Source organism: Parenemella sanctibonifatiensis (assembly GCF_002250565.1).
GTDB classification, from domain to species: domain Bacteria; phylum Actinomycetota; class Actinomycetes; order Propionibacteriales; family Propionibacteriaceae; genus Parenemella; species Parenemella sanctibonifatiensis.
Genome location: NZ_NMVJ01000007.1, coordinates 57,672 through 277,712 on the forward strand (window position 1 = coordinate 57,672; position 220,041 = coordinate 277,712).

Annotated in this window: 192 protein-coding genes, 2 tRNA genes, 2 pseudogenes and 1 riboswitch; of the genes and pseudogenes, 87 read left to right on the top strand and 109 right to left on the bottom strand. The window is 67.9% G+C overall.

From position 1 onward, the window contains the following. Window positions 1-114 precede the first annotated feature (114 nt). The 4 genes from rplI to rpsF all read right to left on the bottom strand — a co-directional run bounded on the left by rplI (window position 115) and on the right by rpsF (window position 1,867). The gene (gene rplI, locus CGZ91_RS08435; RefSeq protein ID WP_094454261.1) at window positions 115-561 is read right to left on the bottom strand and encodes a 50S ribosomal protein L9; all 447 of its coding nucleotides are present in this window, start codon (window positions 559-561) and stop codon (window positions 115-117) included. Window positions 562-575: 14 nt separating this feature from the next. After that, window positions 576-812, bottom strand: a complete 237-nt coding sequence (rpsR, locus tag CGZ91_RS08440; protein ID WP_094451931.1) for a 30S ribosomal protein S18 — start codon at window positions 810-812, stop codon at window positions 576-578. An 89-nt stretch (window positions 813-901) separates the two neighbouring features. Next, on the bottom strand, window positions 902-1,426 hold the full coding sequence (locus tag CGZ91_RS08445; RefSeq protein ID WP_094451930.1) for a single-stranded DNA-binding protein: 525 nt from the start codon (window positions 1,424-1,426) through the stop codon (window positions 902-904). Between the two features lie 147 nt (window positions 1,427-1,573). Next, entirely contained in the window at window positions 1,574-1,867 is a 294-nt protein-coding gene (gene rpsF, locus CGZ91_RS08450; RefSeq protein WP_094451929.1) for a 30S ribosomal protein S6, read from the bottom strand. A 208-nt stretch (window positions 1,868-2,075) separates the two neighbouring features. Here rpsF and CGZ91_RS08455 point away from each other — a divergent pair, with 208 nt between their 5' ends. The 6 genes from CGZ91_RS08455 to CGZ91_RS08480 all read left to right on the top strand — a co-directional run bounded on the left by CGZ91_RS08455 (window position 2,076) and on the right by CGZ91_RS08480 (window position 8,526). Further along, window positions 2,076-3,035, top strand: a complete 960-nt coding sequence (locus CGZ91_RS08455) for an L-lactate dehydrogenase (protein WP_094454263.1) — start codon at window positions 2,076-2,078, stop codon at window positions 3,033-3,035. Window positions 3,036-3,232: 197 nt separating this feature from the next. Next, window positions 3,233-3,991, top strand: coding sequence for an IclR family transcriptional regulator (locus CGZ91_RS08460; protein WP_094454265.1), 759 nt, complete (start codon window positions 3,233-3,235; stop codon window positions 3,989-3,991). Continuing rightward, the gene (locus CGZ91_RS08465; RefSeq protein WP_094454267.1) at window positions 3,988-5,601 is read left to right on the top strand and encodes an acyl CoA:acetate/3-ketoacid CoA transferase; all 1,614 of its coding nucleotides are present in this window, start codon (window positions 3,988-3,990) and stop codon (window positions 5,599-5,601) included. Before CGZ91_RS08460 ends, CGZ91_RS08465 begins: the two co-directional genes overlap by 4 nt. 8 nt (window positions 5,602-5,609) lie before the next feature. Further along, window positions 5,610-6,635, top strand: a complete 1,026-nt coding sequence (locus tag CGZ91_RS08470; RefSeq protein ID WP_094454269.1) for a TRAP transporter substrate-binding protein — start codon at window positions 5,610-5,612, stop codon at window positions 6,633-6,635. A gap of 2 nt (window positions 6,636-6,637) precedes the next feature. Further along, the gene (locus CGZ91_RS08475) at window positions 6,638-7,246 is read left to right on the top strand and encodes a TRAP transporter small permease (protein ID WP_094454271.1); all 609 of its coding nucleotides are present in this window, start codon (window positions 6,638-6,640) and stop codon (window positions 7,244-7,246) included. Continuing rightward, complete coding sequence (locus CGZ91_RS08480; protein WP_094454273.1) at window positions 7,243-8,526, top strand: TRAP transporter large permease; 1,284 nt, start codon at window positions 7,243-7,245, stop codon at window positions 8,524-8,526. The genes CGZ91_RS08475 and CGZ91_RS08480 overlap by 4 nt, the downstream gene beginning before the upstream one ends. A gap of 83 nt (window positions 8,527-8,609) precedes the next feature. On the opposite strand, the gene CGZ91_RS08485 is transcribed toward CGZ91_RS08480, so the two are convergent. The 4 genes from CGZ91_RS08485 to CGZ91_RS08500 form a co-directional block, all read right to left on the bottom strand. Continuing rightward, window positions 8,610-9,371 carry an IclR family transcriptional regulator gene (locus CGZ91_RS08485; RefSeq protein WP_094454275.1) on the bottom strand — a complete coding sequence of 254 codons (762 nt, stop codon included), beginning with the start codon at window positions 9,369-9,371 and terminating at the stop codon, window positions 8,610-8,612. Window positions 9,372-9,580: 209 nt separating this feature from the next. After that, complete coding sequence (locus tag CGZ91_RS08490) at window positions 9,581-12,241, bottom strand: glycosyltransferase 87 family protein (RefSeq protein ID WP_094454277.1); 2,661 nt, start codon at window positions 12,239-12,241, stop codon at window positions 9,581-9,583. 82 nt (window positions 12,242-12,323) lie between these two features. Then, window positions 12,324-14,633, bottom strand: a complete 2,310-nt coding sequence (locus CGZ91_RS08495; RefSeq protein ID WP_179229285.1) for a transglycosylase domain-containing protein — start codon at window positions 14,631-14,633, stop codon at window positions 12,324-12,326. After that, the gene (locus CGZ91_RS08500; RefSeq protein ID WP_094454281.1) at window positions 14,626-15,045 is read right to left on the bottom strand and encodes a DUF5318 family protein; all 420 of its coding nucleotides are present in this window, start codon (window positions 15,043-15,045) and stop codon (window positions 14,626-14,628) included. The genes CGZ91_RS08495 and CGZ91_RS08500 overlap by 8 nt, the downstream gene beginning before the upstream one ends. A 312-nt stretch (window positions 15,046-15,357) precedes the next feature. On the opposite strand from CGZ91_RS08500, the gene CGZ91_RS08505 reads away from it, so the two are divergent. The 7 genes from CGZ91_RS08505 (at window position 15,358) to CGZ91_RS08535 (ending at window position 25,213) form a co-directional block, all read left to right on the top strand. Then, complete coding sequence (locus tag CGZ91_RS08505; RefSeq protein WP_094454283.1) at window positions 15,358-17,517, top strand: NHL repeat-containing protein; 2,160 nt, start codon at window positions 15,358-15,360, stop codon at window positions 17,515-17,517. Window positions 17,518-17,685: 168 nt separating this feature from the next. Next, complete coding sequence (locus tag CGZ91_RS08510) at window positions 17,686-18,948, top strand: AI-2E family transporter (protein WP_094454285.1); 1,263 nt, start codon at window positions 17,686-17,688, stop codon at window positions 18,946-18,948. A gap of 157 nt (window positions 18,949-19,105) precedes the next feature. After that, complete coding sequence (locus CGZ91_RS08515) at window positions 19,106-20,737, top strand: type 2 periplasmic-binding domain-containing protein (RefSeq protein WP_094454287.1); 1,632 nt, start codon at window positions 19,106-19,108, stop codon at window positions 20,735-20,737. 142 nt (window positions 20,738-20,879) lie between these two features. Further along, a complete protein-coding gene (murA, locus tag CGZ91_RS08520; protein WP_094454289.1) occupies window positions 20,880-22,292 on the top strand; it encodes a UDP-N-acetylglucosamine 1-carboxyvinyltransferase in 1,413 nt (470 codons plus the stop codon). A gap of 220 nt (window positions 22,293-22,512) precedes the next feature. Continuing rightward, window positions 22,513-23,025 carry an RNA polymerase sigma factor gene (locus CGZ91_RS08525; RefSeq protein ID WP_094454291.1) on the top strand — a complete coding sequence of 171 codons (513 nt, stop codon included), beginning with the start codon at window positions 22,513-22,515 and terminating at the stop codon, window positions 23,023-23,025. A gap of 9 nt (window positions 23,026-23,034) precedes the next feature. Next, complete coding sequence (locus CGZ91_RS08530; protein WP_094454293.1) at window positions 23,035-24,327, top strand: hypothetical protein; 1,293 nt, start codon at window positions 23,035-23,037, stop codon at window positions 24,325-24,327. 97 nt (window positions 24,328-24,424) lie between these two features. Continuing rightward, entirely contained in the window at window positions 24,425-25,213 is a 789-nt protein-coding gene (locus CGZ91_RS08535) for a PIG-L deacetylase family protein (protein ID WP_094454592.1), read from the top strand. 44 nt (window positions 25,214-25,257) lie between these two features. Here CGZ91_RS08535 and CGZ91_RS08540 read toward each other — a convergent pair whose 3' ends face one another. The 10 genes from CGZ91_RS08540 to CGZ91_RS08585 form a co-directional block, all read right to left on the bottom strand. Next, window positions 25,258-26,403 (bottom strand): ABC transporter permease, encoded by a 1,146-nt coding sequence (locus CGZ91_RS08540; protein WP_094454295.1) that lies wholly within the window; start codon window positions 26,401-26,403, stop codon window positions 25,258-25,260. Next, window positions 26,400-27,281 carry an ABC transporter ATP-binding protein gene (locus CGZ91_RS08545; RefSeq protein ID WP_094454297.1) on the bottom strand — a complete coding sequence of 294 codons (882 nt, stop codon included), beginning with the start codon at window positions 27,279-27,281 and terminating at the stop codon, window positions 26,400-26,402. The genes CGZ91_RS08540 and CGZ91_RS08545 overlap by 4 nt, the downstream gene beginning before the upstream one ends. 106 nt (window positions 27,282-27,387) lie before the next feature. Then, window positions 27,388-28,035, bottom strand: a complete 648-nt coding sequence (locus CGZ91_RS08550; protein ID WP_094454299.1) for a response regulator — start codon at window positions 28,033-28,035, stop codon at window positions 27,388-27,390. Window positions 28,036-28,038: 3 nt separating this feature from the next. After that, window positions 28,039-29,274, bottom strand: a complete 1,236-nt coding sequence (locus CGZ91_RS08555) for a sensor histidine kinase (RefSeq protein ID WP_094454301.1) — start codon at window positions 29,272-29,274, stop codon at window positions 28,039-28,041. Between the two features lie 4 nt (window positions 29,275-29,278). Continuing rightward, on the bottom strand, window positions 29,279-30,214 hold the full coding sequence (locus CGZ91_RS08560) for a patatin-like phospholipase family protein (protein ID WP_094454303.1): 936 nt from the start codon (window positions 30,212-30,214) through the stop codon (window positions 29,279-29,281). Between the two features lie 61 nt (window positions 30,215-30,275). After that, window positions 30,276-31,046, bottom strand: coding sequence for an energy-coupling factor transporter transmembrane component T family protein (locus CGZ91_RS08565; RefSeq protein ID WP_094454305.1), 771 nt, complete (start codon window positions 31,044-31,046; stop codon window positions 30,276-30,278). After that, entirely contained in the window at window positions 31,043-32,647 is a 1,605-nt protein-coding gene (locus CGZ91_RS08570; protein ID WP_229116529.1) for an ABC transporter ATP-binding protein, read from the bottom strand. The genes CGZ91_RS08565 and CGZ91_RS08570 overlap by 4 nt, the downstream gene beginning before the upstream one ends. Beyond that, the gene (locus CGZ91_RS08575) at window positions 32,644-33,276 is read right to left on the bottom strand and encodes an ECF transporter S component (RefSeq protein ID WP_094454307.1); all 633 of its coding nucleotides are present in this window, start codon (window positions 33,274-33,276) and stop codon (window positions 32,644-32,646) included. Before CGZ91_RS08575 ends, CGZ91_RS08570 begins: the two co-directional genes overlap by 4 nt. Window positions 33,277-33,303: 27 nt before the next feature. Further along, a riboswitch (TPP riboswitch) is annotated at window positions 33,304-33,412 on the bottom strand. 183 nt (window positions 33,413-33,595) lie between these two features. After that, window positions 33,596-34,303 carry a rhomboid family intramembrane serine protease gene (locus CGZ91_RS08580; RefSeq protein WP_094454309.1) on the bottom strand — a complete coding sequence of 236 codons (708 nt, stop codon included), beginning with the start codon at window positions 34,301-34,303 and terminating at the stop codon, window positions 33,596-33,598. Beyond that, window positions 34,300-34,815: a peptidylprolyl isomerase gene (locus CGZ91_RS08585; RefSeq protein WP_094454311.1), complete on the bottom strand. Its 516-nt coding sequence runs from the start codon at window positions 34,813-34,815 to the stop codon at window positions 34,300-34,302. The genes CGZ91_RS08580 and CGZ91_RS08585 overlap by 4 nt, the downstream gene beginning before the upstream one ends. A gap of 202 nt (window positions 34,816-35,017) precedes the next feature. Here CGZ91_RS08585 and CGZ91_RS14835 point away from each other — a divergent pair, with 202 nt between their 5' ends. Next, window positions 35,018-35,872 carry a sunset domain-containing protein gene (locus CGZ91_RS14835; RefSeq protein WP_179229286.1) on the top strand — a complete coding sequence of 285 codons (855 nt, stop codon included), beginning with the start codon at window positions 35,018-35,020 and terminating at the stop codon, window positions 35,870-35,872. Window positions 35,873-36,163: 291 nt separating this feature from the next. On the opposite strand, the gene CGZ91_RS08595 is transcribed toward CGZ91_RS14835, so the two are convergent. The 5 genes from CGZ91_RS08595 to CGZ91_RS08615 form a co-directional block, all read right to left on the bottom strand. Beyond that, window positions 36,164-36,580: a hypothetical protein gene (locus CGZ91_RS08595; RefSeq protein ID WP_094454313.1), complete on the bottom strand. Its 417-nt coding sequence runs from the start codon at window positions 36,578-36,580 to the stop codon at window positions 36,164-36,166. Window positions 36,581-36,801: 221 nt separating this feature from the next. Continuing rightward, window positions 36,802-37,695 carry a carbohydrate ABC transporter permease gene (locus CGZ91_RS08600; protein WP_094454315.1) on the bottom strand — a complete coding sequence of 298 codons (894 nt, stop codon included), beginning with the start codon at window positions 37,693-37,695 and terminating at the stop codon, window positions 36,802-36,804. Next, on the bottom strand, window positions 37,688-38,626 hold the full coding sequence (locus tag CGZ91_RS08605; protein WP_094451902.1) for a carbohydrate ABC transporter permease: 939 nt from the start codon (window positions 38,624-38,626) through the stop codon (window positions 37,688-37,690). The genes CGZ91_RS08600 and CGZ91_RS08605 overlap by 8 nt, the downstream gene beginning before the upstream one ends. Beyond that, the gene (locus tag CGZ91_RS08610) at window positions 38,623-39,912 is read right to left on the bottom strand and encodes an ABC transporter substrate-binding protein (RefSeq protein ID WP_094454317.1); all 1,290 of its coding nucleotides are present in this window, start codon (window positions 39,910-39,912) and stop codon (window positions 38,623-38,625) included. The genes CGZ91_RS08605 and CGZ91_RS08610 overlap by 4 nt, the downstream gene beginning before the upstream one ends. Next, window positions 39,909-40,664, bottom strand: coding sequence for a GntR family transcriptional regulator (locus CGZ91_RS08615; RefSeq protein WP_094454319.1), 756 nt, complete (start codon window positions 40,662-40,664; stop codon window positions 39,909-39,911). Before CGZ91_RS08615 ends, CGZ91_RS08610 begins: the two co-directional genes overlap by 4 nt. A 183-nt stretch (window positions 40,665-40,847) precedes the next feature. On the opposite strand from CGZ91_RS08615, the gene CGZ91_RS08620 reads away from it, so the two are divergent. Genes CGZ91_RS08620 through CGZ91_RS08630 form a run of 3 tightly spaced genes read left to right on the top strand, consistent with a single transcriptional unit; the run spans window position 40,848 to window position 45,256 of the window. Beyond that, window positions 40,848-41,579 (top strand): sugar isomerase domain-containing protein, encoded by a 732-nt coding sequence (locus CGZ91_RS08620; protein WP_094454321.1) that lies wholly within the window; start codon window positions 40,848-40,850, stop codon window positions 41,577-41,579. Window positions 41,580-41,613: 34 nt separating this feature from the next. Continuing rightward, window positions 41,614-43,821, top strand: coding sequence for an alpha-N-acetylglucosaminidase (locus tag CGZ91_RS08625; protein WP_094454323.1), 2,208 nt, complete (start codon window positions 41,614-41,616; stop codon window positions 43,819-43,821). Window positions 43,822-43,843: 22 nt separating this feature from the next. After that, window positions 43,844-45,256, top strand: coding sequence for a sulfatase family protein (locus tag CGZ91_RS08630; protein WP_094454325.1), 1,413 nt, complete (start codon window positions 43,844-43,846; stop codon window positions 45,254-45,256). A gap of 272 nt (window positions 45,257-45,528) precedes the next feature. Here CGZ91_RS08630 and CGZ91_RS08635 read toward each other — a convergent pair whose 3' ends face one another. After that, the gene (locus CGZ91_RS08635; RefSeq protein WP_179229287.1) at window positions 45,529-46,500 is read right to left on the bottom strand and encodes a carbon-nitrogen hydrolase family protein; all 972 of its coding nucleotides are present in this window, start codon (window positions 46,498-46,500) and stop codon (window positions 45,529-45,531) included. A gap of 153 nt (window positions 46,501-46,653) precedes the next feature. On the opposite strand from CGZ91_RS08635, the gene CGZ91_RS08640 reads away from it, so the two are divergent. Then, window positions 46,654-46,729: transfer RNA gene (locus CGZ91_RS08640), tRNA-Ala, on the top strand. Between the two features lie 179 nt (window positions 46,730-46,908). Here the strand turns inward: CGZ91_RS08640 and CGZ91_RS08645 are convergent. Further along, window positions 46,909-47,325, bottom strand: a complete 417-nt coding sequence (locus CGZ91_RS08645; RefSeq protein WP_094454328.1) for a PIN domain-containing protein — start codon at window positions 47,323-47,325, stop codon at window positions 46,909-46,911. Then, the gene (locus CGZ91_RS08650) at window positions 47,322-47,528 is read right to left on the bottom strand and encodes a type II toxin-antitoxin system VapB family antitoxin (protein WP_094454329.1); all 207 of its coding nucleotides are present in this window, start codon (window positions 47,526-47,528) and stop codon (window positions 47,322-47,324) included. The genes CGZ91_RS08645 and CGZ91_RS08650 overlap by 4 nt, the downstream gene beginning before the upstream one ends. 121 nt (window positions 47,529-47,649) lie before the next feature. Here CGZ91_RS08650 and CGZ91_RS08655 point away from each other — a divergent pair, with 121 nt between their 5' ends. The 8 genes from CGZ91_RS08655 to CGZ91_RS08685 are packed head-to-tail and all read left to right on the top strand — an operon-like array spanning window position 47,650 to window position 53,388. Continuing rightward, window positions 47,650-47,859, top strand: coding sequence for a methyltransferase domain-containing protein (locus CGZ91_RS08655; protein WP_094454331.1), 210 nt, complete (start codon window positions 47,650-47,652; stop codon window positions 47,857-47,859). Continuing rightward, entirely contained in the window at window positions 47,819-48,373 is a 555-nt protein-coding gene (locus CGZ91_RS08660) for a hypothetical protein (protein WP_094454333.1), read from the top strand. The genes CGZ91_RS08655 and CGZ91_RS08660 overlap by 41 nt, the downstream gene beginning before the upstream one ends. 29 nt (window positions 48,374-48,402) lie before the next feature. Further along, the gene (locus CGZ91_RS08665) at window positions 48,403-49,914 is read left to right on the top strand and encodes an ABC transporter substrate-binding protein (RefSeq protein ID WP_094454335.1); all 1,512 of its coding nucleotides are present in this window, start codon (window positions 48,403-48,405) and stop codon (window positions 49,912-49,914) included. Continuing rightward, entirely contained in the window at window positions 49,914-50,864 is a 951-nt protein-coding gene (locus CGZ91_RS08670; protein WP_094454337.1) for an ABC transporter permease, read from the top strand. The genes CGZ91_RS08665 and CGZ91_RS08670 overlap by 1 nt, the downstream gene beginning before the upstream one ends. Beyond that, a complete protein-coding gene (locus tag CGZ91_RS14295) occupies window positions 50,861-51,169 on the top strand; it encodes a hypothetical protein (protein ID WP_179229288.1) in 309 nt (102 codons plus the stop codon). The genes CGZ91_RS08670 and CGZ91_RS14295 overlap by 4 nt, the downstream gene beginning before the upstream one ends. Next, a complete protein-coding gene (locus CGZ91_RS14300) occupies window positions 51,109-51,642 on the top strand; it encodes an ABC transporter permease subunit (protein WP_179229289.1) in 534 nt (177 codons plus the stop codon). The genes CGZ91_RS14295 and CGZ91_RS14300 overlap by 61 nt, the downstream gene beginning before the upstream one ends. Then, the gene (locus CGZ91_RS08680; protein ID WP_094454341.1) at window positions 51,639-52,991 is read left to right on the top strand and encodes an ABC transporter ATP-binding protein; all 1,353 of its coding nucleotides are present in this window, start codon (window positions 51,639-51,641) and stop codon (window positions 52,989-52,991) included. The genes CGZ91_RS14300 and CGZ91_RS08680 overlap by 4 nt, the downstream gene beginning before the upstream one ends. Window positions 52,992-53,013: 22 nt before the next feature. Further along, window positions 53,014-53,388 carry a glyoxalase superfamily protein gene (locus CGZ91_RS08685; RefSeq protein ID WP_094454343.1) on the top strand — a complete coding sequence of 125 codons (375 nt, stop codon included), beginning with the start codon at window positions 53,014-53,016 and terminating at the stop codon, window positions 53,386-53,388. A gap of 53 nt (window positions 53,389-53,441) precedes the next feature. Here the strand turns inward: CGZ91_RS08685 and CGZ91_RS08690 are convergent, their stop codons facing one another. After that, the gene (locus CGZ91_RS08690) at window positions 53,442-54,746 is read right to left on the bottom strand and encodes a hypothetical protein (protein WP_094454345.1); all 1,305 of its coding nucleotides are present in this window, start codon (window positions 54,744-54,746) and stop codon (window positions 53,442-53,444) included. A gap of 178 nt (window positions 54,747-54,924) precedes the next feature. Here CGZ91_RS08690 and CGZ91_RS08695 point away from each other — a divergent pair, with 178 nt between their 5' ends. Next, the gene (locus CGZ91_RS08695; protein ID WP_094454347.1) at window positions 54,925-56,019 is read left to right on the top strand and encodes an NADH:flavin oxidoreductase/NADH oxidase; all 1,095 of its coding nucleotides are present in this window, start codon (window positions 54,925-54,927) and stop codon (window positions 56,017-56,019) included. 26 nt (window positions 56,020-56,045) lie between these two features. On the opposite strand, the gene CGZ91_RS08700 is transcribed toward CGZ91_RS08695, so the two are convergent. The 3 genes from CGZ91_RS08700 to CGZ91_RS08710 form a co-directional block, all read right to left on the bottom strand. Further along, window positions 56,046-57,041: a dioxygenase family protein gene (locus CGZ91_RS08700; protein WP_094454349.1), complete on the bottom strand. Its 996-nt coding sequence runs from the start codon at window positions 57,039-57,041 to the stop codon at window positions 56,046-56,048. 120 nt (window positions 57,042-57,161) lie between these two features. Continuing rightward, complete coding sequence (locus CGZ91_RS08705) at window positions 57,162-57,830, bottom strand: metal-dependent transcriptional regulator (protein WP_229116530.1); 669 nt, start codon at window positions 57,828-57,830, stop codon at window positions 57,162-57,164. 10 nt (window positions 57,831-57,840) lie between these two features. Beyond that, complete coding sequence (locus CGZ91_RS08710; protein WP_229116531.1) at window positions 57,841-59,094, bottom strand: sodium:proton exchanger; 1,254 nt, start codon at window positions 59,092-59,094, stop codon at window positions 57,841-57,843. A gap of 380 nt (window positions 59,095-59,474) precedes the next feature. Between CGZ91_RS08710 and CGZ91_RS08715 the strand changes: the two genes are divergently transcribed. From CGZ91_RS08715 to CGZ91_RS08725, 3 genes are read left to right on the top strand one after another with little or no spacing between them, the layout of a single operon-like run. Then, window positions 59,475-60,140 carry a DNA methyltransferase family protein gene (locus CGZ91_RS08715; protein ID WP_229116532.1) on the top strand — a complete coding sequence of 222 codons (666 nt, stop codon included), beginning with the start codon at window positions 59,475-59,477 and terminating at the stop codon, window positions 60,138-60,140. Further along, window positions 60,133-63,429 (top strand): DEAD/DEAH box helicase, encoded by a 3,297-nt coding sequence (locus CGZ91_RS08720; RefSeq protein WP_094454355.1) that lies wholly within the window; start codon window positions 60,133-60,135, stop codon window positions 63,427-63,429. The genes CGZ91_RS08715 and CGZ91_RS08720 overlap by 8 nt, the downstream gene beginning before the upstream one ends. Next, window positions 63,422-64,456, top strand: a complete 1,035-nt coding sequence (locus CGZ91_RS08725) for an Eco57I restriction-modification methylase domain-containing protein (RefSeq protein WP_094454357.1) — start codon at window positions 63,422-63,424, stop codon at window positions 64,454-64,456. The genes CGZ91_RS08720 and CGZ91_RS08725 overlap by 8 nt, the downstream gene beginning before the upstream one ends. 777 nt (window positions 64,457-65,233) lie before the next feature. On the opposite strand, the gene CGZ91_RS08730 is transcribed toward CGZ91_RS08725, so the two are convergent. The 3 genes from CGZ91_RS08730 to CGZ91_RS08740 are packed head-to-tail and all read right to left on the bottom strand — an operon-like array spanning window position 65,234 to window position 66,537. Next, window positions 65,234-65,731: a helix-turn-helix domain-containing protein gene (locus tag CGZ91_RS08730; protein ID WP_094454359.1), complete on the bottom strand. Its 498-nt coding sequence runs from the start codon at window positions 65,729-65,731 to the stop codon at window positions 65,234-65,236. A 40-nt stretch (window positions 65,732-65,771) separates the two neighbouring features. Further along, entirely contained in the window at window positions 65,772-66,221 is a 450-nt protein-coding gene (locus CGZ91_RS08735; protein ID WP_094454361.1) for a hypothetical protein, read from the bottom strand. A 28-nt stretch (window positions 66,222-66,249) separates the two neighbouring features. After that, a complete protein-coding gene (locus CGZ91_RS08740) occupies window positions 66,250-66,537 on the bottom strand; it encodes a hypothetical protein (protein ID WP_144276844.1) in 288 nt (95 codons plus the stop codon). A 332-nt stretch (window positions 66,538-66,869) separates the two neighbouring features. Between CGZ91_RS08740 and CGZ91_RS08745 the strand changes: the two genes are divergently transcribed. After that, the gene (locus tag CGZ91_RS08745) at window positions 66,870-67,313 is read left to right on the top strand and encodes a hypothetical protein (protein ID WP_144276845.1); all 444 of its coding nucleotides are present in this window, start codon (window positions 66,870-66,872) and stop codon (window positions 67,311-67,313) included. Between the two features lie 333 nt (window positions 67,314-67,646). Here the strand turns inward: CGZ91_RS08745 and CGZ91_RS08755 are convergent, their stop codons facing one another. Beyond that, window positions 67,647-68,294 carry a winged helix-turn-helix transcriptional regulator gene (locus tag CGZ91_RS08755; protein WP_094454367.1) on the bottom strand — a complete coding sequence of 216 codons (648 nt, stop codon included), beginning with the start codon at window positions 68,292-68,294 and terminating at the stop codon, window positions 67,647-67,649. Window positions 68,295-68,376: 82 nt separating this feature from the next. Between CGZ91_RS08755 and CGZ91_RS08760 the strand changes: the two genes are divergently transcribed. The 4 genes from CGZ91_RS08760 (at window position 68,377) to CGZ91_RS08775 (ending at window position 71,488) form a co-directional block, all read left to right on the top strand. Beyond that, complete coding sequence (locus CGZ91_RS08760) at window positions 68,377-68,898, top strand: DUF899 family protein (RefSeq protein WP_094454369.1); 522 nt, start codon at window positions 68,377-68,379, stop codon at window positions 68,896-68,898. Then, entirely contained in the window at window positions 68,895-69,695 is an 801-nt protein-coding gene (locus CGZ91_RS08765; RefSeq protein WP_094454371.1) for an alpha/beta fold hydrolase, read from the top strand. Before CGZ91_RS08760 ends, CGZ91_RS08765 begins: the two co-directional genes overlap by 4 nt. A 319-nt stretch (window positions 69,696-70,014) precedes the next feature. Further along, a complete protein-coding gene (locus CGZ91_RS08770; RefSeq protein WP_094454373.1) occupies window positions 70,015-70,587 on the top strand; it encodes a manganese efflux pump MntP in 573 nt (190 codons plus the stop codon). A gap of 133 nt (window positions 70,588-70,720) precedes the next feature. Further along, entirely contained in the window at window positions 70,721-71,488 is a 768-nt protein-coding gene (locus CGZ91_RS08775) for a hypothetical protein (RefSeq protein WP_094454375.1), read from the top strand. Between the two features lie 11 nt (window positions 71,489-71,499). On the opposite strand, the gene CGZ91_RS08780 is transcribed toward CGZ91_RS08775, so the two are convergent. Genes CGZ91_RS08780 through CGZ91_RS08790 form a run of 3 tightly spaced genes read right to left on the bottom strand, consistent with a single transcriptional unit; the run spans window position 71,500 to window position 72,553 of the window. After that, the gene (locus CGZ91_RS08780) at window positions 71,500-71,958 is read right to left on the bottom strand and encodes a hypothetical protein (RefSeq protein ID WP_094454377.1); all 459 of its coding nucleotides are present in this window, start codon (window positions 71,956-71,958) and stop codon (window positions 71,500-71,502) included. A gap of 44 nt (window positions 71,959-72,002) precedes the next feature. Then, complete coding sequence (locus CGZ91_RS08785) at window positions 72,003-72,320, bottom strand: hypothetical protein (RefSeq protein ID WP_094454379.1); 318 nt, start codon at window positions 72,318-72,320, stop codon at window positions 72,003-72,005. Then, on the bottom strand, window positions 72,317-72,553 hold the full coding sequence (locus CGZ91_RS08790) for an addiction module protein (protein ID WP_094454598.1): 237 nt from the start codon (window positions 72,551-72,553) through the stop codon (window positions 72,317-72,319). The genes CGZ91_RS08785 and CGZ91_RS08790 overlap by 4 nt, the downstream gene beginning before the upstream one ends. 97 nt (window positions 72,554-72,650) lie before the next feature. On the opposite strand from CGZ91_RS08790, the gene CGZ91_RS08795 reads away from it, so the two are divergent. Further along, entirely contained in the window at window positions 72,651-73,673 is a 1,023-nt protein-coding gene (locus tag CGZ91_RS08795) for an LLM class flavin-dependent oxidoreductase (RefSeq protein ID WP_094454381.1), read from the top strand. 11 nt (window positions 73,674-73,684) lie between these two features. Here the strand turns inward: CGZ91_RS08795 and deoC are convergent, their stop codons facing one another. The 3 genes from deoC to CGZ91_RS08810 are packed head-to-tail and all read right to left on the bottom strand — an operon-like array spanning window position 73,685 to window position 78,400. Continuing rightward, window positions 73,685-74,350, bottom strand: coding sequence for a deoxyribose-phosphate aldolase (gene deoC, locus CGZ91_RS08800; RefSeq protein ID WP_229116533.1), 666 nt, complete (start codon window positions 74,348-74,350; stop codon window positions 73,685-73,687). Between the two features lie 36 nt (window positions 74,351-74,386). Then, window positions 74,387-76,603 (bottom strand): hypothetical protein, encoded by a 2,217-nt coding sequence (locus CGZ91_RS08805; RefSeq protein WP_094454385.1) that lies wholly within the window; start codon window positions 76,601-76,603, stop codon window positions 74,387-74,389. A 12-nt stretch (window positions 76,604-76,615) separates the two neighbouring features. Then, window positions 76,616-78,400, bottom strand: a complete 1,785-nt coding sequence (locus CGZ91_RS08810; protein ID WP_179229290.1) for an HSP90 family protein — start codon at window positions 78,398-78,400, stop codon at window positions 76,616-76,618. An 81-nt stretch (window positions 78,401-78,481) separates the two neighbouring features. Here CGZ91_RS08810 and CGZ91_RS14030 point away from each other — a divergent pair, with 81 nt between their 5' ends. Continuing rightward, window positions 78,482-78,823 (top strand): tetratricopeptide repeat protein, encoded by a 342-nt coding sequence (locus CGZ91_RS14030; RefSeq protein ID WP_094451845.1) that lies wholly within the window; start codon window positions 78,482-78,484, stop codon window positions 78,821-78,823. Between the two features lie 168 nt (window positions 78,824-78,991). Here CGZ91_RS14030 and CGZ91_RS08815 read toward each other — a convergent pair whose 3' ends face one another. The 5 genes from CGZ91_RS08815 to CGZ91_RS08835 form a co-directional block, all read right to left on the bottom strand. Beyond that, window positions 78,992-80,371 (bottom strand): DHA2 family efflux MFS transporter permease subunit, encoded by a 1,380-nt coding sequence (locus CGZ91_RS08815; protein WP_229116534.1) that lies wholly within the window; start codon window positions 80,369-80,371, stop codon window positions 78,992-78,994. Between the two features lie 600 nt (window positions 80,372-80,971). Then, a complete protein-coding gene (locus CGZ91_RS08820) occupies window positions 80,972-81,904 on the bottom strand; it encodes a sugar phosphate isomerase/epimerase family protein (protein ID WP_094454391.1) in 933 nt (310 codons plus the stop codon). Window position 81,905: 1 nt separating this feature from the next. Next, on the bottom strand, window positions 81,906-83,054 hold the full coding sequence (locus tag CGZ91_RS08825; RefSeq protein WP_229116535.1) for a Gfo/Idh/MocA family protein: 1,149 nt from the start codon (window positions 83,052-83,054) through the stop codon (window positions 81,906-81,908). Then, entirely contained in the window at window positions 83,051-84,151 is a 1,101-nt protein-coding gene (locus CGZ91_RS08830; RefSeq protein WP_094454393.1) for a Gfo/Idh/MocA family protein, read from the bottom strand. The genes CGZ91_RS08825 and CGZ91_RS08830 overlap by 4 nt, the downstream gene beginning before the upstream one ends. Before the next feature lie 3 nt (window positions 84,152-84,154). Then, entirely contained in the window at window positions 84,155-84,877 is a 723-nt protein-coding gene (locus CGZ91_RS08835) for a sugar phosphate isomerase/epimerase family protein (protein WP_094454395.1), read from the bottom strand. A 147-nt stretch (window positions 84,878-85,024) separates the two neighbouring features. Between CGZ91_RS08835 and CGZ91_RS08840 the strand changes: the two genes are divergently transcribed. Then, on the top strand, window positions 85,025-85,759 hold the full coding sequence (locus tag CGZ91_RS08840; protein ID WP_229116536.1) for a trimeric intracellular cation channel family protein: 735 nt from the start codon (window positions 85,025-85,027) through the stop codon (window positions 85,757-85,759). Window positions 85,760-85,835: 76 nt separating this feature from the next. On the opposite strand, the gene CGZ91_RS08845 is transcribed toward CGZ91_RS08840, so the two are convergent. Together CGZ91_RS08845 and CGZ91_RS08850 are read right to left on the bottom strand one after the other, a co-directional pair. Further along, entirely contained in the window at window positions 85,836-87,575 is a 1,740-nt protein-coding gene (locus CGZ91_RS08845; protein ID WP_094454397.1) for a pyruvate dehydrogenase, read from the bottom strand. A gap of 237 nt (window positions 87,576-87,812) precedes the next feature. Then, window positions 87,813-91,322, bottom strand: a complete 3,510-nt coding sequence (locus CGZ91_RS08850) for an SdrD B-like domain-containing protein (protein WP_144276847.1) — start codon at window positions 91,320-91,322, stop codon at window positions 87,813-87,815. Window positions 91,323-92,012: 690 nt separating this feature from the next. Here CGZ91_RS08850 and CGZ91_RS14305 point away from each other — a divergent pair. Beyond that, entirely contained in the window at window positions 92,013-92,171 is a 159-nt protein-coding gene (locus CGZ91_RS14305; protein WP_094451838.1) for a leucine zipper domain-containing protein, read from the top strand. Between the two features lie 502 nt (window positions 92,172-92,673). On the opposite strand, the gene CGZ91_RS08860 is transcribed toward CGZ91_RS14305, so the two are convergent. Further along, the gene (locus CGZ91_RS08860; protein WP_094451837.1) at window positions 92,674-92,952 is read right to left on the bottom strand and encodes a hypothetical protein; all 279 of its coding nucleotides are present in this window, start codon (window positions 92,950-92,952) and stop codon (window positions 92,674-92,676) included. A 1-nt stretch (window position 92,953) separates the two neighbouring features. Then, window positions 92,954-93,112 (bottom strand): hypothetical protein, encoded by a 159-nt coding sequence (locus CGZ91_RS14310; protein WP_179229129.1) that lies wholly within the window; start codon window positions 93,110-93,112, stop codon window positions 92,954-92,956. An 83-nt stretch (window positions 93,113-93,195) separates the two neighbouring features. On the opposite strand from CGZ91_RS14310, the gene CGZ91_RS14775 reads away from it, so the two are divergent. Next, window positions 93,196-93,318: a hypothetical protein gene (locus CGZ91_RS14775; RefSeq protein WP_267490238.1), complete on the top strand. Its 123-nt coding sequence runs from the start codon at window positions 93,196-93,198 to the stop codon at window positions 93,316-93,318. 339 nt (window positions 93,319-93,657) lie between these two features. On the opposite strand, the gene CGZ91_RS14780 is transcribed toward CGZ91_RS14775, so the two are convergent. Together CGZ91_RS14780 and CGZ91_RS08865 are read right to left on the bottom strand one after the other, a co-directional pair. Further along, window positions 93,658-93,789, bottom strand: coding sequence for a hypothetical protein (locus tag CGZ91_RS14780; protein WP_267490239.1), 132 nt, complete (start codon window positions 93,787-93,789; stop codon window positions 93,658-93,660). Between the two features lie 107 nt (window positions 93,790-93,896). After that, a complete protein-coding gene (locus CGZ91_RS08865) occupies window positions 93,897-94,364 on the bottom strand; it encodes a hypothetical protein (protein WP_144276737.1) in 468 nt (155 codons plus the stop codon). Between the two features lie 104 nt (window positions 94,365-94,468). Between CGZ91_RS08865 and CGZ91_RS08870 the strand changes: the two genes are divergently transcribed. The 6 genes from CGZ91_RS08870 (at window position 94,469) to sigM (ending at window position 103,414) form a co-directional block, all read left to right on the top strand. Beyond that, window positions 94,469-95,371, top strand: a complete 903-nt coding sequence (locus CGZ91_RS08870; RefSeq protein ID WP_094454401.1) for an SDR family oxidoreductase — start codon at window positions 94,469-94,471, stop codon at window positions 95,369-95,371. 64 nt (window positions 95,372-95,435) lie between these two features. Next, window positions 95,436-95,690 (top strand): DUF7218 family protein, encoded by a 255-nt coding sequence (locus CGZ91_RS08875; protein ID WP_094451834.1) that lies wholly within the window; start codon window positions 95,436-95,438, stop codon window positions 95,688-95,690. Window positions 95,691-95,785: 95 nt separating this feature from the next. Beyond that, window positions 95,786-97,282, top strand: coding sequence for a CCA tRNA nucleotidyltransferase (locus CGZ91_RS08880; protein WP_094454604.1), 1,497 nt, complete (start codon window positions 95,786-95,788; stop codon window positions 97,280-97,282). Between the two features lie 47 nt (window positions 97,283-97,329). Beyond that, on the top strand, window positions 97,330-99,366 hold the full coding sequence (locus CGZ91_RS08885; protein ID WP_094454403.1) for a DUF6049 family protein: 2,037 nt from the start codon (window positions 97,330-97,332) through the stop codon (window positions 99,364-99,366). Beyond that, the gene (murJ, locus tag CGZ91_RS08890; RefSeq protein WP_179229291.1) at window positions 99,363-102,827 is read left to right on the top strand and encodes a murein biosynthesis integral membrane protein MurJ; all 3,465 of its coding nucleotides are present in this window, start codon (window positions 99,363-99,365) and stop codon (window positions 102,825-102,827) included. The genes CGZ91_RS08885 and murJ overlap by 4 nt, the downstream gene beginning before the upstream one ends. Beyond that, window positions 102,824-103,414: an RNA polymerase sigma factor SigM gene (sigM, locus tag CGZ91_RS08895; protein ID WP_094454407.1), complete on the top strand. Its 591-nt coding sequence runs from the start codon at window positions 102,824-102,826 to the stop codon at window positions 103,412-103,414. Before murJ ends, sigM begins: the two co-directional genes overlap by 4 nt. A gap of 109 nt (window positions 103,415-103,523) precedes the next feature. On the opposite strand, the gene CGZ91_RS08900 is transcribed toward sigM, so the two are convergent. Beyond that, complete coding sequence (locus CGZ91_RS08900) at window positions 103,524-103,943, bottom strand: globin (RefSeq protein WP_267490240.1); 420 nt, start codon at window positions 103,941-103,943, stop codon at window positions 103,524-103,526. 126 nt (window positions 103,944-104,069) lie between these two features. Continuing rightward, window positions 104,070-106,379, bottom strand: a complete 2,310-nt coding sequence (locus tag CGZ91_RS08905; protein WP_179229292.1) for a DUF4962 domain-containing protein — start codon at window positions 106,377-106,379, stop codon at window positions 104,070-104,072. Window positions 106,380-106,666: 287 nt separating this feature from the next. Here CGZ91_RS08905 and CGZ91_RS08910 point away from each other — a divergent pair, with 287 nt between their 5' ends. From CGZ91_RS08910 to CGZ91_RS08925, 4 genes are all read left to right on the top strand, one after another. After that, the gene (locus CGZ91_RS08910) at window positions 106,667-106,948 is read left to right on the top strand and encodes a hypothetical protein (RefSeq protein ID WP_094451828.1); all 282 of its coding nucleotides are present in this window, start codon (window positions 106,667-106,669) and stop codon (window positions 106,946-106,948) included. 141 nt (window positions 106,949-107,089) lie between these two features. Beyond that, window positions 107,090-108,091 carry a sugar-binding transcriptional regulator gene (locus tag CGZ91_RS08915; RefSeq protein WP_229116537.1) on the top strand — a complete coding sequence of 334 codons (1,002 nt, stop codon included), beginning with the start codon at window positions 107,090-107,092 and terminating at the stop codon, window positions 108,089-108,091. A 57-nt stretch (window positions 108,092-108,148) separates the two neighbouring features. Beyond that, window positions 108,149-108,745 carry a CYTH domain-containing protein gene (locus tag CGZ91_RS08920; RefSeq protein ID WP_094454412.1) on the top strand — a complete coding sequence of 199 codons (597 nt, stop codon included), beginning with the start codon at window positions 108,149-108,151 and terminating at the stop codon, window positions 108,743-108,745. An 81-nt stretch (window positions 108,746-108,826) separates the two neighbouring features. Then, window positions 108,827-109,252, top strand: a complete 426-nt coding sequence (locus CGZ91_RS08925) for a DUF3592 domain-containing protein (protein ID WP_094454414.1) — start codon at window positions 108,827-108,829, stop codon at window positions 109,250-109,252. 236 nt (window positions 109,253-109,488) lie between these two features. Here CGZ91_RS08925 and CGZ91_RS08930 read toward each other — a convergent pair. The 3 genes and pseudogenes from CGZ91_RS08930 to gyrA all read right to left on the bottom strand — a co-directional run bounded on the left by CGZ91_RS08930 (window position 109,489) and on the right by gyrA (window position 113,368). Beyond that, window positions 109,489-109,565 (bottom strand) — tRNA-Ile (locus CGZ91_RS08930). A gap of 105 nt (window positions 109,566-109,670) precedes the next feature. After that, window positions 109,671-110,042 (bottom strand): annotated as a pseudogene (locus tag CGZ91_RS14970) (DUF3566 domain-containing protein); the annotation flags it as partial. Window positions 110,043-110,674: 632 nt separating this feature from the next. Then, window positions 110,675-113,368, bottom strand: coding sequence for a DNA gyrase subunit A (gene gyrA, locus CGZ91_RS08940; protein ID WP_094454418.1), 2,694 nt, complete (start codon window positions 113,366-113,368; stop codon window positions 110,675-110,677). 251 nt (window positions 113,369-113,619) lie between these two features. On the opposite strand from gyrA, the gene CGZ91_RS08945 reads away from it, so the two are divergent. After that, window positions 113,620-114,432, top strand: coding sequence for a tryptophan-rich sensory protein (locus CGZ91_RS08945; protein WP_094454420.1), 813 nt, complete (start codon window positions 113,620-113,622; stop codon window positions 114,430-114,432). Between the two features lie 2 nt (window positions 114,433-114,434). Here the strand turns inward: CGZ91_RS08945 and gyrB are convergent, their stop codons facing one another. Next, on the bottom strand, window positions 114,435-116,411 hold the full coding sequence (gene gyrB / locus CGZ91_RS08950) for a DNA topoisomerase (ATP-hydrolyzing) subunit B (protein WP_094454422.1): 1,977 nt from the start codon (window positions 116,409-116,411) through the stop codon (window positions 114,435-114,437). Window positions 116,412-116,828: 417 nt separating this feature from the next. Here gyrB and CGZ91_RS08955 point away from each other — a divergent pair, with 417 nt between their 5' ends. Next, entirely contained in the window at window positions 116,829-117,482 is a 654-nt protein-coding gene (locus CGZ91_RS08955; protein WP_094454424.1) for a hypothetical protein, read from the top strand. A gap of 9 nt (window positions 117,483-117,491) precedes the next feature. Here the strand turns inward: CGZ91_RS08955 and CGZ91_RS08960 are convergent, their stop codons facing one another. Genes CGZ91_RS08960 through CGZ91_RS08970 form a run of 3 tightly spaced genes read right to left on the bottom strand, consistent with a single transcriptional unit; the run spans window position 117,492 to window position 120,030 of the window. Further along, a complete protein-coding gene (locus CGZ91_RS08960; RefSeq protein WP_094454426.1) occupies window positions 117,492-118,094 on the bottom strand; it encodes a hypothetical protein in 603 nt (200 codons plus the stop codon). Further along, on the bottom strand, window positions 118,091-118,681 hold the full coding sequence (locus tag CGZ91_RS08965) for a hypothetical protein (protein WP_094454428.1): 591 nt from the start codon (window positions 118,679-118,681) through the stop codon (window positions 118,091-118,093). Before CGZ91_RS08965 ends, CGZ91_RS08960 begins: the two co-directional genes overlap by 4 nt. Further along, the gene (locus CGZ91_RS08970; protein WP_094454430.1) at window positions 118,678-120,030 is read right to left on the bottom strand and encodes a hypothetical protein; all 1,353 of its coding nucleotides are present in this window, start codon (window positions 120,028-120,030) and stop codon (window positions 118,678-118,680) included. Before CGZ91_RS08970 ends, CGZ91_RS08965 begins: the two co-directional genes overlap by 4 nt. A gap of 81 nt (window positions 120,031-120,111) precedes the next feature. Here CGZ91_RS08970 and CGZ91_RS08975 point away from each other — a divergent pair, with 81 nt between their 5' ends. Beyond that, window positions 120,112-121,548: a dihydrolipoyl dehydrogenase family protein gene (locus tag CGZ91_RS08975; RefSeq protein ID WP_094454432.1), complete on the top strand. Its 1,437-nt coding sequence runs from the start codon at window positions 120,112-120,114 to the stop codon at window positions 121,546-121,548. Between the two features lie 10 nt (window positions 121,549-121,558). Next, entirely contained in the window at window positions 121,559-121,930 is a 372-nt protein-coding gene (locus tag CGZ91_RS08980) for an FKBP-type peptidyl-prolyl cis-trans isomerase (RefSeq protein ID WP_094454434.1), read from the top strand. A gap of 22 nt (window positions 121,931-121,952) precedes the next feature. Here the strand turns inward: CGZ91_RS08980 and CGZ91_RS08985 are convergent, their stop codons facing one another. The 4 genes from CGZ91_RS08985 to dnaA form a co-directional block, all read right to left on the bottom strand. Then, complete coding sequence (locus CGZ91_RS08985; protein WP_229116538.1) at window positions 121,953-122,534, bottom strand: DUF721 domain-containing protein; 582 nt, start codon at window positions 122,532-122,534, stop codon at window positions 121,953-121,955. Next, entirely contained in the window at window positions 122,527-123,666 is a 1,140-nt protein-coding gene (gene recF, locus CGZ91_RS08990) for a DNA replication/repair protein RecF (RefSeq protein WP_094454438.1), read from the bottom strand. The genes CGZ91_RS08985 and recF overlap by 8 nt, the downstream gene beginning before the upstream one ends. A gap of 16 nt (window positions 123,667-123,682) precedes the next feature. Then, the gene (gene dnaN, locus CGZ91_RS08995; RefSeq protein ID WP_094449499.1) at window positions 123,683-124,846 is read right to left on the bottom strand and encodes a DNA polymerase III subunit beta; all 1,164 of its coding nucleotides are present in this window, start codon (window positions 124,844-124,846) and stop codon (window positions 123,683-123,685) included. 704 nt (window positions 124,847-125,550) lie between these two features. Next, window positions 125,551-126,993 (bottom strand): chromosomal replication initiator protein DnaA, encoded by a 1,443-nt coding sequence (gene dnaA, locus CGZ91_RS09000; RefSeq protein ID WP_094454610.1) that lies wholly within the window; start codon window positions 126,991-126,993, stop codon window positions 125,551-125,553. A 359-nt stretch (window positions 126,994-127,352) separates the two neighbouring features. On the opposite strand from dnaA, the gene rpmH reads away from it, so the two are divergent. The 9 genes from rpmH to CGZ91_RS09045 all read left to right on the top strand — a co-directional run bounded on the left by rpmH (window position 127,353) and on the right by CGZ91_RS09045 (window position 133,289). Next, window positions 127,353-127,490 carry a 50S ribosomal protein L34 gene (rpmH, locus tag CGZ91_RS09005; protein WP_094449498.1) on the top strand — a complete coding sequence of 46 codons (138 nt, stop codon included), beginning with the start codon at window positions 127,353-127,355 and terminating at the stop codon, window positions 127,488-127,490. Between the two features lie 7 nt (window positions 127,491-127,497). After that, window positions 127,498-127,881 carry a ribonuclease P protein component gene (gene rnpA / locus CGZ91_RS09010; protein ID WP_094454440.1) on the top strand — a complete coding sequence of 128 codons (384 nt, stop codon included), beginning with the start codon at window positions 127,498-127,500 and terminating at the stop codon, window positions 127,879-127,881. Continuing rightward, window positions 127,878-128,258 (top strand): membrane protein insertion efficiency factor YidD, encoded by a 381-nt coding sequence (gene yidD / locus CGZ91_RS09015; protein ID WP_094454442.1) that lies wholly within the window; start codon window positions 127,878-127,880, stop codon window positions 128,256-128,258. Before rnpA ends, yidD begins: the two co-directional genes overlap by 4 nt. Then, window positions 128,258-129,280, top strand: coding sequence for a membrane protein insertase YidC (gene yidC / locus CGZ91_RS09020; protein WP_094454444.1), 1,023 nt, complete (start codon window positions 128,258-128,260; stop codon window positions 129,278-129,280). The genes yidD and yidC overlap by 1 nt, the downstream gene beginning before the upstream one ends. A gap of 205 nt (window positions 129,281-129,485) precedes the next feature. Further along, the gene (locus CGZ91_RS09025; protein ID WP_407670857.1) at window positions 129,486-129,911 is read left to right on the top strand and encodes a Jag family protein; all 426 of its coding nucleotides are present in this window, start codon (window positions 129,486-129,488) and stop codon (window positions 129,909-129,911) included. Then, window positions 129,908-130,561 (top strand): 16S rRNA (guanine(527)-N(7))-methyltransferase RsmG, encoded by a 654-nt coding sequence (gene rsmG / locus CGZ91_RS09030; protein ID WP_094454446.1) that lies wholly within the window; start codon window positions 129,908-129,910, stop codon window positions 130,559-130,561. The genes CGZ91_RS09025 and rsmG overlap by 4 nt, the downstream gene beginning before the upstream one ends. 132 nt (window positions 130,562-130,693) lie before the next feature. Continuing rightward, window positions 130,694-131,323 carry a hypothetical protein gene (locus CGZ91_RS09035; protein WP_094454448.1) on the top strand — a complete coding sequence of 210 codons (630 nt, stop codon included), beginning with the start codon at window positions 130,694-130,696 and terminating at the stop codon, window positions 131,321-131,323. A gap of 128 nt (window positions 131,324-131,451) precedes the next feature. Further along, window positions 131,452-132,372 carry a ParA family protein gene (locus CGZ91_RS09040; protein WP_094454450.1) on the top strand — a complete coding sequence of 307 codons (921 nt, stop codon included), beginning with the start codon at window positions 131,452-131,454 and terminating at the stop codon, window positions 132,370-132,372. Beyond that, the gene (locus CGZ91_RS09045) at window positions 132,372-133,289 is read left to right on the top strand and encodes a ParB/RepB/Spo0J family partition protein (protein ID WP_094454452.1); all 918 of its coding nucleotides are present in this window, start codon (window positions 132,372-132,374) and stop codon (window positions 133,287-133,289) included. Before CGZ91_RS09040 ends, CGZ91_RS09045 begins: the two co-directional genes overlap by 1 nt. Before the next feature lie 824 nt (window positions 133,290-134,113). Here the strand turns inward: CGZ91_RS09045 and CGZ91_RS09050 are convergent. Next, complete coding sequence (locus CGZ91_RS09050) at window positions 134,114-134,572, bottom strand: DUF3817 domain-containing protein (RefSeq protein ID WP_094454454.1); 459 nt, start codon at window positions 134,570-134,572, stop codon at window positions 134,114-134,116. A 273-nt stretch (window positions 134,573-134,845) separates the two neighbouring features. Between CGZ91_RS09050 and CGZ91_RS09055 the strand changes: the two genes are divergently transcribed. Next, a complete protein-coding gene (locus CGZ91_RS09055) occupies window positions 134,846-135,229 on the top strand; it encodes a DUF6891 domain-containing protein (RefSeq protein ID WP_407670858.1) in 384 nt (127 codons plus the stop codon). 93 nt (window positions 135,230-135,322) lie between these two features. Here the strand turns inward: CGZ91_RS09055 and CGZ91_RS09060 are convergent, their stop codons facing one another. The 6 genes from CGZ91_RS09060 to trxA form a co-directional block, all read right to left on the bottom strand. Beyond that, the gene (locus CGZ91_RS09060) at window positions 135,323-136,234 is read right to left on the bottom strand and encodes an SURF1 family protein (protein WP_179229293.1); all 912 of its coding nucleotides are present in this window, start codon (window positions 136,232-136,234) and stop codon (window positions 135,323-135,325) included. Further along, complete coding sequence (locus tag CGZ91_RS09065; RefSeq protein ID WP_094454460.1) at window positions 136,234-137,289, bottom strand: D-alanine--D-alanine ligase family protein; 1,056 nt, start codon at window positions 137,287-137,289, stop codon at window positions 136,234-136,236. The genes CGZ91_RS09060 and CGZ91_RS09065 overlap by 1 nt, the downstream gene beginning before the upstream one ends. Before the next feature lie 9 nt (window positions 137,290-137,298). After that, window positions 137,299-138,648 carry an aminotransferase-like domain-containing protein gene (locus tag CGZ91_RS09070; protein WP_407670856.1) on the bottom strand — a complete coding sequence of 450 codons (1,350 nt, stop codon included), beginning with the start codon at window positions 138,646-138,648 and terminating at the stop codon, window positions 137,299-137,301. A gap of 106 nt (window positions 138,649-138,754) precedes the next feature. Continuing rightward, window positions 138,755-139,330: a hypothetical protein gene (locus CGZ91_RS09075; RefSeq protein ID WP_094454462.1), complete on the bottom strand. Its 576-nt coding sequence runs from the start codon at window positions 139,328-139,330 to the stop codon at window positions 138,755-138,757. Between the two features lie 2 nt (window positions 139,331-139,332). Then, window positions 139,333-140,064 (bottom strand): hypothetical protein, encoded by a 732-nt coding sequence (locus CGZ91_RS09080; protein ID WP_094454464.1) that lies wholly within the window; start codon window positions 140,062-140,064, stop codon window positions 139,333-139,335. Beyond that, entirely contained in the window at window positions 140,061-140,381 is a 321-nt protein-coding gene (trxA, locus tag CGZ91_RS09085) for a thioredoxin (RefSeq protein ID WP_094449476.1), read from the bottom strand. The genes CGZ91_RS09080 and trxA overlap by 4 nt, the downstream gene beginning before the upstream one ends. A gap of 352 nt (window positions 140,382-140,733) precedes the next feature. Here trxA and CGZ91_RS09090 point away from each other — a divergent pair, with 352 nt between their 5' ends. After that, complete coding sequence (locus CGZ91_RS09090) at window positions 140,734-140,973, top strand: hypothetical protein (RefSeq protein WP_094454466.1); 240 nt, start codon at window positions 140,734-140,736, stop codon at window positions 140,971-140,973. A 15-nt stretch (window positions 140,974-140,988) separates the two neighbouring features. Here CGZ91_RS09090 and trxB read toward each other — a convergent pair whose 3' ends face one another. Beyond that, window positions 140,989-142,071 carry a thioredoxin-disulfide reductase gene (gene trxB, locus CGZ91_RS09095; protein WP_094454468.1) on the bottom strand — a complete coding sequence of 361 codons (1,083 nt, stop codon included), beginning with the start codon at window positions 142,069-142,071 and terminating at the stop codon, window positions 140,989-140,991. A 52-nt stretch (window positions 142,072-142,123) separates the two neighbouring features. Further along, window positions 142,124-143,479, bottom strand: a complete 1,356-nt coding sequence (locus CGZ91_RS09100) for an MFS transporter (RefSeq protein WP_094454470.1) — start codon at window positions 143,477-143,479, stop codon at window positions 142,124-142,126. A 70-nt stretch (window positions 143,480-143,549) separates the two neighbouring features. On the opposite strand from CGZ91_RS09100, the gene CGZ91_RS09105 reads away from it, so the two are divergent. The 3 genes from CGZ91_RS09105 to CGZ91_RS09115 all read left to right on the top strand — a co-directional run bounded on the left by CGZ91_RS09105 (window position 143,550) and on the right by CGZ91_RS09115 (window position 147,323). After that, a complete protein-coding gene (locus CGZ91_RS09105; protein WP_094454472.1) occupies window positions 143,550-143,951 on the top strand; it encodes a hypothetical protein in 402 nt (133 codons plus the stop codon). Further along, a complete protein-coding gene (locus CGZ91_RS09110; protein WP_144276850.1) occupies window positions 143,948-145,231 on the top strand; it encodes a helix-turn-helix domain-containing protein in 1,284 nt (427 codons plus the stop codon). Before CGZ91_RS09105 ends, CGZ91_RS09110 begins: the two co-directional genes overlap by 4 nt. A gap of 64 nt (window positions 145,232-145,295) precedes the next feature. Continuing rightward, complete coding sequence (locus CGZ91_RS09115) at window positions 145,296-147,323, top strand: ligand-binding sensor domain-containing protein (RefSeq protein WP_144276851.1); 2,028 nt, start codon at window positions 145,296-145,298, stop codon at window positions 147,321-147,323. A gap of 89 nt (window positions 147,324-147,412) precedes the next feature. On the opposite strand, the gene CGZ91_RS09120 is transcribed toward CGZ91_RS09115, so the two are convergent. The 6 genes from CGZ91_RS09120 to CGZ91_RS09145 all read right to left on the bottom strand — a co-directional run bounded on the left by CGZ91_RS09120 (window position 147,413) and on the right by CGZ91_RS09145 (window position 156,238). Further along, window positions 147,413-148,204, bottom strand: a complete 792-nt coding sequence (locus CGZ91_RS09120) for an ABC transporter ATP-binding protein (protein WP_229116539.1) — start codon at window positions 148,202-148,204, stop codon at window positions 147,413-147,415. A gap of 34 nt (window positions 148,205-148,238) precedes the next feature. Continuing rightward, on the bottom strand, window positions 148,239-149,108 hold the full coding sequence (locus CGZ91_RS09125; RefSeq protein ID WP_094454478.1) for an ABC transporter permease: 870 nt from the start codon (window positions 149,106-149,108) through the stop codon (window positions 148,239-148,241). A gap of 66 nt (window positions 149,109-149,174) precedes the next feature. Then, on the bottom strand, window positions 149,175-149,879 hold the full coding sequence (locus tag CGZ91_RS09130; protein WP_094454480.1) for a hypothetical protein: 705 nt from the start codon (window positions 149,877-149,879) through the stop codon (window positions 149,175-149,177). A gap of 63 nt (window positions 149,880-149,942) precedes the next feature. Next, on the bottom strand, window positions 149,943-152,810 hold the full coding sequence (locus tag CGZ91_RS09135) for an LPXTG cell wall anchor domain-containing protein (RefSeq protein WP_094454482.1): 2,868 nt from the start codon (window positions 152,808-152,810) through the stop codon (window positions 149,943-149,945). Between the two features lie 183 nt (window positions 152,811-152,993). Further along, the gene (locus CGZ91_RS09140; protein ID WP_094454484.1) at window positions 152,994-155,372 is read right to left on the bottom strand and encodes an FtsX-like permease family protein; all 2,379 of its coding nucleotides are present in this window, start codon (window positions 155,370-155,372) and stop codon (window positions 152,994-152,996) included. Continuing rightward, on the bottom strand, window positions 155,369-156,238 hold the full coding sequence (locus tag CGZ91_RS09145) for an ABC transporter ATP-binding protein (RefSeq protein WP_407670859.1): 870 nt from the start codon (window positions 156,236-156,238) through the stop codon (window positions 155,369-155,371). The genes CGZ91_RS09140 and CGZ91_RS09145 overlap by 4 nt, the downstream gene beginning before the upstream one ends. A gap of 94 nt (window positions 156,239-156,332) precedes the next feature. Here CGZ91_RS09145 and CGZ91_RS09150 point away from each other — a divergent pair, with 94 nt between their 5' ends. Beyond that, complete coding sequence (locus CGZ91_RS09150; protein ID WP_094454488.1) at window positions 156,333-158,708, top strand: NHL repeat-containing protein; 2,376 nt, start codon at window positions 156,333-156,335, stop codon at window positions 158,706-158,708. Between the two features lie 345 nt (window positions 158,709-159,053). On the opposite strand, the gene CGZ91_RS09155 is transcribed toward CGZ91_RS09150, so the two are convergent. The 10 genes from CGZ91_RS09155 to CGZ91_RS09200 form a co-directional block, all read right to left on the bottom strand. Then, entirely contained in the window at window positions 159,054-159,695 is a 642-nt protein-coding gene (locus CGZ91_RS09155) for a DedA family protein (protein ID WP_094454490.1), read from the bottom strand. 138 nt (window positions 159,696-159,833) lie between these two features. Continuing rightward, window positions 159,834-160,508: a response regulator transcription factor gene (locus CGZ91_RS09160; protein ID WP_094454492.1), complete on the bottom strand. Its 675-nt coding sequence runs from the start codon at window positions 160,506-160,508 to the stop codon at window positions 159,834-159,836. 52 nt (window positions 160,509-160,560) lie between these two features. After that, window positions 160,561-161,994 carry a sensor histidine kinase gene (locus tag CGZ91_RS14840; protein ID WP_179229294.1) on the bottom strand — a complete coding sequence of 478 codons (1,434 nt, stop codon included), beginning with the start codon at window positions 161,992-161,994 and terminating at the stop codon, window positions 160,561-160,563. A 42-nt stretch (window positions 161,995-162,036) separates the two neighbouring features. Further along, window positions 162,037-163,014, bottom strand: coding sequence for an ROK family protein (locus CGZ91_RS09170; protein ID WP_094449455.1), 978 nt, complete (start codon window positions 163,012-163,014; stop codon window positions 162,037-162,039). A gap of 55 nt (window positions 163,015-163,069) precedes the next feature. After that, complete coding sequence (locus CGZ91_RS09175; protein WP_144276852.1) at window positions 163,070-163,606, bottom strand: DUF4303 domain-containing protein; 537 nt, start codon at window positions 163,604-163,606, stop codon at window positions 163,070-163,072. Between the two features lie 140 nt (window positions 163,607-163,746). Beyond that, window positions 163,747-165,921 carry a glucosidase family protein gene (locus tag CGZ91_RS09180; RefSeq protein WP_094454498.1) on the bottom strand — a complete coding sequence of 725 codons (2,175 nt, stop codon included), beginning with the start codon at window positions 165,919-165,921 and terminating at the stop codon, window positions 163,747-163,749. Window positions 165,922-165,987: 66 nt separating this feature from the next. Beyond that, window positions 165,988-166,797 carry a carbohydrate ABC transporter permease gene (locus CGZ91_RS09185; protein ID WP_094454500.1) on the bottom strand — a complete coding sequence of 270 codons (810 nt, stop codon included), beginning with the start codon at window positions 166,795-166,797 and terminating at the stop codon, window positions 165,988-165,990. 8 nt (window positions 166,798-166,805) lie between these two features. Next, complete coding sequence (locus tag CGZ91_RS09190) at window positions 166,806-167,696, bottom strand: carbohydrate ABC transporter permease (RefSeq protein WP_094454502.1); 891 nt, start codon at window positions 167,694-167,696, stop codon at window positions 166,806-166,808. A gap of 64 nt (window positions 167,697-167,760) precedes the next feature. Further along, on the bottom strand, window positions 167,761-169,035 hold the full coding sequence (locus CGZ91_RS09195) for an ABC transporter substrate-binding protein (protein ID WP_094454504.1): 1,275 nt from the start codon (window positions 169,033-169,035) through the stop codon (window positions 167,761-167,763). Between the two features lie 18 nt (window positions 169,036-169,053). After that, entirely contained in the window at window positions 169,054-170,220 is a 1,167-nt protein-coding gene (locus tag CGZ91_RS09200; RefSeq protein WP_094454506.1) for a DUF4185 domain-containing protein, read from the bottom strand. A gap of 157 nt (window positions 170,221-170,377) precedes the next feature. On the opposite strand from CGZ91_RS09200, the gene CGZ91_RS09205 reads away from it, so the two are divergent. The 3 genes from CGZ91_RS09205 to CGZ91_RS09215 all read left to right on the top strand — a co-directional run bounded on the left by CGZ91_RS09205 (window position 170,378) and on the right by CGZ91_RS09215 (window position 175,093). Further along, window positions 170,378-171,397, top strand: coding sequence for a LacI family DNA-binding transcriptional regulator (locus CGZ91_RS09205; protein WP_267490241.1), 1,020 nt, complete (start codon window positions 170,378-170,380; stop codon window positions 171,395-171,397). Window positions 171,398-171,481: 84 nt separating this feature from the next. Then, window positions 171,482-173,269, top strand: a complete 1,788-nt coding sequence (locus tag CGZ91_RS09210) for a class I mannose-6-phosphate isomerase (RefSeq protein WP_094454510.1) — start codon at window positions 171,482-171,484, stop codon at window positions 173,267-173,269. Window positions 173,270-173,686: 417 nt separating this feature from the next. Continuing rightward, entirely contained in the window at window positions 173,687-175,093 is a 1,407-nt protein-coding gene (locus CGZ91_RS09215; protein ID WP_179228897.1) for an MFS transporter, read from the top strand. 3 nt (window positions 175,094-175,096) lie between these two features. Here CGZ91_RS09215 and CGZ91_RS09220 read toward each other — a convergent pair whose 3' ends face one another. Then, complete coding sequence (locus CGZ91_RS09220) at window positions 175,097-175,624, bottom strand: SprT-like domain-containing protein (protein WP_094454514.1); 528 nt, start codon at window positions 175,622-175,624, stop codon at window positions 175,097-175,099. 173 nt (window positions 175,625-175,797) lie between these two features. Between CGZ91_RS09220 and CGZ91_RS09225 the strand changes: the two genes are divergently transcribed. Further along, window positions 175,798-176,226, top strand: coding sequence for a hypothetical protein (locus CGZ91_RS09225; protein WP_144276853.1), 429 nt, complete (start codon window positions 175,798-175,800; stop codon window positions 176,224-176,226). Window positions 176,227-176,311: 85 nt separating this feature from the next. Here CGZ91_RS09225 and CGZ91_RS09230 read toward each other — a convergent pair whose 3' ends face one another. Next, entirely contained in the window at window positions 176,312-177,235 is a 924-nt protein-coding gene (locus CGZ91_RS09230; protein WP_229116540.1) for a L,D-transpeptidase family protein, read from the bottom strand. A 174-nt stretch (window positions 177,236-177,409) separates the two neighbouring features. Between CGZ91_RS09230 and CGZ91_RS09235 the strand changes: the two genes are divergently transcribed. The 5 genes from CGZ91_RS09235 (at window position 177,410) to CGZ91_RS09255 (ending at window position 183,341) form a co-directional block, all read left to right on the top strand. Continuing rightward, window positions 177,410-179,302 carry a hypothetical protein gene (locus CGZ91_RS09235; RefSeq protein WP_144276854.1) on the top strand — a complete coding sequence of 631 codons (1,893 nt, stop codon included), beginning with the start codon at window positions 177,410-177,412 and terminating at the stop codon, window positions 179,300-179,302. Continuing rightward, on the top strand, window positions 179,299-180,417 hold the full coding sequence (locus CGZ91_RS09240) for a glycoside hydrolase family 88 protein (protein ID WP_094454522.1): 1,119 nt from the start codon (window positions 179,299-179,301) through the stop codon (window positions 180,415-180,417). Before CGZ91_RS09235 ends, CGZ91_RS09240 begins: the two co-directional genes overlap by 4 nt. A gap of 210 nt (window positions 180,418-180,627) precedes the next feature. After that, the gene (locus tag CGZ91_RS09245) at window positions 180,628-180,975 is read left to right on the top strand and encodes a DUF3870 domain-containing protein (protein ID WP_094454524.1); all 348 of its coding nucleotides are present in this window, start codon (window positions 180,628-180,630) and stop codon (window positions 180,973-180,975) included. A gap of 114 nt (window positions 180,976-181,089) precedes the next feature. Continuing rightward, window positions 181,090-182,244 (top strand): DUF819 family protein, encoded by a 1,155-nt coding sequence (locus CGZ91_RS09250; protein ID WP_094454526.1) that lies wholly within the window; start codon window positions 181,090-181,092, stop codon window positions 182,242-182,244. Next, a complete protein-coding gene (locus CGZ91_RS09255; RefSeq protein WP_094454528.1) occupies window positions 182,241-183,341 on the top strand; it encodes a dipeptide epimerase in 1,101 nt (366 codons plus the stop codon). Before CGZ91_RS09250 ends, CGZ91_RS09255 begins: the two co-directional genes overlap by 4 nt. A 14-nt stretch (window positions 183,342-183,355) precedes the next feature. Here the strand turns inward: CGZ91_RS09255 and CGZ91_RS09260 are convergent, their stop codons facing one another. Beyond that, complete coding sequence (locus tag CGZ91_RS09260) at window positions 183,356-183,973, bottom strand: hypothetical protein (protein WP_094454530.1); 618 nt, start codon at window positions 183,971-183,973, stop codon at window positions 183,356-183,358. 96 nt (window positions 183,974-184,069) lie between these two features. Here CGZ91_RS09260 and CGZ91_RS09265 point away from each other — a divergent pair, with 96 nt between their 5' ends. Together CGZ91_RS09265 and CGZ91_RS09270 are read left to right on the top strand one after the other, a co-directional pair. Further along, window positions 184,070-184,747, top strand: a complete 678-nt coding sequence (locus tag CGZ91_RS09265; protein ID WP_094454532.1) for a DUF402 domain-containing protein — start codon at window positions 184,070-184,072, stop codon at window positions 184,745-184,747. After that, window positions 184,744-185,862, top strand: a complete 1,119-nt coding sequence (locus tag CGZ91_RS09270; RefSeq protein ID WP_094454534.1) for a glycerate kinase — start codon at window positions 184,744-184,746, stop codon at window positions 185,860-185,862. The genes CGZ91_RS09265 and CGZ91_RS09270 overlap by 4 nt, the downstream gene beginning before the upstream one ends. 124 nt (window positions 185,863-185,986) lie before the next feature. On the opposite strand, the gene CGZ91_RS09275 is transcribed toward CGZ91_RS09270, so the two are convergent. Beyond that, the gene (locus tag CGZ91_RS09275; protein ID WP_094454536.1) at window positions 185,987-186,973 is read right to left on the bottom strand and encodes a mechanosensitive ion channel family protein; all 987 of its coding nucleotides are present in this window, start codon (window positions 186,971-186,973) and stop codon (window positions 185,987-185,989) included. A gap of 248 nt (window positions 186,974-187,221) precedes the next feature. Between CGZ91_RS09275 and CGZ91_RS09280 the strand changes: the two genes are divergently transcribed. From CGZ91_RS09280 to CGZ91_RS09290, 3 genes are all read left to right on the top strand, one after another. Further along, window positions 187,222-188,454 carry a TerC family protein gene (locus CGZ91_RS09280; protein WP_094454538.1) on the top strand — a complete coding sequence of 411 codons (1,233 nt, stop codon included), beginning with the start codon at window positions 187,222-187,224 and terminating at the stop codon, window positions 188,452-188,454. 173 nt (window positions 188,455-188,627) lie between these two features. Then, entirely contained in the window at window positions 188,628-189,524 is an 897-nt protein-coding gene (locus CGZ91_RS09285; protein ID WP_094454540.1) for an ion transporter, read from the top strand. Next, complete coding sequence (locus CGZ91_RS09290; protein WP_094454542.1) at window positions 189,521-190,837, top strand: neutral/alkaline non-lysosomal ceramidase N-terminal domain-containing protein; 1,317 nt, start codon at window positions 189,521-189,523, stop codon at window positions 190,835-190,837. The genes CGZ91_RS09285 and CGZ91_RS09290 overlap by 4 nt, the downstream gene beginning before the upstream one ends. A gap of 29 nt (window positions 190,838-190,866) precedes the next feature. Here CGZ91_RS09290 and CGZ91_RS09295 read toward each other — a convergent pair whose 3' ends face one another. The 10 genes from CGZ91_RS09295 to CGZ91_RS14785 all read right to left on the bottom strand — a co-directional run bounded on the left by CGZ91_RS09295 (window position 190,867) and on the right by CGZ91_RS14785 (window position 201,254). Next, a complete protein-coding gene (locus CGZ91_RS09295) occupies window positions 190,867-193,758 on the bottom strand; it encodes a LysM peptidoglycan-binding domain-containing protein (protein WP_094454544.1) in 2,892 nt (963 codons plus the stop codon). Continuing rightward, complete coding sequence (locus CGZ91_RS09300; protein ID WP_094454546.1) at window positions 193,755-194,201, bottom strand: TadE/TadG family type IV pilus assembly protein; 447 nt, start codon at window positions 194,199-194,201, stop codon at window positions 193,755-193,757. The genes CGZ91_RS09295 and CGZ91_RS09300 overlap by 4 nt, the downstream gene beginning before the upstream one ends. Beyond that, the gene (locus tag CGZ91_RS09305; RefSeq protein WP_094454548.1) at window positions 194,198-194,554 is read right to left on the bottom strand and encodes a TadE/TadG family type IV pilus assembly protein; all 357 of its coding nucleotides are present in this window, start codon (window positions 194,552-194,554) and stop codon (window positions 194,198-194,200) included. Before CGZ91_RS09305 ends, CGZ91_RS09300 begins: the two co-directional genes overlap by 4 nt. Then, window positions 194,551-194,757, bottom strand: coding sequence for a hypothetical protein (locus CGZ91_RS09310; protein ID WP_094449424.1), 207 nt, complete (start codon window positions 194,755-194,757; stop codon window positions 194,551-194,553). The genes CGZ91_RS09305 and CGZ91_RS09310 overlap by 4 nt, the downstream gene beginning before the upstream one ends. A gap of 14 nt (window positions 194,758-194,771) precedes the next feature. Further along, window positions 194,772-195,638, bottom strand: a complete 867-nt coding sequence (locus CGZ91_RS09315; protein WP_094454550.1) for a type II secretion system F family protein — start codon at window positions 195,636-195,638, stop codon at window positions 194,772-194,774. Then, the gene (locus CGZ91_RS09320) at window positions 195,635-196,465 is read right to left on the bottom strand and encodes a type II secretion system F family protein (protein ID WP_179229296.1); all 831 of its coding nucleotides are present in this window, start codon (window positions 196,463-196,465) and stop codon (window positions 195,635-195,637) included. The genes CGZ91_RS09315 and CGZ91_RS09320 overlap by 4 nt, the downstream gene beginning before the upstream one ends. Beyond that, entirely contained in the window at window positions 196,462-197,880 is a 1,419-nt protein-coding gene (locus CGZ91_RS09325; RefSeq protein ID WP_094454554.1) for a CpaF family protein, read from the bottom strand. The genes CGZ91_RS09320 and CGZ91_RS09325 overlap by 4 nt, the downstream gene beginning before the upstream one ends. Then, a complete protein-coding gene (locus CGZ91_RS09330) occupies window positions 197,877-198,635 on the bottom strand; it encodes a hypothetical protein (protein WP_094454556.1) in 759 nt (252 codons plus the stop codon). The genes CGZ91_RS09325 and CGZ91_RS09330 overlap by 4 nt, the downstream gene beginning before the upstream one ends. Next, complete coding sequence (locus CGZ91_RS09335) at window positions 198,632-199,243, bottom strand: SAF domain-containing protein (RefSeq protein ID WP_094454558.1); 612 nt, start codon at window positions 199,241-199,243, stop codon at window positions 198,632-198,634. Before CGZ91_RS09335 ends, CGZ91_RS09330 begins: the two co-directional genes overlap by 4 nt. Before the next feature lie 304 nt (window positions 199,244-199,547). Beyond that, window positions 199,548-201,254, bottom strand: a complete 1,707-nt coding sequence (locus CGZ91_RS14785) for a hypothetical protein (protein WP_144276855.1) — start codon at window positions 201,252-201,254, stop codon at window positions 199,548-199,550. 127 nt (window positions 201,255-201,381) lie between these two features. Here CGZ91_RS14785 and CGZ91_RS09345 point away from each other — a divergent pair, with 127 nt between their 5' ends. The 3 genes from CGZ91_RS09345 (at window position 201,382) to CGZ91_RS09355 (ending at window position 204,880) form a co-directional block, all read left to right on the top strand. After that, entirely contained in the window at window positions 201,382-202,998 is a 1,617-nt protein-coding gene (locus CGZ91_RS09345) for an amidohydrolase family protein (RefSeq protein WP_179229297.1), read from the top strand. 52 nt (window positions 202,999-203,050) lie between these two features. Beyond that, a complete protein-coding gene (locus CGZ91_RS09350) occupies window positions 203,051-204,214 on the top strand; it encodes a DegT/DnrJ/EryC1/StrS family aminotransferase (RefSeq protein ID WP_094454564.1) in 1,164 nt (387 codons plus the stop codon). Between the two features lie 129 nt (window positions 204,215-204,343). Then, entirely contained in the window at window positions 204,344-204,880 is a 537-nt protein-coding gene (locus CGZ91_RS09355; RefSeq protein WP_094454566.1) for a hypothetical protein, read from the top strand. Window positions 204,881-204,886: 6 nt separating this feature from the next. On the opposite strand, the gene CGZ91_RS09360 is transcribed toward CGZ91_RS09355, so the two are convergent. The 6 genes and pseudogenes from CGZ91_RS09360 to CGZ91_RS09385 all read right to left on the bottom strand — a co-directional run bounded on the left by CGZ91_RS09360 (window position 204,887) and on the right by CGZ91_RS09385 (window position 212,779). Beyond that, window positions 204,887-205,384, bottom strand: coding sequence for a hypothetical protein (locus CGZ91_RS09360; RefSeq protein WP_144276857.1), 498 nt, complete (start codon window positions 205,382-205,384; stop codon window positions 204,887-204,889). Window positions 205,385-205,642: 258 nt separating this feature from the next. After that, a complete protein-coding gene (locus CGZ91_RS09365; protein WP_094454570.1) occupies window positions 205,643-206,161 on the bottom strand; it encodes a GNAT family N-acetyltransferase in 519 nt (172 codons plus the stop codon). A 1-nt stretch (window position 206,162) separates the two neighbouring features. Next, entirely contained in the window at window positions 206,163-207,884 is a 1,722-nt protein-coding gene (locus tag CGZ91_RS09370) for an FAD-binding oxidoreductase (RefSeq protein WP_229115991.1), read from the bottom strand. Then, window positions 207,881-208,963 carry a lysophospholipid acyltransferase family protein gene (locus CGZ91_RS14975; RefSeq protein WP_094450412.1) on the bottom strand — a complete coding sequence of 361 codons (1,083 nt, stop codon included), beginning with the start codon at window positions 208,961-208,963 and terminating at the stop codon, window positions 207,881-207,883. Before CGZ91_RS14975 ends, CGZ91_RS09370 begins: the two co-directional genes overlap by 4 nt. Window positions 208,964-208,997: 34 nt before the next feature. Beyond that, window positions 208,998-209,803, bottom strand: a pseudogene (locus CGZ91_RS09380) (SDR family NAD(P)-dependent oxidoreductase); the annotation flags it as partial. A 78-nt stretch (window positions 209,804-209,881) separates the two neighbouring features. Further along, window positions 209,882-212,779: a hypothetical protein gene (locus CGZ91_RS09385; protein ID WP_094454574.1), complete on the bottom strand. Its 2,898-nt coding sequence runs from the start codon at window positions 212,777-212,779 to the stop codon at window positions 209,882-209,884. Window positions 212,780-212,920: 141 nt separating this feature from the next. Between CGZ91_RS09385 and CGZ91_RS09390 the strand changes: the two genes are divergently transcribed. After that, window positions 212,921-220,041: polymorphic toxin-type HINT domain-containing protein (locus CGZ91_RS09390; protein ID WP_229116541.1), on the top strand; the 7,121-nt coding region annotated here is incomplete at its 3' end.

Here is a 220,041-nt window from a genome sequence, read left to right on the forward strand (position 1 = left end):
GCTCCAGCGCGTACGCGGGTGGCTCGCGTACGCGGGCACCTACCCCCGGCTGGATCCAGACACAGAGAACGGGGCGTACCAATCGGTACGCCCCGTTCTCGAGTCTGCCTGGGATCAGGCGGCAACGACCTCGACGCGGAGGTGCGCGTTGACGGAGTCGTGGAGCTTGATGCCCACGACGTGCTCGCCGGTGTTCTTGACCGGCTTGCTGAACTCGATCGAGCGGCGATCCAAGGCCGGGCCACCGGCCTTGCGGACAGCCTGCACCACGTCATTGGCGGTGACGGCACCGAAGAGCTGCCCCGACTCGGAGGTGCGGGCGGTGATGCTCACCGACAGCTCCTCGAGCTGGTCCCGCAGCTCCTGTGCATGCTCGGCATCGCGGACCTCACGGGCGTCACGCGCCCGCTTGATGCCCTCGATCTGCTTCTCTGCGCCACGCGTCCACGCAATCGCGTAGCCCTGCGGCAGGAGGAAGTTACGGCCGTAGCCGTCCTTGACCTCCACCACGTCGCCGGCCAGCCCCAGCTTCTCGACTGCGGCAGTGAGGATGAGCTTCATTCTTCGTTCCTTCCTCAGCGGGTGGTCGAGGTGTAGGGCAGCAGGGCCATCTCACGGGCGTTCTTGATCGCGATGGCGACCTTGCGCTGGTCCTGGACGGACAGGCCGGTCACGCGACGGGCGCGAATCTTGCCCCGCTCGGAGATGAACTTGCGCAGGGTTGCGGTGTCCTTGTAGTCGACGTGATCGATCCGGGTGGACTTGACCGGAGCGATCTTCTTCTTCATCACAGGCTTGCGCTGTGCGGCCATTGTGGTGCTCTCCTTCGTGAGCCCGGCGTGAACCGGAATGTGCCTGATGGGTTGGATGGTGACCACCGGTCGGGTGCCCGTCGGTGAAATCAGAAGGGCGGGTTGCTGCTCTGCTGCTGGTTGCCCCACGGGTCATCGCTGGGCTGCTGGCGCGGGTTGCCTCCGCCGTTGCCGGAGCCACCGCCCCAACCACCGCCGGAGTTGCCGCCGCCACCGGAGCCACCGCCCCAGTCGCCGCCGCCACCACCGCCGGAGGTCTTGGTGACCTTCGCCGTGGCGTACCGCAGCGCCGGGCCGATCTCATCGACGTCGAGCTCGAAGTCGGTGCGCTTCTCACCCTCGCGGGTTTCCCAGCTACGGGCCCGCAGCCGGCCCTGAACGATCACGCGGGCACCCTTGGTGAGGGACTCGCTGACGTTCTCGGCGTACTGGCGCCACACCGAACAGCGGACGAACATCGCCTCGCCGTCCTTCCACTCGCCGGACTGGCGATCCTGGGTGCGCGGCGTCGAGGCCACGGTGAAGTTGGCCACTGGTGCCCCCGAGGGGGTGAAGCGGAGTTCGGGGTCGGCGGTGAGGTTGCCGACCAACGTGATGATGGGTTCGCCTGCCATGGTGTTCTCCGTCTGTTCGGGTTTGGATCAGCGTGCCACGTCCCACCGACAAGCTGAATCGATGTAGTGGAGTTGTCCACAACCCACGTGAACTTTTTTCGGAACCGCCCGATGTCCTGTGGACAACTGGCAGCGGTGCAGCTCAGATCAGTTGTGCAGCTCGGGGCGCAGCACCTTGGTGCGCATGATCTGCTCATTGATCCGGAAGAAGCGATCGAGCTCCTTCACGGCGTCGGGCTCGCAGGTGAGCTCGATGACCGCGTAGACGCCCTCGGGCTTCTTGTCGATCTCGTAGGCCAGCTTGCGACGACCCCAGATGTTGAGTTCATCGACGGTGCCGCCGGATTCGGTGATGACCTTCAGGTGATTCTCGAGCAGGCCTTGGACCTGACGCTCGTCGACAACCGGGTCGACGATCACCATGACTTCGTACTTACGCATGTGCGTACTCCACCTCCTGTGGGCTCAGCGGCCACGGGACGATCCCGTGGCAGGAGGGCAAATGCCTCGGCCGTCCATCGATTTCCAAGTGAACCGCGACGGCCAACACCGAAGCTTACCTGCCGGGGGCCACCAGCCACAATCGCGCCGCCGACCGGGGCGAACGGTCGATGTGCAAGGCTGGCCCCACACCCCCGAAGGAGGCGCCATGAGCACCACATCCCCCAAGCTCGCGATCGTCGGCGCCGGTGCCGTCGGGAGTTCGCTGGCGTACGCCTGCCAGATCCGTGGCTCGGTCCACGAGATCGCCCTCTATGACACCAATGAGGCCAAGGTGGTCGCTGAGGCGAAGGACCTGGTCCACGGCGCCCAGTTCACCCCGGTCTCGCGACTGGAGGGCAGTTCCGACATCGGCGTGGTCAGCGGTGCCGACGTCGTTGTCATCACCGCCGGCGCCCGCCAGAAGCCGGGGCAGACCCGGATGGACCTGGCGGCAGCCAATGTCGCGATTCTCAACGACCTGATGCCCGGCCTGGTCCGTCATGCGCCCGACGCCGTTGTTGTTCTGGTGACCAATCCTTGCGATGTCCTCACCTGGGCTGCCCAGAAGATCACCGGACTGGCACCGGGCCGGGTGATCAGCAGCGGCACCCTGCTGGACACCTCCCGGCTGCGGCGGCTGATCGCCCAGGTCGCCGGAGTGCACCAGAGCAGCGTCCACGCGATCATGCTGGGTGAACACGGCGACAGCGAGTTTCCGGTCTGGTCCGGTGCCACCATCGGGCAAACCCCGATCCGGGACTGGCTGGTCGGCGGCGAGCCCGTGTTCACCGACACCTCACTGGACCGACTGGCGACCTCGGTCGTGCGCGCCGCGTACGAGGTGATCGAAGGCAAGGGCGCCACCAACCATGCGATCGGGCTGGCCGGCGCCCGACTGATCGAGGCCATCATCGGCGACCAGCGGGTGGTGCTGCCGGTCTCCAGCGTGCTGCAGGACTACCGCGGCGTCAGCGATGTCGCCCTCTCGGTGCCCAGCGTGGTGGGCCGCGGCGGCGTCATCGATGTGCTGGAGATCCCGATGTCCCAGCAGGAACGCACCCTGTTTCGCGCCTCGGCCGCAGCGGTACGCCACGGCTGCGCACCGTTTGACGCCGAGCTGGGCTGACGCCGAGCCCAGCTCAGGGTGCACACCGGCCAGTTCCGACAGCAGACTCGCAGCTGCGGGCGGCCGCCACCGGACAAGAACGTCCCACTTCGCGCCCCAAACGTCACAACGCAGACACGTTTCACATCACCCCTTGACATTCCCAGAGACACCCACTTAGGTTCCTTCTACCGTTGAACGGAAGGAGCTCCCGCACTATGGGACAGCGCAACATGTTGGGGAAGGGACTGGAGATCCTCCAGTACCTCGTCGAGCACTCTGACCGGGGCTGCGGCGTCACCGAAGTCGCCAATGCCGTGGGGGTTCCGGTGAGCACCGCGCACCGCCTGCTCGCGACCTTGGTCGCCTCATCCTGGGCTGCCCGGAGCGAAGGCAGCACCAAGTACCGCCTCGGCCCGCAGGTCCTGCGCGCCGCCGACGCCCTCCACACCGCGATGGGCCTGCCGGACCTGCACGCCTCCCTCGCATCGCTGGCGCAGCGCACCGGCGAGACCGCGATCCTGGGCACCGTCATCGGCGGCGAGTTCATCTACCTCGACGTCGTCCACGGTCCCGGCCTGCTCGGCATCAAGGGCAGCCCCGGCCAGCGTGGCCCGCTCCACTGCACTGCGACGGGCAAGGCGCTGCTGTGCGCGCTGCCGTCGGTGCGCCGGGAGCAGCTCATCGACCAGCTCGAGCTCACCGAGTACACCGAGAACACCATCACCGATCACCGTGACCTGCGCGCCGAGCTGCAGCTCAGCATGAGCCGCGGCTACGCCCTGGCCCGCGAGGAATACGAGGAGGGCGTCATCTCGATCGCCATCCCGCTCGCTCTGGACCAGGAGGGGGCGTACGCCGCGTGCATCTCGGCCCCGGCCCAGCGGGTCACCGCTGAGCGGATCCCGGCGCTGCACCAGGCCTTGGTCGAGACGCAGCGCAGCATGCGGGCCAGCCCTGAGGGAGCCACCCGATGACCGCTGTTGCCACAGCGCGCTGGGGGGTCAAGCCGATCCTCACCCCGGCCGAGGTCGCCGCCCAGGTGACCACCGGCGACACCCTGTTCGTCGGTGGTTCCGGCGGTGGCCTGCAGGAGCCCAGCGCCTTGCTGCTGGCGCTGCGGGAACGCTTCCTGGCCGACGGTGACCCACGCGACCTGACCATCTGGCACTGCAGCGGTGTCGGTGACCGGGACACCACCGGGGTCGGTTTCCTGGCACTGGAGGGACTGGTCCGCCGCGCCGTCGGCGGCCACTGGGGCATGGCACCCGCCATGGTCGACCTCGCCGAGCGAGAGCTCATCGAGGCGTACAACCTCCCTCAGGGTGTCATTTCCCAGCTGATGCGCGACACCGGCGGCCGTCGCCCCGGACTCATCACACCGGTCGGTCTGGGCACCTTCGTGGACCCGCGGCTGGAGGGCGGCAAGCTGAACGCCCGCACCACCGAGGACATCGTCGAGGTCATCAAGCTGGGCGGCCAGGAGCAGCTCTTCTATCACGCCCCCGACCTGGACGTCGCCTTCCTGCGCGCCACCACCGCCGATGAGCTGGGCAACCTCTCCTTCGGCGAGGAGCCGGCGATGCTGGAGGCCTTCGCCATCGCCCAGGCCGTCAAGTCCCGCGGCGGCAAGGTCTTCGTGCAGGTGAAGTACCTCGCGGAGGCCTACTCGCTGCCGCCCCAGACCGTACGCGTGCCGGGCGGCGTGATCGACGGCATCGCCGTGGTCCCCGACCAACCCCAGACCGCAGTGCGCTGGCTGGAGCCCGGCTTCTCCGGTGCCCGAGTGCCGGCCGGCAGCCTGCCGCAGTTGCCGGCGGGGCCGCGCCGGGTCGTCGCCGAACGGGCCGCGGCCGAGATCCAGCCCGGTTCGATGGTCAACCTCGGCGTCGGGATGCCCGACGGGGTGGCACAGATCGCAGCCGAACAGGGCTGGGACCGCACCCTCGCGTTCGCCGTCGAGCACGGCCAGATCGGCGGCGTTCCGGCCGGCGGCCTGGAGTTCGGCGCCTCCTACAACGCCGCGGCGAGCATCGATGCGCCCTACCAGTTCGACTACTTCGACGGTGGCGGCCTCGACATCGCCTTCCTGGGGATGGCCGAGGTGGACCAGAACGGCAACGTCAACGCCAGTCGCTACCAGGGCAGCATCGCCGGCGCCGGCGGATTCATCAACATCTCCCAAGGCACCCAGCGGGTCGTCTTCTGCGGCTCGCTGACCGCCGTCGGTGCCCGCTTCGACATCCGTGATGGCCGGATGGAAGTGCTGACCGAGGGCAAGATCAAGAAGTTCGTGCCCCAGGTCACCCAGGTCACCTTCTCCGCTGACCGGGCCCGCGAGCTCGGCCAAGAGGTTCTCTACGTCACCGAACGCGCCGTTTTTCGGCTGGTCGCCGAGGGCATCGAGCTGATCGAGGTGGCGCCCGGCATCGACCTGCAGCGGGATGTTTTGGACCAACTCGGCTTCCAGCCGATCCTGGCAGACCCGATCAGGCAGATGGACCCGAAGTTCTTCTCACCCCCACCAGCTCGACCCTCAACCACGAGCAACCAACCCAACCCATCCAACCCGACCCAGAAGGGGTGATTCTCGCCATGACAAAGACGTCTCGCAGATCGGTATTGGGCCTCGGCCTGGCCACCGGTCTCGGACTGACCGCATCGGCGTGTGGAGTCAGCGATGCCCTCAACGAGGGCGCTGAGCACGTGCTGCTCGGTGGCCACCAGCTTGCCGCCGGTACGCCGTTCGACAAAGGTCTGACGAAGTTCGGCGAGCTGGTCGCCGAGAAGACCAGCGGCCGGGTACGCGTCGACGCGCACCCCAACGCGGCCCTGGGCACTGAGACGGAGATGTTCCAGGGACTCATCACCGGCACCCTCGACATCGGCATCGTCGCGCCCGGCTCGATCGCCGAGTTCTCCCCGGAGATGAGCATCCTGTCGATGCCATTCCTGGTGATCGACCGGGATCAGCGCGACGCACTGCTGACCGGCGGCATCGCCGAACGGCTCGCCGGCCTGCTCACCGAGCGTACGAAGACCCTGCCGCTGACCTACTTCGGAGGCAGCTTCCGGCAGATGTTCTTCACCCAGCCGGCCACCACGTTGGATGACATTCGCGGACGGTTGTTCCGGGTGCAGCCCTCGGCGGTACTGACAGACTCGTTCTCCGCTGCGGTGGGCGTCCAGCCGAGCGTGGTGGCGTACAACGAGCTCTACAACGCCCTGCAGCAGGGGGTGGTCGATGGTGCTGACAACGAGCCGGTCTTCATCGACAGCCAGAAGTTCTACGAGCCTGCGCCCCACATCCTGCAGACCAACCACGAGGTCACCATCCGGCCGCTGATCATCTCTCAGCGCACCATTGACAAGCTCGGCCCCGAGCTCGGTGCGCTGGTGATGGAGGCGGGAGCCGAAGCCGGCGAATACCAGCGCCGGCACGAGGCAGAGATCGACGACTCGATCTTGGGCGACCTGGCTGGCCGGGACGGCATCGTGGTGACGCCGGTCGACACCGCGCCTGTGTTGGACAGCGTCCAACCGGTCTGGCAGCGGTACGCCGAGCAGTGGGGCATCCCCGACGTGCTCGAACAGATCATCGACCTGCGACCGGGGAGCTGACCATGCGCATCGTCTCTTACCTGCACAAGGGTGTCGTGGCAGTCGCTGCCGCGGCCCTGGCGATCACCACGTTGGTGGTCGCTTACCAGATCGTCGGCCGCTACGTGCCCTTCATCCCGCGGGCCCTGTGGACCGAGGAGATCGCCCGGATGTGTCTGGTCTGGTTGGTCTTCATGGGTGCCGCCGCGAGCATTCGTACCGGCGAGCACTTCATCATCGACCTGGTGCCCGAGCGCGCCAGCGACAATCTGAAGCGGATCTTCGCCACCTTCACCATGGTCGCCCTGGTGGCGATCTCGGTGACGCTGTTCGTGGGCAGCATCGGCTTCACCCAGACCGGTCTGGACCGGATCTCGACCACCTCGGGCCTGTCGCTGGTCTACAGCTTCGCCGCCCCGTTGGTCGCGAGCCCGTTCATGGCGGTGTTCGCGATCGCAGCCTGGTGGGAGGCCATGAAGGATCCGTCCCTGTCAGGCGCCAACCTCACCGAGGCCGGGGTTGTCGAGGCGGCCCAGGGCGACGACGAAGATGACTCCTCCGCGGTCGAGTCCGACGTCGATTCCGCCACTGCCACCACCGGCAAGAACAGCCCTGAAGGGAGCGCGAAGTGACTGGCATCATCCTCGCCGTCATCATCGGCGTCTTCATCCTTGCCTGCATCCTGCGGGTGCCGATCGCCTTCGGCCTGATCCTGGCCTGCCTGCCCTTCATCCTGCTCGATGCCCGCTTCAGCACCGAGTTGGTGGTGCAGCGCATGTACGCCGGTTTGGACTCCTTCATCCTGTTGGCAGTCCCGTTCTTCGTGTTCGCAGCATCGATCATGGTGGCCTCCGGCGTCACCGACCGGCTGATCGACCTGGCCCGTGCCATGTTCGGTTGGATTCGCGGTGGCCTGGGCATCGTCAACGTCGGCGTCTCGATCGGCTTCTCCGGCATGTCCGGGTCCTCGACCGCTGACGTCGCCGGCACCGGCACCGTGCTGATCCCGCAGATGGTCAAGCGTGGCTACCCGGCCGCCTTCGCTGTCGGCGTCACCGCGGCCTCGGCCGTGATGAGTTCGATCATCCCGCCCAGCATCCAGCTGATCGTGTGGGGATCGCTCACCAACACCTCCATCGGCGCCATGTTCCTGGGTGGCATCGTGCCCGGCCTGCTGATGGGCGTGGGCATGATGGTGGTGGCCTGGCTGGTGGCCCGTCGGAAGAACTTCCCCAAGGACGACTCGTTCGACGCCAAGGAGCTGGGCCGCACCTTCGTCAAGGCGCTGCCCTCGCTCGGCATCATCGTGATCGTGCTGGGTGGCTTCCGTCTCGGCATCGTGACCGCCACCGAGGCGGCCCTGCTGGCCGTGGCGTACGCCCTGTTCCTGGCATTGGTGGTCTATCGCTCTGTGACCTGGCGAGAGCTGGGCAAGGTGCTGGTGTCGTCGGCCAAGCTCACCTCGCAGACGCTGTTTGCGCTGGCGGCGGCGTCGGTGCTGGCGTACGTCCTGACGGTCTATCGGGTGCCGCTGCTCTTCCAGGGTGCCGTCGAGTCGGTGCCCGGCTGGGCCGTGCTGTCGGTCATCACCGTGGTGTTCTTCATCCTGGGTCTGTTCATGGACGCGCTGCCGGCCATGGCGATCATGATCCCGGTGATGGCCCCGGCGGTGGAGATGGCCGGCGTCGATCCGGTCCACTACGGCATCGTCGCGGTGCTGACCCTGTCGCTGGGCCTCATCACCCCGCCGGTCGGCATCTGTCTGCTGGTGGCTGCCTCGATCGGCAAGATCCCGGTCGTCAAGGCCGTCAAGCCGATGCTGCCCTTCGCGGGCGTCATCCTCGGCGTGATCGTGTTGTGTCTGATCTTCCCGGAGATCATCACCTGGCTGCCCGAAACCCTCGGCGGCTGATCAGCGCCTGAGTGACAGACAAGTGGGCCCGGAGCATTGCTCCGGGCCCACTGTCATGTTCCGGTCACTGACCGGGGAGAGTCTCAGCGAGGGCTGACGCCTGCAACCTTGAGGTGCTTCTTGGCCGTCACCAGCGCGTCGTGGAAGCGGTTGACGGTCTTACCGGCGGTGCGCTGGGTCGGGGCCGCCACGCAGATGGCGTAGTGACCGCCCGGGTCATGATCCAGCTCGACGCCGATGCCGATGGAGGTGACGCCGTCCTCGTACTCGTCGGAGGAGATGGAGTAGCCACGGCTGGACACCTGCTCCACCTCGCTGCGCAGCGCGGCGGCATCGCCAATGGTGTTGCGGGTGAACTTCTCGTAGTCCAGCGAGTCGATCAGTTCGTTGCGGCGTACCGTCGGCAGACCCGCGAGCAGCGCCTTGCCGATCGCGGTGGCGTGCAGCGGGCCACGCTGGCCCATGCTGCCGCGGACGCTCAGCTCGCCCGGGCCGTGCACCAGGTCGAGGTAAATGAATTCGCCGCCGATCAGGGTGCCCAGCAGCGCGGTCTCGCGCACCTTGTCACTCAGGTTCAACAGCACGGTGTGGATGTCGTTGAAGCCAAAGGCCTCGTGCACCGAATCCGCAGCCTTCAGGACATAGGAACCCAGTCGGTAGCCCGATCCCTGCTCCGTCCGCGCCACCCAGCCCTGCCGCACCAGCGTGGCAAGGAGACGGTGGGCCGTGCTGACGGGGACACCGACGGCGCGCGCGACTTCGCTCACTCCCATCGGACGATCGGGGTGGTCGACCAGATGGGACAGGACATCGAGTCCCTTGCCCAACATGTTTCGCTCGCTCATGACTCGCCTTTCTGCTCATTGGCATTACGGCCACCAGCCCCGCTCCTGGCGGTTCGCTGACACTGTGCGAAACGCTATCGGGAGCCGGTGGCTCGACACGATGACACACCATCCGGCGCGGTGATGCACCGAAAAAGCCACCGCTCTGGAGGAAGTCTGGCACACTTCGAAGGTCTGAAACACCAAGAAACAGTGTGTCCCAATTTTCGTTAGCTGGCCCAGCCGCCCATGAAGAACTGCCGGGTCCACCACATCATGACAAACAGACCGAGCACGATCAAGGCCCGCTTGGACCACAGTTGCACTTCGGCGGCGTCACGATCCCGCGGCTTGCGCTCCCAGAAGGACGCCATCATCATCCAGAACGGGAACCACAACAGCACCGCGCGGGGCACCGACTGGAACCAGAAGGACAACGCGAAGGCCAACACCTGCACCGCCACCCAGGACGCCTCCGCCCACATCTTGCGGCGCAAGCACCACACGGTGACCGCGATGCCCGCCAACCAGGCGAGCATCTCGGCCCGGAAGATCCACACCCAGCCGTCGCGATCGGCGTACGCACCGGGCTGGATCGCCTGCCACGTGTTCGCGAAGGCCTCCCACGGCCAGTGGAAGCCACGGTTCCAGCCGGCCTCCTGCGCCGAGAACCACGCCGTCCACGATCCGGTCAGGCCGTGCAGATAGATCACGTACGCCGCGATCACCGCGATCGGCAGCGCCAGCCACAGCAGCTTCAGCAGCCGCTCTCGCCACTGCACCGCGGCCCAGGTCAGCGCCATGATGCCCAGCGCCCCAACCAGGAACAGGCCCGACACACGCACCGTGCAGGCGAGCGCCGCCAAGATCGCGGCCGGCATCCAGCGATCGGCGCGTGCCCGCTCCCAGGCCCAGAACGCCAACGCGCAAAACAGTGACTCGGTGTAGGGCACCACGGTGAAGACCGCCACCGGGGCGAACAACCACATGGTTGCGGCCACCGGTCCGCCGAGTCGCAGCAGCGCCAACGCGGCCGCCGCGGAGCCGACCAGCGACAGCACCAACCCGGTCACCAGCATCGGTATGCCGATCTGGGCCAACGCCCCCATGATCATCGGCAGGCCGGGAAAGAAGGCCATCTCCTTGGGGTCGGCGTACCCCTCCTGGGCGATGACGAAGAAGTGCTGCACGTCCCAGTACGTCAGCATGGTGCCGATCGAAGAGCCAGTGATCAGCCCCATCACCACCAGGATCGCCACGATCAGACCGCGGCTACCGATCCAGGCCAGCAGCACCGACTGCAGGCCGCGCCGGGTCCACGGGTCCCGTGTCAGGGTGTAGCCCGGCACCGTCTGCCACGGCACCGCGGTCGCGGCGGGCCACCGGACGGTGGTGACGTCATTGATCCGGTCGTACGCCCGGGTGCCCGGAATCGCGAAGGACTGCAGTGCCCCGGTGCGCAACCGGGTGAACCAGCCGACATCCGCGGCGCCGTCCAGGACACCGCCGGCCGGGTCGTCAATGAGGCGACCCCGATCATGCGCCGGCGGGATCCGGACCGGATCGTGGATCGGTTGGAGGATGTCGCGGACCACCAGGCCGGCAAACCACAGCTGTGCGGCGACCCGGATCACGATGGCGAGGCTGTAGGTGTCGATGACGAACTGGCCCAGATCCGGATCGGACCAGTTGGCCAGGTAGTGCCAGATCGCAACCCAATAGATCGCCTCGGCGACCTGCCACATCGCCACATCGCGCAGCTTCGGTCGGGCCGCGACCGCCAGCGGTAGCAACCACAGCACGTACTGCGGGGAATAGACCTTGTTGATGAGACACATCGCCACCACGACCAGGAAGGCGACCTGCGCCAGCCGGGGTCGTTGCGGCGCGAACAGCACCAGCGCCGCGATCCCGATGCAGGCCGCGACCATCAGGCCGATCGCCAGCCCGTTGAGGTTGGCGATGGCCTGGCCCTGCAGGGTCATTGCCTGCCACAGCGAACCGAAGTCAGGGCCGCGGCCCTCGTTGAAGGTCCAGAAGTACAGCCAGCCCTCGAAGTTGAGGACCAGGTAGGAGATGTTTCCGGCCAGCCAGCCGACCGCGGCGCCGAGCACCGTCCAGCCGTACGCCTTCATCCGGCCGCCGCGCAGGCACAACAGCAGCAGCGGCCCCAGGATCAGCAAGGGATAGAGCTTGGCGGCGGTGGCCAACCCCAGCAGCAGTCCTGCCAGCCAGGGGCTGCGGCGGGACCAGGCCAGCAGCGCCAACGAGGTCAGGCAGACCGCCAGCAAGTCCCAGTTGATCAGCCCGGTCAGCGCCACCAGCGGGGAGGCCGCGACCATCATGGTGTCCCAGCCCCGGCCACGCGTGGTGCGTGCCATCGACCAGACCAGGCCAAGGAACAGGGCAAACAGCGTGACCGCGGTGATGCCGAGGAACAGGTTCGACATCTCCAGCGCACGGGCTTCGGGTCCCGGGGTGCCGGGCAGGAATACGCTGAACAACGCCGTCAGCTGCCGGTTGAGCTCGACGTAGGCCACGGTCAGCGCCGGATATTCAAACGGCGTCTGCGACATCGGTGCCTGGTTGACCATGTCGCGGTCGAGGTAGAGCTTGGGGATGTCGCTGTAACACCCGTCCCGGAACACGTCGGAACCGGGCAGCTGGCACTTCTCCTGCCGTGTGACGGCCCACAGCCAGATGATGGTGGCGGCCAGGAGCACCCACCGCATCGGGTCGAACCAGACACCGGCGTGTTCGCCGCGCCGTCCCCAGCGCCCCAGCCGGCCACCGATGAAGGCGGGCAGCGTGTCCGACCAGCGCCCTGCGCGTACGGGTTGGTCGGCAGTCGCGGTGTCGCCGGTCGGCGTCTCCTCAACGCTGGTGTTCACCGCTGACCTTCCTCATCGCCGGTGTGACGGCGGCAGCCGCCCAGCACGATTGTGCCGGGCCGAGCGGCCGGGCGCGAGCGGGTCAGCTGCCACCCGCACCGGAGCCATTGCCGCCACCGCTGCCCCGGCCGGGAGCGCTGGTGGTCGGCGGGGCCGTGGTGCGTGGCGGCTCGGTGGTCCCGGGCGGGTCGGAGGTCTCCGGCGGCTCGGTCGTCTCAGGTGGCTCGGTGAAGCCACCACTGGACTCGGGCGGCGCCGGCGGCTCGGAGGTCTCTGGCGGCTCGGTCGTCTCCGGAGGCTCGGTCGTGGTCGGCGGAGCGCTGGTGGTCGGTGCCTGGGTGGTCGGCGGAGCGGTCTGAGTGGGACGCGAGCTCTCCTCCTCGTCCTTCTCCGAATCGCGACCATTGCGGTTGACGTAGACCGGATCTTCGAAGTCGAGCTCCTCGGTGCCCTCGACGGCGACCTCCATGTAGTCCAGCCAGGTCTGCGCTGGATAGGTGCCGCCATAGAAGGTGCTGTCACCGGGGCGGCGATACTCGTCCAGGCCCTGGTTGCCGTCGTCGCCGGCGACGTACATCACCGCAGTGGAGATCTGCTTGGTGTACGCCACGAACCACGACGAGACCACGTCGTCGCCGACACCGGTGGTGCCGGTCTTGCCCGCCACCGGCCGACCCAAGGTCGCCACGCGGGTGCCGGTGCCGTCGTCGACGACCCGGGAAAGGGCATACGTCACGTCGATGGCGACGTCCTCCTCGATGGTCTGCTCATTGGCCGGACTTGCGGCATAGACCACCTTGCCGTCCATGTCGCGTACTTCCTGGACGATGTGGACCTCATTGCGACGCCCCCCGTTGGCCAGGGTGGCGTACGAATTGGACATGTTCATCGGGGAGACCTCGGCGACGCCGAGCGCGATCCGGTTGATCGGGTCCCAGCCGGCGCCGGTTGGCGAGCCGGCCCGGTTGGCGGCGTCGATGACCTTCTCGGGGCCGTCCTCCATCTGAGCGACCATGTCGACGAACGACGTGTTGATGGAGTTCTGGATCGAGGTCAGCAGCGAGACACTGTCGCCGTACTGGGTGCGGCCCTGGTTGTTGACCGGGACACCTTCCCCGGGTGGGGTGAAGCTGTTGCCTCGGAAGCGGGAGTTCAGCGAGAAGCCGTCCTCGATACCGGCCACGGCGGCGAACGGTTTGAAGGCAGAGCCGGTGGCGCGTGGGGTGGTGGCCCAGTTGCGGGAGTTCGCCAGATAGTCCGGGCCGCCGTAGAGCGCCAACAGGGCACCGTTGGAGGTGTCGACCGAGGCGATGGCCGGGTGCAGCTTGCTGGCGTCGGGGTCGCCGCGGGCGTCGTCGACAGCCGTACGTACGTTGCTCTCGGCGGCATCGATCGCGGCCTGCTGCAGCCGGGGGTCGATGGTGGTGGTGATGGTCAGCCCGCCGCCGTTGATCTGGGCCTCGGTGAAACCGAGCGCCTGCATCTCGTTCTCGACCATGTTGAGCAGGAATCCGTTGGGGCCGGCGTAGCGCCGGTTCACCGGCACCTCCGGAAACTCCGGCAGTTCGGCGCGATACTCGGCCCCCTCGGCGGCCGTGATGGTGCCCATCTCGACCAGTCCATCGATGACATAGCGATACCGATCCAGCAGCCGGGCGCGGCTCTCCTCATCCCCGCTGGGGTCGAACCGGGCCGGATTGTTGAGGACGCTGGCCAGCACCGCCGCCTGCGGCACCGTGAGATCCTTGGCGTCGGTGAGGAAGTAGGACTGGCTGGCGGCCTGGACGCCGTAGGCGCCCCGGCCGAAGTAGATGGTGTTGAGGTAGTCCCGCAGGATCTCTTCCTTGGGCACCTCCCGCGACATCTTCACCGCAAGCAGCAGTTCCTTGACCTTGCGTTCGATCGACTGGTCCGAGGTCAGGTAGTAGATCTTGATGTACTGCTGGGTGATCGTGGAGCCGGACTGGACCTCACCACCGGAGGCGATCCGCCAGACCGATCGGGCGATGCCGGGGATCGAGATGCCACCGTCGGTCCAGAAGGAACGGTTCTCCGCCGCGATGACGGCGTCCTTGATGTTCTGACCCATCTCTTCGTACGGGATGGTCTGCCGGTTCTGGACCTGGAAGTTGCCCAGTCTGGTCTCACCGTCGTTGAAGTTCACGAAGGTGGTGTTGGTCTGGAAGTCCGCGTTCGGGTCGGGGATCTCGGTGCGCTGATAGAGATAGACGACCGCGATGACGCCGATCAGCGCCAGCGACAGCAGCACGATCGCGGTCCACATCGCGATCTTGCCGACGATCCGGCGGGCCCTGCCCTTGCGGGGCTTGGCGGCGGCCTGTCCAGGTTTCATGGAGGGCTCGGCCTTCTTGGACTTCGCGGACTCAGCCATAGATGTCCTCCACGGTCGGCTGCTTGCGGGGTGCCCGGCGGCGTCGGCCATCACCCAACAGATAGGACTGCGTCATGTGGTTCCAGCCGCACTCGGGGCAGACCTCGACCACACACACCTTGAACTCGCCGACCTCCGACTGCATCTCCTCAAGCTCCTCCAGGGACTTGATCCGGCCGCTGTACTGACCCAGCTGGTCACCGAAGACGTAGTGCAGGATCGCGAGCTCCTCGCTGTCGCACACCGGGCAGGGGATCTCGGCGGGGATGCCGTGGTGCAGGGCCGATCGGATCAGCATCGGATCGGCGTCGAGGGGATGGTCGGTGCGGAAGGTACGCTGCGGCGCCCGCAGCAGCTCCAGGCTCCGCCGGCGCTGCAGCGAGTAATCGATGACATTGCGCTGCGACCACATGCGGGTCAGCGTACTTCGGGGCACAACGCACCGGAAGGATTCCGGTCGCTGGAGCGGCCGGCGTACCGGCGCGAACCCACCGCGAATCGGCCTCGGCAGCGGGTTACTGTAACCGCTACCTGACCGGGCCACCCCCCGGCCCTACCCAAAGGAAAAGGTGATCCTGTGCGACGACGCACTGTCCTGGCCGCCACCAGCGCTCTTGCCGTTGGTGCCTCTCTGTCCCTGCCCCGACCAGCCTCCGCCGCGCCGACGCCGCGGCAACAGGCCCCTGCCCCACCCACGGGTGAGTGGGAGGACCTCGGCTCGCCGATGACCGCGCTGACGGTCGTCGAAGGCGACTTCGGCACCCTGCCCGATGGCACCTTCGCTGCCTTCGCCGCCCCGTTGGGCGAGGATGCCAGCCTCAACATCTGCTCCGCCGCCACCGGCGACCGGATCGGCCGCCACCAGCTGCTGGGCGCCGGCGGCGCCCCGATCGTGCTCGCGGCCCCGGACGGTTCGGTCTACGTCGCCACCTACTACGACGGCCACCTCTACCGGTGGGACCCGGCCACGGGGACCATCACCGACCTGGGTCGGCCCACCCCGGCCGCGACCTACGTGTATGGCCTCACTGCCGGTAAGGACGGTTACATCCACGGCGGCACCTTCCCCGATGCGAAGGCTTGGTCCTACCACCCCGACCACGGCTTCACCGACCTGGGCAAGGCGAGCTCCAACACCGCGGTGCAGTACGTCAGCGCCGCGGCGTATGACCCGGTGCACCATGCGCTCTTCGTCGGCACCCGCCCGGTGGCCGAGCTCTATCGGATCGACCTGGCCGCCGGCGACAAGGTTCGCGTCGAGCTCGGCGTCACGGGCTCGGGCATCAACGACCTCGACGTCGGAGTGGCCGGCGACCGGAGCCGGGTCTTCGTGACGATGGACCAAAAGATGCGCGTGATCGATGCGGACACCCTGACCGAGGTCGCGTGGACCACCGACGACGAGCACCAGACCCCGGCGGCGTACGCGGTCAATGCCCGCGGCGTCTCGGAGGCCCACGAGGGCAAGGTCTGGTGGAGCACCTTCACCAACGGGGCGCTGAAGCTGACCTGCTATGACATTGCCACTGATCAGCACACCGTCACCCGACACACGGTGCCAGGTGGCTCACTGGTCGGCTACGGCTGGACCATCGAGAACGACCACAACGTGCTGTACGCCTTTGCCGGCAACTACGAAGGCAACGGCATCCGTTTCGATGTCGACGCCGACGAGCTGACCACGGTCGTCTTCGACATCGAGCCCGAACCGACGCCGCTGGGCGGGATCCTGGTCTCCCCTGACGGCCAGGACGTCTATGCCAATGCCTTCATCAACGGCAACACCGTCGCGGTGGCCGCCGACACCGGGGAGGCCCGGCCGGTGGTTCGATTCGGCCAGGTCGAGGACTGGGTGGTCGCCGGTGACGCGGTGTACGCCGGCATCTATCCCGGCGGTTCGCTGCTGGAGTGGCATCCGGCCGACGGTGACACCAGCGCGACGACCAAGCTGGCCGACCTGAAGGGGTCCGATCAGCAGATCCGCCCGCTGGGGGCGAAGGCGTACGACGGCAAGGTCTGGTGGGGCACCGAACCGGACTACGGTCTGCGCGGTGGCACCGTCGCGATCCTCGACCAGGCCAGCGGCGAGGTCGAGGTGCACCACGACGTCGTGCCGGACCACACCATTGCCGCGATCGGTTTCGCGCACGACAAGGTGTACGTCGGGTCCAGCCGGCATGGCGGCACCGGGACCAGCCCGATTGCCGGCAGCGCCCAGGTGATCGAGTGGGATCCGGCCAGCAACACCACCGTGCGCAGCTTGGCGCCCGAGGGTGCGATGTCGATCAACGCGCTGGCGACCGGACCGCAGGGCCACCTGTACGCCTTGGTGGACACGGTGCTGTACGAGATCGGTGACGAGCTGGAGGTACGCCGACAGCTCCCGCTGGTCTCCGGTGGCGGAGGTACGTCCGCCGGAGCGGGCGAGCTGATCTTCCATCCCAACGGCTACCTCTACGCCCAGGTCGGCCGCAGCGTCTACGTGGTCGACCCGCTGGGGTGGACGGCAACCTCGATCGCATCCAACACCCGCCGCCTGGACCTGGCGCCCGATGGCCGGCTCTGGACGCTACTGTATTTGGAGGGGTATCGCAGCAGCACCAATGTCGGGCAGTACACGCTGCCGGATGGCACCGCCGACACCCGCGAGTTCGTGACGGTGCTGGGCCAGCCCAGCCAGATCAAGAACAGGTTCGTGGTCACCGGGGAGACGCTGCAGGACGCGTTCACCGACGTCGCGGAGCAGCCCGGCACCGGCGATCCGCGCCAGCACGCTGCCCGGCTGGCTGCGGTGCGGAACATCTTGGCCACCTTGGAGTCGGCCGGCGCGATCACGACCGCCGAACGCGGCGAATTGACCTCGCTGGCGGCGCGGTCTCGCTGATTCAGCGCGCACGAGCCCGCCCCAGCGGCGGCAGGTCGCTCCAGGTGCGACCTATTGCTGCTGGGGCGGGCTTTTCTACGGGAGACCCCCCTCCCCGGGGTGCGTCCCAGGCCCGATCTGCGCTGCGCACTAGGCTGAGGCACCGTCCCAGATCGAAGGAGCCCACCCATGTCGGAGCACAGCGAGTGGCCTGACCACACCGAGTGGCCCTACCACGACGGCTCTACCGAGAACCCGCGCCCTTTTGACAACCATGCTCCCGCGCGCGCCATCAGCGAACGGGCGCTGCCCCAAGAGGTCCGTGAGATCCCGATCGGTCTTCGGCGCGCAGGCGCATGGTCTTGGCGCATCCTGCTGGTCGTGGCAGTGATCGCGCTGGTGCTGCTGGGGATCTCTCAGATCATGGTGCTGGTAGTGCCGGTGCTGGTGGCGCTGCTGTTCACAGCGCTGCTGAATCCGGTGGTGTCCTTCCTGCACCGCAAGACCCCAATGGGCCGCGGCGTGTCGGCCGCCCTCACCTTGGTCGGCCTGCTGGTGGCGGTTGCCGGGATGCTGGGCATCGCCGGACGCCAGCTCTTCGGACAGTACGAGACGATCCAAGCCCAGGCCGTCGACGGCTTCCAGCGCGTGACGGCTTGGATCACAAGCTCGCTGGGCGTCAAGGTTCCCACTCTGGACAGCGCCCTGGACGACCTGATCGACCAGGTCCAGGCCCACTCCGGGATGATCGCCTCGGGCGCACTGTCGGGTGTCTCCAGCGTCGGCAACGTGCTGACCGGCATGTTGATCAGCCTGTTCACCCTGTTCTTCCTGCTCGCCGGCGGTGCCGCCATCTGGCAGTGGGTGGTTTCACTGCTCCCGCCCGCGGCCCGCGAATCAACCGACACTGCCTTTGGGCGCGGCTGGAAGGCACTGTCGGCGTACATGCGCACCCAGGTCTTGGTCGCGGCTGTGGACGCCACCGGCATCGCGCTGGGCATGGTCGGGGTGAGCATGGCGGCGTACGCGGTGCCAATCTGGCTGATCGTCTTCGTGTTCTCCTTCGTCCCGATGATCGGCGCGATCGTGTCCGGCGCCATCGCGGTACTGCTGGTGCTGGTCCTGAAGGGATGGGTGCTCGCTCTGGTCATGCTCGGCATCGTGATTCTGGTCCAGCAGCTCGAGAGCAACTTCCTGCAGCCCCTGATCATGGGCAAGGTGGTGGCGCTGCATCCGCTGGCGGTCTTCCTCGGCGTGACCTTCGGCACGCTGACGGCGGGGATCGCGGGCGCCCTGTTCGCCATCCCGCTGATCGCTTTCGTGAATGCGACCGCGCTGTCGCTGACCGGACGTACGCCCGCACCGGAGGCAGCCACGACGGTGCCGGAAGTGCCCGAGGACAACGCCCCACCAGCGGACGCGGACAGCGCTGACGCCAGCGACCCCGACTGAGGGGGCCGGACCGACCGCAGACCGGAACTTCGGGCCACGGGTAATCCCGGATCTGTGCGTTGCGGCGCGGGAGGTGGGCATCGCCCACCGCTCATGCTTGGCTTTCTCCAAAGCAGGGCGGCGACCGCCGCCGTCCGGCCAAAGGAGGCCATCACTTATGGCCCAGTTGAACCGACGTCAGATGCTCGGACTGGGAGCCGCCGCAGGATCGGCTGCCCTGCTGGGCGCCTGCAGCAGCAGTGACGAGACCGGACCCGGGAATGGTCCGGAACAGCAAGAAGCCGCGCAGCCGAACCACGTGCCCTTCGCCGGTGTCGAGCCAGATCTGCCCGGCGACCCGGACAAGGGCATCCCCGACGGCTATTTGTCCTTCCCTCCGGAGCCGATCGAACGGGGAGTGGCACCGCTGGGAGTCACCGCGCCGTTCACCTGGATGGTGCAGGGGCCGCCGCCGCGGGCCGGGATCGGCGCCGGCAATCCGTGGTACCAGTCGCTGACCGAAGCGTTCGGCGCAACGTTCGAGCCGACCTTCGCCAGTTGGGGAGGCGACTATCTGCAGAAGTTCCAGGTGCTCGCCGCCTCCGGTGACCTGCCGGATCTGGCGATGGTTCCGCAGGTGTCGGGGATGCCGCAGCTGCTCGAGCAGTACTACACCGACCTGACGCCGTTCCTGGCCGGGGCAGCCATCGAGGAGTTCCCGGCGCTGGCGGCCCACGCGCCGCAGGCCTGGTCGATCGGCAGCATGAACGGCAAGATCTGGGGCGTCGCGCAGCCACGGCCGCCGGCCGGCCGGATCGTGATGACCCGAGGCGATCTGCTGGCCGAGGACGGCTTCGACAACTTCCAGACCCCGGCCAACGGTGAGGAGTTCGTGGACCTCGCCAAGGAACTGGCCAAGCCCAGCGACGGCCGTTTCGTCTTCAATGGCAGTCCGACGGACTGGTTGATGCCGATCCTGATGGAGTCGATGGGCGGCCCCAACACTTGGCGCCGCAATGACGACGGCAGCTTCCTGCACGCCTTCGAGTCCGAGCAGACCATCGAGGCATTGCGGGTGGCAGCCGATCTGTGGGCCTCGGGCACCATTCACCCGAACGCTTTCTCCGAACCGAACAACAACTCCATTCGCTTCGCCGGCGGGCAGTGCGTCTGCATCATCAACCCGTTCGCGACTTGGGCCTCGATCTGGGCGGTGCCCCACCCCGAGTTCAACGTTGGCGTCGTGACGGTGCCGGGCTGGGAGGGTGGTCGCGCCGCCCATCACCTCAACCCGCCCGGCTACGGCACCTTCACCGGCATCGCCAAGCAGGACAGCGAGGATCGGGTACGCGAGCTGCTGCGGGTGCTTGATTACATCGCCTCGCCGTTCGGGACCACCGAGTTCCTGAGCGCGAACTTCGGGGTGGAGGGCACCACGTACGACCTGGATGCCGAGGGCAATCCGGCATCGACGTCGGCGTACGCCGAGCAGTACATGCAGGGCCTGCTCTTTGGTGGCAGCGTCATCAACGCCAACCTGTACGTGCCCGGCCAGCCGGACTTCGTCACCCGGCAGCACGAGTTCATCTCGACGCTGCTGCAGGAGACCGAGGCCAATGCTGCACTCGGCATCTTCTCCGAGGCGGCGCTGTCCAAGGGGACCGCCGCCAACCGCGAGGCCTGGGACGTGCAGCGCGCCATCATCATGGGCCAGTCGGACCTGTCGGCCTGGGAGGGCGCCGTGGACCGCTGGCGCAGCGCCGCCGGCGACGAGATCCGCAACGAACTCCAGGAGGGTTATCAGGAGTGACGCGTACGCCGTGGCCCGAAGCAACTCATGTGGGCACCTGCCCTCACTCTGGGGGCCGGCGGGAGCGTTCGGGAACAGCCCCTGGTGACCGGCACCAATAGGGTGCGCGGCCTCAATCGGCGGAGCCCTGCATACTGCAGGTATGGCAGCCGCTTCAGTTCAAGGTCCGAGCGAGTCCAACGACCGCATCCTTCGGAGCGAACCAACCGAACGAATCCTTCGGAGCGAGCCAACCGAACGAATCCTTCGGAGCGAGCCAACCGAACGAATCCTTCGGATTCAGGGAGGCCAGCGCCTCGACGGGCGGGTCCGCATCAGCGGCGCGAAGAACGCTGCCCTGAAGGCGTTGGCGGCCAGCCTGCTCACCGACGAAGAGGTGGTCCTCAACAACGTTCCGATGATTGCCGACGTGTTGAGCATGGCTGAACTACTGCGAGAGTTCGGCGCCGAGGTCGAGGTGGATCGCGCCAACGAGCGGGTCCGCGTGCAGACCCGCCAGGTGGCGCGTACGGATGCTCCGCCCAGCCTGTTCAAGGCGACCCGCGCCAGCGTCGTCGTCACCGGCCCAATGTTGGCCCGGGCCGGCGAGATCAGCTTCGCCCTGCCGGGCGGCGACCAGATCGGCAAACGTCCCATCGACATGCACCTGAAGGGGTTCGCCCGGATGGGCACCGAGGTGGAACGCGGCGAGGACGTCGTCCATGCCCGGGTGAAACGACTCCACGGCGCCCGCATCTACATGGACTACCCCAGCCACACCGGCACCGAGGCGCTGATGATGGCAGCGACCCGCGCGGCCGGCACCACCACGATCATGAATGCCAGCTACGAACCCGAGATCGTGTGGCTGGGCAACATGCTCAACCGCATGGGCGCCCGGATCTCGGGGCTCGGCACCCCTTTCATCACCATCGAAGGCGTGGAGCGGCTTCGCGGGGTCAGCGAGATCGTGCTGCCCGACCGCCTCGAGGCAGCGACCTTCGCGGTCGCCGCGGTCATCACCGGCGGCCAGATCACGCTGGAGGATGTCACCGGCGTCCACCTGGTCCCCATCGCCGAGAAGCTGGCCGAAGCCGGTGCCGAGGTCTGGCGGCAGGACAATCGGATGCTGATCAAGGCTGGCTCCGAGTTGCGCGCCGTCGACATCCAGACGCTGCCCTACCCGGGCTTCCCGACCGATTCGCAGAGCACCTTCATGCCGCTGCTGACCCAGGCCACCGGGGTGTCCCGGGTCCACGAGCGGGTCTATGAGGACCGGCTGCGCTACACCGACGAGCTCCTCAAGATGGGCGCCGACATCCGGGTCCAGGCGTTCGGTGAAAACCGGGAGGTGCTGGCGACCTCGGCCGAGGTGCACGGCCCAACCCCGCTGACCGGCGCCCGGGTCCGTTCCCTGGACATCCGCAGCGCGGTCGGCGTGGTGCTGGCCGGGCTCGTTGCCGAGGGCGAGACCCAGATCACCGACGTCCACCACATCGATCGCGGCTACCAGGACTTCGTCGGCAAACTCGCGGCCGTCGGCGCCGACATCGTCGACACCGACCCGCCGGCCTGAGCCGCTGGCCTACGCCCCGGCCGCCCTGAAACGTCCGCTGCGGCGGCCCGTTGTGGCCCATACGTCCACCGAGGCCCGCTACGGCGGACAGTTCAGGGGCCCCTCGTCTGCAAAGGTCAGGCAACCGATCCGCGACCTCGCCTCGTATGGATGGTTGCCCGTGGAGAACGGGCGACGACCAGGGTCGACCAGATCGGCCGAAGCCGAAAGGAGTGGGCAGATGGCCCGCGATGAAGAGGCGTACCTCGCCTTCGTCGACACCAGCGCCTCGCGCCTACGACGGATGGCCTACCTGATGTGTGGTGACTGGCAGATCGCCGAGGACCACACCCAGGAAGCGCTGATCCGGATGTTCGTGAAATGGAACCGTGTCGAGGAGTCCGGCCGGCTGGCGTACGCCCGGCGGGTCCTGACCCGCATCATCATCGACGAATCACGCAAAGCGCGTCACAAGCGCGAACGCACCGGTGATCTCGAGGACCGGCCAGCCAACCGGGAAGCCGTCGCCGCAGTTGCCGACAACGTCGACCTGCAGCGGGCACTCGCCAGCCTGCCGGCACGGCAACGGGCCTGCGTGGTGTTGCGATTCGTCGACGACCTCTCGGTCGCCGATACCGCCAGCGCCATGAACACCAGCCAGGGAACCGTCAAGAGCCAGACCGCCAAGGCGCTCGAGCACTTGCGCAGCGTCCTCTCCCCCAGCCTTCTACCTGCCGTCGGCGCATCCGCCTGAGGAGGAAACATGAACTTCAAGAACGAGGCTGAAAAGATGTCCGACGACTCCGGCCGCCCCGGCTTCGACGCCCAGGATCTACTCAACGCCGGTAAGTCGCGGGTCCGCAGCCGCAACCGTGCACTCGCCTCAGTGGCGACCATGGCAGTGGCCGTGGTCGGCATCAGCGCCTTGGCCATCACCCAATTTGCCCCCAACCAGCAGACCGTTCAGCCCGCGACGGCGAGCCCGCTCCCGCAGACCCCGCAGCAGAGCCCGGGCGGCGATTCGACGCCGGTTCCGACCCCGCAGCAGCAGACCAACACGCCCACCCCGACCAACACCCCCCGTGCCACCGACGGTGAGGCCTGCGTGGCCACGCTGCCGGAGGACTGGCTGGAGGCGATCACCACCGAGACCCGGCCGGCCGCGCCGAACATCGCGTGGGAGACCGTCTGGGAGGTCACCGACAACGGCGAGATGATCGTGGAGTTCCAGGAGGAGGGCTCCGACACCAGCGAGATCTGGTATTACCCGGACACCTCGCCCACCGGTGGGGTACGCATCCACACCCGTGCCGCCAACTCGACCGGCATCAACGGTGTCGACCACGACAACGGCGAGTTCCTCATCACCGAGAACCAGGACGACGGTTCGTCAACCTTCTACCTGTGGAAGCCGGGACAGTGGGAGACCGACAACGGCGAGGCCGTTGAGCTGTTCAACGCTCCGAGCGTCACCCAGCCGGGAGTGGTGTTCGGCAACCGGATGGCGTACGTCAACGACAACAACCAGCTCTACACGGTGACCATGTTCAGTGAGGACTCCGGTGTGGTCGCTGAGGATGTCGCCAGCGTCAGCCGCAACGAGAACATGTTGGTGTGGGCGCAGCAGTCCGACGGTTCGCTGCGGGCGATGAGCATCACCAACAACGAGATGCTCGACGCGCCGAGCGAGATCACCGGCTACTGGCCCGAGGTCCACAGCGGGCTCTACACGGTGCAACAGCCCGAGGAACAGTTCGTCGCCTGGAACGCCCAGTGGGACGAACCGCGTACGGTCCAGGCCTTTGACGACGCATCCTTCAGCGCCCGGCCCCCGCAGCCCGGCGACAACGGGTTGGTGGCACTGCTGGAGTACGAGGGCACCGACGGCAGCCGCGCGAAGATCTGGAACACCGACACCAATGCGGTCGCCCAGCTTCCCGAGGGCTACCAGGCCTCCCTGTACGGCAGCTACCTCGTGGTCGAGTACAACGACGAGCAATCCATGCGGCCCACGACGGTGATCAACACCGACGAGCTGTCCACGGTCAGCTGCTGAAGCTGAGCTGGACCACTCGTCCGCAGAGCCCCCAGTGGTTGCTGGGGGCTCTGCGGTTTCCTCGGTGGCGCAGGCTGGCCGCGACTACGCTGTCCCGGTGACCACCATCGTCTTCCTGCACGCCCATCCCGACGACGAGGCCTCGCAGACCTCCGGCACCATGTACCTCGCGGTCCAGCAGGGCCACCGGGTGGTCTGCGTCTACGGCACCAACGGCGAGCACGGCACCGTTCCCGACGACCTCAGCCCCGGCGAAACGGTCATCGACCGGCGCCGCAGTGAGGCCGAGAGGTCGGCCGAGGTGCTCGGCACCGCCCGCGTCGCCTGGCTCGGGTACGCCGACTCCGGCATGACCGGGTGGGAACAGAACTCCCACGCCACCTCCTTCCACTCCGCCAACGTGGAGGAGGCCGCCGGTCGGCTCGCTGCGATCCTGGATGAGGAGGATGCCGATGTGGTGGTCGGATACGACTGGCACGGCGGCTACGGGCATCCCGACCACGTCAAGGTGCATGCGGTCGCCAGGCGCGCAGCCGAGCTGGCCCGGCGTACGCCTCGCTTCCTGCAATCCACCATGAACCGCGACCATGTACGCCGGCTCTGGCAGGCGGCCGTGGACGCCGGCGTCACCGATGCCGGCTGGAATCCGGACAATCCCGCCGACGACGGCAACCCCTTCGGTACGCCTGAGGCCGAGCTCCACTGGTTTGTCGACGCCACGCCGGTGATCGACATCAAGCGGGCAGCGTTGGCCTGCCACGCCTCCCAGGAGGACGCCGCCGGGATCCTGCAGATGCCCGAGGATCACTTCGCTGGCGCCTTCGGCGGCGAATGGTTCATCGAGGAAGGCCGACCGGCCGGAATCGTCGCCGGGCTGCCCTCCTGAGTCGGTTCGGGCCCATCGTGGGCCCCTTGCGCACGGCGACGGCCTCAGTCGGCCTTGGCGAAGGCATCCTTGAGCTTCAGGACGCCACCGGTCTGCAGCAGACCGCGGCGATAGATGGTGTTGCCCAGCCAGATCGCCACACCCATGAAGGCGATGGTGAGGACCAGCGCGATGATCGCATCCAGCACCCCGGCCTCTCCCAGGATCAGCCGCTGCGGCATCAGCACGGTCGAGACGACCGGAACGTAGCTGAGGACCATGTTGACGGTGCCGCTGGTGAACAGACCAGCGAAGTAGACACCCATGATGATCATGGTCAGCGGGGTGGTGGTGTTGCCCAGGTCCTTGTGGCGGGTCGCCATCGCACCGGCGGCAGCCCACAGGCAGGCCAGCGAGGCGAAGCCGAACAGGAAGAACACCACGAACCAGCCGATGTGCGGCAGCAGGTGCGGCAGCAGCTCACTGAAGGGCGTGAAGGACACGCCCACCGCGCCGATCGCGATGTAGAGGATCAGCTGGAACATCGCCATCACGGTGTTGCCGACCACCTTGCCGATCAGCAGCTGGCGCACCGGGATCGCAGCCGAGAGGATCTCGACGATCCGCGACTCCTTCTCCTCGACCACGGACTGGGCGATCTGCATACCGTAGGTGAGCGCCGCCATCAGAAACAGCAGTGAAAACACCAGGCCGGCGATGGTGGCGATGCCGACCTCGCTGCTGTCCTGTTCCCCGGTCAGCACCACCTGGGCCTCGGTGCCGGCGTTGAGGGCGCCGAGATCCACACCCTGCTCGGAGGCGTTGGTTTGCAGCACGTATGCCGAGATGGACTGCAGCAGGGTCTGGTCAGTGCTCTCCAAGTCGCTGACGACCAGCTCCCAGCCGGTGTCTCCCTGCCGGATGCCAGCCTCGACGTCGCCGTTGTCGACGGCCGCCTCGAGGTCGGATTCGGGCAGTTCGACGGCCTCGTAGCCTTCGCCAGCGATCTGGACGATGGCGGCACCTTCGGCGTCGGTGACACCGACCTGCTTGGCGTCATCACCGAAAAAGAGTGCGCTGAGCGCCATGCCGCCGACCAGCAGCACAACGGTGATGATGGTGCCGATCCAGAACGACTTGTCGCTGAGCTGGGCGGTGATCTCTCGCTTGGCGACGATGCGCCAGGGCTGACTGGGCTGTGCGTAACTCATCGGGTGACCTCCCGGTAGATCTCGCTGAGGGGACGACGGTTGGGGCCGAATTCGCGCACCGGCCCGCGGCTGATGGCGCTGGCCAGGACACGCTGCTCGGCGCTCGGATCGGCGAACCGGACCTGCGCCCGGCCACCGTCGATGTCGATGACCTCCACCCCGGCCTCGTCGCGCAGCCAGCCCAGGTCGCCGTCGACGACGATGCGGTGGTCGTGGCCGGCGGACTCGCGGATCGAGTCGACGGTGCCCGACACCATCACCTGCCCTTTGGCCAGGATGACCATGTGCTCGCACAGCCGCTCGACCAGGTCGAGCTGGTGCGAGGAGAACAGCACCGGTACGCCGCGTTTGGTCAGTTCGCTGAGGATCACGAACATCTCATCGACCGCGTCGGGGTCCAGGCCGCTGAAGGGCTCGTCCAGCACCAGGCAGATCGGGTCTGCCATCACCGCCGCGGCGATCTGGACCCGCTGCTGGTTGCCCAGTGACAGCGACTCCAGCTTGTCCTTCATCCGGTCGCCCAGCCCGAACCGTTCCAGCAGGCTGCTGGCTTCCTGCTTGGCGTCGCCGGCGTTCATCCCGTACAGCTCGCCGAAGTAGGTGAGCTGGCTCAGGATCGGCTGCTTCGGATACAGGCCACGCTCCTCGGGCATGTACCCGAACGCGGCGCGGTCCTTGGTGGTGATCGGCTGCCCCTGCCAGGTGACGCTGCCGCCGTGCGGGGCCAGCAGCCCCATGATCATGCGCATCGTGGTGGTTTTGCCGGCACCGTTGCCGCCAACAAAACCGGTGAAGGAGCCCTCCGGGACCACGAAGGACACATCGTTGACGGCGACGTGGTCGCCGAATCGTCGTGTCAGATTGCTGACTTCAAGCATGTTTGCCTCCCTGTGGTTCCACTCTCGCGGACCGCGGGGCTCTGCCGGCTCGGCCACAGGGAGGAACTGGCGGCGTACGCCTCCCCCTCAAGGAGGAGATCGGGCCTCAGTCGTCCATCAGGCCATACTCGAAGGCGTGGATGACGGCCTGGACCCGGTCGCGTACGCCGAGCTTGGCCAGACAGTTCGAGACGTGCGACTTGATCGTTGCCTCGCCGAGCACCAGTTGGTCGGCGATCTCGGCATTGGACAGGCCGCGGGCAACCAGCACCAGCACCTCCCGTTCCCGGGCCGTCAGTGAGGCCAGGCCGGGGCTGGCCGGACGTTGCCGCTGCGCGCCGACGGCGCGGGCGATCACCCGGCGGGTCACCTCCGGTGCCAACAGGGCGTCTCCGCGGGCAACCGTCCGCACCGACTCCAGCAACTGCTCCGGCTCGGCGTTCTTGAGCAGAAAACCGGCGGCGCCGGCCTGCAGGGCATCGAAGACGTAGTCGTCGCGGTCGAAGGTGGTGAGGATGATGACCTCGGGGCTGTCGGATTCGCGGCAGATCTGCCGGGTCGCATCCAGCCCGTTCACCTGCGGCATCTCGACATCCATCAACACCACGTCAGGGCGCAAGGTACGCGCCTTGCTCACGGCCTCGGCTCCGTCGGCGGCCTCGCCGACCAGGTCGATGTCGTCCTCCAGGTCCAGCATCAACGCGAACGCACGCCGCACCATCGCCTGATCGTCAACCAGCATCACCCGAATCATTCGTCACTCCTGTTCCAGCGGCAGCCGGACCAGCACCCGGAAGCCTTGATCGCGGCGGGGTCCCATCTCGACGGTCCCGCCCAGTGCGGCGACCCGTTCTCGGATGCCGATCTGGCCCAGGCCGCCTCCAGCAGTTCCATGCAGGGGCCGGCCGTCGTCGAGGATCTCCGCCTCGGCATATTGGGCTCCCGCCCGGATCCGGACATGGGCGGACCGGGCCGAGGAGTGCTTGCGTACGTTGGTGAGGGCTTCTTGGACGACCCGATAGAGGGCGGCTTCCTGGGAGGTGGAGGTACGCCCGAAGGCTGCCTCGTCACCGACCAGCTGGAGGTCCACCTCGAGGCCGAGTTTGTCCATCTCGGCGACCAGTTCGGGCAGCCGCGCCAGATTGGGTTGGCCCGGTTCCTCGCCGTCGGCGTCGCGCAGGGAGCCCAGCACGCTGCGCAGCTCGGCGATGCTCTGCCGGGCCGACCGCTCCACCTGACCGAGCGCCTCGGCTGCCAGTTCCGGCTTCTTCTCCAGCGCCCGCCGCGCCGCCCCGGCCTGGACCCCGATCAGGGCGACATGGTGGGCGATCGAGTCGTGCAGATCCCGCGCAATCCGCAGCCGCTCCCCGACGACGGCCTGGTCGGCCAGCTGTCGGGCCTGAGCCTCGATCAGCTCCGTCGACGCGATCACCTCGGCCTCCGCGCGAGCCTGCTGCCAGGCGTTGCGTCCCAGCCAGATCGCGCCACCGAAGAAGGCCACGTTGAGCACCACGGTGTAGATCCAGTACGGCACCATCGTGGTCAGCAGCCCACTGAGCTGGGCATTGGCCACGGGGACCGTGAGCGCCAGCCACAGCGTCATCGCGATCGACTCACCGACTGCGGCGATCATCACCCACATCCGATTGCGGCCCCAGGCCACTCCGGAATAGAGACTGACGAAATAGACCACCTGCATGCCGACCTGGACCACGATGTGTGGCGCAAAGGTACCCACCAGGATGAAGTGGCTGGCGAGTAGCACCGTCGACACCACCGGCCACCGGCGTCGGCCCATCAGCAGCACCGCCGCCACGGCTACCCACACCACATCCCACTGCCAGGGCGGTCCGCCTTGGGCGAGGCTGGTCGTCACCCAGACGTTGGTGACAGCGAGCAGCAGGAACCCCAGCGCAATCACCACGTCGGCCCGCCACCACCGCGGTGGCAGCGGGCGTACGAACGGGTCATCGACGCCGAAGAAGTCCTTCACAGACTCAGACCCCGGCGCGGTCCAGTGCCTCGGCGGCGGTCCGGTAGCCGAGTTCGATCATTTCGGGGGCGCGGTGGAAGTCGAGGACGCCGCAGGAGTTGCGCGGGATCGTCATCTCGACGTCCGCCGGGTGCGCTGCTCGCCGATAGCGGGTGATGAGGGCCTGCATGGCCTCCAGCGACCCGTTGAGGACGTCGAAGGTGCGCAGCCCCTCCGGTAGGTCCTCCAATATCCGTTCCTCGACCGATTCGGTGTCGGTACGCGGCCGCAGGCCCAGCATGCCACGCAACTTCTTCAGCCACGGTTCGCCTCCTTCGGGGGCGGCGGACTCGTGGGTCACCGGACGCAGCGAGGTCGCGCCGGTGGCGGGACCGGACAGGTCCACCGACACGACTAGGTCAGCGTCCATCCCGGCCAGTGCCTCCAGCGGGACCGGGTTGAGGACACCGCCGTCGACGAGCAACCGACCGTGGATCATCACCGGGGTGATGACGCTGGGGATCGCAATCGAGGCACGGATTGCGACATCGACCGGGCCGCGCCGGAACCACACCTCCCGCCAGTGGTTGAGGTCGGTGGCGATCGCGACGTAGCGGATCTGCAGTTCCTCGATCTGGGCGTCGTCAAGCATCTCGCTGATCCGCGACAGCACCCGCTCCAGGCGTACCGCGCCGGGCTGTCCGAGGGCGGGATCCATCATCCGTAGCACCTTGCGTTGGTTGAGCGACATCGCCCATTCCTCGAACTGGTCCAGCGCGCCCGCAGCATAAAGTCCGCCGACCAAGGCCCCCATCGAGGTGCCGGCCAGGCCGACCACCGTGCAGTTGCGTTCAGCGAGGGCCTTGAGGACGCCGATGTGGGCGTACCCGCGGGCCCCACCCCCGCCGAGCGCCAGGGCAACGGTCGTGCCGGTCGGGCTGGTGCCTGTTGCGGTGGTCATGGCCGTCATCCTAGGTGGCGGCGGGTCTGTCCCGAGACAGGCTGGGGCACTGTACGCCGGCTCACGACAGCGATCCGGGCCAGTGGAAGGACCCGACCACGAGGGCAACCATGACCGCGCCGACGCTGGCGGCCAGAGCCAAGCCGATCAGCAGTCCGTCGCGCCAGCCCATCGTCGAGGGACGGGCCCAGGTCCGGGTGCCGCGGCCGAAGCCGCGGGCCTCCATCGCCGTGGCCAGAGAACCGCCGCGGCGCAGAGCCAGCACCAGCAGCGCGAAAGCCATCGTGAACCAGCGTCGGAACCGCCCGGTGTCGCCCAGGCCGCGGGCGCGACGGGCCTGCGCCATCGTCGTCCAGTCGTCGGTGAAGACCGCCATCAGCCGAATGCCCGCCAGAGCACCCAGCACGAATCGGGCCGGCAGCCGCAGCACCTGGGCGAGGCCGTCCGCGAGTCGGGTCGGGTCCACGGTGCCGAGCACCACCAGGATCGGGATGCCGATGGCGAGCACTCGCACCGAGATGGCGATCGCCAGGGTGATCGAATTGTCGCTGACCTGACCGACGCCGAAGCTGAACCAGATCCGACCGCCGGGACGGGCGTACAGCAACATCGAAATGCCCGACAGCGGGGCGGCGAGCAGCAATGGCCAGGCGCGGCGCAACACGGTGACCGGGCCGATCCGGGCCGTCCCGAGCAGCAGCGCGGAGCAGCCGAAGGCGACCAGCGCCGAGACCAGGTCGATGGTGCTGAGCAACGGCAAGGAGTACGCCACCGCAGCCAGGAACGGAGTGACCGGGTTGACCCGATCCAGCCACGAGGTCCGGCCGCTCATGCGGGGGCTCCGGGCTCGTCGGGGTGGCTGGGCTCGTCGGGGTGGCTGGGCTCGTCGGGGTGGCTGGGCTCGTCGGGGTGGCTGGGCGCCTCCGGCTGGTGGGCGGCCGGCAGGTCGAGGACTTGGTCCCCCAGGGCAGCGGCCACGTCGGGATCATGGCTCACGGCGACCACGCTGGTGCCCTCGGCGACCAGATCGGCGATCAGCTGGCACAGCTCCGCCCATGTGGTGCGGTCCTGCCCGAAGGTCGGCTCGTCCAGCACCAGGACCGCCGGCGCGGTGGCGAGAACCGTCGCGACCGAGAGCCGGCGCTGCTCGCCTCCGGACAACGTGAACGGGTTGGCGCCGGCGACTTGGTCCAGCCGCAGTGTGGCCAGCAACCGTTCAGCGGTGGCGCCGGGGTCTGGGTGGCCGGCGGCGCGCGGGCCGACGGCGAGTTCCTCGCGTACGGTCGCCGCCACGAACTGGTGGGCGGGCTGTTGGAAGACAGTCCCGATCCGGGTGAGGAGTTCAGCCGAACGCCATCGGTGTGGCTCGGCCGGATGCGCCCGTACTCCATGGCTCAGCGTGGGGTGGGCTGCGAATTCGCCGTCAAGCGGCGGCAACAGACCCGCCAGGGTGAGCGCCAGCGTCGACTTGCCGGCGCCGTTGGGTCCGGTGATGACGGTCGCTTCCCCGGCGCGCAGGGTCAGGTCGATGTCGGTGGCGGCCGGCACTGGGGTGCGACGCCGCCAGCCGGCTCCCCTGAAGCGTCCGACGGTGAGGGCTCTGGTGTGCAATAGGTCGTCGCCGGGCGTCAGCGGCGGACGTTTCAGGGCGGGTGCCGGGCCCGGCACCCAGACGCCAGCCCGGGCCAGGTCGGCGCCGTGGCTGGCCATCACCTCGTCGGGGCGTCCGTCAGCCAGGACGCCAGCGCCCGGGGCCAGCACGACGACCCGATCCACCAGCGGCAGCCACGCGTCGACGCGGTGTTCCACCACCACCAACGTGGCGCCGGTGGCGGCGACCACATGCGCGACCGACCGGCGTACCTGCTCGGCGCCGGCCGGATCGAGGTTGGCGGTCGGCTCGTCGAGCAGCAGCAAGCCCGGCCGCATCGCGAGTACGCCAGCCAGCGCCAGGCGTTGCCGTTGCCCCCCGGACAGTTCGGTGGTGGAGCGGTCCAGCGGGAGGCGCAGCCCGACGGCGGCGAGGGATTCATGGACTCGGGCCCAGATCTCGTCACGGGGCAGCGCCAGGTTTTCGCAGCCGAATGCGACGTCGTCGCCGAGCCTGGCCATGATCGTGTTGGCCTGCGGGTCCTGCAGGACCAGACCGACATGGCCGCTGGAGTTGTCCTCCCGCAGCCTGTCCGGGGACTTCCCTCCCACCCGCAGGGTGCCGGTCTCGTGGCCCTCGTCGGGGCCGCCGAGCACCCCGGCCAAGGCGGCGAGCAGGGTGGACTTGCCGGCGCCGGAGGCGCCCAGCAGCAGTACCCGTTCGCCGGGCTGGATGCTCAAGTCGAGGTCCGCGACGGCTGGCGTACGCCGGGTGGCGTGCCGCCAGCCCCAGCCGCGGGCCTCGACTCCGAGCGGGGTGATCGGCGTTGCCAGTGGGGTCACGCCTCGACGCGGGCGTCGCGACCGGCGGCGAATCGGTTGAGGGCGCCGGTCTTGGCGAGCGCCTTCATCAGGATCCAGCCGAGCAGGCCAGCCAGCAGGGCACCGGAGACCACACAGGTGCCCAGATAGGTGAGCAGGAAGCCGGCGCCCTTGGCGAGGTTGCCGGAGGTGAAGAGTTCCAGTGTCCAAGCACCGACCGCGGCGCCGGCGCCAGCCAGCATCGCGATGCTGACGTTCCAACGGCGGTAGAGGAAGATCGCGAAGATCAGTTCGGCGCCAATGCCCTGCGCGAGGCCGGAGTAGACGGTCTCGATGGACCACTGCGACCCCAGCAGGGTGGAGACGACCGCCGCCAGCAGCTCGACGAAGAGGGCCGCGCCGGGCTTGCGGATCACCAGGCCGCCGAGCACGCCGCCGAGCAGCCAGACGCCGGTGGCGATGCCGGCCAGGCCGGGGGTGATGGCCGACATGGCGGTCCACCAGGCGTACCCGATGGAGTTCCAGACGACGAAGATCAGACCGCAGGCGACGCCGAGGACGGCGGCGACGACGATGTCGATGACACGCCAGGCCCGGGTGGGCGGCGTGGCGGTGGTGGGTTCGGTCTCGGTGGAGACGTCAGAAGACATGGCAGTGCCTTTCCGGTATGAAACGGCACGGGTGAAAGAGATCCTCCCTGCGCTGGCATGATCCAGATCAGGTCCGACGGTCGAAGGCTGCGGCCTCCCTCTCAGCCCGGCGCACCGGACTCCCGTGTGTAATGGCCGTGACTATAGCGCTTGTCGCCCGGGTGCGGGGCTCAGCGAATCTGGTCGTCAGCTGCCCCTCCACGCGCGGATCTGCAAAGTAACCCTGTTTCTCGGCGTTGAGGTCAGCTGGTGACCACCGAACACGACAACGGCCTGTCCTGCGCCGGGTTGGCGGCAGGACAGGCCGTGGGCGTACGCCTCAGCGCAGTTGGAGGACGCGGAGTGCGATGACGATCAGCGCCAAAACTGCAACGCCGGCGATGATGGCGTTCTGGCGGGTGCCGGGCTGGACGCGGCGACGGTTGCGGTCCCACGGATCGCGCGGGGCCGGCGGGCGCCAGGCCAAGCCGGCACCGATGATGCCGCCGGTCAGGACACCGCCGAGCACGGCCCACCAGGAACCGCCGGATACCAGGTGCAGCAGCAGGAAGATGCCGATCAGGATCGCGTCGCCGCGGATGTCTTCCTTCTGCATCAGCTTGATACCGGCGTTGACCGCAAACATGGCCAAGATGCCGGCCGAAGGGCCGATGACACCGATGTTGATCGGGGACAACCACACGTGCAGGGCGGCGCCACCGAGCAGGGCGGTGAGATAGATGCCGACCGTACGCCAGGGGCCGAAGGTTGCCTCGAGCTGGGCGCCCAACATGTAGAGCACCAGCGAATTGAGGGCCATGGCGAACAGTCCGGTGATGCCCCCGTTGCTGGCCATCAGGCCATAGGTGACGACGCGCCAGACTTCGCCGTAGGCGACGGGTCCCGCGGCCAGGGCCATGAACTGGGCAAAGACGCCGCTGGTGATCATGTTGGCCAGGGCAGTCCCCACCAGCACCGCCACGATGACGAGGGTGCCGGTGGGCCTACGTTGGCCGGTGCCCAGGCCGGGGACCCGAAAGGTACTCATCCAGCGATCTCGACGCTCTGGATCTCGACGGGCTGCTTCGGCTGGTCCCGCGGGCCGGTCTCGACAGCGGCGATGCGGTCCACCACGTCTTGGCTCTCGGTGTCCTTGACCTCACCAAAGATGGTGTGGCGACGGTTGAGGTGCGGGGTCGGCGCAACGGTGATGAAGAACTGCGAGCCGTTGGTGTTGGGGCCGGCGTTGGCCATCGCGAGCAGGTAGGGCTTGTTGAAGGAGAGCTCGGGATGGAACTCGTCAGCAAACTCGTAGCCCGGGCCGCCGGTGCCGATGCCGAGCGGGTCCCCGCCCTGGATCATGAAGCCGGAGATCACGCGGTGGAAAATGACGCCGTCATAGAACGGGCCGCGCTTCTTCTCCCCGGTCTGCGGGTCGGTGTACTCCTGGGTGCCCTCGGCGAGGCCGACGAAGTTCTCGACGGTCTTGGGCGCATGGTTCTCGAACAGCTCGATCACGATGTCGCCGTAGTTGGTGTGCAGGGTGGCGGTCTTGGCCATCAGGTTTCTCTCCTGGGTGCTGAACCGGGCGACCGGACGCCGCGCCGGATTGCTGGCCAGTCTTTCATGTCGGGTCAACGGCTGCGGCAGCGGCAGCGTACGCGGCGGGTGGCGTACGCCGGGGGGTGGCGGCAGCGATGGGGCCGCCCGGTACCGTGGTGGTCACTCCCATCGGGAGACCCATCAACCATTCGGAGGAAAAGTGAAGCGCAAGAACGCCGCCGCAGAGATCACTCACACGGCCGCCGAGCGCGGCCAGGCCGCAGTCGATGCCGCCAAGTCCAACCTGGGCCCGCTGCTGGAGCAGGCTGCCGACAAGGTCGGCCCGTACGCCAACGAGGCCAAGCAGCGCGGCGCCCGCGCCGCCAGCCAGGCGATGGACCAGCTCTCCCCCCACCTCGACGACGCACTCAACAAGGTGACCCCGGCCGTCGACACGGCCCGGGCCAAGCTCCAGGAGGACGTCCTCCCTAAGCTGCAGCAGATCCTCGCTGATGCCGCAGACCACCCGCTGGCGCAGGAGGCCACCAAGCGTGGCCAGGCCACCGCCGCCGCTTTGAAGGGTGAGGTCGAGGCGCCGAAGAAGAAGAGCAAGGCCAAGAAGTTCTTCCTCGTGACCGGCATCCTCGCCGCCATCGGCGGCGTCGCCTTCGCGATCCAGAAGTTCGTCCTCAACAAGGACGACTCGGCCTGGACCGCGTACACCCCGGCCGATCCGAAGCCTGCTGCCAAGCCTTCCGGCCCGACGGTGTCCACCGCCAGCTCCGCGCCGGTCGACGGCGGCGAGGCTGACCCGACCGCCGGCGCGGAGCCCAAGGGCGAGCGCACGATCGATGACGCGGTTGACGAGACCATCGTTGACGGTGCCGCGGCGGCGTACGGCCCCGGTTCGTACGTGGGCGAGGAGCCGCCGGCCGGCTTCACCATCAAGGGCAACGAGCGTTCGATGAAGTTCCACACCGAGGAGTCGGGCGGCTACGACCGCACGATCGCCGACGTGTGGTTCGAATCCGAAGAGGCCGCCGAGAAGGCCGGCTTCTCCCGCGCCCAGCGCTGATTCACTGCTAGTCCGCAGTTCACCGACTGCACCAGGACGGCGGCGTACCTTCGGGTACGCCGCCGTTCTTGCGTTTCGGGGCCGGACCGGCACCGCGGGAGCGCGTGGGAGGCAGGTGGGGGTCACCGGCGTACGTTTCCTCAACAAGTTGAAGTTTCGGCGGCGGGCCGAGCCCGGGGCGCGCAACCACAGGACGCTGTAGTTACGCAGGTGGAATCGCCGATCCGACCTGCACAACTACAGCATCCTGTAGTTGCGCCGCTGGGACTAGTCGCTGCGCGCGGACGACCTTCAGGCCAGTAGCCCCCATTCCAGCAACGCTGCGGCCTCCTCGCGTACGCCCGGATCCGGATCCGAGGAGGCCAGTTCCACCAGCGCCGCTCGGCCCTGCTGGCGTACCAACCATTCGGGCCGCAGGCCGTACTGCAGCGCAGCCAGCCGATGCTCCTCCTGATGCTCCGCGTCGGCACCGGCAGGCGGGTTGGCGCAGATCAGCCGCCACCCCCGGATGCCGGTGCGGGCACAGGCCACCAACGCGCGTTCGAGCACGAAGGTGTCGCCGTCGTCGTTCAGCAACCTCTCCAAGGCGGCATCCACTTCGGGATCGGGAGGTAGTTCCGCAACGCCAGCCGCCACCGCGGCCCGAATCCGGGGATCAGGCGAGTCGGCCAGCCCCAACAGCGTCTGCACATCATCTGCGTAGGTCACGCTTCATCATAGGAAGGCGTCGGAGGCCGGTCCGCGCGCAAGACGTGCAGTCGATTCAGCCAGACCCCCGTTTCAGGAGGGTTCCGGCAATCGACTGCACGTAGTGCGCGCGACCGTCGTGCGCATGGCCTCCGACGGCCACCGCAGAAGAAACGGGGGCCGGTTTTCCTAGGAGAACAGCGATGTGGTTCCAGCGGTTCCTGCGCCTTGGGGCGGCCCGTTCAGCCCTTCAGACCTGAATGCGCCAGACCCTCGATCACCCGGCGCTGCATCACGATGAACAGGATCAGGATGGGCGCCATCGCCATCAGAGAGGCGGCCATCATCACCGGATAGTCGATGACGTACTGCCCGTTCAGCGACGCGATCCCCACCGACAGGGGCCGGTCCTCAGCCCGGCTGGTGACCACCAAGGGCCACAGCAGGTTGTTCCAGGCGGCCAGCGTCGTGATGATCGCCAGCGCGCTGATCGAGGGCTTGGCCAGCGGCAGCATCACCCGCCAGAAGATCTGGAAGGAGTTCGCACCATCCAGCCGCGCCGCTTCCTCCAGCTCGGCCGGCATCGACACGAAGAACTGCCGCATCAAGAAGGTGCCAAAAGCACTGAAGATCGTCGGGATGACGATGCCCTGCACGGTGTCCAACCAGCCCAGGTTCTGGACGATCTGATACTGCGGGATCAGGTACGCCTGATTCGGAATCATCAGGATCGACAGCATCACCGCAAAGATCGTCGCGCTCGCCACAAACCGCATCCGCGCGAAGGCATACCCGGCCAAGCTGCACAACACGATCTGACCCAGCACCGTCAGCACGGTCACCTGGACCGACACCCAGAACTGCGACATGAAGGGGACCTGCCGGAACACCTCGACGTAGTTCTCGAAGCGCAGTTCCTCGGGCCACAGCGCCGGCGGCACCGAGGTGACCTCGGCGGTGCTCGACAGCGACATCACGATCTGCCACAGGAAGGGGAAGACCATGATGAAGCCACCGATCGACAACACGATGTGCGCCCACCAGTTGCTGCCACCGCGCCCTCCGCCGCGTACCTTGCGGGCCTTCTGCCCCGCTCCCGGCGCCGGCAGCGCCGGCGCTGTGTGCGTCTCACTCATAGCTGAACCACCGCTTCCGTGCCCAGAACTGAATCGCCGTCAGCACCCCGATGATGAGCATCAGCAGGATGGCGATGGCCGCACCGGTGCCCTTGTCGTTGGCCACGAAGGCCTCCCGGTAGAACAGCGAGACCATCGACTGGGTCTCGCTCCGGATCGGATTCGACTCACCGATCATGATGAAGATCAGGTCGAACAGCTCCATACCGTGGATCACGCTCAGCACCGTCAGGAAGAAGATGCTGGGGCTCAGCAGCGGCACCGTGATCGAGGTGAGCTGACGCCAGTTCGATGCGCCGTCGATCTTCGCCGCTTCGTAGACCTCGGCCGGGATGCCGCGCAGCCCCGCGCCCAGGATGATGATGTTGAAGCCCAGCGAGGACCACACCCCCACCACGCCGATGACGACCAGCGCCAGCCATTCGGTGGAGGTCCAGTGGATCCGCGGCACGCCGAAGACCCCCAGGAACTGGTTGAGGATGCCGTACTGACTGTTGAAGATCATCCCCCACACCAGCGCGATCGCGGCCGGCATCGAGACGAACGGCGCGAAGTACAGCACCCGATAGAAGCCAGCGAACCGCAGCCCGGGCCGGTTCAGCAGGGACGCGATGTAGATCGAGATCGGCAGCCCCAGCAAGAGCATGGCCGTGTAGACCAACGTGTTCGCCAAGGCCCGGGGCACCTGGCCGGACTGCAGCAGCCCGATCCAGTTCTCGAGCCCGACGAACTCCGTGCCGCCGAAGACGCCCCACTCGGTGAGGGAGTAGTACGCGGTCTGGATCACCGGCCAGAAGTAGAAGATGGCCAGGCCGAGCAGCGTCGGCAGCACGAACAGCCAGGGCCACAGGCCATCCGGGTTGGCGACGCTGCTGCGACCGCGCCGCTTACGGGGCGGCGCGGCCGGTTCAGCGGTGGCCACCTGGGTCACTTCTTCTCCTCGGCCAACAGGGCGTTGATCCTTTCGTCCAGCTGCGTCGTCCCCTCCTCAACCGACAGGTCACCGGCGAGGATCTTGGGCACCATGTCACTCTCCACCTGCAGCCATGCCTGGGTGTTGGCCGAGACCGGGTAGGGGAAGCCGTACTCCTCGGCGGACTCCGGGAAGATACCCAGATCCCACTGCGGGCGAGCATCGATGTACGCCTGCTCAGTCCCCTTGAATGCGGGGATCGAGGCACCGGACTCGCCGATGATCTGCTGGGCTTCCTCGCTGCCGGTGTAGACGGCGAACGCGGCCGCCGCATCCCGGTTGTCGCTGTCGGCACTGGCGACCACAGCGCCACCGTGGAGCACCACGCCGCGCTGCTTGCCCATCGGCAGAGGCACCACCTGGATCACCTCGCCGACGGCGGAGTCGGCGTACCCCTTCACCCGGAAGCTGCCGCCGTAGACCATGGCGGCCTTCCCGCTCTTGAAGAGCTCGTCCGGCGAGGTGTCAGCGGTGGTCTGGATGGTCGGCGAGGAGCCGTCGACCACCATGTCGCGCAGGAACTGCAGGGCCTCGCGGCTGCCTTCGCTGGAGTACTGCGCCTGGGTGGAGTCCTCGTTGAGCACCGCGCCACCGGCCTGGAAGATCAGGTTGTAGAACAGCTCCTGGTTGTACGCACCGCCGGCGAAGCCGTAGATGCCCTCCCCCTTGAGCTTGTCGCTGATCTCCTTGGCCGTGGCGTGGAGGTCCTCCCAGGTCCACTCGGCGGTCGGTACGTCGACCCCGGCCTTGCCGAAGATTTCCTCGTTGTACCAGAGCCCGATCGAGTCATACGAGGTCGGAATGCCGTACGGGGTGCCCTCGTAGGTGTAGAGGTCGGCCATCGCTTCGGGATAGTTGCCGAGGTCCAGATCCCCCGCCTCGACGGCCTTGTCGTAGCCGACCAGCTTGTCGTTGCTGGCGTACAGCTGGAAGTTGGGGCCGTTCATCATGAAGGCGTCGGGCAGGTTGTTGCCCGAGGCCTGGGTCTGCAGCCGGGTGAAGAACTCCTTGAACGGGCTCTTGGTCATCTGCACCGTGATCTTCGGATAGTGCTTGTTGAAGCCGGCGATCACGGCGTCCCAGGCGAAGTCGGACTCCCAAGCGGCGAACTCAATCGTCGCTTCCATCTCGGTGTCGTTGATGTCGACATCGCCACCGGGGCTTCCGCCGGTGTCGGTGCTGCAGCCTGCAACGGCGAGACCCGCCAGCCCCATGCTGCCCGCCAGTAGTGTGCGTCGCTTCATGACAATCCCCTCTTCTGTGCTGCGTTGCTGTGCTCACGCCGCCGGGCGGCGGCGAAAGTGATGGTGGTGAAGTCGAATCGGTCGCCGCGATAGATCGATCGGCCGAATTCGAGGCGGCGTCCGCTCCGGTCGAAGCCGACCTGGGTGGCGAACAGTGCCGCGGCTCCGGCCCGGACCTCGAGCAGGTCGGCCAACGGCTGGTCGAGGTTGGTGGCCGAGATCCGTCGGTCGTGCCGATAGACGGCGGTGCGGTACGTGGTTTCGAACAGTTCGTAGAGGGATCCGGACAGGTCGTGGCTGAGGATCCCGGGAAAGAGTTCGTCGGGCAGCCAGACCTCCTCGACTGCCATTGGGCTCTGGTCTGCGACCCGCAGCCGGCGGATCCGAATCACCGCGCTGCCCGGGGAGATGCCGAGGTTGCGGGCGGTGCTGACGTCGGCAACCTCCCGTTCGGCCTCCAGCACCTTGCTGGTGGGATGCCAGCCGCGGGCGAGCGCGTCCTGGGTGAAGGAACTCAGCTGTGGCGCCTTGGACAGGTGCGGGTCGACGACCACCGGCGGCCCACCGGCCTGGGTACGGATCTGCTGTTGGTCGCGCAGCATCGCCAGCGCCGAGCGGACGGTGGCGCGGGCCACCCCGAATTCGGCAGCGAGCTTGCGTTCGGACGGCAGCACAGCCGAAGGCTCACTGCCGACGATGTAGCGGGCTTCGATCGAGTCCCGCACGTCATGGGCGATTCGAGCTGGTCGCACGGGCACCTCCTCGTTTCCCTATCCCGGACCGTTCCGGGTGAGCGGGAGCCTAGACCAGTGGTCCGGTCACGACAACGCTCTGGTCTGCTCATCGACACAGAATCAGGTCAGAATCGCTTTGTTTCAACCGCAGTGGTCTGGAAACTCTGGTCAGCGGGGTTGGGGCATGCCAGCATCTGGCCTGTGACCGCTCTCGAGACGTATCGCAGCAAGGTGATGGAGCTCATCGGCCGCGGCGCCGACGAGACCGATGCCTTGAAGGCTGCCGCCCACCTGATCGCAGACTCGCTGCAGCGCGGCGAGGTCCTGCACGTCTTCGGCTCGGGGCACTCGATGCTGCCAGCCATCGACGCGACCTTCCGGGCCGGCGGCCTGGCCCCGGTGAATCTGCTCCACGACCCCGGCCTGGCGCCCTGGGAACCGACCCGGGTGTCGCGGGTGGAGCGGCTGCCCGGTTATGGCAATGCGATCGCCGATCTGCAGGATCTGCGCGCCGGCGAGGTGGTGGTGATCGTGTCCAACTCCGGCATCAACCCGGTCCCGGTGCAGTTGGCTGAGCGAGTACGCCGCGACGGCCTGACCGTGGTCGCGATCACGAGCCGCCCCCACTCCGAGGCAAGCGGCTCCCGCCACCCGGAGGGACTCAAACTGATCGATGTCGCCGACATCGTCATCGACACCCACGCCCCCGAAGGTGATGTCACCTTCACCCTCGACGACGGCACCGAAACCGGCCCGGTGTCGACGATCCTGGCGACGACGCTGATCCATTCGCTCACCATCGCCGCGATGGCGGAGTTAGCCGGCCGCGGCGTACGACTGCCGGTGCTGCGGTCGATGAACCGGGCCGACGGGGACGAGTCCAACGAGGCCGTGATCGAACCATTTCGGGCTCGGTTGAGCCGGGAACCGTGACATTCAAAGACCGTGACCGGAAGGAGCCGTGACAATGCCGGACCCCTTCGCCGGGCTGCAGGCGTTGGTACGCCGGCGCGTACCGGGCCTGTCCGACCGACTGCAGCTGGACCCGCTGACCTCCGAGTCGGGGGCCGATGCGGTCACCATCGCCGCCAGTGACGGCGTCGTACGGATCGCGGCGACCGGCCCGGCTGCGGCCGGGGTCGGCCTGGCGCGAGCATTGGAAGAGATCTTCGCCGCGGACCTGTCCTGGGACGGGCCAGTATTCCGTGAGGCAGGCGGGGTCATCGATGCGAGCGCGCCGATCCCGGACCTGCCCGAGCGGCGGCTGCTGACCCACCTGCGTACCCGCTATCACCTCAACCCGGTGGTGTTCGGCTACACGATGGCCTTCTGGGGCTGGCCCGAGTGGGAGCGTCACATCGACTGGATGGCGCTGCACGGCGTCACCGCGCCGCTGAATCTGGTCGGCCACGAGACGGTGCTGGTGGGGATGCTGACCGACCTCGGGATGGGCCGCGACGAGGCCGCCCGGCATGTCGGCGGGCCGGCTTTCCTGCCGTGGCACACGATGGGCGTCACCCACGACTGGGGTGCCGCGTTGACCGACGCAGCGCTGGCGGAGCGGGCCCGGCTCGGCCAGCAGATCACCGAACGCGAACGCGAACTCGGCATGACGGTGGTGCTGCCGGGCTTCGCCGGTCAGCTGCCGGAGCCCCTCGCCGGGTCCGACACCACCATCGAGTGGCAGGGTTGGCGTACGGCATTGGTCGCCCCTGGCAGTGACCTCTTCCGGGAGGCTGCCGCAGCGCTCTATCTCCGTCAGCGGGACATCTTCGGCGCCGATCCCGAGGGGGCGGGTCAGCGCTGGGCGGTCGATCCCTACATCGAGTCGGTGCCACCCACCACCGAGCCGGCCGACCTGGCAGCCCACGCCGGGGCGATCTTCGAGGCGATGACCGCCGCGGATCCGGAGGCCATCTGGGTGTTGCAGGGCTGGCCCTTCCACTACCGGTCGGCGTACTGGACCGAGGACCGGGTCCGAGCGCTGCTGTCCGGGGTGCCCGACGAGCGGCTGGTGCTGCTGGACTTGTGGGGCGAACACGCGCCGATGTGGCAGGCCACCGGCAATCTCTACGGGCGCCGGTGGCTGTGGTGTCTCGCCCATTCCTTCGGCGGCAGGTTCGGTCTGTTCGGGGACCTCGCCGGGCTCCACGACGATCTGGCCGGGATGCGTGAAGCGGCCCAGCGGCGTACCCGTGGCCGGCTGGACGGTTTTGGCATCACCTCCGAGGCACTCGACGAGAACGCCGTGGTCTATGAGCTCGCCACCCGTGCGGTCTGGTCACCGATGCCGCGGCTGCCACGGTGGCTCGACGACTTCGCCGCGCGCCGCTACGGCACCCATGCACCCGAGGCACTCGACTTCTGGCGGGTGCTCGCCGACACCCTGTACGCCGCGGGCCGGACCCGATCCACCCCCTCACCGATCATCGCCCGTCCCTGGGACCGGGGCCTGCCCTTCGCGAGTCAGCGGTTGGCCGGGGAGGCCCTGCCGGAGCGGACCGGACCGCCGTCGGCCAACCTTGACGCCGAGAACGACCCCGAGATGCTCGCGGCGCTGCCCACCCTCGCCGGAGCCGTACGCCGGCTGCTCCCCCTGCTCGGCCCGGACAGTCCCGCTGCACTCGGTCACGACTTGGCCCAGGTCGCCATCCATGTCGGCGCGCAGGCCACCCGGGCGCCGCTGCGGGCCATCGCCGCGGCCGCCGATGCCGCCGAGATACGCGCCGAGGGCCAGGCCGTCGAGGCGTTGGTAGGTGCGGTGGACGCGGTGGCAGCGACCCGACCGGAGCTGTTGGTGGGCCGGTGGATCGCCGCTGCGCGGGAGGTTGCCGGCACCGATGAGCAGCTCGCGGATGCGCTGGAGTGGGATGCCCGCTCGCTGATCAGTGTCTGGGGCAGTCAGGACAGCGGACTGCACGACTATTCGGCCCGGCACTGGGCCGGGTCGTTGGTGGACCTGCACCTGCCGCGATGGCAGGCGTGGGTGGACTGGCTTACTTCCGGAGACCCGGACCCCGAGCTACTGCGCGAGCAGATCCGCCGGATCGAGGAGGACTGGCGCGCCTCGACCGACCCCTACCCCACCGAGCCCCGCGGCGATCTGGTGACCGCCGCGGCGTACCTGCTCGACCTGGCCGAGGCGCAGCTGCCCCGCCTGATGTCCCTCACCTGATCGCCCGGTGAGAAGGAGAATCGTGACCGACCGTCGACCCAACATCCTGCTGATCCTCTCCGATGACCATGCCGCCAACGCGATCAGCGCGTACGGCTCGGTCGTCACCCAGACGCCGCACATCGACGCGATCGGCGAACGGGGCCGGCGGGTCGACTCCTGCTTCTGCACCAATGCGGTGTGTACGCCCTCGCGCGCCTCACTGTTGACCGGTCAGCACAGCCATCTCAACGGGGTGACCACGCTGCATTCGACCTTTGATGCGTCGCTTCCGACCTTCGCGAGCCAGTTGCAGGCGCAGGGCTACCGCACCGGAATCGTCGGCAAGTGGCATCTGGGTGAGGGTGAGGGTCACGATCCACAGGGCTTTGACCACTGGGAGGTGCTGCGCAAGCAGGGTGAATACTTCAACCCGCAGCTGCTCTCGCCAAGCGGGGTGGAGGTCGTCGAGGGGTATGTCACCGACATCCTCACCGAGCGCGGAATGGCTTGGGTCGACTCGCTGGAGGGCGACGATCCGTGGTGCCTGTTGATCTATCACAAGGCGCCGCACCGCAACTGGCAGCCCGACGAGGCTCACGCTGGGCTGCACACCGATCCGATCCCGTTGCCGGCGAGCTTCGACGACGACTATTCGACCCGGTCCTCGGCGGCGTCGATGGCGGCGCTGCGGGTGGTGGACCACCTCACCACCAACGACTTCAAGCAGGATCCGCCGCCGGACCTGACCCGGGACGAGCTGGTGCGGTGGAAGTACCAGCGCTACATGGAGGACTACCTCGACTGTGTGGCGGCGATCGACGACAGCGTCGGGCGGGTCACCGCGTGGTTGGAGCAGCGCGGCGACATCGAGGACGCGCTCTACATGTACAGCTCCGACCAGGGCTTCTTCCTCGGCGATCACGGCTGGTTCGACAAGCGGTTCATCTATGAGGAGTCCATCCAGATGCCGCTGCTGGTCAGCTATCCGCGCCGCATCGAGCCGGGTCCGCCCGTGACGCAGCTGGTCTCCAACGTCGACTTCGCGCGCACCATCCTGGACGCGGCCGGCGTCGAACCGCACGAGGGGATGCAGGGGCTGAGCTTCTTTCCTCAGCTGTGCGGATCAGACGATCCGACCCAGGACGCGATCTACTACCGCTACTACGAGAACGACGATGTCGAGGCGCACGTGCTGGCCCACTACGGGCTACGGACCGAGGACTTCAAGCTGGTCTACTTCTACAACGACGGGATGGGACACCCGGGCTCCTCGCAGCGCCGGTTCGTCCCCGAATGGGAGCTCTTCGACCTGCGCTCCGACCCCCAAGAGCTCCACAACGTCGCCCACGACCCGGCGTACGCCGAGATCCGCCGCACGTTGACCCGCCAGCTCTGGGATCTGCAGGCCGAGCTCGGCGACGAGCCGCACCCCGACCAGCCGCAACCGGCGTAGGCGGGCATCGCGCGCAAGACGTGCAGTCGATTCGCGCCACGGCCGGTTTTCGGGGGGTCTGGGCAATCGACTGCACGTAGTGCGCGCGATCTGCTCGACCCCCGGTCTGAGCCGCCGACGGGAGGGATCGGTGCGCAACCACAGCATGCTGTAGTTGTGCAGGCGAAAGGGCCGATTCGGCCTGCGCAACCACCGCATCCTGTGGTGACGCAAACCGGTCGGCCGCCGAGGACTCGAGGTCAGACGCAGGCCGTCCCGTTAGCACGACCCGCTCAGAACTCCTGGACGCCGATCTCGACGCCCTCGAGGTGGGCGGTGCTGTCGGCGAAGTAGCCGTCGAGGTCCTGGATGTCGAACTCCTCGATCATCTCCCGGGCGGTCCGCTCGGGCGTACGGCTCGACAGCACCACCATCCCCACCAGGCCGGGGTCTTCGATGAGGACGTCGGGTCCGTACGCCGCCTTGAGCCGGGCCAGCTTGTCCTCGTTGTAGCCCAGGTGCACGACGACGTAGTCGAGGTTGATGGTGTGGCTGAGCAGGAAGTCGTACGTGCTGGTGGAGGCGATCTCGGTCCCGGCCGGGTTGACGATGGTGCTGCGGTTGGGCGGATAGACGCAGCCGGCGAAGTACGCCCGGGTGTCCAGCGCCCATTGGCTCTGCACGAAACCGCCGTGGTACGCCGAGGGGAAGAGCACCAGCTCGGGCTTCACCTTCGCGACGGCCGCGCGGACCTGGGCGAAGTTGAGGTCGAAGCAGATCGCGGCGCTGATCCGGCCGAAGTCGAGCTCGGCGGCCATCACCTCGTGGCCCGGGCGGATGAACCCCGCCATCTCGCCCAGGGTGGGGACGATCTTGTCGTAGGTCGCCACCACGGCGCCGTCGCGGCCGATGATCTCCAGGGAGTTGTAGATCGCGCCGTCGTCGGCGACGCGGTAGCTCGGGTAGGTGATGTAGGTGTGGTGCGCCACGGCCAGCCCGGCCAGCGCGTCGCGTACGTGGCTGCCCTTGGCGTGGATGAAGGCCTCCAGGTCCTGCCCGCGCAGGAATCGGGGGGCCGGCTCGGCGCTGATCTGGGGTCGGTCGAACATTTCGGGCAGCACAACGATGTCGGGGCGGTCGGGCAGGACCTGGGCGATGCGGCCGGTCCAGTGCTCGACGATGAGGTCCAGCTCGGCGGGGCCGACGGTCGCGGATGGGATCTGGGTGGCGCGCCCGGAGACGAGGGACACGGTGACGTTGCGCACGGGGGCACTCCTGCGTTGGCAGCCGCACATCCGCTGTGCGGCGAGATCGACCCTAGGCCCGGGCCTCGGCAGGGTCAACAGCGTCGCACAGGTCGCACGTTGGGCATGTACGCCACGGTTGACGTAGACTGTGTGGTCGGCACGACGTGCTGCGGGGCCATGGCGCAATTGGTAGCGCATCTGCTTTGCAAGCAGAGGGTTAGGGGTTCGAGTCCCCTTGGCTCCACCAGATCTCGACTCAACGGTCGTCTACGCGCTTGGCGTCGGTGCTGCAGTCGTCGTCAATAGGTCCCCCCGCCGACACTCTCGCCTTGGGCGATGACGCACGCCGATATGACCGACAGTACTTCGCCCGCGCGACGGTGGGTGACAACGACTGAGCTCGCGTGGACCGTGGCCGCGCCTCCATCAGCGCTCCGCTGGCGGGACGTACTCGTGACGAAGATCGCTCACGCGGGCGATGTGGTCGAAGTCGTGGTCGGAGGCCAGCACCGTCGCGCCATTGACGATCGCGTAGCCAGCGATCAGGACATCAATGGCCCCGGCCGCCCGAACCAGACCGGCCTCCCACAGGGCTGTCTGCAAGTCCAAGACCAAGGACTCATCCGGGGCACGCTCGAGCGGGAAGCCCAGCCCGATCCGTTCCCGATACCGCGCGTGCTCCGCCGGTGTCCTGGCGCTGTGGCAGAACTCCAGCACCTGAGGCGGGCAGGTCACGAAGAGATCTGACGGCGTCTGCTCAATCCGTCGCAGCCGGGCCGTGATACCGGGGTCGCCAGTCGCGAGCCTCGCCCAGACCGAGTTGTCGACCAAGTAATCCGTCACGTGACCGGCGAGACGATAGGAGCTCCAAGCTCGGCCGGAAGGTCGGTCAGTTCGGCGATGCCGTCGATCATCGCCCCCTTCTGCTTCGATGCGATTAGCCGACGCAGGGCAAGGTCGAGCACCGCGCGGTTGGACTTCTCTCCCGTCAGTTCCCGAGCACGCTCGATCAGCGCGGGATCCAGGTCAACGCTGGTCATGGCCATGTTCCACTCCTGTCGCCGCAGTCCATATGGCTGATTATATGCGCGTGATTAAGTGACCTGCCGACTCCCCTCTCCAGGCCCCTGCTTGACACCTTATTGAGAATGATTATTGTTCTGCCTTGTGACGGATGACTACCGGGCGACCGCCGGCGCGTACGACCTGATCGCCGAGGCGTACGTGGCGGGGCAGGTCGCGGCGATCGACCAGTGGCTGCCCACGGTTGACCCCGACCACGGCGCGGTGCTCGACATCGGGTGCGGATCCGGCCGTCACCTGGCCCACGTCCTCGATGCTCCCGACCGCGCAGGCGATCGGGTTGGAGCCCAGTGATGCGATGCGGTCGCTGGCGATCGGCCGGCTCGCAGTCCGGCCGGACTGGCGGGATCGGGTGACCGTACGCCCCGAGGGTGCCTTGACCGCCCCGCTTCCCGACCACCTCAGCGGCGTGATCATGCTCGGCGTGTTCGGCCACTTCGCCCCGTCCGAACGCACCGATCTGGTCACCCGGCTGGCGACCCGGCTGCCCGCGGACGCGGCGATCCTGCTGGACCTTCAACTGCCGGAATACCCCACCGAGGTGCCCCGCTACCCGTTCGCCGACACCCACCTGGGTGCGCTGCGCTACCGCGGGTTTGCCGAAGGTACGCCGGCAGGTGGCGAAACGATGCGGTGGCAGATGACCTATCAGACCCTCGACGGCGAGGCGGTCATCGAGCAGCAGACCACCGAGACCAAGTTTCACCACCCCTCGCACCAGCAGGTGCGCGAGCACATGCGCGCCCACGGCTTCGCCCTGAGCCGGCTGCCGGAGACGACCTACTGGCTTGCTCGCCGGACCGGCTGAGCAGTGAACCGACCGACAAGGACACCCACATGAAACGACGGACGTTCGCCCTGATCGCGGGCGCGGCAGCCACCGGCTTGGCGTTGGGAGGCTGCGCGCGTACGCCCAAAGCCACCGGCGGCCCGCAGAGCACGCTGCGGATCGGGGCGCTGGGCAACACCACCGACAGCCTGGCTCCACTCACCGTGAACGGGTTCGCCGACTACATCGCGGTCGGGCACCTCTACGAGATGCTGGTCGAATTGCGCGACGGCGTCGCCCATCCGACCCTCGCCCACGACATCACGTCCAACGCCGACGCCACCGAATGGACGATCACGCTCGCCGACGGCGCCACTTTCAGCGACGGTCGCCCGGTGACCGCGGCCGACGTGGCGTACAGCCTCGCCCTGCACGCCGACCCGATCGCGAGCCCCAACTACGCCAGCTTCTACCAGGACGTTGACGTGGCAGGTCTGCGGATCGTCGACGACCAGACCTTGGTGGTGCCGTTGACCCGGCCCCGCGGCGACTTCGTCACCACGATCCTGGCCTTCGCCTCCTTCGTCTTTCCGGACGGATTCGACGACTGGGCCAATCCGATCGGGTCGGGTCCCTATCGGCTCGTCAGCTACGCCGCCGGCGAGCAGATCGTGCTGGAAGCCCGTGATGACCACCGCGCCGGCATCCCATCGATTCAGCGCCTCGAGATCATCGTGATCGGTGATCCGCAAACCCGGATGAATGCCCTCAAGAGCGGCGAGATCGACTTCGCGACCCGGGTGGATCCGGTGATCGTGCAGGCCGAAGCCGGCAACCCCGACGTCGTGATCCATCGCGGCGGCGAGGGGGACTCGCAGGTGATGGGCCTGGAGATGAACGTGCACCAGGCGCCGTTCGACGACCCACGGGTCCGACTGGCGATGAAGCTCGCCATCGATCGGCAGCAGCTGGTCGACATCGTCTTCCTCGGGGAAGGCTTCGTCGGCAACGACCTGGTCGGGCTCGGCCTGGCGGGCTACAACACCGCCATCCCGCAGCGCGGCCAGGACCCTGAGCGGGCCCGGCAACTCTTCGCCGAGGCGGGTGTCAGTGAGGTCACCATCCGGACCGCTGAGGTCACGCCCGGACTGACCCGCGCGGCGGAGCTGTACGCCGAGCAGCTCGCGGCAGTCGGGGTGCACGCTACGCTCGAACCGGCCGATCCGACCAGTTTCTTCGCCGATTTCGAGGTGCTGCTGTCCACCCCGTTGCAGTCGATGTACTACATCAACCGCGACGCCGGCGCCTACCTGGGCAGCTTCGGTGGCTCAACCGGCTTCTTCAACATCTCCGGCTATGCCCCAGCAGACTTCGACACGTTGCTGCTGGAGGCCCAGTCCACCGCGGACGCCGCCGCCCGGACCGAGCTGTTCAACCGGGCCCAACGGCAGATCTGGGACGACGGCGGCACCATCCTGTGGGGCTATCAGGCGGTGCTCAGCGCCCACCCGCCGGGCCTTGAGGGCGTCTATCTGTCCCAGGGCGTACCGATCTTCAGCAGCGCCACCTTCACCCGGTGATGGCCGGCACACGCGGTGTAGGCCTGGTCGCCCGCGCCGCGTGGGTGCCCGTCAGTGCGGTCTTGGCCGGCAGCCTGACCTGGCTGGCAGTGACGCTACTGCCGGGCGATGCCGCGGTTCGCATCCTGGGCCCGAACGCCACCCCCGAGCGGCTCGCCGAGCTGCGTGCCCGCCTCGGCCTGGACCGGCCGGTCGCCGAACAGCTGAGCGACTGGCTGGTCGGCCTGCTCACCGGCGATCTCGGCACCAGCGCGCTGACCGGCGAACCGATCACCGGCCTGGTGCTGTCCCGGCTGGCCGATTCCGCCCTGCTGGCCGGCATCGCCGCAACCATCGCGTTGGTCGTCGGGATCGGCCTCGGCACGCTGGTCGGGCGCGTACGCCGGGGCCGGGCCTGGGCGTACGCCACCCTGATCAACGCCAGTGCGGTCCCGGACTTCGTCATCGGCGCGGTGGCGGTCGGGCTGCTGGCGCTGTCATGGCGACTAGTGCCGGCCCTGTCGTTGGTCCCGCCCGGCCAGACGGCGGTGAGTCGGCCGGAGATCTTGGTCATCCCGGTGCTCGCGCTGGCAATCCCGATCACGATCTGGATCGCCCGCCACCCGGCGGCGGCGGTGGCCCGGCAGGCGGATGCGCCCCACGTCCGCGCCGCGCGGCTGCTGGGCGTGTCCGAGGCGAGCGTGGTCCTCCGGCATCTGCTGCCGGCGGCCTTGGCGCCGCTGGTGCAGCTGTTCGGTTGGATGGTGGCCGTCTTGGTGGGCAGCACGGTGATCGTCGAGCAGCTCGTCGAATATCCCGGCATCGGGTCGCTGCTGACCGAAGCGGTCGGCAACCGCGACGTCACCGTGGCCACCGCGATCGTGACGGTGCTCGCGGCTGTCGTGGCGGTGGCGGTGTTCGTCTGCGACCGGCTCGCCGTGCGGATCGACCCGCGGCTGGCGGCGTCATGAAGCGACTTCGTCCGCTGATCGCGATGGCCGCGATCCTGGTGCTCGTCGGTTGCGCGCCGCTGCTGTCGGGATTGTTGCCGCAGGGGCGCACCCGGCCCTATCGGGCCCCCGATGCCGAGCATCTGCTGGGCACCGATGCGCTCGGCAACGATGTGCTCGGCCAGCTGCTGGCCCACGCACCGGCGACGTTCGGCGTGCCCGCAGTGGCCGCGCTGGTCCTCGCGGTGCTCGGCTCGGCATCGGGGTGTTGCTCGGTCTGGCCCCGGCCGGCGTACGGTCGGCCGTCTCGCGGGCCGGGGACGTGATCGTGATCGTTCCGCCGGTGGTGGTGACCCTGGTGGTCGTGCTCGGCTTCGGCGCCACTCCGGTGTCGATCGTGGTCGCCGTCGTGCTCGGGGCGGTGGTCATCGTCGTACGCGTGCTGTCGGCCGCGACCGCGCAGCTGCGTCGCGCCGGGTGGGTCGAGGCGGCCTCCGGTTTCGGAGACCCACCGTGGAGGATCGTGGTGCGGGACATCGTCCCGGGGCTGGCCGCCATCATCATCGCCGAGACCTCGCTGCGCTTCCTGGCCGCGATCCAACTGGTGGCGGCGCTCAGCTTCCTCGGCTTCGCGGCCGGCTTGGGCAAGACCTGGGCGAGCGCCATCCGCGACAACATCACCGGGTTTCCGCTGAACCCGTGGGCATCCGTGGCGCCGGGCCTGGCCCTGGTGGTCTGCGTCTCCGGGTTGGCGCTGGTCGCTGAACGCGCCGGCGAGGCGGAAGGAGCGCGGCCGTGACGCTGCTGGCCTGCGATGGCGTACGCCTCACCGCGCCCGATGGTCGGGTGCTCCTCGACAAGCTGGACCTCGCAGTATCGCTCGGGGACCGGCTCGCCGTGATGGGGCCGTCCGGGTCAGGCAAGACGACGCTGCTGCGCGCCATCCTCGACACGTTGCCGCCGGGGTTCGAGTACGCCGGCGAGATCCGGCTCGACGGCGCCGTCCATCGACCCGGGGCCCGGGACACCCGGGCCCGGATCATCCGCACCATCGCTACCCTGCCGCAGGATGCCGGCGGGAGCCTGACGCCGACGATGCGGGTCGGGGCGTTGGTGCGCGAGGCCGCGCCGGGCCGGGACCGGCAGCGGGTGACCGAGGTGCTCGCGATGGTGGGGCTGCCGTCGTCTCGGGAGTTTCTCCGCCGACGCCCGTGGCAGCTGTCAGGAGGTCAGCAACGTCGGCTGGCGCTGACGCGGGCGCTGGTGCGGGATCGGCCGCTACTGGTCCTGGACGAACCGACCGCGGGGCTCGACCCCGAATCGCGCCGGCAGGTGCTCCAAGTGCTCGGTGATCTGTCCCGCGAGCTCAGTTCGGCCCTGCTGCTCGTGACCCATGACCGGGCCGCTGCTCAGACGCTGGGCTGCGACATCCACGACCTGGCCCCCGTCGTTGCAGCGACAACCGCGAGGCAGCGGCGTACGCCGGCACGGTCGGCTCAGAGCGTCCTCGCGCTGCGCGACGCCACGCTGGTCAGTGCCGCCGGCGACACCATCGCCGAACGAGTGAACCTGGACCTGCGGGCCTGCGAGATCACGGCGCTGCGCGGGCCCAGCGGCGAGGGCAAGACCAACCTGGCGCGCACCATCGCAGGGTTGCTGCCGCTGCGGGCGGGCACCCTCGAGTTGCACGGCGCGCCGCTACCAAGCGGGCTCCGGGACCGTACGGTGGCGCAGCGGCGGGCCCTTCAGCTGGTGCGGCAGTCCGCCGATGACGCCTTCAATCCGCGGCGCAGCATCCGGCAGTCTCTGCACGACACGCGACCCAACATCGACCCAGCCACGCTACTGGCCGCGTTGGATCTGAGCCCTGACCTACTGGAGCGGCGGCCCCACCAGCTCTCCGGTGGGCAACGCCAGCGGCTCGCGCTGGTGCGGGCGCTCAGCGTGGCTCCTGAGGTGCTGGTCCTCGACGAGCCGACCTCAGCGCTCGACCACGCGGCCGCCCAGCGGGTGATCGCGGCGGTCCGGGCCGCTGCCGAACGGGGCGCCGCGGTGCTCCTCATCACTCACGACGACTCCCTCGAGGCGGACAACTTCGATCGCACCCTCCTGCTGCAGGGTGGGCAACTGCGCGAGGCTCTAAGCTGACGGCAACCAGGAGGCGCTCCCCATGACCACTGATTCCGGCCCCGCCGTCCCCGTGCTGCGCATCCAGGACGTGGCGTTGGCCACCGAGTTCTACGTCGATTACCTCGGCTTCGGCATCGAGTGGGAACACCGCTTCGAGCCCGGCCTGCCGCTCTATGCGCGGATCCGCCGCGGCGACACGGTGCTGGACCTGTCCGAGCACCACGGGGACGGTACGCCGGGCACCGTCGTGTGGATCCCGATCGCCGACGCCGAGTCCTTCCACGCCGAACTGGTCGCCCGGCCCCACCGCCGCCTGCGCCCCGGGATCGACACTGACGCCCCGGGCGGCCCGACCATCCAGGTCATCGACCCGTTTGGCAACACCCTGCGCTTCTGCCAGCCCAGCCGCGGCTGACGACAATCCGGCCAACAGGATGCAGTTGAGGCTGGTGGCGACGCGGGATCAGTTCACTCAGCCGACTCAGCCTGGTCCGGCGCCGGACCTTCGGGAGCGGAATCCAGCTCGGGCGAGGCGTCATCCTTCCCCCGGCGCTGGAGGCGCTCCCCGGCACCCACCAGTAGCCTCCCGGTGCCCGACTTCGCGCCGTCAACTGCCTTGCTACCGAAGCGCCCGATCGCCTTGACGCCTCGCTCGGTCGCGCCGACCGCGCCGTCCCGCACCTCGCCCGCCGCCGAACGCCACGATCGCGCTTCGATGGTGGCCCGGTCATCGTCGATGCCCAGCTTCTGGTGGAAGACGACAACGTCGTTGGCGACTTCGTTGCCTGACCGCACCACTCGGCCCGCCTTGAGTGGGTTGAAGAGCACCTTCTCATTGGCGCCTGTCACGGCAGCATCCATGCGCGACAGCAGGCGCGAGGTGACGGCCGAGATGTCGTCACGCCGCTTGGCGCGCGCCGCCTTGAGTGCCGTGCGGTGGCGATCGACATCATCGGGACTGGAGTCCAGCACCCGGTCGAGCTCAAGAATGTCGAGGCCGTCCTGGAGCTGGAAGCAGCGCGCGATCACGGCGAGCCACTCCTCGACCGTGGTCTCGGCAGCGCCGGCAATCTTCGCGAGGTCCCCCACCGCTGACTTCGTCTCCATCTTCTTCGCGATGCCATCGAGCATCAACAGGGCGTACGCCTGCGTGGTGGCGATGGTCTGGGCAGCGCCGTGGAGGTTGGACCAGGTCACCTCGGAGACGCGGCCCACGTGTTCGCGCTTGTGGATCGCATCGTCGATGACCCGGCCGACGCCGATCATCTGGGCGATCTCGGCGTTCTTCTGCGCCAGCAGGATGTCGTCGACCTTCTCGTCGATGACTTCGAGATACTCGGTGATCTCCTCCATGGTCTGCTCCATTGCGAGCTGAGCCATGATCCCCGCCGCACCCGCCAACATGGCCGGGTTGGTCAGCATCGACCCAACCGAACCCGGCTTGGTGAACTCCAAGATCTTGGTGATCTTGCCCTTGGGATCAGTGAGGATGGTGCGCGCGACGCCGTCCGACGAGCCCGTCATCGTCCGACTGATCTTGAGGGCCTTGGCGGAGTCCTCAGTGAGCTTGATCCACCGACCGGATTCGGCTGCGACCTGCGAGCCGGTCTGGGCGAGCCCGGAGCCCGACTTCATCGCAGAGCCAAGCCTCTTCTGCAGTTGCAGGTCCTTCGACGGCACCCCCGCCGACGACAGGAAACGGTCAACAACAGCGGCATCGCCGATGACAGCGAGTCCGTCGCCGTCACTGAAAATCTCAAGTTCGTCGCTCACGACCCCCACCCTTCTGGGGCGAAGGTGCCCCGCGAGAAAAATGGTAACCGAGCCCACTGACATTGTTCGGCCACCGTGATAGATCCAGCCGCGGCTGAGGGCGTACGCCGCTGGGAACAGAACCCCGATCCTCGACGTTGCGGCTGTGGCCCCGACCCAGTAACGAAGGATCTTATTGATGACTGACCTGTTCACGCCGCTGCGACTGCGCAAGCTGGAGATTCCCAATCGGGTCTGGATGTCGCCGATGTGCATGTACAGCGCCGCCAACGCGGGCCCAGAGGTCGGCGCCCCGAACGAGTTTCACCTCGGGCACTACGGTGCGCGGGCTGCGGGCGGGGTCGGTCTCGTGATGGTCGAGGCCACTGCGGTACGCCCCGAGGGCCGGATCAGCGCTTGGGACCTGGGGTTGTGGACCGACGAGCAGGAGGCGGCGATGGGCCGCCTGGCCGCGACGATCGAGGCCAATGGCGCCGTCCCGGCGATCCAGCTGGCCCACGCCGGCCGCAAGGCCTCCACCCGCCAGCCGTGGGCAGGCGGCGGAGTGCTGCCCAACGACGAGGGCGGCTGGGATCCGGTCGGTCCGACCGGCGAGCCCTTCCCCGGCCTGAAGCAGCCCACCGAACTCACCGCCGACGAGATCGGCGGTCTGGTGCAGGCCTGGGCGGAGTCCGCTCGCCGGGCGATCCGGGCCGGCTTCCGGGTCGTCGAGATCCACGCCGCCCACGGCTATCTCCTGCATTCCTTCCTCTCACCCCTCACCAACCGTCGCGCCGACCAGTACGGCGGCGACCTCGGCGGCCGGTCCCGCTTCCTGCTGGACGTCCTCGCCGCGGTCCGCGACGCCGTAGGCCCCGAGGTGCCGGTCTTCATCCGAATCTCGTCGACGGACTGGGTGACCGAGGCTGACGGCACGCCGGCCTGGACCGTCGAGGAGTCCGTCGAGCTGGCCCGGCTGGCCACCGAACGCGGCGCCGACCTGAATGATGCCTCCAGCGGAGGCCTGGTGCCGGCAGCCATTCCGGACGCGGTGGATTATCAGACCCGCCACGCCCGCACCATCCGCCGCGACAGCGGCGCCAACGTGGCGGCGGTGGGCCGGATCACCAACCCTGCTGCCGCCAACGACCTGGTGGCCGACGGTGGCGCTGATGCGGTCTTCCTGGGCCGGGCCCTGCTGACCAATCCGTCGTGGGCCAATCTGGCCGCCGTCGAACTGGGAGCCGCCCCGCGCCTGCTGGAGCAGTACGCCTACACCCAACGCCGCCGCTGAGGGCACGCCGGGATTGAGGGCGTACGTCACCTGCTCGAGACGATCTGGCGACCGCCGGGGCCACCCCCACCAGGTCCGCCACCGCCCGGGCCTCCGCCGCCGGGCGCCCCGCCACCACCGCTGGACGGTTCGGTCGTGGTGTCGATCCCGACCGGGAGGGTGGCGACGTAGCCCTCGCCGATGCTGCCGGTGATGACTGGGGTCTGCAGCTCGTAGCTGTCGGCGAAGATGCCGTCATCCTGCATCGACCCGACGCCAGTCATGTTGTCGGCCGAGCCGTCATATTCGGCGAGCTGGTAGATCTCGGTGAGCATGTCCTCGGGGAAGGCGACCTGGGAGGTCGCAATGACGTTCTCGACGTCGGTGGCCGAGTCCAGGTCGGGATAGACCTCGAAGTGGATGTGGGGCCAGCGGCCCGAGTAGCAGCCGGGCACGATCGTGGTGAAGCTCACCGATCCTTCGGCGTCGGCGACCTGTACGCCGCGCAGCCAGGTCTGATCCTCCACGCCCTGGGTGTACATCGAGTAGCGCCCCACGCCGTCGCACTGCCAGGCGTACACCGCGGCCCCCTCGAAGGGCTGGTCACCGCCCGCCATGTCAGCGAGGACGAAGGTCATCGTCAGCTCGACGCCCTCGGCGGTCGCACCGCCGTCGAGGCTGGTGCGGATGTCCTGCCGCACGATGCCCGACTCGGTGAGGATGTTGAGGTCCTGGGTGCCATCGGCCGGATAGGGACCGTTGGTCTCCTCGGGGATCTCCTCGGTGGCGCTGACGGTCGCGCCGGTGCTGCTGGTGCTCGAGCCAGAAGTGAAGGACGAGGACGAGCCGCCGCCGGACGACTCCCCCGTCGCGGCGGTGCCGCACGCCGCCAACGCGACGGTGCCCACCCCGATGCCGAGGGCGCCGAGCACCCGCCGCCGGGTCAGCAGGGTGACCGCGTCGAATGCGGCGCCCTGGTCCTCGATGTCGTCTTCTGGTCGGGCGAGCGGTCGCCCCTCGAACTCGGGTTGCTGGTTGGTCATCGTGACCCTCCTCGTGGTGATTCCCTTGCTTGGTGATCACCAGCGTGCAGCGCGGCTCTGTGGGTCCGCTGTGGTCAGTCTGTGCGCTTCCTGTGAGTGGGCATCGCGCGGCGTACGCCCTCAGTCCAGACGCACCCGGACCGCGGCCGCAGCGGTCAGGCTCAGCTCGACCACGGCCTCACCGACCTCCAGCACGACCATCGCGACCGCCGGGCGTACCTCGCGCAGCACCAGTTCCGCCCCGACCGTGAGCTGGTGCCCGGCGAGATGCCGCAGCACCTCTGGGAACCGGTCCGAGACCCGGGTGATCCGTCCCGGTACGCCGGGCGGCAGGTCGACCAGAGCGCGGCTGTCGTCGGCGGGGACCTCACCGTTGGGGGTCGGGATCGGGTCGCCGTGGGGGTCGAAGGCAGGGTGTCCCAGCACCGCATCCATCCGGTCCAGCACCAGGTCGGAGACGGCGTGTTCGAGCCGGTCGGCCTCGTCGTGGACCTCGTCCCAGCCCAACCCGAGGGCCGCCACCAGATAGGCCTCGATGAGGCGGTGGCGGCGTACGACCCGGACCGCGATCCGACGCCCCGGCTCGGTGAGCGTGATCTTCCCGTAGGGCTCGTAGTCGAGGTAGCCGTCGCGGGCGAGCTTCTTGAGGTTCGCCGACACCGTGGAGGGGGTGACGCCCAGCTGGACGGCCAGGTCGGTGGTCGAGGGTTCCCCGCCCGGCCAGGCGTACGCCTTCCAGATCAGGGTGAGGTAGTCCTCGACCATCCTGCTCACAGCGGGCTCGGTCACGGCGCTCATGCTAGTCGCGGGTCCGGACAAGTTCCTCCGTACGCTCGGCCGGCTCGGCGCGCTGGCTGCGGAACGGCGCAGCCAAGGTCGGCGCGATGTCGCGGCGGTGCGCAACGAGGAACGCCAGCGCGGCCACGGCGTGGATGATGCTGAGGATCCAGCGTCCTGTGGTGTCGGTGACGATGAACTGGACGGCGAACAGCGCGGCCAGGCCGATCGCGGACCACAGGTGGAAGCGCAGCGCGAGGATGATCGCGACGCCGAGCAGGGTCTGGGTCGCGGTCAGCGTGAACTCCTCGACCTGGCGGCCGTCCAGGGCCAGCGTCGTGGAGCCACCGCCGGCGAGGTACGCAACCGGCAGCGACCCGACCAGCAGGCTCCACTGGTTGACCTTCGACGCGATCAGGGTGCCGATCGCCGCCGCACCCTTGCCGCGCAGGGCAAACATGACGGCGATGATGAATTCGGGTGCCTCGGAGGCGAGCGGCGCCAGCCACTGCACCAGGAAGTAGCTGTCGATGCCGAGCGCCGATCCGGAGGCGACCAGTGATTCGGCGAAGGGTTCGGCCGACATCAGGATGATCGTCGCGGAGATGACGAACAGGGCGATGACGGTGATGCGGCGGGAGGTCTGCGGCATCTCGACGATCAGCGCGGAGGCCCCGACGAACTCTTCCTCCTCGTCGTCGACGACCTGGCCGGCGCGCCACAGGTAGAGGCCGAAGATCACGATGAGCAGCACGCCGAACCAGACGGGGATGCCGGCCATCAGCGGGATCGCGAAGGCGATGACGGCCAGGATCGCCAGGAAGCCGATGTCCAAGCGGCTGTCGTTGGGCAGCTGGAGGTAGTGGGCGGGCCGCTCGCCGGTCCGGCGCAGGGCCCGACGCGCGACCAGGATCCCGACGATCGTCACCAACGGCCAGCCGAAGCCGAGGAGCAGCCGGTTGGAGCCGGTCATGTTGGCCGCGGCGTAGTGCAGGTAGTCGGGGTCGGAGCCGGCCCGGAAGGCGTAGAAGAGGTCGACGGCGTACTCCGGCAGCACGGCGATCAGCGCCAGCAGCGCGATGGCGAGGGCGCCGGAGATGTCCTTCTGGGCGGCCTCGGCGGCCCAGGCGAGCAGGAATGCGGCCGCGACGACTGCGGCGCCGAAGACGAGCATCTCCACGACCGGAGGAAGCTCGATCCCGGTGAACCGCAGCACCATCGCGGGGGCGGCGATCAGCAGACACAACAGGATCCGGCGGATCAGGGCAGCAGGCAAGACGACTCCAAGAACACGGTTGGCGCGGGGAAGGACCCCGGCCACGACAAACGGCCGAAGGTCTCGCTCGCCTCACGTGGTGAGGTGGGACGCCGGGCCAGTCATCGTGACCGCCAGTGTGTCGACGTACCTCGCCCTGTCCGGGCGGAGCTACTCCCCTTCGAAACTCACCCTTGTACGTCGGATGCGGGTGTGTCTACGGGCACCGAAATGTTGGAGGGGTCACACATGGGCGAGGGTTCTAGCTGGCCAGCCTTAACTTCTTGTCGGCTGCCGACGCTAGTGTCTGACCAACAGCTTCGGTTTGCGGGATTCGGAGTTCATGCGTGTTACAGAAGTGCAGGCATCCGTCGCCGGCTAGTGGTCGCGCAACGGCGCCAGTGGCGACCGCTGGGGCTGCCGCAGGGGTGACTTTCGTCGGAAGGCAGGTTGTGAGGTCGCGGGATCGGGTCAAGGCCTACGGTGAGGTATTCACGCCTGCCTACATGGTCGATCAGATGCTCGACCTGGTCCGGGAAGACCTCGAGGTAGGGCCAGACTTCGTCGACAGGACATTCCTGGAGCCTGCGGCAGGCAACGGTAACTTCCTCGTGGCGATCCTTCGACGCAAGCTCGCTGCGATCGAGAAGGAGATTCCACCCGAGCTCTGGCGTCAGGAGTCGCTTTTCGCCCTGGCCTCGATCTACGGCATCGAACTACTTCCGGACAACCACGCAGAGGCCCGAGCAGCCATGCTGGCGACCTTCGCCAACTTCCACGGAAACCACGGTGTCGCGCCCGAGTCGGACGCACTCCTTCATCGCGCGGCGGCCTTCCTCATCGACACCAACGTCATCCGAGGCAACACCCTTACCGGCATGACAACCGAGGGCATTGAGATCGAGTTCTCCTGGTGGCACCGAGTCCCCGACAGAGCCGGCGCTGTGCAGCGAGAGCCGTTCAGCTTCACCTCGCTTCGTGGGGACGCGTTCGACTTCAACCTATACACCGCCTACCAGGTCTGCCCGATCGACCGCGTTCACGAGGAAGTGGGAGCCGATGTCTAGTCCGAAGATCAGCGCCTTCCGGGAGATCACACCTCTGATCTATTCCTGGCGTACGCCTGACATCCCGAAGTACGAGGGCTGGGAGAAGATCGGCTACACCGAGCAGGGCAGTGCCGACACTCGGATCGCCCAGCAAGCATCACAGCTCTCAGTCGAGAAGCAGAAGCTGTGGTCGCGGCGGGCGCTCTTCACCTCCGAAGCGGGCGGGCGCTTCACTGACCAGGACTTTCACGCCTACCTGCGGCAGCAGGGCGTCAAGCGCGAGACCGAGCCGCGCCGCACCGAATGGCACAACTTCGCCGCGGCGCCCAAGAGCTCTCTGGACTACTTCAACGACTTCGCCGGCCAAGACTTCTCCGAGACGCCGAGCCTCGACGTCGCCGAGGACTACTCGCTCCGTCCGGAGCAACGGGCGGCAGTCGAACTGGCACTGAACGCATTCCGTGGTGGCCACCCTGAGGTCCTGTGGAACGCCAAGCCACGCTTCGGCAAGACCCTCACCACCTATGACCTGATTCAGGCGCTCGACGTCAGGCGAGTCCTCATCGTCACGAACCGCCCCGCGATCGCCAACTCATGGCTCGACGACTTCAATCGGTTCGTAGCCCACCGCACGACGTTTAGGTTCGTCTCCGAGTCACAGTCCTTGGCCGGACGCTCTCCCATGACACGCGACCAGTGGCGCAAGTTTGCGGCCGCTCACATCGATGACGATCCACGGATCATCGAGTTCCTATCCCTCCAGGACCTCAAAGGCTCGCAGTACTTCGGCGGCCCCTACGACAAGCTCCGTCACATCGCCGAGTTCGACTGGGACCTCCTTGTCATCGACGAGGCTCACGAGGGCGTGGACACGACCAAGACCGATGTCGCCTTTGACCAGATCCGGCGGCCATGGACCCTGCACCTGTCGGGTACTCCGTTCAAAGCTCTGGCGTCGGGCCGATTCGGTGAGGATCAGATCTTCAACTGGACGTACGAAGACGAGCAGACGGCACGAACTGAGTGGACCGACGACGCGGAGGAGAACCCCTACGCGTCGCTACCGACCCTGAACCTGTTGACCTACCAGGTCTCGCGGATGATCAGTGACCGTCTCTCTGAGGGTGTCGCCATCGAGGAAGATGCCGCCAACATCGACTTCACCTTCGACCTGCACGAGTTCTTCGCTACGAAGGACAACGGGTTCTTCGCCCACGAGGAAGAAGTGATCAAGTTTCTTGACTGCTTGACCACCAACCAGAAGTACCCGTTCTCCACCCCTGCCCTGCGCGACGAGATCCGCCACTCCTTGTGGCTTCTCAACAGAGTGTCGTCCGCAAGGGCGCTCGAGCGACTGCTGCGCAAACACTCAACCTTCAAGGACTACACGGTCATTCTGGCCGCCGGCGACGGTAAGACAGAGGACACCGACGCAGCCGCCATCGGAAAGTCGCTCGACAGGGTCCGCACCGCAATCGCGAGCGCGGAAGCCTCTGGCGGTCGGACCATCACCCTGTCGGTTGGTCAACTGACCACGGGCGTGACCGTGCCCGAGTGGACCGCCGTCATCATGCTCTCCAGCATGTCCTCACCAGCCCAGTACATGCAGGCCGCGTTCAGGGCGCAGAACCCTTGCACGTTCGAGAGGGCTGGGCATGTCTTTCAGAAGCAGAACGCCTACATCTTTGACTTCGCACCAGAGCGAGTCCTGACCATCTTCGACGCCTTCGCGAACAATCTCCACACCGCACCGCCGGGGGACCATCTGGCCCGCCAGGACAACATCCGCAGGCTGCTCAATTTCTTCCCCATCCTCGGCGAAGACGACGAGGGCGCGATGATCAAGCTCGACGCATCCCAAGTCCTCACCTTCCCGCAGGTGTTCAAGGCCCGCGAGGTTGTTCGACGTGGGTTCCTCTCGAACCTCCTGTTTGCGAACGTCGCTGGCATCTTCCGGTACTCCGAACACGTCAAGGGAATCCTCGACAAGCTGCCGACGGCACGACAAGGGAAGCTCCGGACGGACCAGCCCCTTGAGATACCGGAGCCGCCGCCGGTCACCGACCTGTTCGGCAACGTCAAGATCGACATCGAGACTGTCATCAATCCCAAGATCGCGGAGCTCGGCAAGCCCGTCTACAGGGCCGAAGACCTGCCGCCGATCGAACCAGATGGACCTGCCGCGATCGCGGCCGCTGCTATCGCTCAGGCAGTCACGAACCAGACCCGCGAAAAGCGTCAGGAGCTCCAAGCGGCGTACTCCCTGACGAAGAAGCAGGTGGAACGTGACGAGAAGCGGACGGCCGACGCCGTGAAGCAGCAGGTCGAGCGTGCCTACACGGAACACACGATCGCCTCCAAGCATCTTGAGGCGGATCTCAAGGAGGCGGCCACCGAAGCCGAGGCGGAGGCCATCCTCGGGAGAAAGACCGAGCAGGACGATGCCTTCCAGGCGAACATTCTGAACATCGTCGAGCGCACGATCGAGGACATCGTTCCTGAGGTCGTCATGCGCGAAGAGACCAAGCGTGAGCAGAAGCGTGCGGACCAGAGCATGGAGGACGCCCGCTCCCACCTACGTGGATTCGCCCGAACGATCCCGATGTTCCTCATGGCATACGGGGACCGCGACATTCGGTTGAGGAACTTCGACGACTACACGCCAGATGACGTCTTCGAGGAGATCACAGGGATCACCGAGGCCGAGTTCCGTGTCCTTCGCGACGGGCAGGAGATCGCCGAGGATGACGGATCGCTGACGGTGATCCCCGGCCTCTTCGACGAGGCGGTGTTCGACCAAGCCGTCCAGGAGTTCATGGACAAGAAGGATGCGCTGGCCGACTACTTCGACGACTCGCAGGTCGAGAACATCTTCGCCTACATCCCGCACCAAAAGACATCGCTGGTGTTCACCCCCCAACCGGTCGTCAAGCTCATGATCGACACGCTCGAGTCCGAGAACCCAGGCATCTTCACCGACCCGGAGAAGACCTTCGCGGATCTGTTCTCCACTGCGGGCCTGTTCCTCATGGAGCTGGTGCGCCGACTCGACACCGGCCTCGCGGACCAGATCCCCGACCAAGCCAGCCGCCTTGAGCACATCCTCAAGAGACAGGTGTACGAGATGAGTCACAACCAGATCCTCCACCGGATCACCGTCGAAGCCGTGTCCGGAGGAGTACCAGAGCGCAAGGCTTGGATTGAGGACTCAGGTCACTTCAGAATCGGGAATCTCGCACGGATGACCCCGGAAGAGAGGCAAGCAGCGGTGGACGAGATGCTGACGGAAGGCCACGGAGATGAGTAAGAAGTTTGACGTCGTGATCGGCAACCCTCCCTATCAGGAGGAGGCCCAGGGCGCTGGAACCCGAGACACGCCCGTCTATCACCTCTTCATGGACGCCGCGTACGAGGCAGGGCGGAAGGCCGTGCTCATCACACCGGCGCGGTTCCTCTTCAACGCCGGCTTCACCCCAAAAGCCTGGAACGCCAAGATGCTCGCGGACCCTCACCTCTCCGTCTCCCACTTCGTCCCCAACAGCGATGACCTCTTCCCGGGCACCGACATCAAGGGCGGCATCGCCGTCACATACCGCGACGACGCTGTCGCCGGCGACCCCATTACCACCTTCGCTTCACACCCCGAGTTGAACGGCATCCTCCAAGCTGTTCTGACCCACCACTCCGCACCGCTCTCATCCATCATCACTAGCGGGCGCGCGTACTCGTACACCGCCAACATGCACACGGATAATCCCCAAGCATCGGCCAGAATGTCCAGCGACGCTCAACTTCGTGTGAGCACCAACGCGTTCGAGCAGCTTCCGTTCCTGTTCACAGAGCATCGTGAGGGCGACCGCTCGGACCACGTGCAAGTCCTTGGAGTGCTGAAGAATCGTCGCACGAAGAGGTGGATTAGAGCCGACTACATCACTGGGCCTGACAGCTTCCAGGGCTTCAAAGTCGCGCTGCCAGCCGCCAATGGCACCGGCAAGTTCGGCGAGGTGCTCTCGACCCCCGTTCCGCTCGGCCCAGGAGAGGCCGTCACTCAAACGTTCATCACGGTGGGCAACTTCTCAAGCGGGGCCGAGGCAGAGGCGTGCCGCAGATACATCGCTTCGAAGTTCGCACGAGCGCTCCTCAGCGTCCTCAAGATCACTCAGCACAACCCGGCCAAAGTGTGGCGATACGTGCCGCTCCAAGACTTCACCGCCGGGTCAGACCTGAATTGGAGCCGATCAATCCCTCAGATCGACCAGCAGCTCTACTCAAAATACGGGCTAACTGCGGAGCAAATCGACTTCATCGACACCAACGTCACGCCGATGGACTAGGGCGCGCTACTTCAGCCTGACATTCAACTGGCCAAGCGCGGTCCTGACGAAGCCACGCTAGGATCTGCGACGGCCGATCTGTATTTTCGCGGAGGCGCTTCAGAACCGACCACCCTCGCAGCTGGTACTGCAGATCTGATGCGAGGAACCCTTGATCGCGCCACCTTGCTGCAGTGGCCGCCTCGCGTCGATCGAGACCAGCGGCAATCCATCCGTCCCGCTCAGTCTCGGTGAAGCCGTGTATTAACCACGACGCGTCCGCCATCGCTTCTGACGATACACCTGGACCAATTAGCGGTCGCTTCGTCGTCTGGTACTCGGTCGGTCCTTCTGTTCGCTTCGGCTTTCTGGGACGCTCGGGTCCACCCTGGTCTCCCCATTGCCATTCGGCTGACTCTGCTTTCGGGTCGACATAGACTCGCCCAAACTTCTCGTACACCCGCCGAATGATCGGGATCTCAAGGCAGCGCTTGTTAGCCGAATCGACGTACTCTCCCAATTCTTTGAGCGCAACCATTACTTCACTGACGGGCACGCCTAGTTCTCTCGCTAGCCCCTTCGGCGCCTTGACAGTGCGCTTGCTTGGCGGTTGTTTCTGATCCCAAACCATCCTGCCCCCATAAATGATGGTTCTATGGTACTGATAGTAATGCGAAGAGTCGATGAAGTTACAAGACTTGACGCAGTTATCCACAGACGTGTGGAAACGGCAGTCAGGCCAGTAAGATCGGCCGACCTGAACACGCCACGTCTGGCCAAAAGCGCGGCAGTGCATGCTCAGCGCATCGCCGCCGGCGGGCCGTCGAGCCGTTCGTACAGGCCGTCCTTCTCGGCCTCGCGCGCCAGCTCGTCCAGGGCCGCAGCGCGGTTGTCGCGCTGCCGATCGGCGTACGCAATGAGGTCGGCCAGCCGAACGTAGCGGTGACGGCGCGGCCTGCTGAACGGGATAGCGCCATCCTTGAGGAGCTTCACCAGCGTCGGCCGCGAGATCCCCAGATAGTTGGCTGCCTCCTGAGTGGTCAGCTGGGCATTGAGCGGCGCCACGTGGACGGCGAGTCCGTGGGTCATCGCCTCCAACACCTGCACCATCGGCTCGAACGCCCCTGCGGGGATCCGGATGACCTCACCGTGTGGCCCGACCAGGGCCGGTCGTTCGTCCGGCGCCTCCTTCAGGCCGTCCAACACCGCCTTGAATGCCCCAGCCTCGCGATGCTCGGGCGGCAGGTACGTCCGCGGTTCGCCGGTGGCGGCAGCTGGGGAAGATGCAACAGACATGCACCCAGTCTAATCGAAAGAAACGAAAGTCAGACGATGTTCACCGCCGCGCCCGCGCCAACGCCTCACTCAGGGCGTCCCGACACGCCTCGCTGCGCTTCTCGCCAAACGTCAGCCGGTACGCCCGTTCCTGCCCGTCGGCCGTGGTGATGCTCACCTTCAGCTTGGGTGTCGCATCCGACAACACGTCGACCCAGGCGAAGCCGAAGGTGCCCTCCGTCAACGGATAGCTCCGGGTCTGTCGAAAGGGCTGCGAGATCCGCAGTTCGGTGTCGGTCACGGTGAAGACCGAGACGGTGTCGGCGAGCATCAGCCAGGCCGCCAGCACCCCCAACCCGCCGCCGGCCAGCAGCCCGATCAGGCCGCCAGCGACCCGGGCCTCGCCGATGATCTCGCCGAGCTCGAGCCCTAAGAAGAACCCCAGCACCAGCATCGCCAGCACGCCGGCGATGCTGTGCCAGACCGGTTTGCGACGGGAGAACGGGGTCACGCCCCCAGCATGCCAGCGCCGCAGATCCCTACTCGTCAAACACGTACCGCAACGGATCATCCTCGCCGCGCACCCGACCCAACCGCTCGCTCAGCGCCACCCGACACTCCTCGTCCTCCTGCATGCCGAAGCCCAAGATGTAGGACCGCTCGGGCTTCCCGGGCGCGTTGGCCGTCAACTTGAGAGAGAACCGTCCGCGATGACGGCCGATCCGGGCCATCATGAAGTTGCTGCCCGCCAGCGGATAGATCGCGGTCCCGCGGAGGGGTTGGGTGATGCGCAGTTCGGTGTCCGTCACCTCAAACTTCGACACCATGTCCCACAGCGTCCACCTCCCGATCAACCCTCCCACCACGAGGCCGGCCACCAGCCCGATCACCCCTCCGACGATCCCGGTCCCGATGGCCTGCCCCAGTTGGGTCCCGAACCCCCGATCGCCACCGCGGCAGTTGCGCCAGCATGATGACCGCGTAAGGCTTGTGACGGGAAAAGGGAGGCATGCCATAAGCATGCAGCGTCACCGGTGACCACTAGTTATTGGCCGCCGCTCAACCGCGCGATCCGCACCACTCGGCGCTTCCCCCAACCCACCCCTTCCTCCATCCCACCATCAGGTGGCATGCTGGGCGCAACCAACGAGGGGGACCCATGATCAGCAGACGAGCAGCCGTGATCGGACTGGCATCCGGAGCCGCCATAGCCCTCAGTGGCTGTCGCGTCGGCGCCGCCGACATCACCATGGCCGTCGGCGAGGCAGCCCGCGCCGTGCCCGGGGTCAGCTCCGCCGGATTCAGCCAGGCGCTCAGCATCACGTTCCGCACCGAACTGAACGGCAGCATCAGCCTGGCCACCGAGGACCGCGCCGCCGGCGTAGGCATCTTCGACGAGGCGATGCGCGCGGTCATCACCACCATCCACTCCGAGCTCCCCGACGAATCCGGCAAGGCCCTGCTCATCGGCGGCATCACCGGTGGCATCGAGCGACGGGCCAACCCACTCACCCTGCTCGACCTGTTGCCCGAACAGTCCGGCACCACCGACGTCTCCGGGGTGACCGCCGGCAGCCTGTACGCCAGGTACGGCATCCAATGACCGGCCACCCAGCGGGTCGGCCACAGCGTGGACGTGGAGTCATGCCAGCGACGATTTCGTTCCGCCCTGACGACGAAACCACCCGCGCGCTCAACACACTCACGGCCGACGGCACGACGATCTCGACCGCGGTCCGAACCGCCATTGTCGAGGCCGCAGCCCGGCACGCGAAACAGCGCCTCCGCGCAGAGGCCAAGGCTTCGCCGCCGACCCCGACGATCGTGCCGAGGCAGCGCAGGTCCTGCACGACTTGGAGTCGCTACGCACCTGGTGACAGCCGTCCTGAGCCCACACCCAACGGCCACCACCCAACAACCGAGCTGAACCGCCGGCTCACCCCGCGAAGGCAGCGACCAGCCGGCGTACCTCATCGCCGTGCACGCGGAGCTCTTCCACCGGCACGCCCTCATAGAGGACACCGGCCAGCGTGGAGGAATCACCCTCGAGCACCTCGGCCCCGGGCGCCTGGCCGCGGGTGATCTGCAGCCTCTGCTCCCACAGCAGGCGATAGGTGTACGCCGGCGCGCCCGGCTCGCGGTCATCGCGCAGCCGCAGCTCGAGCTCCAGCGGCTGCTCGGGCCCATGCTCCGGCGCCATCGTCATCATCGACTGCACCATCGCGTCCGGGGTCAACCCACAGCCGTCGACCGCGCGAGTCGGCGAGGCCTGCGCCCAGCGGCCGAGCGCCTCGAAGATCGGCGCCAACTCCCTGGCCCAGGCACTCGCCTCGTACGCCGTCGCCCGAGCCGGCGCCGGCAGCTCCACGCGTTCCACCAGGCCGGCAGACTCGAGGTCGCGCAGCCGAGTCGTCAGGGTGGCCGGGGTGATGCCGCGTACGCCCTCGGCCAGCTCACTGAAGCGCTTCGGCGCCAACATCAGCTCGCGCACGATCGGGTAGGTCCAGCGATCCCCGAGCAGCTCCATCGCGTGGGCGGTCGCGCAGGCATCGCCGTGATCGGCGTAGGAACGCTTGATGGGCATGGCACCAATCCTGCCACATCGAATATGAACAACATAGCGACACCTCTCGACAAGCGAGCTGTCACTCTGTTAAACATAGTTCATGTCCATCACGAGCCCCGTCGTTGACCGCTCCACCTGGGAACGGGCCCAGGCCGACCACCTCGTCCACGAAAAGGCGCACACCCGCGCCGGCGACGCGCTGGCCGCGGCCCGGCGCCGACTGCCGCTGACCGCCGTCGACCCGGTGAGCCTGCCGGGGGCCGACGGCCTCACCACGCTGGCCGACATCTTCGAGGGCCGCAGCCAGCTGCTGGCGTACACCTTCATGTGGCACCAGGGCCGGCCCACCGCCGAGCAGTGCGAGGGCTGCACCTTCTCCATCAGCCAGATCTCCGAGGGCACCCGCGCCTATCTCGCCGAGCGCGACACCACGTTTGCGGTCTTCTCCGAGGGACCGTGGGCCGAGATCTCTGCCTATCGCGACTTCATGGGCTGGTCGATGCCGTGGTACTCGACCGCCGACGCACAGGACAATCCCGCCGTCGACGGCGGCGGCTGGCTGCGCTCCTACGTACGCCACGGTGACGACGTCTACCTCGCCAACCAGAGGAGAACACCATGACCACCAACCAGACCGCCCAGACATCCGGCCCGAGCACATCAGGCACGACGACCTCGGCTGACGGCACCGAACTCGCCTGGTCCCGCGCCGGCAGCGGCCCCGACCTGCTGATCGTCGACTGCGTCGGCGTCGACCGCACCACCACCCCGCAGCCCGGCCTGCCCGCCGCGCTCGCCGAACACTTCACCGTGTGGACCTTCGACCGGCGCGGCAAGGGTGACAGCGGCAACACCACCCCGTACGCCGTGGAGCGCGAGTTCGAGGACATCACCGCGATGATCGACCTCGCCGAGGGCCGGCCCGTCATCGGCTACGGCTTCTCCTCCGGCGCGACGCTGCTGCTGCTCGCGGCGAGTGCCGGCGTACGTCTGGACCGACTCACGCTGCTGGAGCCGCCCCTGATGCCGGCCGATCCCGAGTATGCCGGCCGCGCCGAGGCGCAGCGGCTCCTCGACACCGACCTCGCAGAGGCGCATCGCTGGTTCAACAAGACGGTGGTGGGGATCCCGGACGAGGTGATGGAGCAGCTGACGCCGCCCAGCGAGCGGGACCTGGCCAATGCCCGCTCCATGGTCCACGAGCTGACCTTCCTGCCCCGGACGCTGGCCGAACGCTTCGCCGACCTGACCACGCCGACCCTGATCATGGCGTCGGAGGCAACCGACCCCGGCATGCTCGCGGACTGCAAGGCCTTCCCCGAGACTGTGGCGGCGGCGACCACCGCCGTGCTGCCGGGCGAATGGCACGGGGTCGACGACCAGACCCTCACTCAGGCGATCCGCGAGTTCGCCGGCTGAGATGGTCGTCAGCTGCCCCTCAACGCCCGAGGTCTGCGCTGTTAAGGCCCAAACCAGCGTTGAGCGGCCACCGAGCGTCCGGCGCGGGCGGTATGACTCCCCTATACTCGGCGGCGAAGGGGAGTAGCTCCCACATTCGGTCCTTCGGGGCCGGGAGGTGCGTCGACACACTGGCAGGCCCGCCTGCCCGGCGTACCGCTCCGCACGACCACAGGCCAATCGACCTGACGGTCACGCGCGCGGAGTGAGCGAGACCTTCGGCTGTGTTTCCCATGGCCGAAGTCTCGCCACGTGACTTCGGCGCGAAAGGTTCCACCTCATGTCGCTGTGGTCCGTCCTGCTCATCGGTGTCGGCGTCTCCGCCGACGCCTTCGCCGCTGCCATCGCCAGCGGCCTCAAGATGCGCCGCCTGCACCACGGGCACGCCCTGCTGATCGCAGTGGTCTTCGGCCTGTTCCAGGCCGTGATGCCGCTGCTGGGCTGGCTGCTCGCCTTCAACTTCTCGACCTGGTTGCAGCCGGTCGACCACTGGATCGCCTTCAGCCTGCTGACGTTGCTCGGCGGCAAGATGATCTGGGACGTTCTGTTCGGCCACGACGACGAGGACGACGCGGCCGACACCGGCCTGGGCTTCCGGCGGCTGATGCTGCTCGGCATCGCGACCAGCATCGACGCGGCCGCGGTCGGCGTCTCGATGGCGATGCTGGAGGTCAACATCGTGCCGGTCATCCTCATCATCGGCCTCACCACGATGGTGCTGTCGTACGCCGGCGTCCTGGTCGGCTACAAGCTCGGCTGCAAGTGGCGCAAGCCCGCCGAACTCATCGGCGGCATCGTGCTGATCGGCATCGGCGCACGAATCCTGCTCGAACACCTCGGCGTACTGGCCTGAAGGCTGTGCACACCTGAAACCTGTGCAGATTCGTCAACTCGATTGCTGGATCAGGCGCCCCGGCGGCCGGAAGGCCGATCGAGTTGACGAAAATGCACAGCCAGCCGGCATCGCACCCGGCTAGGATCCCGCCATGTACAAATATGGCACCGGATCGGCACCGCTGCCGGACGCGCCGGTGGCGTGGGTCGCACCGATCATCAAGCGGTGGTTCACCGAGAAGCGGTTTCGGGCGTACGACCTGATCGGGGTGTGGCCGAGCGCAGAATCCGTCGTCATAGTGGTCCGAGAGCAACGCACCGACGAGCTGTGGGCATGGCGGCCGACGCGTGATTCGGACCTTGATCGCGACCCGGTGCAGGTCGGGGACCCTGTCGATCCGGCCCTGGGCGCGCCGTGGGATCGGGTGCCCGACCGGGACGAACCCCCACGTCACGGCTTCTGGCCTGACGCGTTCGACGAGCCGATGCTCCCCCGGTTAGAAGAGGACACGTATCGCAGCGCGAGTTGGGCGGAGACGACCCTGTCGCACCTCTACCGACTCACCCGGAACAGGTCGATCGATCCACACCCGGTGCTGGCGGGATTCGTCGAACACAGCGGCGAGGCGTGGCTGATGCTGGGCGTCGACCCCACCGACGGACCGTTCGACGACCACGAGGCCTGGCAGGGCATCGCGCTCGTGGTCCCCTCCCACGGTAATTTTGGGGACCCCTGGCACGGGGACTACGCGGATGGGGCGCTGAGCAATCTCTACGGCTGTGCAGCCGACCTCGTAGCAAGCAGCATCGCGAGACAACGTGACGAATGCCCCGAGATCAGCCGATGCTGGTTCATGAGTTCACGTACTCCAGAGCGAATCGCCTGGTGTGAGGCCGTTGTCGGGGCGCTCGCCCGCTGAGTCCAGCCGGTTCAGAGCGGGCTGGCGTAACCGAGGTACTTCCACCACGTCACGTCGAAGGCGACCGGCGGCTCGTCATCGGCGTGAAGGATGCAGGTGAGGTCGCCGGTCGAGGTGAGCTCAGACGAGAAGTGATAACTCCACGCGTCCGGGAAGGTGGGCTGCCCCAAGGCTTGCCTGCCGGCGCCTTCGCACCCGCGAAGGGTCTTGGTGGCGACCGGGATCATCACGAACAGCAGGAGGACGGTCAGCAGCGAAGCCACCAGCGCCGCGCCCCGGCGGGTCACGATGGTCGCCGCGACGCTCAGCCCCACCAGCAACACCACCTCAATCACCAGCGGCGGGAAGTAGCCGATGAGCGGCGCCTCCACCAAGGCCAGCACCAGCTGGATCCAGAAGACGGCCCAGCCCGCGAGCGCCGCCCTCGGCAGCCACCGCCGCACGACCCCGTCGCTCCGATCAATCCCCATGGGTGGACTTTACCTTCAGAGCTGAGGGACGCCATCGTGACGGGTCAGTCGGACAGCCGGTGGACCCAGTAGCCGGGTTCGCGACGTTCGTGGGCGTAGGCGAGGATCAGGATTGCATCCGACTCAACGGCGTAGACGACTCGGTACGGGTATCCACGAACAACCTTGCTGCGGATCACGGTGCCGTCGTCAGCGGTCGTGAAGGGTGGGGCGGCATTCGGCCAGTCGGCAATTTCCTGTCGGGCTTGCCGCGCCCGTTCGATGAGCGCGAGACCAATCCCTGACTCCTGCGCCTCATACCAGCGGACGGCGGCGTCGAACTCTCCGACGGCTTCAGGATGCTCCCGCTGAGCCAGAGTCATGCGGTGAGCGATGCACGCAAGCGGGCGTAGTGCTCGTCAGCATCCACCAGCTCGACGGCACCGGCTCGCACCTCGGCCAGCCGCCGGACCGCCTCGGCACGCCAAGCCGCATCGACCTCGCCCGCGTCATCCGCCTCACGGAGACTTTCAAGCAGCGCATTGGCAACAACGGCGCGCTGATCGGCGTCGAGCGCCAGAGCGTCTCGGATCAAAGTCGCGGGGTCCGATGTCATGGCGGCGAGTGTACGCCCCACAGCCAGCACCGCCGCGTGACCCCGTACGCCCATTCCGACCTCTGAGCGCTTGACCCCCGCAGATAGCATGAGGCGCATGAGCACCCCGCATGTCCCCTTGTCGATTCTGGATCTGGTCTCGGTGTCCGAGGGCCAGAGCATGCGCGAGGCGATCGGCTCCTCGATGGAACTCGCACAGGCGGCCGACCGGCTCGGCTATGAGCGCTACTGGTACGCCGAACACCACAACTCCGCCGCGCTGGGCTCCAGCGCCACCGCCCTGCTGATCGACCGCGCGGCCTCGCTGACCCGCGACATCCGGGTCGGCTCGGGCGGCATCATGCTCCCCAACCACGCGCCCCTGGCGGTGGCCGAACAGTTCGGCACGCTGGTCCAGTTCCACGGCGACCGGATCGACCTGGGCCTGGGCCGCGCGCCCGGCACCGACCCGATCACCTCCCAGCTGCTGGCCCGCAGCTCAGCCGAACCGGATGCCTTCATGGAGTCGGTGGACCAGATACAGCGGTGGACCGGCGAGCCCTCACCGCGGATGCGGGTACGCGCCGGCGTCGCCGAAGGCACCAACGTCCCGATGTGGGTGCTCGGCTCCACCGTCAACGGCGCCACCCTCGCCGGCCGGCTCGGCTTGCCCTTCTCCATCGCCTCCCACTTCGCCCCGACCCAGGTGCTGCCGGCTCTGGAGCGTTACCGAGCCGAATTCAACCCCGAGGCCGGCACCGCGCAGATCTCCGAACCGCGAGTCATGGTCGCGGCCAACGTCGCCCTTGGCGACACCGACGAGGAAGGCCTGCGCCAGTTCACCACCCTGCAGCGGATGTTCGCCGGCGTCGTCACGGGCGAACGGCTCGCTCTGCAGCCGCCCGAGGACCCCGAGGAACTCGCAGCCCGGCTGCCCGAGGAGGTCCTGCTGCACTTGGAGACGATGCTGTCGGTCAGCGCCGTCGGATCCCCGCAGACCGTCGTCGAACAGCTCGAGAGCCTCATCGACCAGACCGATGCCGACGAGCTGATCCTGACGGCGTACGCCTTCGACCCGGCCCACCGGGTGAAGACTCTGGAACTGCTGGCCCCAGCCTGGGGCCTGACGCCGCGCGGCTGAGCGCGTACGGCTCAGATCCCGGCCAGCACCGCAGCGGTGCCCGACAGTCCCAATCGGGTCGCGCCGGCCTGGATCATCGCCAACGCCGTCTCGGCATCGCGGATGCCGCCCGACGCCTTGACCCCGAGCCGGCCCCCGACCGTGGCGGCCATCAGCTCGACCGCATGCACGCTGGCGCCGCCAGCCGGATGCATCCCCGTCGAGGTCTTCACATAGTCGGCATCCGCGCGTACAGCCTGCTCGCACGCCATCACTATCTGCTCATCGGTCAGCGCCGCCGACTCAATGATCACTTTCAGCAACACTCCCGGCGCTGCATCCCGCACCGCACGGATGTCGGCGTACACCGCGTCGGCATCACCGGCGAGCACATTCGCCAAGTTGAGCACCATGTCGATCTCCCGTGCGCCCTGCTCAGCAGCACGCTTGGCCTCGGCCGACTTCACCTGCAGCTGATGCGCCCCGGACGGAAACCCACACACCACCGCCAGCCGAAGCCCCTCGGGCAACTCCAGCGGCAGCATCGAGGGCGAGACGCAGACCGCGTACGCCCCCAGCTCGGCCGCCTCGGCGACCGCCGCCCGGACCTGCTCGCGGGTCGCCTCGGGCTTCAGCAGCGTGTGATCGATGATCTGCGCCACCTCAGCGCGGCTGGGCGCATTCATTGCGTCACTCATCCGCTTCACTCATCCCGGTTCTCCCTTCGCTGGCTGTCAGCCCAGGTCGAACCGGATCGGTTCGGCCAGCACCCGCGAAATGTAGTCATTGCCGTTGCGCCGGTCCAGATCGGCCGCGTACCGTTCCACGATCTCCTGCAAATGAGCCGCCCGCTCCGGGTCGCTCGAGGTCAGCGCTCGGGCCGCGGCAGCGGTGCTCTCCACCTCCGCCGGGTCGGCAGGATCGACCTCCTCGAAGATCGCCTCGATCGCCTGAGCCTGCAGCTCCGGCAGCGGCGCCGCCGCCTCCAGCAGGTATGCCGGAGTCTGGACCAGCTCCTCGAAACCATGCTCGTCAGCCACCCGTTGCACCAACTCAGCGCCACTCGGATCACCGTCGCGTACCGCCAACCATCCCTCCAGCAGCTGAGCCCGCTGCCCTGCGCGGTCCTCGACCAGCGTCGGCTTCAGCTTGATCAGCAGTTCGGCCGCCCACCTCGTCGACAGCGGCAGCAGCAGCGCAATCATCGCCACTTCGAGCTCCACAGCGTCGACCTGGCCGTCCTCGCCCTCTCGCTTCAGTGTCCGCTGCAGGAGCGGCGGCAAGCCACCAATGCCGTCATGGTCGCCGGTGCGCACCGCACGCTCCAGGCGCGCCAGCACCACCGGCGCCAAGGGCAACCCCTCCGCGTCACGGATCCGCTCCTCGGTGTCGATGAGGTCGTCAATTCGCTCCAGACTGATGCCGGGCAACCACAGCGCCATCGACACCATCGGCCCGAACAGGCCCTGGCTGGCGGTGATCATGTCCTCCTCGGCGCCCTCCAGCCCATGCCGCAGGGTGCACTGCTGGAGCTGCTCGAACGCCCCAACCGCGCCCTCCCAGTCTTCCGCCTCTGCGTACGTCAACACCGCCATCAGCTCGGCCGCGTGGGCGACCATGGTGGACTTCAGCGTCTCCCCCAACGCGGCCAGTTGCCACGAAACCGACACGGACTCGGGCCCGGCCTCGACTGCGGCCCTGGCGGCCTCGTAGGTCTCGAGATACAGGTCCTTCAACATGATCGGAGCATGACTGACGGCCTCCGTACGCCGCGGCAGCCACCCCGCCAGCAACAGCTTGAGCTCCTCAGAGTCCGCCCACCCCGGCGACAGGTGCCGCAGCCCAACCAGCTCCACCGGTGCGTCCTCATAGGATCGAGTCGGCTCCGGGAGACCGGCCAACCAGAAGTCCCGCACGATCCGACCGGTCAGGTCCTTGCCGGAGCGTCGGTCGTACGCATCTGCGGCACGCTCGGCTGCCCGCCGGAGGATGTGCCCCTCGACACCATCGGGGTCAGCCAGGATCCGGTTGCGAGCCAGCGCGGCCAGACGCTCCCACGCGTCTGGCTCGAGCCCGCAATTCGCCAGGGCGTTGTCCACCGTCGGAAGCGCCGCCTCAGGATGGTTCTCCAGCGTCAGCAGCACCTCCTCGGCAATCGCCTCCCGCGCCAGCACCTCGGGTGCCAAGTGGTCCAGCAGCAGGTCGGCGATCCGGTCGGCATCGGCCCGGCGGCCCGTCTTGGCGTACAGCGACCCCAACAGGGTGAACAGCGGCAGCGGACCGTCCTCCAGGTCGGTCAGATCCTCGGCACGGACCTGCAGCGCATCCATCCGCTCTTCCAGGTGACGGGCGGCGTACGCCGGATCGAAGTGACCCATGATGGTCACGGTGCGGGCCACCGCGGCACGGTGAGTGGGATTCCACCGGTCGGTCGGCTCGGACTCGACGAGGTTGATCCAATGACGCGCCGCGTCGCCGTCATCGGCCAACAGAGCCAACTCCGCACGAGCAAAGTGCACGTCGGTGAGCGGCAGCGCTCGCGCACGAACGGCGGCTTCCACCAGATCGATCAGCCGCTCCCCCTGAGCCAGCGGCAGCGAGGGATCCTCGAAGGACACCACGGCCTCACTCACCGCCGACAGGAACGTTTCGACATTGTCGGCGTGGATGTAGTCCCCGTACTGGTGCACCAGCTGCATCAACTGGGCGTACTTCTCGATCGCTTCGCGATGCATCCCACCCTGGCTGTAGAGGATCCACTGCTCGCTGCGGGCACTGGCGGCCAGATGCGGAAACTCCGCCTTCTCACAGTCGAGGATGAAGTCCTCCCAGGCGCGAAGGGTCGCCAAGGACGAGTCCATGGCAGCGATCTCGTGGCGCCGGGTGAACAGCGGGCCGACGATCGCGGCCTCCTCCTCGGTCAGCGCGTCCCGGTCGGTGAAGCTGATCATCAGATCTCCTGATCACTGGTCACGGTGCTGGTCCTGGTTGGTGGTGCCGCCCGCCGACAGCAGCAGGGTCGTCAGGGCGCTGGCCAAATCGGCCTGCTGGGTGGGCTTGAGCCGTTCCCCGCCGGCCAGCAGGGCGAGCACATACAGGGCCCGGACGGCCGGAGCGCGTACGCCGGCCGCCAGGTCCGCGCCGATCGCCGCGACCGCCTCGGAGCGCAGGTTGAGGATCAGCTTGGCCCGGCGATCGGGTTGCTCTGCGGTGAAGAACTCCGCCCAGGGATCGGCGTCCTCGGTGGACACGAAACCGGTGCCGCCGCCCAGGTGCAGCGACATCACCGATGCCGGCGCGAAGTCGCGCACCTCCACCGCGATGTCATCATCGGCGAGCTCTTGGGTGGCGGCGGAGCGGACCACGTCAGCGAGTGCGGCGCGGTCGGCCGGGGGCTCCGGCAGGTCGCCCAGCAGCTTGGCCGGCTCGAACTCCTCCAGCAGCACCTTGCCGCGCTGCTTTCGCAGCCGGTGCAAGATCGCGACGCCGTGGGTGTAGCCCCCGTTGATCATGGTCTTGCCCTGGGCCGCGAGCAGTGGGGCGTAGGTCTGGAACTGCTCGTGGGTGGCGGTGTAGAAGGACTTGGTGGCCAGGTCGATCGCGCGCTTGTTGCCCTGACTGGTCTCCCACAAGTAATTGCGCGCGACGAAGTCGAGCATGTCGTCGTCGCCGAGGGCCATCGCGAGCAGACTCTGGTGGTGGGCCGCCATGAAGTCCGCGAAGGCGTGGGGTCGCTCCATGGCTGCCCGCTCGATGCCGTCTCGGATCTGCTGGCCGATCTCCTCGCGGACCGCGGTCACCGAGTCGCCCTCCTGCAGGGACTCCCGGGAAGCCGTCAGCGGCAGGTCGCCGGCTTCGATGGCGAGGTTGACGAAGGTCGCCCAGGTCGGGGCCAGCTGGGTGTTCTGGTCCGAGACGAACATCCCGTGCGAATAGACCATGTCGCCGCTGCGGTGCGAGCCGCCGGTACGGTTGCCGATGAAGGCCAATCCCCGCACCCCGGCCGCCGGGACCTGGACCGGGAAGCCCAGGATCGTGCCGGTCCCGAACTTCTCCTCGCACCACGCGAAGGCCTCCTCGGGTGGCAGCTGCCACGGCGGCGTACGGGTGCTCACCAGCAAGGGCGGATGCTCCGGCGCGCCTTCCCTGGCCAGGTGGTGCAGCATGATCGGGCCGGGCAGCAGGCTGGCGAACTGTTCGGCCAGCAACCGGACCCGGTCATAACTCACCCAGCTGCTCTCCCCGTGACGGGCGTGGACGCGTACCTCCGAACCGGGCTCGGACAGGGGCTCCGGTGCGGGGCCCACCGAGAAGGTGCCATCCCCGTAGCCCACCCACAGCATCGTCTCCGCCTCCGGCGTACGCGCGCTGCGCGAGCGGACCTCGATCCGGTCCGCCACCAGGAAGCAGGACAGCAGGCCGATCCCGAACTGGCCCAAGAACTCGCGGCGGGCGCTCACCAACTGCTCACGTTTGCTGGAGGCACCGATGGTGGCCAGCAGGCTGCGGGACTCCTCCTCGGTCAGCCCGATGCCGTTGTCGCGCACCACCAGAGCTTGGTTGACGTCATCGACGACCAGCTCGATCCGGCCCTGCCAGGTCCCGGTGTCCCCCAGTGCGATCCGGGCCACGACGGCGTCGCGGGCGTTCTGGATCAGCTCGCGTACGTAGACGCGGGGACTGGAGTAGAGGTGGTGGGACAGGATCTCGACGACGCCGCGGAGATTGACCTGGAAGTTCTCCTTCACCACACCATCGTCCCTGCAACCAATGCTGGCGCGCAATGCACGCCTGGGGAATACCCCTGGGGGGTAGGTCGTTGACCTGCCATGAACAGCACCCATCTGACCTTCGAGTTCGCCAAGGCCGCCTTCGACCAGAAGCAGTACCGCGAGGCGATCGACCTGTTGGACCGGGTGTTGGCGGATGAACCGGACAGCACCTCGGTCCTGGAGTTGCGCGCTCGAGCACACTTCCACCGAGCCGGGCTGCCCAAGGCCGAGGCCGACATCCGCCGCCTCCTCGAGCTGGAGCCCACCAGCGCGTACGCCAGCGAACTGCTGGCCCGCGTCCTGGAGCGGCAGTCCCGTCACGACGAAGCCGCTGCCGTACGCCGGCGCCTCGCCGCCCTCACCGGTGACGAGAAGCACCTGGTGAGCCGCGAGTACTGAGCGGATCCCGCCCGCAGACGACGGATCCCACAGAAAACCGCGCCCCACCCGCTGCTGCGCGCAATGCGTGCAGTCGATTCCACGAGAGGCTTGTTTCCGGGCCTCCCAACGGATCGACTGCACGTCTTGCGCGCGGATCCGGAGGTACGCCGGGGCCCGGCCTCGTCCTCAGTGGGCGGGGGCCGGAGCGCCCTCCACGTCGGCGACCGCGGTGGGGTAGCGGAAGCTGAGCACGACCACGGCGCAGGTCATGCCGGCCGCGACCAGGAAAGCCACTTGCTGATTGCTGAGAGCCATCACCGTGACGAGCAACGCGGCCCCGGCGGCCCCAGCGACCTGCTGGATCGTGCTGAGCAGCGCTGAGCCGTGGGCGTACAGGTGGGTGGGCAGGTCGTTCAGGGTGACGGCGAAGGTCGGCGTGAAGACCGCCGCCAGGCCCAGGCTCATCACGACGTGCATCAGAATCAGCAGCACCAGCGCAGTGGTGGCCTGCGCTGTGGACATCACGGCGAGCATCACCGCGACCACGATCGAGCCGGGCACCACCACGACCCGCGGGCCGAACCGGTCGACGATCCGGCCGATCACGGGACCCAGCACTCCCATCGCCAGACCGCCGGGCAGCAGCATCCGGCCGGCGACGTCCGGGGTCAGGCCGCGCTCGCCCTGCAGGAACAGTGGCCACAGCATCGCCACCCCCATCAACGCGGCGAAACCGACCGACATCACGATGACGCCGAGCCGGAAGGTCGGCACCTCAAAACAGCGCAGGTCCAGCAGCGGGCCGGCACCGGACTCCAGCCGCCGCTGCCGCCACACGAATCCGACCAGGCCACCGGCGGCGAGGATGATGCCGATCACCAGTTGCGGGCTCAGACCACCGGCGATCTGGTTGAGTGCGTACACGACGCCGCCGAAGCCGAAGGCCGACAGGATCACCGACGCGATGTCGACGTTGCGGGTCTCCCGTTCGCCGACGTCGCGGACCAGCAGGCCGCCGATGACCAGCGCCACCAAGGCGATCGGCAGCACCGCCCAGAAGAGGAACGGCCAGTCGAAGTAGCGCAGGATCTCGCCGGCCGCGGTCGGCCCCAACGCGGGGGCGACCGAGATGACCATGGACACGACACCCATCACCTGACCACGACGTCGCTTGGGCGTGGTCTCCATCACGGTGGTCATCAGCAACGGCATCATCACCGCGGTGCCGGCGCCCTGGATCACTCGGGCAGCGACGAGCATCTCAAAACCGCTCGCGATGCCGCCGGTGACGGTGCCGGTGCTGAAGGTGATCATCGCCACCAGGAACATGGTCCGGGTGCCGAATCGGGTCAGCAGGAAGCCCGAGACGGGAATCACCACCGCCATCGTCAGCAGGAAGGCGGTGGTGAGCCACTGTCCCTGGGCGGCGGTGATGCCCAGCGACTTCATCAAGGTGTCCAGCGCCAGCGACATGATCGTCTCGTTGAGGATCACCACGAAGGCAGCGCACAGCAGTAGCCACACGACCATCGGGATCCGGTCGCGGCTGGCTGAAGGGCTGGTCACAGCGGGGCTCTCGGCCAGTTGGGACTGGCCCGAGGGGGGTGGAGCGGAATTCACGAGCCAAGACTAGGTGAGATGCGCAACAACCGCGTGGCTTTTTTCGACATCCGCACGCCGGCGCGAACAACACCAGGCATTGCGGGCACGCTCGTGGCAGGAACCCCGGGGAACGAGGTGTCGGCGACAAGGCACGGCCAAGAAGGAAAGCCCGTGAAGCCAAGGATTGGCACCCCGGAATGGTCAGAGCCGGCATCTCGGCCACCCCCGCAACCTCGCTGGGATCGCCTTGCCGGCTCTGGCCACTCAAGCTAGCCGCGCTTCATCGGACGCGCCAGAGACCGAGTGAAGCTCTTGGGAAGTTCACAGCTTCGGCGCCGGCGTACGCACTGCCTGACCTGCACAACTACAGCATCGCGTAGCTGCGCGCCCGATTCGGCCCAGATCACCTGCCCAACTACAGCATCCCGTAGTTGCGCACCCGATCCGCGGCCCTGGGGAGGCTGCGGCCAACCCCGGTGCCCACCGAAACCGCGCCCCAGCGGCGGTAGGTCGCAAATAAGCCGACCTACCCCCGCTGGGGCGGGTTCTTCTACACCACCAGACTCAGAAGTCGCCCTCGGCGATCAGGGGGCGCAGCTCCCGGTACGCGATCCGCAGCCCTTCGCAGACCTTGGGCTCGGTGCCGCCCCACATCGGGTCCTCGTGCTCCACCGACAGGGTGCCGTTGAAGCCGACCTCATAGAGGCGGTCCACGACCCGATTCCAGTCGACGATGCCGCGGCCGGGGATCCGGAACCGCCACCAGCCCATGTCCCAGGGGTTGTCGCCCTTGTCGACCAGCCCGAAGAAGCCGTACTGGTTGCGCTTGCGGGGAAAGATCTCCAGGTCCTTGGCCTGCGCGTGCACGATGTACTCCGCGAACGGCGCGATCGTCTCCACCGGATCGATGCCGATCCAGGTCAGGTGGCTCGGGTCCCAGTTGAGATAGAAACCGAGGTCCTTGCACATCCATTCCCACAGCTCCGGGCTGTACGCGATGTTGCCCGGGTAGCCGTCGGGGTGCCAGCCCTCCATGACGCAGTTCTCGACGATCAGCTTGATGTCGCGCTCGCCTGCGTAGTCCACCAGCTCCGGCAACACCTTCTCCGCCTCGACCATGTTTTCCTTGACGGACTTGGTGTTGTCCCGTCCCAGGAAGGTGCCGACGTAAGGGACGCCGAGGTCCTGGGCGACGTCGATGCAGGCCTTCAGGTGGGTCCGCACCTCCTCGCGCTTGGCGGGGTCCTGGTGGAGGTTGTTCTCGTAGTAGGCGAAGGCCGAGATCTCCAGGCCGGTACGTTCCAGCAGCGCCTGGGTCTCTTCCTTGGCAGCTCCGTCCCAGTCAGCGATCGGCAGGTGGCTGGCCTCGAACTCGCGGCCACCGACCTTGGGCCACACGGCCACCTCGAGGCGTTCATAACCGGTCTCGACGGCGAAGTCGGCGCACTGGGCCAGGCTCCAGCCGGGCAGGCAGGCGGTGAGCATTCCGAGTTTCATGTCAGTTCTCCTCTGCGGTGAAGGTCGGGATGGTCGTCCAGGCGCCCGCCGCGGCGGACTCCAGGACGGTTGCGGTGACGGCAGCGGTACGCAGGCCGTCGGCGAAGGTCGGCAGTCCCTCGCGCCACTCGCCGCGGGCCGCGGCATAGGTGTCGGCGACGAAGGCGTCGAACGCGTCGGCATAGCCCTGCGCGTGCCCGGACGGGATCTTCGACAGCCGAGCCACGTCCTCGCTGCCGAGCCCGGCGTCGCGGGCCAGCCGGTCAAAGCCGGTCTCCCCGCCGAGCCACGCAAACTCGGGCTGTTCCTGGTCGAAGACGGCCGACTTCTGGGCGCCGTCGAGTTCGAACCAGAGCCGGTTCTTCCGTCCGGCCGACAGCTGCGAGATCGTCGCATTCGCCAGCAACCCGTTGGAGTCGCGCAGCATCAGGATCGCCGAGTCCTCGGTGGTGACGTCGACCAGATCGCCGCCGCCTTCGCCGGAGAACGCTGCCGCCGAGCCACTGGGCCGCTGCGGGATCGCAATCGAGGTGGCCGCGACGAGTTCGGTGAAACGTACGCCGGCGACCCACTCGACCAGGTCGATCCAGTGCGATCCGATGTCACCGAACGCCCGCGAAGCGCCGCCCTGGGCCGGATCCGTACGCCAGGTGGCCACCTCCGGGCTGAGCATCCAGTCCTGCAGGTAGGAGCCGTGGATCAGGTTCCAGGCACCGAACTCGCCGGCCTGGACCCGGGCCCGCAGCTCCCGGATGATCGCGTGGAAGCGGTAGACGAACGGCACCGTCGCGACCCGGTCGGAGGCCTCGGCGGCCGCGGCCATCTCCTTGGCCTGCGCCAGATCCAGACCCAACGGCTTCTCACACACCACATGCTTGCCGGCCGCCAACGCATCCAGCGCAAACCGGTGGTGGGTGGCATTCGGGGTGGCGATGTGGACCACGTCGACGGTGTCATCGGCCAGCACTGCGGCGAGGCCCGGATAGCCGGTCACGCCCCAGTCGGCGGCCACCTCGGCGGATCGCGCCGGTGAGGAGGCGAGCACCCCGCGTACGGTCGCCCCGGCCAGTAGCGCGCCGCGGCGATGCAGCGCCGAGATCATCCCGGCGCCGCAGATCGCCACGTTCAGGCCGGCTCCTGGCAGGGTCACGCGTCCGCCTGGGTCGGGTTGAAGCCCTCCGGCACCGGCCGCAGCTCGGGTGCCTCGGTGGTGAGCTCGATCGGTTCGGTGGCGGCCACCGAGTCCTGCAGCGCGAGCATCGCGTCGAGCACGTGGAAGGCAAGTTCGGCGCTGGCGCGGTGCGGCTGGTCCTCCCGGATCGACCGGATCATGTCGACCGCACCGACGCCGCGGCCGTTGCCGTTCGCCTCGGCCTCGATGGTCTCCGGATCCTTGCTCTCGGGGCGGTGGATCTCGATGGTGCCGCCGAAGCCGTTCGGGTCGGGGACCACGATGCTGGCTTCGGTGCCGCCGAACTCCAGCAGCCCGGCACGCCGGCGCGGCGAATCGAAGCTCAGCACCAAAGTCGCCGAAGCGCCGGAGGCAAACTCCAGTACCGCGTTGACGTTGGTGGGCACGGTCACCTCGAACTCGGTGCCGGCGCGGTCACCGGCGCGGACGGTGCGAATCGCACGCGCGCGGCCGCCCTCGGCGTACACCCGCTTGATGGAGCCGAGACCCCACACCAGCGAGGACAGGTGGTAGGGGCCGATGTCGAGGATCGGGCCGCCGCCGGCCTGGAACAGGAACTCGGGGCTGGGGTGCCACATGTCGGGGCCGGGCGACTGCATCATCGCGAGGCCGCTGATCATGGTGCCGAGGTCGCCTCCGTGGATCCGGCGCATCGCTTCCTGGATCGGCGAGCCGAGCACGGTGTCCGGGGCGCAACCGAGGCGCTTGCCCGTACGCCGGGCAGTCTCGATGAGCTTCTGCGCGCCCTCGCGGGACTCAGCCAGCGGCTTCTCCGACCAGACGTGCTTGCCGGCCTCCAAAGCGGAGGTGGTGACGTCGACGTGGGCCGCCGGGATGGTGAGGTTGATGATCAGGTCGACCTCGTCATCGGCGTACACGTCGTCGGCGCTGCCGGACTTGGGAACGTCGAAGGCCTCGGCCTGGGCGGCGGCGCGGTCGACGTCGAGGTCACCGATTCGGACCACCTCCACATCAGCGAAGGTCGGCAGGTTGGTGAGGTACTGGCGGGAGATGCTGCCGGCGCCGATGACGCCGACGCGGGTGATGTCAGTCATGGATCAACGCTCCTGGAGATAACGCAACGAGTCGACGGTGGCCTGCACCACGTCGCCGTCGCAGCTGTCGAACTCGACCACCCAGATCTTGTCCTGGGAGGCGGACAGCAGGCTGTCGAGGTCCATCTGGCCCTGACCGAGCACGACATTGGCCTCGCCTCGCACCAGCGGGCCGTCCTTGACGTGCAGGTGGGTGATCTTGTCGCCGTACTGGGCAAGCACGTCGACCGGATCCGAGCCGCCGACCCGGGCCCAGTAGGTGTCCAACTCGAGCTTCACGGCGTCGTCGAGCTGTGCGGCAAAGACGTCATAGGCCACCTCGCCGTCGATCTTGGCGGCGAACTCGAACTCGTGGTTGTGGTAGCCCACGCTGATGCCTTCGGGGGCCAGCTTCGCGGCAAGCTCGTTGAGCTGACCTGCCAGGTCGGCGACGTACGCCGCCTCGGTCCAGCGGTCCCGGTCGCTGGAGGGCACGAAGAGGTGCTTGGTGCCGAGCTGCTTGGCGCCGGCCACTGCCCCCTCCAGGTCAGCGAGCAGGCCACCGTGGCTGCTGGTCGCGGGCAGGTTGCGGGCCTGCAGCGGAGCAGCGAGCGTCGCGGCCCACTTCTCCACGCCAAACGGTTCGACCTCGTTGGCGCCGGCTTCGGCGATGCGATCCAGCGTCGGCTCAAGGGTGTCGGTCAAGTGGTCGCGCAGCGAATAGAGCTGCACACTCAGCGTCGTCATGCCCAAAGCCAATCACAACCGGCCGACCGCTGGGCATCGGGTGGGTCACAAAGTGAACGATTACTGTGGGGAGTCTCCTCGATCCGGCAGCGTGGCGCGCCTGTGCCGGGGGCGACACAACCGCATCACACCGGGTTGAATGTGGCTGTGGAGGATCTCAGCCAGCTGTTTCGCGCCATCGACCTGATGGGAGTCGTGCTCAACGGCTTCCTCGGTGGCGCGATCGCTCGGCGGAACCGGTTCGACATCGTCGGATTCGGGATCCTCGCCATCGTCTCAGCGCTGGGCGGCGGCGCACTGCGCGACATGCTCCTCAACACCCTCCCGGTGGCGCTGACCGATCCCGCCTATCTGCTGTGCGCGCTCATCGGTGCCGTGCTGGCGTACCTGATCGTCCCCCAGGGCCGGGTCTGGCGCGGCATCACCGGGCTGGCCGACGGGATGGTGCTCGGCGCGTGGGCGACCACCGGCACCACCAAGGCGCTCGCCGCGGGACTGGACTGGCTGCCCTCGATGCTGCTGGGCCTGACCACAGCGGTCGGTGGCGGCATGATCCGCGATGTCGCCGTCGGCAATGTGCCGGCGGTCTTCGGCGGCAACAATCTGTACGCCACCCCCGCCCTGGTGGCCTCCGGCGGCGTCCTCATCGCGAATGCACTGGGCATGCCACCGGACTGGCTGATGGTGCTGGGCGTCGGTCTGGGCCTGAGCATCACCGGCGCCAGCCGGCTGTGGCGGATCCGGCTGCCCCAACACGACGACCAAGACCTGCTGCGGCTCAGCCCTTCCCAACTCAAGGCGCTGGTCCGGCGGGCCGAACGGATCGGCCGCAAACAGGCTCGGCAGAACACCTCCGATGAGGACTCGCAACGCCAGCATTAGGGCGATCGACACTACCGACCGGCCCACCAAGCGGCCCTGGCGGCGCCGTCGAGATGGAAGCCACGGTCGTGCCGCCTCAGCCGCGCGGGAGGTTGCGCAGATTCGACCGAGCCATCGACACGACCTCACCCGAGCCGCCGCCCATCACCGTCCTGGTCATGGCGGTGATGAAGCCGACGACCTGGTCGGCGGAGATCTTGGGCGGCAAGGACAGTGCGTTCGGGTCGGTGACGACCTCGATCACCTCGGGCTGGTCGCTGGCGAACGCCTTCTCCATGACGCCGGGCAGGTCCCTCGCCTTCTCGACCCGGTGGCTGGAGATCCCCATCGCGCCGGCGATCGCGGCGTAGTCGAAGTCCGGGGTGTCAGTGGCGTGATCCGGCATCCCCTCCACCAGCATCTCGAGCTTGACCATGCCGAGGGTGGAGTTGTTGAAGACCACCACCTTGACCGGCAGGCCGACCGACTTGAGCGTCAGCAGCTCGCCGAGCAGCATCGACAGGCCGCCGTCTCCGGCCATGGCAACGACCTGTCGGCCGGGCTCGGCGTACGCCGCCCCGATGGCCTGAGGCAGCGCGTTCGCCATCGATCCGTGCAGGAAGGACCCGAGCAGCCGGCGTCGGCCGTTAGGGGTGATGTAGCGGGCCTGCCACACATTGCACATGCCCGTGTCTGCGGTGACGATCGCGTCGTCAGCGGCGTACTCATCCAGCACCGCGGCGACGTACTCGGGGTGGATCGGCACCATCTTCTCGACCTTGCGTGTGTACGCCCCGACGCCCTTGTCCATCACCTTGTGGTGTTTGGCGAGCATCTTGTCGAGGAAGCGGCTGCTGCGCTTGGCCTTGACCAGCGGCAGCAGCGCCTGCACGGTGGGCAGGACGTCGCCGTGGACGGGGTGGTCGACGACCGTACGCCGGCCAATGTTCTGCGCGGCGCGGTCCACCTGAGCCGTGGCGGTGTCGGGAAGGAACTGGTCATAGGGGAAGTCGGTGCCGAGCAGGAGCAGCAGGTCGGCATCCTCCATGCCCTCGGCGGCCGCACCGTACCCCAGCAGGCCGGTCATGCCGACGTCATAGGGATTGTCGTACTGAATGAACTCCTTGCCGCGTAGGGAGTGGCCGATCGGTGCCTTGATCCGCTCCGCCAACTCGATCACCTCGTCATGCGCGCCACGCACGCCCGCGCCGGCGAAGATGGCGACCCGCTTGGCGGCGTTGATCGCTGCGGCCAGCTCCTCCACGGAAGCTGGGTCGGGCACCACCTGGGCCGGCCGGATCCGCGGCAGCGCCCTAGACTCGTCCACCTCCAGTTCCGCGATGTCTCCGGGCAGAGTGATCACCGAGACGCCCTGCTCGCCCATCGCGTGACGGATGGCGGAGTCGATGACGCGCGGACCCTGCTTGGCCGTCGAGATCAGTTCCGAATAGACCGAGCACTCGTTGAACAGCCGATCCGGGTGGGTCTCCTGGAAGAAGCTCTGGCCGATCTGGGGGCTGGGGATGTGGCTGGCGATGGCGAGCACGGGGGCGCCGGAACGGTTGGCGTCGTAGAGGCCGTTGATGAGGTGGAGGTTGCCGGGGCCGCAGGAGCCGGCGCAAACCGCGAGTTCACCGGTGACCTGGGCCTCCGCGCCAGCCGCGAATGCCGCAGCCTCCTCGTGGCGGACGTGGACCCAGTCGATGCCGCCCTTGGCCGAGCCGCCCGTACGCCGGACGGCATCGACCACCGGGTTGAGGGAGTCACCGACAATCCCATAGATGCGGCGGACGCCGCACTGCTGGAGCTGAGTGACGAGCTGGTCTGCAAGGTTCATGGCCTACTCCTGACACGTGGATGCTGCCGACGCTTCGGTGTCCCCACCCTAAGTCGGGCGGAGGGGGAGTGGAGCCAGTGGGTGTGTCCTGCGGGGGTCGCTCGGGCTCTCGGCCCGAGCCTGAAGAAGGTTCGGCCGCGCAGGGGACTGATGCACGATCAGGTGTCAGTTGGGTTTAGGCCGCCAGGCTGACGAGGCACTAGCACGCCCATCCGGTTCGCTCAGGCAGCCTCAGTCTCATCGTCTGCGAGCACGTTTGAACAGCACCCCTGCAGCTCCGATCATCAGCAGCGCAGCTGCCACCACCCCACCGGTGACCGAAGAGCCGGTATCTGGAAGTCGGCCATCATCCCCCGGTGGTGGCGGTCCGGCTGTCGGCCCCGGGGTCGGTTCCGAGGTGGGCGTCGGTTGTGAAGTGGGGTCCAGCGTCGGCATCGGTTCCGGCGTCGGCGTCGGCTCCGGTGTCGGCGTAGGCGTGGGTTCCGACGTCGGCGCCGGAGTTGGTTCCGGCGTGGGCGTGGGCATCGGTGCCGGCGTCGGCGTGGGGTCCGGCGTGGGCGTGGGCGTCGGTTCCGGCGTCGGCGTCGGCTCGGGCGTCGGCGTGGGCGTCGGAGTCGGCGTGGGCGCCGGCGTCGGCGTGGGTTCCGGTGTTGGTTCCGGCGTCGGCGTGGGTTCCGGCGTCGGCGTAGGCGTAGGGGTGGGTTCCGGAGTCGGTGTGGGTTCCGGCGTCGGCTTAGGCGTAGGGGTGGGTTCCGGAGTCGGTGTGGGTTCAGCCTTCACCAGCCCAAAATTCACCTCCTCCTGTACCCCGTTCTGCGGCAGCTCGATCGGACCCGAAACGCCCGAGTCGTGTTCGGGGTTGGTCCAGGATTGGGTGATCTCGTCCCACGGCGAGGCTAGGGTGATGACCACCTGATAGTCCCCGGGCCGCAGATTCAGGAACTCGTAGTGCCCCTGCTCATCGGTTGAGGTGCTGTTGAGCGTATTCCCCGAGCTGTCACGCAGTTCTACTCGGTACTCGGGAATACCGCTCTCGCCCGGACCTAGGTCCCGGTCCCGGTCCGCGTCACCATAGACCGTTCCGGTAATCATCCCAGCCACAACACGGGTGGTGACCGGTGCCGATTGGGGCACCGCCTCACCCAGCCGTTCCGCGCGACCCTGGGACAACTGGTTCACATAGCGGTCATCTCGCTGGTTCCCCTCAGTGTGGAAGGTCAAGGTGAAGCTTTGGCTCAACTGCGAGGTGAACTCTCCTGTGGTGAATCGCAACGCGGTGGTGTCGCCCACCGCGTTCGGGCAACCGGAGGTACCAAATTCGCTGGGGTCACACCACTGGGTCGACCCACCCTCCTGATTGCTGGCAGCGGCTGGATCCGAGTCAATACTCCCGGGGTCGGCAGCGGTGTACTCAACGCTGGTGGCATCGGGACGGGCGGTATCGCGCTCCACCGAGGCCAGCGGCCGGCTGCCGTGGAAACTCGTCCCCCGGCCATCACCGTTCCACGGCAGAACGTCGATGAACTGGATTCGTCCCAGATTCTGCTCGGTGTAATTCGACCAACGGACCGCGTGACGGAAGGAGTCACCGGGGTGGATCACTGGGTCCACGACCGACTTGGAGGCGGTCACAACGGCCACCTTGGGAATGGTGAAACTGTGCTCACCCACATCTCTGGGGGTGGTCCGGTAGTAGTCCTCCGAATCCGGAACGGTGAGTTCCACCCGATTGCTGAAGCTGTCCCCGGGATCGGTATCGCTGGGGGTGTCAGCCCGGTAGGTGATCGCCGACCCCCACACGGCGATCGGGTCCTGGGTTCCGTCCTCAGATTTCGGATTCTGCTGGGCCAACCATTCATCGAACGTCACGGTGCGTTCCAAGTAGCTGTCGCCGGGACCACAGTCACTGCTGGATTCCGGGACCGACACATACCGGGTATTCGGCGAGGTCGGTTCCACCTGGCTCAGACAACGGTCGACATACACCCGGGTGGTGACCGTGCGCGACGGATCACCCAACAGGTCACTGGTGCTGACGTACACGTTGCCGCCAGCACGCAACTCCACCGTCTGCGGACCCGCGCTGACCGGTTTGGTAACAGCCCCTTCAGCACGGTGCACACCCACCGCGCTCTTGACCACGTGGATCACCGACGAGTCGTGGATCGGCCACGTCGGGGCCTCGACGGTGCTGTCAGCTGTGACGCCCATCCAGTTGGTGGTCTCATTGACCTTTTCGGCGTAGTTCTCCGGCTCATTGCCCATCTTCGGGATGTAGACGAAGAAGTCATCCCGCAACCGGTCCTGCCCCGGGAAGACCACCATCACGCCCGCAATATCGGGCTCGGCGGGCCGGGTGGTGCTCCACCCGGACACATCATCGCGCGGTGAACCACACTCCGGCGCTTCAGCGGGATCCTGCGGTGTCAGATCGCGGGTGGTGTAGTAGACCTCCGCGCCGGGGTAGAAATCGGTGACCGGCTGCAGCGTGCGTGAATAGCCGCGAGCCCCGCTGACCGATTCCGCGGCCACGTAGGTGTTGGCGGCATTGCTGGCTTTGCTGAAGCGCTGGGTTCCGGGGACCCACACATCGCACACAGCCAGATCCTTGGTGCTGTTCAGCGTCCCCGGCGAGAGCTGCAGTCGCGTGGTCGCTGGCCAACCCACGCCCCAGGAGCCTTCATGGTGGGCCATGACGGCCGGGCTGTACTCCTGCCCGTCAACGGTCAACGGGTGGCCCTGATCACGCTTGGCCCACACCCCGGATCCATCCATCTTGTTGTAGGTCAAGGTGGCGCAGTTGTTGTTCGCCATCGTGCGCCCACGAATGGTTCCTGGCTGCACATTCGCCGTGGTCGTGGTGCAGGCCAGCTCGTTGCCCGGATCCGGGGCACCGTTGAAGGCGGGGAAGCCCCCGCGTGAGGTGACCGACCCCAATGGGTCCGCCCGCATGACGATCGGAGAACGACCACTGGGGATGACCTCATAGGGCACCAGCGCCCGCACCTGATCCGTCACCGCGGTGGTGTCCACATAAGGCATGCCATCGGCTCCGTACTCGGCCGGCACCGGGTCGCCACCGTTGATGGAGAAGTACACCCCCGCCCAAGCATGTCGCAGACTGACCCGCAGTCCTGTGGAATCGGGGTCGATCTTGTAGTCATAACCCTTGTTCCGCGCATAGCCCGGGAAGATGGCGGTACCAGCGCTCCCATTGCCCCGCTCGTACTGGACGCCCAGACTGAAACCTTGGTAGCGATTCCCCTCAATCTGTGTGTTGAAGGCATCCGCGGTCATCGCATCAGTCATCGAGTCAAAACGGCTCCCACCCACAGTGGTCAAGGTCTTGTCCGCCTCGGCAACCCCGCTGACCTGGCCACTGCGCGCAGTGACCGAGGTGGTGTACGTAGCTGGAGCCGACAAGTAGTCGTCGCCCCAGGGGCCATTGCCCTGCGCCGTGTGCGCCTCCAGCATGAAGTACCCCGACGCCAATTGCTGCGGCTTGAAGTTCAACACTGCTCGAGCAGTGGGCGAGCCAGCGCGAACGTCAGGATTGAAGGGCTGGTCGGTACTGCCGGTCCACGGCAGACTCGCGCTGCCTTCAACACCGCCCCACTGGTAGCGCAACGGCAGATTCGACGGCGAAACATCGATGAGACTGCCGGCCTGCAAAGTGACCGGCATGGCTTCGTCCCCAGTGACGATGCTCCAGTCCACCCGCCACGCCGACCGGTCCCCGATGCACATGAAGTCATCGTCAGCACTGTCGTCCCCAGGGGCATATCCATTCGCCGAGTTGACGTAACAGGCACTCGTCGAACCATGACCGGTTCCGGTGGCGACCCGGGAAACCGACCAAGTGAACACGTTCCCGGCCCCATCGGTGATCGTCTGCGCCTGCCCAGCTGCTGACGACGCCAGCCCGGGGCCGGATGAATCCACCGCGGAGACGGACTCGCGATCACGGGCAGCCGTCCCGTCCGCCGCAACCGCCAACCCAGGAACCGCCACAGTCGCCACCACAGCAAGGGCAACCAACAAACTCCAGAACCGACGCAAAACTGAGGCCATCAGAACTCCGATCAACTGGTCAATCTCACCGGCATCACCAGCCACGCCGGCCTGCTTCAAGCGAAAGCGAAAGCGAAAGCGAAAGCGAAAGCGAAAGCGAAAGCGAAAGCGAAAGCGAAAGCGAAAGCGAAAGCGAAAGCGAAAGCGAAAGCGAAAGCGAAAGCGAAAGCGAAAGCGAAAATATTATAACGTTTCGCTCAGCAATTAGTCAAAACAGCGACGTGCCTCAGCTTCTTTGAGCGCGGCGTACCCGGCTAGGTGTACTCGGCCGGGAGGTTGGTGACACCACGGATGGGTGTTTGACGTAAGCGAAGACCTCCGGGTGCGGTGGGTGATGTCTAAGTCGCCTACCGACCGGAGGTCTTCATGTCCCACCGTAATGCCCGGCTCATCGTGCGCGGTCGTGAACTGCTCGTCGAGCGGGTCTGCGAGCAGGGGTGGGCCGTGGCCCACGCCGCCCAAGCCCAGGACGGCCGGCTCGGTGCTGGGCGTGGGCATGGCGGGTTCTCCTTCGGTCTGCGATGAGGTGGCCCGGCGTCGCAGCCGGGCTGGAAGCCGGTGCGGGGGTGGGGGCAGCTCTCCCCCGCGGCGCCGCTTCGTGGCGGCCACAGCCGCGGCGATCGCTTCCCCACACCAGATGCTGTCGGTGCTCCGCTGATCGGCCTCGGCATCGGCGGCGATGGCCTCGTGCATGGCCGCGACGGTCGCGGCCGCGATGGGGTAGATCCGCGAGACACCGCGCCCGGTGCGGCTGCTGGGGTCGCGGGCGAAGGCGGCCCGCTCCTGGGGTGTGCGAGCTGCGTGCTGATCCATGGCCTCACTGATCCACGCTCGAATGGTGTCGTGGGGCCCGCCATCTTGGAAGTCGGCGAGGAAGGACGCGCGAGCGTCATCCCACTCCGCGCCACGGGAGTAGACACCCACTCGGGCGGTGCCCAGGGCTGGGGCGGGGTTGTCGCCGTGGTGCGTCGGGGACGCTCCCCCAGGAACCCGTACAGGTGGGTTTAAGGGCTTCGGGCTTCCGGGGTTACTGGTTGCCTTCATTTACAGGTGCTCCGTCCTTTTCCAGTCCGTCACGGACATAGCGGTCCAGGAGTACGCGCATGGGTACGTCCTGGCGGACAGCGTGGAGCTTGAGGGCCTGGAAGACTGTCGGCGCGAATTCAACCGTGGTTTTGCGGAGCTTGGTCTGGTCGTCATCGGCGCGGAAGGTGCTGTCGATCCCTTCACCGGCCGCGGCTTCTTGCTGGGCGCGGGTGTAGCGGCGCCCAGCGTTGGCGACGGACGGTTTCTTGTTCAGGGCCATGTCAGCTCTCCTTCAGTGCGGTGATGAGTTCCTCGGCTACGGCGTCCACGCCGAACAGATCGGGGTAGCCGAGGCCGGTGTCGACGATCTTCTTGGCGTCCTCGCGGTACGGCACCGTGCTGTCGAGGTAGGACACGCCCTCGTCCTGGACCCACGCCAAGGCCGTGCTGTACAGCTGCGTGCGAATGTTGACCCAGGCCCGCGGGAACGCCGAGGGTTTGCAGGGTCGCCGCCGCCCGTTTCATGTCCATCGGTGAGGTGTCGGTGGGGATGATCACGAAGTCGGCCCGGTTCGCGGCCAGGGAGATGGCCTCGGGGTCGCCGGGTGGGGTGTCGATGATGGTGTACTCGGCGGCCGGTGCCTGACGGCGCAGCCGGGCCTTGGTGACCGGCTCAACAGGGAAGTGCAGCGCGTCGCCATCTTCGGCCGCGTTGTCGGACCAGTCGGCAGCCGATCCCTGGGGGTCGGCGTCCCAGACCTCCACGGTGCCGTAGGACCGGCGCAGGGCCTCGGCCAACAGCAGCGCGAACGTCGTCTTCCCCGACGCCACCTTTTGAGTTCAGGACGGCAAAGATCATGCGCAGTCTCCTACGGGTAGATGGTTACACGGTACCCATTTATGCGGTAACCGATGAATATTGGATTATGGGTCTATGGGAAGAGCGATTCCGCGAGGGGGCCTTCGAGCCCCCATCGGTTGAGCGTCACCGCGGGGTGGTCGCCCTGAGCCCGGGCCACCACGATCCAGCGGGCGGCTGGGGCCGGGCCTCGCGCACGTCCTCGGCCCCCTTCTTGAGGGGAGTGGTGGCGGCTGTCGGCTCGGCGTCATTGCTCATTGGGCGTCTCCGTCCCTACGGGGTTATGGGTATGCGGGAACCAAGGATTTATGCACTTATGGTTGGGGTATCTGGTTGGATGGTTCGGAAAGTCACGTGGGGTCCGGTTATCGTCTGCGGCGCCCTGCGAGCATCTGGCGGATCCCGTTCGTGATGGACCGAATGCGGCCCTGAGCCTCCCAGTCGGCGGCCAGGGCACGGCGCTGCTCCCGCCGCTCACGGACGGCCCGGGCTTCAGCGCGCCGCTGGATCAGTTCGGCCGCGTGGCGACGTTCCGAGCGCTGCAAGGGGGACTCCATCGGGTCGCCGGTATCGGTGCGCCAGTGGGCGAGGCGCCAAGTCATCCAGTGACCGAGGCGACCATCCGCCACGCCGTTGGCGGCATTGAAGATCACCCACTCTCCATTGTCGGGGGGTTGGCCGTGGGGGCGCTCGTCGGGTCGGCGGTCCAAGGCATGGGCGATGTCGTCCACGGTCCAGCCGGCCAGCATGAAATCGCGGCAGATCGCTGCGACGTGGCGGCCCGAAAGCCGACGCAAAACCGGACAGCGCCCTTGCAACGTCTCAGCCGCCAAGATTCACTCGTTCTTGCGTCTTGCCGGGACCACTGCGGGCCAGGGTGCCCCGACCGAGCACCCCGCCGCGTGCGACCGCGCGCACGGCGCGTACGGTTGTTGGCATGAACCTCGAACCAGAAGTGACGAAGCGAGCAGAGGCCCTCGTCAACAGCGAGGGAGGGTTTCCGGCGCAGCAACAGGAGCCGCCCGGACTGACCAGCGAGATGGAGCCTCGGCCGGACCACGGCGAAGAGACTTGGGTCGGCCGCGGCCGGTTGGAGGGGCTGAGGGCACTCATCACCGGCGGCGACTCCGGTATCGGCCGCGCGGTGGCAATCGCGTATGCCCGCGAGGGCGCCGACGTTGCGCTGTCTTACTTGCCCGAGGAACAGTCAGACGCCGAGGACACCGCCAGCTGGATTGAGAAGGCCGGACGTGTCGCCGTGCTCCTTCCGGGCGACATCCGCGACGAACAGACCTGCCGCACCATGGTCGACCAGGCGGCGGAACGCCTCGGCGGCCTCGACGTGCTGGTCAACAATGCAGCGTTCCAGATGGGGCGTGGTGAGGGCTTGGCTTCGATCAGTTCGGAGCAACTGGACCGGACCTTCAAGACCAATCTGTACGCCATGTTCTGGGCCACGCAACAGGCTCTTCCTCATCTTTCCAAGGGCGCAAGCATCATCAACACCAGCTCCGTACAGAGCTATGACCCGTCGGAAACTCTGATGGATTACGCCGCCACCAAGGCGGCCATCACCAACTTCACGATGTCGTTGGCCGGGGAGTTGGGCCCGAAGGGGATTCGCGCCAATGCAGTGGCCCCGGGACCGATCTGGACGCCGCTGCAGCCCGCCACCCAGCCCGAGGAAAAAGTCGAGCAGTTCGGCGGCAACACCCCGCTGGGGCGCGCCGGTCAGCCCAGCGAATTGGCCGGTGCGTACGTCTTCCTCGCCAGCCCGGCAGAGGCGAGCTACGTGTCCGGCGCGGTGATCGGCGTCACTGGCGGTCGGCCCGTCTTCTGACCAGCCGGTCTTCTGAAACCAACCTGTCTTGTGAAACCAGCCTGACCACCCGAGAGGATTCGCGATGTCCGACCCAGTGAAGGATGACGAGCTGTACGAGCGCCTGCGCGAAGAAGGCAACTCGAAAGAGAAGTCCGCACGCATTGCCAACGCAGCGGCCAATGAGGGTCGCTCCCAGGTCGGCAGCCGCGGCGGCGCTGCCGAGGACTATGAGGACCGGACCGTCGAGGAACTGAAGGACCGAGCCAAGGAGCTCGGCTTGGAGGGCTACTCCGACAAGAACAAGGACGAACTGATCTCGATGCTGCGCGATCACTGACCCACCACGGGGAATGACCCGCCCGCGTCGGGCACGTAGACTTACCCGCCGTGTCACTCCAATCCCCTGATCCGCAACAGGTGCAGGCCGCCGCGATGGCGAGCCTGCTGCAGCGCGCACCCGTCGTGAGCGAGCTGGGCGCGACCTTCGCCGCGGCCGGCCACGAGTTGCACCTGGTCGGCGGTTCGGTACGTGACGCGCTGCTGGGCAAGCTCGGCACCGATCTGGACTTCACCACCGATGCCCGCCCCGACACCATCGAGGCACTGCTGCGTCGCCACACCCACGCCATCTGGGACATGGGCCGCGCGTTCGGCACCATCGGCGCCCGGCTGCCGCGGGACGCCGGGGCCACGGCCGCCAACAGTGCCACCTCCGACGACACCGAGGCATCGGAGGATGACTGGGTCGTCGAGATCACCACCTTTCGGGCCGATGCGTACGCCGAGGACTCCCGCAAGCCGGACGTGGCCTTTGGAGACACGTTGCAGGGTGACCTGGTGCGGAGGGATTTCACCGTCAACGCGATGGCGCTGCAGGTCGGCGGCCCGGACCTGGATCCGGCCGGTCCTGCCGTGCTGACCGACCCCTTCGACGGCCTCGGCGACCTGTCTCGCGGCCTGATCCGCACCCCCGCCACCGCCGAACAGTCCTTCACCGACGACCCGCTGCGGATGCTGCGCGCTGCGCGGTTCACCGCCCAGTTGTCCACCGCCGAGCTGCCCTTCGAGCCCGATGAGGATGTCGTCGCGGCGATGACGGCCATGGCGGACCGGATCGAGATCGTGTCTGCCGAACGGATCCGCGACGAACTCGACAAGCTGATCTGTACGCCGGCACCCCGACCCGGCCTGAACCTGCTGGTCGCCACGGGACTCGCGGCCCGGGTGCTGCCCGAGCTGCCCAATCTGCAACTGGAACGCGACGAACACCACCGCCACAAGGACGTTTATCAACACAGCCTGACGGTGCTGGACCAGGCAATCGAGCTGGAGTCCCGACTGGACCACTCACCGGATCGGATCAGCCGCTGGGCAGCGCTGCTCCACGACATCGGCAAGCCGGCGACCCGCCGCTTCGAGCCAGGTGGCAAGGTTTCCTTCCACCACCACGACGTGGTCGGCGCGAAGCTGGCCCGCAAGCGACTACAGGCGTTGCGCTTCAGCAAGGACGACACCGCCGCAATTTGTCGACTGATCGAACTGCACCTGCGCTTCCACGGCTACGGCGAAGGGCAGTGGACAGACGCTGCCGTCCGCCGCTACGTCCGCGACGCCGGGGACCAGCTGGAACGGCTCCACATCCTCACCCGGGCCGACTGCACCACCCGCAACCAACGCAAGGCGACCAGGCTGCGACGGGCGTACGACGAGTTGGAGCATCGCATCGACCACCTCGCCGAGCAGGAGGAACTCGCTGCCATCCGGCCTGACCTCAACGGCGACCAGATCATGCAGATCCTCGATCTGAAGCCCGGCCCCGAGGTCGGGCAGGCGTACGCCTTCCTGCTCGAGTTGCGGATGGAACGCGGCCCGCTCGATGAGGCCGCTGCCACCGAAGCGCTGCTGGCATGGTGGCGAGACCGGTCCTGAGCGCGCCACATCCCCCGCCGGGCGCCGCTGCGCCGTACGCTGGCCCCATGGGTCTGCGTCGTGTGCTGTTCACTGCACTCGCGGCCGTGCTGGCCCTCGGGATGGGCCTGTGGCCGGGCGCAGAGATCGCTGCCGCGCAGCCCGCGGGACCATCCCCCGCCCAGACCCAGCCAGCCCAGACCGGCAGCGACCCCGACGCGCTCGTCTCGGTCTCCCTCAGCGAGGTCACCCCGGCGGTGCCGACCCCCGACGGTTCGGTGACGATGCGCGGCACCGTCACCAACACCTCGGCCCAGACCCTCACCCACGTCCAGGCCTACACCTGGCGAGACCAGTCCCCGGTCGTCGACGCCGAAGGCCTGGAAGCGATCCTGGAAAGCGATCCGACCTATCCGGTCGGCAGCCGCCTCTTCGAGTTGCCGCACCAGTTCGTCAACCTCACCGATGAGGTGCGTCCCGAGCTGCGGCCCGGTGAGTCCCGCGACTTCAGCCTCACTGTGCCGGTCGCCGAGCTGGAACTGGCCACCTCCGGCGGGGACGTCGCCGGGGTCTACCTGGTCGGCGTCCAGATCCGGTCCCGCCCCGCCAGCGCCTACACCATTGGCCGCGCCCGGACCTTGGTGACGATCCCGGCCGCCGACACCCGCGCCCAGGTCGCGACCGGCGTTGAGCTCAGCGCCCGCCCCAGCTCGGTCCGGGAGAATCTCTTCGTCGACGAGCGACTCGTCGAACAGATCAGCCCCGGCGGTCGGCTTCGGGTGCTGCTCGACGCGGCCGAACGCGCCGACACCAGCTGGATCATCGACCCCTCCCTGTACGCCGAACTGGTCGACATGGCCGACGGATATTCGGTCCGCACCGAGACTGGCGAGAAGCCAGGCACCGGTCAGGCTGCGGCCCGGGCCTGGCTGGAGGACTTCCGCCGGCTGCCCGTCGAGCGCGGCCTGCGGATGCAGTACGCCCGCGCCGACCTGGATGCGGTCGCAGGCTCGGAGTGGGCGATGCGGATCGGTGGCTCCGGTGACCGGGTCAGCGATCTGGCCGACCTGCCGTTGGTGATTGTCAGCCCCGAGGGGCATCTGCGGCCCGAGACGGTCGCCAACCTGGCCGCGCTGCGACCGCGGGCCTGGCTGACCAGCTCCGCCCAGCCCGGGGTGAGCTGGGAGGGTGATCAGTTGCTGCTCGGATGGTCCGACGATGTCTGGGACGGCGGCCCCCTCCCCGGCCCGCAGAGCACCGTCCACGTACGCCAGCGACAACTTGCCCAGACCTACATCACCGCTGCCGAGGCCGTTGATCCCCAGCCCCAGATCCGCATCATCTCGACCCCAGAGCAGGCCCAGGCCTGGACCGGAGCCAGCTTTGTCGAGTCGGTGCAGTTGGGCGAGGTGATCGGCCAGGCCACCGCCAGCCGCTCGCGCCCGGCCGCGACCTGGATCTCCAACCAGGACGCACCGCTGTCCCCGGCTCACCTGGAAACGGTGACCGAGCTCTCCCAGAAGATGTGGGTCTACACCGAGTTGTTGGCCGAACCGGATCAGTTCTGGTCCTGGTCGATGACCGTGCTGTCCAAGTCGGTCTCCAGCCATTGGCGCGGCCAGGGCCCGGCCGCGCAGCGCTTCCTGACCCCGCTCGAACAGCGCATCGAGCCGGGCCTGGACGGCTCCGCGCTGCGCGTGGCGCCCTCCTCGGCGCTGCGTCTGACGGGCAGCTCGGGTGCGGTGCCGGTCACCATCATCAATGACCTGCCCGACTCGGTCCGGGTCAACCTCGCCTTCGTCTCCGACAGTCCGCAGCGCCTGACCATCCCCAACGTGGACGACATCGAGATCGGTCCCGGCCAGCGGGTGACCGTCACGGTGACCCCGAAGGCCAGCGGCAACGGCGCCGTGAACGTCAATGCTTCCCTCACCACCCTGAATGGCACCGCCGTCGGCAAGCCCACCGAGTTGTTTGTCGAGGCGACCCAGATCGGCCAGATCGGATGGGCCATCGTCGGCGCCTCCGGCATCGTCCTGGTCACCACGACAGCGATGCGGATCTGGCAGATCCGCCGCGAGAAGAAGAAGGAGACTGCTGCATGAGCGAGGAGTCCGGCACCCGCCGCCTGCTGTCTGCCGGCGCCCTGATGGCCTCCGGCACGATGATCTCGAAGGTCCTCGGCTTCGTCCGCTTCATGCTCATCGCCGTGGTGCTCGGCACCGCGTCCCGGCAGGCCGACATCTTTTCGTTGGCGATGACCATCCCCTCGGCAATCTACTTCCTGTTCGCCGGCGGTTGGCTCAACACCGTGCTGGTGCCCCAGATCGTGCGCGCCATCAAGAACGACGACGACGGCGGCGAGGGATACACCAACCGGATCCTCACCCTTTTTGGGACGACGGTGCTGGTGGTGGCGGCACTGGCGACCGTCGCCACGCCACTACTGACCCGGCTGTACGCCAGCTCCTACCTGGCCCCGGAACTCTCCGAGCACTACGAGTCGCTGCTGCTGGTGGCGTACCTGTGCGCCCCCCAGATCTTCTTCTACGGCGTCTTCTTCATCATCTCGCAGGTGCTGAACGCCCACGAGAAGTTCGGTCCGATGATGTGGGCGCCGATCCTCAACAACCTCATCTCCATCCTGATGTTCGTGGTGTACCTGCTGGTCTGGGGTCAGTCCGGGGACCGGTCGGCGCCGTTCGAGACCTCGCAGGCGCTTCTGCTGGGCATCGGGTCCACGATCGGCATCGCCGCGCAGGCCGCGATCGTGATCCCATTCATGCGGCGGACCGGGTTTCGCTTCCGGCCCCGCTTCGACTTCCGTCACACCGGTCTGGGGCGGACGGCCCAGCTCGCGAAATGGACGGTCGGTTTTGTCATCATCAACCAGCTGACGCTGATGGTGATCTCCAACCTGGCCACCTCCGCCACCGCCACCGCGGTCGACGGCCGCGGCGCCGGCCTGACGGTGTACAACGCCGCCCACCTGCTGTGGATCCTGCCGCACTCGCTGATCACGGTGTCGTTGGCGACCGCGATGTTGCCGCAGGCCTCCCGGTTGGCCGACGGTGGCGACCTGGCAGGCGTACGCCGCGAGACCTTCCGCACGCTGCGGCTGGCGACCACCTTCCTGTTGCCGATGGCGGTCGCGTTCATCGCGTTGGCCTTCCCGGTGACCCGGGTGATGTTCGGTCACGGCCAGTCCAGTGGCGACTCCGGCTTCATCGCCTGGACCCTGATGGCATTCTCGATCGGCCTGGTGCCCTTCACCATGCAGTACGTCGCGCTGCGCACCTTCTTCGCGCTGGAGCAGACCCGCGCCACCTTCCTGCTGCAGTTGCTCATCGGCGCCGTCAACGTGGTCGCGGCGCTGGCGCTGGTGTTGCCCTTCAACGCGCCCTCGTGGGTGGCACCGGGCCTGGCACTGGCGTACTCGGTCGCCTACTTCATCGGCGTCACCGCCTCCTTCAAGGCCCTGGGGCGGCAGCTGCCCGACCTGACCATGGCACCGATCGTGAGACATCTGGCCCGGGTCGGACTGGCCTCAGTGCCGGCCGGTGTCTTGGCCTGGGCGGCCGTCTGGGCCGTCACGACCTATCTCGGTGATGGGCTGGGCTGGCAGCTGCTGGGCCTGGCCGCGGCCGGCGTGGTGGGGGTCGGCACCTTCCTGGGTGTGGCCCGAGTGCTGCACATCCGTGAGGTCGGCGACATCGTACGCGTGGTGCTCCGCCGTGGTCACAGCGGCGGCTCGCAGGCGTTGGGCGAGGGCACCGGTGCCGCTGGCGCGGCGGCCGATGCCACCGAAGACCTGGGCGACGCCATGGATCTCGAGGCAGCCGAGGAGCATGACGTGGACACCACCCAGCCCACGGCCGAGGTGATCGCCGACCCGGACCTCTATCAGGACCGGCCCGCATCCGATGCCAGCCGTGGCCTCGTGTTGGCGCAGCGGTATCGGTTGGAGGAGACGCTGTCGCTTGCCTGGTCGGTGCAGACCTGGCGGGCGATCGACCAGGTGCTCGCACGCGGCGTGATGATCCGGTTGCTGCCGCCCCTCGACGACCGCAGCGACGAACTGCTGGAGACCGCTCGCCGAGCGGCGTCGGCGACCGACTCGCGCTTCCTGCGGGTGCTGGACGCGCTGCCGAGCGACGACGACCAGGTCGGCGCCGCGATCGTCAACGAGTACGCCGACGGCCTCTCCCTCGCCGAGCTACTGGCCCAAGGGCCGCTCAGTGCCCTGGAGGCGGCGTGGATCGTACGCGAGGTCGCCGACGCGCTGTCCTCGATGCACGCTCAGGGGCTGCACCACGGCCAGCTCGACCCGGACCAGGTCATCATCACCCGGGCCGGCAACATCAAGATCGCCGGCTTCCTGGTGATCGACCAGCTCCGCCACCCCCACACCACGTTGGACGAGGGCGAGCGTGTCGAGGCCGATGTCGCCGCGCTCGGCAAGCTCCTCTACGCCATGCTGGTGCACCGCTGGCCCGGCGCCACCGGCTTCGGCATGGCAGCAGCGCCCACCACCCACGCCGGGGTGGCGCTGACCCCGCGGCAGGTCCGGGCCGGGGTCTCCCCCGCGCTGGATCGGATCGCCGACCGAATCCTGTCGCCGACCCCCCGCACCAAGCAGCCCCGGCTGGAGTCCGCCCAGGACATTGTTATGGCGCTCACCCAGGTGCTCGGCACCGCTGATGCCTCCGGTGACCTGCACCGGCGCATGGTGGATCCCGAACAAGTGCCCGATCCGGAAGAGCCAGCGGTGCCGACCGTTGCCGACGCCGAAACCCAGGTCATCCCTGCGGTCGGCACCTCCGCGCCCCGTGCGACCGCCACCTCACCGACGACCCCGGCACCTCGGATGGGATCCGGCCCGCAGGAGGGAGTGGCACCGCGGGGGGCCTTCGCGCCGTTGCCGGTCGACGCGGTGCCGCCGCCGGAACGCAACCGGCAGCCGCGGCGGTCCTGGTTGTGGGCGCTGCTCACCCTGGTGGCCCTGGTGGTCATCGTCAGCCTGGTTGCCGCGCTGACCCAGCTCAACCGGGAGTCGCAGACCGGACCGTCCCCGGAGCCGACCCCGACCCACACCGCCCCGGTGCCCCGGGAGATCGTCGGCGCAGTCGACTTCGACCCCGAGGGCGATGACGGCACCGAGAATCCCGATGAGGTCCCCAATGCCATCGATGGCGATCCGGAGACCCGCTGGCGTACGCTCGGCTATCTGAACCGCTCCAATTTCGGCGGTCTGAAGGAGGGGCTCGGATTGGTGCTGGACCTGGGCAGCCCACAGCTCGTGAGCGAGGTCGAGCTGCTGCTGAGCGGTGACGGGACGACGGTGGAGATCCGCGTACCCGCCGACAACCGACCCGATCTGACCGAACCGCCGACGGATTCGGCCGACGACTGGACCGCGGTGAGTGAGTCGCGGGTGATTGGCGCTGAGGGCACCATCACCGTCGAACCGACCACCACCCGCTACGTGCTGGTCTACATCACCGACCTGCCTCAGGAGGACGGTGCCTATCGGGCGGGCATCCATGAGGTCGAGGTGCGCGGATGACTCCCGACGTGACCGAGCCGGACCGCACTGACGACCCCCGCGACGACAAGACCCTGCTGTCCGACCACGTCGCCGGGGACGAGCGTGCGTTCGGGATCCTGGCGGCACGGCACCAGCAGCGGATGTGGAATGTGGCGCTGCGCACCACCCGCAATCCCGAGGACGCCTCTGATGCACTGCAGGAGGCGATGATCTCGGCGTTTCGGCGTGCCTCGACCTTCCGCGGCGACGCGATGGTGACCACCTGGCTGCATCGGATCGTGGTCAATGCATGTCTGGATCGGTTGCGTCGCAACAAGGTGCGCCGCTCCGAGCCGCTGCCCGAGAACGAGGACCGCAGCCTGCGGCTCGCGATCGAGGACCACTCCGAGGACCACCTGGAACAGCGCGAACTGCGCAGCGTGATCGCCGATGCGTTGGACCAGATCAACCCGGACCAGCGCGCCGCGATCGTCCTGATCGACATGGAGGGCTACTCCGTGGAGGAGGCGGCCGAGATGCTCGGCTGCGCCCCCGGCACCATCAAGTCCCGGTGTTCCCGGGGCCGGGCCCGGTTGCAGCCGCTACTGACCCCGTTGCGGGGGTGACGCGCCCCGACTGAGCGGGTGACGCCCGTGGAGATTGGTCAATTCGATCGCCCGCACGAAGCTGAGGCGCATCACAGGCCATCGCGTCGACGATCTGGAAACTCAGGCCTCACAGCAGCGGCAGCTGCCGGTCCAGCGGGGCCGGTTCACCCTCGTCGGAGTTGACCATCGCGTACGCCGCCCGGGTCAGGTAGTCGCGCAGCTTCGCGTCCCATTCGGGGTCGATCTCGAGCTCGTCCAGGGAACACATCATGTGCTTGAGCCAACGATCCCGTTGGGTTTCGGTGATCGCAAAGGGGGCGTGCCGCAGCCGCAGCCGGGGATGACCGCGGCGCTCACCATAGGTCTTCGGGCCGCCCCAGTACTGCTCGAGAAAGAGCAGCAGTCGCTCCTCGGCCGGCCCGAGGTCCTCCTCGGGATACATCGCCCGCAGGTCGGGGTCCTGGGCCACGCGCTCGTAGAAGCCACCCACCAGCTTCACGAAGAAATCGTGGCCGCCCATCTGTTCGTACGCCGTCAGTTCCGTCACGCCCTCGAGTCTGCCAGCCTTCGCCAGTCCGGGGGCGATCGCGCGCACTACGTGCAGTCGATTCCGAGAAAGGGCCGTTGAGGCCGGTTCCGGAGCATCGACTGCACGCAGTGCGCGGGTACACGCTCAGTCAGCGACCAGACCGGCCTCCGGATCGATCCGCCACCGGCCCGCCGGACCCGAGATCCGCGCGATCTCCTCGCCAGGTTGCCAGTGGGCCGACACACTGATCGCCCACTCCCCGACCCGGGCATACTCGCGGCCCTCCTGAAGTTCGGTCTCGACCGGGGCCGGGTCCTGCCCGCGTACGCCCGGCACCAACACCAACGGCAGCACGGCCGGACCGTAGGGCAGCGAGAACCGCAGGTGGTACTGGTCGGCGCCCCGCTTGGTCAACAGCGTCTCGGGTCGGGTGACGTCGGAGGTCTCGAAGAAGCCGGTCTGGTGGTGCAGGAAGTGACCGGTCAGGCTGGAGTCGCCGAGCCGCAGCGTGAAGCGGCGTTCCTGGTCCTCGATCTGGAACTCCGCGAAGGAATGCAGGTTGGACTGCAACGCGCATTCGGTCTGCGCCAACGGCACCATCTCGTCCAGAAGCACCAGGACGGAGACATCCGGCAGCCACAGCAGGTGCCGGCGACACCGGTCCGCCTGCGGATAGGAAGCATCGGCATTGCCGCGCCAATAGACCAGCTGCTCTCCGATCGAGGCCGCCTCGATGGCGCCCACCGACAGCGGGCTGCGCGACAGCTGGCCAGCATCGGAGAGGGTGACGCAGTTGTGTGCCTTGGTGTGCCGCGCCCAGTGGGCGTGGTGGTCGGTGCTGTAGCCGTCGTAGTACCCCGAGGGCATCAACATGATCTGGCCGCCGACATGCATGAAGAAGTCGTTGTTGTCGGCATGAGAATGGCTCACCGACCCGAACGGTGAGGATCGGAAACCGACCGCCACGTCATCGGCGGCCTCCCCGTCGAGGTGGCTGCGGATGCCCGCCCAGCCGGTGCCGGGGAAGATCCGGGCATGCGATTCCGGCTGCAGGGTCGCCTCCGGGATCTCGGTCATCAGCGACAGCAGCAGCTTCTCCGCGCTCGGTGCCGGCTCCTTGCCCTCGCCGCCTTCGAGCTCGAGCTGGGCATTGAGGCGGTCCAGGTAGGGCCGCAGCACGCCATTACCGGTCTCGCGGGCCACTGTCTCGATCAGGTCGCGGTTGCTACCCCTGGAGGTCGCCGCGGTGGTGCCGTCGCCGAAGCCCATCCACTCGGCGTACGCCGGCAGCATCCACCGGCGCCATTGGGCATGTCCCTCCCAGAACGGCCGCTGATAGATGTCGACGTCGGCCTGATGCTTCAGGGTGGTGGCCAGCATCGACATGATCGCCACGTACGCCGACGCGTACGACGGCCCCTCTGCCCAGGCGCCGTCCTCGCCGGACCACACCGGCCAGATGCCGCAGGTGACGGGCCGCAGCCAGCGCAGCCAAGTGAGAGCCTCCGGCACCTCGTCGGCGAGCACCAGCGCCCACAGCGACAGGAAGACGATCTTGCGGCCCGAATGCGAATCGAAGCTCTTGGTGCCGTAAGGAATGGTGTGCGCCAGCTGCTGGAACTGGTTGGCGGATCGCTTCGCGTAGTGGTCGATGACCTGGCCCCGCTCTGCCTCGGTGAAGTGATCCCAGACCCAGTCGGTGACCTTGGCGGTGTGCCAGTAGGTCGCCATGTGGCCCTCGGAGTGCACGCTCACCTCGGTGGCACCGTCGGGATCCCACTGCGCCAGCGACACGATCCGCTGGGCGGCTGCGCGGGCGTACGCCGGTTCCTCAGTGAGCACGTAGGCCAGGGCCATGTCCTGGGCGCGATTGACGAAGGCCTGGGTGGGTTCGACGCCACCGCGCCACGCCTTGAACCACGCTTCTTGGCCGACCTCCTCGATGTCAGGCAGATGGTCCGGCTCGGCCAAGTCATGGGGCTCCGCCAGGGTCGCAGTGGCCCGCTCCAACAGTCCCTCCCGCAGCGGGCTGTCGGCGAATCGGGCGCGGAGCTGGGCGAGCTCCTCCTCGCGTACGTGGAGTCGAGGGTGCGCCGACGACATGCGTTCCAGCCAGGTCTCCACCTCGGGGACCTCGACCACCGGGGCGGTCTCCGGCACCGTGAAGCGCCAGGTCTCACTGGTGGTGGCGGTGTCGTCAGGGTCAGCGGTGTCCGCGCTGGTCACGGTCCACCAGTAGTCGCCCGGCGCCAGCGCGGCCGTGGGCAGATGGATCGGCGTGTCGGTGTCGACGGTCCACACCACATCAGAGAGGTCAGCATCGCGGGCCAGGGTGAGGCGGTTGCGGCTGGCCCCCGGCGCGGCGTCGGCCACCTCCCACACGAAGACCGGCGGGTTGGTGCCACAGGCGAACTCCGAACGGGGCTGGCGGGGATTCAGGTGCGGGTGGATCATCGTTTTCCTCACGTCTTTGACGAGTCGCCGCCACCCTAGCCACGTCTGCCACCGAACCGCTGCCCTCATCGGGCGACACAATGGCCACCAGCGGCCACCGCAATGATCCGCACCGCTGCGTAGGCCCCACCGGGCACGCGACTGGCGTATCGACGAGGTCCTTGGAGGTCTCGGAGGAAGTGGCAGAATTGGGTGGAACCAGCAGGCCAGCGGCCACGTCGGCCCCGGTGATCACTTCACGTCGTGATCACCGCGCGTTGGCCCCCAGGAGCACACAGGAGTTCGTCATGACAGCACCGGAGTCGAGGCAGGCATCGGCCCCCCATGAGGCTGATCCTCACGATCAGGATGCCGCCCTGCGTACCGTCCTCCAATCTGCCGGTGACGAACCGATCCCCCCGGCAGTTGCCGACGCCCTTGCCGCCACCATCGCGACCGAGGCACGCCGGCGCAGGGAACGAGCCGATGTGGTCGAAGCCGCCCGCAGCTCCAAGCCGCTGGGCACCTTCGGCTCCAACGAACCCTCGGTCTACGACAAGCGCCACCTCGGCTTCCGCGTCACCAGCTGAACGCCCACGCCAGCAGCTCAGCATCAGCCCACGAGCCCCTCGCTCGTGGGCTGTTCACTGTCCGCAACGGCCGGTGCGAGAGCGGCCAGGGGGTTCCCGTAGAGTGACCCTTGAACACTTGTCCGCGGGAAGGTGACAAACGTGCACGAGAGCGTCAGTGCGACCTCGGCCCACGAACGGGTCGAGGATGCCTACCGCGCTGCCACCCTGTACTACCTGCACCACGAGACGATGGAGAGCGTCGCCCGCCAGCTCAAGGTCTCCCGCTCGACCGTGTCGCGGCTCCTCAAGCAGGCCCGCGAATCCGGTGTGGTCCGGATCACGCTGAGTGAACCGCGCCACACCACCACCCTGCAGGCCCGACGGATCGAACAGCTCTACGGCCTGCGCGCCCACATCGTCCCGGTCCGGGAGGGCATCTCTGAGCTGCAGCGGCTCGAGCACGTCGCGCGCACCGCCGCCCACCTGATCGGGCAGGCAATGACGGACAACGCCAAACTCGGCCTGGCCTGGGGCACCACCGTCTCCGACGTCGTACGCCACCTGCAGCCTCGTGACCTGTCCGGGGTCACCGTCGTGCAGCTCAACGGCGCCGCCAACTCCCACACCTCCGGCATCCCGTACGCCGGCTCAATCCTGCAGGCCGCGGCCGCGGCCTTCGGCGGCCGAGCGATGCAGTTTCCGGTGCCGGCCTTCTTCGACTACGCCGCCACCAAGGAAGCGATGTGGCGGGAACGCTCCATCCGTTCGCTGCTCGCGGTCCAGTCCAGCGTCGACATCGCCGTCTTCGGCGTCGGGGCGCTGAGCGGTCCGGTGCCCTCGCACGTCTATTCAGCCGGCTACCTGGGCACCAAGGACATGGATCAGCTCCGCAACGACCGGGTGGTCGGTGACGTCTGCACCGTCTTCCTGCGTGAGGACGGCACCTGGGCCGACATCGCCATGAACGGTCGCGCCACTGGTCTCAACCCCACCGAGCTTGCCAAGATCCCGCGACGCTTCTGTGTGGTCGCTGGTGCGGCGAAGGTGACCGCCATCCGGGGTGCCCTTCGGGCGCGGGTGGCCACTGACCTGGTCATCGACGAGGCGACGGCGCGGGCTCTGCTGGAGCCCAACGCGGTGGAGGCGACGCGTACGTCGTGAGCCGGCGATAGGGTTGGGCTCCGCCCCCAGGGCACACGTCGAGGAGAGGGAGCAGCGATGGAACAGCTCGAGATCGAGGACTGCTGGGACCTGCCCGATGACACCGCGGTGCCGGATCTGTCGGCTTTGGGGGAGCTGTCGGCCGAGCAGACCCTGACGTTGGAGGCGCAGTACTTCGACACCGCAGACTTGGCCCTGTTGCTGCAGCACCACGCGACGCTGCGGCGGCGTACGGGCGGGCTGGACGACGGCTGGCATCTCAAGCTTCCCGGCGGCGACAGCGAGGAAGCCGAGCAGCGTACCCAACGCCGCGAGTTGCACGCCGACCTCGCTGACGAACTGCCGGCCGCGCTCGCCGAAGCGTTGCCGAGTGGTGTTCGTGCTGAGGACCTGGAGCCGTCCGTGCGATTGTCGACCGTACGCCGGCAGCGCCTCCTTGCCACCGACGTCGGCACCGCCGAGCTCTGCACCGACACCGTCACCGGCAGCCTCGGCGACCGCAGCGTCACCTGGCACGAGCTTGAGGTCGAGTTGGTCGACGGCGAGGTCGCGGTGCTGGAACAGGTGGGGGTGCTGCTGCGGGAGGCCGGCCTGCAGCCCGCGCCGATCTCCTCGAAGGTACGCCGGGTCGTCATCGAACTCGGGCTCTCCTGATCCAATCGACACGTCTGATCCCTGACCAACTCGCCTGATCCAGACCTACTCGTCTGATCCCGAACCGACAGGAAGGCACACATGCAGATCGTCGGCTTCGTCCTGCTGGGACTCGCCCTCGCCGGAGGAATCACAGCCCTGGTCCTGGAGTGGTGGCGGCGCAACCGCCGGCACCGGGACTGGCACCGGGTCACCGGAAAGATCCGCCACATCAGCAGCCGCAAGGAGACCCGACGGCGCGACGGGCGGCTGCGGACCGTCGTCTTCCGGGAAGCGTCGGTCGAGTACCCCACCCCGAGCGGCACCGAAATCTGGGTTGCCCCGGCCCGGTCCGGCGGTCCCGAAATCCTCGAGGGTGCCGACTATCCGTTGAAAATCAACCCCACCAACCCGAGCGACGTGCGTGCCGACCAGACCGACCAAGGCCCGATCATGATGGTGGTCGGGATAGGCATCCTGTCAGTGGTGGCCGCGGTCTTCGGTCTGGTCCTCAGCATCGTCGGCTGAGGATCGGGCTGTGCCGACCGGCGTCGAAAACCCGGCCCCAGCGGCTGCTGCTCGATCTATCTGTGACCTACGTCCGCTATCTGTGACCTACGTCCGCTGGGGCGCGGTTTTCTGCCGAATCCCAGTCTGCCGGCACCATCGCAGGCCGTCGACGACAGCAGAGACACCACCGGCACCGAGCCTTGACACGCACAAGCCCGCCAGTTCCGAAGAACGGGCGGGCGATGGTGCTGGAATGGTGCGCCTATCTGGACTTGAACCAGAGACCTCTGCCTTATCAGGGCAGCGCTCTAACCGTCTGAGCTATAGGCGCGTGTCGGATCAACCGAATCGAATCGGGTGGAACCAAGCGGACCGTCACCGATCCGAGGATTGATCCTACCCAACCGGAGCGGGGCCGGCAAACTCATTGCCGGCCTCAGTCCTCCGACAGGGTGACCTCCAGACCACCGAGCATGATGGCGGCCAGGTTGTAGAGGAAGGCACCCAACGTCGCCAGGGCGGTGAGGATGACGACGTCAACTGCCGCCAACACTGCTGCCGCGCCGATGACCCGCTCGGCACCGATGTATCGGGTGACGTCGAACTCCTGACCCTCGACCGCGACGATCGAGGACAGCGCGTTGTTGATCTGCTCGAACAGCCCCGATCCGGCGAGCACCATCCACAGCACCGACACGGCAACCACGAAGATGATGCCGGCCGCGATTGAGAACAGCAGCGAGATCTTCATCACCGACCAGGGGTCGATGCGGGCCAACCGCAGCCGAGCCCGCCGGGTACGCCGGCGAGTCGCGCCGCGCCGTGCCGCCAACAGCTCCGCAGCACTCGACTCGGAGCCAGCCTGAGTATCACCGGTCTCGGTCGGGCTGGTGGCGGTGTCAGCCGAGTCGTTGGTGGTCGGCTGGGCCGGACGACGTTCCTGCTGTGGAGCACCGGACCGGGAGTAGCCGCTGGGGCGCTGCTGGGAGGCCGCGGCGCCCGCGCCCAGCCCGGCACCCACGCCTGCGGCACCCGCAGCACCCGCACCCGAACCGGACTCACGCGGCGGCGTGGGCTGGCTCTGGGGATCGTCAGCGTTGGTGTCGTCGTGGGGCTTCTTGGCCTGTCGGTCCACCTGCCAGGGTGAGCTGCCAGATCCCGGCCGGTCGCTGCCATGGTTGCCGGCGTTGCCGCCACCCTGACGCTGCCAGACCGAACCCTGGGAGCCATTGCTCTGGTGACCACTGTTGGTTGCGAACGGCGGCCGACCGTCGCGGATCGCCGGCTGCTCCCCGGTCCGACCCATGACGCGGTCGGCGAGGTTGGCCTGCTCCAACGGGACCGGCCTCGCCATCGGCCGACCGACGTTGGGACGTCCCGAGGAGGGCGGCTGCGGGACCGCCCCGGTCGGCGAGGTGCCCTCGCCGTGAGAGGTGTTGCTCACTCGTCCTCCTGTGCCTCAGTCGGCGACGTCTTGGATCCAGACGCTTCGGTGTCCTGCTCGTCAACACTGTCCTGCTCGTCGACAACGGTAGCGTCTGATGCCCCTGCCGCGTCGGCGGCAAGCGCCTCTTCGGTGGCTTCGGGGTTGATCGCGATCAGCGCGACCGCGTCATCACCGGACACACCGACGAACTTCACGCCCATCGTGCCGCGGCCCTTCACCGCAACCTCGGACACCTTGGAGCGGGTGACCTGGCCGGACTGCTTGATGGCCAGCACCTCGTCACCCTCGTTGACGATCAGGCCGCCCACCAGCACTCCGCGGGCGTCGTTGAGGCCCATCGCCTTGATGCCCAGACCACCACGGGACTGGCGGCGATACTCACTCACCGAGCTGCGCTTGCCGAAGCCGGCATCGGTCACGGTGAAGACGTAAGGCCCGTTCTCATCAGCGTTCTCGTCAGCGTTCTGGTCGATCACCGACATCGACAGCAGCTCGTCGCCCTCGCGGAACTTCATGCCCGTCACACCCGAGGTCGCCCGACCCATCGGCCGCAGCTGACTGCCGTCGGCCGAGAACCGGATCGCCTGAGCCTTGCGGGAGATCAGCAGCACGTCGTCCTCGTCGGAGCACAGCTGGGCGCCGATGAGTTCGTCGTCCTCGTCACGGAAGTTGATCGCGATCAGACCGGCCTGACGTGGCGAGTCGTACGCCTCCAGCACCGTCTTCTTGACCAGGCCGCGCTTGGTGGCCAACAACAGATACTGCTCGTCCTGATAGCTGCGCAACGCCAGCACCTGCGCGATCCGCTCATCGGGCTGGAAGCTCAGCAGACCGGCCACGTGACCGCCGCGGGCATCGCGGCCACCCTCGGGCAGCTGCCACGCCTTGATGCGATAGACCCGACCCTGGTTGGTGAAGAACAACACCCAGTGGTGGGCCGTGGTGCTGAAGAGATGCTCGACCTCGTCATCGGCCCGCAGCGAAGCCCCGCGTACGCCCTTACCGCCGCGCTTCTGGACCCGGTAGGCCGCCGTCTTGGTGCGCTTGGCGTAGCCACCGTGGGTGATGGTGACCACGACGTCCTCATCGGGGATGAAGTCCTCATCGGACATGTCACCGTCGGCGGCGATGATCTGGGTGCGCCGGTCGTCGCCGTACTTGTCGACGATCTCGGCCAGCTCGGCGGAGATGATGTCGCGCTGCCGCTGGGGCGAGGCGAGGATGTCCTTGAGGTCCGCGATCCGCTTCTCCAGCTCGGCGAGAGCGTCGATGATCTTCTGGCGCTCCAGAGCCGCCAGCCGGCGCAGCTGCATGTCGAGGATGGCCGTCGCCTGCACCTCGTCGATGTCCAGCAGCTCCATCAGGCCGGTGCGCGCGGCATCGGTGTCGGGCGAGCGCCGGATCAGGGCAATGACCTCGTCGAGCGCGTCGAGCGCCTTGACCAGGCCGCGGTAGATGTGGGCCTGCTCCTCGGCCTTGCGCAGCCGGAAGGCGGTACGCCGCTGGATGACCTCGATCTGGTGGTTGACCCAGTGGCTGATGAACTGGTCCAGCCGCAGCGTACGCGGCACGTCGTCGACCAGCGCGATCATGTTGCAGCCGAAGCTGTCCTGCAGCTGGGTGTGCTTGTAGAGGTTGTTCAGCACCACCCGCGGCTGGGCGTCACGCTTGAGCACGATGACGAGCCGCTGACCGGTACGCGCGGAGGTGTCGTCGCGGATGTCGGCGATGCCGTTGAGCTTGCCGGTGTTGACCAGCTCGGCGATCTTCAGCGCCAGGTTGTCCGGGTTGCACATATAGGGCAGCTCCGAGACGACCAAGGTCTGGCGACCCTTGTTGTCCTCCTCCAGATCGACCACCGCACGCATCACGACCGAACCACGGCCGGTGCGGTAGGCGTCCTCGATGCCCTTGCGGCCCACGATCAGCGCGCCATTGGGGAAGTCGGGGCCCTTGATCCGTTCCAGGGCGGCCTCGAGCAACTCCTCGGGCTCGGCCTCGGGATGCTCCAGGGACCACTGCACGGCGTCGGCCACCTCACGCAGGTTGTGCGTGGGGATGTTGGTCGCCATGCCCACCGCGATACCGGTGGAACCGTTGACCAGCAGGTTCGGGAAGCGGGCCGGCAGCACCACCGGTTCGCTGTCGCGGTTGTCGTAGTTGGGCTTGAAATCGACGGTCTCCTCGTCGATGTCGCGCACCATCTCCATGGCCAGCGGTGCCATCCGGCACTCGGTGTATCGCATCGCCGCGGCGGGGTCATTGCCGGCCGAGCCGAAGTTGCCCTGGCCCGAGACCAGCTTGGCGCGCATCACCCACGGCTGCGCCAGGCGTACCAACGTGTCGTAGATCGCCGAGTCGCCGTGCGGGTGATAGAGACCCATCACGTCACCGACCACACGCGAGCACTTGCTCCAGCCGCGATCGGGACGGTAGCCGCCGTCATACATGGCGTACAGCACTCGGCGGTGCACCGGCTTGAGTCCGTCGCGGACGTCGGGCAGCGCGCGGCCCACGATCACGCTCATGGCGTAGTCGAGGTAGGAGGACTGGATCTCCGCCTGCAGGTCGACCTGGTCCACCCGGCCCTTGGCCGGTGCCTCGATCCCGCCGTCGCTGTCCTCGGGGACAGGAACGCGCGAACCGGGGACCTGGTCGTCGCCTGGGCCCTGCGGGGTGTCAGTCATACAGTTCCTTGCTGGTCGCGGTGGCGCATCCGCCCGATGATGGAGCCGGTCCACGGGGCCGAACTCAACGACGTGATTCTACCGACAATGCCGAGGCTGTGCGGGTAACCGCGCCCGACAGACGGTTCTGTCCCACAATTTCGTGCCTGTGAGGTCTGTGGACCCCGCTCCGGTACTCCCCCAGTAGGACGGGCCCGCCCACCAGCGGCGCCGATAGTTGCCCATGATGGGGAGGTGGCCGATGATGGGCGATGGCAACTTCCCGCTCATTCGCCACCGACTTCCTCTCATCCGCCATTGGCCGCGTCCTCACTGCGGTGCTGATTGTCGCCGCCATGGTGGTCGCGGCATTCGGGGCCGGTGCCTTCGGCGGGACGCCGGTCGATGAAGCGGCGGGCGGCTGGCTCGGTGCAGACTCCACCTGGATCGCCCCGGCCACCAGCGCCTTCCGGATCTGGTCGGTGATCTATCTCGGCCTGATCGGGTACGCGGCTTGGCAGTTCTTCCGGGCGGCCCAGACCCCCCGCCACCAGCGGGTGCGGCTGTGGGTCCTGGCCGGGGTGATCCTCAACTCGGTGTGGCTGTTCACCGTGCAGGCCGGCTGGCTCGCGGTCAGCGTGTTGGTCATCTTGGCGCTGACGGCCTGCCTGGCACGATGCTTGGTGCTGCTCGACGAGGAACCCATTGGGTCCTGGCTCGAGCGGATCCTGCTCGACGGTGTCCAGGGGCTCTCGCTGGGCTGGGTCTCGATCGCCACCATCGCCAACGTGGCCGGGTGGCTCGGTTCACTCGGCTGGCAGGGCTCGCCGCTGACCGAGGAGAGCTGGGCGATCACCATGGCGGTTCTCGCCACAGCGCTGGGCCTTGCTCTGGCGTGGCGCTTCGGTCGCCTCACCCCGGGGCTGGCGATCGCCTGGGGGCTGGCGTGGGTCGCCGTCGGCCGCACCGACGGATCCGGGCCGCAGTCCGTGCCGGTGGCCGTGGCCACAGCTGTTGCCGCCGCGATCATCCTCGCCGGGAGCTTGGCAGGAGTCCTCCGCCGCCGGCGTGCCCGCAGCAGCTGAGCTCAGATGTCAAGGAAGCGGACGTCCTTGGCATTGCGCTGGATGAAGGTACGCCGCTGCTCGACGTCCTCACCCATGAGGATGGAAAACATCTCGTCGGCGCGGGCCGCGTCGTCCAGGGCGACCTGCAGCAGGATCCGATTCTCGGGATCCATCGTGGTGTGCCAGAGATCGTCGGCATCCATCTCACCCAGGCCCTTGTAGCGCTGGATCGCGTTGACGTTGGGCAACTTCTTGCCCGCCGCCAGGCCGGCTTCACGCAACCGGTCCCGTTCGGCGTCGGTGTAGGCCAGCTCATGGGCCGCGTTGGTCCACCGCAGCCGGAAGAGTGGCGGCTGGGCCAGATAGACGAAACCACCAGCGATCAGCGGCTTCATGAAACGGAAGAGAAGCGTCAGCAGCAGCGTACGAATGTGGGAACCGTCGACGTCGGCGTCGGCCATCAGGATGATCTTGTGATAGCGCAGGCCGGCCAGGTCGAAGTCTTCCTGTACGCCGGTGCCGAGGGCGTTGATGATCGCCTCAACCTCGCGGTTCTGGAGGATCCGGTCCATCCGGGCCTTCTCCACGTTGAGGATCTTGCCTCGGATCGGGAGGATCGCCTGGATCCGCGGATCACGACCACCGGTGGCCGACCCACCGGCGGAGTCGCCCTCCACCACGAACACCTCGCACTCCTCGGGATTGGTGGAGGAGCAGTCGCGCAGCTTGCCGGGCAGACCACCGCCGCCGAGCAGACCCTTGCGGTTGCGGGCGAGGTCACGTGCCTTGCGGGCCGCGACTCGGGCGGTGGCGGCGGCCTGGGACTTGCGGACGATGTCCTTGCCCTCGACGGGGTTGCGCTCGAACCAGTCACCGAGCTGGTCGTTGACGACCTTCTGGACATAGCTGCGGGCGCTGGTGTTGCCGAGCTTGGTCTTGGTCTGGCCCTCGAACTGGGGCTCCTCGAGCTTGATCGAAATGATCGCGGTGAGGCCCTCGCGTACGTCATCGCCTGAGACCCGGTCCTCCCGCTTCTTGATCAGCCCCCAGGTCTCGCCCCACCGGTTCACGGTGCTGGTCAATGCGGCGCGGAAACCCTCCTCGTGGGTGCCGCCCTCATGGGTGTTGATGGTGTTGGCGAAGGTGTGCACCGACTCGGTGAACGAGCTGTTCCACTGCATCGCGACTTCAAGGCTGACGCCGTGTCCATCATCCTGAGACTCAAAACCGATGACATTGGCGTGGATCGGATCCTTGGTCTGCATCAGATAGCGGACGTAGTCAGCCAGACCCTCGGCGTAGTGGAAGGTGTCCTGGTTGGAGTGGCCGTCCTCATCGACGTGGTCCTCGCGCTCGTCGACGATCGAGATACTCAGACCCTTGTTGAGGAAGGCCATCTCCCGCAGCCGAGACGCCAACGTTTCGTAGCTGAAGTCGACGGTGTCGAAGATCTCGTCGTTGGGCCAGAAGGTGATCGTGGTGCCGGTGTCATCGGTGTCACCGATCGTGGCCAGCGGTTCCACCGGTACACCGTTGGTGAACTCCTGGAACCAGGCGTGACCATCGCGGCGTACCTCGACCGAGAAGCGCTTCGACAGCGCGTTCACCACCGACGAGCCGACACCGTGCAGACCACCGGAAACCTTGTAGCCGCCCTCGCCGAACTTGCCGCCGGCGTGCAGCACGGTCAGCACCAGGGTGACCGTCGGGATCTTCTCGACCGGATGTTCCTTGACCGGGATGCCGCGGCCGTTGTCGACCACTCGTACGCCCCCGTCGTTGAGCAGGGTGACATGGATCGTGTCGCAGTAGCCGGCCAGCGCCTCATCGACGGCGTTGTCCACGATCTCGGACACCAGGTGGTGCAGGCCGCGCTCACCAGTCGAGCCGATGTACATGCCGGGGCGCTTGCGTACCGCTTCGAGTCCCTCGAGGACGCTGATCGACTCGGCGTCATAGGTCGCCTCGGTCACGGGCTGGCTTGGCTGGTCACTCACGCGGGGGTACTCCTCGGATCCATGGGCAGCAAGGCACGGTCCGCCATCGGGACGGGGCCACGCCACCAGCCGATACTACCCCGCGGACCGCGCTCCCGTCGGGACCACGCGCCCGTCTCAGCCCTTCACCGCTCCTGCCACCGGGCCGGTGCTGTCAGCCGGCGTGTACGAGGCCTGCAGGCGTACGGCGCGGGCGTGACGCCGGCGGCCGCTTCGACCAGCAACTGATGCGCGGTACGCCCGCATCATCCAGCCCGGCGATGATGCCGGTGCCTTGACCGTGATCCCGGCTTCGCCCCCGCGTCCGAGCTCATCGTTGACTTGCGCATCTGTCCCCCATTTCGTCCCCCGTGACAATTGTCGACATTTTGGTACCAACGTGAGGGACATGGAGCGCAGTAGCCCTAAGCTTTTCCTGTGTCCACTCCTCCCGGTGTCCCGGCTCGTGCCGAGCCGTTCTCCGGTGCACGTCTCGACCCCGACGACCTGCCACGCGAGGTGTGGCCCTCGCCGAAGCATCGCGCCCGCTGGGCCCGACGGATCCTGTTGGTCTTGGTGGTGGTGCTGGCGATGTTGCTGGCGGTCTGGGCCGGAGGCGGTTTCGAGCGGCGTACCGATGACGTGGTGTGGGTGGAGCCCGGTGAAGTCGTCGCCAACGGTGGCTATGCGATTGCCCTGGAACGTGCCACGGCCAAGCCGATGATCGGCGGCGGCTGGGCAGTCGATCTGAGCGGCACCTGCCGCAACGAGTCCGCCCCGACGGAGATCCTCCCGGTCAACCAGGTCCTGGTGGCGGACCCGGCGCAGTTGGACACCATTGTCCTCGCCAACTCGGTCACCATTGCCTCCTCGGACTCCGCCGTACTGCCCCTGGGCGGCTGGACCCGGCCCTGCACCTTTCACCTGCTCATCAGTGACTGGGAGCCCGGCGCCGAAATCCAGGTCGCGATCTGGGAGAAGGTCTGGACCGACGTCTCCTTCACCGGGCTCGGCGACCAGGACTGGATCGACGGCACCCGAGGCTGGCGGATGATGCTGCCGTTGACCGTCGTCGTGTCCGACGTGGAGTGAACCACCTGGTCAGCGCAGGATCCACAAGGTGTTGGCCTCGGGGTCCTCAAGTCCGACTCCGGCCACCTGGTCAACCGACGATTCAGGGATCAGGAACTGTTGGGTGACCAGTCCGCCGTCGGGGTGCTCACCACAGTTGGACAGGAAGAACAGTTCGCCGCGCCAGTGGCCCTGGGCACGGGTCACCAGCGTTGCCTCACACTGGGCTCCTTCGGCCGCATCAGTCCACAGCACCGCCTCGACATAGACCTGTCCGGCGGGCGCCTGGGTCAGGCCGCGGATCGGCTCCACCGTGGCCGGCGCCACCCGCAACGCCTCCAGGCGGTACTGGTAGCCCTCGATGGTCACAGTCTCGCCTCGCGCCACCGACACCGGCTGCAGGTGGACCAGGCGGTGCTCCCAGAACACCCAGGCGGCACACAACAGCAGCGCCACAGCCAGCGTCAGGATCGCCGCCGGCCAGCCGGGCCGGCGTACGCCACTGTCGGCGGGCGGCTCCGGACCATCATTTTCGGGGCGATCGTTTTGGTCGACTCGATCACCCGAAAGGCGCGATTCGGGTCGAAAGTGCCGATCGAGTCGACCAATGTGATCGGCAGGCGGCTGATTCATGGTTGCGGCTCCACTTCGAGGTCAGTGAGATCGGCAGTGCTGGTGGGCACCTGGGCGACCACATCGTCGACCGCGGACTGGTCAAGCCCAAGATCCACCACCAGCTGCGGCGGGAATCGCAGCATCGTCGCCGCTGGCACCGCGGTGATCTTCGCGCCGGCCAGCCGATTGGCCGGCACTTCGAAGATCATCCAACCGCCCCCGGTGTAACCGGCCGGCACGACCATCGGGGGTCGGCGTACGGGGCGGCGCTCGACGTCATCGGTGGTCTGGAGATAGACCTCTGGCTGGAGGAAGTCCGTCATCCCGGCCGACAGGGTCAACAGCACCGCCACGTACACGTCCTGGGTGGGACCCAGCACCGTCTGGCCAACAGTGACGAAGCCGGCGTAGCGGACCTCGGCGACGGTCCAGGTCGAGCCCTCCACCTCGAAGGGTTCGCCGATGTCGGTGGCGCGGGAGTCCTGCTTGAAGCCGTCCGGGGTGAGCTGGAGCGCCCAGCCGGTGAGCAGGACACACACCAGGGCGACGATGACGCCGCTCCAGCCGATGGTCCGTCCTCCCGCTTTGATCGCTGACAGCTTCATGACTCACCCCCCACCGGTGCCGGATCAGGCGCTGCGTCGGACGTCGCGGTGGCAGCGACGCCGCGCTCCCGGAACATCGTCAGACAACGTTCGAAGGCGACCGCCAGCAGCGTCACCCGGACGATCTCCAAGGGCACCGCCGCCAGGTCAAGCAACGGATCCCACGTCACCCAGAACTCGATGCGATGGCCACCGATGAGTTTCTCGATGCCGAACTCCAGCCACAACTGGGCCAGCCGGACCACGTTGTAGACGAGAACGTACGCACCGAGGAAGGGAATGCCGGCCTTCAGCAGCAGCCGCAGCGACTGCACGGTGGGCAGGTATTTGTCGTCGATGTCGCCGAAGAAGAGTTCCTGGACCTCCAGCAGGGCTCGTCGTCCCCGCCCGGCGGGCTGGTCGTCAGCATCCTTGGTGGCCGGACCTGCGGCAAGATCTGAACGCAACACCAGATCCGGGCGTGGCGGCAGTGGCTGCCCTCGCTGCCACAACTCGGCCAACGACAGCACCTTCGAACCATGGATCAGGGCCGCAACGGCCAACCACAGCACCGGCTGCGCCATCGCAATCACCAGCATCGGCCACACCACCGATGCTACAAAGCTCGCCACCGCATCAACTGCGGCCGGCAGGTCGATCGCCAGCTGCGCGAAGGCGGCGACCAGGCCGTGCCAGGCGTACTCGATCCACGCCCAGACCTGCAGCACATGGATCCGGGAGGAGGCCCAGAAGACCAGCCGGGAGCCGCCGATCAGGATCACCAGCAGGAAGAAGGCCTCCGCGAAGGCTGCCGCCAACCCGATGGGCCGCCAACCCGTACGCCCGTAGGCCAGGTCCAAACCGCGCCGCACCACGTACACCGACGCGATGATCCCGGCGACCAAGAGGATCCGCTCCAGGCTGGTCGGATTCATGCCGGTGAGGAAGGCCGTTTCACGGCCGTCGCGGACCATCGTGAAGCCGATCACCTTGTTGGCGGTCTCGGTGACGGCGCCGAACGCGGCATAGATGCCGAGGAAGGGCAGTAGGGTCTGCGCGATCACATCGGTCACCCGGGGCGGTGATTCGTCGGCCGCCTGCCAGGGGATGATCCGCTCCACCCCGAGGTGTTGTCCGATGATCCGCAACATCACCACGATGGACCCGAGCTGGATCACCAACGCCGCGGCCAACAACAGGATCGCGAGCCAGGTCTGGGCCGCCACCAGGATCGAGGCCCGCAGCAACACCTGGTGCCCGATCCACCCGACCAACGCGACGACCAGCAACGTGGGCAGCAGCCGACCGAGCACGGCGACGGTCCCGGTGACCATCGCGGTCACGTGCCCCCACCAGACCCGGATCGACATCACGGGATCAGCCTAAGGCTGCGCGGGCCGGATCAGGGGGCTGAACCGGCCGACTCCACCGCCGCGGCGTACTGTGCCGTCATGAGCGGCGCGGACATGGACAGCAACCACGGCGGCGATCCGGACCTGATCGTCATCGGCGGCGGACCGGTCGGGGAGAACATCGCCCAGTACGCCACTGAGGACTCCGACCTGACCGCGATGCTGGTCGAGGCCGAGCTGGTCGGAGGGGAGTGCTCCTACTGGGCCTGTATGCCCTCCAAGGCCTTGCTGCGCCCGATCGAGGTGCGGGCAGCAGCCGCCCACTTGGAGGGCATCACCACACCCGAGCTGGACACCGAAGCCTTGCTGGCGCGCCGCGACGTGTGGGTGTCCCACTACGACGACAGCGGCCAGGTCGAGTGGGCCGAGGGTGCCGGCATCACCGTCGTACGCGGCCACGGTCGCCTCACCGGCGAACGCCAGGTCACCGTCACCTCCGGCGACGGCGCCACGACCGTGTTGACGGCCCGTCGGGCCGTGGTCATCGCGACCGGCAGCGAGGCCGTGATCCCGGCCCCCTATCGCGACATCCACCCGTGGATCTCCCGCGACGCCACCGGCGTACGCCAGATCCCCGGCCGGCTCGTCATCGTTGGCGGCGGGGTGGTCGCCTGCGAAGCAGCCACCTGGTTGCGTGCGCTCGGCAGCGAGGTGACGATGCTCGTCCGCGGCGACCGGATCCTCTCCGGCGTCGAACCGGCGGCCGCGGCGGCCGTCCGGTCCGGCCTCGAGGCGTCCGGCGTACGAATCCTGACCGGCTGCGAGGCCAGTGAGGTCGCGCGCACCGACGCGGCCGACACCGGCGTCGGCCTGGTGCACGGCGGCGAGGTGCACCTCACCACCCCCGCCGGTGAGCTGGTCGCCGACGAGGTGCTGGTGGCCACCGGCCGCCGGCCGCGACTGGACGACGTGGGTCTCGACCAGGTCGGTCTCGAGGCCGCCGACGTCCTCGACGGGCGTACGCCGGACTGGCTGGTGGCCGTCGGCGACGCCAGCGGCGAGGCTCCGCTGACCCACTGGGGCAAATACCGCGCCCGAGTCATCGGCGAACAGTTGCGCGCCAGCTGGACCGGACAGCCGGCACCGCAGGCACCGCCGGCCGGCATCGATCGCGCCGTCCCCCAGGTGATCTTCACCGACCCGCAGGTCGCCGCGGTCGGCCTGACCGAGGTCCAGGCCACCGACGCCGGCCACGACGTGGTCACGGCCACGGTGCCGTTCAATTCGGCCGGCGGCAGCGCCCTGCTCCGGGACGACGCCGACGGGGTCGCGACCTTGGTGGTCGACACCGGCACGCGCACCCTGCTCGGTGCCACCTTTGCCGGGCCCGAAGCGGCCGAACTGGTCCACGCCGCCACCATCGCGATCGTCGGGGAGGTGCCGGTGGCGCTGCTACGGCACGCCGTCCCCAGCTATCCGACCGCATCCGAGCTGTGGCTGCGCCTCCTCGAAGAGCTGCCGCGCGACTACCGCTAGGGTCGTGCACATGTCTGAGAAGCCAGAGATCGACTTCCCCGAGGGCCCTGCCCCCACCGAGCTGCAGATCGTCGACATCACCGACGGTGATGGCGCCGAGGCGACCGCCGGTTCGGCCGTCGCGGTGCACTACGTCGGCGTCACCCATTCCGGCGGCGAGGAGTTCGACTCCAGCTGGAATCGCGGCGAGCCGCTGCGCTTCCGGCTCGGCGTCGGCCAGGTCATCGAAGGCTGGGACACCGGTGTTCAGGGCATGAAGGTCGGCGGCCGCCGCCAGCTCACCATCCCGGCACACTTGGCGTACGGTGACCGCGGCGCCGGTGGCGTCATCGGCCCGGGCGAGACGCTGATCTTCGTCGTGGACCTGCTCGACGTCCGCTGATCCACCCAGGGGGCAGTGCGGCTCAGCCGTAGGTGTCGCGCGGTCCCCGGCCGCGGACACTGCGGCGGCCGTGCTGCCAGCTCGGCGCCTGCGGCCCGCGTACGTCGACCCGGGTGACCGTCCCGTCGCCCAACTCGCGGTTGATCTGCGCGACGATCTGCGGCGCGATCATCCGCAACGACGCCGCCCAGGTGCTCGAATCGGCGCGGACGGTCAGCACCTTGTCCGAATAGCCGACCGGTTCGCTGTGGTCCGCATTGACCTCACCGACCAAGCTGCTCCACTTGCCGATCAGCAACTGGACGTTGATCTGCGTACGCCACCCCTTGCGACGCAACAGCCCATCCATCGCATCACCGAGCGGTTTCGGGTCCCGGTCGTTGCTGTAGCGGCGATAGTCGCGGTGCTGGGCCCTCTTCTTCTTCGGCTTCTGCGGTGCCGCCGGACCGGTTTGGCCGCGCAACTGGGCTGCTGCGGCGATCTGACGTGCCAGTTCCAGCCCGCTCTCGGGGCCCGGTTCCGGGTCGGACTGGCCATTTTTCGCCTGGGCGTTCTCCGGCTCGCCCCGGCCCGCCGACTCGTCGCGGATCGGATCCTCACTCACGGCTGACCTCCCCCGTCCGGACCGCATAGCTGGTGCCCGCCAGGGCCTCAGGGACATCATGCGGCACGGCGGCGGTGACCAGCACCTGCTCGCCGACCCGTACGCCGTCAGCGAGCCGTTCCCGCCTGGTCGTGTCGAGCTCGGCAAAGACATCGTCGAGGATCAGCACCGGTTCGATCCCGTCGTGGCGCAACAGATGAAAGCTACCGAGCTTGAGGGACAGCGCCAGCGACCAGGATTCGCCATGGCTGGCGTAGCCACGCGCCGGCAACTCGCCCAGTTTCAGCTCCACGTCGTCACGGTGCGGGCCGACCAGGTTGACGCCCCGCTGCACCTCTTCGTCGCGGCGCTGCGCCATCGCCGCCAGCAACAACTCCGCGATCCCGTCCCGGTCCAGGTCCGGGTCGGGCAATTCGACCGATCCGAGATAGCTGCTGGTGACGACATTGTTGGTCGGCGCGATGTCGGCGTACGCCTGGGTCGCATACGGGAGCAGGTCGGCCATCACGTCCAACCGGGCGCGGATGATCTCCGCTCCGAAGTGGGCGAGCTGGTCGTTCCAGACCGCCAGCGTCGAGTCGGCATCCGGGTCGGGCGTACGCCGGTGGCTGCGCGGTGACAACGACTTCAGCAAGGTGCCGCGCTGCTTGAGGACCCGCTCAAAGTCGCTGCGCACCCCCGCCATCCGCGGCCACCGGGTGATGACCACGGTGTCCATGAAGGCTCGGCGCTGGCCCGGATCGCCCTTGACGATCGCCAGGTCCTCGGGGGAGAAGACGACCACACGGACCAGGCCGAGGAGTTCGCGAGGCCGCTGCACCGGGGACCGGTTGAGCCGGGCCCGATTGGCCTTGCCGCGGTTGAGTTCGAGCTCCAGCGTGAGGCTGCGGTCATCCTCCAGCCCGGCACGGACCCGCGCTCGGATGATCGCCTGGTCCTGCCCCGCACGGATCAGCGGCACGTCGGAGGAAACCCGATGAGAAGCCAGGGTGGCGGCGTACTCGATGGCCTCGACGAGGTTGGTCTTGCCCTGGCCGTTGAGGCCGACAAAGACGTTGACGCCCGGCTCCAGACCCAGCTCGAGGGCCTCGTAGGAACGGAAGTTGCCGAGGCTCAGGTGATCGACGTACACCCGACGCTCCGCGGCGTCACTGCGGCAGGCGCATCAGCATGATGACGTGCCGGTAGTCGTCCAGCGGCGTGTCATCCATGCTCGCTACGCCAGTCATCAGGCAGGGCTTGCCCGGCGCGGTGAAGGCGAAGTCGACCACCGGGGCGTCCAGGATGCCCAGGGCATCCTGCAGGTAGTGCGGGTTGAAACCGGCCGCGGTGAGAGCAGGCTCGGCGTTGCCGTGCAGCTCGACGGCGGCGCTGATCGCCTCCGACCCCTGAGCCTGGTCGCCGGTGGCAGCCTCGAGGACAATCTCCTCGTCGCCGATACCCATCCGCAGCGAGGTGTTGCGCTCGGCCACCAGCGCGATGCGCTTGGCGGCCTCCATCAACTCGGCGGTGGACAGGCGTACCGACAGCAGCGGCTTGATGCCCATCAGGCTGCGAACTCCCTTGGGGAACTCGCCGTCCAGCAGTCGGGTGGTGATCTCGCGATGGCCGGCCGCGCCGCTGCCGGCCAGGCCGATCATGCTGTCGCCGCTCTCGGGGTCGGACAGGCTGATGGTGACCTGCTCACCCGAGGTCATCGAGCGGGCCGCGTCACCGAGCACCTTGGCGGGCACCAGAGCGGCGGTCTCCAGGTCGGTGCCAGCCGGCGTCCAGGTGAGTTCCTTGAGCGCCATCCGGTAGCGGTCAGTGGCGAGCAGCGTCAGTTGGTCGCCCAGCACCTCGACGCGTACGCCGGTGAAGACCGGCAGCAGTTCGTCCCGGCCGGCTGCCACGACGACCTGGGCGACGGCCTTGGCGAAGTCCTCGCTGGCCACGGTGCCAGTCGGCTGCGGCATCACCGGCAGCTCGGGGTATTCGTCGATCGGCATGCCCTGCAGCGTGAAGCGTGCCGAACCACACACCAGCTCCATCTTGGTGGCATCGCTGGTGATGTTGACCGGCTTGGCCGGCAAGGAACGGGAGATGTCGGCGAGCAGCTTGCCCGACACCAAGGCCGTGCCTTCGTCGTGCACCTCGGCAGCAATGTGGATCCGGGCGCTGGTCTCGTAGTCGAAGCCCGACAGCTGTACACCCTCGCCGTCGGCCGTCACCAGGACACCGGACAGCAGCGGCAGGCTGGGACGTGCCGGAAGGTAACGGGCAACCCACTGAACGGCCTCAGCCAACACATCGCGCTCGACGGTGATCTTCACTGCTCGGCTCCTGAACGACACGTCGCGTCACGGAAGCGACGCGGGACTTGTCATCCTAGCGACGTCTGCCGGTGACGGCGACCCCCGGATCCGTGAATCACCAGCTCACTTTGAGCTGTTGTTCTGCTGCTGTTCGCCCCGCCCCAGGTCGGGCTGCAGCTCCATGCACATATCCCCGGCTCGTGACTTTTGATGATCAAAGATCTGTATCAGTTCATCGTCATCATCACTCCTGTGGATCTGTGGACAACAGCCAGATCGGTGCTGAGCAAGCGCGTTCTGTCATCCACAGGTGGTGTGGACAACCGTCGAATTACACGGGGAGGATCTGTGGCGGACCAATCGGGCGATCGGGCCAATCCCCAAGGACTGAGGTTGTCCACAGCTGTCTCCACAGCTGTGGACAAGATTTCAGCTGTGTAATTACAGGAATGTGGTTTGCGCTGGAGACGTGGAGATCTGGGTCGAAAAAAGTCGGGATTCGGTGGTCACTTTGGCTGCGGCGTACGCGCTCTCCGTGCGATAACGACGGTAACTTCGCCCGTTCTGCTTCTCAGGTGCAGATCGGCCCGAATCCACGTCGATTCTGCACGCCAGGGCCGGTCGCCACCGCCCAGGCTTTCGTTGCTGCGTCTTTGAATCGAACCCGCACCGCACAGACGGGACCACCAGCGGGCGTACGCCAGCAGTCCCGCAGGTACGTCTCAGCGCTGGGACGCGGACTGCTTGATGCGGTTGGTGAGCTCGGTGATCTGGTTGAAGACGTCGCGGCGCTCAGACAGCATCCCGCGGATCTTGCGGTCGGCGTGCATCACGGTGGTGTGGTCGCGACCGCCGAAACTCTGGCCGATCTTGGGCAGCGAGAGGTCGGTGAGCTCGCGGCACAGGTACATCGCGATCTGGCGCGCGGTCACCAGCTGCTGCTGGCGCTTGGCGCCGACCAGGTCGTCGATCGAGATGTCGAAGTAGTCCGCGGTCACGGCCTGGATAGCGCCCACGGTGATCTCTGCCTCGGCGCTGTTGGGCATCAGGTCCTTGAGGACCACCTCGGCCAGGTTGAGATCGACGGTCTGGCGCTGCAGCGAGGCAAAGGCCGACACCCGGGTCAGGGCGCCCTCCAGCTCGCGGATGTTGGTCTGGATGCGGGAGGCGATGAACTCCACCACGTCCAGGGGCACGTTGAGACGTTCCTGGGCGACCTTCTTGCGCAGGATCGCGCTGCGGGTCTCCAGGTCGGGGGGCTGCACGTCGGTGATCAGGCCGGCCTCGAAACGGCTCCGGAGCCGGTCCTCCAGGGCTTCCAGCAGCTTCGGCGGTCGGTCGGAGGTCATCACGATCTGCTTCTGCGCGTTGTGCAGCGTGTTGAACGTGTGGAAGAACTCTTCCTGGGTCTGGATCTTCGACTCCAGGAACTGGATGTCGTCGATCAGCAGGACGTCAACCTCGCGGTACTTCTTGCGGAACTGGGTGGTCCGGTTGTCAGAGATCGCGTTGATGAAGTCGTTGGTGAGCTCCTCGGTGGAGACGTACTTCACCCGCACCCGGTCGTAGTAGTTGCGGACGTAGTGGCCGATGGCGTGCAGCAAATGGGTCTTGCCCAGCCCCGACTCGCCATAGATCATCAGCGGGTTGTACGCCTTGCCCGGCGCCTCGGCGACCGCCACCGCCGCCGCGTGGGCGAACCGGTTGGACGACCCGATGACGAAGGTGTCGAAGGAGTACTTCGGGTTGAGCCGGTCCGAGTCGCGCAGCAAAGCCGGCGCGGCAGCAGCCATGGCTTCGGTGCTCGACGCGCCCGTACGCCCGGTCTCGGGCGTCCCGGACGGCTCCGGTTCCGGTTCGGGCTCTCGCGCCAACACCGGCTCGGAGAAGGTCTGGATGTCGAGGTTGTCGTCGATCAGCATCGCGACCCTGATGGTGCGGTTGAAGAAGTCGGACAGGCTGTCCTCGATCTCGGTGCGCAGCTTCGACTCGAGTCGGTGGCGGGTGAACTCGTCGGGAACCGCCACCAAGAAGGTGTCGGCCTGCATCGAGATCGGATGCGTGTTCATCAGCCAGGCACGACCGGGCGAGCGGGTCTCGTCAATGAGCTGCCGCCAAGCTGCGATGAGGTCCGGGTCACCAGGGGTGGCGTCAGACGGTGACATCTCGGAAACCACCGGCACCTCGACTTCCCCATCAGGCCTCGCGGCACGGACATGTTCATTGTCCACAGCGTTGTCCACAACCTGTGGGTATGAGACGCTGCGGTGGCACAGCCCTCGGGCTGCGGCCGTGGGCTGCGTTCGATGAACCTAACAACGGTCGGGGTCGTTGGCAAGCGCCGCGTCCGGAAGTTTCATTGACACCGGCGTGTCGGCTGGACGAGGCTGCCCGACCGTGTCCGGTTTGACCAGAATCGGTGCCCGGCGTATCGTTTCGGGGTCGCCGTCTTTGGTGACCTTCCCCATTCCGGGCACGTGTTCGGGGTGGATGTACCAGAACACACTGACCTGGGAGCACTCTCGTGAGCAAGCGCACGTTCCAGCCGAGCAACCGGCGTCGCAGCCGTACCCACGGCTTCCGCCTTCGGATGCGTACCCGCGCCGGGCGCGCGATCATGTCCAGCCGTCGCCGCAAGGGCCGCGCCAAGCTGGCCGGCTGAGCCAGCGGTGCTGCGGTCCGAGCACCGGCTGCGGTCGTCGCTGGACTTCGGTTCGACGGTTCGCAACGGCGTACGGGTCGGGCGCCCCACCTTGGTGGTGCATGCTCGGCTGACTGACAACCCACCCTCGCGGGTGGGTTTCGTCGTGTCCAAGGCCGTTGGCGGTGCCGTCACCCGCAACCGCGTCAAGCGGCGGCTGCGGCATCTGGTGAAGGACGCGCTGGTCCAGGACCAGGCCACCGACCGCCCCGCCGCCGACATCGTCGTACGCGCGCTACCAGCCGCTGCCACTGACTCCGAGCGGCTCGCCACGGACCTGAGCTCGGCCTGGCAGTCGGCCCGCCGGCGAATGGATGACAAGCAGCAACCCGATGGACAGGGTCGGCGATGAAGCACCTGCTGATCTGGTTCATCAAGTTCTATCGGGCGACGATCTCACCGTGGTATGGCCAGGTGTGCCGCTACTACCCGAGCTGCTCGGCGTACGGACTGGAAGCCGTCCAGGTGCACGGCGCGGCGAAAGGGTCCTGGCTGATCGTCAAGCGGATCACCAGCTGCCACCCGTGGCAGCCCGGTGGCTACGACCCGGTGCCGGGGACGCCGGCCTGGCAGGAATGGCAGCGCGAGCAGGCAGCCCAACGCGACGAAGGTGACGCAGCCGCGCAGAGCAAGCACACTGGAACGGTGCGTGACGCCGACGAGCCGCGCGGCACGACAGACGAAAGCACACACGATGAGGGGACCGACCAGATGAGCCGGAGCGCTTGATGGACGCAATTTTTGGGTTTTTCGACACGCTGATGACGCCGATCTATGCGGCGATCTCCGGTGTGCTGGTGGCCTTCCACACGCTGTGGTCGCCCGTGCTGGGCAGCGAAGGCGGCTGGACCTGGGTGCTGTCGATCATGTGCCTCACGGTCGTGATTCGGACCCTGTTGATCCCGCTGTTCGTCAAGCAGATTCGCAGCTCGCGCAACATGATGCACGTGCAGCCCAAGCTCAAGGCGCTGCAGGAGAAGTACGGCCACGATCGCGAGCGGTTGGGCCAGGAAACCATGAAGCTCTATCGGGAAGAGGGCGTCAACCCGATGGCGTCCTGCTTCCCGCTGCTGTTGCAGATGCCGATTCTCATCGGCCTCTATCGGGTGCTGTCGGAGGCTGCCTTCGGACGACCGCTGGGCTACTTCCTCGAGAACAACCTGTCGCTGGTCGACTCGTTGGCCAATGCTGAGATCTTCGGCGCCCGCATTTCTGACCGATTCTGGCCGATCGAGTCCTGGGGTCCGGTCCAGACCGTTGCCCTGGTGTTGATCCTCGCGATGACGGCGCTGCTCTTCTTCACCCAGCGCGAAATGATGCAGAAGAACATGTCGGCCGAGGCGATGACCGGGCCGATGGGGCAGACCCAGAAGATGATGCTCTATGGCATGCCGGTGATGTTCGCCTTCTTCGGCGTCAGCATCCCGATCGGTGTGCTCGTCTACTGGACCACCTCCAACGCCTGGACCATGGGCCAGCAGTTCCTGTTGATGCGCAACAACCCGACCCCCGGATCGCCGGCGTACGCCGATTGGGAGGACCGGATGCGTGCCCAGGGCAAGGATCCTGAGTACGAGTCGGCCAAGCGTTCCGGCCGCAAGGTCGAAAAGCCAGCGCCGAAGCATGCCGGCACCGCCACCAAGGTGAAGCGGGGCGCCGCCGAGCCTGAGGTGGTCGAGGAGCCGGCGGAAGCACCCCGGGTGCAGCGTCAGCAGCCCCGCCGCCAGACCCGTTCCAACCGCCGCCGCTGAGCGGCGTACAACCCCCGGCCCAGAGGGCCCGAACATACGAGGAGTACGCGTGAGCACTGACGAGCAGGCCACCCCCGACGCGGAACAGCAGGACACCGGCGCCGTCGCGACTGCCGAGCCTGAGGCGGCCGAGAGCACCGAGGCCACCGAGTCCGACGCCCCCAAGGTCTCGGCCAAGCAGGCGGCACTCGACGAAGAATGCGACATCGCCACTGACTATCTCGAGGAGTTGATGGAGATCGCCGGTCTGGACGGCGAGTTCGATCTCTTCGTCGAGGGTGGTCGCCCCCACGTCTCGGTCGAGACAGAGTCGACCCAGCTGGTGGGCAAGGACGGCGAGGTTCTGGATGCGCTCCAAGAGCTGTGCCGACTGGCCGTGATGACCGAGACCGGCGTACGCAGCCGGCTCATGCTGGACGTGGCTGGTCACCGGGATCAGCGCCGCCGTGAGCTGCGCGCTCTGGCCAACGACGCGATCCAAGACGTCAAGGAGAGTGGCGAGCCGGCGCGACTGTCGCCGATGAACCCCTTCGAGCGCAAGATCGTGCACGACGCGGTCGCGGAGGCCGGTCTGGCCAGCGAGTCCGAGGGCGAAGAGCCGCAGCGTCGCGTGGTCGTTCTGCCGGCGTGAGTGAACCGGTACAGCCTGCGGGCCTCGGCGAGTCCGAGGCCCGTTCGCGTGTCCTCGCCACCGCGGGAGAGCACGCCGAGCTTCTCGAGGCGTACGCCAGCGTTCTGGTCGACCGGGGCATCGAGTGGGGGCTGATCGGGCCCCGTGAGGGTGGCCGGATCTGGGAACGGCACCTGCTGAACTGTGCCGGGCTGGCCGAGCTGGTGAGCCCGGACGCCCGGGTCGGGGATGTCGGCAGCGGTGCCGGCCTGCCAGGGCTGGTGCTGGCGATTCAGCGCCCCGACGTGACGGTGGTGTTGATCGAGTCGCTGCTGCGGCGCACCACCTTCCTGCAGGGCGTGGTGGACGAGCTCGGCCTGGCCAACGTTGAGGTGGTTCGTTCCCGCGCCGAGGATCTGCCGGCCGATCAGGCCGGTTTCCACGTGGTGACCTGCCGTGCGGTGGCGGGTCTGGACAAGCTGCTGACCTGGTGTTTGCCGCTGCTCTCCCCCACTGGCGAGCTGCTGGCCCTGAAGGGGGAAAGGGCCCGCGGCGAGCTGGCTGTCTGCGCGAGCTGGCTGCGCCAGGAGGGCTGGGCGGGTGATGTGGTGCCGGCGCTGGTGGCCGGCGAGGACGTGACCTCGATCGTACGGATCCGGTCGGCCCGCTGAGCGATCCGGATGACATGTCAACTGAGCTGAGCTTGGTTGCACCGACCACAATGTGGAATGTGCAGGTCGCGACCATCTGGGATGATGGAGCCGCGGAGCGCCGGACCCCCGGCCTGAATGACGGGAGATCCGATGGCTGCTGACCTGACCCGGGAGCGCGGTAAGGCGGTCGCAGCGGCCGGGGCCAGCGTCCTGGTGATGGCGGTCGGCTTCGGACTGCTCGGATTTGCGCTGATGCTCCCGTTGACCGCGGCCGCGGCCGGGTTGCTCAGTATCGGTGCGGCCATCTTCATCGTCCTGGCTGGAGCGCTCATCGCCCGCAACTGGCTGCTGGCACGCACCATCAACCGGCATCGTTTCCTCGGAGCCGCCGACGAGGACGCCGCGCGACGACCACCGGTGGGCTTTGACCACTGGTGCCAGTGTGAGCTGTGCGCTCGGACCTCAACACCGACCGATGCGCCCGAGCCGATTCGGCGACCGCTGATGCCGCCGGCCGAGGGCATCATCACCGCGGTCAGCATCATCGTGGCGATGCCGCTGGTGGCGATCGTGGTGCCCGGCATGACGGTCCTGCTGCAGCTGGGCGAAGGCGGATTCACCCACCTGCTGCTGGGTGGTCTGCTGCTGTTGTTGCTGCTCGCATGGGGCGTCGGGTGGCTCCAGGTGGTCAGCGGGATCCGGCGTCGGCGGCTTCCGAATGACCATGGTTGCACCTGTCGCTGGTGCGGCGCGCCCGGAGTCGGGCGTACGCCTGCGTGAGGCGTGCAGCGTGACTGTTCCAGGTCGGATTCGTCGCACGGTCCGGCTAGAGTGACGGAGCACGTAGGGACGACCGGGCGTACGTGGTCGTGCGTACGCCTTCCCACCCGGTCCGCTAAGGAGCACAGATGAGCCGTACTGGTCCGCGGAGAGCGGTGTTTGACGAGTCGGAGACTCCGCCGCCGCCTCCTGTCGAGGCGCCACGGGCGACTCAGGGGCGCCGGGCGGGCATCGGTGTTTCACGTGAAACATCGACGGAACTGAAGCGGCCGGCCAAGACCCGGATCATTGTCGTCGCGAATCAGAAGGGTGGAGTCGGCAAGACGACCACGTCGGTCAACCTCGCGGTGGCACTGGCGCAGGGCGGACAGCGAGTGCTGGTCGTGGATGTCGACCCCCAGGGCAATGCGTCGACCGCCCTCGGCGCCGAACACGAGGAAGGTGTGCCCGGGACCTACGAGGTCATCGTCGACCGCGCCAAGATCGCTGATCACGTCCAGCGCTGTGAGGAAGCCGACTCTCTGATGGTGCTTCCTGCCACCATCGACCTGGCTGGAGCGGAGATCCAGCTGGTGTCGTTGTCGGCACGGGAGACGCGCCTGCAGCGCGCCTTGGACGAGTACCTCAAGGACCACCCGACCGACTACGTGATCCTCGACTGCCCGCCCTCGCTCGGTCTCCTGACGCTGAACGCCCTGGTGGCGGCGCGCGAGATCCTGATCCCGATCCAATGCGAGTACTACGCATTGGAGGGCGTGTCCCAGCTGATGCGGACCATCAACGTGGTGGCCGGTGACCTGAACCCGGAGCTGGAACTGCGGACGGTCGTGCTGACGATGTACGACGCTCGGACCAACCTGTCCCAGCAGGTCGCCTCCGAGGTACGTCGCCACTTCCCACGTGAAACATTGAACGCGGTCATTCCGCGATCGGTGCGGATTTCCGAGGCGCCGAGCTATGGAAGCAGCGTGCTGGCGTACGACCCGAGGTCCATCGGTGCCAAGGCATACCGGGCGGCTGCCGCCGAGATGACACAACAGGAGTGGTGATGGCTGAGAAGAAGAATGCTCGTGGGCTGGGTCGTGGGTTGGGAGACCTGTTCCAGCGCACCGATGAACAGCCAGGTCGGAAGTCCGACGCGCTCGATGCTCTGGCGAGCTTGAGCGACACCATGTTCGCTGACGTGCCGGTGGATCGGATCAGCCCCAACCCGCACCAGCCACGGACGGTCTTCCAAGAGGAAGAGCTTGAGGAGCTCGCGGCGTCGATCGGCGAGGTCGGTGTCCTGCAGCCAATCGTCGTGCGACGGTCTGGCGAAGACTTCGAACTGATCATGGGTGAACGCCGGTGGCGAGCGTCTCAGCTGGCTGGCCTGGAGCGGATCCCAGCGATCGTACGCTCGACCGCGGACACCGACATGCTGCGCGATGCGCTGCTGGAGAATCTGCATCGGGTCCAGCTGAACCCGCTCGAAGAGGCCGCGGCGTACCAGCAGATGCTGACGGACTTCGACTGCACGCAGGAGGAGCTGTCACAGCGGGTGAAGCGATCCCGGTCGCGGATCGCCAACACGCTGCGGTTGCTGAAGCTGCCGCCCACCGTGCAGCGCCGTGTCGCGGCCGGCACCGTCAGCGCCGGACATGCGCGGGCGCTCCTGGGCCTGGAGGATCCAGCAGCGCAAGAACGGTTGGCGCAGCGCATCGTCGCCGAGAACCTGTCGGTGCGGGCCGTCGAGGAACTGGTCACGCTGGGCGAAACCGGGTCGGAACCAGTACGCCAGACCCGCCGGGTGACGGGACCAGATCCACGCACGGAGGACCTGCAGACCGATCTCGCCGATCACTTCGATACCCGGGTGAAGGTGCGCATGTCGCGCCGGGGCAAGGGTCGTATCAGCATCGAGTTTGCCTCCGAGGAGGACCTCGAGCGGATCGTGGCCGTGCTGCACGGACGCACCATCTCCTGACCTGGATTCATTCCCCGCCTCAAGCGCCCGCCGACCTGATGGTCGGCGGGCGCTTCGCTGCCGGGGCCATGTTTCACGTGAAACATGGCTCGGGCCGAGCGCCGATGGCTACCGGGGCGCAGGGTGGCCCTCGCGAGCGGCGGCGGGCGCGTGCTTCGGCTCGCGGCTGGGCTGGGTATGCAACGCCCGACCGAGCCATCGGCTGCCGACGAGGTGGTGCCGAAGGAGTGCGTGAGTGGAGAGTCGGGGTGCCGCCCTGTTGGTGCGGTCTCCTGCGGTGTCGCGAGCCCCGCGGCCCGCCGACGTCGGCCGCGACCGGTGCAGCTCATGGATGTGGCGCCGGGCGCCAACCGACCGGCGGCGCGCCGGGGAAGGAGGTCGTGAAGTGTGCGCCACTTCCCCGTGCTGGTCGCTAGCCGTGTGACTTGCCGTCGCCAGCTACCAGACGGCGCGGAGACAAACGACGGGCAAACTGCGTTGTTCCGGCGGAATGGACGCCCGGGTGCGCCGCTGCTGGCGCGAACTGGTGAATCCGAGACCGCGCCAATGTTTCACGTGAAACATTGACGAGGGCACCGTGGCGCACGTGAGGGTGGCGATCGTCGTACCCGCGGGGCCAGACCCATGGCCGTGACGGTGATTGAGTGGCCAGGTGGCTGAACAACGCGGTGATGAGAGTTGCCTCTGCCCTGACCGCACCTGCCTGCGGCTCCCCCTGTGCGTCAAGTCGGCCAGCGGCGGTGCCACGCCGCCGGCCCGGGAGCGCGCGCACGGCGCGCACCATCACCACACCGGCCGGGCCGCCGAGCCGGTTCAGGCCGAGCTCAGCGCCGAAACAGGTCAGAGAAGCGAGTCTTGACGTCCTTGTTGGCGAAGTGCTCAGCCACGAAGGAAAGGAACGGGACCGTGCCGGCGAGGCCGATGAGAATCAGCCGAGTCCACGTCCACGCGACGCGACGGCCGAGATCCCACGCCGTCAGCAGCAGGATCACGTACAACCAGCCGTGAGGTACGCCAGTGGCGCGCACCACGATGTCGTTGTCGGTGAGGTACTTGAGGGGCATGCCGACGCAGACCAACACGACCAGCAGGGTGCCGACGATCCAGGCCATGATCCGATACCGCAGCAACGCGCCCGGAATCCCGTGATCGTCCTCGGGTGTCGGCGCCGAGTAGCCCTCCGACTCGGCCCCGGAGGCCTCAGGGTCGGTAGTCGGCGTAGCCGCCTCGTCGAGAGGCACATCAGGGGAAACGGGGCGATCGGCGTCGGCAGGATTCGTCATGATGTCCTCAGTCTAGTGGGGCACGCGCTGTCCACCGACCGGCGACGACCCTTCCCTTCGGCTCCCCCAGATGCCACGATCGGGGCATGAACTCCGGCGCCGCAGCAGACGGCCATCCGACATCCGACCTATCCATGTCGGAGCGCGTGCACGACCCGGCGTACGCCGACCTCGTCGAGGAGGAGTTCTCCCGGCCAGCGACGCCTGGGACGACGAGTACAACGAGCTGGAGGAGGATGAACGGGAGGACTTCGCCCTGTCCTTCTTGAGGCGATCTGGAATGACCTCGCCGCCACCTGTGAGGCGTGGGCGGACGAGACCACCGATGTGGACCGCCTTGACGCCACCTTCGAGGAACTGCCCGAGCATGGCATTGCCGCCGTACAGTTCGCGGACTGGGCGTCTCTCGACCCCGAGGACGGCGACATCGGCGGTGTCATGACCGCCGACCAGGCGATAGACCGGCTGGAGCTCGGCGAGATCGAGCTGGCGATCTACTTCACCTCGTTCGAGGACGGCCGCGAAGCGGAGGTGGCGAGAACTGTCGTGGACACGTTGAAGAACAACGGCCTCAATGCCAGCTGGGACGGCTCGGTCGACTCGGCGATCATGGTGCCGCTCCTGTGGCGCCCGCACATCGAGCCGCTCGAAGGCTGATCCAACCGAAGTCCACCACGTGGAATTACACCACCCCAGAACGCACGAGCGGCGCCAACCCCACGGGATCAGCGCCGCTCAGACCACCGACGGTCAGGCCTCGGACGAGTCGTCCGGCCCCGACGTCTGCTCGGTCGGCGCCCGGGACGGCGCACTGCCCGTGGCGCCGCCCATCGACCCGCCGAGGCGCCGCTTCTTCTTGGGCGCCTGGGTGGGGCTGGCGGGCCCAGCACCGGCGGGCCCCGTCGCTCCGCCGAGCGTGTTCTGACCGTGGCTGATGTCTCGGGCGATCTTGATCGACATGCCCAGCGCAAACGCCGCGAACACCCACCACTGCAGGGCATAACCCTGGTTGCGACCCGAGCCCTCCCCGCTGGGCAGCTCCACCGGTGCCTCGTCCATCCCGTACGCCGCCGCCAGCTGCGGCTCCGCGGTCACGAAGCCCGACACCATCGTTTCGGGCCAGGTCTGCGCCAGCAGCGACAGCCGTACGCTGCTGAGCTGGCCCTCGGGCACGGCGCCGAGGTCGGGCTCCGACGGCAGGAAGATTCCGGTGACCTGTTGGACGCCAGCCGGCGGCGCCGGCACGGAGGCGGGATCGGTCACGGTGCCGCGCACCACCGGCACCACGGTGCCGTCGTCTCGGACCAGCTTGGTGAGGACGCGGTAGAAACCGCGGTTGCGGTGATCAGGGATCAGCACCTCATCGGTGCTGTCATACACCCCGGAGGTGGTCACTGGTCGGCCGTAGATGTCGCCAGTCGGCCCGCCGATCGGGGCGTACTCCTCCAGCGGTTCCGGAGCCATCTGAGCGCGGCTGTCGGCCGCCGACAAACCTTGATCAACAAAGACCTGGGCCTGCCACAGGCCGAGTCCGACCATGATCGATGCCGCAACTACGCCGAGTGCAATGATCAAGGTTGGCAGCAGCCAACGCCGGCGTACGTGTGGACTTTCGGGTTCTGGCCCGGGCTCTGCGACGCTCGGCGGAGTGGGGGAGGTCATCATCGCTCGTCCCGGTGCAGCTCATCGATACCGGTCTGGTCATCGTGGCGTTGCTTGGCCCGGCGCACCAGATCCCCCATCACCTCACCGAGATCCAACCCGGCGGCCTCCAAGGCGATCGGCACCAGTGAGGTCTCCGTCAGCCCCGGCGCGACATTGCCCTCGATGAAATGAGGTACGCCAGTGCTCTTGTCGATGATGATGTCGGTGCGCGACAGGTCCCGCAGACCGAGTGCCCGATGGGCCGCCAGCGCCAGGTCGGCACACGCCTGCGCGGTGGCATCGTCCACCTCGGCCGGGGTGACAAACTCGGTCGCCCCAGCGGTGTAACGCGAGGCGTAGTCATAGGTGCCCGAGTCGGGCCGGATCTCCACCGCCGGCAGCGCTTCGGGCCCGTTGCCGCGATCCAGCACCGCCACAGCCACCTCGGTGCCCTCGATGAACGACTCCACCACGGCGACCGAGCCATAGGCGTACGCGTGGACCATCGCACTGGGGAGTTCGGCGGCCTCGGTCACCTTGCTGGCGCCCAGCGCCGAACCGCTGCGGCTCGGCTTGACCATCATTGGCAGCTGCAGTCGGCGGCCCATCGCCTCCACCAGGGAGCGGGCGCCGAGCTCGCGGAAGGTCTCCGCGGGCAGCGCCACCTGTGCCGGGGTCGGAAGGCCTGCACGGCGTACCACGGTGGTCGCGATCGACTTGTCGAAGGTGATCCGGGAGGCGGTCGGCGTGGCCCCGACATAAGGAACGTCGCACAGCCACAGCACCTCCCGCAGCGCTCCGTCCTCGCCGGTCTCGCCGTGCAACAGCGGCACCGCGACCACGTTGGGAGTGCTCTGCAGCAGGCTCACCAGGTCGGAATTGACGTCGGACTCGACCACGCTGAAGCCCTGTCGGCGCAACGCCTCGGCGACCCGACGACCGGACCGCAACGAGACATCTCGCTCGTGGGACAACCCGCCCGCCAGCACGAGGACGGTGATCTCCTCGTTCCTGAGCGCATCCGTCTCGACGCCGGCGTTGTCAGCGCCAGCCCGGGAATCATCCGCGGTCATCTGTGCTCCTCAGTTCGTCTCAGGTCCGGGGAATCCGTGATCGGGAGGTAGTCGGCGCCCCTCGATCCCGAAGGTGTTCAGCATCTCCGCCTCACGGGTGAGCACCTCACCCAAGCGGCGGGTGCCCTCCACGATCCGCTCCGCGGTCGGGAAACAGTAGGACAGCCGCATGTAGCGACTTCCCAACCCGTCGGCATAGAAGCCGGTGCCGGGCACGAAGGCGACCCTCGCCGTGACCGCCCTCGGCAGCATCGCCTGGGTGTCGAGGCCCTCGGGGACCTGCATCCACACGAAGAAGCCACCCCGCGGGGTGTTCCACTCGCAGCCGGGCGGCATGTACTCCTTCAGCCCCGACAGCAGCGCGTCGCGGCGTTCCACGTACATCGACTTGAAGACCTCGATCTGGCCCCGCCAGTCGTTGTTCTCGAGATAGTTGGCGATGGCGTACTGGGAGAATACCGGCGGACAGAGCGTCGCGGACTCCTGTGCCAGGACCAGCTTCTCGCGTACGGCGTGCGGTGCCAGCGCCCAACCGACCCGGAAGCCCGGCGCGAAGGTCTTGGAGAAGCTCCCCAGATAGATCACCCGATCGTGGTCCAGTGAGCGCATCGCCGGCAGCGGATCGGCCTCGAAGCTCAGCATCCCGTAGGGATTGTCCTCGATGACCAGTAGGTCAAACTCCTCGGCAATCGCGAGAATCTCCTGGCGCCGCTGGAGCGACTGCTGCAGGCCGGTCGGATTCTGGAAGTTTGGGATGGTGTAGAGGAACTTGGCCCGTTTGCCCTCGGAGGCGAGCTGCTGCAGGGTTGCCCGCAGCGCATTCGGTTCCAGGCCGTCGTCGTCCATCGCGGCATGGCGCACATCGCACTGGTACGCCCGGAACGTGCCCAGCGCGCCGACGTAGCTGGGGGCTTCGACCACGACCGGATCGCCGGGGTCGCAGAAGAGCCGGGTGACCAGGTCGAGGGCCTGTTGCGAACCACAGGTGACGGTGACGTCATCGGGGTGGGCGTCGATGCCTTCCAGCTTCATCACGGTGCAGATGTGCTCCCGGATGAAGGGCTCGCCCTGGCCGGAGCCGTACTGCATCACCTGCGGGCCGTGGTCGCGGATCATCCGCTCCATGCCCTCGGCAATGTTCGGCAGTGGCAGGTCGCCGATGTTGGGCATGCCGCCTGCCAGCGAAACCACCTCGGGTCGGTTGGCGACAGCGAAGAGAGCTCGGATGGCCGAGGCCGTCATGCCCTGGGTGCGCTCGGCGTACCGGTCGACGTAGCTGTCCAAGCGGGTGCCGCGGCGCTGCTGCGTACGCGCGGGCGTCGCCGACCCGGTGGAGGAGGATTCGCGAGACGGGGTCACCTGCCCTACTTTGCCCCACCGGGACAACCAGCGGAGTGCGGGAACGCCGGATGAACCGAAGTTTCCGGTGTTGGACAGCCGGGCACTCGTCCAGCAGAGACCCGGATCAGAGGGTGTCGGCCACCTGCTGGGCTTCGCCGACCAGTTCCTCGATGGTCTGGCCGCGCAGCCCGACTGCCACCACGGCGACGTCGGCTCGCATCACGACGCAGGCGTCCCGGTCGTCGGCCGTACGCCCGCAGGTCCCGCCGGCCTGCTCGCGGATGCCGCTCGCGTTGATCTGCCGGAGCACCTCCCCGGGGTTGGCGGCCGGCCGCAGCACCAAGGCGATGAAGTAGTCACGGCCGCCCTTGGCGTACGTGCCGTTGGCGATCTCGACGCCGTCTTCGCCGGCGGTGGCCTCAGGCTCCCCGCCGGGCTTGAGGGCGTACTCACCGACCGTGTCGGGCAGCACCAACGGTCCCTCCACCGGCACCACCGTGGTGGTGGGTGTGGGGGTTTCGGTGGGGCCGCCGGTGCGGGTGAGGAAGGAGCCGGCGATCCCGGCGATCAGCAGGATCGCGAGAAAGACCGCAACGCCCGGCACCCAGGGCGGCAGCTTGCGCTTCTCCTTCGGCGCCTCGGGGCTGGTCGCAACGGTGCCGGCATCAGACATGCCCTCGTCGTGGTGGTGGTTGCTCACGCTCATCCCATCGCTTCCAGAGCTCGGTTGAGGAGGGCCGCGGTGGTGGGGGCGTCGCCCTCGGCGACGGACTGGACCACGACCACGGCGCCGGACGATTCGTGGACGGCCGCGCAGGCGGGGCGGCTGCCGTCGCTGCAGCGGACACCGGCGACGTCGGCGATCTCCGGTCCGAAACTCGCGAGGGCCTGGTCCGGATCGGTGTAGCCGGTGGTGACCAGCACCATGTAGGTGCTCTGCTCCGGTCCGGCGTAGTAGTTGACCCGGCTGTGGGCGTCGCCGCGGCCGGCGCCCTCGACGATGGTGTCCTCGCCGATCCGCGCGGGAAGCTCCGGGGCCGTACGCGGGGACGCTGGCGGCGGCGCCGTACCGGCCGGACCGCTCGGCCCAGCGTCGGTGGTTGGTGGCGTGCCCGTGGTCTCAGGACCGGTGGTGTCGGTGCCGCTTGGTTCGGCGCTCGACGGTGGGGCCGAGATCGGCGGCGTTGCGGCGGGGGCCGGCGCGACTGTCGGCAGCCCACCCAGCGCGTTGACCACCACGAAGGCGGCGATCAGCGAGACGATCGGCACCGCAACGAAGAGGATCGGCCAGGCCGTACGCCGGCGCTGGGGCTCGGCTGCGGTGGTCTCAGCGGCTGCGTCGGTGTCGGATGCGGTGGTGGTCTCGGCGGCGCCGGTCGGGGCGCCGCCGTCCTCGGTCCCCCCGGGGGTGGAGGGGGAATCGGGGTCGGTCACAGGGAGCCCTCAATGGCCTGGACAAGCTTGGCCTTGGTGGTGGCGCCGGTGATCTGGTTGACGACCTGGCCGTCCTTGAAGACGAGCAGGGTCGGCAGCGCCATCACCTGGTAGTTCATCGGGGTGGCGGTGTTGGCGTTGGTGTCGATCTTGGCGAAGACCATCTGGCCCTCGTACTTGTCCGACAACTCCTCCACCACCGGGGAGAGCTGCTTGCAGGGCCCACACCAGTCGGCCCAGAAGTCGACCAGCACCGGCTTGTCAGACTTGAGGACGGTTGCCTCGAAGGTGGAATCGGTGACGTCGATGGTGGCCATGGTGGGTCCTTCCGGAGAGCTTGCGTGACGGATTGCAGGGTGGTCGACTGAAGACAGGGCACATTGTGCCAAACGAATCCGACAGCGGAACGATTCAGGCACTCGATCTGTTCCCGGGCGGATCGTGTGACCCCACGGCTGACGCCGACCGGCAGGGCATCACAGTTTCTGACACAGCAGCCCAATAGCCTCGCCACATGGACGCCTATGACCTCTACATCACCGCCGATGAGCGGCCTGACGAGGCTTTCCAGGTCGGCTGGATCGGCACCGACGGCCCCGGGATCGACCCGCGCGAGTGGCCCCGCAGCCCCATCTCACAGCTCCCGATGCTGCACGGCTTCACGAGGAGATGCTCAAGCCGCACGGGAGCTATGACCCGCAGGATCCGCGATCGATCTACAAGCCGTGGGCGTTGGCCTTGGAGGGTCGCGACGGTCACCTCGGTGGCACGGCCTGCCCCTACCAGGCCTTGCCCGAGGGATTGACGCCCTACTACCTGGAGTTCTGGGAGTTCGGAGGCCTCAACTTCGGCGGCGGCTCGGCCCAGCTGGACCTCGAGAGTGAGGTCTTCGACTGGGCCTGTGGGTGAGCCTGACTGACCGGGTCAGCCGACCAGTTCGGCGGTACGCTGCGCAGCCTCGAGATCCTGCAGGAATCGCTCCGCGTCCAGGGCGGCCGAGCAACCGGTGCCGGCGGCGGTGATGGCCTGTCGGTAGGTGTGGTCGACCAGGTCGCCGCAGGCAAAGACGCCGGACAGGTTGGTGCGTGTCGAGGGTGCGTCCACGACCACGTAACCCTCCTCGTCGACGTCGACCTGACCGCGGACCAGCTCCGAGCGCGGGTCGTGGCCGATCGCGATGAACAGGCCAGACACCTCCAGTTCGGAGGTCTCGCCGGTGACGGTGTCGGTGAGGGTGACGCTCTCGACGGTGTTCTCGCCGTTGATGGCGGTGACCTGCTTGTTCCAGGCAAAGTCGAGTTTGGGGTCGTTGTGAGCCCGGTCGGCCATGATGGCCGAGGCGCGCAGCTCGTCGCGGCGGTGAATCAGGGTGACGCTGGAGCCGAAGCGGGTGAGGAACGTGGCCTCCTCGACGGCGGAGTCGCCACCGCCGACGACGGCGATCGGCTTGTTGGTGAAGAAGAATCCGTCGCAGGTGGCGCACCAGGACACGCCCCGACCCGACAGTCGGTCCTCATCGGGCAGGCCGAGTCGGCGATATCCCGAACCCATCGCGAGGATGACGGCCTTGGCGCGGTGGCGGCGGCCGTCGGTGTCGACGACCGTCTTGATCTCGGAGGCAAGGTCCACCTCGACGGCGTCGTCGGTGATGAACTCGGCGCCGAAGCGTTCGGCCTGGGCGCGCATGTTGCTCATCAGGTCCGGACCCATGATCCCGGTCGGGAAGCCGGGGAAGTTCTCCACCTCGGTGGTGTTCATCAGCGCGCCGCCGGCATCGAGGGCACCCTCCAGCACGAGCGGATGCAGGCTGGCGCGGGCGGCATACACGGCGGCGGTGTAACCGGCCGGACCGGACCCGATGATGATGAGCTCCCGGATCGGCTGCTCCTGCTCCGCCTCCGGCTGTGCCGGGGCTGCGGGGACGCTGTCCACCGACGTGGTGAGACCGAAGTTGCCGGTGCCGGGCAGCTTGATGCCCTTGGGGGCGGCCGGGATCTGCTCGCTCATGGGAGTCCTCTCGTGTGCTGCGGTCACTGTAGTAACCCCTGACGCTGTCGCACTATTCCTGCGCCGCGTCGGCGGCCGGGGCCGGCGTACGCAGCGACTCCGCCCCCTGTTCCCAGACCTGCGGGTTGCGCCCGGTGCCGATCGCGAAGCCGATCCCGGCGACCACGGCCACCAGACCCAGACCGACCATCACGGGCACCGAGACCCCGTCGGCGGGCGCCACCCACCAGACCAGCAGCGCGGCCAACACCAGCGCGGCGTTGTAGACCATGTCGCAGATCGCGAAGGCGCGGCCCTTGAAGAGGTCATCACAGTGCGCGTGCAGCAAGGTGTCGGTGCAGGTCTTCAGTGACTGGCTGGCCAAGCCGAGCACCAATCCGGTGATGATCAGGGTCGGCTGCCACAGGATCGCGCCGACGGTCGCCTGGATGATGCCCTCCGCGATGAACAGGACGATGATCCACACGCGCATCCCCCACCAGCCCGAGGCGCGGTTGGTGATGAGCGGCCCCAGCACGAAGCCGACCCCCGAGGCGCCGACCCACAGGCCGATGTCGGCGATGGCAGGTTCGACGTCGGTGACCGGATGGAAGTGATTGCGGTACATCAGGATGATCAGCACCATCACTGATCCGTAGAGCAGCCGCTGTACGCCGATCAGGCCGATCGCCCATGCGGCAGGTGAGCGGTCCCGCAGGTGGCGAAGCGCTTCGACCAGGCCCTGACCGACCGCGGTGACGCTGGTGGACCCGCGTTCGGCGGCGAGGACATCGGGTCCCAGCGCGTCCCGGGGGATCCGGGCGGCGACCAGCAGGCTGACGGCGAAGGTGCCGGCGGCGAAGACGAAGATGATCGCGTCGGCCTGGTGGGTGGCCAGGAAGCCGCCGGTGCCCAGCCGTACCGCGCCGGCGATGATGCCCGCGATGATCACCCCGATCGGGCCCAGCAGCGCCATCACGGTGTTGGCCTGGAGATACTCGCTCGGTTCGACGGTCTTGGCGGTGCCGGCCTGCAACCCGGCCAGCAGGAATCGGTTCAGGCTGGTGGCGACCAACACGAGGACCATGATGGTCAGCTGCAACCCGAAAGCGCGACCGCCGGTGAGGATCAGCGCGCCGAGCAGCAATGCCAACCCGAGCCGGATGGAGTCGACGACCATGATCACCCGCTGCCTGGGCCAGCGGTCCAGGAAGGCACCTGCAAACGGGCCGATGATCGAATACGGCACCATGGTGACCGCAAGCACGAGGGCCACCGCCGCTGCCGTTGGCTGTTCCTCAGGGGAGAACAGCACATGCGCGGCGGTGCCGACCTGGATCAGACCGTCTCCGGTCTGGTTGGCGACGCGGTCGCCGAACAGGCGCCGGAACAGGGACCGGCTGAACAGGCGGCGCAGGCCTTGGAGCATGCAGATGGCTTTCAACCTCGGGGCTGGGCCGTCGACGACGACAGGTACAGGGTACGCAGAGGGGGACAGGATGGGGCAGCGCAACGAGGACGCCCTTCGCCGTCTTGAACTGCAGGTCGCGCAGTCACGGATGGAGAGCCGTCTGGCTCAACAGCACATCGACGCCTTCGTGGCTCGCGCTCGCCGACAGGGGCTGCCGACCGTACGCCTGGCGGCGGGCCTGCTCGGCAGCGGCGCGAAGGTCCGCACCGACCGGACGGGCTGGTACATCCGCGCCAACCACTCGGTCGCGGTCGGCACCGACGGCAGCTTCTTCGTGCTGACGGTGCCCGGCGGGTGGCGGGAGCGCCTCACCGGCGTACGCCTGAAACCACAGCCGCCGCCGCTGATCGTGGCCCGCGGCGGCCGCGACGGTGAGTCCGGGGAGCTGGTGGCCTTCCTCGAGCGGACGCTGGCGGAGGGGCCGTGGTGACGCCCGGCCGACCCCGCGGCGGTACGCCGGCGCTGCGGGCCGCGCGGCTACGGATCGCAGTGCTCGGCTCTGCACCGTTCGGGCACGAGGTGCTGGCTGCTGCCGGCGATGACTTCGCCGACAACGTCGACATCGTCCCGATCGATGTCGTCCGCGGCCTCCCGGAGCCGGACCTGGTCCGGAGCTTCGACGGCCTGCTGCTCAGCGGCCCGATCATCGCCGCGAACTACGCGACCACCGTGGTGGCGCAGATGGCCTCCGCCTCGGTGCCCGCCGACGAACGCGCCCTGCACCGGGCCCTATTGGCCGCGACTGCGCAGGGGCTGGACCCGGGCCGGGTCAGCATCGACAGTGTCCCGGCCGAGTTGGTCGAACAGGCCTATCGCGAGGTCGGTCTGGATCCGAGCCGGCTCGAGGTGATTGCCGGCAACTCGCCGATGGAGTTCGTGCAGGGCCACACCAAGGTCCACGACGTCGGTCTCAGCCAGGGTGCCGTGACCTCGACGCCGCTTGCCAAGGAACTGCTGGAGTCCCGAGAGATCCCCGTGGTTCTGATGCGGCCGTCCCGGGCGACGCTGCGGCAGAGCCTGCAAGAGGTGATCCTCAGGGCGAGTGACCAGCGGCTCGGTGAAACCCAACAGGTGGTGCTGGGGCCACGGCTGCTGCGGCCCTATCTGCGCGGGCCCGGTCACGATGACGACGTCAACACCCAACGGTTGATCCATGCCGCCGAACGCAGCCTGCAGGGCGATGCCCGCGCCGTGCACGGGGTGGTGGTGCCTGTGGACGGTGACCTACCGATGATCGTGACGACCATGCGGCCGCTGCTGGATCTCACCGCCGGCCTCACCACCAGGCCGGACCTGGTGCGCCGGCTCACCGACGAACTCGACGCCGACCTGGTGCTCGGCATCGGGCTGGCGACCACTGCCTCGGCCGCCCTCAATGCGGCCGCGCTGGCTCAGGACGATGCCGAGCGGCGTGGCGCCGGGACGACGATGGTGCGGGGACCCCGCGGGGTGATGATCGAGTTGGGCAAGGCCGCTGTGCCTGCCAGCAATGAAGTCCGACTGCACGCCGAGCTGTGGCAGCTGATCGACGGGGACGGGGTGGTGGATGCTGCCGACGTGGCCCAGCACACCGGAGTGACGGTGCGGACCGCCCGTCGCCAGCTGCAGAGTCTGGTGGACGCGGGCTTGGCCTGGCAGCTGCCGACCAAACCGGGCAGCCGCGCCGGCCGGCCACCGCAACGCTTCCAACTGCTGCCCGAATCCCGCTAGCGGGGTCGCGACACGGAGCCCGCAGCTGCGCAGAGCAAACGGCTTCTCAGTAGTCTGGGGCCCCATGACTGCTGAATCAGCAACCCCGCAGAGCGGGACTGGGCCGCAGCGCGTCACCGGTCCGCTCCGGACCGTCGCCATGCATCGCGGCTCCTTCACCACCGGCGCTCGTGGCCTGCAGGCCATCACTGTCAGCCAGGGGTCTGACTCGCCGCTGAGCATCCTCAGCGCGGACGGTCGACGCCGCGCCAGTCTGCCGCTGCCGGGCAGCACCGGCGCCTGGACGGTACGCGGGATCGGCACCACGGCGTACGTCGGCAGTTACTACCAGGGCCTGATGTACGCCGTCGACACCGACGCCGAGACCGAGGAACTGACCGTACGCGAGCTGGGTCGCCCCACCCCGGAGACGAAGTACGTCTGGGACTTCGCGGAGGTGTCGGACGGGTCGCTGATCGCCGCGACCTACCCCGATGCCAGCTTCGTGCGTTACTACCCCCAGACCGATGAGACCCAGACCGATGAGTTCCGGGTGCTGGCCACGCTGGGCACCGAGGACCAGCTCTACCTGCGCGCCGTCGCCGTCGACGAGGACCGCGATCTGGTGTGGGGTGTCATCGGCGTCACCCCCAACGAGGTGGTCGGCGTACCACTCGATCCCGACGTCGAGGCTGACCCGATCCGGATCCCGTTGGGTGATCCGACCGCGGTTGCCCACCAGATCCGGTATGCCGCTGGGCGCCTCTGGGTGGTCACCAACAACCGGCTGTGGCTGATCGACCCCGACACTGGCAGCTGCCGGGAACTGACCGACCCGGGCACTGACGACCCGGTCGACAATCCTGTACCGAACGACAACGACGAACCTCTGATGCGCGTCATCGGTGGTGTGCTGTCCGAGCCATTCGCCGACCTCGACGGTGATCTGGGGCTGTGGTTGTTTGACGGCAGCGCGCTGTGTCATCTCGACCTGGCCACCCTGGAGCTGACCCCGGTCGTCGACGAGCCCGGATCGATCCTCGGGTCGACCATCCACGAGGACGAGTTGTGGCTGTGGGTCTCCCAGACCGAAGCCGGCCAAGCGGTACGGGAACTGTGGCAGCTCGACTCCAGCGGCTCCCTGCAGCGGCATCCTGCCGATGTCGCCGCCACCCCGCCGCACATGTTGGCGCTCGGCGAGGTGCCCGATTCGCCGGACCTGATGGTGTCGGCCGGTCAGCAGGGCGAGTTCGGCCGCTGGGACACTGTCAGTGCGACCACCCCGTCGGTGGCCCGGCCCAGCCAGATCGAGTCCTGGGTCTGGGACGAGGGCAAGCTCTACCTGGGGGCGTACCCGCAGGCCGGGCTCGCGGTCTGGGATCCGGTCGAGGGCGGCGTGCACCAGTTCGTCGCCCTGCACGACAGCCACCACCAGTCCCGACCGATCTGCGTCAGCGTCGCCCGCCACGACGGTGGCCGCTTCCTGTACGCCGGCACCACCCCCGGCTACGGGCTCTATGCCGGCGGCCTGACCCGGGTCCGGCTCGATGACCCCGAGCACCCGTTCGAGTTCTGGTCGGTGGCCGGCACCGTCCACGCGGTGCGGGCCCACGGCGATGCCGTGATCCTGTCCACCTCGACCGAAGCCGGCACCGGCAGCCGCCCGGTCGAGGGTCCCGGTCGGCTGCTGCGGGTCCGTCCCGGCGGGGATTGGCGGATCGAGGCCGAGACCGACCTGGCGTACAGCTGCATCACCGCCCTGCACGTCCAGGACGGTCAGTGGTACGCCCTCGCGGACCGGACGCTGTGTCGGCTCGACCCGGACAGTCTCGAGCTGACGCCGGTCGTCCAGTTCGAGGGCGAGGGCCCCGCGCCGCGCCGCGGTCAGCTCAACGGGCTGCCCGGTCAGGGTCGGCTGCTGGCCCGGGTCGGCGGGACGGCGTACGCCGTGGACCTCGCCGGCGCGAGCACCGAAAGGCTGATGGACGGCGTGATCGAGGTCGCGCTGAGCCAGTGGACCGACGAATCCGGCCCGCACGCGGTGCTGTGGGGCGTCACCGCCGGCGAACAGCCGGGCGCGGCGTACACCGACCTGCTGCGACTCGAGCTCTGAGCGCTTGCTCGGACATCATCGGCAACTCGAGCGCGCCGGCGTACGGTCATGGGCGGCACGGACGATCGAGTTGCCGAGAATGCCCAGCGTCAGATCTCTTCGGTGGTCGCCGGCGATTCCTTGACCTTGGACGCCTCCATGTAGGCATCGATCATCTCCTCGGGCTTGCCGCGGCCGCGGAACTGGCCGTGGTCCAGCCACAGCACCTCGTCGCACATGGCCTTGATCGACTGGAGGCCGTGGCTCACCACGAACATCGCGCGGGCCTGGTGCCGCAGCTCCTCCATCTTGGCGTTGGCCTTGTCCCGGAAGTATGCATCGCCGGCCGACAGGGCCTCGTCGACCATGAAGATGTCGGGATCCATGTGGACGCCGACCGCGAACCCGACCCGGGCCGTCATGCCTGAGCTGTAGGTGCGCATCGGGGCATCGATGAAGTCACCGAGCTCGGTCCAGGCCGCGATCTCTTCGGCCCGTTCGTCGACCTCGGAGCGGGTCAGGCCTGAGGCCAGCGCACCCAGCACGATGTTTTCCCGGCCCGACAGGGCCGAGTTGAAGCCGACGCCGAGCGCCAGCAACGTGGACACCTTGCCCCACACCTCGACCTGTCCCGAGGTGGGCGGCAGGATCCCCGACATCGCCCGCAGCAGGGTGGATTTGCCGGCGCCGTTGTGGCCGATGATGCCCATCGTGGTGCCGCGCTTGACCTCGAAGGAGAGGTCCTTGATCGCCTCGATCTCCTTGATGGCGCGCTGGCCTCGGCTCATCCGGATCAGCGCCTGCTTGAAGGTGGGGCGCTTCTCCAAGGTGGTGCGGTAGGTGATCGAGAGCTGCTCGACCTTGACCGCCAGGTCGGTTCGTTCCGGCCCGGCCGTCTCCACGGTGCGCGGCGTGGCGCGCGTACCGGATCGTTTCTCAGTAGATGCGGACAGCGAAATCACGCTCCCTGGTGATGAAGAACAGGCCGCCGAGCAGCGCCATGCCGATGCTCCACGCCGCCGAGATCGCCCACAGGTGCCATGCCGGCATGGTGGCGTGTTGCAGCAGCTGGGTGTAGCCGGTGAGCATGGCGTACATCGGGTTGAGGATCGCCAACTGGGCGACCTCACCGAGCCGGCTCAAATCGGCACCGGTCCACAGCACCGGCGAGAGATAGAGCCACAGCCGGTTGATGTAGGGCAGGAAGGACTGGGTGTCGCGGAAATAGACCTGCAGGGCGGCGAAGAAGCACGCCAGGCCGGCGCCGAAGAGCACCATGAAGGCCGCGAAGACCAGCGACAGCAACATCAACGGCGACCACGGATTGCCGGTGAAGAGCTGGAAGATGAGGATCACCGGGACGGTCGGCAAGAACCGGAAGACCGCGGTCCGCACCACCGACAGCGGGATCAGGATCCGGGGGAAGGCCGTGTTGAGTAGCAGCTTGCCGGCGGTGGTGACCGAGGAAGCGCCGGAGGTCATCGCGGTGGTGACCATCGTGAAGATGAACAGGCTGCCGGTCAGGTGGGTGAAATATTCGGGGTTGTCCTTGCCGCGGCCGGTGAGGATGTTGACGAGCAGGAAATAGACCCCGGCCAGCAGCACTGGATTCAGCACCAGCCACAGCTGCCCGAACACAGTGTTGGAGTTGGCGCTGCGGATGTTGGCGCGGGAATACTCCGCGGCGAAGGCGCGACGGCGCCAGGTCTCACGCAGGTACGCCGGCAGCCTCGGCAGGCCCCCGGCCTGGGTGCTGTAGCGGTTGTAGACCGGCGCAAACTCGCGGTCGTCGGTGGCGGTACTCATCGGTCGGAAGCCTACGCGGTCCGGGCGCTGTGGTGCGTGATCTGCGCGGCGTACGGGTGAGTGGGCTCAGCGCTGCTGCCATTGGTCGGGCGCGGAATACCAGCTCTGGGCCGAGGGAGCTGACTGCTGTGCGTCCCACTGCTCATCGAACTGCTGCGCATCCAGTTGCGGCCCCAGTGCGGTGTGCCGCGCGGCCTGCCGCTGCAGCCAGGCGCCGTGGTAGTCCTGCAGCACCTGACTCACCATGGTGTTGTTGCTCCGCCCGGGCACCACCGGCATCAGCATCTTCGGCGCCACTGCGAAGGAGCACTTGTAGAGGGTGAGGTTGCCCCAGGTCTGGAAGCGAGTCCAGCCCGACCGGGCGGCCCGCCACCCCTGAGGGTCGTGCAGCACCACCCGAGCGGCGGTGTTGCCCATTCGGCTGAAGTGCTTGATCTCCTTGACCTGGTCCCAGCTGATCCAGCCGCTCTGGGCGCCGGCGTTGGACTCGAAGCCGTCATGGGTGACGCGCAGCCCGAACGGCGCCTTCTTCATCTCGGAGAAGGTGCTGACGTTGATCGCGATCGCCAGCGAGGTGAGCAGGAGACCGACCCCGGTCAGGATCGGGCCAGGGCTCTCCAACAGGACCGCGGCCAAGAGGGACAGGACCATGACCACAGCGGCGAACGCGCCGATCACCCACATGGTCGTCAACCAGCCCTGGACGGTGGACTTGTTGATGGGGACAACGACCTCGGGCGGCAACGGCGGGCGCTCGTCAGGATTGGTCACCGCACCAGTCTCTCCCGTCCACCGGGTCACGGCAACCGTGCGGCCCGGCGTACCCGATGGCCGTCAGTGGCGCCGCAGGCCCACGTACGCCGCTGCGGCCGCCAACAGCGCACCGATGCCGAGGACGCTGCCCAACCCGGTCATCTCACCGGTTTCGGGCAGTCGGGTCGGGCTGGCGGTCGGAGCGGTCGGCGAGGGATCCGCTGGTGTGGTGGGGCTGGGCTCGGTGGGGCTGGGTTCGGTCGGGCCGGGCTCGGTCGGCGATGGTGTCGGAGTCGGCTCGCCCGCTGCTACCGCCGAGGTCTGGGCCGTGACGATGCGAACCAGCCGAGTGTCCGAGTCGGTCCACAGGTTGCCCCACCGGTCGATGTCCAGGCGCCAGCCCACCGAGCGGGGAGTGGCGATCTCGGTCAGCTCGAAATTGCCGGCCGCGGCCGCCTCCGGGTCGAAGCTGATCAGGTGACCGGCGAGGTTGGCATAGATGAGGCCGTCGGCAGCCTGGATCAACTCACCGCGCTGGCCCCCGATGAGACCGTCGCCGTCACCCCAGGGCAGGTCGAAGCGCTGCAGCACCTCTTCGCTGACGGGGTCCATCACCACGAGCTGACCATGACCCCACAGCCACAGCAGCCCCTGCGCGTCGGTGGTCACCGCCGAGATCGCGCGGGCTCCCTCGATGGGAGTCAGCTCCCGCACTTCCTCGGTGGCCGGGTCAAAGACCAGCAGTATGGCCTGGTCTTCGGTCGGCTGGTGGGTGTAGCCGAAGTAGATGTTGCCGGCGCCGAAGATCTTGCCGCCGGCCGCGGTCAGGTCGTTGACCGACTGGGCACCGATCGGAGCCTCGAGGACGGTGCACTCCTCGGTGCTCAGGTCCAGCCAACCGAAGGCGCCGGCCGAGCCACCGCCACCGGCCTGGGTGCCGAAGTAGAGCCGGTCATCGACCGCCAGCAGACCGTAGGGACGGTCCTGGTCGTGGCCGACCTCGCAGACCACCTGCGGGGCCACCGCCGGGGTCGACTGCAGGTCCTCGGGCGCGAACCGTTCGATGTTGCCGGTCGGATAGCGGCCGACATAGATCGCCCCGTCGTGGCTGATCATCTCCTCGTTCTGCCCGCCCACGACGTACGTGGAGTGATCGGGCCGCATCGGGGCTTGGGCGCCGGTGCCACCGACCAGATAGCCGGAGGTGTAGATGTTGTCGTCGGGCCCGACCGTGATGGAGTTGATCCGGGTCGAGACCTGGGGCTGGTTCTCCACCAGGAACTGACCGTACGCCTCGGTCTCGAGGTTGTAGCGCACCAAGTAGCCGCCGGCATTCAGGCCGACGACGGTCTGACCGGGCCATTCCGGATCGGGGATTTCGATGGTGTCCCAGCGGCGCGACGCGATGCCGGGCGTCTCTGCGGGCGTCTCTCGTTCTGCCTGGGCGATGAGCTCCTGATTGTCGATGTCGTCCCCGGACAGATCCAGGGCGTCCAGCGCGGCCAGGTCGAGCTCGATGATGCGACGGTCCTCGACGTTCTTGTTGTAGTAGATCTTGCCGTCGGTCGGCTTGGAGGAGCCGTTGTACCAGACCGGGCCGATCTCGCCGATGTTCTCGGCGACCAAGGCGCCGTCACCGTCGCGCCCCACCTTGAGAATCACGAGGCGGTCGGTCGAGGAGTTGCCGGGTCCGGTCCACGCGATGACGTAGCCGTCGCGCGCCTCGACGCCGTAGACCCAGTTCTGGTCCCGCATGAAGTCGCTGTGCTCGGCCAGATCGACACAGTCGGTGTCGTCGTCGATCGAGCAGCCGAAGAGATGTGCCGTCCCGGGTCCGGTCCCGGTGCCGGTGAACACGGTGCGAGTGGTGTTCTCGTAGGTGAGGGGACGGGCGTACGCCGCGTCGCTGGTGAGCGGCTGGTCGCCGAACTCGTGGAAGCCGGGTGCTTGGTCGACGTCGAGGCCCTCTTCGACGTAGGAGTACATCTTGGCGCCGGACCAGCCGGCGGTGGGCTCACCCCAGGTCGAGCCGTAGGCGATGCCGTCCTCGTCGAAGTCGACGTCGTAGAGGAAGCCGACATGCTCCATCGGCGGGGCGCCGACGTTGACGGCCTCGGCCTCGCCCGGCGTCCACAGCCACAGCGCCGGGGCGCCGTAACCGGCGACGTACACCGTGCCGGTGACGGGATTCTGGCGGATTCCCCAGGAGCCCGTCAGGCCGGGCATTTCGACGGTCTGGGTGATCTCCTGGGTCACGATGTCGACGACCGTGAGGATGGCGGGCGAGGTCGCCGAGCCGGTGCCGACGGTGAAGACGACCGCGCGGCCGTCCTCATCGAAGCCGGCATCCATCGAGAAGTACTGCGCGTTCTTGGTGACTTGCGGTTCGGTGACGGTGCCGGCCGCGCTGACCAACACCTGGTCGACGGTGGCGGCGGTGCCGGTGATGAGCACCCGTACGCCGTCGGCCCCGGCGGGACGGTCCGCGCGGACCACCAACAGACCCTCGGCGTCGACGCGGCCGGGCTCGCTGACCCCGACCGGTTCCTCACCGGCGAGCCATTGCAGCCGCAGCTCGGTGACACCGTCGGTCTCCACCACGTCGGCGAAGGCGGTGAAGTCATCGCCCTCGTTGAGCGGCTGCGGATCCGAGGCCACCGTCGGCGTCGCGCAGTCCCCGGTCGCTTCCAGGCGCAGCGAGTTGGCGCCCTCGGTGGACTGGTCGGTGGTGATCGAGGAGGCACCGGAGCAGTCCGCTGCGGGCGTACCGTCGATGGTCGTCGACGACCAACCGGTCAGATTCTCCTCGAAACTGTGGTTGGTGAGCGCGATCTCGGAGGTCGCTTCGGGGATGTCCTGAGCGTGCGCGGAGCCGGGCAGCAACGCGAGGGTGAGGCCGAAGCTCGCGGCGACCAGGCCAGCGGTCCGGAGCGGGTGATGAGATGTCACGGGGTCCCTTCGTTGGGTGCTCCCCACACCCTAAGCAACGAGGCGCGCCCAATGGAAGTGCAACAACCGATTTCTATTTCCGCGGGTACGCCGCCGGTCCGCACGTACGCGGCGGCGGCCCGGACGAATCCGGACCGCCGCCCTCACCCAGCCCCCCGGCTGGGGAGCCCGCTCAACAGGGACTCATGCGTCGGCCAGCGCCGCCACCGGCGGGACCTTCGCCGCCTTCTGGCCCGGCGCGATCGAGGCGACCACGGCGGCCAGCAACGCGACCACGACCACCGCGGTGAGCTGGATCCCGTAGACCGCGAAGACGGGCTCGCCGTAATTGAACTGCGTCGACGCCGCCCAGTTCGCCAACGCGCCGAAGCCGAACCCGGCACCGACACCGACCAGGACGGCCGCGCCGGCCAACAGCAGCGCCTCGTAGCTGAGCATCTGACGCAGCTGCCCGCGCTGGACACCCAGCGCCCGGAGCAGCCCGGACTCCTGGGTGCGTTCCAGCACCGACAGGCCCAGGGTGTTGCCGACGCCGACCAGGGCGATCAGGACCGCCACCCCGAGCAGCACCGTGATCACCATCACCAGGATGCCGATCACCTCATTCATCGCGTCGACCAGCAGCGCAGCGCCGTTGACGTCTGCGGTGGGCAGCAGGTCCTGCAGCGTCACGGTCACGTCCCGGGCGGCCTCGGTCGAATCAAGCGCCACCCACCACAGCTGCAGTCCGGTGTCAGGGACCAGCGCGGCGTACGTCTGAGGCGCGACCAGCGGGATCCCGGCCCCGTACGCGTGCACCACCCGCAGCTCGCGGGATTCGCCGGTCTCCGGATTGGTGATGGTGACCAGTTCGCCGGCCTCGTAGGACGCGTCCGGACTCATCAGGATCTCGTCGGCGGCCGGCACCGGGAACTGCTGTCGGGTGACCTGGTCCAGTTCCGCGGTCCGCGGCGCGATCATCCCCTCGGACGTCTGACCGTACGCCGTCGGCACGATCTGGCGTACCCCTTCGACGGCGCTGGCCTCGGTCCGCACACTGTCAGCCGGCGGCTCAGTCGGGATGACCATCAGGTCGACCGGATAGCGGCGTTCCAGCTCGGCGGCGGTGGTCGCCGACAGGCTGGCCGACGCCACCTGGAGAGTGACGACCAGACCGACGGCGAGCATCAGTGCCGTGGCGGTGGTGGCGCTCCGGCCCGGGTTGCGGCGAGTGTTCGAGACCGCCAACTTGCCGGTGGTGCCGGGCAGCAGCTTGCCCAACAACCCGGTCAGCGCGGTGACATACAGCGGCGCGGCGAGCAGGACTCCGAGGGCCAGCAGGGCCGATCCGGCGATGGCGAGCAGCAGCGCGGAGTCGGTGTTGACGAAGGCCAACCCGATCACCCCGACGCCCGCCAGGCCCAGCACTCCGGCGACGATCCCGCGTCCGACCGACGCACGGCGGGTGACCGCGGCGGTGTCGGGCCGCAATGATTCCAGCGGATGTACGCGGGTGGCCTTGAGGATCGGCAGCACTGACGCTGCCAGCGTCAGGACGACACCGAACACCCAGGAACCGGCCAACTGCAGCGGGTCAAGTGCCAGCCCGAAACCGAGCGAACCGGCCAGCCACGACACCGCGGCGCCGACGCCGATGCCGAGCAGGACGCCCAGGGCCGAGCCGGCGGCACCAATGACGACCGCCTCGATGGTGAAGCCCGCGCGTACCTGACCGCGATGGGCGCCGATGGTGCGCAGCAGACCGAGTTGGCGGCGCCGTTGGGTGATGAGGATGGTGAAGGTGTTGGCGATGATGATCGCTCCGACCAGAGCAGCGATGGCGGCGAAGCTCATCAGCATCATCGTCGGCGCGGCCGCATCGGTGGTGAGCTCTGCCAGTGCCGCGTCTGCGTACTCACGGGCCGTGTGGACGGTGGTGCCCGCCGGCGCCTGGGCCTGCAGATCGGACTGGAGTGCGGCCAGGTCGGTGCCCGGTTCGGCCATCACCAACCAGGCGTCCGGCACCAGCGGCATCTCCGGATCGGAGGTGAAGTCGTCAGGATGGAGCAGCCCGACCTGGCCGCCGCCCATCGCCTGGCTCGGCGACAGGATGCCGACCACGGGCACCGGCTTGTCGAGCTGCAGCGTGTCGCCGACCCCGATCTCCAAGGCCGAGGCCAAGTCCTGGTCGATGGCGACCTCGCCGGGGCGTTCCGGGACCCGACCCTCGCGGGGCTGCAGCCACAGCAGATCCGGGTCCGAGGGCACCGAGTACGCCTGCAGCCAGGTTCGGGTGCTGCCCCGTTCGATGTCAAAGTAGGTGCTGTACTGCGGCTCGTAGGTCTTCACCCCGGGCATCTGGCCCAGCTTGTCCAGCCCTTCGACGGCGTACGGGTCCTCCGGGACGACGACCAGATCGGCCCGCGAGGAGGATTCGGTCTGCCCGAAGGCCATCGCCCGATTCTGGGTGCCCACGAAGACGAAGGTGGCCGCGACGAAGCCGACCGAGATGGCGATGGCGATGATGACCGCGATGACGCGGCGCGGATGGTGTCGAAGTTCGGCGAGGCTGACCTTGATCATCGGCGATCACCCAGTCGCGACATCGCCGCCAGCAGGCCGTGCTCCTCGGGGCTGTCGATGTCCTCGACGATCTGGCCGTCGGAGAGGATCAGCGCGCGGTCGGCGTACCCGGCGGCATGGGGATCATGGGTGACCATGACGATCGACTGACCGTCCTCGTCGCTGCAGCGTCGCAGATAGTCCAGCAACTGCTGGCCGGTGCGGGAATCCAGGGCGCCGGTCGGTTCGTCGGCGAAGAGCACCGCAGGACGGGTGATGAGGGCCCGGGCGATCGCGACGCGTTGCTGCTGCCCGCCCGACATTTCACCGGGCCGGTGATGGAGCCGTTCGGACAGACCCAGGGAGTCCACCAGTGAGTCCAGGTGGGCCCGGTCGGGCTTGCGGCCGGCCAGTTCCAGGGGCAACACGATGTTGTCGTACGCCGTCAGCGCCGGCAGCAGATTGAAGGACTGGAAGACAAACCCGACCCGGTCGCGGCGCAGCTTGGTGAGCTTGCGGTCGCTCATCGCCGAGATCTCCTCGCCGGCCAGGAAGACCTGCCCCGAGGTGATCGCGTCGAGGCCGGCCAGGCAGTGCATCAGGGTGGACTTGCCCGAGCCGGACGGGCCCATGATCGCGGTGAAGGAACCCTCGGCGAGCTCGACGCTGATGTTGTCGACGGCGGTGACGGCAGTGCGGCCCTCGCCGTACTGCTTGGTGAGGTTGAGCGCGCTCGCCGCCGCGGTGCGGATCCGGCGCGCGGCGGTGGTGGGTGCTGACATGGTGACTCCTCTGTGCCAATGGAGGTCCGGGGGTTGACCATGCCCGAGGCTAGGCGTCCCGGGCTCGCCGCGGATCCCCCTGGACGCCCTGCTCGGTCCACCCAGGGCCCCCTGCTCGTCCCGTCGGGAACGACCACGGTGCTACCCGATAGCCTGACCGGTGGCACTGCCGCCCACCCCACTCCCCAAGGAACACCCCATGGTCAATGCTGACACCACCCTTTCCCGTCGCGCCGTCCTGCAACTCGCAGGAGCGGGCGCCGTGACAGTCGCCACGGCCGCGGCGTGGCTGCCGGAGGCCGGCGCTGCAGCAACCGTGACGGCCCGGGCGCTGAGCAACCCCGGCTTCGAGGAAGCCGGCACCGCGATCCCCGGCTGGCAGTCGGTGACCGGCGCGGATGCCTTTTCGATCACCACCGAGGTGGCCGCCGAGGGTGGCCAGGCCCTCCGGGTGAGCGCCACGGGCGCGGCTCGGCTCCGCAGCAGCAGCGTCCAGATCACGCCCGGCCAGTACTACGCCGTGCTGGTGCAGGGCTGGTGGACCGCCGGCGCTCCGGAGCTCACCCTGCGGTTCCTCGACGCTGACGGCGCGGAGGTGGCAGCACGCGACCGCAGCCACGCCGGACTGAAGGCTGATCAGTGGTACTGGCTGAGCGTCGCCGGCCACGCACCCGAGGGGGCAGCGACGGCGTACGTCACGATCGGTGCCGCGGCGGCGGCGACCTTCGTGGCCGATGACGTACGCCTGGTGGAGACCGCGCCCAAGGTGGAGACCTTCGCGTACGCAGTGGAGGAGATTGCCGTCACCGGGATGACCCGGCACGACGATCGGCACTATGTCGTCACCCGCAACCAGACGCCGGCCCAACTCGGTGAGTACGACCGCGGCACCGGCGAGCTGACCGGACAATGGGAGCTGTCGGAGGGCATCGGCGCCTGGACTCCGGTCGCGACCGAGGAGGCCATCTTCCTGGCGACCTTCACCGGCGGTGCGATCCATCGGCTCGACCTTGGCACCCGTGAGGTCTCGACCGTCGGGCACTTCACCGAGGACGACGTCACCGTGTACGGGATGGTGATGGCCGCCGACGGCAACCTCTACTGCGTCACCTATCCCGACTGCGCGCTCTGGCGGGTCGATCCGGCGACCGGCGCCGGCGAGCGGGTCGCCGAGCTCGGCGAGGGCGAGCTCTACGGCCGCGGCATCGCCACCGAGGGCAACGACATCGTGGTGTGCACCACCAGCCCCGGCGGTGTGTACCACTACGACATCAGCAGCGGCGCCCTCACTGACATCACCCCGGGTGACCGGTCCGCATTCATCGCCGTCGGGATCCGGGACGGCAAGGTCTGGGCCACGTACGGGCCGCGGGTGGTGGAGTTCACGCTGACCGGCGAGGTGCTGCGGCGGTGGCAACTGGCCGGATCCCAGATCGACACCATGGGCGTGTTGGAGGACGGTTCGGTCGCCGTCTGGATGCGCCCCACCGGGCACGTGCACCGGCTGGCCCCGGATGCCGAGGAGTTTGAGGATCTCGGTACGCCCGCCGCCGAGCAGGAAGGCCGGGCGCTCATCCTGGAGGCCGACGGGCGGCTCGGCGGCCTGGCCGGCAACGGGCTGCTGTGGTCCTGGTCGGCGGCCGGCTTCGACACCGACGACCTGAACCTGTCCGACCTGGTCGGCTCCACGGTCGTGCAGCACCTGTGTGTGATGCCGAACGGAATGGTGGCCACGTCCGGCACCGACGTCCACATCCACCGCCGACCCCGGTCGGGGGAGCGTGCAGTCCGGGTGCCGTTCGCGGGGACGCCGATGCGACTGGCGTACGGCGACGGAGCCCTGTGGGCGGCGACCTATCCGCGGACCGAGGTCTATCGGATCCAGCCCGGCAGCTGGCTCACCGAGCGGATCGGCGCCATCGGCAACGGCCAGTACCGCCCATACGCGATGCACTACGACGAGGGCCGGAATGCCATGGTGATCGCGACCGAACCGTCGTCGATTCCGGCCGGCGGTGCCGTCACGGTGGTCGATCTGGTCAGCCGTGAATTCACCAGTTGGGTCGCGCCCTTGGGTGGTCAGGCGGTCATCCACGCGACGGCGGGCGAGCGAACCTTCCTGTCGGGTGGCCTGTCCGACGAGCCGCCCTTGGTGGGGGAGATCGATCTGGACACCGGAGAGGTGGCGTGGACGGTGGCTCCGTTGCCTCACCTGCGCACCATCGAGTCGACCGTGCTCCACGAGGGGCTGCTCTATGGCGTGGCGCGCGGCAACGAATGGTTTGCCATCGATGTCGACAGTCATCAGGTGGTCCACACCGGCTGGCTGTCCGGCACCCATTCCTATGGCAACGTCGCGGTCCAGCAGGGACGGGTGGTGTTGCCGACCCATCGGAGCTTGGTCTTCGAGCTCGATGTGAACAAGCGCGACGCCCAGGTCCTCGCGGAGGGTGGCGAGGAGTCCTGGCGCCGGCCGCCGCAGTTCGGCTTCGACCGTCGCGGCACCGGGGCGTGGGGGCTGTCGGACCTGCGGCTGGCTCGCTGGGACCTGTCCGCGGATCACCTGCCGCAGTGAGGGGGTCTCAGGCGACGTACGCGGGCGCGCATCGCCGCACGCGGTGCGCGGGTGCGCGCGGGGTGGTGGAACCCGGCCCCGCCATCCTGGGGATCGCCTTCACCGGCGACGGTGCCGGTGGTGATGACGAGGACGACGACTGACGGCCTGGCCCCGGACGCGACAATGGGGCGGCTTCTGAGCCGCCCCATTGTCGTCTTTCCCCCATCCCGTGGGCCAAGCGAGCAGCCACTCGCTCAGGAACCGGCCCCGGGTGAGGATGCAGTGTCGGCGCACCCTCACCCGTGACTACGAGCCGGGGGTGGTGATCGGTTGCCTTCGATTCGTGAGGATTTCTTCCGGTCGTCAGGCCGCGTCGTCGCCGGTGGCGGCAGCGGCCTTGGCGCGCTTGCGGTTGCGCATCAGCCTCGCGATCACAAACCACAGCACCAAGGCGATGATGATGACGTAGACGAACTTGGAGATGACATCGGTCCACGGCTCGATGATGTGCCAGTTCTCGCCGAGGAAGAAGCCGAAGCTGACGAAGATCGCATTCCAGATCAGCGAACCGGCCGTGGTCAGCACGGTGAACTGGAACAGCGGCATCTTGTAGATGCCAGCGGGGATCGAGATCAGCGAACGAATGCCGGGGACCATTCGACCGAAGAAGATGCCGGCGCGGCCGTGTCGGTCGAACCAGGCCGCGGACTTGTCGAAGTCCTCCTCCTCGACCAGCGGCATCTTGCGGCAGATCCAGCGGATCCGGTCCGCCCCCAGGGCGTACCCGAGGCCGTAGAGCAGCCAGGCGCCGACCACCGAGCCGATCACGCTCCAGCCCAGGATCGCGAGGTAGTGGTGGTCGCCGCGACCGGCGGTGACGCCCGCCAACGGAAGGATGACTTCAGAGGGGATCGGTGGAAAGACGCATTCCAACAGCAACAGGACGGCCACTCCTGGGCCGCCCAAGGCAGTCATGATGGCAACTGCCCAATCAACGATGTTCACCGGTCGTATTTCCCTTCAGCGGCGTACGTTCCGCCCCGAGCCTAGTTGCTGGGACTGCGGTGCAGGCCCGACCACCGGCCCTCGCCGTGTCGCACCACAGTCACAGCGGAGCGGCTGGAGTTCTGGGTTGTTGAACCGTCAGCGACCGGCCAGGCCGGTCTCGTACGCCAGCAGCACCAGCGACACCCGGTCGCGGCACTCGAGCTTGGCGAGCAGCCGACCGATGTGGGTCTTGACGGTGCCCTCGGCCATGTAGAGGCGACTGGCGATCTCAGCGTTGGTGGCACCGCCGGCGATCTCGACCAGCACCTCGCGTTCCCGTTCGGTGAGCACGCTGAGGCGCTCGTCCTCGCCGCTGCCGCCCGGTCGGTCCGGCAGGGTCGGGATCACTTGGTCGAGCAGTCGGCGGGTGGCGCTGGGAGCGACCACCGAATCACCGGCGGCCACTGAACGGATCGCCTGCAGCAGCTCGTCGGGCCGAGCGTCCTTGAGCAGGAAGCCACTGGCGCCGGCCTTGAGGGCGGAGAAGACGTACTCGTCGAGGTCAAAGGTCGTCAGCACGAGCACATGCATCTCGGGATTGGCCTCGACGATCCGACGGGTCGCCTCGACGCCATCCATCACGGGCATCCGGATGTCCATCAGGACCACGTCGGCGCGACGGCTGGCGAGCTGGCGTACGGCGGAGTCCCCGTCCTCGGCCTCGCCGCAGACCCGCATGTCGTCCTGGGCGTCGATGAGCATCCGGAAGCCGTGTCGCACCAAGGACTGGTCGTCGACAAGGAAGACCCGGATCTGCGCGTCGTCGGTCATGGCGTCCTCTCGGATGCGGGACGCGGCTCGCCCCGATGGTTGTTCACCCTACTCAGTGGAATGAGGGCTGGGAGTCGGTGCTGGCGGTGCGTCGCTTCGGCAGCACCGGTTGCTTGGGCAGGCCGGTGGCCGACGGCGCCGGGGTGACCGGGCCGGCGGGGGCGCCGGTCGGCGTACGGTCCGATGCGGCAGGAGTTGGTGCGGGTCGTGCGGCGGGTGCGGGTCGCGGGACCGGGTTGGCGGCGGCTCGGCGCGAGGCGCTGCTCGGCGAGCCGGTCGGCCCCCACGGGAGCACCGCGTGGACCCGGTAGCCGTGGGTGTCGCCGGGGCGAGCTGAGAGTCGACCACCCATGGCGCCAACCCGCTCGCGCATCCCCTGGAGGCCATTGCCCATGCCATCGCCCTCGGCCGCCTTGCCGCGCCCGTTGTCGACCACGACGATGTCGAGGCAGTGCGGCAAGTAGCTGACCCGGACCTCGGCGGTGGCCTGCGGGCCGGCGTGCTTGAGCATGTTCGTGATCGATTCCTGGACCACGCGGTACGCCGTCAGCCCCAAAGCCGGGGACACGTGCGCCGGCGGGGTGCCCTTCTCGATCAGCAGGATCCGGCTGCCGGTCCGGGCCACCATCTCGCGGATGTCCTCCAAGCCGGGGGTCGGGGCGTACTCCTCGGACTCTCCGGACGGATTGCGCAGGACGCCGACGATCCGGCGCAGATCGCCCAGCGCCTCGCGGCTGGTGTCGGCGATGGTGTCGAGCACCTCGGCGGCAGCCTCGGGCTTCTTCACGGCCATCGCGCGGCCGCCTTCGGCCTGCACCACAATCACCGACAGTGAGTGGGCGACGATGTCGTGCAGCTCGCGGGCGATCTGGTTGCGGGCGTTCGCCTCGGCGGTACGGGAACGTTCCTCACGTTCGATCAGCGCCAGCCGTTGCTGGTGGGCCTTCATCCGGGCCGTGGTCTCGCGGGTGAGGGCGTCTTCGCGGACCCGGCGGCCGATCAGGTAGGAGGTGGTGACCAGGCCCAGACACACGAAGGTGAAGGCGGCCGCAAAGACGAAGTGGACGATGAATTCGGCGCCGCCGATGGTGCCGGCCCAGCGGGCCGGCCCCAAGACCGAGCCGAGGATGCCGAGCCACACCGCCCACCGGCTGTCCCGGGAGGGGACCCAGCGGGCGACCGAGAAGACCGCAATCGGGACCACCATGATCGAGGCGAGCGGGTAGGGCGCCACGACGACCTGGAAGATGCCGGCGAGCCCCATCGCGGCGAGCATCACCATCGGATAGCTGCGCCGCAGCATCAGCGGGGCCACCATCATGCAGGAGGCCAGCATCCAGAGCCAGGCATCCAGGCTGTCAGATCGTTGGGCGGCCATGCCGACGTAGGGCAGCACCGTGAACGTGGCAAAGCTGACCGTCAGGACCGCGTCGATCGTGCGGTCCCGGGGCGTCACATCCGGGGCGGCGTACCTGTCGAGATTCACGGCCGCCAGCCTAAGCAGCCGTCGCGCGCTGGCCATCGGACTTCAGTCCTCGGCCGGCTGCGACTGCGGGCCTGCGGCCCACCAGGCCGCCCCGACCAGTGGGGACTCCTCGGTCCGTTCGGCAGGCAGCACCGGACGGTCCCAGCCCGCGTGGGCCAGGCCGCGTTCCAGATGGGAGGTGACCAACTCCCAGGAGGTTGCTATCGAACCACCCACCACCAGCACCTGGGCGTCGAAGGCGATCAGCGGCTCCGACAAGGCCTGGGCCAGGGCGGCGTACGCCTGCGCGAAGACGTCGACGGCGAGCTCATCGCCACGGCCGGCGCGGGCCGCGATCTCGCGTACGTCGTCATCGGCATGGTCAGCGGTCTCGGCGCGGGTGGTGTCGGAGCTGCGCTCTCGCCAGGCGGCGACGATGGCGCGGCGGGACACCACCTCCTCGAGAGGCTTGCCCTGATGGGTCAGGTAGTGCGCGCGGCCCTCGCGCGGCAGACCGGGATGATCGCCGATGACGTTGCCGTCGGCGATCCAGGCGGTGCCGATGCCGGTGCCGAGGGTGAGGTAGGCGCTCGGGTCGTGGTCGCGGCCAGTGCCGATCAGCGACTCACCCAGCCCGAAGGCCTCGGCGTCGTTGAGGAACCGGGCCTGCTGGATGCCGGCACCGTCGGCCAGCAGGGCGCCGACGTCGACACCGTTCAGGCTGTCGAACTTGCCGACCCCTTCGAAGCGACCGATGCCCGCCCGATAGTCGAACGGGCCCGGCATCGCGACGCCCCACGGCTGTTCGGGGTCGACACCGGCCAGCGCCAGCTCAGCGACCACCGCGGCAATCTCGCGGGCGAACACGTCCGCGCTGGCGTCGGCGGTGACCGGTCCGCGGGCCGACTGCACCACCGTCGCGGTGACGTCGTGCATCAGGCTGGGAGCCAGTTCGACGACGCCGGCGGTGGCATGGGTGCCGCCGACCTCGAGGACCGGCACCAGCCGCCGTCGGGAGGGACCAGAGTCTGGCCTGTTCATGGTCGGGAGTCTAGTGCCGTGGGGGTGGACCGGCCGGGGCCGGCCGGCGTACGCCTCAGCCGAGGATGCCCTCGCGCAGCGACTCCACCAGGTCGGTACGCGGGTGGTCGGCGTTGAGCTGGTCCACCGACAGTTCCATGTAGCGCTGGTCGATGCCGCCGGGGTCAGGCGACAGCAGGTAGCGGACCGGGCGCCACTGCGGGTTGACAGCGGCGATCGCGGCGCTGACCCGAGGATCACCCAGCGCGTCCAGCATCATCTGGAAGCAGGCCTCGGACCAGGCGGGGAAGTCCTCCTCGGACACCTGGTCGTGGCGCTGGTTCATCTGCTCGACCACGGCATCGGTCCTCGGCGCCGGCACCTCGCCGTTGGCCCATTCGTCGCGGAACCACCGGAAATAGTCGGGGTCCTCCTCGATGTCCATCTCCGCGAGTTGTTCCTCGGTGAAGAAGTCGGGCGCGATCGTCATCGGGTCGGAGTCGGTGACGAGGCACACCGCGTACAACTCCTGGTCGGCAACAGCGGGCAGTGCCGCACTGAGATCCGCGACGAGGGCATCGACCAAGTCGGAGGTCAGGTCGGTCAGATCCATGGGTTGATTCTTGCGCACCTGGGACACATGTCGCTGAATACCGCGCCCCAGCGGCGGTAGGTCGCGAAATGTGCGAGCAACAGCCGCTGGGGCGAACTTTTCTGCGAGGTCGGTGTTCTCGCGACGGCAGGCGTACGCCCTCAGGCCGGGTGGGTGCCGTCCTTGTCCACCGTCCACAGCCGATCTCCCACGGCCAGGCCCGTGAGGCGGGCATCGGGATCGAAGGCCGACAGCCGGCTGGTGACGGTTGGTTCGCCGCCGACCGGCACCTCGACGCCGAAGACGCCGGCGAGGACCAACTCGCACCAGGCGCCGGCTGAGCTGCAGGACCAGTCGATCAGATAGGGCCACTGACCGGGCGCCTTGCGGGCCCCGCCCTCCACCGGCGGGGCTGCCTCGTCGACGAAGTGAGCCTGGCCGGGCGGACCCTGACGGGTGGAACGCGCCAGCCCCACCATCCAGTCGGCGACCAGTTCGGCCGCGCCCAGCTCGATCGCGGACCGGGCCGAGTCCGGCGGCCAGGCCGGGTAGGCGCCGTTCCACTGGTGGTCGGGCCGCACCGAGAAGCCGGCATCGGGGTCCAGCGGGGACAACGCCCGCATCCAGTTCTCGGTGCGCAGCTCGGCGTCGAAGAACGCGACCATCTCCGCCCGCATCGCTTGAGGCAGATCCTCGGCGATGGTGGTGCCCACGGTCGCGAAGTCATAGCAGTGCCGGGTCTCCAACAGGCTGCCGTCGGGCTGGCGAGCGTGGAAGAAGCCATCGCCCTCCCGATACAGCTCCAGCACCTTGGGCAGCAGGGCGTCGGCTTCGGCACGCAGGTGCTCGGCGTCCTCGACACGCCCCTGCAGCTCGGACAGCTCCGCGGCCGTCCGCATCGCCCAGACGTTGGCTGCCTGCAGGCTGGCCACCTCATGAACATAGGTGGACACGCATTCCAGCAAGTTGTCGATGCCGCCGTAGTCGGCCAGCCCCGAGTCCGACCTCTTGTCCTGCCAGGCCAGAGCCCAGGCGCGTACGTGATCGCCCAGCTGGGACTGGTCCTCGCCGACCACCTCGTCAAGGATGCTCACGTCGCCGGTGAACCGGACGTAGTCGGCGACCAGCCGCACCAGGGCGTACTGATTGACCGAATACCAGTAGCCGACCGGGCCGCCGGTGAGCCATTCAGTGCTGAAGTGCTGATTGATGTCGAGGCCGGTCCAGTGCAGGATCTGCCGCCGCATCACCTTCGGATCCAACTGGGCGTGCACCATCGAGCTCAGCGAGTAGTCCCAGATGAACGTGGTGGTCTGCCAATACCGCGGCATCAGCGTGTCGTAGACCCGCCCCAGCACCGAGGCCGGGTTGTCGCGGCGGAACCATGCCACTCCCAGGGCGCCCCACCAATAGAGCTGTCGCAGCGCGTCGTTGGAGGTCTCCAGCATCGGGAGGTGCCCGCTGTAGAGGTCATTCCCGGGGGTGAAGAGGGCGGCCAGTTCCTCGTCCCAGGCTCGGGTCGAGGCGGTCAGCTGCCCCTCCAAGTCGTCGGCGATGCGACGGTACGCCGCGGTGGCCAGGTCGGCGTCGCCGGCGATCACATGGATGTAGCCGCCCTGCCAGGTCTGCCCGGGAGCCAACTCGATGCTGGTTTCAATGATCCGTGGCGTCGCCGAACGGTCCTCCAGCTCGCTGCCGTCGGCGGCCACCAACGCCTGCAGGCTGATCGCGCCGGCGCCCGCCGGCAGGCTCAACTCCTGGCTGCCGGGCACTCCGCCGCGGAGGGTGGTGGCGGATTCGGTGCCGGCCGGAGCCGGCCCGGGCGCCGCCCACCGGACTGAGGCCCGGGACCCATCGGGGCGTACCGGATCGCGCCACAGCGAGTTGTCGGCCTGCGGCGGCTCGGCGGCCAACCAGGGGTGGTCGGGCCGGGTGACGGTGGACTGCACCCACAGGCCGAGCCGCAACGTACGGGCCTCGACCGCAGTGTTGGTCACCGACAGTCGCACCAGCACTCCCGGCTCCCCGGGTGGGGTGACAGTGACGGTGTCGACCTGCCAGTCCTCGATGCGGGTACGCCGGTCGACCCGGTCCGGCCGCCACGTCACCTCCACCGGCTGGCCGTAGGACTCCGCCAGCCGGCCCTGCAGGTAGAGCCGGCCGGTGACGGTGTCGCCCTGGGAGATCGGCGGCACGTTGAGGGAGCGGACGGCGAGCACGTCATGGTCGACCTGGACGGTCGCCCAGTGGTTGGTCAGTCCGGGCGGGGAGAACATGTCGTCGAACTGGTCGGTCACGGTCGCACTGGTGAAGTCGGCGACGGTGGGGACGGTCACGGGTTCCTCCGGGTATTGGGTCTGGTCGGGCGTACAGGATGGTTCGGTTGCAAGGGCGGCGTGGGCTCACTGGCCCAGCGCCAGGCCCTTGCTGAAGTAGCGCTGGGTGGCCATGAACAACACGATGGTGGGCAAGGACACGAGCAGGCCACCGGCCAGCACGACCGGCATGGTCGCGCCGCCATAGGTGCTCTGCAGGGCCGACAGCGCCGGCATCACCGGGCGTACGGCCTCGGACTGGCTGAGCGTCAGGCCGAGCAGCAGGTCATTCCACACGAAAGTGGCCTGCAGGATGAAGATCGCCACCAGCGCACTGGTCGACATCGGCATGTAAATCCGCCAGAAGATGGTCCACGAGCTGGCGCCGTCCAGGGCCGCCGCCTCGAAGGTGCTGTGCCCGATCCCGGACAGGAAGTTGCGCATCACGAAGGCGGAGAACGGCACCGAGATCACCGTGTACACCAGCACCAGACCCAGCCGGGTGTCGAAGATGTCGACCTCGACGTAGCCGATGAACAGCGGCATCAGCACCATTTGGATCGGGAACACGGTGGAACAGAAGATCAGGACGAACCAGGCGAAGCCGTGCTTGAGTCGCAGCGAGACGATCGCAAAGCCAGCCATGGCGCCGATGACGACGGCCAGGGCCGGGCCGATGGTCGCGTACAGAGCGGTGGACAGGATGCCGTCGGAGATCCGACCGCGGTCCCAGGCCTCGGCGAAGTTGCCGGCCAGCCCCGCCAGGTCGCCGGGCTGCCAGACGTTGAGTTCGCCGTACTGCTGGGGTGACTTGGAGGCGTTGGCCAACATCAGATAGACCGGCGCCAGCCAGATCAGGCCAAGGATGACGAGGACGATGCGACGAATGGTGTTCATGATCCTCCTCAGATCCGGCGGAGCTGCTGGCGCAGATAGATCACCGAGGCACCCACCGTGACCAGAGTCAGCAGCAGGGCAACGGCAGCGCCGAGGCCGTAGTTGTTGGAGACGAAGGTCTGCTTGTACATCGTCAGCGCCAGCGTCTCGGAGTCACGGCCGGGGCCGCCCTTGGTCATGCCCCAGACGATGTCGAAGGTCTTCAACGAGCCGACGATCGACAGCCCCACCACCACGGTGGTCAACGGGGTCAGCAGCGGCCAGGTGATGTGGCGGAACATCGACCAGCCCGAAGCCCCGTCCAGCCGGGCCGCCTCGATCGGCTCCTGCGGGATCGACTGCAGGCCCACCCCGAAGAGCAGCGCATTGACTCCGGATCCCTGCCAGGCCGCCGCGATGATCATGACGACCGTGTTGAGCGGCGAGTCCAGCAGCCAGCGCGCGTCAGCGCCGGGCAGCCCCAGGAGTTGCAGCACCTGGGTCAGGGCGCCGTCGGTCTGGAGCACGAAGGTCCAGATGACACCGACCGCGATGCCGGACACGGCGTACGGCACCAGGAACGGCAGCCGGAACCAGACCCCGCCGGGCAGCCCGTGACACAGCAACGCGATCATCAGACCCATGCCCACCGGCAGCAGCAACGTGCCGACCACCCACATCAGGGTGTTGCGGATCGAGATCCAGATGCCGGGGTCCTGGACCATGTCGATGTAGTTCTCGACCCCGACGAACTCCGGATCTCCCAAGCCGTTGAACTCGGTGAAGCTCAGGTAGCCCGTCCACAGGAAGGGCAGATAGAGCATCACGACGCTCAACACCACCGCCGGCGCGATGAAGGCGCTCGCCGATCGCTGGTAGGAGAAACCGCGACTGCCGCCCAGACGCGTCTGCTGGCTCATCAGAATGCCTTGTCCCTTCCCGCTGGATTGCTGCGTGCTCGATGTGCTGGCGTTGATCTGCCCGTCAGCCCTGCTCGGCCCAGTAGTCATCGGCCACGGTCTGCAGCTGCTCCAACATCGGCATCGGGTCGCCACCGTCGGTGACGAACTTGCCGAAGACCTCGGTCGAGCGGGTGTAGATCGGCAGCGGAGTCGCCTCCAGATAACGCTTCTGGGCGACGGTGGCCGGATCATTCACCGCATCGGACAGAGCCGACAGCTCCGGGTCGGCGATCGAGACGTTGGGGTTGAAGGAAACATCACCACGGGCGGTGCTCCAGGCGTTCTGCGCCTCGTCACTGAACCACCAGCTCGAGTACGCCAGCACCTCGGCCTCGTTCTCCGAGCCGCTGCCGGCCACGAGCGGGCCGGTCTCGATGACCATCTGCGGGTCGCTGGTGGCCGGGTTGAGGTTCGGCGGCACGAAGATGCCGTAGTCGGTGCCGGAGACGGCCCCGATGCTGGCGAGCTGGCCGGTGAAGAAGGTGCCGAGGTAGGCCATCGCGACCTCGCCGGTGTTGAGCAGAGTCTGCGGGTCGGTCTGGACACCCGGATCGACGAAGTAGCCCTCGTCGATCATGCGGCCCCACTCGCGGGCTGCGGTGACGACCTCGGGATCGGTGTAGGAGGCCTCGCCGGTCTGGAGCGCCTCGTAGGTCTCGGGGCTCTGGCCCATCAGGAGCAGCTGGAACCAGACGAACTCGAAGATGATGTTCATTTGGTGGAACGGGGTGATGCCGGCGGTCATGAGGGTGTCGCAGTTGGCCATCAGCTCGTCCCAGCTGGTCGGCACCTCCAGACCGTGTTCTTCGAAGATCGGCTTGTTGTAGTACATCGCCCAGTAGGCAACGTTGAGCGGCACACCGTACTGCGCGCCGTCATGGGTGTAGTTGTCGATCAGACCCTCGGGCACCAGGTTGTTGGAGGTGGCCTCGGTCCACAGATCGGTGGTCTCGGCCACCAGGTTCTGCTCCACCAGCTCGGCGAGCTGGCCACCGGTGTGCCAGGTGAACAGGTCGGGCACGTCGCGGGTGCGGAAGGCCTGCTTGATGAAGGAGTCGTACGCCGTCGGGTCGGAGTAGCCGGTGAACTTCAGTTCGACATTGATCGAGGTCGAGGTCTGGTTCATCTCCTCGAAGGAGGGCTCCCAGGCAGCCTTGTCGGTGAAGAAGTCGATGGTGGTCAGTTCGCTGGGGGTTTCGGCCGAGCCCCCACCACCCGAGCCGCCCCCGGAGCAGGCAGTCACGGCGGCGAGCGCCGAGGCGGCGAGTCCTGCGGACAGAAGTGTGCGGCGATGCATGGTTCCTCCTGATGTCGGTCAGGTCTGGTCGACCTGGATGAAGCGGGGGCGGTAGATGGTGACGTCGGCGTACAACTCGTCCGAGGCGAAGGAGTTGACGTTGTAACTGATGGTGAGCCGGTTGCCCCGGCGCAGGTGGGGGTGCTCGTGGGCGTTGTAGGTGAAGATGTTGGGGTTGCCGTAGCTTCCGGCCGCCCCGGTCTCCGGGGTCCGGTAGAGCTCGACCGGGTCGGTGAAGGGCCCGGTCGGTGAGCTCGATCGGTACGCCAAAATCCGGGCCGAGAGCGGCTCGAGGGTGTCCTGGGTCACCAACAGGTGGCCGCCGGCGTACGGGGTGACGCTGTATTCGTTGGAGACCCCGACCATGATGCGGGCTGAGTCCGATTCTTCCGGGCTCCAGCCGGTGCCGTCCCAGAACGTCCAGGCGCCGCGGTCGGCCAGGTTGTCGCTGGCCACTCGCGCCACGTGCATGTACTTGTTGGCACCCAGGTCCTCGACTCCGTGGACCAGCACCTGGTCGTCCTGACGTTGGATCCAGGACCCCCAGTGGGTGTTGGTGTCCGAGGGGAGGTCGTCGACCGAGGTGACCTGCCAGGTCTGGGTGTCGATGGTGGCCACGCCATTGCCCCGCCAAGCGAAGTCGAACGCGTCATCGCCGGTCTTCTCGAACTCCAGGACCACCACCTGGAGTTGGTCAGCGCGATCGCCGGCGCCGGGCCGCAGCGTGGCGGCGCCGAACCAGTACCAGCGTCGGTCCTCGGGCTGCAGGTCGACCAAGGAGGTCGGTGCTTCGGGGGTGCCGCCGGTGATGGCGGTGAGACGGCCGCCGCGCTCCAGGACGATGCTGTTGTGCAGGAACCACGAGTCGGTGGGGGAGAGCTGGCCGTCATGGACCGGCCCGTAGAGGGTGTCGGAGAAGATCCAGGCGATGCTGCCGTCCGGCAGCGGCACCGAGTAGGTGCTGTCGCCACCGACCCAGGTGCCCGAGGTGTCTCCGAGGCGGGCGAAGCGGCGATTTCGTGGCCGGTCGGGCCGGGCCAGCGGGCCGCGGGCGGCGTACGCCGGTCCGGTCGCTCCGAGCCCGAGGGCCGTTGCGGTCAGTGCCGACCCGCCGATGAGGGTGCGACGGGTGAGGCGCGGCAGTTGCGGGGAGCCGGGATCAGGCTGTCCGGTGTGCCGGTTCATGGCTCCACCTCCTCGTGGTTGTCGGGCGTCGGTGGCGGCCGTTGTGGGGAACGGCTGATGGTCGATCGCTGCTAACGATAACAATGCCACTGCCGCGTTCGGTGGTCCACCCCCGCCGTCGCGCGTCGGGACCGGCTAACGTATGCCCATGGCGGAGATGGCAGGGACACCGCATCGTCGTCCCACCGTGTATGACGTCGCAACTGATGCGGGTGTCAGCGCGATGTCGGTCTCGCGCGTGTTGAACGGTAACGGAAATGTGAGCAGCCAGATGCGCCGCCGGGTGATGCGCTCGGTGGCGAAGCTCGGCTATCGGCGCAACGAGAATGCCCGCAGTTTGCGGCCCGGGCAGCGCTCCGGCTTGGTCGGGGTCATCATCACCAACATCGAAAACCCCTACTACGCCCAAGTGCTGCTGGGGATCGAGGACGCCCTGGACGCGTCGGATCGGCGCATCGTGGTGGGCCTGTCGCACGGCGATCCCGATCGCGAGACTCGGCTGATCGCTGACTTTGCCGGCAGACAGGTGGAGGGCTTGGTGCTGGTGCCCTGCGGTGCCGATGCCGCCGAGACCTCGCGCGCCTTGGGCGATCTCCCGTTGGTGCTGGCATCCCGAGCGCATCCGGGACTCGATGCGGACACAGTTGTGATCGACGACCGTGAGGGCAGCCAGCGAGGTGTCGCGGCGTTGCTGGAAGAGGGGTATCGCCGGATTGCCTTCCTCGGCAACGACGAGCAGGTCAGCACCTCGCAGCGACGGTTCGAGGGCTACCAGCAGGCGCTGGGCGCGGCCGGTATTGCCGTCGAGACCGGGCTGGTGCGGCGTACCTGTCGGGATCAGCAGAGCTCGGCCGAGGCGATCCGAGGCCTGCTGGCCACCGAGACGGTCGATGCGGTCTTCTGCGCCAACAATCAGGTGACCACCGGTGTCCTGCCTGAACTGGTCGCCTGGCAGCGGCGGCACCCAAACCGGGCGTTGATCCCTGTGCTGGGCGTGGACGGATTCCGGATGAGCAGTCTGGTGGAGCATCCGCTGATGCTGGTGGAACACGATGCTCGGGCGTTGGGTCGCTCGGCGGCCGAACTGTTGACGAATCGGCTTGGCCCCAAGGTCGCCGAATCGGCGCCGAGGGTGACGCTGACGCTGCCGACGGTGCTGCGGCAGGAGCATTCCTGAGCGCGAAATCCCCGGCCCCGCAGGGGTGCTGGCCGGCGCGACAAGCGGTTGTTATCGTTAACGGCAATTGTCGAAAGGTGGGCCATGAAACTCGGTCACGGCAACTACGACCGGCGCCCGGTGGTGCGGGTCCCCGCCGCCGCTGACAACGGCCAGGAAGCGTGGCGCGGAGCGGCGGCCTGGCAGCGACTCGGCTCTGGTGAGGTTGGCGCTGGCGAGCCCGACGCCGGGCCGGCGGATCGCCGCGTGGTGGTCATCGACACGGTGCCCGGCGTTGATGTCGCCGACCTGATGTCGCAGCTCAGCGGCGCCCATCCCGAGGCAACCGTGGTGGATGTGGCCCAGGCGGCCGCGCTGCCCGGCAAGGAGTTGGACCAACTGCTCGCATCGCGACTCACCGACGACCGGGTCTTCGGGAAACTCACCCACGAGCCACTGGAGCACTTCTACGACGCCGACCGGTTGGCCGGGGCCGCGGAGCGGGTCGGCGCCGGACTGACCTTCCTGGTCGGGTGGGGTGCAGCGCTGGTGCCGGTCGAGGCGGACTGTGTCGTGCTGGCCGATCTGCCGCGCTGGGAGACCCAGCAACGGCAGCGGCAGGGTGCCCCCAACTGGGGGTGCGACAACGGCACCGAGGATCCGCTGCGCAAATACAAGCGGAGCTACTTCGTCGAGTGGCGCACGGCCGATCGTCACAAGCAGGACATCTGGTCCCGGCTCGACCTCGTCCTTGACACCACTGCTGAGGCGGTTCTGGTTACTGCCGATGCGGTACGCCGGGGGCTCGCCAGCACCGCCCGCCGACCGTTCCGAGTGATGCCCTACTTCGACCCGGGCTCCTGGGGCGGGCAGTGGATGCGTGAGGTGTGTGGCCTCGACGCGGAGCCGCCGAACTTTGCCTGGTGCTTCGACTGCGTGCCCGAGGAAAACAGCCTGCTGCTCGAGATCGACGGCAGCACCGTCGAGCTCCCCGCTCAGAACTTGGTGCTGCAGCATCCCGCTGAACTGCTGGGACGGCGTACGCGTGCCCGCTTCGGCGCCGAGTTTCCGATCCGTTTCGACCTGCTCGACACCATGGGCGGCGGCAATCTGTCTCTCCAGGTGCATCCGCTGACCGAGTACATCCAGCGTGAGTTTGGGATGCCCTACACCCAGGACGAGAGTTACTACCTGCTCGATGCCGCGCCCGGGGCACACGTCTATCTCGGGCTGCGCGAGGGCATTGACCCCGAGCAGATGATGGCCGACCTTCGAACGGCGCAGCAGGGCGGCGCGGACTTCGTCGCCGAGGACTACGTCAACACCTTTCCGGCGCGACCGCACGATCATTTCCTGATCCCGGCCGGCACCGTCCACAGCTCCGGGGCCGACTCGATGGTGCTGGAGATCTCGGCCACGCCCTACATCTTCACCTTCAAGATGTGGGACTGGGGACGCCTCGGCCTGGACGGCAAGCCGCGGCCGATCAACATCGACCATGCCGAGGCCAACATCCAGTGGGACCGCGACACCGCTTGGGTGGAGCAGAATCTGGTCGGTCAGGTCGCTGAACTCGCGGCCAGCGAGGGCTGGCGTGAGGAACGCACCGGTCTGCACGAGCTGGAGTTCATCGAGACTCGGCGGCACTGGATCCGTGGTCGCTCCGAGCACCACACCCACGGCACCGTGCAGGTGAAGAACCTGGTCCACGGTGCCGAGGCCCTGGTGGAGAGCCCGACCGGAGCCTTCGAGCCCTTCGTGGTCCACTACGCCGAGACCTTCATTGTGCCGGCGGCCGTGGGCGCGTACACGGTGCGGCCCCATGGACCAGCGGTCGGCACCGAGATCGCCACCATCACCGCCTGGGTCAGGGGGACGGAGACGACCGACTGATGGCGTAGCCAAGCTGCCCGGCGCAGTGGCCGCCCGCGGCGACGGGCGTACGCCACTCGGCCCGGGACCTGCTCAACTACAGCATCCCGTCATTGGGCAGGAGATCTGGCCGGTTTCACCTGCACAACTACAGCATCCCGTAGTTGTGTACGCCGCAGCGGAACGGACCACTCCTTCCCGCAGGAACGTCTCCGGCGCGCCGTCGCGCGCACTGCGTGCAGTCGATGAGCACAACACCCCGAGATCAGCGGTCCTGGTGAATCGACTGCACGTCTTGCGCGCGAATCGGCCCAGCGGCCGCCGTCAGTGAGTTCGGCCTCCCAGGCGGGCGGTGTTCCCCGGGCGACGAACAGCACGAATCGGTGAACTTTCTGGCTACTGCAACTGGTGTCGCGATTGCTGTGGTTGGCTGTGCGTGTGACCGCCGCCGTGAAGCCGATTCGCCGCCCCGAGCGAGTGATCTTTGCGGCTGGCGACATCTTCGCCGGCGGGGGTTCGTCGCTGCTGGCGGTGATGTACCTGATCTTCCTCACCGACGTGGTCCACATCCAGCCGTGGTTGGCCGGCACCGCGATCTTCGTCGCGAAACTGTGGGACGCCGTCAACGACCCGCTGATGGGCGCGCTCAGCGACCGGATCCGGACCCGGTTCGGGCGGCGACGTCCCTTCATCTTCGCCGGATCGCTGCTGCTGGTGCCGGTGATGGCGCTGCTCTGGCTGCCGTGGGTGCCGGTCGACGGCCAGGTCGCGATGGCGATCTGGGCCGCCCTCAGCCTGATCGTCTACAACTCGGTCCAGACGATGCTGGCAGTGCCGTACGCCAGCTTCAGCACCGAGATCGCCACCAGCTACGCCGAACGCAACAAGGTCAACACACTGCGGCTGCTCTTCTCCTCAGTCTCCTCTGCAGTCTCGACGTTGGCCGCCTCGGCGCTGTTCGGGGCGTACCGTTCCGGCGGCATGCCGCTGACCGAGTGGTACGCCATCACCGTGCTCGGTTTCGGCCTGGTCTATGCGACCCCGATGCTTGTGCTCGCGATCGTGTGCCGGGAGCGTACGCCGGTGCCCGAGACCAACCCGAAGCTCACCCCGCGTACCTTCGTGCAGCCCTTGCAGACTCCGATCTTCCGCCGCCTGCTCGGGATGTACATCGCGCAGGCGCTGGCCTGGGATGTGGTGTCGGCGACGATCCTCTACTACACCCTGTATGTGTTGCCCGGCTCCAACTCCCAGGTCTTCCTGGGCACCTTCATCGCGGTCAACGTGATTGCCTATCCGATCGTCAGCCAGTTGGTGAAGCGGATCGACAAACGCCGCATCTATGCCACGTTGATCCCGCTCGCGATGGTCGGGATCATCGGGGTTGCCTTCTATCCGGCCGACTGGCCGATGGCCGGGGCGTACGCCATCGGCGCCGCGGTGGCGATCGGGATGGCCGGCGCGCAGCTGATGCCGTGGGTGATGTTCCCCGACGTGCTCGACGCCGCCCAACTGCAGAACGGTCGCCGCGACGCCGGCTCCTACGGCGCGCTGATGACCTTCCTGCGCGGCATCGGCTCGGCCATCGTGGTCTGGCTGATCGGCCAGGTCCTCAGCGCGACCGGTTATCTGACGCCCGAGGGCAACGAAGTGATCGCGCAGCCCGAGTCGGTCCAGTGGGGCATCCGCTGGGTGATGTTCGTGGGCGTGGCCGGCTTCATGGCGGCGGGCTGGTGGCTGTCCCGCAAGTACTCACTCGGGCTGACCGAAGCCCTCGCCCAGCAGCAGGAGCTGGAACGTCGCGCCGCCGCCGACGACACGGTCAGCGCACCGTCGGAGGCGTGAGGCTCAGGACGCGGCGGCCTCGTCGACCTGCGTCTGGCGCAACCGGCGCAACTGCACCTGATAACGCCCACCCGGCGTCGTCGGTACGCCGTCGAGCGACCAGCTGAGCAGGTGCTCCAAGGAGAATCGGCGCGAACACACCGCGCAGGACGCCACTGAGGTGGGCCGCCGAAACCGCTGCACCTCGTGTCCTTCGGGACAGACCCCGATCCAGGGTGCTGGCACCCGCGGCAGGTCTTCGGGGACGCACCGATCCGGACGGGCTCCGATCCGGGTGACGGTGGCCCGCCACTCCTCGTTGTGGTGTGCCTCCGGGCCGGTCAGCGCGTGGGCGATCTCGTGCAGGATCGTCTCCACGACTTCCTCGCGCGGATAGAGCTCCATCAGTGTCGCCGACACTGTGATCCGCTTCTTGGCAAACCAGGTGCACCCGGCACGCCGCCTGGCCCGATCGAATCCGAACTCCCAGTCGGTGAGGCCGTGGTCCCGCATGAGGCCGACAGCAAGCCGCTGGACGTGCGCTAGCTCCATGCAGCAAGCCTACGCCACGGCACCGACCCAGAGTCGGACCTCAGCGGCGCCGGCGTACGCCCGGAGTCGTGCCCACGAAAGTCCTGCGGCGGATCCCCCGACCGCGGTCAGGCTGAAATCCTGCGTCGAGAATCAGGGAGTACTGACACGTCACGGCATGGGGGAGACCGACGATGAAGGGCTGGAGCAAGCAAACAGTGAAGGGCATCCGGGTCGCGGCAGCCGTCGCCTTGGCAGGATTGGCGCTGACCGGCTGCAGCACCGGTGACTCCTCTGCACACGCCTCCTGCAACGGCTCGGCCCGCAACCTGCGGCCCGCGGTCAACTCCTTCATCGAGGACCTGTCCTCGACCCAGAGTCACGGCTGGACCACCGAGGACTGCGGCTCGCGGGGCGGGTACGCCTATCTCGGCTTCACCTTCGAGGGCACCCCGGACCAACTCGGCGAGGAACTGACAGGCCTCGGCTGCAGTGTCGGCGACGGTGACCCGGTCATCTACGAATGCAGCAAGGGCCGAGTGGACTTCTCCGTCACCACGGTCCCCAGCGCCGGCGACGAGGACAGCACCGAGGGCCGGGCTTTCATGACCGCGACCCGCTGACCCACCAGATGTCGACAGCGGCGGCGAACCTTCGGGTTCGCCGCCGCTGTCGCGTTGCTGGACTGGGGGTTCAGTCGTGTGGTTCTCAGTCGTGGACGATCACCTTGTCGCCGACCTGCACCTGGGCGTACAGCGCCTCGATGCCGTCCCAGTCGCGGACGTTGACGCAGCCGTGGGAGCCACCGTTGTAGCCGCGCTTGGCGAAGTCGCTGGAGTAGTGGACTGCCTGTCCGCCGCTGAAGAACATCGCGAACGGCATCTTCGACCCGTACAGGTTGGACACGTGGTTGCGGGACTTCCGCTCGACCTGGAACGAGCCTTCGCGGGTCGGGGTCTTCTCGGTGCCAAAACGCACCTCCAGGGTGTCCTGGACCTCACCGTCGATCACCCAGGTCAGGGTGTTCTTCGACTTGTCGATGCACAGCACCCGACCGGTCAGGCAGCGCTCGTCCAGGTTGGAAGCATCCCTGCCCGGCTTCGGGGTGGGCAAGGTGTTGTTGAGCTCGTCCGAGGTCGGCTTCGTGGTCATCGACACGATCCGGTCCCAGGTCCGCTGGTCCACCGCGCCGGTCGGGGCATACCCGCGCTTGGTCTGGAAACCCTTGACCGCAGCGGCGGTCTTGCTGCCGTAGTGGTCGGCCACGTTGCCGGAGAACCAGTCGATCTGGCGCAACCGGGCCTGGAGTTCCCGGACCTTCGGGCCGTTGTCGCCCTCCTCGAGGATGGCCGGGCCGGGCTCGGGAATCGGGTCCGGCGTCGGAGTCTCGGTCGGGGAGTCGGGCGCGGGCGTGGAAGGCTCGGGCGACTCCGTCGGTTCATTGGTGGGAGCGTCGCTCGGCGTGGTGGCCGGGGTTTCACCAGGCGTCTCGGTCGGGGTCACCGCCGGGGTTTCCTGACTGCCCGGTCCGCCCGGCGCCGGGGTGGCGTCAGGGCCGGGGGCGCAGGCGGTCGACAGGGCAACCGCTGCCGCCAGCAGCAGCCCCGGGAGGGCCGTCATCCGGATCGTCATCATCAGGTCCTTTGGTCGTCGTCGTGTCACCGACGAGGTGACTTCACCGACAGGTACGCGGGGCGGCCGGCGTACGGTTGGTGCAGCTTTGCCAAAGATCTGCTGAGAGAACCCAGCAGGCCCGCCACTCGACGTGGCGGCCACCCGGGCGCCGGGCGAAGTAGGGTCACCCCCATGGCCACCTCTGAGCGACCAGACGCTGGTGACGACCGGGTCGGAGGACCTGATCCGGGGATGAGGGTGAAGATGGACACCCGATTTCTGCCCTTGCGGCGGGTCCTGACCGGCGAACCAGCCGACGAGGATCAGCTCGCCGGGCAGTTGGCTTTTGTGCAGGCCCGACTCGACTGTGCCGACTTCCGGGTCGCCAACCTGCTTGCCGCGCTGCTCCTCGACGACACCGGCCGGGGCCGGCTCAGCGAGGACCAACGCGAGCAGATCGTCACCACCGTCCTCGGCTTTCGCTACTGGCTCGACGAGCCCGGGGTGGACGGGATGTGCCTCTTCTCCGAGAACCACCAGATCCTCTTCGCCAGCTGCGACTATCTGGCAGGTCAACTCCATCCCGCCAGGGTGTTCAGCAACGACGGACGGAGCGGAGCCGAGCATCGCGACCGGGCAGCGATCCGGGTACGCCAGTGGTTGGGTCGTCGGTGGCAGCACGGCTTCAGCGAGTGGTTGTCGAACACCTACTACGAGGAACACATCGCCGCCGTGGCGCTGCTGGCCGGGTTTGCCGCCGACGACGACATCCGGGCCCAGGCCACCGGCGTCCTGGATCTGCTGTTGCTGGACCTGGCGCTGCACAGCTGGACCGATGGTCAGGACCGATGGTTCATTCCCAGCTCCGGGCGCTGTTATGCCCCGGGCAAGCAGGCACCGGGCGGGTCGGCAGTCGCCGACATCATGCGATGGGCGTTCGGTCCGGGCGAGGTCCAGGACCAGGAATGGGCCACCTTGTCGGCGATCCTGTTCGCCTCCGGCTACGAGGTGCCCGAACAGATCCGGGCGATTGCCCACGACCGCGACGGGGCCACCATCGACCAGGCGATGGGGCTGGAACTGGCCGAGGCTGCCGCGTTGCGCGAACCCGCTCCGCTGGGAGAGGTCGAGACTCGCGGCACCCTGTGGTGGGCGATGGAAGCCTTCACCACCCCCGAGTCGATCGTCGACACGATGCGCGCCTTCCGGGCCTGGCGGATGAAGGACAACCCGTTCCTCACCAACCTGACACCGTTTGCGAAGCTGCCCGAAGCGTTACTGCCCGGGCTGATCCGGATCCTCAACCCGGCCACCCAAGGCGTCGCCCTGGAACGGGCCCGGGTGCGCACCAGGCGTACGCCGCACTGGTTGTTGTCGAGCGCCCAGCGCTATCGGCCCGGCGGCTACGGCGACCAGCAACATCTGTGGACGGCGCTGCTGCCGCGCGGGGTGACGGTGTTCGCGACCCACCCGGGTGGGGCGATGTTCGATGACGTCGCCCGGAACTTCTCGCCCGGCGAGTGGGTCGGCAACGGCATCAACCCCGACGTGGTGCAGCACGGCCGGGTGCTGATCGCCTTTCATCACCTGGGCGTGCGGTCCGGCTATCTCGAACCGAAACGGCGCCTTGAAAGTCACCTGTGGTGGCCGCGTACCGACTTCGACGAGACCCAGCAGGGCCAGCGCTGGGTTGCTGGCCGGATCGGGTCGGCGTACATCGGGGTCCGGTCCTGGGCGCCGCTCGAATTCGTCAGCCGCAACGAGATCCGGCAGCCCGGCAAGGTCACCGTGTGGGTGGTGCTGATGGGGGACGCCGAGACGTACGCCGACCTGGCCGAGTTTGCCGCCGAGGTCGCCGCGATCCCCGTGGTCGCCGGCGACCTGCCCGACAACCGACACCTGATGGTGTGGGCCGACGGGCACCGCCACGACCTGACCTTCGGCGGCGCGCACCTGATCGACGGGGAGCCGGTCATCCTGAGCGAGGACCGGTACGCGAGCCGTTTCGTCACCGCCGAACGCGGACCCGAACGCATCGATGTCGGCGGTCACGTACTGACCGCCGCTGGAAGGGAGCAGCAATGAGCACCCCGGAACCCCGTGGTTCGAGTGAGGCATGGCGTACCACGCCCGCGATGGCAGCTGCCGATTCCGTCGTCCGGGGCGTGCTGTCGCACGACGCCGCCCGCCCGGTACGCCAGTGGCACTGGGGTCCGGCGCTGCTCGGCTTCGCGCTGGCGGAATGGGACGACTACACCGGCCGGCAGCAGGCCCGCGGCTGGCTGCGTCGCTACGTCGACCACTACGTCGCGCACGAGCCGACCATCGACGCCTCCGACACCGTCGCCCCCGGCCTGGTGACCTGGTCGCTGAATCGGGTCGCGCCCGATGCGGCGTACGAACAACTCACCCGACGCTGCCTGAGCTACATCGCGACCGCGAAGACGCTGGACAACGGGCTGCCCAACCACCTGGGGCATGGGCCGTGGAATCGGGTCTATCCAGACTCGGTGTGGGTCGACTCGGTGATGATGTTTTCGGTGTTTCCGGCCCTGGTCGGGCAGGAACGCAACGACGAGGAGCTGATCGACCGGGCCGCCGCGCAGCCGGAGAAGTACGCTGCGCTGTTGCAAGGGCCCTCGGGTCTGTGGCATCACTCGTGGTGGGCGCCGTCGCGGCTGACCCGGCTGGCCGGGCATCCGGACGGGATGGCCTACCCCTCGCATGCCTGGGGGCGGGGCAACGGTTGGGTGGTGGCGGCACTGCCGCGCATCCTCGAGGCGATCGGCTCCGGGCATCCCCGCGCCGAGGCGATTGCCGACCTGATCGTGACCACCAGTGCCGAACTGCGGCCGCTGCAGCGCGACGACGGCAGCTTTGGGACCTTGCTGCGCGAGCCCGAATCGGACCGAGAGCTGTCGGCGACCGCGCTGATCGCGGCAGGCTGGGCCGATGCGATCCGGCTCGGCATCCTGCCGGCGGGGACCTACCGGGAGCCCGCTCGGGCGGCCCTGGCCGCGGTCACCGACGCCATCCACGACGGCAAGCACGGCGCCGAGATTCCCGAGATCTCCGGCCCGACCATCCCGCTGCCCTTCCTGCCGCGCGCCGGGTACGCCCGGATCCCGCGCGGATCCAACGCGCCCTACGGAGTCGCGGCGTACCTGTGGGCGGCCATGGCGGACGACCGGCTGGGCTGAGGCCCGATCATCTCGTTCGACGGTCGCGTCGACGTCCGGCGGGGTGGTGGGGCGGCGTCCCGCCCACCTACGCGGCTCAGGCCTGCCTTTCCTCTTGATGCGCGGGCCGCTCCGGTACGCCCGCCACACCCCGACACCGCCCCGCCACCCGCCTTTGAGCCGCCGGTCGGGCGGGAGCAGCCGCAGCCCACCCGGCCCTAGACTTCCCACATGCCGACGATCTATCTGACAGGCGAGGCGAAGTCGCCGAGCAACAATCCCATCACCACGCAGTGGGGGCTGTTCTTCGTCGGCCTGGTGGTCAATACTGAGTCCCACGTCATCGTCGAGGCTGACTGCTCAGCCACGCTCCCGCTGACGATCCGGTTTGTCCGGGAGTTGCTGGAGGGACATTCACTCCTCGAGGATGATGCGCTGATCGAGTCGATCACCGAGAGGTATCACGGTTCCTCGCAGAAGGCGCTCGCGGCCGCTGTCCGCAACGCCTCGGCGAAGTATCGCGACCTGACGGCCGACCCGACGGCACAACCCGATACGCATCCGCCCGCCCGGGACTGAACCGAACCGGAACCAGTCGGAAGCACCGCAGACGACGCCCTGCCCGGCGTACGTCCGGCGTTGCTTCCGACTTTTTTGTTTCTCCAGGCCCGGGTCCGCCCCCAAGGAGCCCCCGTGATCACCGACGGCCTGCTGATGCTCGGCGTCCTGCTCGGACTGTCGTGCGTGTTGATCGTGTTGGAACGCACGACGGAATGGAAGTTCTTCAAGTACGTGCCGGGCATGGTGCTGATGTACCTGCTGTGTGCCGGCCTCAACTCGCTCGGCGTCTTCAGTCAGGACGACGCGACCCGCGCGCCGATCGGGGAGGTCAAGGACGTCCTGCTGCCGGCGATGATCTTCCTCTTCCTTTTTGGCTGCGACCTGCGCAAGATCTTCAAACTCGGCCCCAAGCTGCTGCTGACGATGTTCGTGGCCTCGGCCTCACTGTTCATCGGCATGGTCGTCGTGTACGCCATCTTCCAGGGCGCCCTGCATCCGGAGGCGTGGAAGGTGCTCGGCGCTCTGCTGGCGTCGTGGACCGGCGGCAGCGCCAACATGGTCGCGGTCCAGGACATCCTGCAGGCACCGGAGAACATCTTCGGCTATGCCCTCATCACCGACACCATCATGTATTCGGTGTGGCTGATGCTGATGTTTGCCTCGGTCGCCGTCTCGCCGCGCTTCAACAAGTGGACCAAGGCCGACACCTCCTACCTCGATGCCCACGCCGGCGAGGAGGACGAGGCCGACGCGAAGCCGGTCACCACGGCCTCGCTGGCCATCGTGATCTTCGGTTCGATCCTGGTGTCCGTCCTCTCGATCTGGATCGGCGGACTGCTGCCCGAATACGGCGAGGTCATCAACGGCACCACCTGGAGCATCCTCATCGTGTCGGTCGGTGGCCTGCTCGTTGCGCTCACCCCGCTGGGCCGCACGGCCGGATCCAGCGAGGTTGCCAGCCTGATGCTCTTCGTGGTGATCGGGCAGATCGCCTCCGGCTCGGACTTCTCCGCCATCACCGAGGCGCCGCTCTATCTGCTGGTCGGCGTCCTGGTGCTGATCGTGCACATCGCGATCATGCTGCTTTATGCCAAGCTCGCGAAGGTCGAGCTCTTCTCGCTGGCGGTCGCCTCGACCGCCAACATCGGCGGCATCGCGTCGGCGCCCGTGGTCGCGAGCGCCTTCAACCGTCAGCTGGTGCCGGTCGGCGTGCTGTTTGCGCTGATCGGGTCCTTCGCGGGCACCTTCGTCGGCCTCATCGCCGCCCAGCTGATGTCGACGCTGTGACCGGGCAGCTGCGGGTTGTCGGCGTACGCCAGCATCGGCACCGGGCCGCGCTGCTGCGGCCCTTCGTGACCTCGGCCCGGCGCACCGAGGCCGTGGAGTACGTCGTCGCCGAGGTGGAGCTGGCCGACGGCAGCATCGGGCAGGGGTCGGCCGCGGAAACGGTGGCGGTGACCGGCGAAACCGCCGATTCGATCCAGGCCGCGCTGGCCGGGCCGCTGCGCGCCGCGCTCGAGGGTGCGAGCGGGACCGTGACCGAGCTGGCGGCCGTGATCGCCGCAACCGATGCCGGCAGCAGCGCCCGTGCTGCCCTCGACATCGCCCTGCACGATGCCTGGGCACGGTCGCTGGGCCAGCCGCTCGTGTCGGCGTTGGGAGGCGACCCGGACCTGGTCCTCACCAACGACATGACCATCTCGCTCGAGGCCCCCGACGTGATGGCGGGGCACGCCCGGGAGGCGGTTGCCACCGGCGAGGAGATCCTCAAGATCAAGCTGGGCCGCGACATCGAGGAGGACCGGCGCCGGCTCGCGGCGGTCTGTGAGGCGGCACCGGGCGTACGCCTGCGGCTGGACGCGAATCAGGGCTGGACACCCGAGCAGGCCATCGAGATCATCAACGGGTTTGCGGCCGGGCCGTGGCCGATCGACCTGGTCGAACAGCCGGTGCCGGCGGCCGACCTCGCCGGGCTGGCCCGGGTGCGGGCGGCGGTGGAGTTGCCGATCATGGCTGATGAGGCGGTTTGGACGGCGGCCGACGCGCGCCGGATCGTCGAAGCGGAAGCGGCCGACTTGCTCAACATCAAGCTCGCCAAGACCGGCGGTCTGGGTGAGGCGCTCGCGATCGCCGACGTGGCGGCCGAGGCGGGACTGGCCTGCATGGTCGGCGCAATGATGGAGCCGCGGATCTCGATCACTGCCGCTGCGCACCTGGCCTGCGCACATCCCGCGATCACCATGATCGACCTGGACCCGCCGGCCTGGTTCACCTCGACGGCCCCGGCCGGTGGATACCGGCAGCAGGGCTCCCAGCTCAGGCTGTTCGGCGGTCCCGGGCTGGGACTGGAAAGGCTGGCGGCCGAGACCGACCTGTCGTCATGATGGTCAGCTCGTGGTCAGCCCGCGATCGCGGCACCCCGGAAATGAATCGTGTCCTCGAGTGCAGGGATCCGCATCTCGACGGTGATGGCCCCGGCCTGGTCGTGGGGGACGGCGAACGCGATTGAGGCCGAGATCGACTCGCCGGGGGCAACCTCGTCGCCGAAGCCGGTGCCGTAGTTGCCACCGTGGTCGCGGACCATCTGGGCGCCGGTGTCGAACTCCCCATAGAACAGATGCACCACGATGTCGCGCGGGTCGAAGGGTTCGCTGCCGAGGTTGCCGCAGACCACGTCCACGGCAACCAACTCGCCATTGGTGCCTTCGGCGCCGTCGGTGGTGCTGTCCGCAGCGGCCAGGGTGGCGCCCTCCACCGAGAAGATCAGACCCTCGGGATACTCGGCCTGCTGTTCGAACGTGAACTCACTGCCCTGCGGGCTGGTCTCGGGGACCTCGAGCCGGTCATCGGTGGGCTCGGGCACCGGTGTCTTGCCCGGTTCCCCCGCAGACGGTTCGCCGGTGGGTTGCGGCGCGGAGGTCCCACCGCCGCGACTGGGCGGCGGCTGGGTGGCGCAGGCGGCGAGCGGGACGAGCGCGGCCGCGCCGAGCGCGCCCAGGAGATGACGACGATCCATGGGATTCAGGTTAGTTGGCTGCACGGCGTACGCCCGGCTGCGAACCGCGCACTGCCGAAACCTGACCCACCCGGGGGAAGCGCTAGCGTGACGCCCATGGATTTGCAGCCGCCCCCGCCCGCGACCGTGCCGGCCGCCCATCTGAGCGGAGTTCCCGGTGGCGAGGTACGCCCGCGGCCCGGTGACCGGGTGGCGCTGCGGATGTCGAAATGGGACGGCAGCCCCCACTGGGCCACCGACTTCACCTACCTTGGCCGCGACGAGGCCGGCCATTGGTTGGGCGGGGCGGTCGGCGAACGGATGTGGCGCCCCGGCGCCGACTTCGGTTCGGCGATCGCGTGGGTGCGGTGCGTACCGGACCTGGAGGGCTGGATCGCGACGATCGATCAGCCGCCCCACCTGGTGCACCACTACGTCGACATCGCCACGCCGCCGCTGTGGCAGCCGAAGGTTGGCGCCGGTGAGGTTGCCGCCGAAGGCTGGCTGGTGAGCAGCGTCGACCTCGACCTGGACGTGGTCCGGGACCGGCGGCTGCGCGAGGGACACGACGACGTCGTCTGGGTTGATGACCGCGACGAGTTCGCCGAGCATCAGCGCCGCTTCAACTATCCGGCGCCGCTGATCGCGCGCGCCGAATACGACTGCGACACCGTCGAGCAGCGGGTCCGCGACCGGGTCCACCCCTTTGGTGACTGCGGCGACCGCTGGCTGACCGATTGGGTCGCGGCCGCAGGCCAACCCTGGAATCCGGCACCACCTGAAGGGCAGCCATGAAGATCGTTCTGGCTTGCGACGCGTTCAAGGGATCGTTGGGTGCGACCGAGGTGCACCGCGCGCTGGCGGCCGGACTTCCCACTCACACGGTGGTGTCGCGGCCGATGGCCGACGGTGGTGAAGGCACGGTCGAGGCGCTGATCGAAGCCGGGTGGCAGGAGCGCGCCGTGACGTGTTCCGGGCCCACCGGCGAGCCTGGCACGGCGCGGTGGGCGTACGCCGACGGGACCGCTGTCGTCGAACTCGCTGACTGCTGTGGCCTGCTGCGGCTACCCGACGGACTCGCCGGGCTGACTGCCAGCAGCTGCGGTCTGGGTGAGGCGATGGCCGCCGCGTTGACCGGGCCGGATCCGGTGGAACGGATGGTCGTCGGCATCGGCGGGTCGGCCAGCACCGATGCCGGCCTGGGGATGCTCGCCGGCCTCGGGGCACGACTGAGTGATGCGACCGGGGCGCCGATCACGCCCGGGCTCGCCGGAGCGGCGGACCTGATCGAGGTGGACCTGTCCGCGCTGCCGACGGCTCTGGCTGAGGTCGAACTGGTGGTCGCCGCCGACGTCACCAATCCGCTGCTCGGCCCCAACGGTGCAGCCGCGATCTATGGGCCGCAGAAGGGGCTGACCGCCGAGCAGATTTCCGGGGCGGATCCGCTGCTGGCCAGGGCTGCAGACCTGGTCGAAGCCGCCACCGACATTCGCGGTCTGCCGCGCGGGACATCCGCCGTACGCGAGCGGCCCGGGGCTGGTGCGGCCGGCGGGGTGGGGTTTGCCCTGCTGGCCCTCGGCGCGAGGTTCCAGCCCGGCGTGGAGCTGGTGGCCGACCTGGTCGGCCTGGCCGAGACGATCAGCGGGGCCGATCTGGTGGTCACCGGTGAGGGAAAGCTGGACCGGCAGACGCTGTCGGGGAAGGCGCCGATGGGGGTGGCGCGGCTGGCGCGAGCTTCCGGCGTACCGGTGGTCGCCGTGTGCGGTCGGCTGGACGCCACTCCGACCGAGGTCACCGAGGCAGGGTTTGCGGCGGCGTACGCGCTGGCCGAGCTGGAGCCCGATCCGCGAGTGTCAATGGCGGAGGCGGGGCGGCTGCTGACGGAGCTGGCGTCGCGGCTGCTGGGCTGAGGTCTTCGGCAGGGTTGCCGGTGGTCCAGTTGGGTTCCGGTACGCCCGCCACACCCCACGCCGCCCCGCCAGCCGACCTTTGAGGTGCCGGTTGGCGTGGTTTTCGTACGGAATCGACCCGCACTCAGCCCTCGGGTGGCCCCGTGACCACCCGGGGCACCGGGATGCCGGCTTCCTTGAGGGCGAGTTCGCCCTGTCGGAGCATCTCGCGTTCGACGCCCCACTGGGCGCCGGGTGCGGTCTTGCAGATCAGGCGTACGGTCAGCTGCCCCGGTGCTGAGGCGACCACGCCCTGGACCTGCGGGTCCTCGAGCATCGTGGTCGACATCGACGGGTCGTTCTCGTGGATCTGCTTGGCGGCGTTGGCCAGCACCGTGATGGCCTGGTCGACGTTGGCGGTGTCGGAGATGAGGAAGTTGACCACGGCCCGTGACCAGCCTTGGGAGTGGTTGCCGACCTCGGTGATCTCGCCGTGCCGGATGTACCAGACCTGCCCGTGGAAGTCGCGGATCCGGGTGATGCGCAGGGTCACCTCTTCGACGGTGCCGGAGATGTCGCCGATCTGGACCTGGTCGCCGACGCCGTACTGGTCCTCAAGGATCAAGAAGGTGCCCGACAGGAAATCCTTGACCAAACTCTGGGCGCCGAAGGCGATCGCGACACCACCCACGCCGGCGGAGGCCAGCAGCGGCCCCAGCGGCAACCCCAACACCGACATGATCATGAGGATCGCGACGGTGGTGATGATGATGGTGGACAGGTTGCGCAGCAGCGAGGCGACGGTGCGGGTGCGCTGGCTGCCACGGGCGGAGGCCCCCAAATTGGGCAGCTTCACCTTGCCCTTGGCCTTGCCGGTCTGATGGGCATGCCGGGTGGCCCGGTTCACCGCCACGTCGGTCACCCGCTGGACCGCGATGCTCACCACCCAGCGTGCGGCGAGCGCGACCACCACGATCAGTCCGATCATGATGAGCGAGTCGGGCCAGACCCAGGTCAGCGGCGAGTCGGGGACATCAATCGGCGGCAGGGTCTGCAGCGGGACCAGTCCGCCGAAGCCTCCGGTGAGGGAGGCCTGGGCAGGGAGGTGGCCGAGGAATCCGTCGAACGCCATGGCGGCCAGCTTAGGTCAGCGCGCCCCGTACGCCAGCCCTCACCTCGTCTCGACAGCCGGGGGTGATTCGGGGCAAGATGTGCCGTACGCCCCGCCGGGCGGACGTGATTGGTGACACATCCATTGACCACGTACGATGGTGGGGCCTGACTGGCACCACCCAAGCTCTCATGAACGCCGATTGCGTCTGCAGGGCGCTGGCAATGGCAGTCAATGCGGCGACTCCGGTCGTCGCCGGTAGGAGAATTATGGAACCCTGGTGGGTTTGGGCGATCACGATCGTCGCGATCGCAGGATTGCTGGCGTTCGACTTCTTTGCGCACGTACGCAAGGCGCACGTCCCGACGATCAAGGAAGCGGCGGTCTGGTCGGCAATCTATGTCGGCATTGCGCTGCTCTTCGGCGTCTTCGTTTGGGTTTTCGGTGGCATCGAGATGAGCATCGACTACTACGCGGGCTATGTGACCGAGAAGGCGTTGTCGGTCGACAACCTGTTTGTCTTCCTCATCATCATCCAGAGTTTCCGGGTGCCGAGGGCTGATCAGCAGAAGGTGCTGCTCTTTGGCATCGTCTTCGCGATGTTCGCGCGCGGTGCCTTCATCGCCGTCGGCGCGGTCGCGATCAACCAGCTGTCCTGGATCTTCTACATCTTCGGCGCCATCCTCATCCTCACCGCCGTCAACATGATCCGTGGCGAGGCCAGCGGCGACGATGACGAGGACGAGGCGAACAACTTCATCATCCGGTTTGCCCGCAAGGTGATGCACACCTCGGATCACTACGACGGCGACAAGCTGTTCACCTACGAGAACGGCAAGAAGGTCATGACGCCGATGCTGCTCGTGATGGTGGCCATCGGCGGCACCGATGTGCTCTTCGCGGTCGACTCGATCCCGGCGATCTTCGGTCTCACCACCGACCCCTACATCGTCTTCACCGCGACCGCGTTCTCCCTGATGGGCCTGCGCCAGCTGTACTTCCTCATCGACGGCATGCTGGACCGCCTCGTCTACCTCAACTGGGGTCTGTCGATCATCCTCGGTTTCATCGGTGTGAAGCTGGTGCTGCACGCGCTCCACGAGAACACCCTGCCGTTCCTCAACGGTGGCGAGCACTTCGACGTGCCGGAGATCACCACGCCGGTGTCGCTGGCGGTCATCCTGGGCATCCTCGCCATCACGATCGTGCTGTCCCTGGTCAGCAAGACCGGCAAGGTGCAGACGATCGAGAAGGGCGGCGCACGGTACGCCAAGGAGTTCCTGTCCGCGGATGCGTACACGCCCCGTGATGACGTCGAGCAGGCCTGGCGGATGCTGACCTGGCGTGAGCGTCAGTTCAGTGAGCTGCCCGACGACATGAAGACCCGAGCGGACGATCCGGAGAAGCTGCAGCAGCTCTTCGCCGACGCCCACGCCAAGCGCGCTGGGGGCACCGAGGTCCCGGACCCGGGCGCGTACCCGCCTGATCCCGGCACTCCCTGACGATCTCCGATCTGGTCAGATGACGTGATCAACGCCGCCGGCGTCACCTTGCGAGGTGGCGCCGGCGGTGCGTTGTCCGGGCGTAGTCGGGTCGGCCGGCCATGCAACCGACTGCAGGGGCGTACGCCGGTCGCTAGGGTTGGCACAGCAATCTCACGAGGAGCAAAGCGCGCGTGCCGATCTTTCAAGCCAGCCTGTGGACAGGCTCGATCACCTCGGCGCCGCCGCTGCGTGATGGGCAGCCGGCCTGGCAGCGCAAGGCGATCAAGCTGGTCGGCAGCATCTGGTTCGAGGGGCTGGTCATCGCCGTCATCGTGCTGAACTCGGTCGCGATCGGCGTCCAGACCTATCTCGAGACTGGCACCCGTCTGTCGCGCACCATCGAGGTTTTCGACGTCGTCCTGGTGGTGTTCTTTGCGGTGGAGCTGCTGCTGCGGTTCGTCGCCCACGGCCTGTCGGTGCGGGCCTTCGTCCGCAATCCGTGGAACGTCTTCGACTTCATCGTGGTGCTGGTCGCCTGGCTGCCGTGGATCAACAGTGCGTGGACCGTGTTGCGCGTCGTACGCCTGCTCCGGGTGGTGCGGCTGCTGCGGGTGATGCCCGACATTTCGGTGCTGATGGAAGGCATCCGGCGGGCGTTGGGGCCGGCGTTCAGCCTCGGCAGCATCATCGCGCTGGGCACCTACATCTATGCGGTGGTGGGCTATGTCGCCTTCGCCGATGTGGCGCCGGAGTACTTCGGCAACATCGGCGAGGGCATGCTGACGTTGTTCGAGCTGCTCACGCTGGAGGGCTGGAATGACACCCTCAGTGACCTGCGTGCGGCGTCTCCGTGGGGGTTGATCTACACGATCGCCTTCGTGCTGTTCGGGACCTATGTGGTCGTCAACTTCGTCGTCGGCGTGATCGTGACCAGCCTCGAGGATGCGTACGAGGCCAAGCGGGGCGTCAGCGAGGACGACATGATGGTCGTCCTGCAGCGCCTGGAGGACAAGATCGACAGGCTGGAACGCGAGCGCGACACGGCGATCGCCGATGTCACTTCGACCGAGGAGCCGGCGACGCCATGAATCAGCCCACTCCCTATCTGGCGGGGATGTCGACGATCGACATGACGCCGCCGGTGGGGACGCCACTGGCTGGATTCAGCCACCGCGGTTTTCACTCCAGCGTCGGCGTGGATCATCCGTTGCGGGCGGTCGCCCTGAGTCTGGGTGATGGGGCGACCGATGTGGTGGTGGTGTCGGTGGAGTTGGTCGGGCTGCAGGACGATCTGCCCGATCGAATCGCGGCCGGCATCGGAGAGCGATTGGGGCTGGATCGGAGCCAGATCCTGCTCAACGCCACCCACACGCACTGCGGGCCGGCCCTGCGTGACAACGATGTGCACACCCACGGCTGGATCGATGAGGCTTACCGCGAGGAACTCATCGGGCGGCTCGTGACGCTCGCCGAACGCGCCCATCACCATCGGGTGCCCGTGCGGCTCGAGCGTGCGGTCGGTCGTTGCGGCATCGCGATGAACCGTCGACGACCGGATCCTGAAGCGCCAGGCCGGGTGGGCCGGGCGATGGCACCCCACCCCGAAGGCCCGAGCGACCACGACGTGCCGGTGCTGGTGTTGCGCGGCGAGGACGGCGGCATCCGCGGGGTGGTGGCCAGCTACGCCTGCCACCCGACCTCGCGCAACGGGCTGTGGATCGGCGGCGACTACGTGTCGTACGCCGTGGACGCCCTGGTCGATGCCACGGCGGCTCAGGCGATGGTGCTGCAGGGCTGCGCCGGGGATCAGAAGCCGCGGCCTGCTGATCCGCGCAGCGCGGTCTTCGGCATTCGGACTCGGGAGCAGGTCGCCGCACTCGGTCACGAGCTGGCCGACGCGGCACTGGCGGCGATGACCGATGCGGTGCCGGTGGCGGGCGCGATTCGTACTGCCTTCGGCACGATTCCGCTGCGGACCGAGGAGGTCGACCGCGAGCGGGTACGCCGGCTGGCCGACTCGTCGCTGCCGCACGAGCGGCGCTGGTCGCAGACCTGGCAGCGCAAGCTCGCCGACGGGGAGGCCACCACCTCCGAGGCGGACCTCGTGGCGCAGGTGATCTCCGTCGGTGAGGACGTTGCGGTGGTGGCGCTGGGCGGGGAGATGACCGTCGAGCACGGCCTGCGGCTCAAGCGTGAGCTCGGTGGGCGCTTCGCCCAGGTGGTGCCGCTGGGGTACAGCAATGGCTTGGTCGGCTATGTGCCGGTGGCGCGCCAGTTCGACGAGTACGGCTACGAGGTGATCGAGGCGAACACGTTCCGACGGTACGCCGGGCGGTGGGCGCGCGACACCGAGGACCAGATTCATGGTGCCGTGGCCGGGCTGGTGGACGGGCTGGCCTGAGCCAAGGTCTGGTCGGACTTCGACGTACGTCAGGCGCGAGCGCGGGCGCGTTCGAGCATCACGTCCTGCATTACCGTCACGGTTTCCTCGCTGAGGTCGACGCCGAGCTGTCGGGCGGTGGTGGCGAGGTCGCGAATGATGGTGTCGGTGGCGGCGTGGTTGCCGGCCTGGTGTTCGGCGCGCAGCAGCACCGCGCGCAACTGTTCGTCGTGAGGCGCGGCGTACTGGGCCTTGCCGATCGCCCACCGAGCCAGTTCGACGTTGCGTTCGACCAGAGCGCGTTCGCCGAGCTCGTGGCCGACATCCCGGATCAGTTGTGCCATCTCGACCCGTAGTCCTTCGGCCCAGTACCAGTCACCCGGCGCGACATCTGCCAGCGGCGCCCCGCGGACCAGGTCCAGTGCCTGGGCCAAGATCTGGGTCGGCGTACGGCTGAGTCCCAGAGCGACCAGCGCCTGGAACTCCTTCCAGTCGGAGGTGACGGCCGGCGCCAGTCCGATCCGGCCGCTGTACGCCTCCGGCAGATACGGCTCGCCGCCATCGTCATTGCCCAGCCAGGCGCGGAGTCGACACATGTTGGAGCGGCGAGTGCCTTCGGCAATGGCCAACGCGTCGGCCATCGTGCGCGAGCTCAGGCCGGGATGCTCGAGCAGCCAGGTGGCGTACTCGATGCACTGTCGCGGCGCCCGCGGCGGGCGAGGTCCGCGGCAGCCCTCGAGGGTGACGGGTCCAAGGATGCACAGGGTCGGATGGTTGCGGTTCATCGGCGAGTCCTTCGGCACGGGCGTGCGGGGACGGAGGGGAGTGACGGTGGCGACATCGTCGTCGTCGGGATCAGACACGCGTACGCCGGCCCACCAGGCCGGTTCGTGCTGGTCGTCGCCGCGGGCGGCGAACAGGGCAGTCAACGCCGCGCGGGCGTCGGCATCGATGGACTGCGGGGTCAGGGCAAAGGACCCGATCGGGGTGCGCAGTTCCTGACGGGCCAGGTCGAGGACGGCCTCGGCGTTCGGGTCCCCGTCGACCCAGCACAGCCCGGGCCGCGGGTCGGCGGTGACCTCGGTGGGTTCGCCGTCAGCCGTCAGGGCGACCCAGGGCCGCCAGGCGTCTGCGGTGTCGGGGGCGGTCAGGCGTTGGCTGAGCGCGCCATGGTCGCCGTGGTCAGACTGGCGACGCTGGTCGGCCTCTCGGTTCATCGCCGCGGCAGCCGAGGTGGCGTCGCGGAACCAGCGCACGTGTCCGGCAGCCATCGCGGTGACCAGGCTGGCGGGTTCGCCGGTGATGAGGACCTCGATCTCGCCGGGACCCGAACGGCAGCTGAGCTCCAGCAACAAGGCTGCGCTGGCCCCGCGTACTTGTTCGGCATCGCCGACCATCCCGAGGTGTCCGACCGCCTCGAGGTTGAGCAGCACCAGATCGGGACCGTCGGTGCCGAGCGTCGCCAACGCCGGCAGCGGAGAAGGGCTGGGCTCAGCCAGACCGGGCAGGGCATCGAAGCCGAGGTGGTGGGCGCCGGCGTCCACACGCCAGCCGTCGGGCGGGTCCGTCGGCTCGGCCGGGATCACGGTGACCTGGCTGGGGCCGAGACGGACGACCAGCGGTGCCGGGCGAGCAGGATCGGCGTGCCAGCCCACGAGGGCCCGTCCCAGTGCAAGCTGGGGCGTCAGCCTGCGTGGTCCGGCATCGGGTGCGACGGGCGGCGGCGATTCGGGATCGTCCTCCTCGCTGATCGGCGGAAATGCCAGGCGCTCCAGCCGGCTGAGGACCAGGGCGGTCTCGGGGGAGTCGGCCGGGATTCGGTGTCCGACCGGCCGCAGCTGGAGTTGCCAGCGGCGGCGGGTGGCCAGCGCGCCGACGATCGCCAGGGCCGCCAGACCGGCGACCTGAACACCCCACTCCTGGACCGCGCCGTCTGGCGCGGAGCTGCCGGCATCCACCAGCGCGGTCGGCTGTGATTCATCAGGAATCGGGGTGCGATTGCCGGTTGAGGTCACCACCGGCGGGGCAGGTGTGGTCACCGGGGCCTCGGGGGCGGATTCCGGTGTCTGCGGCACCTCCGCCGGGGCCGCTGGCGCCGTTGCCTCGGGGCTGGCGGTGTCATCCTCGGCCAGGGTGGGGACTTCGAGCCGCCAGCCGATGTCGATCTGATCGGGGTCGGCGATCTGGTCCTGGTTGGCGTGGTAAAGCAGTGGCCACAGGTCCGCATCGCCCCAGGTGTCCTCGGCGATGGACGACAGCGAATCCCCCTTCTCCACGACCACCGTCGCGGGCGGAGGTGGCGCTTCCTGGAGGTGCGGGTCGACGGGAAGTCGGAGCTGCTGCCCGGGATGGAGCTCGGCCAGTGGATCCAACCCCGGGTTGAGCGCGACGATCTCGTGCCAACGGCCACCGTCGCCCAGCTCGCGCTCGGCGATCGACCACAGGTCGTCGGTAGCCGTGACGGTCAGGTGGCGGGTGGGGCCGGCTTCCTGCTCCGGGACGGGCGGCGTCTCGTCCTCGGCTGGGCCGGGGGTGGCGACCGGCGCCGAAGCCGCCTGGGCCACCACTGTCTGCGCGGCAGGCGCCTCGGCGATGGCTGTCGCGGGCTGGGACATCACGACCGCGATCAGGCCTGCGGCGAGAGCTTGCGGCCAGCCCAGACCGGGCAGTCGGACCTGATGGCCGCCAATCCGGTTGACGAGTTCGATCAACAGGCAGCCGGTCATCACCAACCAGGCGAACCAGCCGAGCACGGTCAGGGCCTGCAGCACGACCGAACCGTCGTCGGGCTGCAGCAGCCAGCCCAGGTCGCTGGGCAGGTCGGCGGGAAGGTGGCCGAGCCACAGCAACGCCACGGGTGGTAGCACCACGATCGCGATCATGGCGACCAGCGCCGCACCGCGCGCAACGAGCCCCGGCGGGCGGTCGGTTGAGGGACTCATCGGTGCCTCCGGTAGGTGTCGAGCGGTGCCTCGGCGGTGGCGTCCAGCACCATCGAGCCGGGCAGTCCGGGCAACAACAGGTCGGTGAGATCGGCGGTGCACCGCAGCGTCGCGGTCACCGTGCCGGCGGTGCCCGGCGTGCGGCCGAAGTCGCTCAGGTCGAGGTCGATCTCGACTGTGGCGCAGCCGGCCGGCGCGGCGCTGGCCTCCACCAGAGCGGCCACATCGGCCCTGGCTTGGTGGCTGGAATCGGCGTGCGCGGCCAGGCGTACGGCGTCACCTGCCAGATCGGCGAGCTGGGCGCGGGCGGACCAGACGCGACCACCTCCGGCCAACAGCGCGATCATCATGACGATGACGGGCACCAGCAGGGCTGCTTCGACCGCGCCACTGCCACGCTCATCGCGGACGGGACGAGGCATGGTGGTGAGCTGGTCGATCATGGTCGATTCCCGGGTGCGAGGGACTCAGCGCTGACGCGTTGGCTGCCCATCGGGCCGGGGACATCGCCACTGACCACGACGGCGACCAGACGCCCACGGGGCTGAATCTGCACCTGGACGGCACGTAACCCTCCCTCGATCGCGAAGCGCTCGGCGGCGGCGGTGGCTTCGGGAGCTGGGCGGCCACTGGCGACGACATCGACGCCGATGGAGGCGGCATCCCGAGCCACCGTGGTGCCGTGGTGGTGCATCCCCAGGTGCAACCCTCCCAGCAGCAGCCCGAGCAGCAGGGGCGTCACCAGCGCCCACTGAACGGATTCGGACAGGCCGCGCTGGTCCGCGGCCGGCCTCATCGCGGCAGGTTGTTCTGGACGAAAGCGATGACGGCGGCGACGACGATCCCGCCGACGGTCACGGCCCCGGCAAGCAATATCGCATTTTCAGTAGATTGCGATAGACCTCGCTCGTTTCGCTGGTCGGGGCCGGCGAGCAGCCACGTCATGGCGATGGTCAGGGCGGCCACGGTACGCCGGGGCAGCTGGGTGAGTGTGGACATGTTTCCTCCTGGGTTCAGCCGAGAAGCAGGCGCATCACGGCGGGGACGAGAAAAATGAGACCAAAGACCATGGCCGGAATGACCATGAAGAAGGTGAGGCGTTCCGAGGCGGCGTGGGCGGTGATCTTGTCGCGCACCAGGTGCTCGGAGCGCAGTTCGGTGACGCGGTTGGCGAGGGCCTCGCTGAGCGCTGCGCCGGTCTGTTCCATCTGCAACACGTCGACGAGGTCGTCGAGCAGTGGCAGCTTCCACTCCGCCGCGAGGCGTCGCAGGTCCTGGTAGGGAGAACGCTGCTGCAGCCGGGCGGTGTCCAGACAGCGGCGTACCCGCAGAAACACCGGGGTGTCGGACAGCGCCGCGGCGGCGCCGAGCGCTTGGGTCGCGCTCATGTTGGCCAGTCGGCCTAGAGCGACCAGGTCGAACATGGTCAGCAGCGACTCCGCTGCGTCCCGCTGGTCCACCGCGTGGGTGCGCCGCAACTGGAGATCGGGGATGAACCATCCCACGAGCCCGCCCAGAATGCTGAGCCCGGCGGGCACCTGCCACGACGCCAGGCCGAACCAGAGGAACGCTGCTCCGATGATCCCCGGCATCAACAGTCCCAACACGGCGTGGATGACCTTGTCGACCAGGAACTCCTCGGGGGTCAGGCCACGTACTTCCAGCCGTGCCCGCGTGGACGGGCTGACCAGGCCGGGGCGCCGCTGCACCAGCCGTGCCCACCGGCCGCCAGTCGGCGGTGCCGCTTCGGTGACGGCGGACAGTCGAGCCAGACTCGCCCCGAGTGGTGCCGGCCGACGCATCACACCGGCCACCACCAGTGCGATCCCGGCCATCACCGCCATGCCTGCCACCACCGCGGTCCCGATCTGAGTGATCATGATTGACCACCCAGCAGGATCCGAGCCCGGCGACGCGGCACGGTGAGTCGTCGCATCCCCAGCAGGGCGGCGAGATAGATGCCGACCAGCACCGTCAGGATGACCTGGCCGACCGGAGTGGCGTACGGCTCGAAGAAGCTTCGCCCGACCACCAGTGCAGCAGCCAGCACCACCAGGGTGATCATGGTCACCTGACGCACCACGACGCGCGGCTTGGCGCGCTCGGCCTCGATGTCGCGCAGCGCCGAGAGTCGGTGCTGCAGTGCGGCGGCCAGGGCCCGCAGGCAGGCTCGAGCACCGGTGCCGCCGTTGGCCGAGGCCACCATCAGCGCTGCGGCGACCGAGTCCACATCAGGTTCGGAGAAGTCGTCGGCAAAACCGCGCAGGGCTCGTTGCGGCGGCGACCCGTCGTCGATGCGAATGATCATGGTCGCGATCGGCTCGCGCAGGATCACCGGGGCGGTCCGGGCCGACGAGCGAATGGCGTCGACCAGGGAAGTGCCCGTGCCGAGGACGCCGATCAGTTGGGCGACCCAGCGATCGAGCGCTTCCAAGCGCGTGATCTCGTCATTGGGCGGCGCGCTGAGCAGATAGGGCATGAGGGCGACGGTCACCGGGACCAACACCAGCATGATCGGCAGTCCAGTCAGCGCCGCTGCGGCGATCCCGCCGAGCAGGGCGACGATGCCCGTACGCCACCAGCGGGCAGGAACCTTGATCGGTTTCCACACAGCTGTGGACAACTCTGTGGATCGTCGCAGCCCGGCCACGATCAGCAGGGCTCCGCCGACCAGCGCGACCCCACAGGCCACTGCCACCGCGGTCATGATTCTTCCTGTTCGTACCATGCCGAACGGAACGGTTCGAGCTCGCTGGCCATGGTCGGATCGGGATGGAACAGCTCCGCAGATTGGGGGCCGGCTGCCTGATACATCAGGTGGGTGCTGGGCCAGCCGCCCTCCATCGCGCCGGTCAGCTGACTCACCTGGCCGATCACGCGCCGCCGGGTTCCGCCGCACCAGGTCTGGTCGTCCAGGCGTACGTGGACCAGCAGGTGGATGTGATGGGCGATCTGTCGGTACGCCTCGGCGATGCTCCACATGCCGCCCTGCGCGACGCGGGCGGCGAGCCGGTCGATCGTCGATCCGGCGGAATGGGAGTGGGTCGTCGCCATGGTGCCGGCGCCGGACTGGAGCGCCTCGAACAGAGCTCCTGCCTCGGCGCCTCGGACCTCTCCGACGATCAGCCGGGACAGATTCTGGCGCAGCGCCTCGGGGAAGAGATCGGCGACGGTCACCTCGCCGATCCGGGCGCCTAGGTGTTCCTCGCCCATCCCCACGCGGGCCTGCAGTGCGAGGATGTTGCTGCGACCGGGCTGTAGGTGGGTGAGCAACTCGTAGTCGGTCTCCAGGGTGCCGAATCGTTCGTTGGTGGGGATCGCGGCGATCAGTGCACGCAGCAGGGTGGTCTTGCCGGCGCCCTGATCGCCACTGATCATGATCGATTTGCGTGCCAGGACAGCGGCATGGAGGAACTGGGCCAGGTCCAGCGGCATCATTCCCGACTCGACCAGGTCATGGAGTCGGACCTGGGTCAACGTGTGCTGCCGGATCGTCACCGACGGTCGGTGTGCCAGTCCGAACCCGATCGCATGGAGTCGGAACCGGTCCCCCAAGGCCAGGGTCATGGTCGGATGGGCCGGGTCGAACGGGCGAGTCGGCGTGGCCGATTCCCCCAGGAATCGGATGGATTCCACCAGCTCTTCGTCGGTGTCGGCCACCGGGGGATGGGTGCGACGGGTGCCGTCGCCGTACTGGACCACCACCGAGTCGGAGCCGCACAGTTCGATGTTCTCCGCATCCGGGATCTCGAACAACGGCTGGAGTCGGCCATACCCGTAGATGGCGGCCTCCACCGCACGTACATGGGAGCGCTCCTCGGCCAGCGACCACAGCGGTCGGCCTTGGCGGGCCAGGCTGTCGGCATGTTGACGCACCACGACCTTGATCACTGAGCGTCCCAGCAGCCGTTCGCCGGTGCTGTCGAGGGGTCCGGCGGCGCGACGTTCGGCGACGGCTTCGGCAATCTCCTGGGCTGCGGTACGCCGAAGCTGCGCGACGGTGGGCCAATCGACGACGTGATCAACGGCGGCAGCGCCGGCGTCGGCAATGTGGGGTTCGGAGGCTGGCCCGGCGCCGCCGGATGGGGTGGCGAAGAGCTGGATCGAGGTGAGCTGACTCATGCTGCTGTCCTCCGCCTGGTGTCGCTCGCTGCGGCCGCGCTGAGTTCGGTGACTCGACGCCACCACGCCGACCTGGCCAGCCGGCGCGGCGCCGAAGTGCCGTGGCTGTAGTGGCCAGCCGCGACTGGATCGTGGGGGATCACGCCGCGCAGATGGACCGTGAGCTGTTCCTCGATCTCGGAGTCGGCGTACGGTGAATCGCCGACCATGATCAATGAGACCGGAGGGGTGGGGTCGGCCTCCCGGAGTGCGCCGAGCTGCAAGCGCGCCGAGGCCAGGCCACGCAGGTCGCCACGACAGACCAGCCAGATCTCGTCGGCCAGGACGGAGATCTCGTCCGGCAGCCGAGGGTCGCGGCCCAAATCGAGGATGAAGCCGCGGCGCGGATCCTCAGCGGTCAACGAGGCGATGGCGTGGCCGACTGCTCGCCAGCCGGCGGCGAAGTGTTCGGCACTGCCCGGGTGTGGGAAGCCGGGCAGGAACCAGCGGTCAGGACCGGGCGCGGCGGGCAGTCGCATCAGGCCGGCGCGAAGTGCCTCGCGAGGTTCGCTGCCCTCGCGCAGGCTTGAGCTGAGGCCGAAGAGTCCAGCCGAGGGCGCCTGCTCGCCCCGCAGGAATCCCGCCAGCACGCTGTGATCCGGGACCGGATTGGCGTCAATGACCAAGGATTCGCCGGGCCAGGCGGCGCCGAGCGCGAGCGCGAGTGTGGTTGCTCCCGGCGCCCCGCCGCTACCAAGGAGTGCGATGGTCGTCATGACTGCTCCGCGGTTATCAACGCGAGCCGATCGGTCGCGGCCAACTCGGCGACGGTCGGCCCGTGCTCGGCGGTCACCCACACGTCGACCAGCACCGCTGACCCGTCCTCCGAGGGTCGCGCGTCGATGGCGGTGGTGCCGGGGAATGAACCGCTGGTGGTGGCCGTTGGGTCCGACCCGGGCGCGGCGACGATGATCAGGGTGACTGCGGTGCCGGCTGGCAGCAGTTGGGTCGGCGTACGGCCCGGCGTCAGGCGCAGACCGACCTGGACCATGCCGGGGCGCGGTTCGGTCTCGCTGAGGCTGTCGGGAGTCAGCAAGCTGCCGCGAGGCAGGTCGGTCGCCGCGCGGGTGCCGATGACCGAGTCACGTTGGGAGGCCGGCACCGAGTCGACGCCGGGCAGTTCGCCGGCTGGCACCACGCGCAGGTCCTCGGCCTCGATCACTTCGCCGCGGCTGACCCGCTCGGTGACCGCGAGGACCTCCTCGGTGTGGACCGCCTGGCTGTAGAGGAAACCGCCGCCCAGGCCGCCGAGGCAGATTGCGAGCACGCCGGCCGCAATCCACGTCGGGCGGCGTCGTCCACCGCTGGTGCTCGGGTTGGCCATGCGGTCCCCTCGGTCCGGTCAGGCCACTCCGACGGTGGGGCGGCCCGCTTCCGACCACACTTCCAAGAGACGTAAGGACGGCGCTAGGTCCAATCTGAGAATCACCAAAGAAACGCGTGAGAGTGCGGCGCGTGCGGATGCGGAGTGGTGTTGATGCGGGAGCGCGCTCCCTGCGTACGCAAGCGTGCAGAAACGACGGGCAGATCGCCCGACATGCTCCTGTGGCGCAAAGAGCCCAGAATCACCGTCGTTTCTGCACGGCGATCGGGTCAGGGCCCAGAGGTGGGGCTGAGCGGCGTACGCCTCAGTCGAGGTCCTCCAGGCGACCGACGGTCCAGCCTTGGCCCTCGACGTAGGAGGCGTAGTCGCCGGTCTGCGCTGTCAGCAGGAACTCCTCCAGCCACGGGTTGAGCGCCGCGACCCGTGCCAGGTTCCAGACCTGGAAGGTGCTCTGGTCCTGCAGCTGTTCAGGGCGTTCGAGCTGGGTGAAGGCGACCAGCATGCCGTCCTCGTTGGTCTCGAACCACCGCACCGGATAGTCGGCCACCAGTTGGGTGACCATCACGGCCTGGTGATCAAGGTACGCCCGGTCGTGGCGCTGGCCGGTGCCCGGACCCGGCGGGGGCCCGGGAGGCGCCGGCAGGGCCGGACCCGCTGCGGACGATTGAGGTGCGGGTGGTTGAGCTGCGGGCGCCGGTGGGCGAGTGCCGCCGTGGGGCGGCTGGTCGGCGGGGGCGCCGTGCTGGCCCTGCAGAGGCTGACCGGGCCCGGCTGGTGCGCCGTGCTGGTGCGGAGGCTGGCCGGCTCTGGGTCCGTCGAACTGGCCACCAGGTCCCGTCGGCTGCTCGTCCGGTCCGCCGTGCTGGGTGTGCGGCACGGTGTCCGAGGGGCCCGCGTGGGCGCTCGGGTCGGGCTGCGGCGGCAGTCCGGTGGGCGGGGCAGGGGCAAAGGGATCGCGAGGCGCAGGGGCAGACGGGCTGCCGGGCGGTGGCGGGACCACCGCATGGCGTTCTTCATGCTGCTGCGGCTGCTGCGGCAAGGGTGCCGGTCCGGCCGCAGGGTTGTCCTCGGGGCCCGGTCCTGCCGCGACCCGCTTGGGTGCGGGCTCGGAGCCCGGGGTGTCAGGACCGGCAGCTGCGGGGGAGGTCACCGAGGCGCGCCGGGCGGCGTCGGCCGCGGGGGTGGCTGCTTCCTCGGTGGCGGTTTCGGGTGCGCTCTTGCTGTCGCCGGCCAAGGCGTTGGCAATGTGGTCCGGCTCGCCCTCGTCCGCGCGGAGCCCGGCGTCGCTGCCGGGCCCTGTGTCGTCGCCGGTCTCGGCACCGTCGCGGATCTCCGGGGCGGGTCCTTCGGGACCTTCGGCACCGGCGGGACCGGTTGCACCGGTGCCCGCGGCTGGCGCGGGCACGTCCAACGGCTGGCCGTCCTCACCAAACAGTGAGCCGCCACGTTCCACGTCGGCGAGCGCAGCTCGGCGTTCCCGGCGGGCGTGGTCCAGCGGCTGCACGCCCCGAAGCGCGACTGCCTTGCCCTCGTCCTCGGTCAACAGGGCGACCGTGTGCAGGGTGCCCACCCGCTGTCCGTTGTCATCGACCAGCGCGTCGGCGGCCGACGGGTCGATCACCAGCGCCTGGATCTTGGTCCCCCGCAGCAGCGGTTCCTGGTTGATCCAGACCCGACCCGGCTGCCAGGGCGCCTGCAACTCCTCGACCGAGCGGCGTACGACGACCTCGACGGCGATGGCTGCGGCGGCTGCCTGGTCCTCGAGCACCTCCGCAACGACCTCGATCGGCTCCGCGCCGTCGAAGGGAATCCGCTCCAGCCCGGCGGAGGCCACCGCGGCGTACCGGACGCCGTCGCGCTCGTAACGCCATTCGAGCAGCATGATCGCCCCGCCGATGCGACGTTCGTGCGCGTGGGGGTTGCCGCCGTAGCGGCGCGAAAGGGTGCCGAAGACGGCGCCGCTGCCGTGGCGAAGCGGCATGGATCCGTCAGCGTTCTTCGAGATGGCCATGCCGGAGAGCCTAAGCGACACCGGGGCCCGCACGCCTTCCGGGGGCCTGTGGGCGACATGCGGAAGGGGTAGGCTTCCTCTCACGGATAACGTATTCTTCCGCGAAGTTGTCCCTCAGGAGAGACCAATGTTGATCTTTGACGCGCACCGCTTGGTGGGCCCGATCACCACCGGCAGCGTCCGCAGTGAAACCGCCGCCGGGCTGCGGGCCGAGCTGGACCATCTGGGCATCGCTGGCTGTGCCGCCGTGAGCTTCTACGAGGTGCAGTTGGAGGCGGAAGGGCGCGACTGGCGTACGCGGGTCGGCGACCTCCACGACGAGCCGGGTCTGGTCCCGACCCCGGTCATCATCCCCTCGGTCGGCACGGCGAGCTGGCCGCGTACGCCGGAGGACTTGGTCGCGACCAACCCGGTGATGGTGCGAGCCATGCCTGGCAAGCACCAGTGGAACCTCACCGGGCCGAGCGCGCAGCGCTGGTGGCCGGTGCTGGCTGAAGCCGGCATCCCGGTGTCGATCAGCGCCACCGAGGGCGGCATCGGACAGGTGGCCGCGCTGGCCGCCGCCCACCCGGACCTCACCGTCTTCTGTCTGGAACCCGGCTATCGCGACCTGCGCCGCGTCGCCGAACTGCTCGCCGAACGCCCCAACGCCTACGTCGAGACCGGCACCCTGATCGCGCCGCGGTCGTTGGAGTGGCTGGCGGAGTCCGTCGGGGCGGAGCGCCTGGTCTTCGGCACCGGCGCCCCCATGAAGGACGACGCCGGACCCCGCTTCCTGCTCGACTACCTGGACCTGCCCGAGGATCAGATCGCCGGCATCGCGGGCGAAAACTTCGCCACCATGGTCGGCCGGGACCTCGCTGAGTTGGTCGGGGCGGGCGCCGAGCAGGCGGACCGGCCGGAGCGGATCGGCGTACGCGAGCACCCCGCTGCTCCGCTGCCCGACGACGGCGGCCCCTCGACCACCCCGGTCATCGATGCGCACGCCCACCTGTCAACCTGGGGCGACTTCTGGGTGCCCGAATACAGCGGCGCCTGGCTGGTCGAGCAGCTGGACCGGATCGGCGTCGACGCAGCAGCGGTGTCGAGCATGCACGGCGTCGGCAACGACGCGGTGCTGGGCAATCAGGAGGCGATCGAGGAGGCCCACGCCCACCCCGGCCGGCTCGGCGTCTATCTGGTCGTCGACCCGCATGACCCCGACCACCTGCCGCGGCTGCGTGACCAGCTCGACGACCCGCTGGTGTGGGGGCTGAAGCTGCACCCCTCGACCCACAACGTCGCCATCACCGACCGGCGCTATCGCGGCGCCCTGGAGTTGGCGGCCGAGGTCGGCGCTCCCGTGCTCACCCACACCTCGCACCTGGCTGCGACCTGCAGCGCCGCCGAATGTGACGCCGCCACCCGCGCAGTGCCGGGGCTGCAGCTGCTGATGGGCCACAGCGGCCTCAACCCTGCCGGGCTGCCGACCTTCGTCGACGTCGCCCGCGACAATCCGCAGTGCCATCTGGAGATCTGCGGCTCGCTCAACACCGCAGCCAGCGTGGAATACATGGTCGCGCAGGTGGGCGCCGAACGAGTCTTCTATGGCACCGACGCGCTCTTCTTCGACCCCCGCTGGGGGCTGGGCAAGATGCGCTATGCCCGCCTCACCAGCGATGACCGCAACAAGATCCTGGGCGGCAACATGGTCGCCCTGCTCGGCGAACGCTGGCATGCCAGCCAGGCGTATGCCAACAACTGACCGACAACCAACCGAACCAGTCGACCACGACCACGAGGAACAAGGGAGAACCATGACCATCGCACTTGAGGGCGGTACGCCGACCCTGCCCGAGAACTGGGCCGCCACCTGGCCGCCGAAGGCCACCCCGGAGCAGCGCGACGGCCTGCTCGACGTCCTTGACTCCGGCAAGTGGGGCTCGACCGCGGGTGAGCGGGTCGACGCCTTTGCCAAGGAGTTCGGCGAGAAGCATGGCGGCCACGGTGTCGCCACCACCAACGGCACCATCGCACTGACCGTGGCGATGGTCGCGCTGGGTCTGGAGGCCGGTGACGAGGTCATCATCCCCTCCTACACCTTCGTCGCCTGTGCCACCGCCGCCCAGTTGATGGGCGTCGTGCCGGTCATCGCCGACATCGACCCGGACCACTTCCACCTCAGCCGCAAGACCATCGAGGCCGCGCTGAGCGACAAGACCAAGGCGATCATGGCCGTCCACATCGCCGGTGCGCCGGCGCCGATGGACGAGATCTTGGCCGTCGCCAAGGAACACGACCTGCGCGTCATCGAGGACTCCGCCCAGGCTCACGGCGCGGCGTACAACGGCCAGCCCGTCGGCAGCCACGGCGACGTTGCGACCTTCAGCTTCCAGTCCTCCAAGGCGATGACTGCTGGCGAGGGCGGCATCCTGGTCGCCAAGGACAAGGCCGTCGCGGACCGCTGCTGGTCGATCTGCAACGTGGGCCGCGTGCCCGAGGGCGAGTGGTATGGCCACCACAGCATCGGCTGGAACCTGCGCATGACCGAGTTCCAGGCCGCGCTGCTGCACCCGTGGCTGGCCGATCTGGATGCCCAGGTCGATCACCGCAACCAGTGGGTCGAGCGTTTCACCGCCAGCCTGCCCGAGGGCGTACGCGTGCTGCCCGCCCCGGAGGGCACCACCCGGCACTCCTACCACCTGGGCCTGCTGGACTTCGGTCCCGGTGCTGACAAGGCGTGGATCCTCCAGGCGCTGGCGGCGGAGAACTTCCCGGTCGCCGAGGGCTACCCGGGGCTGGCCCACATGGAGTCGATCACGGTTCGTGCCCGTGTCGTGCCGACCCCGAACGCGGACGAGCGCCGCGAGCAGGTGGGCTGGATCGTCCAGACCCAGCTGATGTCGGATCTGGACAACGCCGACCTCGCCGCCGCCGCGGTGACCAAGGTGATGGCCGACCCGCGGGCCCGCCAGGCCTGATCTGTGCAGAATGGCCAACTCGATTGAGGTTGCGGGGCCCGATCGGCTCCGCAACCTCAATCGAGTTGACGACACTGCACAGCTTCGTCGAGTGATGCACTTCCGGCCGGGGCAGGCCACAATGGTGCCGTGACTGCTGTCCCCGAGCCCGCGCCGGTGGCGACGTCGATCCGCATCGACCGCCGCAAGGCACAGCTGCGCTTCAAGCGGAAGCGGTCCTCCCATCGCACCTGGGGGATCATCGTTCTCGTCGGCGTGGCGTGGTGGTCGCTCTTCCTGATGGCCATCGCCGCGGGCAACTTCACCCCGATCGGCGCCGGCGGCTACGTGCCGATGGGTCTCGGTCTGGCCGGCATCGCCATGACGGCCGGCTGGACGATCGCCGAGCATCGCGACCCGGCCAAGCTCCCCGAACGAGCCCTGGACATCTCCGAGGGCGGGCTGATCGTGCACGGCCGGCAGGGCGCCTGGTTCGTGCCGTGGGGGTTTGCCGAGGTCACCGCCATGGCGGCCCGCGGCGGTGAGATGAGCCTGATCGTGTCCGGGGAGACCGTGCCGCGGCAGCTCTATCCGCTGGACTGCCTGGACCGCCGTCCCCAGGAGATTGACCGCGCCATCCGAAGTGCGTCGCACGGCCGCCAGTCGTTGCGCTGGGCCGGGTCCTGAGTCAGCCTATGGCTTGGGGCTGGAGGAGATCTCCCAATTCATCTCCTTCAGGGCGTCCCCGACGTCGGTGCGGTCCTGAAACCCGGTCTGCGAGTCCCCACAACCGTCGTCCGGCACATCCCACCAGATCGGTTCACCCTCGACCGGATAGAGATAGACGACATAGCGGGTCTGCGGTCCGGTGAGTGCACAGCCGACAACTGGCGCCGGACGTTCGGACAGGTCCGCGTACAAGCCCTGTAGCAGCTCCACATCGGTAGTGAATCGCTCCACCACCTGACCGCTGTCCCACTGCCAGTCACACCAGGTGACGCCGGTGAAGACGAAGTCGTCATCCAACTCCACGCGGGGTGAGCCCGAGGAGTAGTACTCCCCCACCGTCGTGGGGCAGAGGTCGGCGACCTGATCGGCTGGGGGCCCGGCCGGCGTACGTGTCTCGGCGCAGGCTGACGAGACGAGCAGGGCTGCCGCGGCCGCGGCGAGGAACATGTATTGAGGGCGCATGATCAGCCTGTGGACGCCGCAGCTGGGTCCGCTTGCTCGATCTTTGAGAAGTCCAACTGAAAGGGTTTCGGCGCTGCGTGCGCAGCCGAGCTTGAGCCATAACTAAGGAGGGGCGCGCAAACAATCAGGGCAACTCCTCGGACGCCACTTCTTTGCCAGTCCATCGGACCTCCAAGGGCGTGGCCCACCCCCAATGGTGCGCCTGATGTATACGGTAATCCACAAGCCGGCCAGCGGCAATGGCAAGGAGCGAAATCTTCAGCCCCGCACCATCCGCAGGTCGTCCCAGCCCTCCATGCCGCCGGTCAGGGGCTTGCGTACGCCGTCGAGCTCGAAGCCGTGTCGGCGATAGAAGGCCAGGGCACGCTCGTTGCGCTCCAGCACCCACAGGTACGCCGGGGCGTCGCCGATGGCCATCTCGATCAGCCGGTCCGCGATCCCGGAGCCCTGGGCGAGCTGGCGCAGATACATCAGGTCCAGCAGCAGCGGGGTCGGTGCGTTCTTCTCCTCGCTGACCGCGGCGTGGGCGACGCCGACGATCGGGCGCAGCCCGTCCGGCTCCGGCTCGGCCTCGTGGTCGACGACGATCCAGAAGTACTCACCCAGTTGGGAACGCAGGTCCCAGCCCTCGGCCTGCTGCGGTGTACGGGCGTCCTTCATGTCGAAGACCGCGTCGGCGAAGGGATAGGTTTCCCGCCAGCAGGCGGCCACCGTACGCGCGGCGGGCAGCAGCTCCTCGGGGGCGGCCTGCTTGATCCGGAAGCGACCAGTCGCCACGTCAGCCCTCGTCGGTGGCCGCGGGCTGCTTCGAATTCGAGCTGATGCCGGGCTGGCCGTCGTGGATGATCTTGCCCGGGTTGAAGTTGCGGCCCGGGTCGACCGCACCGAAGAGGGAGCGCTGGATGCCGACGCCGGCCGGGGAGATGTCCTGTTCCATCCAGGGCGAGTGTTCCTCGCCGACGCCGTGGTGGTGGGAGACGGTGCCGTTGTTGTCGACGAAGGCCTGCTGCACGGCCCGCTTGACCGCGTCGTACTTGTCGATTGCCTCGTCGGAGTCGTCGGCGATGGCGAAGGTGAAGTACTGGCAGGCGCCGGAGTGATAGCTGTGCGAGAGGTGGGCCATGATGTAGCCGGCCACGCCCTGCTCGGCCATCGCGTTCTCGGCGGCGGCGATCACCGCGTCGTAGACCTGCTGGGTGCTCGACCACGGCGTGGCGGTCTCCGACACGTCGGCGACGGCGCCCCGATCCAGCAGGAAGTCGCGGATGTAGGGGGTGTCGAACTTCTTCTGGTCATAGAGGACGCCGGGGCCCTTGCCGACGCCGATGCCCCCGTGTTCGGAGACGATCCGGTTGACCTGGGCCTTCTCGTAGCGCACATGCTGCGCCGAACCCTCGAAGCCGATGAAGGACAGGCACAGCTTCGACAGGTCCCAGCGGCGCTGCTTCAGATAGGTCATCAGCGCCTTGGTCACCAGGTTGCTGACGCCCTTGGACTCCTTGCTGGTGGCCAGCGTGAATGCGGTCTCGCGATGGTCGGAGACCCGGGCCACGCTCGGAGCGGCGTCGGAGAAGGCGATCGCCTGCATGCAGGCCAGGCCCTGGGCGTAGGAGGGGAAGAAGTACGCCTGGATCTCGCGTACCTCCGGCACCCGGTGGATTGCCACGGTGGCCTCGGTGATGATGCCGAGTCGGCCCTCGGAGCCGAGGATCATCTCGCGCACCGACGGGCCCGACGAGGTCGCCGGCAGCGGCCGCAGCGCGACGACCTCACCGGCCGGGGTGACCATCCGCAGGCCGCGGGTGATGTCGGCGATGTCGCCGTACTTGTCGGACTGCATGCCCGAGGAACGGGTCGCGATCCAGCCGCCCAGGGTGGAGTGGTTGAAGGAGTCGGGGAAGTGGCCCAGCGTCCAGCCGCGGCGGCCCAGCTGCTCCTCCAGGTCGGGGCCCAGTGCGCCCGCCTGGATCCGTGCCAGCCCGGAATTCTCGTCGATCTCGAGGACCTTGTTGAGCAGGCCCATGTCGATCGACAGCACCGTACGCTGCTCGCCCGGCTCGGCTTCCAGCGCGCCGACGATGTTGGAGCCGCCGCCGAAGGGGATCAGCACCGCGTCGGCGGCGACGGCCGCCTCGACGATGGCGACGACCTGGTCCTCGTCGCGGGGGTAGAGGATCGCATCGGGCACCCGGCCCAGCTCGCCGCGCCGGACGCGTACCAGGTCGCGTACGCCCTTGCCGTAGGCGTGGACGACCCGCTCCAGGTCCTCGGTGACGACCTGTTCCTCGCTCAGTGCCGCGACCAGAGTGGCGCGCAGGTCCTCGGGCAGCTGGCTGGCGGGGACGTCGAGGTCCTCGAAGCGCGGCTCAGAGGTGGTGTGATAGATGTCGATGCCGACCTTCTCCTGGACGAAGCCGGGAAACTTGGGCTTGTTGTCCGGGTTGAAGGCAACCCCGTCGACACCCCAGCCCCACCACTTCATGTGCTTGACGCCGTTCACTGCTGCTCCTTGTCCGCTGTGGAGGACTGGTCGGCGGAGGCGCCGCGGCGCTTCTTCCGCTTCGTTGCGGCGTTGTCCTTGGCTTGCTGGACCCGCCGGTCGAACTGTTCCTTGGCCTCGGCGCTGCTGCGCTGGGCGGCCTGTTTGATCTGGTCACTGATGCCGGTCATGCGTACGCTGAGCCGTTCGGCGGCCTCCCGGCTGGCCTGTTCGAACTCGGCGAACCGTTCCTCGGCCTTGGTCCGAGGCCGGTCCTCCGCATCCTTGGCGCGGCGCGGTTCCTTGGTGGGGACGGGCAGGTCGCGGTCCAGCACCTCGCCGGTGAGGTCGTCACCGAAGGAGGGGGTGAGGACGCCGCCGGAGCTGCGGATCGCGCGATGCATGGTGTATTCGGACAGCGTCGGCTTGCCGACCGCCTTGGCGACGGTGTCGTGCTGCTCGGTGATGGCCTGCCGGATCCGCTCGGTGAAGGCGCGGGCATTTTCGCCGGTCTTGGCCGACATCGGCAGGCCGAAGACGACGTGCACGGTGGGGCGGCCGCGGCGCGGCAGCGAATTGCCTGACGGCATGGCCTCCCAGGCGCCGACCAGGGCGACCGGCAGGATCGGGGCGTTGTGGCTGATCGACAGGGCGGCGGCACCCGGCTTGAAGGTGCCCGGGGCGCCGTCGCGGGAGCGGGTGCCCTCAGGGAAGACGAGGATCGGTACGCCGTCGGCGAGCAGCTGGCCCGACAGGCCGCGGTGCTTCTTGGCGGCGCCGCCGCGCTCGATCGGGTAGGCGTTGAAGAACAGGCTGGTCGGGGCGGCCTTGTACCACTTGTCAAAGAAGTAGTCCGCTGCCACGCCCGTGGCCAGGTAGCGGGAGAGCCGATTCGGCAGGGCCTGGGTGATGAGGGGGGCGTCGAGGTGGCTGGAGTGGTTGGCGACCACGATGAAGGGGGCCTCGAGATGGGTGAGGTTTTCCTTGCCGTGCACCTGCACCTTGGTGCTGACGCCGATCGCCGGCTTCAGGGTGAGCCGTTGGGCGACGTAGCGCGCACCGCCGAAGGTGCGCGACTTGTACCGCTTCCGAGAACTCACGGCTGCACTCTATAGCCCGGCCGCGTCGGGCACGGTGCTGCCCGGCGCCGATTCGTCGCGGGTGGACTGTGCCTTCTTTCGGCTGCCGCTCAGCAGCCGGGAGAAAAACCGTACGGTCCCGCGCGGAACGTGCCGACCCAGCTCCACCGCGAAGCGCCACCGCTTGGTCGGGACCGAGATCACCTTGCCCCGGGCGGTGTCGGCGAGCGCCTCGCGTACCAGCCGGTCGACCGGGATCCAGACCGGCTCGGGGATCGGGCCGGCGGTGATGTTGGCGCGTTCGTGGAATTCGGTGTGGACCCAGCCGGGGCACAGCGCAGTGGCCGTGACCCCGGTGCCGTGCAGCTCCACCGACAGGCCCTCGGTGTAGACCAGACACCACGCCTTCACGGCCGAATAGTTGCCGGTCGTGATGTACGCCGAGGAGGAGGCGACATTGAGGATCGCGCCGCGGCCCCGGGAGACCATCTGACGGCCGGCGGCGCTGGCGAGCACGTGGACGGCCAGACACATCACGTCCAGGGCGCGCTCCTGAATGGTGAAGTCCTTGTCGAGGAGCTTGGCGTGCAGGCCAAAGCCGGCGTTGTTGACGAGCAGGTCGATGGGCGCGTCGGCGGACTCGCAGCGTTCGGCAACCCGCAGCAGGTCGTCCCGGTCGGCGAGGTCGGCACGCAGCACCTCGACCTCGACGCCGTGTTCGCGGCGCAACTCCTCGGCCCTGGCGGTGAGGCGGGCCTCATCGCGGGCGACCATGACCAGATGGGTGCCCGCGATGGCGAGCTGTCGGCAGAACTCGGCGCCGATGCCGGCAGTTGCTCCAGTGACCAATGCACGTCCCATGGAAGCAACCCTAGCGGCCCCACGTACGCCGGTTGGGCGGTCCACATTGGGGTCTGTCGGAGGGAGGGCTGGGGCGGGTCAGGGCGTTGTCGTGGTGAGGGTGCCTCCTTGGAATTGTTGGGTGTGGGTGGTTCCGGTGGTGTGTTGGTCTTGGGTGGGGTAGCCGTAGCGGCCGTTTTCGGCGTTTGCGGCGTGGTATTGCTGGAGGATTCCGGTGGCGATGATGGGGTGGGCGCCGGTGGATGCGGTCCAGTGGATGGTGCGGGGGTGGGGTGTTCCGGGTGTGGTGAGGAAGTTTTGTTTGCATCCGTTGTTGGGGAGGCCGCAGATTTCGTCGCTGGTGGGGTAGCCGAGGACGTTGGTCCAGGTGGGGTTGGAGCGGTATTTGGTGCGGATGGTGCCGCGCATGTAGTAGGGGTGTGGTGCGCCTGGGGTCCAGTAGAGGGTGCCGTCGCCGTGGAAGTCTTGTTGGCATCGGCCGTCGGTGTAGCAGGTTTCGTCGGTGGTGGGGTAGCTGAGCCAGCTGTTTTCCCAGCCGAGGTCGGCCCAGCGTTGTTTGATGAGGCCTCTGATCAGGTAGGAGGTGGCGGCGTGGGGGTTGTAGTAGAGGGATCCGCCGGTTTCGAAGTGTTGGTAGCAGCCGCCTGCGGTGATGGTGCAGTTTTCGGCCATGGTGGGGTAGCCGAGTTCGCCGCCGACGAGGCGGTATTTGTCCCAGTTTCGGCCGTGGACGGGGTAGGTGCCTGAGGGGGAGTTGTAGATGGCGCCGTGTTCGAAGGTTTGTTGGCAGTGGGTGGTGTTGAGGCAGCCGGGGTCGGTGGTGGGGTAGCCGAGGGTGCCGCGTTCGGCGTTGGTGTTGGCCCAGAGGTCGTTGATGGGGCCGGTGAGGGTGTAGTAGGCGTTGATGCCGTTGTTGGGTGTCCAAGTGATGGTGCCGTGTTCGAAGGTGGTGAGGCAGCCGCCGTCGGTGAGGCCGCAGGTTTCGCTGGTGGTGGGGTAGCCCAGTTGTCCGGTTTCGTAGCCGGTGGTGGCGTATTTGTCGAGGATGTAGCCGCGGGTCCAGTGGGCTCCGGTGGTGGGGCTCCAGTACATGATGGTGCGTTCGGTGGAGAAGTGTTGGTAGCAGCCGCCGTTGGTGAGGCCGCAGACGGGGTCGGTGGTGGGGTAGCCGAGTGGGCCGGTGGCGCCGCCGGCTTGGGTCCAGCGGGTGGCGATGTCGTCGCGGATGTGGTGGGTGCCGTGGTTGCTGGTGGTGATGTGGGCTTGGTGGTGGGTGAAGGCCTGTTGGCATCCGTTGGCTGGCAGGCCGCATTGGGTGGTGGTGGTGGGTGGGCCCATCCAGCCTGCGGCGCCGCCTTGGTTGAGCCAGTGGGTGTGGATGGCGGTGTTGTTGATGCGGGGGCTGGGGTGGATCGTGAGTGGGAGGGACCGGCTCCCGGTGGTGTCGGTGGCGGTGATGGTGATGGGGCCGGTGGTGTTTGCCGGTGGGGTGATGGTGAATGCGCCGTTGGTGTCGGGGCCGGTGACGGGGATCGGGGTGTGGTTGTGGCTGGCGGTGAGGGTGAGTCCCGGGGTGGGGGTGATGTGGCCGTGGATGGGTTGGTCGGGGGTGGTGAGGACGTGGCCGGGGCCGGCGTCTTGGGCGTCGTTGATGGTTGGGCTGGGCACCCAGGTGGTGAGGGTGCCGCCGGGGCCGTGGTCGGTGAGGGCGTTGATCGGCACGATGATGGCGCTGGTGTGGTCGCCGGCGCTGAGGATGCCGGCGGCGTAGTTCCCGATGACCACGGGTGCGCCGGAGTCTCCGTCGGTGAGGGTGAGTCCGGTGACTTCGAATCCTTCGACGGCGCGGTATTGGCCGGGGTTGGTGGGGGCGGGCAGGAAGTAGGAGCCGGTGGAGATGACGGTGCCGCAGCTCCAGCCTGATGCTGCGCCTCGGGTGCAGGCGGTTGCGCCGATGGGGGCGGGGGTGGCGCCTTGGATGTGGATGTCGGTGGCGCCGTCGCCGGGGACCAGGCCCGGGGTGGTGGTGTTGGGGTCGAGGTCGGTGATGAGGGCGAGGTCGGTGCCGGTCAGGTCGATGAAGTCGGTGGGGGTGTTGCCGGGGCCGCCGAACTGGTTCCAGGTCACTCGGCCCAGGGGTTGGGTGGGGGTGTGGGGTTGCTGGGTGATTTCGGCGTCGGGGTTGAGGCCGTCGTTGGTGCAGTGTCCGGCGGTGAGTACGCCGTCGCCTTGCGGGGCGGTGATGGAGAAGGCGGTGGTGCACCAGCGGGGTGTGGTGTTGACTCCGGCCAGTCGCAGCGCCCGCCCTGGGGTGGCATCGGCGTGACGGATGCCTCGGTCGGTGGGGTCGGTGAGGGTGAGGCGGTGTTCGGCGGCGAAGTCGGCGGGGGTGAGGTCGTGGCCGGGGCGGAGTTGGTCGGGGTTGCTGACCCGGATCGTGATGGTGTCGGCGGTGGTGGCGAATCCTTGGAGGCCTTGATCGCCGACCTGGTCGAGGTAGGCGCGTAGTAGTGGTTCGAGGGCGGGAAGGTCGGTCGCTTCGGTGGGGATGTCGGTGTTGATCTGGCTGGGGTCATTGACCAGGACCACGGGCTCGCCCTCACGCAGCACCACGGCCCGGTAGCCGTCGTGGTCGGTGGCGGCGTCGATGGCTTGGGCCTGGTGGCCGCTCGCCTCGCCGGCGTCGATGAAATCGTCGGGGGTGGTGTCGGTCGTTCGCAGCGCGTCGTGGAGGCTGGGGTGTTGGGGTTCGACGTCGTCGGGCTGCGGCGCGGCGCTGCGCTGTGGGGCTGTCGGGGAGGGTGCAGGGGTGGGCTGTGGTGGCGTTCGCGGTGTCATCTGGGCCGGCGGGCTCGGCGTGGGATCGGCTGGGGGTGGGGTCTGTGCGGTGGCGGTGCCGAGGAGTCCGGGGGCGAGGGACGTGGTGAGGACGACGGCGGTGAGGGTCGCGAGGATGCGGCGCGGGCGGTGCTTCATGGGTGCTCCCCGGTGTGAGTCAGTGACGATGCGACATTGCGGAAACCAATTGCGGCCATCCTCTTGCGCGATGCGGTAGTGAGTCAATAGGTTTCGTCTTGTCGCGGACGTTGGAGTGCCGCCTGTCTGGTCGGGGGATTCATGGGCGCAGTTGCTCGGTGGTCACGGGCTGTCGTGGGTGGCGTGATGGCGTTGGCGTTGGTGGCGCAGCTGTGGTCACCGTTGGAGCGGGACGCGATCGCGCAGGAGCCGTCGTTGGATCCGGTGATCGACCGCACTGCTGAGACGGTGGTGCCGTTGCCGCCGGTGGCGGGGTTGCCGGGGGTGCCGGCGGGACTGACACCGGATGTGCCGGTGGCTGCGACGAATGCTGAGCTGATGCCGACGGTGATGCCGGTCGCACCGGTGGATGGTGCACTCGAGGTGGGATCACGTCCCCAGTTGCAGGCTCGCGTGGCCGATGGGGATCCCCAGCTTCCCTACACCTATGAGTTCACTGTGGTCCGGGCAGGGACTGGTGAGGTGGTGGAGTCCAGTGGTCGGGTGGGGGCGGCATGGTCGCCGACCACTGACCTGGCTGCGGGGTCGTATGGCTGGTCGGTTCGCGCCTGGGGTGTGGATGGTGTGGTGGGCGAGAGCCAGTGGTGGTTCTTCACCACTGATGCGTATCCGAACATTCCGGTGGCGGGTGCCCGGCTGGTGGATGTGTCGTGGGGTGAGGCGGTCGATCTGCAGCCCTCGATCGGCGTGGATGTGACCCATCCGGTCCAAGGGGCAGGTTTTGAATACCTGGTGCAGGTTCGGTTGTCGACGGCTGCGGGATCGGTGCCGGTGGCGTGGCAGTCGGATTGGGTGAGGGTGCCCAGTGCGGTCGAGGTGCCTGCTGCGGCGGGGTTGGTGTGGGATCAGGCCTACCGGGTCGAGGTGGTGGCGGTGCAGTGGCGGGCTGGGGCGCCGGTGCCGGGCACCGAGTCGAGCGCGGCGGTGGGCAAGCTCCGCACCCCTGTCGGATTGCCTGACGCTGTTCCAGTCGACGAGTCGATGCCGGTGGGGCCGGTGTCGAGTGGGACGGGTGGTCTGCGGTTGCAGGACACCGATGGTGGGGTGGCGTCGGTGGGGTGGCCGCTGGAGCTGGCGCGTCATTACTCTTCCACCGCCGGTGACCGGGGTGTGTTCGGTGTGGGGTGGTCCTCGGTTCTTGACATGCGTGCGGTTCAGGTGCAGGGGCGTGTGAAGGTGCGGATGCCTGATGGTCACGATGAGGTGTGGGCGCGTAATCCTGATGGCGGGTTCGTGTCGGCGACCCGTCAGCAGTTGCCGCAGTTGGCGTGTGCGGATGCTGGTTGTGATGCGTGGCAGGTGCGTGACACCGACCAGATGCTGTACACGATTTCCGGGGCAGGCGTGGAGCAGATCGAGGCTCCTTCTGGGGCTGTGACCCGGTTCGAGCGCGACGCCGCAGGTGTGGTGACCCGGATCGTGGATGTGGAGTCTGGACGGGCGTTGGAGCTCGGTTGGGATGGTGACCTGCTCACTGCGGTGGCGGCGACACCGACGCTGGCCGATGGCCGACTGGAGTGGTCCTACCGGTATGACTCGCAGGGTCGGATGGTGCGTAGTTGTCGCCCCTTCCTGGCTGATCGGGATGGGTGCACGCAGTATCGGTTCGAGGATCCTGATTCACCGGCGGTGTCGTCGGTGATCGGCCCGGACGGCGCAACGACCTGGCAGGTGGACTATGCGCCCTACCAGAACGGGCAGGTCTCCTCCTTCACTGACGCGGCCGGTGACACCGTGACCGTGACCCGACGCAAGGTTCCCACCGGGGTTGCGGGGTCGTTGGCGGCGGTCACGATGACCGATGGTCCGGTGCCGGGGCGTCGGCAGACGATCGTCACCAATGATCTGGGGCAGGTCACCCGGGCCGTGACGGGGTCGGAGTCGGAGCAGTGGCTGTATGACGGTTATGGTCGCCTCCAGCTCCACACCGGGGCAGATGGCGCCAGGACCTGGTGGTATTGGGACCCTGGCACCGGGGCGATGACGTATCGGATCACCGAACGCAGCGCGACCGCGAAAGTGGTGGAGTCGTTCACCTACACCCGGACTGGTCAGTTGTTGAGCGTGTCGGACCCGCGCCAAGGCATCAACCATCGCTCCTTGACCAGCTACCGCTACAGCAACGGCGGTGAGGGTGGCCAGCTGGTGTCGCGTCGGCTCGGTGCCGACGGGCCGGTCGAGACCTTCACCTACACCACCGGTCAGGAGCCAGCTATTGGCGGTGGGCAGGTCCCGGCGGGGCTGTTGGCCTCCGAAACAGTGCCCGGCCGCGGCGCCACCCACTACGGCTATGACCGGTTGGGGCAGGTCCGCTCGATCACTCAACCCGCCGGCGCGGTGACCAGCTACGACTACGATCCGTTGGGACGCCTGGTCGAGATGGGCACCACGGCGCAGGGCAGTTCCACCCGCCAGGTCCGTGTCCTGGATCCCGACGGGTTCGCTGCTGTGATCACCACTGATGCTGAAACTGATGAGGTGTCTGGAGTTCAGCGGCAACTGCGCCAGATCAACGAGCGTGACGATGCTGGCCGTATCACCGCCGAGATCGCGCAAGACGTGGTCTCGGGTGAACGGTTGGGGATCCGACGCAGCTACGACCCCGCAGGGCGAGTGGTCTCGACGCAGGACCTGACCGGCCGGGTGCTGTCGGCAGCCAGCTACGGCCCCGGTGGCTGTCAGAGTTCCGCCACCGACGCGAACGGTTCGGTCACTCGATTCACCTGTGATGTGTGGGGCAGGCCGCTGACCACCACCCTCAGCGGTTACCACGACCCGACCCGAACCCAAGCCCCCACTGATGTTGCCCTGGAAACTGTCAGCTACGACCCGGCGGGCCGAATCGCGACCAGCGTGGATGTGTATGGCACCACCCGCACCTTCAGCTACACCCGCGACGGGTTGTTGACCCGGGTCGAATCCACAACCAAGACTGGCGAGCAACGCCTTGACTACACCGCTGAGCATGATGCGTTGGGCAACGTCGTGTCCTCGTGGACACCGCAGCAAGGGCAGATGCGGTGGGTGTTCGACGACTACGGCCGCCTCATCGAGACATGGCAACTCGTCGAGGGCGCCAACATCGTTGCCGATCACACTCGCCGCACCAGCCTGCGCTACGACCCCGGCACCGGCCAGGTCATCGCCGAAACCGTGGATGGTGGCGCGGCCGGCGTTGAGGATGACCACGTCACGTTGACCTACCGCTACGACGCCCATGGTCGGCTGATTCATACCGAGTCCGGGCGTGGCGGCCAGATCCGCACCCAGCACTGGCGTGGCTATGACCAGGCCGGCCGGGTGGTGTGGCAGACCGATGGTCGCGGCAACGCCGCCCAAGACCCGGCCCACACCAGCCACTACACCTACGACTCCTCCGGCCGTCTCACCGCAACCACCAGCCCCCCAGTGGCCAGCACCCGCGCCAACCCGGACGGCACCCTTCAGGCACCAGAAACCGGTCCACAGGTGACTCGACACGGCTACGACAGTCTCGGGCGGCCCGCGATGACGGTGGACCCTGACGGGTCAACAACCCGACTCAGTTACAGTCCCACCGGCCAACTCGTCACGATGACCGAGCCGCAGACCCTGACCGACACCGGACCTGTCCTGCCGCAGTGGCAGTTCAGCTACACCGACAGCGACCAGGTCGCTTCGGTCACCGATCCGGCCGGGCGCACCACCTCCTACACCTACGACTCCGCCGGCATGCTGGTCGAGACCACCGAGCCCGCCCTCAACCCAGGCGAGGACCCACGAGTCACCCGGCAGGAATGGACCCCGGCAGGCGACCTTGCCGCCACCATCGACCCGACCGGCGCCCGCGTCGACTACGCCTACGACAACTACGGTCAGCTCACCTCCAGCACCGCCCACGTCTCGGGCCAGGCCCACACCACCGGCTACGGTTGGGACCAGGCCGGGAACCTCACCCACCTCACCAGCCCCGCCGGCGGCGAAACCCGCCTGCACTACAACAGTGCCGGCGACCAGATCCGCCACGTCGACCCCGACGGCATCACGACCACCACCGCAGTCGACCTGGCAGGAAACCCGACCCGGCAACAAGACGGCTCCGGTGTGGTGGTCAGCGCCTACGACGACGCCGGTCACCTCACCGGGACCTCCACCGCCGGACTCGATGGCACCGTGGTCGACCGCGTCGACCTCGCATACGACCCCGCAGGGAACCTGACCGCGATCACCGGCCCGTTGGGCACCGGTCAACTACGCCGCTACGACGCCCTCAACCAGCTCACCGACCTCATCCAGCCCGGTGAGGGCCGCTACCGGCTGTCCTACGACACCAGCGGCCACGTCGTCGCGCTGACCGACCCCAACCAGGCCCAAACCACCTACACCTGGACTGCACGCGGCCAACTCGCCACCGAAACCTTCCCCGCCACCAGCCAGCATCCAGCCCTGGCCGACCGGCAACGCACCCTCACCTACGACCTGTCCGGTAACCCCGTCGCGGTCACCGAACCCGGCGGCATCGAACACCACACCTGGTTCGACACCGACGGCAACACCACCCGAGTCGAGGCCGCCGGACCGGGCGTCACCGCAGTCAACGAAACCTACCAATGGGACCCGGCCGGACGCCTCGTGGCCGCCTCCCACCCTCAGGGCACCCAACACTTCACCTGGGACGAAGCCGGACAACTCACCACCACCACCGGCCCCGCCGGGAACACCACCTACACCTGGGACCCCGACGGCAACCTCACCGACATCACCGGCGACACCGGCACCGCCCACTACACCTGGACCCCCGCAGGCCGGCCCCACCAAGCCACCGACGGCGGCATCACCACCACCTACACCTACAACAGCACCGGCCTACCCGCCGACGTCACCACCAGTACCGGCCTGACCCAAAAACACCTCTACGACCCCGCCGGCCGGCCCCTGATCACCACCACCCAACAAGACGGCGCCGTCCTCGACCGCGAAACCAACACCTACGACCTCGCCGGCCGACTGACCAACACCAGCCACACCGGCAGCATCGACCTGCCCCCACAACTCGGCTACAGCTACGACGAACGCGACCGCCTCACCGGCTGGACCGACCCCGACGGCGCCCACACCCTCACCTACGACAACGCCAACAACCTGATCGATCACGACGGCACCGCCATCACCCACAACCAACGCAACCAACCCACCACCATCACCACCCCCCACGGCACCACCACGCTCGCGCACAACCCCGCCGGGAACCGCACCACCAGCACCACCGGCCAACCCCTCCAATGGGACGCGCTGGGCCGACTCACCGCCGACGGCGACACCAACTACCACTACGACGCACTGGGCCGGCTCTCCACCAGCACCACCAACGGCAACGACACCACCTACACCTATCGCGGCCTCAATCCCGAACCCACCACCACCAACCACGGCGACACCTGGACCCGCGACACCAACGGCACCCTCACCGCCATCGACGGCACCTCCATCCTCACCGACACCCCACGTAACCCCATCGCCGTCCTCGACACACCACCCCACACCTCCACCTGGACCCCCTACGGCACCACCACCAACACACCCGACCAACCCACACCCGGCTACCAACAACACCTCACCAGCCCCACCGGCCACACCCTCATGGGCGCCCGATGGTATGACCCCACCACCGCCACCTTCCTCACCCCCGACCCCACCCGCCCCACCATCACCGAAACCGCCAACCTCTACCACTACGCCCACAACAACCCCATCACCAACAACGACCCCACCGGCACCCGAGCCTGCCCAGGCGGCGGCGGACACATCCGCTCCATGTCCATCGGATGCGGTGGCATCGCCGGCGCCATCGCCGACGCCACCCGCAACATCCCCTCCACAGCCACCCACCACACGACCCCCACCTATCGATCACCCAGCAAGTCCCGCATCGGAACCAGCCGCCCCGGCAACACCCCCCGCACCACCACCCCAAAAACCACCGGCCGCGGACCCACCACCCCAGCCCCCATCGCCACCCCCACCAACTTCAACGACCCCACCTGGCACCTCACCAACCCCGGCGACATCACCACCTACACACCACCACCCCCTGCACAACTGCCCATGCAGAGCCCCGCGATCGACGAGTCAAAACCACCGACCGTCGCCGGAATCGACCTGCAACCTGTTCAGCGACCCACCACCAACACCCCACCCCTCGCCCAGCTGGAACGCCCCTGCGGAGTCATCGAGAACACCATCGACTCCAAAACAGGAAAGTTCACCCCAGACTTCACGATGGGCGGAAACCACGGCTTTATCCCCTGCCCCAAGACGCCCGAAGAACGCCTGGCCTTACTACTCGACGCAGGCAAGAGACTCCTGGCTTTCACCGTCGGCACCGTCCTGCCCATCGTCGCCACCACCGCAGTCTGCCTGGGCACCGCCGGCGCCGGGTGCGTCCTCGCCGGCGCTGCTTTCTCCGGACTCGGCTACCTCGCCGAAACCGCCATCACCGGAGAACCCATCGACCCCGCCCTCCTCGCGCTATCCATCCTCCCCATACCCGGCGGAGGCGGGAAAATCGCCGCAACAGGCGCCAAAGGCGCCGCGAAAACGCTGAGTCCGAGGCTCCCAAGAGTGGCACCCCGGGTCGTGCCAAGTACATCCAACCGCACCGCGGCCCGCATGTGCTCCTTCGGCGCCACCACGCAGGTCCTGATGGGCGACGGCACTGCCAAAGCCATCAGCGAGATCAAGCCAGGTGACCTCGTCACCGCCACCGACCCCGAAACCGGTGAACAAATCGAGACCGCCGTCGAGCAAGTCTGGATCCACGACGACACCTTCACCAACCTCCACCTCGAGACCGAAACCATCACCACCACCGAGGACCACCCCTTCTGGTCCACCACCAACAAGGCCTTCATCCGCGCCGACCAACTCCAACCCGGCGACCAAGTCCTTACTGCCGACGGCGCCACCCACACCGTCACCGGAACCACACCAAACGCAGGATCAGGGGCCGCATACAACCTCTCCGTCGCGAACATCCACACCTACCACGTCGGGAACTCCCGGGTCCTTGTCCACAATGACTGTTTCCCCGGTCTCGACGACCTCGCGGCTGCTGGTCAGCTGCCCGACAGAAATGGGCTAACTGCAGCTGGCCGATCATACCAGAAGCATGCCGGCCGGAACGAATTGCCACAGGTTCCAGGAAGCGCTTTGAATGATGCCGG

What these genes read in the sequence shown, in the direction of transcription:
- CGZ91_RS08445 (WP_094451930.1), bottom strand. Translation starts at nt 1,426, where the DNA reads ATGGCAGGCGAACCCATCATCACGTTGGTCGGCAACCTCACCGCCGAC.
- CGZ91_RS08960 (WP_094454426.1), bottom strand. Translation starts at nt 118,094, where the DNA reads ATGAATCAGCCGCCTGCCGATCACATTGGTCGACTCGATCGGCACTTT.
- CGZ91_RS09235 (WP_144276854.1), top strand. Translation starts at nt 177,410, where the DNA reads ATGGCCACCTCTGAGCGACCAGACGCTGGTGACGACCGGGTCGGAGGA.
- CGZ91_RS08885 (WP_094454403.1), top strand. Translation starts at nt 97,330, where the DNA reads ATGGGTCTGCGTCGTGTGCTGTTCACTGCACTCGCGGCCGTGCTGGCC.
- CGZ91_RS08775 (WP_094454375.1), top strand. Translation starts at nt 70,721, where the DNA reads ATGTACAAATATGGCACCGGATCGGCACCGCTGCCGGACGCGCCGGTG.
- CGZ91_RS08525 (WP_094454291.1), top strand. Translation starts at nt 22,513, where the DNA reads ATGGCCCGCGATGAAGAGGCGTACCTCGCCTTCGTCGACACCAGCGCC.
- CGZ91_RS08790 (WP_094454598.1), bottom strand. Translation starts at nt 72,553, where the DNA reads ATGACATCGGACCCCGCGACTTTGATCCGAGACGCTCTGGCGCTCGAC.
- CGZ91_RS09220 (WP_094454514.1), bottom strand. Translation starts at nt 175,624, where the DNA reads ATGGAGCTAGCGCACGTCCAGCGGCTTGCTGTCGGCCTCATGCGGGAC.
- CGZ91_RS08670 (WP_094454337.1), top strand. Translation starts at nt 49,914, where the DNA reads ATGGCCGGCACACGCGGTGTAGGCCTGGTCGCCCGCGCCGCGTGGGTG.
- CGZ91_RS08835 (WP_094454395.1), bottom strand. Translation starts at nt 84,877, where the DNA reads ATGACGACGCTGAGTGTGCAGCTCTATTCGCTGCGCGACCACTTGACC.
- CGZ91_RS08545 (WP_094454297.1), bottom strand. Translation starts at nt 27,281, where the DNA reads ATGCTTGAAGTCAGCAATCTGACACGACGATTCGGCGACCACGTCGCC.
- CGZ91_RS08785 (WP_094454379.1), bottom strand. Translation starts at nt 72,320, where the DNA reads ATGACTCTGGCTCAGCGGGAGCATCCTGAAGCCGTCGGAGAGTTCGAC.
- CGZ91_RS09345 (WP_179229297.1), top strand. Translation starts at nt 201,382, where the DNA reads ATGTTGATCTTTGACGCGCACCGCTTGGTGGGCCCGATCACCACCGGC.
- CGZ91_RS08575 (WP_094454307.1), bottom strand. Translation starts at nt 33,276, where the DNA reads ATGTCTTCTGACGTCTCCACCGAGACCGAACCCACCACCGCCACGCCG.
- CGZ91_RS14305 (WP_094451838.1), top strand. Translation starts at nt 92,013, where the DNA reads ATGTCCCACCGTAATGCCCGGCTCATCGTGCGCGGTCGTGAACTGCTC.
- CGZ91_RS09100 (WP_094454470.1), bottom strand. Translation starts at nt 143,479, where the DNA reads ATGCTCCAAGGCCTGCGCCGCCTGTTCAGCCGGTCCCTGTTCCGGCGC.
- CGZ91_RS14780 (WP_267490239.1), bottom strand. Translation starts at nt 93,789, where the DNA reads ATGAGCAATGACGCCGAGCCGACAGCCGCCACCACTCCCCTCAAGAAG.
- CGZ91_RS08660 (WP_094454333.1), top strand. Translation starts at nt 47,819, where the DNA reads ATGCTCCCGACCGCGCAGGCGATCGGGTTGGAGCCCAGTGATGCGATG.
- CGZ91_RS08860 (WP_094451837.1), bottom strand. Translation starts at nt 92,952, where the DNA reads ATGGCCCTGAACAAGAAACCGTCCGTCGCCAACGCTGGGCGCCGCTAC.
- CGZ91_RS08875 (WP_094451834.1), top strand. Translation starts at nt 95,436, where the DNA reads ATGTCCGACCCAGTGAAGGATGACGAGCTGTACGAGCGCCTGCGCGAA.
- CGZ91_RS08695 (WP_094454347.1), top strand. Translation starts at nt 54,925, where the DNA reads ATGACTGACCTGTTCACGCCGCTGCGACTGCGCAAGCTGGAGATTCCC.
- CGZ91_RS08850 (WP_144276847.1), bottom strand. Translation starts at nt 91,322, where the DNA reads ATGTGCATCGGGGACCGGTCGGCGTGGCGGGTGGACTGGAGCATCGTC.
- CGZ91_RS08550 (WP_094454299.1), bottom strand. Translation starts at nt 28,035, where the DNA reads ATGATTCGGGTGATGCTGGTTGACGATCAGGCGATGGTGCGGCGTGCG.
- CGZ91_RS08650 (WP_094454329.1), bottom strand. Translation starts at nt 47,528, where the DNA reads ATGGCCATGACCAGCGTTGACCTGGATCCCGCGCTGATCGAGCGTGCT.
- CGZ91_RS08730 (WP_094454359.1), bottom strand. Translation starts at nt 65,731, where the DNA reads ATGTCTGTTGCATCTTCCCCAGCTGCCGCCACCGGCGAACCGCGGACG.
- CGZ91_RS08585 (WP_094454311.1), bottom strand. Translation starts at nt 34,815, where the DNA reads ATGGCCAAGACCGCCACCCTGCACACCAACTACGGCGACATCGTGATC.
- CGZ91_RS08665 (WP_094454335.1), top strand. Translation starts at nt 48,403, where the DNA reads ATGAAACGACGGACGTTCGCCCTGATCGCGGGCGCGGCAGCCACCGGC.
- CGZ91_RS08830 (WP_094454393.1), bottom strand. Translation starts at nt 84,151, where the DNA reads ATGACTGACATCACCCGCGTCGGCGTCATCGGCGCCGGCAGCATCTCC.
- CGZ91_RS08515 (WP_094454287.1), top strand. Translation starts at nt 19,106, where the DNA reads ATGGCCCAGTTGAACCGACGTCAGATGCTCGGACTGGGAGCCGCCGCA.
- CGZ91_RS09050 (WP_094454454.1), bottom strand. Translation starts at nt 134,572, where the DNA reads ATGACGAATCCTGCCGACGCCGATCGCCCCGTTTCCCCTGATGTGCCT.
- CGZ91_RS08460 (WP_094454265.1), top strand. Translation starts at nt 3,233, where the DNA reads ATGGGACAGCGCAACATGTTGGGGAAGGGACTGGAGATCCTCCAGTAC.
- CGZ91_RS08740 (WP_144276844.1), bottom strand. Translation starts at nt 66,537, where the DNA reads ATGGTGTCGAAGTTTGAGGTGACGGACACCGAACTGCGCATCACCCAA.
- CGZ91_RS08975 (WP_094454432.1), top strand. Translation starts at nt 120,112, where the DNA reads ATGAGCGGCGCGGACATGGACAGCAACCACGGCGGCGATCCGGACCTG.
- CGZ91_RS08540 (WP_094454295.1), bottom strand. Translation starts at nt 26,403, where the DNA reads ATGAGTTACGCACAGCCCAGTCAGCCCTGGCGCATCGTCGCCAAGCGA.
- CGZ91_RS09205 (WP_267490241.1), top strand. Translation starts at nt 170,378, where the DNA reads ATGGCAGGGACACCGCATCGTCGTCCCACCGTGTATGACGTCGCAACT.
- CGZ91_RS09065 (WP_094454460.1), bottom strand. Translation starts at nt 137,289, where the DNA reads ATGACCGCGGATGATTCCCGGGCTGGCGCTGACAACGCCGGCGTCGAG.
- CGZ91_RS08795 (WP_094454381.1), top strand. Translation starts at nt 72,651, where the DNA reads ATGAGCACCCCGCATGTCCCCTTGTCGATTCTGGATCTGGTCTCGGTG.
- CGZ91_RS14295 (WP_179229288.1), top strand. Translation starts at nt 50,861, where the DNA reads ATGAAGCGACTTCGTCCGCTGATCGCGATGGCCGCGATCCTGGTGCTC.
- CGZ91_RS08700 (WP_094454349.1), bottom strand. Translation starts at nt 57,041, where the DNA reads ATGACCAACCAGCAACCCGAGTTCGAGGGGCGACCGCTCGCCCGACCA.
- CGZ91_RS09035 (WP_094454448.1), top strand. Translation starts at nt 130,694, where the DNA reads ATGGCTGCTGACCTGACCCGGGAGCGCGGTAAGGCGGTCGCAGCGGCC.
- sigM (WP_094454407.1), top strand. Translation starts at nt 102,824, where the DNA reads ATGACTCCCGACGTGACCGAGCCGGACCGCACTGACGACCCCCGCGAC.
- CGZ91_RS09060 (WP_179229293.1), bottom strand. Translation starts at nt 136,234, where the DNA reads ATGACCTCCCCCACTCCGCCGAGCGTCGCAGAGCCCGGGCCAGAACCC.
- CGZ91_RS09190 (WP_094454502.1), bottom strand. Translation starts at nt 167,696, where the DNA reads ATGAGCCAGCAGACGCGTCTGGGCGGCAGTCGCGGTTTCTCCTACCAG.
- CGZ91_RS09230 (WP_229116540.1), bottom strand. Translation starts at nt 177,235, where the DNA reads ATGACGATCCGGATGACGGCCCTCCCGGGGCTGCTGCTGGCGGCAGCG.
- murJ (WP_179229291.1), top strand. Translation starts at nt 99,363, where the DNA reads ATGAGCGAGGAGTCCGGCACCCGCCGCCTGCTGTCTGCCGGCGCCCTG.
- CGZ91_RS08565 (WP_094454305.1), bottom strand. Translation starts at nt 31,046, where the DNA reads ATGAGCGGCCGGACCTCGTGGCTGGATCGGGTCAACCCGGTCACTCCG.
- rplI (WP_094454261.1), bottom strand. Translation starts at nt 561, where the DNA reads ATGAAGCTCATCCTCACTGCCGCAGTCGAGAAGCTGGGGCTGGCCGGC.
- CGZ91_RS08580 (WP_094454309.1), bottom strand. Translation starts at nt 34,303, where the DNA reads ATGAGTACCTTTCGGGTCCCCGGCCTGGGCACCGGCCAACGTAGGCCC.
- CGZ91_RS09300 (WP_094454546.1), bottom strand. Translation starts at nt 194,201, where the DNA reads ATGATCGACCAGCTCACCACCATGCCTCGTCCCGTCCGCGATGAGCGT.
- CGZ91_RS09115 (WP_144276851.1), top strand. Translation starts at nt 145,296, where the DNA reads ATGACTGCTGAATCAGCAACCCCGCAGAGCGGGACTGGGCCGCAGCGC.
- CGZ91_RS08600 (WP_094454315.1), bottom strand. Translation starts at nt 37,695, where the DNA reads ATGAGTGAGACGCACACAGCGCCGGCGCTGCCGGCGCCGGGAGCGGGG.
- CGZ91_RS08880 (WP_094454604.1), top strand. Translation starts at nt 95,786, where the DNA reads ATGGCGAGCCTGCTGCAGCGCGCACCCGTCGTGAGCGAGCTGGGCGCG.
- CGZ91_RS09160 (WP_094454492.1), bottom strand. Translation starts at nt 160,508, where the DNA reads ATGACCGACGACGCGCAGATCCGGGTCTTCCTTGTCGACGACCAGTCC.
- CGZ91_RS08780 (WP_094454377.1), bottom strand. Translation starts at nt 71,958, where the DNA reads ATGGGGATTGATCGGAGCGACGGGGTCGTGCGGCGGTGGCTGCCGAGG.
- yidC (WP_094454444.1), top strand. Translation starts at nt 128,258, where the DNA reads ATGGACGCAATTTTTGGGTTTTTCGACACGCTGATGACGCCGATCTAT.
- murA (WP_094454289.1), top strand. Translation starts at nt 20,880, where the DNA reads ATGGCAGCCGCTTCAGTTCAAGGTCCGAGCGAGTCCAACGACCGCATC.
- CGZ91_RS09260 (WP_094454530.1), bottom strand. Translation starts at nt 183,973, where the DNA reads ATGGATCGTCGTCATCTCCTGGGCGCGCTCGGCGCGGCCGCGCTCGTC.
- CGZ91_RS08560 (WP_094454303.1), bottom strand. Translation starts at nt 30,214, where the DNA reads ATGACCACCGCAACAGGCACCAGCCCGACCGGCACGACCGTTGCCCTG.
- CGZ91_RS09105 (WP_094454472.1), top strand. Translation starts at nt 143,550, where the DNA reads ATGGGGCAGCGCAACGAGGACGCCCTTCGCCGTCTTGAACTGCAGGTC.
- trxB (WP_094454468.1), bottom strand. Translation starts at nt 142,071, where the DNA reads ATGAGCGAGCAGATCCCGGCCGCCCCCAAGGGCATCAAGCTGCCCGGC.
- CGZ91_RS09240 (WP_094454522.1), top strand. Translation starts at nt 179,299, where the DNA reads ATGAGCACCCCGGAACCCCGTGGTTCGAGTGAGGCATGGCGTACCACG.
- CGZ91_RS14030 (WP_094451845.1), top strand. Translation starts at nt 78,482, where the DNA reads ATGAACAGCACCCATCTGACCTTCGAGTTCGCCAAGGCCGCCTTCGAC.
- CGZ91_RS09295 (WP_094454544.1), bottom strand. Translation starts at nt 193,758, where the DNA reads ATGAGTCCCTCAACCGACCGCCCGCCGGGGCTCGTTGCGCGCGGTGCG.
- CGZ91_RS09335 (WP_094454558.1), bottom strand. Translation starts at nt 199,243, where the DNA reads ATGGCCAACCCGAGCACCAGCGGTGGACGACGCCGCCCGACGTGGATT.
- CGZ91_RS09125 (WP_094454478.1), bottom strand. Translation starts at nt 149,108, where the DNA reads ATGAGTACCGCCACCGACGACCGCGAGTTTGCGCCGGTCTACAACCGC.
- CGZ91_RS09330 (WP_094454556.1), bottom strand. Translation starts at nt 198,635, where the DNA reads ATGACGACCATCGCACTCCTTGGTAGCGGCGGGGCGCCGGGAGCAACC.
- CGZ91_RS08495 (WP_179229285.1), bottom strand. Translation starts at nt 14,633, where the DNA reads ATGGCTGAGTCCGCGAAGTCCAAGAAGGCCGAGCCCTCCATGAAACCT.
- CGZ91_RS08980 (WP_094454434.1), top strand. Translation starts at nt 121,559, where the DNA reads ATGTCTGAGAAGCCAGAGATCGACTTCCCCGAGGGCCCTGCCCCCACC.
- CGZ91_RS08920 (WP_094454412.1), top strand. Translation starts at nt 108,149, where the DNA reads ATGGAACAGCTCGAGATCGAGGACTGCTGGGACCTGCCCGATGACACC.
- CGZ91_RS08760 (WP_094454369.1), top strand. Translation starts at nt 68,377, where the DNA reads ATGTCCATCACGAGCCCCGTCGTTGACCGCTCCACCTGGGAACGGGCC.
- CGZ91_RS09210 (WP_094454510.1), top strand. Translation starts at nt 171,482, where the DNA reads ATGAAACTCGGTCACGGCAACTACGACCGGCGCCCGGTGGTGCGGGTC.
- CGZ91_RS09290 (WP_094454542.1), top strand. Translation starts at nt 189,521, where the DNA reads ATGAATCAGCCCACTCCCTATCTGGCGGGGATGTCGACGATCGACATG.
- CGZ91_RS09270 (WP_094454534.1), top strand. Translation starts at nt 184,744, where the DNA reads ATGAAGATCGTTCTGGCTTGCGACGCGTTCAAGGGATCGTTGGGTGCG.
- CGZ91_RS08530 (WP_094454293.1), top strand. Translation starts at nt 23,035, where the DNA reads ATGAACTTCAAGAACGAGGCTGAAAAGATGTCCGACGACTCCGGCCGC.
- CGZ91_RS09265 (WP_094454532.1), top strand. Translation starts at nt 184,070, where the DNA reads ATGGATTTGCAGCCGCCCCCGCCCGCGACCGTGCCGGCCGCCCATCTG.
- CGZ91_RS09175 (WP_144276852.1), bottom strand. Translation starts at nt 163,606, where the DNA reads ATGGATCTGACCGACCTGACCTCCGACTTGGTCGATGCCCTCGTCGCG.
- CGZ91_RS08475 (WP_094454271.1), top strand. Translation starts at nt 6,638, where the DNA reads ATGCGCATCGTCTCTTACCTGCACAAGGGTGTCGTGGCAGTCGCTGCC.
- CGZ91_RS09200 (WP_094454506.1), bottom strand. Translation starts at nt 170,220, where the DNA reads ATGAACCGGCACACCGGACAGCCTGATCCCGGCTCCCCGCAACTGCCG.
- rpsR (WP_094451931.1), bottom strand. Translation starts at nt 812, where the DNA reads ATGGCCGCACAGCGCAAGCCTGTGATGAAGAAGAAGATCGCTCCGGTC.
- CGZ91_RS08685 (WP_094454343.1), top strand. Translation starts at nt 53,014, where the DNA reads ATGACCACTGATTCCGGCCCCGCCGTCCCCGTGCTGCGCATCCAGGAC.
- CGZ91_RS08805 (WP_094454385.1), bottom strand. Translation starts at nt 76,603, where the DNA reads ATGATCAGCTTCACCGACCGGGACGCGCTGACCGAGGAGGAGGCCGCG.
- CGZ91_RS08905 (WP_179229292.1), bottom strand. Translation starts at nt 106,379, where the DNA reads ATGATCCACCCGCACCTGAATCCCCGCCAGCCCCGTTCGGAGTTCGCC.
- deoC (WP_229116533.1), bottom strand. Translation starts at nt 74,350, where the DNA reads ATGAGTGACGCAATGAATGCGCCCAGCCGCGCTGAGGTGGCGCAGATC.
- CGZ91_RS09320 (WP_179229296.1), bottom strand. Translation starts at nt 196,465, where the DNA reads ATGACCGCGGTGGCAGTGGCCTGTGGGGTCGCGCTGGTCGGCGGAGCC.
- CGZ91_RS09350 (WP_094454564.1), top strand. Translation starts at nt 203,051, where the DNA reads ATGACCATCGCACTTGAGGGCGGTACGCCGACCCTGCCCGAGAACTGG.
- trxA (WP_094449476.1), bottom strand. Translation starts at nt 140,381, where the DNA reads ATGGCCACCATCGACGTCACCGATTCCACCTTCGAGGCAACCGTCCTC.
- CGZ91_RS09045 (WP_094454452.1), top strand. Translation starts at nt 132,372, where the DNA reads ATGGCTGAGAAGAAGAATGCTCGTGGGCTGGGTCGTGGGTTGGGAGAC.
- CGZ91_RS09310 (WP_094449424.1), bottom strand. Translation starts at nt 194,757, where the DNA reads ATGTCCACACTCACCCAGCTGCCCCGGCGTACCGTGGCCGCCCTGACC.
- CGZ91_RS09195 (WP_094454504.1), bottom strand. Translation starts at nt 169,035, where the DNA reads ATGCATCGCCGCACACTTCTGTCCGCAGGACTCGCCGCCTCGGCGCTC.
- CGZ91_RS08755 (WP_094454367.1), bottom strand. Translation starts at nt 68,294, where the DNA reads ATGCCCATCAAGCGTTCCTACGCCGATCACGGCGATGCCTGCGCGACC.
- CGZ91_RS14785 (WP_144276855.1), bottom strand. Translation starts at nt 201,254, where the DNA reads ATGGCCATCTCGAAGAACGCTGACGGATCCATGCCGCTTCGCCACGGC.
- CGZ91_RS08945 (WP_094454420.1), top strand. Translation starts at nt 113,620, where the DNA reads ATGGCAACTTCCCGCTCATTCGCCACCGACTTCCTCTCATCCGCCATT.
- CGZ91_RS09185 (WP_094454500.1), bottom strand. Translation starts at nt 166,797, where the DNA reads ATGAACACCATTCGTCGCATCGTCCTCGTCATCCTTGGCCTGATCTGG.
- CGZ91_RS09275 (WP_094454536.1), bottom strand. Translation starts at nt 186,973, where the DNA reads ATGGCGTTCGACGGATTCCTCGGCCACCTCCCTGCCCAGGCCTCCCTC.
- CGZ91_RS08510 (WP_094454285.1), top strand. Translation starts at nt 17,686, where the DNA reads ATGTCGGAGCACAGCGAGTGGCCTGACCACACCGAGTGGCCCTACCAC.
- CGZ91_RS08720 (WP_094454355.1), top strand. Translation starts at nt 60,133, where the DNA reads ATGTCTAGTCCGAAGATCAGCGCCTTCCGGGAGATCACACCTCTGATC.
- CGZ91_RS14775 (WP_267490238.1), top strand. Translation starts at nt 93,196, where the DNA reads ATGTCCATCGGTGAGGTGTCGGTGGGGATGATCACGAAGTCGGCCCGG.
- CGZ91_RS09360 (WP_144276857.1), bottom strand. Translation starts at nt 205,384, where the DNA reads ATGCGCCCTCAATACATGTTCCTCGCCGCGGCCGCGGCAGCCCTGCTC.
- CGZ91_RS08845 (WP_094454397.1), bottom strand. Translation starts at nt 87,575, where the DNA reads ATGAACCTTGCAGACCAGCTCGTCACTCAGCTCCAGCAGTGCGGCGTC.
- CGZ91_RS08500 (WP_094454281.1), bottom strand. Translation starts at nt 15,045, where the DNA reads ATGTGGTCGCAGCGCAATGTCATCGATTACTCGCTGCAGCGCCGGCGG.
- CGZ91_RS08470 (WP_094454269.1), top strand. Translation starts at nt 5,610, where the DNA reads ATGACAAAGACGTCTCGCAGATCGGTATTGGGCCTCGGCCTGGCCACC.
- CGZ91_RS08765 (WP_094454371.1), top strand. Translation starts at nt 68,895, where the DNA reads ATGACCACCAACCAGACCGCCCAGACATCCGGCCCGAGCACATCAGGC.
- CGZ91_RS08485 (WP_094454275.1), bottom strand. Translation starts at nt 9,371, where the DNA reads ATGAGCGAGCGAAACATGTTGGGCAAGGGACTCGATGTCCTGTCCCAT.
- yidD (WP_094454442.1), top strand. Translation starts at nt 127,878, where the DNA reads ATGAAGCACCTGCTGATCTGGTTCATCAAGTTCTATCGGGCGACGATC.
- CGZ91_RS08770 (WP_094454373.1), top strand. Translation starts at nt 70,015, where the DNA reads ATGTCGCTGTGGTCCGTCCTGCTCATCGGTGTCGGCGTCTCCGCCGAC.
- CGZ91_RS08625 (WP_094454323.1), top strand. Translation starts at nt 41,614, where the DNA reads ATGCCGGACCCCTTCGCCGGGCTGCAGGCGTTGGTACGCCGGCGCGTA.
- CGZ91_RS09325 (WP_094454554.1), bottom strand. Translation starts at nt 197,880, where the DNA reads ATGAGTCAGCTCACCTCGATCCAGCTCTTCGCCACCCCATCCGGCGGC.
- CGZ91_RS08745 (WP_144276845.1), top strand. Translation starts at nt 66,870, where the DNA reads ATGATCAGCAGACGAGCAGCCGTGATCGGACTGGCATCCGGAGCCGCC.
- CGZ91_RS08965 (WP_094454428.1), bottom strand. Translation starts at nt 118,681, where the DNA reads ATGAAGCTGTCAGCGATCAAAGCGGGAGGACGGACCATCGGCTGGAGC.
- CGZ91_RS09305 (WP_094454548.1), bottom strand. Translation starts at nt 194,554, where the DNA reads ATGAGGCCGGCCGCGGACCAGCGCGGCCTGTCCGAATCCGTTCAGTGG.
- CGZ91_RS09280 (WP_094454538.1), top strand. Translation starts at nt 187,222, where the DNA reads ATGGAACCCTGGTGGGTTTGGGCGATCACGATCGTCGCGATCGCAGGA.
- CGZ91_RS09150 (WP_094454488.1), top strand. Translation starts at nt 156,333, where the DNA reads ATGGTCAATGCTGACACCACCCTTTCCCGTCGCGCCGTCCTGCAACTC.
- CGZ91_RS08610 (WP_094454317.1), bottom strand. Translation starts at nt 39,912, where the DNA reads ATGAAGCGACGCACACTACTGGCGGGCAGCATGGGGCTGGCGGGTCTC.
- CGZ91_RS08820 (WP_094454391.1), bottom strand. Translation starts at nt 81,904, where the DNA reads ATGAAACTCGGAATGCTCACCGCCTGCCTGCCCGGCTGGAGCCTGGCC.
- CGZ91_RS09385 (WP_094454574.1), bottom strand. Translation starts at nt 212,779, where the DNA reads ATGAAGCACCGCCCGCGCCGCATCCTCGCGACCCTCACCGCCGTCGTC.
- CGZ91_RS09040 (WP_094454450.1), top strand. Translation starts at nt 131,452, where the DNA reads ATGAGCCGTACTGGTCCGCGGAGAGCGGTGTTTGACGAGTCGGAGACT.
- CGZ91_RS09225 (WP_144276853.1), top strand. Translation starts at nt 175,798, where the DNA reads ATGAAGGGCTGGAGCAAGCAAACAGTGAAGGGCATCCGGGTCGCGGCA.
- gyrA (WP_094454418.1), bottom strand. Translation starts at nt 113,368, where the DNA reads ATGACTGACACCCCGCAGGGCCCAGGCGACGACCAGGTCCCCGGTTCG.
- CGZ91_RS09090 (WP_094454466.1), top strand. Translation starts at nt 140,734, where the DNA reads ATGCTCAAGCCGCACGGGAGCTATGACCCGCAGGATCCGCGATCGATC.
- CGZ91_RS09170 (WP_094449455.1), bottom strand. Translation starts at nt 163,014, where the DNA reads ATGAACAGGCCAGACTCTGGTCCCTCCCGACGGCGGCTGGTGCCGGTC.
- CGZ91_RS08970 (WP_094454430.1), bottom strand. Translation starts at nt 120,030, where the DNA reads ATGTCGATCCGGGTCTGGTGGGGGCACGTGACCGCGATGGTCACCGGG.
- CGZ91_RS09140 (WP_094454484.1), bottom strand. Translation starts at nt 155,372, where the DNA reads ATGATCAAGGTCAGCCTCGCCGAACTTCGACACCATCCGCGCCGCGTC.
- CGZ91_RS08465 (WP_094454267.1), top strand. Translation starts at nt 3,988, where the DNA reads ATGACCGCTGTTGCCACAGCGCGCTGGGGGGTCAAGCCGATCCTCACC.
- CGZ91_RS08505 (WP_094454283.1), top strand. Translation starts at nt 15,358, where the DNA reads ATGACCGCGCTGACGGTCGTCGAAGGCGACTTCGGCACCCTGCCCGAT.
- CGZ91_RS08725 (WP_094454357.1), top strand. Translation starts at nt 63,422, where the DNA reads ATGAGTAAGAAGTTTGACGTCGTGATCGGCAACCCTCCCTATCAGGAG.
- CGZ91_RS08910 (WP_094451828.1), top strand. Translation starts at nt 106,667, where the DNA reads ATGACAGCACCGGAGTCGAGGCAGGCATCGGCCCCCCATGAGGCTGAT.
- CGZ91_RS08925 (WP_094454414.1), top strand. Translation starts at nt 108,827, where the DNA reads ATGCAGATCGTCGGCTTCGTCCTGCTGGGACTCGCCCTCGCCGGAGGA.
- CGZ91_RS09315 (WP_094454550.1), bottom strand. Translation starts at nt 195,638, where the DNA reads ATGATCACTCAGATCGGGACCGCGGTGGTGGCAGGCATGGCGGTGATG.
- dnaA (WP_094454610.1), bottom strand. Translation starts at nt 126,993, where the DNA reads ATGTCACCGTCTGACGCCACCCCTGGTGACCCGGACCTCATCGCAGCT.
- rpsF (WP_094451929.1), bottom strand. Translation starts at nt 1,867, where the DNA reads ATGCGTAAGTACGAAGTCATGGTGATCGTCGACCCGGTTGTCGACGAG.
- CGZ91_RS08870 (WP_094454401.1), top strand. Translation starts at nt 94,469, where the DNA reads ATGAACCTCGAACCAGAAGTGACGAAGCGAGCAGAGGCCCTCGTCAAC.
- CGZ91_RS09245 (WP_094454524.1), top strand. Translation starts at nt 180,628, where the DNA reads ATGCCGACGATCTATCTGACAGGCGAGGCGAAGTCGCCGAGCAACAAT.
- CGZ91_RS08455 (WP_094454263.1), top strand. Translation starts at nt 2,076, where the DNA reads ATGAGCACCACATCCCCCAAGCTCGCGATCGTCGGCGCCGGTGCCGTC.